This window comes from Acinetobacter sp. NEB 394 (genome assembly GCF_013374795.1).
Classification (GTDB): domain Bacteria; phylum Pseudomonadota; class Gammaproteobacteria; order Pseudomonadales; family Moraxellaceae; genus Acinetobacter; species Acinetobacter johnsonii.
Genome location: NZ_CP055277.1, coordinates 1,844,734 through 2,075,419, shown reverse-complemented (window position 1 = coordinate 2,075,419; position 230,686 = coordinate 1,844,734). Strand labels below are relative to the sequence as shown.

General features: G+C 39.8%; 196 protein-coding genes, 1 tRNA gene, 22 pseudogenes, 1 riboswitch and 2 other annotated features (2 of these 222 running past the window's edge). Of the genes and pseudogenes, 120 read left to right on the top strand and 99 right to left on the bottom strand.

The window, feature by feature from the left end; all coding sequences use genetic code 11:
* Together ygaH and HUK62_RS09880 are read right to left on the bottom strand one after the other, a co-directional pair.
* Positions 1 to 265: the 5' portion of an L-valine transporter subunit YgaH gene (gene ygaH / locus HUK62_RS09885; protein WP_004980107.1), read on the bottom strand. The gene continues 83 nt to the left of window position 1, outside the view; 265 of the gene's 348 nt are visible here — the first part of the coding sequence; it begins with the start codon at positions 263 to 265; its stop codon lies off the left edge, out of view.
* A complete protein-coding gene (locus tag HUK62_RS09880; RefSeq protein WP_176537754.1) occupies positions 262 to 1,014 on the bottom strand; it encodes an AzlC family ABC transporter permease in 753 nt (250 codons plus the stop codon). Before HUK62_RS09880 ends, ygaH begins: the two co-directional genes overlap by 4 nt.
* 101 nt (positions 1,015 to 1,115) lie before the next feature.
* Between HUK62_RS09880 and HUK62_RS09875 the strand changes: the two genes are divergently transcribed.
* Complete coding sequence (locus tag HUK62_RS09875) at positions 1,116 to 1,598, top strand: hypothetical protein (RefSeq protein WP_004693449.1); 483 nt, start codon at positions 1,116 to 1,118, stop codon at positions 1,596 to 1,598.
* A 297-nt stretch (positions 1,599 to 1,895) separates the two neighbouring features.
* On the opposite strand, the gene HUK62_RS09870 is transcribed toward HUK62_RS09875, so the two are convergent.
* Positions 1,896 to 2,591 carry a Crp/Fnr family transcriptional regulator gene (locus tag HUK62_RS09870; protein WP_078426510.1) on the bottom strand — a complete coding sequence of 232 codons (696 nt, stop codon included), beginning with the start codon at positions 2,589 to 2,591 and terminating at the stop codon, positions 1,896 to 1,898.
* 117 nt (positions 2,592 to 2,708) lie between these two features.
* On the opposite strand from HUK62_RS09870, the gene HUK62_RS09865 reads away from it, so the two are divergent.
* Positions 2,709 to 3,248, top strand: coding sequence for an Mpo1-like protein (locus HUK62_RS09865; RefSeq protein ID WP_176537753.1), 540 nt, complete (start codon positions 2,709 to 2,711; stop codon positions 3,246 to 3,248).
* Positions 3,249 to 3,306: 58 nt separating this feature from the next.
* Here HUK62_RS09865 and HUK62_RS09860 read toward each other — a convergent pair whose 3' ends face one another.
* The 3 genes from HUK62_RS09860 to HUK62_RS09850 form a co-directional block, all read right to left on the bottom strand.
* Positions 3,307 to 3,645 carry a hypothetical protein gene (locus tag HUK62_RS09860; RefSeq protein ID WP_176537752.1) on the bottom strand — a complete coding sequence of 113 codons (339 nt, stop codon included), beginning with the start codon at positions 3,643 to 3,645 and terminating at the stop codon, positions 3,307 to 3,309.
* A 189-nt stretch (positions 3,646 to 3,834) separates the two neighbouring features.
* Positions 3,835 to 4,926 carry a redox-regulated ATPase YchF gene (gene ychF / locus HUK62_RS09855; protein ID WP_004693442.1) on the bottom strand — a complete coding sequence of 364 codons (1,092 nt, stop codon included), beginning with the start codon at positions 4,924 to 4,926 and terminating at the stop codon, positions 3,835 to 3,837.
* Positions 4,927 to 5,071: 145 nt separating this feature from the next.
* The gene (locus tag HUK62_RS09850) at positions 5,072 to 5,728 is read right to left on the bottom strand and encodes a haloacid dehalogenase type II (protein ID WP_176537751.1); all 657 of its coding nucleotides are present in this window, start codon (positions 5,726 to 5,728) and stop codon (positions 5,072 to 5,074) included.
* Positions 5,729 to 5,785: 57 nt separating this feature from the next.
* Here HUK62_RS09850 and HUK62_RS09845 point away from each other — a divergent pair.
* Positions 5,786 to 7,005 (top strand): IS3 family transposase gene (locus HUK62_RS09845; RefSeq protein WP_176537750.1). Its coding sequence is split into 2 segments (ribosomal slippage): positions 5,786 to 6,062 and positions 6,062 to 7,005, totalling 1,221 coding nucleotides; the frame shifts between segments, so codons are not numbered across the junction.
* Positions 6,061 to 6,177, top strand: a sequence feature (AL1L pseudoknot). (Overlaps the previous gene by 117 nt.)
* A gap of 59 nt (positions 7,006 to 7,064) precedes the next feature.
* Here the strand turns inward: HUK62_RS09845 and HUK62_RS09840 are convergent.
* From HUK62_RS09840 to HUK62_RS09800, 9 genes and pseudogenes are all read right to left on the bottom strand, one after another.
* A complete protein-coding gene (locus tag HUK62_RS09840; RefSeq protein WP_176537749.1) occupies positions 7,065 to 8,135 on the bottom strand; it encodes an ATP-binding cassette domain-containing protein in 1,071 nt (356 codons plus the stop codon).
* Between the two features lie 11 nt (positions 8,136 to 8,146).
* A pseudogene (locus HUK62_RS09835) lies at positions 8,147 to 8,485 on the bottom strand (MetQ/NlpA family ABC transporter substrate-binding protein); the annotation flags it as partial.
* Between the two features lie 47 nt (positions 8,486 to 8,532).
* Positions 8,533 to 8,922, bottom strand: a pseudogene (locus tag HUK62_RS09830) (transposase); the annotation flags it as partial.
* A 47-nt stretch (positions 8,923 to 8,969) separates the two neighbouring features.
* Positions 8,970 to 9,275: an IS630 transposase-related protein gene (locus HUK62_RS09825; protein WP_176537748.1), complete on the bottom strand. Its 306-nt coding sequence runs from the start codon at positions 9,273 to 9,275 to the stop codon at positions 8,970 to 8,972.
* Between the two features lie 35 nt (positions 9,276 to 9,310).
* A pseudogene (locus HUK62_RS09820) lies at positions 9,311 to 9,871 on the bottom strand (MetQ/NlpA family ABC transporter substrate-binding protein); the annotation flags it as partial.
* 9 nt (positions 9,872 to 9,880) lie between these two features.
* Entirely contained in the window at positions 9,881 to 10,723 is an 843-nt protein-coding gene (locus HUK62_RS09815) for a MetQ/NlpA family ABC transporter substrate-binding protein (RefSeq protein ID WP_176537747.1), read from the bottom strand.
* Positions 10,724 to 10,745: 22 nt separating this feature from the next.
* Positions 10,746 to 12,164: an LLM class flavin-dependent oxidoreductase gene (locus tag HUK62_RS09810; RefSeq protein ID WP_176537746.1), complete on the bottom strand. Its 1,419-nt coding sequence runs from the start codon at positions 12,162 to 12,164 to the stop codon at positions 10,746 to 10,748.
* Positions 12,164 to 13,387 (bottom strand): annotated as a pseudogene (locus HUK62_RS09805) (SfnB family sulfur acquisition oxidoreductase). The gene HUK62_RS09810 and the pseudogene HUK62_RS09805 overlap by 1 nt, the downstream one beginning before the upstream one ends.
* Before the next feature lie 10 nt (positions 13,388 to 13,397).
* Positions 13,398 to 14,600, bottom strand: a complete 1,203-nt coding sequence (locus HUK62_RS09800) for an SfnB family sulfur acquisition oxidoreductase (protein ID WP_176537745.1) — start codon at positions 14,598 to 14,600, stop codon at positions 13,398 to 13,400.
* 379 nt (positions 14,601 to 14,979) lie between these two features.
* Between HUK62_RS09800 and HUK62_RS09795 the strand changes: the two genes are divergently transcribed.
* From HUK62_RS09795 to HUK62_RS09785, 3 genes are all read left to right on the top strand, one after another.
* Positions 14,980 to 15,744: a glutathione S-transferase family protein gene (locus HUK62_RS09795; RefSeq protein WP_176537744.1), complete on the top strand. Its 765-nt coding sequence runs from the start codon at positions 14,980 to 14,982 to the stop codon at positions 15,742 to 15,744.
* Positions 15,745 to 16,023: 279 nt separating this feature from the next.
* Positions 16,024 to 16,494, top strand: coding sequence for an Lrp/AsnC family transcriptional regulator (locus HUK62_RS09790; RefSeq protein WP_004693423.1), 471 nt, complete (start codon positions 16,024 to 16,026; stop codon positions 16,492 to 16,494).
* Positions 16,495 to 16,606: 112 nt separating this feature from the next.
* Complete coding sequence (locus tag HUK62_RS09785) at positions 16,607 to 16,822, top strand: GrpB family protein (RefSeq protein ID WP_176537743.1); 216 nt, start codon at positions 16,607 to 16,609, stop codon at positions 16,820 to 16,822.
* A gap of 52 nt (positions 16,823 to 16,874) precedes the next feature.
* Here the strand turns inward: HUK62_RS09785 and HUK62_RS09780 are convergent, their stop codons facing one another.
* The 4 genes from HUK62_RS09780 to HUK62_RS09765 all read right to left on the bottom strand — a co-directional run bounded on the left by HUK62_RS09780 (position 16,875) and on the right by HUK62_RS09765 (position 21,318).
* The gene (locus HUK62_RS09780; RefSeq protein ID WP_004693421.1) at positions 16,875 to 17,624 is read right to left on the bottom strand and encodes a YebC/PmpR family DNA-binding transcriptional regulator; all 750 of its coding nucleotides are present in this window, start codon (positions 17,622 to 17,624) and stop codon (positions 16,875 to 16,877) included.
* A 261-nt stretch (positions 17,625 to 17,885) separates the two neighbouring features.
* Positions 17,886 to 18,458: a 1-acyl-sn-glycerol-3-phosphate acyltransferase gene (locus HUK62_RS09775; protein WP_176537742.1), complete on the bottom strand. Its 573-nt coding sequence runs from the start codon at positions 18,456 to 18,458 to the stop codon at positions 17,886 to 17,888.
* Positions 18,459 to 18,534: 76 nt separating this feature from the next.
* Positions 18,535 to 19,754 (bottom strand): IS3 family transposase gene (locus HUK62_RS09770; protein ID WP_176537741.1). Its coding sequence is split into 2 segments (ribosomal slippage): positions 18,535 to 19,478 and positions 19,478 to 19,754, totalling 1,221 coding nucleotides; the frame shifts between segments, so codons are not numbered across the junction.
* Positions 19,363 to 19,479 (bottom strand) — a sequence feature (AL1L pseudoknot). (Overlaps the previous gene by 117 nt.)
* Positions 19,755 to 20,227: 473 nt before the next feature.
* Positions 20,228 to 21,318, bottom strand: a protein-coding gene (locus HUK62_RS09765) for an IS4 family transposase (RefSeq protein ID WP_100607964.1) whose coding sequence is annotated in 2 segments (ribosomal slippage) — positions 20,228 to 20,778 and positions 20,778 to 21,318 — 1,092 coding nt in all. Because the reading frame shifts where the segments join, the coding sequence is not laid out codon by codon here.
* Positions 21,319 to 21,604: 286 nt separating this feature from the next.
* Here HUK62_RS09765 and HUK62_RS09760 point away from each other — a divergent pair.
* Positions 21,605 to 21,681, top strand: a tRNA-Ile gene (locus HUK62_RS09760).
* Positions 21,682 to 22,029: 348 nt separating this feature from the next.
* On the opposite strand, the pseudogene HUK62_RS09755 reads toward HUK62_RS09760, so the two are convergent.
* Positions 22,030 to 22,192: pseudogene (locus tag HUK62_RS09755) on the bottom strand (IS66 family transposase); the annotation flags it as partial.
* 595 nt (positions 22,193 to 22,787) lie between these two features.
* Positions 22,788 to 23,675: a hypothetical protein gene (locus HUK62_RS09750; protein ID WP_016167544.1), complete on the bottom strand. Its 888-nt coding sequence runs from the start codon at positions 23,673 to 23,675 to the stop codon at positions 22,788 to 22,790.
* A 109-nt stretch (positions 23,676 to 23,784) separates the two neighbouring features.
* On the opposite strand from HUK62_RS09750, the gene HUK62_RS09745 reads away from it, so the two are divergent.
* From HUK62_RS09745 to HUK62_RS09715, 7 genes are all read left to right on the top strand, one after another.
* On the top strand, positions 23,785 to 23,994 hold the full coding sequence (locus HUK62_RS09745; RefSeq protein WP_016167545.1) for a helix-turn-helix domain-containing protein: 210 nt from the start codon (positions 23,785 to 23,787) through the stop codon (positions 23,992 to 23,994).
* Between the two features lie 334 nt (positions 23,995 to 24,328).
* Positions 24,329 to 24,721 (top strand): hypothetical protein, encoded by a 393-nt coding sequence (locus tag HUK62_RS09740; protein WP_176537740.1) that lies wholly within the window; start codon positions 24,329 to 24,331, stop codon positions 24,719 to 24,721.
* 2 nt (positions 24,722 to 24,723) lie between these two features.
* A complete protein-coding gene (locus tag HUK62_RS09735; RefSeq protein WP_125275015.1) occupies positions 24,724 to 26,577 on the top strand; it encodes a hypothetical protein in 1,854 nt (617 codons plus the stop codon).
* Positions 26,574 to 29,996, top strand: coding sequence for a tyrosine-type recombinase/integrase (locus HUK62_RS09730; protein WP_016167547.1), 3,423 nt, complete (start codon positions 26,574 to 26,576; stop codon positions 29,994 to 29,996). The genes HUK62_RS09735 and HUK62_RS09730 overlap by 4 nt, the downstream gene beginning before the upstream one ends.
* Positions 29,997 to 30,111: 115 nt before the next feature.
* Entirely contained in the window at positions 30,112 to 30,402 is a 291-nt protein-coding gene (locus tag HUK62_RS09725) for a hypothetical protein (protein WP_016167548.1), read from the top strand.
* Between the two features lie 93 nt (positions 30,403 to 30,495).
* Positions 30,496 to 30,795, top strand: coding sequence for a hypothetical protein (locus HUK62_RS09720; RefSeq protein ID WP_005236314.1), 300 nt, complete (start codon positions 30,496 to 30,498; stop codon positions 30,793 to 30,795).
* Positions 30,796 to 31,134: 339 nt separating this feature from the next.
* Positions 31,135 to 31,392 carry a hypothetical protein gene (locus HUK62_RS09715; protein ID WP_227559269.1) on the top strand — a complete coding sequence of 86 codons (258 nt, stop codon included), beginning with the start codon at positions 31,135 to 31,137 and terminating at the stop codon, positions 31,390 to 31,392.
* A gap of 42 nt (positions 31,393 to 31,434) precedes the next feature.
* Here the strand turns inward: HUK62_RS09715 and HUK62_RS09710 are convergent, their stop codons facing one another.
* Complete coding sequence (locus HUK62_RS09710; protein WP_005236300.1) at positions 31,435 to 31,617, bottom strand: hypothetical protein; 183 nt, start codon at positions 31,615 to 31,617, stop codon at positions 31,435 to 31,437.
* 99 nt (positions 31,618 to 31,716) lie between these two features.
* Complete coding sequence (locus HUK62_RS09705) at positions 31,717 to 31,977, bottom strand: hypothetical protein (RefSeq protein ID WP_026440969.1); 261 nt, start codon at positions 31,975 to 31,977, stop codon at positions 31,717 to 31,719.
* A 57-nt stretch (positions 31,978 to 32,034) separates the two neighbouring features.
* Between HUK62_RS09705 and HUK62_RS18895 the strand changes: the two genes are divergently transcribed.
* From HUK62_RS18895 to istB (HUK62_RS09695), 3 genes are read left to right on the top strand one after another with little or no spacing between them, the layout of a single operon-like run.
* A complete protein-coding gene (locus HUK62_RS18895; protein WP_016167550.1) occupies positions 32,035 to 32,214 on the top strand; it encodes a hypothetical protein in 180 nt (59 codons plus the stop codon).
* Between the two features lie 6 nt (positions 32,215 to 32,220).
* Positions 32,221 to 33,555 (top strand): IS21 family transposase, encoded by a 1,335-nt coding sequence (gene istA, locus HUK62_RS09700; RefSeq protein ID WP_218015315.1) that lies wholly within the window; start codon positions 32,221 to 32,223, stop codon positions 33,553 to 33,555.
* Complete coding sequence (gene istB / locus HUK62_RS09695; RefSeq protein ID WP_016167552.1) at positions 33,552 to 34,316, top strand: IS21-like element helper ATPase IstB; 765 nt, start codon at positions 33,552 to 33,554, stop codon at positions 34,314 to 34,316. Before istA (HUK62_RS09700) ends, istB (HUK62_RS09695) begins: the two co-directional genes overlap by 4 nt.
* A gap of 523 nt (positions 34,317 to 34,839) precedes the next feature.
* Here the strand turns inward: istB (HUK62_RS09695) and HUK62_RS09690 are convergent.
* Together HUK62_RS09690 and HUK62_RS09685 are read right to left on the bottom strand one after the other, a co-directional pair.
* A complete protein-coding gene (locus HUK62_RS09690) occupies positions 34,840 to 35,580 on the bottom strand; it encodes a hypothetical protein (protein WP_176537739.1) in 741 nt (246 codons plus the stop codon).
* 2 nt (positions 35,581 to 35,582) lie between these two features.
* Entirely contained in the window at positions 35,583 to 36,518 is a 936-nt protein-coding gene (locus tag HUK62_RS09685) for an AraC family transcriptional regulator (RefSeq protein ID WP_176537738.1), read from the bottom strand.
* A 122-nt stretch (positions 36,519 to 36,640) separates the two neighbouring features.
* Here HUK62_RS09685 and msrA point away from each other — a divergent pair, with 122 nt between their 5' ends.
* Genes msrA through HUK62_RS09650 form a run of 7 tightly spaced genes read left to right on the top strand, consistent with a single transcriptional unit; the run spans position 36,641 to position 40,434 of the window.
* Positions 36,641 to 37,129, top strand: coding sequence for a peptide-methionine (S)-S-oxide reductase MsrA (msrA, locus tag HUK62_RS09680; RefSeq protein WP_000762837.1), 489 nt, complete (start codon positions 36,641 to 36,643; stop codon positions 37,127 to 37,129).
* A gap of 3 nt (positions 37,130 to 37,132) precedes the next feature.
* Entirely contained in the window at positions 37,133 to 37,393 is a 261-nt protein-coding gene (locus tag HUK62_RS09675) for a glutaredoxin (RefSeq protein WP_001076938.1), read from the top strand.
* Between the two features lie 31 nt (positions 37,394 to 37,424).
* Positions 37,425 to 37,865: a peptide-methionine (R)-S-oxide reductase MsrB gene (gene msrB, locus HUK62_RS09670; protein WP_000483554.1), complete on the top strand. Its 441-nt coding sequence runs from the start codon at positions 37,425 to 37,427 to the stop codon at positions 37,863 to 37,865.
* Positions 37,866 to 37,886: 21 nt separating this feature from the next.
* A complete protein-coding gene (locus HUK62_RS09665) occupies positions 37,887 to 38,132 on the top strand; it encodes a glutaredoxin family protein (protein WP_079381165.1) in 246 nt (81 codons plus the stop codon).
* 50 nt (positions 38,133 to 38,182) lie between these two features.
* Entirely contained in the window at positions 38,183 to 38,491 is a 309-nt protein-coding gene (locus tag HUK62_RS09660; RefSeq protein ID WP_002122973.1) for an antibiotic biosynthesis monooxygenase, read from the top strand.
* The gene (locus HUK62_RS09655; RefSeq protein ID WP_000857678.1) at positions 38,488 to 39,762 is read left to right on the top strand and encodes an acetyl-CoA C-acetyltransferase; all 1,275 of its coding nucleotides are present in this window, start codon (positions 38,488 to 38,490) and stop codon (positions 39,760 to 39,762) included. The genes HUK62_RS09660 and HUK62_RS09655 overlap by 4 nt, the downstream gene beginning before the upstream one ends.
* Before the next feature lie 9 nt (positions 39,763 to 39,771).
* Positions 39,772 to 40,434, top strand: coding sequence for a peptide-methionine (S)-S-oxide reductase (locus tag HUK62_RS09650; protein ID WP_176537737.1), 663 nt, complete (start codon positions 39,772 to 39,774; stop codon positions 40,432 to 40,434).
* 219 nt (positions 40,435 to 40,653) lie between these two features.
* Here HUK62_RS09650 and HUK62_RS09645 read toward each other — a convergent pair whose 3' ends face one another.
* The 3 genes and pseudogenes from HUK62_RS09645 to HUK62_RS09640 form a co-directional block, all read right to left on the bottom strand.
* The gene (locus HUK62_RS09645; protein WP_002119794.1) at positions 40,654 to 41,631 is read right to left on the bottom strand and encodes a sensor domain-containing diguanylate cyclase; all 978 of its coding nucleotides are present in this window, start codon (positions 41,629 to 41,631) and stop codon (positions 40,654 to 40,656) included.
* 281 nt (positions 41,632 to 41,912) lie between these two features.
* Positions 41,913 to 42,161, bottom strand: a pseudogene (locus HUK62_RS19050) (transposase domain-containing protein); the annotation flags it as partial.
* Between the two features lie 87 nt (positions 42,162 to 42,248).
* On the bottom strand, positions 42,249 to 43,535 hold the full coding sequence (locus HUK62_RS09640) for a GAF domain-containing protein (protein ID WP_000257537.1): 1,287 nt from the start codon (positions 43,533 to 43,535) through the stop codon (positions 42,249 to 42,251).
* Between the two features lie 873 nt (positions 43,536 to 44,408).
* On the opposite strand from HUK62_RS09640, the gene HUK62_RS18890 reads away from it, so the two are divergent.
* From HUK62_RS18890 to istB (HUK62_RS09630), 3 genes are read left to right on the top strand one after another with little or no spacing between them, the layout of a single operon-like run.
* Entirely contained in the window at positions 44,409 to 44,588 is a 180-nt protein-coding gene (locus HUK62_RS18890; RefSeq protein ID WP_016167550.1) for a hypothetical protein, read from the top strand.
* A 6-nt stretch (positions 44,589 to 44,594) separates the two neighbouring features.
* Entirely contained in the window at positions 44,595 to 45,929 is a 1,335-nt protein-coding gene (gene istA, locus HUK62_RS09635; protein WP_218015315.1) for an IS21 family transposase, read from the top strand.
* Positions 45,926 to 46,690 carry an IS21-like element helper ATPase IstB gene (gene istB / locus HUK62_RS09630; RefSeq protein ID WP_016167552.1) on the top strand — a complete coding sequence of 255 codons (765 nt, stop codon included), beginning with the start codon at positions 45,926 to 45,928 and terminating at the stop codon, positions 46,688 to 46,690. The genes istA (HUK62_RS09635) and istB (HUK62_RS09630) overlap by 4 nt, the downstream gene beginning before the upstream one ends.
* Before the next feature lie 7 nt (positions 46,691 to 46,697).
* Here the strand turns inward: istB (HUK62_RS09630) and HUK62_RS09625 are convergent, their stop codons facing one another.
* On the bottom strand, positions 46,698 to 47,270 hold the full coding sequence (locus HUK62_RS09625) for a metallophosphoesterase (RefSeq protein WP_228723678.1): 573 nt from the start codon (positions 47,268 to 47,270) through the stop codon (positions 46,698 to 46,700).
* A 579-nt stretch (positions 47,271 to 47,849) separates the two neighbouring features.
* Between HUK62_RS09625 and HUK62_RS09620 the strand changes: the two genes are divergently transcribed.
* The 7 genes from HUK62_RS09620 (at position 47,850) to HUK62_RS09590 (ending at position 61,324) form a co-directional block, all read left to right on the top strand.
* Positions 47,850 to 49,484, top strand: coding sequence for an HNH endonuclease (locus tag HUK62_RS09620; protein ID WP_176538469.1), 1,635 nt, complete (start codon positions 47,850 to 47,852; stop codon positions 49,482 to 49,484).
* A gap of 78 nt (positions 49,485 to 49,562) precedes the next feature.
* Positions 49,563 to 50,147, top strand: a complete 585-nt coding sequence (locus tag HUK62_RS09615) for a class I SAM-dependent methyltransferase (protein ID WP_176537736.1) — start codon at positions 49,563 to 49,565, stop codon at positions 50,145 to 50,147.
* Between the two features lie 531 nt (positions 50,148 to 50,678).
* A complete protein-coding gene (locus tag HUK62_RS09610) occupies positions 50,679 to 54,254 on the top strand; it encodes a hypothetical protein (protein ID WP_176537735.1) in 3,576 nt (1,191 codons plus the stop codon).
* 5 nt (positions 54,255 to 54,259) lie between these two features.
* Positions 54,260 to 58,243 carry a hypothetical protein gene (locus HUK62_RS09605; RefSeq protein ID WP_104794878.1) on the top strand — a complete coding sequence of 1,328 codons (3,984 nt, stop codon included), beginning with the start codon at positions 54,260 to 54,262 and terminating at the stop codon, positions 58,241 to 58,243.
* A 29-nt stretch (positions 58,244 to 58,272) separates the two neighbouring features.
* On the top strand, positions 58,273 to 59,280 hold the full coding sequence (locus HUK62_RS09600) for an HNH endonuclease signature motif containing protein (RefSeq protein ID WP_176538468.1): 1,008 nt from the start codon (positions 58,273 to 58,275) through the stop codon (positions 59,278 to 59,280).
* Between the two features lie 185 nt (positions 59,281 to 59,465).
* Positions 59,466 to 60,047, top strand: coding sequence for a restriction endonuclease subunit S (locus HUK62_RS09595; protein ID WP_171327150.1), 582 nt, complete (start codon positions 59,466 to 59,468; stop codon positions 60,045 to 60,047).
* A 14-nt stretch (positions 60,048 to 60,061) separates the two neighbouring features.
* The gene (locus tag HUK62_RS09590; protein ID WP_104794876.1) at positions 60,062 to 61,324 is read left to right on the top strand and encodes an N-6 DNA methylase; all 1,263 of its coding nucleotides are present in this window, start codon (positions 60,062 to 60,064) and stop codon (positions 61,322 to 61,324) included.
* 72 nt (positions 61,325 to 61,396) lie between these two features.
* On the opposite strand, the pseudogene HUK62_RS09585 reads toward HUK62_RS09590, so the two are convergent.
* The 3 genes and pseudogenes from HUK62_RS09585 to HUK62_RS09575 all read right to left on the bottom strand — a co-directional run bounded on the left by HUK62_RS09585 (position 61,397) and on the right by HUK62_RS09575 (position 62,853).
* Positions 61,397 to 62,020: pseudogene (locus HUK62_RS09585) on the bottom strand (HAD-IA family hydrolase).
* Positions 62,021 to 62,039: 19 nt separating this feature from the next.
* Positions 62,040 to 62,510: a transposase family protein gene (locus HUK62_RS09580; protein WP_104794874.1), complete on the bottom strand. Its 471-nt coding sequence runs from the start codon at positions 62,508 to 62,510 to the stop codon at positions 62,040 to 62,042.
* Positions 62,458 to 62,853, bottom strand: a complete 396-nt coding sequence (locus HUK62_RS09575; RefSeq protein WP_171327174.1) for a transposase family protein — start codon at positions 62,851 to 62,853, stop codon at positions 62,458 to 62,460. The genes HUK62_RS09580 and HUK62_RS09575 overlap by 53 nt, the downstream gene beginning before the upstream one ends.
* A 468-nt stretch (positions 62,854 to 63,321) precedes the next feature.
* Between HUK62_RS09575 and HUK62_RS09570 the strand changes: the two genes are divergently transcribed.
* Both HUK62_RS09570 and HUK62_RS09560 read left to right on the top strand, forming a co-directional pair.
* A complete protein-coding gene (locus HUK62_RS09570; RefSeq protein ID WP_228723677.1) occupies positions 63,322 to 64,512 on the top strand; it encodes a hypothetical protein in 1,191 nt (396 codons plus the stop codon).
* A 230-nt stretch (positions 64,513 to 64,742) separates the two neighbouring features.
* Positions 64,743 to 65,489: an IS5-like element ISAba31 family transposase gene (locus HUK62_RS09560; protein WP_005262957.1), complete on the top strand. Its 747-nt coding sequence runs from the start codon at positions 64,743 to 64,745 to the stop codon at positions 65,487 to 65,489.
* Positions 65,490 to 65,522: 33 nt separating this feature from the next.
* Here HUK62_RS09560 and HUK62_RS09555 read toward each other — a convergent pair.
* Positions 65,523 to 66,556, bottom strand: a pseudogene (locus tag HUK62_RS09555) (IS3 family transposase); the annotation flags it as partial.
* Between the two features lie 310 nt (positions 66,557 to 66,866).
* Here HUK62_RS09555 and HUK62_RS09550 point away from each other — a divergent pair.
* From HUK62_RS09550 to HUK62_RS09525, 6 genes are all read left to right on the top strand, one after another.
* Positions 66,867 to 70,283, top strand: a complete 3,417-nt coding sequence (locus HUK62_RS09550; protein WP_176537734.1) for a DUF4011 domain-containing protein — start codon at positions 66,867 to 66,869, stop codon at positions 70,281 to 70,283.
* Positions 70,284 to 70,355: 72 nt separating this feature from the next.
* Positions 70,356 to 70,760 (top strand): transposase family protein, encoded by a 405-nt coding sequence (locus tag HUK62_RS09545; RefSeq protein WP_099475598.1) that lies wholly within the window; start codon positions 70,356 to 70,358, stop codon positions 70,758 to 70,760.
* Positions 70,761 to 70,799: 39 nt separating this feature from the next.
* Positions 70,800 to 71,189, top strand: a complete 390-nt coding sequence (locus HUK62_RS09540) for a transposase family protein (RefSeq protein WP_079270576.1) — start codon at positions 70,800 to 70,802, stop codon at positions 71,187 to 71,189.
* 39 nt (positions 71,190 to 71,228) lie between these two features.
* Positions 71,229 to 73,202, top strand: a complete 1,974-nt coding sequence (locus tag HUK62_RS09535) for an AAA domain-containing protein (protein WP_176537733.1) — start codon at positions 71,229 to 71,231, stop codon at positions 73,200 to 73,202.
* A gap of 25 nt (positions 73,203 to 73,227) precedes the next feature.
* Positions 73,228 to 73,548: a hypothetical protein gene (locus HUK62_RS09530; protein ID WP_127801373.1), complete on the top strand. Its 321-nt coding sequence runs from the start codon at positions 73,228 to 73,230 to the stop codon at positions 73,546 to 73,548.
* Positions 73,549 to 74,101: 553 nt separating this feature from the next.
* Entirely contained in the window at positions 74,102 to 74,458 is a 357-nt protein-coding gene (locus tag HUK62_RS09525; RefSeq protein ID WP_146857163.1) for a hypothetical protein, read from the top strand.
* Between the two features lie 148 nt (positions 74,459 to 74,606).
* Here HUK62_RS09525 and HUK62_RS09520 read toward each other — a convergent pair.
* Positions 74,607 to 75,017 (bottom strand): annotated as a pseudogene (locus tag HUK62_RS09520) (MFS transporter); the annotation flags it as partial.
* Between HUK62_RS09520 and HUK62_RS09515 the strand changes: the two are divergent.
* Positions 75,016 to 75,561, top strand: a pseudogene (locus tag HUK62_RS09515) (citrate/2-methylcitrate synthase); the annotation flags it as partial. The pseudogenes HUK62_RS09520 and HUK62_RS09515 sit on opposite strands and share 2 nt — an antisense overlap.
* A gap of 56 nt (positions 75,562 to 75,617) precedes the next feature.
* Here HUK62_RS09515 and HUK62_RS09510 read toward each other — a convergent pair.
* From HUK62_RS09510 to HUK62_RS09500, 3 genes are all read right to left on the bottom strand, one after another.
* Positions 75,618 to 76,238: an aminotransferase gene (locus HUK62_RS09510; RefSeq protein WP_176537732.1), complete on the bottom strand. Its 621-nt coding sequence runs from the start codon at positions 76,236 to 76,238 to the stop codon at positions 75,618 to 75,620.
* A 78-nt stretch (positions 76,239 to 76,316) separates the two neighbouring features.
* Positions 76,317 to 76,799, bottom strand: a complete 483-nt coding sequence (locus HUK62_RS09505; protein ID WP_114837011.1) for a CinA family protein — start codon at positions 76,797 to 76,799, stop codon at positions 76,317 to 76,319.
* A 44-nt stretch (positions 76,800 to 76,843) separates the two neighbouring features.
* Positions 76,844 to 77,494 (bottom strand): hypothetical protein, encoded by a 651-nt coding sequence (locus HUK62_RS09500; RefSeq protein WP_171355065.1) that lies wholly within the window; start codon positions 77,492 to 77,494, stop codon positions 76,844 to 76,846.
* A gap of 101 nt (positions 77,495 to 77,595) precedes the next feature.
* Here HUK62_RS09500 and ispF point away from each other — a divergent pair, with 101 nt between their 5' ends.
* Positions 77,596 to 78,084, top strand: a complete 489-nt coding sequence (gene ispF / locus HUK62_RS09495) for a 2-C-methyl-D-erythritol 2,4-cyclodiphosphate synthase (RefSeq protein ID WP_004979990.1) — start codon at positions 77,596 to 77,598, stop codon at positions 78,082 to 78,084.
* Here the strand turns inward: ispF and HUK62_RS09490 are convergent.
* The 7 genes and pseudogenes from HUK62_RS09490 to HUK62_RS09460 form a co-directional block, all read right to left on the bottom strand.
* Positions 78,072 to 78,596: a protein tyrosine phosphatase family protein gene (locus HUK62_RS09490; protein ID WP_004693352.1), complete on the bottom strand. Its 525-nt coding sequence runs from the start codon at positions 78,594 to 78,596 to the stop codon at positions 78,072 to 78,074. The genes ispF and HUK62_RS09490 overlap by 13 nt on opposite strands.
* Positions 78,597 to 78,652: 56 nt before the next feature.
* Positions 78,653 to 79,744 carry a 3-deoxy-7-phosphoheptulonate synthase gene (locus tag HUK62_RS09485; protein WP_176537731.1) on the bottom strand — a complete coding sequence of 364 codons (1,092 nt, stop codon included), beginning with the start codon at positions 79,742 to 79,744 and terminating at the stop codon, positions 78,653 to 78,655.
* A gap of 139 nt (positions 79,745 to 79,883) precedes the next feature.
* Positions 79,884 to 80,780 carry a sulfite exporter TauE/SafE family protein gene (locus tag HUK62_RS09480; protein WP_176537730.1) on the bottom strand — a complete coding sequence of 299 codons (897 nt, stop codon included), beginning with the start codon at positions 80,778 to 80,780 and terminating at the stop codon, positions 79,884 to 79,886.
* Positions 80,781 to 81,000: 220 nt separating this feature from the next.
* Complete coding sequence (locus HUK62_RS09475) at positions 81,001 to 81,261, bottom strand: hypothetical protein (RefSeq protein WP_228723676.1); 261 nt, start codon at positions 81,259 to 81,261, stop codon at positions 81,001 to 81,003.
* Between the two features lie 157 nt (positions 81,262 to 81,418).
* Positions 81,419 to 82,183 carry an IS5 family transposase gene (locus tag HUK62_RS09470; RefSeq protein ID WP_078426309.1) on the bottom strand — a complete coding sequence of 255 codons (765 nt, stop codon included), beginning with the start codon at positions 82,181 to 82,183 and terminating at the stop codon, positions 81,419 to 81,421.
* Positions 82,184 to 82,324: 141 nt separating this feature from the next.
* Positions 82,325 to 82,663 (bottom strand): hypothetical protein, encoded by a 339-nt coding sequence (locus tag HUK62_RS09465; protein ID WP_176537729.1) that lies wholly within the window; start codon positions 82,661 to 82,663, stop codon positions 82,325 to 82,327.
* A pseudogene (locus HUK62_RS09460) lies at positions 82,660 to 84,218 on the bottom strand (PepSY-associated TM helix domain-containing protein). The gene HUK62_RS09465 and the pseudogene HUK62_RS09460 overlap by 4 nt, the downstream one beginning before the upstream one ends.
* A gap of 680 nt (positions 84,219 to 84,898) precedes the next feature.
* Between HUK62_RS09460 and lpxB the strand changes: the two are divergent.
* Complete coding sequence (gene lpxB / locus HUK62_RS09455; protein WP_176537728.1) at positions 84,899 to 86,071, top strand: lipid-A-disaccharide synthase; 1,173 nt, start codon at positions 84,899 to 84,901, stop codon at positions 86,069 to 86,071.
* Positions 86,072 to 86,140: 69 nt separating this feature from the next.
* Here lpxB and HUK62_RS09450 read toward each other — a convergent pair whose 3' ends face one another.
* On the bottom strand, positions 86,141 to 88,345 hold the full coding sequence (locus tag HUK62_RS09450) for an OsmC domain/YcaO domain-containing protein (RefSeq protein ID WP_176537727.1): 2,205 nt from the start codon (positions 88,343 to 88,345) through the stop codon (positions 86,141 to 86,143).
* A gap of 282 nt (positions 88,346 to 88,627) precedes the next feature.
* Entirely contained in the window at positions 88,628 to 89,560 is a 933-nt protein-coding gene (locus HUK62_RS09445; RefSeq protein ID WP_176537726.1) for an AraC family transcriptional regulator, read from the bottom strand.
* Positions 89,561 to 89,729: 169 nt separating this feature from the next.
* Here HUK62_RS09445 and HUK62_RS09440 point away from each other — a divergent pair, with 169 nt between their 5' ends.
* The 10 genes and pseudogenes from HUK62_RS09440 (at position 89,730) to HUK62_RS09395 (ending at position 102,926) form a co-directional block, all read left to right on the top strand.
* Positions 89,730 to 90,926: an alkane 1-monooxygenase gene (locus HUK62_RS09440; protein WP_176537725.1), complete on the top strand. Its 1,197-nt coding sequence runs from the start codon at positions 89,730 to 89,732 to the stop codon at positions 90,924 to 90,926.
* Positions 90,927 to 91,093: 167 nt separating this feature from the next.
* Positions 91,094 to 91,561, top strand: coding sequence for a Cys-tRNA(Pro) deacylase (gene ybaK, locus HUK62_RS09435; RefSeq protein ID WP_005399552.1), 468 nt, complete (start codon positions 91,094 to 91,096; stop codon positions 91,559 to 91,561).
* A gap of 418 nt (positions 91,562 to 91,979) precedes the next feature.
* Positions 91,980 to 93,764, top strand: coding sequence for an IucA/IucC family protein (locus HUK62_RS09430; protein WP_176537724.1), 1,785 nt, complete (start codon positions 91,980 to 91,982; stop codon positions 93,762 to 93,764).
* A complete protein-coding gene (locus tag HUK62_RS09425; RefSeq protein WP_176537723.1) occupies positions 93,757 to 95,208 on the top strand; it encodes a SidA/IucD/PvdA family monooxygenase in 1,452 nt (483 codons plus the stop codon). Before HUK62_RS09430 ends, HUK62_RS09425 begins: the two co-directional genes overlap by 8 nt.
* A pseudogene (locus HUK62_RS09420) lies at positions 95,205 to 96,935 on the top strand (IucA/IucC family protein); the annotation flags it as partial. The gene HUK62_RS09425 and the pseudogene HUK62_RS09420, both read left to right, overlap by 4 nt.
* A gap of 131 nt (positions 96,936 to 97,066) precedes the next feature.
* Positions 97,067 to 97,711, top strand: coding sequence for a GNAT family N-acetyltransferase (locus tag HUK62_RS09415; RefSeq protein ID WP_176537722.1), 645 nt, complete (start codon positions 97,067 to 97,069; stop codon positions 97,709 to 97,711).
* The gene (locus HUK62_RS09410) at positions 97,708 to 98,088 is read left to right on the top strand and encodes a hypothetical protein (RefSeq protein WP_004979960.1); all 381 of its coding nucleotides are present in this window, start codon (positions 97,708 to 97,710) and stop codon (positions 98,086 to 98,088) included. The genes HUK62_RS09415 and HUK62_RS09410 overlap by 4 nt, the downstream gene beginning before the upstream one ends.
* Positions 98,076 to 99,335: an MFS transporter gene (locus tag HUK62_RS09405; protein ID WP_275056140.1), complete on the top strand. Its 1,260-nt coding sequence runs from the start codon at positions 98,076 to 98,078 to the stop codon at positions 99,333 to 99,335. Before HUK62_RS09410 ends, HUK62_RS09405 begins: the two co-directional genes overlap by 13 nt.
* A 15-nt stretch (positions 99,336 to 99,350) precedes the next feature.
* Positions 99,351 to 101,624, top strand: coding sequence for a TonB-dependent receptor (locus tag HUK62_RS09400; RefSeq protein ID WP_176537721.1), 2,274 nt, complete (start codon positions 99,351 to 99,353; stop codon positions 101,622 to 101,624).
* Positions 101,625 to 101,699: 75 nt separating this feature from the next.
* The gene (locus HUK62_RS09395; protein ID WP_176537720.1) at positions 101,700 to 102,926 is read left to right on the top strand and encodes an MFS transporter; all 1,227 of its coding nucleotides are present in this window, start codon (positions 101,700 to 101,702) and stop codon (positions 102,924 to 102,926) included.
* A 19-nt stretch (positions 102,927 to 102,945) separates the two neighbouring features.
* On the opposite strand, the gene HUK62_RS09390 is transcribed toward HUK62_RS09395, so the two are convergent.
* Both HUK62_RS09390 and HUK62_RS09385 read right to left on the bottom strand, forming a co-directional pair.
* On the bottom strand, positions 102,946 to 103,647 hold the full coding sequence (locus HUK62_RS09390; RefSeq protein ID WP_176537719.1) for an LrgB family protein: 702 nt from the start codon (positions 103,645 to 103,647) through the stop codon (positions 102,946 to 102,948).
* A gap of 9 nt (positions 103,648 to 103,656) precedes the next feature.
* Complete coding sequence (locus HUK62_RS09385) at positions 103,657 to 104,073, bottom strand: CidA/LrgA family protein (protein WP_176537718.1); 417 nt, start codon at positions 104,071 to 104,073, stop codon at positions 103,657 to 103,659.
* 100 nt (positions 104,074 to 104,173) lie between these two features.
* Between HUK62_RS09385 and HUK62_RS09380 the strand changes: the two genes are divergently transcribed.
* From HUK62_RS09380 to HUK62_RS09370, 3 genes are all read left to right on the top strand, one after another.
* Positions 104,174 to 105,073, top strand: coding sequence for a LysR family transcriptional regulator (locus HUK62_RS09380; protein WP_176537717.1), 900 nt, complete (start codon positions 104,174 to 104,176; stop codon positions 105,071 to 105,073).
* Positions 105,074 to 105,279: 206 nt separating this feature from the next.
* A complete protein-coding gene (locus HUK62_RS09375) occupies positions 105,280 to 107,421 on the top strand; it encodes an HAD family hydrolase (protein WP_176537716.1) in 2,142 nt (713 codons plus the stop codon).
* A 133-nt stretch (positions 107,422 to 107,554) separates the two neighbouring features.
* Complete coding sequence (locus HUK62_RS09370; protein WP_168159687.1) at positions 107,555 to 108,043, top strand: helix-turn-helix domain-containing protein; 489 nt, start codon at positions 107,555 to 107,557, stop codon at positions 108,041 to 108,043.
* A gap of 2 nt (positions 108,044 to 108,045) precedes the next feature.
* Here HUK62_RS09370 and HUK62_RS09365 read toward each other — a convergent pair whose 3' ends face one another.
* Genes HUK62_RS09365 through tusD form a run of 4 tightly spaced genes read right to left on the bottom strand, consistent with a single transcriptional unit; the run spans position 108,046 to position 109,427 of the window.
* Positions 108,046 to 108,357, bottom strand: a complete 312-nt coding sequence (locus HUK62_RS09365; RefSeq protein WP_004979945.1) for a TusE/DsrC/DsvC family sulfur relay protein — start codon at positions 108,355 to 108,357, stop codon at positions 108,046 to 108,048.
* Between the two features lie 14 nt (positions 108,358 to 108,371).
* The gene (locus HUK62_RS09360) at positions 108,372 to 108,653 is read right to left on the bottom strand and encodes a DsrH/TusB family sulfur metabolism protein (protein WP_176537715.1); all 282 of its coding nucleotides are present in this window, start codon (positions 108,651 to 108,653) and stop codon (positions 108,372 to 108,374) included.
* A 10-nt stretch (positions 108,654 to 108,663) separates the two neighbouring features.
* On the bottom strand, positions 108,664 to 109,014 hold the full coding sequence (locus tag HUK62_RS09355; RefSeq protein WP_010326623.1) for a hypothetical protein: 351 nt from the start codon (positions 109,012 to 109,014) through the stop codon (positions 108,664 to 108,666).
* A 44-nt stretch (positions 109,015 to 109,058) separates the two neighbouring features.
* Entirely contained in the window at positions 109,059 to 109,427 is a 369-nt protein-coding gene (gene tusD / locus HUK62_RS09350; RefSeq protein WP_176537714.1) for a sulfurtransferase complex subunit TusD, read from the bottom strand.
* Between the two features lie 71 nt (positions 109,428 to 109,498).
* Between tusD and HUK62_RS09345 the strand changes: the two genes are divergently transcribed.
* The 4 genes from HUK62_RS09345 (at position 109,499) to HUK62_RS09330 (ending at position 113,401) form a co-directional block, all read left to right on the top strand.
* Complete coding sequence (locus HUK62_RS09345; RefSeq protein ID WP_005399534.1) at positions 109,499 to 110,506, top strand: NAD-dependent epimerase/dehydratase family protein; 1,008 nt, start codon at positions 109,499 to 109,501, stop codon at positions 110,504 to 110,506.
* 111 nt (positions 110,507 to 110,617) lie between these two features.
* Entirely contained in the window at positions 110,618 to 112,012 is a 1,395-nt protein-coding gene (fumC, locus tag HUK62_RS09340) for a class II fumarate hydratase (RefSeq protein ID WP_004979849.1), read from the top strand.
* Positions 112,013 to 112,119: 107 nt separating this feature from the next.
* Positions 112,120 to 112,611, top strand: coding sequence for a hypothetical protein (locus HUK62_RS09335; protein ID WP_004693302.1), 492 nt, complete (start codon positions 112,120 to 112,122; stop codon positions 112,609 to 112,611).
* 187 nt (positions 112,612 to 112,798) lie between these two features.
* Positions 112,799 to 113,401 carry a nitroreductase family protein gene (locus HUK62_RS09330; RefSeq protein WP_176537713.1) on the top strand — a complete coding sequence of 201 codons (603 nt, stop codon included), beginning with the start codon at positions 112,799 to 112,801 and terminating at the stop codon, positions 113,399 to 113,401.
* Positions 113,402 to 113,459: 58 nt separating this feature from the next.
* Here the strand turns inward: HUK62_RS09330 and HUK62_RS09325 are convergent.
* Positions 113,460 to 113,954: pseudogene (locus HUK62_RS09325) on the bottom strand (thermonuclease family protein).
* On the opposite strand from HUK62_RS09325, the gene HUK62_RS19045 reads away from it, so the two are divergent.
* The 6 genes and pseudogenes from HUK62_RS19045 to HUK62_RS09300 all read left to right on the top strand — a co-directional run bounded on the left by HUK62_RS19045 (position 113,913) and on the right by HUK62_RS09300 (position 120,678).
* Positions 113,913 to 114,086 carry a hypothetical protein gene (locus HUK62_RS19045; protein WP_228723772.1) on the top strand — a complete coding sequence of 58 codons (174 nt, stop codon included), beginning with the start codon at positions 113,913 to 113,915 and terminating at the stop codon, positions 114,084 to 114,086. The pseudogene HUK62_RS09325 and the gene HUK62_RS19045 sit on opposite strands and share 42 nt — an antisense overlap.
* Before the next feature lie 266 nt (positions 114,087 to 114,352).
* Positions 114,353 to 116,980 carry a type VI secretion system Vgr family protein gene (locus tag HUK62_RS09320; RefSeq protein ID WP_176537712.1) on the top strand — a complete coding sequence of 876 codons (2,628 nt, stop codon included), beginning with the start codon at positions 114,353 to 114,355 and terminating at the stop codon, positions 116,978 to 116,980.
* Positions 116,981 to 117,886: a DUF4123 domain-containing protein gene (locus HUK62_RS09315; protein WP_176537711.1), complete on the top strand. Its 906-nt coding sequence runs from the start codon at positions 116,981 to 116,983 to the stop codon at positions 117,884 to 117,886.
* Positions 117,887 to 118,054: 168 nt separating this feature from the next.
* Positions 118,055 to 118,468: pseudogene (locus HUK62_RS09310) on the top strand (hypothetical protein).
* A gap of 99 nt (positions 118,469 to 118,567) precedes the next feature.
* On the top strand, positions 118,568 to 118,993 hold the full coding sequence (locus HUK62_RS09305) for a hypothetical protein (protein WP_078425614.1): 426 nt from the start codon (positions 118,568 to 118,570) through the stop codon (positions 118,991 to 118,993).
* Positions 118,993 to 120,678, top strand: coding sequence for a DUF2235 domain-containing protein (locus tag HUK62_RS09300; RefSeq protein WP_176537710.1), 1,686 nt, complete (start codon positions 118,993 to 118,995; stop codon positions 120,676 to 120,678). The genes HUK62_RS09305 and HUK62_RS09300 overlap by 1 nt, the downstream gene beginning before the upstream one ends.
* Before the next feature lie 298 nt (positions 120,679 to 120,976).
* Here the strand turns inward: HUK62_RS09300 and HUK62_RS09295 are convergent, their stop codons facing one another.
* Entirely contained in the window at positions 120,977 to 121,894 is a 918-nt protein-coding gene (locus HUK62_RS09295; RefSeq protein ID WP_176537709.1) for a LysR family transcriptional regulator, read from the bottom strand.
* 94 nt (positions 121,895 to 121,988) lie between these two features.
* Here HUK62_RS09295 and HUK62_RS09290 point away from each other — a divergent pair, with 94 nt between their 5' ends.
* The 7 genes from HUK62_RS09290 to HUK62_RS09260 all read left to right on the top strand — a co-directional run bounded on the left by HUK62_RS09290 (position 121,989) and on the right by HUK62_RS09260 (position 127,877).
* Positions 121,989 to 123,230, top strand: a complete 1,242-nt coding sequence (locus HUK62_RS09290; protein ID WP_176537708.1) for an acyl-CoA dehydrogenase family protein — start codon at positions 121,989 to 121,991, stop codon at positions 123,228 to 123,230.
* A gap of 131 nt (positions 123,231 to 123,361) precedes the next feature.
* The gene (locus HUK62_RS09285; RefSeq protein ID WP_176537707.1) at positions 123,362 to 124,483 is read left to right on the top strand and encodes a phosphotransferase family protein; all 1,122 of its coding nucleotides are present in this window, start codon (positions 123,362 to 123,364) and stop codon (positions 124,481 to 124,483) included.
* Positions 124,480 to 125,178, top strand: a complete 699-nt coding sequence (locus tag HUK62_RS09280; protein ID WP_168418295.1) for a histidine phosphatase family protein — start codon at positions 124,480 to 124,482, stop codon at positions 125,176 to 125,178. Before HUK62_RS09285 ends, HUK62_RS09280 begins: the two co-directional genes overlap by 4 nt.
* Before the next feature lie 13 nt (positions 125,179 to 125,191).
* Entirely contained in the window at positions 125,192 to 125,935 is a 744-nt protein-coding gene (locus tag HUK62_RS09275) for an SDR family oxidoreductase (protein WP_176537706.1), read from the top strand.
* A gap of 151 nt (positions 125,936 to 126,086) precedes the next feature.
* Positions 126,087 to 126,410 carry a pyrimidine/purine nucleoside phosphorylase gene (locus tag HUK62_RS09270; protein WP_005399525.1) on the top strand — a complete coding sequence of 108 codons (324 nt, stop codon included), beginning with the start codon at positions 126,087 to 126,089 and terminating at the stop codon, positions 126,408 to 126,410.
* A 133-nt stretch (positions 126,411 to 126,543) separates the two neighbouring features.
* A complete protein-coding gene (locus tag HUK62_RS09265; RefSeq protein ID WP_125280106.1) occupies positions 126,544 to 127,254 on the top strand; it encodes an SGNH/GDSL hydrolase family protein in 711 nt (236 codons plus the stop codon).
* A 29-nt stretch (positions 127,255 to 127,283) separates the two neighbouring features.
* Complete coding sequence (locus HUK62_RS09260; protein WP_004693262.1) at positions 127,284 to 127,877, top strand: uracil-DNA glycosylase family protein; 594 nt, start codon at positions 127,284 to 127,286, stop codon at positions 127,875 to 127,877.
* A 61-nt stretch (positions 127,878 to 127,938) separates the two neighbouring features.
* On the opposite strand, the gene HUK62_RS09255 is transcribed toward HUK62_RS09260, so the two are convergent.
* Together HUK62_RS09255 and HUK62_RS09250 are read right to left on the bottom strand one after the other, a co-directional pair.
* The gene (locus HUK62_RS09255; RefSeq protein WP_035326816.1) at positions 127,939 to 128,376 is read right to left on the bottom strand and encodes a hypothetical protein; all 438 of its coding nucleotides are present in this window, start codon (positions 128,374 to 128,376) and stop codon (positions 127,939 to 127,941) included.
* Positions 128,377 to 128,633: 257 nt separating this feature from the next.
* On the bottom strand, positions 128,634 to 130,187 hold the full coding sequence (locus HUK62_RS09250; protein WP_176537705.1) for a phospholipase D family protein: 1,554 nt from the start codon (positions 130,185 to 130,187) through the stop codon (positions 128,634 to 128,636).
* 122 nt (positions 130,188 to 130,309) lie between these two features.
* Between HUK62_RS09250 and HUK62_RS09245 the strand changes: the two genes are divergently transcribed.
* The 8 genes and pseudogenes from HUK62_RS09245 to HUK62_RS09215 all read left to right on the top strand — a co-directional run.
* Positions 130,310 to 131,425 carry an S-(hydroxymethyl)glutathione dehydrogenase/class III alcohol dehydrogenase gene (locus HUK62_RS09245; RefSeq protein ID WP_087013053.1) on the top strand — a complete coding sequence of 372 codons (1,116 nt, stop codon included), beginning with the start codon at positions 130,310 to 130,312 and terminating at the stop codon, positions 131,423 to 131,425.
* 227 nt (positions 131,426 to 131,652) lie between these two features.
* Positions 131,653 to 132,681, top strand: coding sequence for an iron-sulfur cluster-binding domain-containing protein (locus tag HUK62_RS09240; RefSeq protein ID WP_176537704.1), 1,029 nt, complete (start codon positions 131,653 to 131,655; stop codon positions 132,679 to 132,681).
* 12 nt (positions 132,682 to 132,693) lie between these two features.
* Positions 132,694 to 133,863 carry an acyl-CoA desaturase gene (locus tag HUK62_RS09235; RefSeq protein WP_176537703.1) on the top strand — a complete coding sequence of 390 codons (1,170 nt, stop codon included), beginning with the start codon at positions 132,694 to 132,696 and terminating at the stop codon, positions 133,861 to 133,863.
* A gap of 649 nt (positions 133,864 to 134,512) precedes the next feature.
* A complete protein-coding gene (locus tag HUK62_RS19040) occupies positions 134,513 to 134,974 on the top strand; it encodes a PAS domain-containing protein (RefSeq protein ID WP_004693250.1) in 462 nt (153 codons plus the stop codon).
* A gap of 24 nt (positions 134,975 to 134,998) precedes the next feature.
* A complete protein-coding gene (locus HUK62_RS09230) occupies positions 134,999 to 136,429 on the top strand; it encodes an EAL domain-containing protein (RefSeq protein WP_228723675.1) in 1,431 nt (476 codons plus the stop codon).
* 490 nt (positions 136,430 to 136,919) lie between these two features.
* Positions 136,920 to 137,981, top strand: coding sequence for a 3-deoxy-7-phosphoheptulonate synthase (locus HUK62_RS09225; protein ID WP_176537702.1), 1,062 nt, complete (start codon positions 136,920 to 136,922; stop codon positions 137,979 to 137,981).
* Between the two features lie 275 nt (positions 137,982 to 138,256).
* The gene (locus HUK62_RS09220; RefSeq protein WP_176537701.1) at positions 138,257 to 139,189 is read left to right on the top strand and encodes an IS5 family transposase; all 933 of its coding nucleotides are present in this window, start codon (positions 138,257 to 138,259) and stop codon (positions 139,187 to 139,189) included.
* Positions 139,190 to 139,242: 53 nt separating this feature from the next.
* A pseudogene (locus HUK62_RS09215) lies at positions 139,243 to 139,428 on the top strand (type IV pili twitching motility protein PilT); the annotation flags it as partial.
* A gap of 47 nt (positions 139,429 to 139,475) precedes the next feature.
* On the opposite strand, the pseudogene HUK62_RS09210 reads toward HUK62_RS09215, so the two are convergent.
* From HUK62_RS09210 to HUK62_RS09185, 6 genes and pseudogenes are all read right to left on the bottom strand, one after another.
* Positions 139,476 to 140,654 (bottom strand): annotated as a pseudogene (locus HUK62_RS09210) (MFS transporter).
* 260 nt (positions 140,655 to 140,914) lie between these two features.
* Complete coding sequence (gcvH, locus tag HUK62_RS09205; RefSeq protein WP_176537700.1) at positions 140,915 to 141,289, bottom strand: glycine cleavage system protein GcvH; 375 nt, start codon at positions 141,287 to 141,289, stop codon at positions 140,915 to 140,917.
* Positions 141,290 to 141,360: 71 nt separating this feature from the next.
* On the bottom strand, positions 141,361 to 142,389 hold the full coding sequence (locus tag HUK62_RS09200; protein WP_004979806.1) for an AraC family transcriptional regulator: 1,029 nt from the start codon (positions 142,387 to 142,389) through the stop codon (positions 141,361 to 141,363).
* Between the two features lie 303 nt (positions 142,390 to 142,692).
* A pseudogene (locus HUK62_RS09195) lies at positions 142,693 to 144,249 on the bottom strand (ABC transporter ATP-binding protein); the annotation flags it as partial.
* A gap of 61 nt (positions 144,250 to 144,310) precedes the next feature.
* Complete coding sequence (locus HUK62_RS09190; protein ID WP_176537699.1) at positions 144,311 to 144,973, bottom strand: IS1595-like element ISAcra1 family transposase; 663 nt, start codon at positions 144,971 to 144,973, stop codon at positions 144,311 to 144,313.
* Positions 144,974 to 145,012: 39 nt separating this feature from the next.
* Positions 145,013 to 145,282: pseudogene (locus HUK62_RS09185) on the bottom strand (multidrug ABC transporter ATP-binding protein); the annotation flags it as partial.
* Positions 145,283 to 145,353: 71 nt separating this feature from the next.
* On the opposite strand from HUK62_RS09185, the gene HUK62_RS09180 reads away from it, so the two are divergent.
* On the top strand, positions 145,354 to 146,055 hold the full coding sequence (locus tag HUK62_RS09180) for an IS1 family transposase (protein WP_176537698.1): 702 nt from the start codon (positions 145,354 to 145,356) through the stop codon (positions 146,053 to 146,055).
* Between the two features lie 260 nt (positions 146,056 to 146,315).
* On the opposite strand, the gene HUK62_RS09175 is transcribed toward HUK62_RS09180, so the two are convergent.
* The 7 genes from HUK62_RS09175 to HUK62_RS09145 form a co-directional block, all read right to left on the bottom strand.
* On the bottom strand, positions 146,316 to 146,582 hold the full coding sequence (locus tag HUK62_RS09175; RefSeq protein ID WP_176537697.1) for a hypothetical protein: 267 nt from the start codon (positions 146,580 to 146,582) through the stop codon (positions 146,316 to 146,318).
* Between the two features lie 194 nt (positions 146,583 to 146,776).
* Positions 146,777 to 148,015, bottom strand: a complete 1,239-nt coding sequence (locus tag HUK62_RS09170; RefSeq protein WP_176537696.1) for a mechanosensitive ion channel domain-containing protein — start codon at positions 148,013 to 148,015, stop codon at positions 146,777 to 146,779.
* A gap of 263 nt (positions 148,016 to 148,278) precedes the next feature.
* Complete coding sequence (locus HUK62_RS09165; protein ID WP_004693234.1) at positions 148,279 to 148,815, bottom strand: DUF2058 domain-containing protein; 537 nt, start codon at positions 148,813 to 148,815, stop codon at positions 148,279 to 148,281.
* Between the two features lie 20 nt (positions 148,816 to 148,835).
* Positions 148,836 to 149,504, bottom strand: a complete 669-nt coding sequence (locus HUK62_RS09160; RefSeq protein ID WP_176537695.1) for a YoaK family protein — start codon at positions 149,502 to 149,504, stop codon at positions 148,836 to 148,838.
* 39 nt (positions 149,505 to 149,543) lie between these two features.
* Entirely contained in the window at positions 149,544 to 150,737 is a 1,194-nt protein-coding gene (sstT, locus tag HUK62_RS09155) for a serine/threonine transporter SstT (protein WP_176537694.1), read from the bottom strand.
* A 233-nt stretch (positions 150,738 to 150,970) separates the two neighbouring features.
* Complete coding sequence (gene sulP / locus HUK62_RS09150; protein WP_176537693.1) at positions 150,971 to 152,704, bottom strand: sulfate permease; 1,734 nt, start codon at positions 152,702 to 152,704, stop codon at positions 150,971 to 150,973.
* Positions 152,705 to 152,805: 101 nt separating this feature from the next.
* Positions 152,806 to 153,123, bottom strand: a complete 318-nt coding sequence (locus HUK62_RS09145; protein ID WP_004693230.1) for a metalloregulator ArsR/SmtB family transcription factor — start codon at positions 153,121 to 153,123, stop codon at positions 152,806 to 152,808.
* A gap of 310 nt (positions 153,124 to 153,433) precedes the next feature.
* On the opposite strand from HUK62_RS09145, the gene HUK62_RS09140 reads away from it, so the two are divergent.
* From HUK62_RS09140 to cysK, 10 genes and pseudogenes are all read left to right on the top strand, one after another.
* Entirely contained in the window at positions 153,434 to 153,838 is a 405-nt protein-coding gene (locus HUK62_RS09140) for a transposase family protein (RefSeq protein WP_176537337.1), read from the top strand.
* Between the two features lie 37 nt (positions 153,839 to 153,875).
* Positions 153,876 to 154,268 (top strand): annotated as a pseudogene (locus HUK62_RS09135) (transposase family protein); the annotation flags it as partial.
* Between the two features lie 200 nt (positions 154,269 to 154,468).
* Complete coding sequence (gene rutD, locus HUK62_RS09130) at positions 154,469 to 155,257, top strand: pyrimidine utilization protein D (RefSeq protein WP_176537692.1); 789 nt, start codon at positions 154,469 to 154,471, stop codon at positions 155,255 to 155,257.
* Between the two features lie 360 nt (positions 155,258 to 155,617).
* Entirely contained in the window at positions 155,618 to 156,730 is a 1,113-nt protein-coding gene (gene rutA / locus HUK62_RS09125) for a pyrimidine utilization protein A (RefSeq protein WP_176537691.1), read from the top strand.
* Positions 156,727 to 157,476: a pyrimidine utilization protein B gene (rutB, locus tag HUK62_RS09120; RefSeq protein WP_176537690.1), complete on the top strand. Its 750-nt coding sequence runs from the start codon at positions 156,727 to 156,729 to the stop codon at positions 157,474 to 157,476. The genes rutA and rutB overlap by 4 nt, the downstream gene beginning before the upstream one ends.
* A gap of 30 nt (positions 157,477 to 157,506) precedes the next feature.
* Entirely contained in the window at positions 157,507 to 157,890 is a 384-nt protein-coding gene (rutC, locus tag HUK62_RS09115) for a pyrimidine utilization protein C (protein ID WP_125280093.1), read from the top strand.
* A gap of 76 nt (positions 157,891 to 157,966) precedes the next feature.
* A pseudogene (gene rutF, locus HUK62_RS09110) lies at positions 157,967 to 158,504 on the top strand (NADH-dependent FMN reductase RutF).
* A gap of 36 nt (positions 158,505 to 158,540) precedes the next feature.
* Positions 158,541 to 159,896 (top strand): annotated as a pseudogene (locus tag HUK62_RS09105) (solute carrier family 23 protein).
* Positions 159,897 to 159,941: 45 nt separating this feature from the next.
* A complete protein-coding gene (locus HUK62_RS09100; protein ID WP_267314102.1) occupies positions 159,942 to 160,778 on the top strand; it encodes an NAD(P)-dependent oxidoreductase in 837 nt (278 codons plus the stop codon).
* Positions 160,779 to 160,939: 161 nt separating this feature from the next.
* On the top strand, positions 160,940 to 161,938 hold the full coding sequence (gene cysK, locus HUK62_RS09095) for a cysteine synthase A (RefSeq protein WP_176537688.1): 999 nt from the start codon (positions 160,940 to 160,942) through the stop codon (positions 161,936 to 161,938).
* A gap of 61 nt (positions 161,939 to 161,999) precedes the next feature.
* Here cysK and HUK62_RS09090 read toward each other — a convergent pair whose 3' ends face one another.
* Positions 162,000 to 162,611, bottom strand: a complete 612-nt coding sequence (locus HUK62_RS09090) for a TetR/AcrR family transcriptional regulator (protein ID WP_004693224.1) — start codon at positions 162,609 to 162,611, stop codon at positions 162,000 to 162,002.
* A gap of 524 nt (positions 162,612 to 163,135) precedes the next feature.
* Here HUK62_RS09090 and HUK62_RS09085 point away from each other — a divergent pair.
* From HUK62_RS09085 to HUK62_RS09060, 6 genes are all read left to right on the top strand, one after another.
* Positions 163,136 to 164,308, top strand: coding sequence for a thiolase family protein (locus HUK62_RS09085; RefSeq protein ID WP_176537687.1), 1,173 nt, complete (start codon positions 163,136 to 163,138; stop codon positions 164,306 to 164,308).
* 318 nt (positions 164,309 to 164,626) lie between these two features.
* Positions 164,627 to 165,520 carry a LysR substrate-binding domain-containing protein gene (locus HUK62_RS09080; RefSeq protein WP_004979763.1) on the top strand — a complete coding sequence of 298 codons (894 nt, stop codon included), beginning with the start codon at positions 164,627 to 164,629 and terminating at the stop codon, positions 165,518 to 165,520.
* Between the two features lie 144 nt (positions 165,521 to 165,664).
* Positions 165,665 to 165,768, top strand: a riboswitch (guanidine-I (ykkC/yxkD leader).
* Between the two features lie 27 nt (positions 165,769 to 165,795).
* Complete coding sequence (locus HUK62_RS09075; protein ID WP_176537686.1) at positions 165,796 to 166,536, top strand: urea amidolyase associated protein UAAP1; 741 nt, start codon at positions 165,796 to 165,798, stop codon at positions 166,534 to 166,536.
* A 17-nt stretch (positions 166,537 to 166,553) separates the two neighbouring features.
* A complete protein-coding gene (locus HUK62_RS09070) occupies positions 166,554 to 167,204 on the top strand; it encodes an urea amidolyase associated protein UAAP2 (protein WP_151837002.1) in 651 nt (216 codons plus the stop codon).
* 5 nt (positions 167,205 to 167,209) lie between these two features.
* Positions 167,210 to 170,815: an urea carboxylase gene (gene uca / locus HUK62_RS09065; RefSeq protein ID WP_176537685.1), complete on the top strand. Its 3,606-nt coding sequence runs from the start codon at positions 167,210 to 167,212 to the stop codon at positions 170,813 to 170,815.
* A gap of 262 nt (positions 170,816 to 171,077) precedes the next feature.
* On the top strand, positions 171,078 to 171,494 hold the full coding sequence (locus tag HUK62_RS09060) for a hypothetical protein (protein WP_227555158.1): 417 nt from the start codon (positions 171,078 to 171,080) through the stop codon (positions 171,492 to 171,494).
* A gap of 63 nt (positions 171,495 to 171,557) precedes the next feature.
* On the opposite strand, the gene accC is transcribed toward HUK62_RS09060, so the two are convergent.
* The 15 genes from accC to HUK62_RS08985 all read right to left on the bottom strand — a co-directional run bounded on the left by accC (position 171,558) and on the right by HUK62_RS08985 (position 186,278).
* Entirely contained in the window at positions 171,558 to 172,919 is a 1,362-nt protein-coding gene (gene accC / locus HUK62_RS09055) for an acetyl-CoA carboxylase biotin carboxylase subunit (protein ID WP_005399493.1), read from the bottom strand.
* A 16-nt stretch (positions 172,920 to 172,935) separates the two neighbouring features.
* The gene (accB, locus tag HUK62_RS09050) at positions 172,936 to 173,355 is read right to left on the bottom strand and encodes an acetyl-CoA carboxylase biotin carboxyl carrier protein (RefSeq protein ID WP_176537684.1); all 420 of its coding nucleotides are present in this window, start codon (positions 173,353 to 173,355) and stop codon (positions 172,936 to 172,938) included.
* 16 nt (positions 173,356 to 173,371) lie between these two features.
* Positions 173,372 to 173,827 carry a type II 3-dehydroquinate dehydratase gene (aroQ, locus tag HUK62_RS09045; RefSeq protein ID WP_176537683.1) on the bottom strand — a complete coding sequence of 152 codons (456 nt, stop codon included), beginning with the start codon at positions 173,825 to 173,827 and terminating at the stop codon, positions 173,372 to 173,374.
* 1,090 nt (positions 173,828 to 174,917) lie between these two features.
* Positions 174,918 to 175,694, bottom strand: a complete 777-nt coding sequence (pcaD, locus tag HUK62_RS09040) for a 3-oxoadipate enol-lactonase (RefSeq protein ID WP_176537682.1) — start codon at positions 175,692 to 175,694, stop codon at positions 174,918 to 174,920.
* A gap of 83 nt (positions 175,695 to 175,777) precedes the next feature.
* Entirely contained in the window at positions 175,778 to 176,983 is a 1,206-nt protein-coding gene (gene pcaF / locus HUK62_RS09035) for a 3-oxoadipyl-CoA thiolase (protein ID WP_176537681.1), read from the bottom strand.
* Positions 176,984 to 177,234: 251 nt separating this feature from the next.
* Positions 177,235 to 177,885: a 3-oxoacid CoA-transferase subunit B gene (locus HUK62_RS09030; protein WP_176537680.1), complete on the bottom strand. Its 651-nt coding sequence runs from the start codon at positions 177,883 to 177,885 to the stop codon at positions 177,235 to 177,237.
* Between the two features lie 13 nt (positions 177,886 to 177,898).
* On the bottom strand, positions 177,899 to 178,579 hold the full coding sequence (locus HUK62_RS09025) for a 3-oxoacid CoA-transferase subunit A (RefSeq protein ID WP_176537679.1): 681 nt from the start codon (positions 178,577 to 178,579) through the stop codon (positions 177,899 to 177,901).
* Between the two features lie 27 nt (positions 178,580 to 178,606).
* Positions 178,607 to 179,839: a benzoate/H(+) symporter BenE gene (gene benE, locus HUK62_RS09020; RefSeq protein WP_176537678.1), complete on the bottom strand. Its 1,233-nt coding sequence runs from the start codon at positions 179,837 to 179,839 to the stop codon at positions 178,607 to 178,609.
* A gap of 54 nt (positions 179,840 to 179,893) precedes the next feature.
* Positions 179,894 to 180,679: a benzoate diol dehydrogenase BenD gene (gene benD / locus HUK62_RS09015; RefSeq protein WP_176537677.1), complete on the bottom strand. Its 786-nt coding sequence runs from the start codon at positions 180,677 to 180,679 to the stop codon at positions 179,894 to 179,896.
* Between the two features lie 15 nt (positions 180,680 to 180,694).
* A complete protein-coding gene (gene benC, locus HUK62_RS09010) occupies positions 180,695 to 181,711 on the bottom strand; it encodes a benzoate 1,2-dioxygenase electron transfer component BenC (protein WP_176537676.1) in 1,017 nt (338 codons plus the stop codon).
* A gap of 88 nt (positions 181,712 to 181,799) precedes the next feature.
* Positions 181,800 to 182,309 (bottom strand): benzoate 1,2-dioxygenase small subunit, encoded by a 510-nt coding sequence (gene benB, locus HUK62_RS09005; RefSeq protein WP_004979732.1) that lies wholly within the window; start codon positions 182,307 to 182,309, stop codon positions 181,800 to 181,802.
* Entirely contained in the window at positions 182,306 to 183,703 is a 1,398-nt protein-coding gene (gene benA, locus HUK62_RS09000) for a benzoate 1,2-dioxygenase large subunit (RefSeq protein WP_176537675.1), read from the bottom strand. The genes benB and benA overlap by 4 nt, the downstream gene beginning before the upstream one ends.
* Before the next feature lie 78 nt (positions 183,704 to 183,781).
* Positions 183,782 to 184,702 carry a catechol 1,2-dioxygenase gene (gene catA, locus HUK62_RS08995; RefSeq protein WP_176537674.1) on the bottom strand — a complete coding sequence of 307 codons (921 nt, stop codon included), beginning with the start codon at positions 184,700 to 184,702 and terminating at the stop codon, positions 183,782 to 183,784.
* Between the two features lie 146 nt (positions 184,703 to 184,848).
* Complete coding sequence (catC, locus tag HUK62_RS08990) at positions 184,849 to 185,139, bottom strand: muconolactone Delta-isomerase (protein ID WP_176537673.1); 291 nt, start codon at positions 185,137 to 185,139, stop codon at positions 184,849 to 184,851.
* Positions 185,140 to 185,168: 29 nt separating this feature from the next.
* Entirely contained in the window at positions 185,169 to 186,278 is a 1,110-nt protein-coding gene (locus tag HUK62_RS08985) for a muconate/chloromuconate family cycloisomerase (RefSeq protein WP_176537672.1), read from the bottom strand.
* 115 nt (positions 186,279 to 186,393) lie between these two features.
* Between HUK62_RS08985 and HUK62_RS08980 the strand changes: the two genes are divergently transcribed.
* From HUK62_RS08980 to HUK62_RS08930, 11 genes are all read left to right on the top strand, one after another.
* Positions 186,394 to 187,308, top strand: coding sequence for a LysR family transcriptional regulator (locus HUK62_RS08980; RefSeq protein ID WP_126036420.1), 915 nt, complete (start codon positions 186,394 to 186,396; stop codon positions 187,306 to 187,308).
* Between the two features lie 280 nt (positions 187,309 to 187,588).
* Positions 187,589 to 188,956: an MFS transporter gene (locus tag HUK62_RS08975; protein ID WP_126036422.1), complete on the top strand. Its 1,368-nt coding sequence runs from the start codon at positions 187,589 to 187,591 to the stop codon at positions 188,954 to 188,956.
* 240 nt (positions 188,957 to 189,196) lie between these two features.
* Entirely contained in the window at positions 189,197 to 190,474 is a 1,278-nt protein-coding gene (locus tag HUK62_RS08970; RefSeq protein WP_176537671.1) for a DcaP family trimeric outer membrane transporter, read from the top strand.
* 239 nt (positions 190,475 to 190,713) lie between these two features.
* Entirely contained in the window at positions 190,714 to 191,601 is an 888-nt protein-coding gene (locus HUK62_RS08965; RefSeq protein WP_176537670.1) for a DMT family transporter, read from the top strand.
* 774 nt (positions 191,602 to 192,375) lie between these two features.
* Positions 192,376 to 193,212: an SDR family NAD(P)-dependent oxidoreductase gene (locus HUK62_RS08960; protein WP_176537669.1), complete on the top strand. Its 837-nt coding sequence runs from the start codon at positions 192,376 to 192,378 to the stop codon at positions 193,210 to 193,212.
* Between the two features lie 130 nt (positions 193,213 to 193,342).
* Positions 193,343 to 194,251 (top strand): cation diffusion facilitator family transporter, encoded by a 909-nt coding sequence (locus tag HUK62_RS08955; protein WP_004693172.1) that lies wholly within the window; start codon positions 193,343 to 193,345, stop codon positions 194,249 to 194,251.
* Positions 194,252 to 194,316: 65 nt separating this feature from the next.
* Positions 194,317 to 194,745 carry a cation efflux protein, CzcI-like gene (locus tag HUK62_RS08950; protein ID WP_004693170.1) on the top strand — a complete coding sequence of 143 codons (429 nt, stop codon included), beginning with the start codon at positions 194,317 to 194,319 and terminating at the stop codon, positions 194,743 to 194,745.
* A gap of 47 nt (positions 194,746 to 194,792) precedes the next feature.
* Positions 194,793 to 196,115 (top strand): TolC family protein, encoded by a 1,323-nt coding sequence (locus HUK62_RS08945; RefSeq protein ID WP_176537668.1) that lies wholly within the window; start codon positions 194,793 to 194,795, stop codon positions 196,113 to 196,115.
* Between the two features lies 1 nt (position 196,116).
* Entirely contained in the window at positions 196,117 to 197,352 is a 1,236-nt protein-coding gene (locus tag HUK62_RS08940) for an efflux RND transporter periplasmic adaptor subunit (protein ID WP_176537667.1), read from the top strand.
* A complete protein-coding gene (locus HUK62_RS08935) occupies positions 197,342 to 200,488 on the top strand; it encodes a CusA/CzcA family heavy metal efflux RND transporter (protein WP_176537666.1) in 3,147 nt (1,048 codons plus the stop codon). The genes HUK62_RS08940 and HUK62_RS08935 overlap by 11 nt, the downstream gene beginning before the upstream one ends.
* A gap of 205 nt (positions 200,489 to 200,693) precedes the next feature.
* A complete protein-coding gene (locus HUK62_RS08930) occupies positions 200,694 to 200,807 on the top strand; it encodes a hypothetical protein (protein ID WP_010326689.1) in 114 nt (37 codons plus the stop codon).
* 116 nt (positions 200,808 to 200,923) lie between these two features.
* On the opposite strand, the gene HUK62_RS08925 is transcribed toward HUK62_RS08930, so the two are convergent.
* Positions 200,924 to 203,017 (bottom strand): TonB-dependent siderophore receptor, encoded by a 2,094-nt coding sequence (locus HUK62_RS08925; protein ID WP_176537665.1) that lies wholly within the window; start codon positions 203,015 to 203,017, stop codon positions 200,924 to 200,926.
* A gap of 409 nt (positions 203,018 to 203,426) precedes the next feature.
* On the opposite strand from HUK62_RS08925, the gene HUK62_RS08920 reads away from it, so the two are divergent.
* The 3 genes from HUK62_RS08920 to HUK62_RS08910 all read left to right on the top strand — a co-directional run bounded on the left by HUK62_RS08920 (position 203,427) and on the right by HUK62_RS08910 (position 207,967).
* Positions 203,427 to 205,589 carry a TonB-dependent siderophore receptor gene (locus HUK62_RS08920; RefSeq protein WP_176537664.1) on the top strand — a complete coding sequence of 721 codons (2,163 nt, stop codon included), beginning with the start codon at positions 203,427 to 203,429 and terminating at the stop codon, positions 205,587 to 205,589.
* 277 nt (positions 205,590 to 205,866) lie between these two features.
* On the top strand, positions 205,867 to 206,574 hold the full coding sequence (locus HUK62_RS08915; protein WP_176537663.1) for an SDR family oxidoreductase: 708 nt from the start codon (positions 205,867 to 205,869) through the stop codon (positions 206,572 to 206,574).
* Between the two features lie 334 nt (positions 206,575 to 206,908).
* Positions 206,909 to 207,967 carry an asparaginase gene (locus tag HUK62_RS08910; protein ID WP_125273841.1) on the top strand — a complete coding sequence of 353 codons (1,059 nt, stop codon included), beginning with the start codon at positions 206,909 to 206,911 and terminating at the stop codon, positions 207,965 to 207,967.
* A gap of 124 nt (positions 207,968 to 208,091) precedes the next feature.
* Here the strand turns inward: HUK62_RS08910 and HUK62_RS08905 are convergent, their stop codons facing one another.
* Positions 208,092 to 208,790: a DUF1826 domain-containing protein gene (locus HUK62_RS08905; protein ID WP_176537662.1), complete on the bottom strand. Its 699-nt coding sequence runs from the start codon at positions 208,788 to 208,790 to the stop codon at positions 208,092 to 208,094.
* 277 nt (positions 208,791 to 209,067) lie between these two features.
* On the opposite strand from HUK62_RS08905, the gene HUK62_RS08900 reads away from it, so the two are divergent.
* A complete protein-coding gene (locus tag HUK62_RS08900) occupies positions 209,068 to 209,739 on the top strand; it encodes a DUF4145 domain-containing protein (RefSeq protein ID WP_176537661.1) in 672 nt (223 codons plus the stop codon).
* A gap of 130 nt (positions 209,740 to 209,869) precedes the next feature.
* Here the strand turns inward: HUK62_RS08900 and HUK62_RS08895 are convergent, their stop codons facing one another.
* Complete coding sequence (locus tag HUK62_RS08895; protein WP_176537660.1) at positions 209,870 to 213,058, bottom strand: indolepyruvate ferredoxin oxidoreductase family protein; 3,189 nt, start codon at positions 213,056 to 213,058, stop codon at positions 209,870 to 209,872.
* A 204-nt stretch (positions 213,059 to 213,262) separates the two neighbouring features.
* Here HUK62_RS08895 and HUK62_RS08890 point away from each other — a divergent pair.
* Positions 213,263 to 214,194: pseudogene (locus tag HUK62_RS08890) on the top strand (LysR substrate-binding domain-containing protein).
* A 527-nt stretch (positions 214,195 to 214,721) separates the two neighbouring features.
* Here HUK62_RS08890 and HUK62_RS08885 read toward each other — a convergent pair.
* A complete protein-coding gene (locus HUK62_RS08885; RefSeq protein ID WP_004979651.1) occupies positions 214,722 to 214,913 on the bottom strand; it encodes a hypothetical protein in 192 nt (63 codons plus the stop codon).
* Positions 214,914 to 215,015: 102 nt separating this feature from the next.
* Here HUK62_RS08885 and HUK62_RS08880 point away from each other — a divergent pair, with 102 nt between their 5' ends.
* Positions 215,016 to 215,234 carry a hypothetical protein gene (locus HUK62_RS08880; protein ID WP_176537659.1) on the top strand — a complete coding sequence of 73 codons (219 nt, stop codon included), beginning with the start codon at positions 215,016 to 215,018 and terminating at the stop codon, positions 215,232 to 215,234.
* 624 nt (positions 215,235 to 215,858) lie between these two features.
* Here HUK62_RS08880 and HUK62_RS08875 read toward each other — a convergent pair.
* Positions 215,859 to 216,050, bottom strand: a complete 192-nt coding sequence (locus tag HUK62_RS08875; RefSeq protein ID WP_004979651.1) for a hypothetical protein — start codon at positions 216,048 to 216,050, stop codon at positions 215,859 to 215,861.
* A 102-nt stretch (positions 216,051 to 216,152) separates the two neighbouring features.
* On the opposite strand from HUK62_RS08875, the gene HUK62_RS08870 reads away from it, so the two are divergent.
* From HUK62_RS08870 to HUK62_RS08860, 3 genes are all read left to right on the top strand, one after another.
* Positions 216,153 to 216,371, top strand: coding sequence for a hypothetical protein (locus HUK62_RS08870; protein ID WP_176537659.1), 219 nt, complete (start codon positions 216,153 to 216,155; stop codon positions 216,369 to 216,371).
* A 185-nt stretch (positions 216,372 to 216,556) separates the two neighbouring features.
* Entirely contained in the window at positions 216,557 to 216,766 is a 210-nt protein-coding gene (locus tag HUK62_RS08865) for a hypothetical protein (RefSeq protein WP_176537658.1), read from the top strand.
* Positions 216,767 to 217,007: 241 nt separating this feature from the next.
* On the top strand, positions 217,008 to 218,333 hold the full coding sequence (locus tag HUK62_RS08860) for an ISNCY family transposase (RefSeq protein ID WP_096902756.1): 1,326 nt from the start codon (positions 217,008 to 217,010) through the stop codon (positions 218,331 to 218,333).
* 58 nt (positions 218,334 to 218,391) lie between these two features.
* Here the strand turns inward: HUK62_RS08860 and HUK62_RS08855 are convergent, their stop codons facing one another.
* The 9 genes from HUK62_RS08855 to tssC all read right to left on the bottom strand — a co-directional run.
* Positions 218,392 to 219,156, bottom strand: coding sequence for an OmpA family protein (locus HUK62_RS08855; protein ID WP_176537657.1), 765 nt, complete (start codon positions 219,154 to 219,156; stop codon positions 218,392 to 218,394).
* Between the two features lie 6 nt (positions 219,157 to 219,162).
* The gene (gene tagF, locus HUK62_RS08850) at positions 219,163 to 220,119 is read right to left on the bottom strand and encodes a type VI secretion system-associated protein TagF (RefSeq protein ID WP_176537656.1); all 957 of its coding nucleotides are present in this window, start codon (positions 220,117 to 220,119) and stop codon (positions 219,163 to 219,165) included.
* Positions 220,120 to 220,155: 36 nt separating this feature from the next.
* The gene (gene tssM, locus HUK62_RS08845) at positions 220,156 to 223,914 is read right to left on the bottom strand and encodes a type VI secretion system membrane subunit TssM (protein WP_176538466.1); all 3,759 of its coding nucleotides are present in this window, start codon (positions 223,912 to 223,914) and stop codon (positions 220,156 to 220,158) included.
* Between the two features lie 90 nt (positions 223,915 to 224,004).
* Complete coding sequence (locus HUK62_RS08840) at positions 224,005 to 225,432, bottom strand: hypothetical protein (protein WP_176537655.1); 1,428 nt, start codon at positions 225,430 to 225,432, stop codon at positions 224,005 to 224,007.
* Positions 225,425 to 226,423, bottom strand: coding sequence for a type VI secretion system baseplate subunit TssG (gene tssG, locus HUK62_RS08835; RefSeq protein ID WP_176537654.1), 999 nt, complete (start codon positions 226,421 to 226,423; stop codon positions 225,425 to 225,427). Before tssG ends, HUK62_RS08840 begins: the two co-directional genes overlap by 8 nt.
* A complete protein-coding gene (gene tssF / locus HUK62_RS08830; RefSeq protein WP_176537653.1) occupies positions 226,387 to 228,195 on the bottom strand; it encodes a type VI secretion system baseplate subunit TssF in 1,809 nt (602 codons plus the stop codon). Before tssF ends, tssG begins: the two co-directional genes overlap by 37 nt.
* Positions 228,196 to 228,207: 12 nt before the next feature.
* Positions 228,208 to 228,684 carry a type VI secretion system baseplate subunit TssE gene (tssE, locus tag HUK62_RS08825; protein ID WP_010326723.1) on the bottom strand — a complete coding sequence of 159 codons (477 nt, stop codon included), beginning with the start codon at positions 228,682 to 228,684 and terminating at the stop codon, positions 228,208 to 228,210.
* 66 nt (positions 228,685 to 228,750) lie between these two features.
* A complete protein-coding gene (locus tag HUK62_RS08820; protein WP_004693082.1) occupies positions 228,751 to 229,254 on the bottom strand; it encodes a type VI secretion system tube protein Hcp in 504 nt (167 codons plus the stop codon).
* Between the two features lie 46 nt (positions 229,255 to 229,300).
* Positions 229,301 to 230,686, bottom strand: partial view of a type VI secretion system contractile sheath large subunit gene (gene tssC, locus HUK62_RS08815; protein ID WP_176537652.1) — the 3' portion only. The gene runs 96 nt beyond the window's last position; 1,386 of the gene's 1,482 nt are visible here — the last part of the coding sequence; its start codon lies beyond the right edge, outside the window; its stop codon occupies positions 229,301 to 229,303.

The window sequence follows — 230,686 nt, the reverse complement described above, 5'->3', positions numbered from 1 at the left end:
TGAAATAAAGCCCAGCTAATACAATGAAGCCGACCAACATGGCAAAACTTTTATTGGGTGTATCTAACAGTGGTGGCAAAGTCGCAACCACGAGCATTGAACTGATCGCCGCAATACCAATCGAACCCAATGCAATCTTTAACCATAAAGCACCGCGCTTTTGTGAACCTTGTTGGAACTTTTGAATGACGAAGAATGGGCCAAAGCGTGAAGCAAAATTTGCAATACCCACTACAATGCCGACCAAGATAATTTCGATATTCATGCTTGATCTCCCATATGTTCAGGGTCTGGTTTTTTCAGTACATAGTGTTTAAACAAACCTGCAAATATACCCGAACTGATACCAATAAAAATCGCAGCAGATAAGTCAATAAAATAGCAGGCAATGGCAGATACAAGAATGGTCACAGCCACCACAAAAGTGTGTTTCTTTTCAAAAGCTGCCAATAAGAAACTTAAGAACAGTGCAGGTAATAGAAAGTCTAGAGCGGCTTGTAAAAACTGAGGTAAATGACTGACTTGGTCTGCAAACATTCCACCTAGAAAAGAACCTGTAGCCCATGCGAGCCAACTAAACAGACTTAAACCGAGCATCCAAGACTCAGACCACTCTTGGCGACGCTGCGACAGTTTAATCATGCCTGAGGCAAAGACTTCGTCGGTTAGTCCCCATGACCAAATTGCAGTTGTCTTTAGGTTCAATTTATCTTGAATTAAGTTTTGTAGTGCAGGGCCATAGAGTAAGTGACGAATATCTAAGGCAATCACAGTGAGAGCAGTCATCCAAATAGACGTGCCACTACCCAATAGGGCAACCACTAAAAACTGACTGGCCCCTGCATACATTGAGCAGGATAAAAATAAAGCTTCCCATGCACTAAAGCCAAACTGGGTTGCAGATACACCAAAGGCAAAAGAAACAGGTAGATAGGTAAAGATAATCGCTTGGCTATCCTTAGCCCCTTGCCAAAAGCCAGCAGCTTGTGCAGGAGTGGGATTAAGTTCGGACACAACACACCTTGAAGAAGACTTTATCAATGGGTCAAAATTGATTGTGTATTGTAACTGAATTCACTAGCATAGTGCCCAATTGTTTGTTGAGGCGTTTAACCATGTTGAAGCTCGAATTACGTACTTTAGGGCTGACTGCAATCATTGTAAGCAGTTTACTTTTGCAAGCTTGTGGGCAGTCAGAGCAAGCTCCTGAACAAAAAGTAGAAATTAAGGCTGCGCCAAAAATTACCAATGACGCGACGGAATATGCCCAGCGTGCTTGGGTGTTTATCAATGAAGTAGATGGCTTGGTCTATAACAAGCAACTGGATCAGATTGAAGCTAAAGTCCGTCATCCTGCACGTAAACTCAGTACGGACTGGCGTATTAATGTCAAAATGACAGACTCGGTGACCGAAGGAAAATACGCACTGTGTCGTAAAGCCTTGACCAGCTTAGAAGTGTGGGCACGTGAGACCTTAGACGGTTCTTCGAGTGTTGCACAGAAACAGAGCGATTATGAGCGTGATAAAGCACAATGTCGGGGCGCAATTGATAATCCAAGTTTAGGCAATACAGACCCTAAAAAAGTAGGTGTCTAAGACCGATATAGCATGATTAAAAGCGAGTTTTTAAAACTCGCTTTTTTATGGTTACAGCTTTAATAACATAATAAAAATAGTAAATATTCCTATACAATAAAATATAGGAGTTGAGGCGAATTTTAAGGGTTAATTTAAAAAAATTAGTTGTTGCGTTTTTTACATTGACTGACTGTCAAACACGGTGACAGCAGTTTCAAGCCGGGGAGATAAATAGCCAAGACGTTAGACCGTGTAGCCATATTTTTATACAGTCCTTCTATGTGAGCTGCGCTCTTAAGACGCACACTTGATTGTCTATTCTGAGCTATGTGCCATTTTATGCAGCATTGCAGGATCTAAAATCTTAATCTTTTTAAACGCAATTGCCAGTATTCCTTGTTTTTCTAAGTTTTGAAGTTCTTGGTTAATCGTTTGGCGTGAACACATCAGCATTTGAGCCAGTTGCTCCTGTGACAAATGGATTTCATCATTGGTAATCGACAAATGGTTGCCATAACCACTTAAAATAAACAGTAAGCGTTGAGCCAGTCGTTGACTGATATTTTGACTTTGGATTGCGATCAGTTCTAAAAAGGCGAGACGTAACTTCTGTGAAGCAAGCTGTGCAATATGAAACCAAAATTCTGGGGTGGCTTGGATAAACGCCTCAACATCGCGTTTAGGTAGATGGAGCAGGGTACTTTTTTGTATAGCAATCGCATCGTGCGAACGCGGTTGCTGATCTATTAACGAAATTTCTCCAAACCACATAATCGGTTCAGCAATTGCTGCAACTGCTTCTTTACCTTCGATGTCGACATGACCTAAACGAATTGCGCCGTTCAAGACTGCATAGATACCATCAAATAAATCTCCTGAGCGAAAAACAGCTTGGTCTTTTGCAACGTTAATATATTTGGCATGTTGCACAATATACTGTTGATAGGCTTGTGGTAGTTTGGCAAACCAATTGTTATTGAGTAATTGTTGTTGATGTTGAACTTCCAGCATTCCGCGTCCTTTCGTGATTGATCGAGCAACTTGTCAGGTCGACGACAACTTGATGTGCTGTTTTCCTTTAAAGTTATTCTATATCGTGATCAATATCATGCAATAAGGAAATACAGTATGAGTAAATTAGAAAAATTATTAAGTCAGTATGCAGCTTATCATCTTGATCATAAAAATATCGTGACCCACTTTGTGGGTATTCCGCTGATTGTTTTTTCAATTATGTGCTTAACCGCAAGAGCTGGCATGACTATTGGCAGTTTTGAACTTACCTTGGCAATGGTTTTGATCTTAGCGAGTATTGTTTACTACCTGAGCTTAGATCGAATTTTTGGTGTGATCATGTTAGTGATCTATGCCATGGCTTATCCATTGGCTTATAAAATTGCACAGTTTGATTTGGGACTTTGGTTAGGTCTCAGTATTGGTATTTTTGTCGTTGGCTGGGCGTTCCAGTTTGTCGGGCATTTCTATGAGAAGAAAAAACCGGCCTTTATGGATGATGTGATTGGCCTAGCCATCGGTCCATTATTTGTTTTGTCGGAAATGGTGTTTATGCTTGGCTTTAGAAAAGACATCGAACAACGCATGTTAGATGAAGCGCGCAAACAGCGTGCTGCAATGGATAACAAGCATGTCTCTGTGACATCACATTAACTGAATTATTTTATCGATAAAAAAGCCAGTGAATTTCACTGGCTTTTTTTATGCTGTTTTAATATGTCTTCGCGACTTTATGTGTATCTGGTTGAGCTTTCTGTGTATTCGGGTTTGGAGCATGAGCATCTTTATGGGATTTATTGGCCATTTCATTGGCTTTCATTGAATCATGTTTCACCATTTTATCTTGCTTCATGGTTTGATCGTGTTTGGTTGTTTTGTCTTGTTTCATTGCCTGATCATGTTTCGTCACGTTCATGGTTGCGACACACTTACCGCCTTTATGATTTGCACCTGTACCACCCGACAGTGTTGTTCCTTGTGGGCATGCAAATGCTGTAGCGCTAAGCGTTGTGAATAAACCTGCTGCAATAAATGTGCTGATCTTTTTCATTTTCGTTTGTTCAATGAAGGCATTAGTGCCTGTGATTAAATTAGCGATAATACGAAAGAATAGAAGTTATAATATTGTGTGAGATCCAAACGGATCAGGTATTCATATGTTATTTAATGCTGTTTTTAAGCTTGGTTTAAGCTTATAAAAAAACCCGATGGGTATCGGGTTTTTTATATTCGGAACGACTTATACGTTAAAGCGGAAGTGTAGAACATCACCGTCTTGAACGATGTATGTTTTACCTTCTAAACGCCATTTACCTGCTTCTTTCGCGCCTGCTTCACCGTTGTATTGAACGAAGTCGTTATAAGCAACACATTCAGCACGGATAAAGCCTTTTTCGAAGTCAGTGTGGATCACCCCCGCCGCTTGTGGTGCAGTTGCACCCACTTTAACGGTCCAAGCACGAACTTCTTGTACACCCGCTGTGAAGTAAGTCTGTAAACCTAAAAGACCGTAGCCTGCGCGAATTACCACGTTTAGGCCCGGCTCTTCCATGCCTAAAGCTTCAAGGAACTCAGCACGGTCTTCGTCTTCAAGCAGTGAAATTTCAGCTTCGATTTGGTTGCAAAGCGGAACTACGATTGCATTTTCTTCAGCTGCAAGTTTTTTCACAGCATCTAAATGCGGGTTGTTTTCAAAACCATCTTCTGCAACGTTTGCAATATACATGGTTGGTTTTAAAGTCATTAAGCCAAAACCGCGAACCAATTTACGTTCGTCGTCATCTAGGTCAGCTGCACGAGCAGGTTTGCCTTCATCAAGTAAAGGTAAAATTTTGTCTAAAACCGCTTTGGTTGCAAGTGCTTCTTTGTCGCCACCTTTTGCAGATTTTGCTAAACGAGTCACTGCTTTTGTCACAGTTTCTAGGTCAGCAAGCGCAAGTTCCGTGTTGATGGTTGCGATGTCATCAAGCGGGTCAATTTTACCGTTAACGTGAATGACGTTTTCATCTTCAAAACAACGTACAACGTGAGCAATCGCATCCGTTTCACGGATGTTTGCAAGGAATTGATTTCCCAAGCCTTCACCTTTAGATGCACCAGCAACTAAACCTGCGATGTCTACAAATTCCATCGTTGTTGGAATGACACGTTGAGGTTTTACAATCGCTGTTAATTTGTCTAAACGTGGATCTGGCACAGGAACGATGCCTGTGTTTGGTTCAATGGTACAGAATGGGAAGTTTTCAGCAGCAATAGCAGCTTTAGTCAATGCATTGAAAAGTGTAGATTTACCAACGTTCGGCAAGCCGACAATACCGCAATTAAAACCCATGAAATAACTCACAACGTGTTATATAAAAATTGTCAGTGATTTTACATGAAAGCCATGACAAAGTCAGGTCTCAGGGACGAAGAATCAAAGTTGTAAATCATGTTGTGGGCAGAACTTCCTCATTTAAGCCCTATGTACGAGTCTTTTAAGCCTTTTCTTTTAATAAAGAAACCAGATTTAAAAGGTCAGTTGCATGTAGATCATTGTCTATACACTGGCTTGAGTCTTTCAATTGAGCTGCACCATATTCAAAGGGGCGTTCAATATAAGCTGTCTGTAGTCCACAGCCACGTGCTGCATCAAGGTCATCTTGATGGGTGGCCACCATCATCACTTGACTCGGTGCAACATTGAGTAAGTCTGCGACACCTAAATAGGTTTGGGGAGAGGGTTTGTAGGCTTTGAAATTTTCAGCAGAGAAAATAGTGTCCCAAGGCAATTTTGCGTACTTTGCCAGATCGACCAATAAGCGAATGTTGCCATTTGAAAGGGTGCAAATAATATAATCTTGTTTTAATTGATTGAGTGCAGCGACTGTATCTGGCCAAGGGTTGAGACGATGCCAAATATAGTTTAAATCATTCTTTTGTGCTTCGGACAGTGTAGATATTTGATATTTCACTAAAAGCTCATCCAAAATGAGATGGTGAATATCATCAATGGAGGTCCACGGCTGCTGACCTGACAAAACCTGATCCATTGCAGGTCGATAGCCTGCTCGCCAGTCTAATGTAAATTGGTTAGCATCGATGTTCAAGGCTAGACGTTCCACTTCTTGAACGATTGAAGAATGCCAGTCCACGACAGTTTGAACCGTACCGGGTTTGTCGGAGAGTCAATATTCTGAGAGACTACCCCGATGACAAAATTAAAATATACCCCTGAAATCAGAGAAAGAGCGGTTCAATTATTGATTGAATCCGAGAAAGATTATCCATCGAATTGGGCTGCGATCACCGCTATTGCGCCTAAGATTGGTTGTACTCCTGAAACACTTCGTGCCTGGCATCAAAAGCATTTAGATCAGCAAAATCCTATTAAAGTACAACAGATATCTGATCAAGAAAAAATGAGGCAAATGGAACGTGAAATTAAAGAATTAAAGCGTGCCAATGAAATTCTACGTAAAGCAGCCGCTTTTTTCGCCCAGGCGGAGCTCGACCGCCCACACAAATAATGGTGGATTTTATCCATAACAATAAAGATCGATATGGTGTTGAAGCGATTTGTAGAATTTTACCGATTGCAGCTTCAACCTATTACCGGACTTTAGATCTCGCTGACAATCCAGAACATCGAGCGAAACGAGATCTACATGATGAGCATCATGCTGAACAAATTAAACGAATTTGGAAGGAAAGTTCAGGTCGGTATGGTGTACGTAAAGTCTGGCAAAAACTGAAACGTGAAGGCTATATTATTGCGCGCTGTACTGTTGCTCGATTAATGCAAAAGCTAGGTATACAAGGTGTTTGGCGTGGTAAGAACAAAAAAACCACCCGTAGCCGAGATGACCAAAAACGGGCAGATGATTTAGTGAAACGTAATTTTAATGCTGATCATCCAAACCAACTATGGGTGGGTGACTTTACGTATATTCAAACTCATTCAGGCTGGGTCTATACCGCCTTTATTATTGATGTGTTCTCACGAGCAATTGTTGGATGGAAAGTATCTACACGGATGAATACAGATATGGTACTCGATGCACTTGAGCAAGCATTGCACGATCGAGGCATGCCAAAGAATGTGATTCATCATTCCGATAGAGGTGTTCAATATCTTTCCATTCGCTATACCAATCGTTTAGAAGCAGCAAATTTACGAGCATCAGTCGGTACAACGGGTGACTCATACGATAATGCTTTGGCTGAAACGGTGAATGGCTTATACAAAACAGAGGTGATTGAATATTTAAAAGCAGATTGGCAAGGTTTAGCGGATGTACAACTTGCGACACTAAACTGGGTGGATTGGTTCAATAAAGAACGTGTACATAGTGCGCTAGATTATGTATCACCTTTTGATTTTGAAGCAATGTACTATGATAAAATTAACCAGTTAGGTCAGGTGGCCTAACTTAAATAAAAAGTCTCCGACAAACCCGGTACGGTTCAATGGTGCCTGTCAGTAATAAATCAATGAGTTGGTCGTGCATAGCCCAGTACCTCTACATGTGTCACATGCGCTTTTAGTTTTTGTAGTAGTGATTGAATTTCTAAGTCCTGTATAGGAACAGCAATAACCAATGTTCCAATTAAATGGTTTTGGATGGTGTCGACCTGACTTTGATATAAATGCACAGTTTGTGGAAAGTGCTCCAAAATCTGTTTTAAGTCAGGGGGATGATGCGCATCTGACGTCGAGCTAATTTTGAAAATGGCATGTGTATCGAGCTGCGTAGGTTCAGCATTTAAGCGAAAAGGCAAATCGAGTTGTTCTAGATTCAGTAGTTCTTGGGTAATGCCTTGCTGGGGTTGAGAGAACACCGACCAAACTTCGCCTGATTCCACAATTTCACCAGCATCGATGACCACGACCTGATCGCAGATTTCCCGAATCACTTGCATTTCATGGGTAATCAATACAATGGTAATACCCAGTTTGTGATTAATCTCTTTGAGTAGCGACAACACCACAGAGGTGCTTTCTGGATCAAGTGCAGATGTCGCTTCATCACAGAGTAAAATTTCAGGATGGTGGACCAATGCACGAGCAATGCCGACACGCTGCTTTTGGCCGCCAGACAGTTGTGATGGGTAATGCTGTGCCTTATCACTCAGCCCGACCAACTGTAAAACCTCGTTGACACGTTGTTCGATGTCTTGTTTGGGATAATTGGCCACTTTGAGGGGCAGTGCGACATTTTCATAGACTGTTTTGGCAGACATTAAATTGAAATGCTGGAAAATCATACCAATGCGTTGGCGGAGCTGAATCAGCTCAGTATGGCTTAATGTTGCCAAGTCTTGTTGATGAATATGGATATGACCTTCACTAATACGTTCTAAACCATTTAAGGTGCGGAGTAGGGAAGATTTACCTGCACCACTTTTGCCAATAATGCCAAACACTTTCCCTGTCGGGATGTCGAGGTCAATATTTTTGAGTGCATGCACACGATTCCCTTGTACCGCATAGTGCTTGTTTAAGTTACGAATTTTGATATGTGGGATGGAAAAATCCACATGAGAACCAAAGCTGACCATTCTTTTTCTCCTTATTTCCAGCCTTCAAACCACAGACCTTGGCCAAAATCACGATCTAAAATTTCTTGAACGTGTTTTGAGTTTTGGAATGCTTGTACAAAGGTCGCAAGTTTTTGGTTTTGATCTGGATAGTCTTTACGTGTCACAAATAAGATGGCGTATTTCTTGTCTATCGGATCTAGAAAAAGCGCATGATGCGGATCAGTGACTTTGGCCATTTTTAAATAATGCGGGAAGCCAAAAATTAAATCGGCATCATTAAACGCATGTGCAGTTTGTCGGCCTTCTATAGTCAAACTACTTTATTATTCATACAAGATTCGAAAAAAACTCGAAATAACTCATCGACTGAATCGATCAACCATTCTTTACGCTTACGTTTAACCCATGCCCACATCTGTTCTATAGCATTTAAATCAGGGCTGTATGCAGGAAGCCAAAGAATTTTATGCCCTTGTTGTTCCAATAACTCCTGAATATCTGCTCTTTTATGAAATGCTGCATTATCCATAACCACTACACTATTTTCTGGTAATTCTGGTATGAGGAATTGCTCAATCCAAAAATGAAAAACATCTGAATTGATTTTGCAGTCAAATAAACCGACTGAAAATAAATACCCTTTATGGATTGCTCCAATGGCATTGGTCTGATTCTTTAATTGCCAATTATATTGCCCTAGACAGGGTACTCCTTTTCGTGAGTAGCCATGAGGTCTGTAATCATGTGACTTAAAACCACTTTCATCCAGATAAATAATCGGGTGGTTTTTTTCTAATTCATTCACTTGCTGAATAAATTTATCCCTAAGCTTTGTATCTGCTTTAGGATGGCTTAACGTCTTTTTTTAACTGTAATATTTAAGCGCTTTAATGCAGCACCAATAGATGAAACACCACAATTAAAACGTGCCACACGTTCATATTGATAAGCATCAGGATACTTTTCAACATCTTCACGTAAAGCATCATCGTTAATTTTAGAAGGTTTACGTACACGAGTTTTTTTAATCTCTATACGTTTCTTCCATTGAACAATGGTATTTTTATTAATTTCAAATTGTGCAGCTACCGCTCGAATAGAATAACCTTCCTCAAGCTTAGCTAAAATTTTACGTCTAAAATGTTCTGAATAACTCATTGCACCATTGTATTGGTTTTATAATGATTTGACTATACTTCAATAAACTGAAGCTGTTTAGGATTGCTCACAATATCTTTTACGGTAGACAGTTCATTGTTGAGGTCTTTGAGCTGAATCAAACCCGCACGATGCAGTAAAATCAGTGCACGCGCCGAATTCACAGGGTCATTCGGGATGACCACACGTGCTTGAGCTGGTAGTGCATCTAAGGACTTATATTTTTTAGAATACAGTCCGACATGACTTCCTGTTCCTGTGGCGAATGCATGCAGATCATAATTTGTTTCGCGAATCGCATTGCGTAGAAATACACTTTGCTGAAAAAAATTGGCATCAATGTCACCATTTTGCACAGCAACATTTGGCGCATGCCAGTCCGAGAATTCAACCAGTTTGACTTGAATGCCTTGCTTTTTTACGTCGTCAGCCACGCTTTGCAGCAATTCGGCATAAGGTGGGCTAATACCAATCGTTAAGACATCATCTTGCGCATGGCTTTTGCTATAGCGGTAACCCGCTAGAGCAAAAATTGTCACGATGATGCTTAAGCCAATCATCCATTTTTTTCGATTTTGAGTGAAAGATTGCGTCATGGCTTATACTCACTTCCAACCTGGGAACCAAAGTTTTTCACCAATTTCACTATTCAAAGTCTGTTTAACTTTGTCAGATGTTTGATAAATCTTGATGAATTTTTCAAGTTGCGCGGCTTTCTCTGGATGTTGCTGTTGGTAGTCGTCACGCACCACAAATAAAATCGAATACAGGGTATTGGTGTTGTCATCTAAGATCAGTGCATCATTTGGGTCAATGGTTTTTGCAAGACGTAAATAATGTGGATAGCTAAAGACCAAGTCAGCATCATCAACGGCACGTGCAGTTTGTGGACCTTCAACTTCAATAAACTGCAGCTTTTTAGGATTGCTCACAATATCTTGCAGTTTCGATAGATGATTGTTTGGGTCTTTTAAGCTAATCAATTTAGCCTGCTGAAACAGTAAAAGCGCACGACCTTGATTTACTGGATCATTTGGAATAACTGTACGCGCATTTTCAGGAATCGCAGCAATCAAGTCATACTTTTTTGAATATAAACCGACGTGTGTGGTGACGCCTTTATCCAGTGCTTTGAGTTTAAATTGAGTTTCTTTGATGGCGTTATCTAAGAAGGGTTGGTGCTGAAAATAGTTAGCATCAATATCACCATGATTGAGAGTAATATTGGGGGTATTCCAATCCGAAAACTCCACCAGTTTGACGTTGATACCTTGCTGTTTTGCTTCTTCCACAGCCACCTTTAAGGGATTGGCAAAGGGTGGGCTGATCCCAATCACCAGTTCAGTGTTGCTCGATTTTTTATGATAAGACCAAGCCACCAGTGCAATGACGATGGCAGCTACAATTACCCCAATAACGGTAAATTTTGTTTTTGCAGTTTGAGCCATGATATTTCTCGTATTTTAAAATTTATGCGGTTTGTTTTTGCTGTGTTTTAGAATCAGGGTTCGAGCTTTGACATCGATACTGCTGTACAGGGTGGTTTGCGGTCAGTCGGTCACCTTGAGCGAATAATTTGTGGCGTAAACTACCTGTTTCATAGGCGGTTTTATAACGGCCACGCTCTTGTAATTCTGGGATGACCCAACCAATAAAGTCTTGATGTGACTCGGGGGCAACGGTTCGTGTGAGATTAAAGCCATCTACGCCAGTTTCATCTATGAGCAGAATGAGCTTTTCTGCTACAGTTTTTCCACTCCCGACAATCAGTGGATAGCGTCCACCGAGTACATGTTGGTCTTTCAAATCCGCTCGCGTAACTTTTTGCTCTTTAAATTTGTTATTGACCGAGGCAATGCTATTGGTTTGTTTATAAGGAATCGCTTCATCATCTGTGAACTGTGCCAAGTCAATTCCGACTGAACTGGAAAAATGAGCCAAACCTGCCTCTGGACTGGCATAGCGAATATATTCGGCGAGTTTTTCTTGTGCGAGTTCATCCGTTTCTGCCGTCACTACACTAATGCCGACAAAGAGTTTAATGGCTTGTTCATCACGACCATGGCTTAATGCAAGCGCACGAATCTTATCGACTTGCTGTTTAAGTTTTTCAGGCGTGTCAGCACCAATAAACATGGCTTCAGCATGTTGGGTTGCAAAGGCTAAGCCTTTACTCGAAGCGCCCGCTTGATAAAGTACAGGCGTCCGCTGTATAGATGGAGAAACTTGAAAAACGCCCTGACTTTGGAAAAATTTACCTTGATGCTGTATGGCATGAACTTTTGAAGGGTCGGTAAAGACACGGTTTAATTTATCTTTTTGTACGGCATCGTCTTCCCAAGAACCTTCCCAAAATTTATAGCAAAGTTCGAGAAACTCTTCAGCTTGTTCATAACGTAAGTCGTGATCTTTTAAACCTTTTTGACCAATTAGCCGTTCTGCGCTGTCTAAGTACCCCGTGACAATGTTCCAACCAATACGACCGTGGGTTAAATGGTCAAGGCTCGCAAAGCGCCGTGCAAACTGATAAGGCGACTCATAGCTTAAATTTACAGTGACACCAAAACCTAAGTGCTGTGTAACGGCAGCCATGGCAGAAACGAGGGTACTTGGGTCGTGGCTTGGAAGCTGAATCGACTCTTTCAGGGTTAAATCTAGACCGTTTTGATAAACGTCGTAGACACCCGTAATGTCGGCGATAAATAAACCATCAAATAAACCTTGTTCTAAAGTTTGCGCCAAATCTGTCCAATAGCTAAGCTCATTAAAACGATGTGACTCATCACGTGGGTGTGTCCACAAACCATGATTGATATGACCTACGCTATTCATATCAAAAGCATTTAGGATGATTTGCTTGGACTTTCTATTTTGAGATGATAGTGTCATTACAATGTCCCTCTGCGTGGCGGGAGTACACCATTAAGAAGATAATTGGCAATGAAGTAATATTTCCAACGTGAGGCATCATGTAGCGTGTGAACACGAGCATTACGCCAAAAACGGTCTAGGCCATCTTCACGCTGACTACCACGACTGCCTGCCAGTTCAATCAATTTTTAAGCAGCTTTTAATGCGGTTTCTGTGCTGTGTGCACGAACTTTCGCTACATCGAGTGATGCTTTAGCAATGTTCTCTATGGTTGGATGGGGACGTGCTGCATCGATTGAGCGGGCTGCTTGTTTGAGTAGGACTTCACTGGCACGCACATCGGCAACTACTCGTCCCAGTTCAAACTGTGTTAAAGGGTCATCGGTTGCCTGTTCAACAGCAGAGTCAATCCACGGACGAGCCTGACGCACACGAACCAGTGTTTCCTCAAAAGCAGCACGCGCGATACCCGTTTCAATGGCAGCATGCATAATTTGCGCAAAAGGCCCAACCAGAGTTGGTCTAGAAAAAGCTGTATCGAAAGGAACAATATCTTCAGCATCTACAGCGACATGATTGAATTTGATTGTACCGCTGCCTGTAGTACGTTGACCAAAACCCGACCAATCATCAATCAATTCTAGCCCTGTACTACTACGTGGGATAAAGACCAGAAACTCTTTGTCATCGGCATCTTTGACTAAGGTGGGGATGCGGTCTGCAAACAGACTGCCTGTGCAATAAAACTTTTCACCATTGACCACATAGCCTTGTTCAGTTTGGCTGAGTGCAGTTTGTTTTTGTGTTGCGTTTTTAGTTTTAAACTCTGCCAAGGCATTACCAAAGCGAGCGCCTTTGAGCACTTCTGCATAGAGTTTACGCTTTTGTTGTTCAGTACCGTTGTTACGTAAAACCTCTAAGGCATAAAAATGGTTCTGTGGAATTTGTCCAATCGACCCATCTACACCACTCATAAGTGCGATAATTTGTGCGATCGTATAGCTGGAAACATCTGCACCCCCGAATTCCTTCGGTACAGTAATAGCCCAGAGCCCAGATTGGCTATAGGTCTCGATTTCCTCAAAAGGCAAAATACGTTCCGCATCACGTTGGATAGCCTGTTGTTTAAACTGCTCAGCTAAATTTTTGGCAATCTCTAAGGCTTCGGCATCGCTTTGAATAATATATGCATACGCTGCGTTTCGGGATTGAAATGGAAGAATAGGTTGAAATGAAGTCATGACGTTCTCCTTAAATCCAAGCGTGGCGAGCAGGAAAAGTGTTGTTTAAATAGTAGTTACCCAGTGCATGCAACTTCCAGCGGATCGGGTCGTGTAAGGTATGCACACGTGCATTGCGCCAATGTTGATCTAAGTTATGCTGGCTTAGGCTCGAACGACTGCCGCCAAGCTCTAGAAGTTTTTCAGAAATTTGTAGTGCAGCATCGTTAGCATAGACCTTAGCTTCGGCGACTAGAATGGAAGCTTTAGCTGCTTGTTCGGCACTGACAACGCTCAGTTGGTCGAGCTCATCTAAATATTCAGCAGCTTCATCGAGCAGTAGGATCGCGGCATCCAACAGGACAGCGGACTTGCCGACTTCTTGTAAGGTGTAATGTTCAAAACTGGCTTTCTCAACCTGCGCATCGACAATTGGTCGGGCTTTTTTCACTGCTGACAAAGTGTCTTCAAATGCGGCTTCTGCAATACCGACATCAATTGCAACTTGCATTAACTGCGAGAAAGCACCACGGTAATTGACGTCTTCAACCAGTTTCCGCTCATCAAAAATAAGTAGTGGATCGACTTCAACCCGTTGTAATTTTACTGTGCCACTTGAGGTTGTACGCTGACCAAAACCGTTCCAGTTATCGATGACTTCAACACCTTGTGCTGTGGCATCAACAAGCGTCAGTACCACATATTCTTCAGGGTGAATGGCTTTAATGGCTAACCAATGGGCAAAGCTACTGCCTGTAGAGTAGAACTTTTCACCATCGACATAATAACGACCATTTTCAATGTTTAATGTTGTACTCAGAGTTTTAGTGTCTTTGGTATTTCGTTCAGGGCCGCCATTGGCAAGGCGTTTGCCGTTTAATATTTCATTAAAAATAAACTGTTTTTGTTGTTCGTTGCCCAAGATATCAATCATGTTGAGCAGCGCAATTTGGTTTTGTGGAATTTGACCGACACTTGGGTCGGCTTTATTAATAATGCGAAAAACCTGGGCTAAGGTTTTGTTGGAAACAAATGCGCCTCCAAAAGCTTGAGGAATACGAATACCGCCTAATCCTTTTTGGCTAAATAATTCGACTTCAGCAAAAGGAAGCTGACGGTTCTGATCACGTTGATCCCGACCTTCTAAGGCAAAGTCAGCGACATGATAAGCTGCATTAATTGCGTCCTGATCATTTTGTATCACGTGAATATTTTTAGAGAGTGTATGAGACATAAAAGCACCTTTACTTAATGCCTATACGCTACTTGGGATTGCTTGAATGATTAAATGAAGGATTTTGAATAACTTAGCAGCTAAAAAGTTAAAAATAAAATATGCTAAGTTTAATCATTTAGATGATATGTTAAGTACTTGAGAAATAAATAATAAAAAAATTAACGGTGGGGTAAATAGTATGATTAAAGTCTTACTTATCAAGATTTGAGATATTGTAGAGAAAAAACGTATAAATTTGATAAAGGCTGTTGAACATTTGCTAGGCAGTTTTGAGTAAAAAGTACATTGTAAATCCTAAATACAGTGACTAAAGTATCCAACTGAAATAGATGGCTTTTCTGAAAAGCCAAAATAGAAAAATAAATGTGGAGCATTTATGAGAACTTTATACCAGTTTCCTTTATCTCATTTTTGTGAGAAAGCTCGCTGGTTGCTCGATCATAAAGAGCTAGATTTTGTCGCACAAAATGTGGTGCCTGGGGTTCACCGGGCTTTTGCACAGTTAAAGACAGGGCAAAATAAACTGCCTATTTTGCGTGATCAGGACAAATGGGTCGCTGATACCACCGAGATTGCGTTATATCTTGATGAGCGTTATCCAGAACATCGACTGTTACGTAATGAAGCACAGCTTCGTAAAGAGGCTTTAGATGTTAATGCGTTAGCCAATGATTTGGGATTGCATGTGCGTCGTTGGGGGTTGGCACATGCATTGTCCGATAACGATCAATCGTTACAGATTATGTTGGGCGAAAAGGGGTATTTACGTAAATTTGAAAAATACACCAAACCTTTAATGAAAACTTTGATGTCGAAAGGCTATGAGTTGAATGCAGAAAAAATAGAGCATTCCAAGGCCGAAATGCAGCGTTTAATTGAAGTATTGAATGAGAAGTTAATTGCTAATCATGGACGTTACTTTGTCGGGAATCGTTTAGGTTTGGCGGATATTGCTGTGTGTTCGATGTTGGCGCCTGTACTGGAGATTAAAGGGACACCATGGGAAAAAGACCATGAGGAAAGTCTATCTGAAGAGTTTAGTGCTTATAAAACCTATTTAACCAATTTACCCTTGGGGCAGTATGTTTTAAGAGTCTATCAAACTGAGCGCAATGCTCGAGTCGACTGGCGCGGCGTTTAAGATAAGCTCAAGCCAAACAAGGCAAAGGTGGTGTGTGATACAGATAACCTTTGCCTTTCTTGTATTTTCAATATCATGATTTATAGAAGCTGAATAGAAAGTTTCTCAGTCTATTTATAACTTTGTAAAAGATCATGGCACTCTTTGTCTAAAAAAGCTGATATCTTTTTATTAATCTCAAAATATATGAAAAAAATTGCAAATAAGCTTTATCTTTCATTTGAAATGCTTAATATGAAATAGATACCTATAAACATAAGTTGTCATGAGAGTTAAATAATGGAATTAGATCGTTTTGATAAGCAAATTTTAGAAATTTTAAGTAATGAAGATATCAATCTAAACGAATTATCAGAGCGTATTAATCTATCGGTTAGTTCAGTACATCGTCGTATTAAGCACCTCATTGATAACGATATTATGACCAAAGTTAAGCGTGATATTAACTATCAAAAGCTCGGTTTTAGTCTACATGTTTTGCTACAAGTATCTTTGAGTAAACATGATACCGACACTTTTTCCAAGTTTTTAGAAGAGCTAGAAAATATTCCTGAAGTAACCAATGCCTTTTTAGTGACAGGGCAGTCGGCAGACTTTATTGTTGAAGTTGTTGCAAGAGATATGGAAAACTATAGTGATATTTTACTCAAACGCATTGGTAAAATCGAACATGTGGTGGCACTGCACTCAAGCTTTGTGATTAAAGAATATAACGTTTTTAACTGTAGTGGTTTGTTGAGCAAAGTCTAAGTCACGCTGAACTTGTATGAGTCTAATGAGTAGTAGGCTTCCTACTTTCAAAAGTTTGCATATTATCAGCCATAATTTTAGCCCTAGTACCAGAAGAGCACATGAGCTGTGTATGTTAGAGGTGCTACAGCAGGATGATGTTACTATTCAATTGGTCGTGAAAAACGCTCCATGGCAAAGTTTTCTGATATTTTGGGATCGCTTGTTGGAAAATCAAAAATTAGTGACGGCGTATAACCAATTAAAACAAGACAGCCAATATTTAACGATGGATGAATATCGATTTAAAAAAGCAAAATTTATTGAAAGGGTATTCAATCAGCCATAAAAAATGCGCTCTCAAAGTTATATTTGAGAACGCATTTTTTTAAAGCAGTAGATTAGGCGTCTAATTCTGCCAATACCGCGTCAGAGAATTCAACGTTGGTATATACGTTTTGTACATCATCTAAATCTTCCAGCATATCAATCATTTTCATAATCTTTTTCGCTTGATCGATATCGGTGATTTCGGCTTTAGTTGAAGGGCTCATGACCACTTCAGCATTGTCCGATTTTAAACCTGCAGCAGTCAAAGCATCTTGCACATCACCAAAAGATTCAGGTGTAGTAATGACTAAGATTTCATCTTCATCGACTTCGATATCTTCAGCACCTGCTTCAAGTGCCACGTCCATGATTTGATCTTCTAAAGACACATCTTCAAAAGTGATCTCACCACGTTTTGTGAACAAGAAAGCAACTGAACCGTTTGTGCCTAAGTTACCATCTGTTTTTGAGAAACAGTGACGGACATCCGGTACAGTACGGTTTAAGTTGTCAGTCATGGTTTCTACAATAACTGCAACACCACCAACACCATAACCTTCGTAGGTAATTTCTTTTAAATCATCGTTATCTTCACCACCAGCACCACGTTGGATTGCACGGTTGATGACGTCACGTGTCATATTTACAGAAAGTGCTTTTTCTACAACTGCACGAAGACGTGGGTTGCTTGCAGCATCACCACCGCCAAGCTTTGCAGCAGTTGTTAATTCACGAATAAATTTGGTAAAAAGTTTACCACGGCTAGCATCTTGTTTTGCTTTACGATGCTTAATATTGGCCCACTTGGAATGACCCGCCATGCGAAATATGCTCCTTGTAGATTGGCTTTGTGCCTATCAAATTGTGCAAATTCTACCATAAGCACTTTTTTATGCGAAAGTAGGTGTTTTTCTGAAAATCGCCTGAACAAACAAAAAAAGAATTAAAATTGTTTGAAATAAAGCCAGTTATTTAAAATTTACCCTGTGAGGCAGTTCACTTTAAAAATTAACTGTTGGGAAACTCTCACAGAGACCTAAAAGAATAGCGTCTTCACATTCTTTTAGGTTAATTAAACGATCTTATTGTGCAGCAGTTTTAGGTTCTGGAATCTCAATATCTAAACCAACATGCTCTTTATAAAGTGCTTTAATAAGCGCTAAGTCATGATCTAGGTCTGTTGGGTAGATTTTTCCAAAAATACCACCTTGCTTGGTTTTTGAGTTCGCGTACATCAGCACAATAGGGACATTGGCTGCTTTAGCAATATGCCAAAATCCAGTACGAATAGGTTTACGTACTTCACCTGTTTTGGCACGTGTCGCTTCAGGTGCAATGACTAAATTGAATTTTTTATTTTGGGTAAAGTGCTCAACCATTTGAGACACAATGTCTTTATTTGACTTGCGATCGACTGCGATACCACCAATGGCTTCGAGTATGGGCTTCATTGGCCCTTTGAATAATTCTTTTTTAATCAGGGTATGGATTTTCATATCGTAGATTTGAAAAATCGCCAGTGACAAGACAGCATCCAACATAGAAGTATGTTCAAATCCAATAATGACTTGCTTGTCTTCCAAAACGTTTGGTTCTACATGATATTTCCAGCCTGCGAGTTTAAACGCAGACTCACCAATGAGTTTTTTTAACATGAGCATAAAAATACAAGTGTTTTTTAAAGAGGCTAATTGAACCGTACCGGGTTTGTCGGAGACTTTTTTATTTAAGTTAGGCCACCTGACCTAACGGGTTAATCTTATCATAGTACATTGCTTCAAACTCAAAAGGCGATACATAACCCAGTGCATTGTGTACACGCTTTTTATTGAACCAATCTACCCAGTTTAGTGTCGCAAGTTGTACATCTGCTAAACCTTGCCAATCTGCTTTTAAATATTCAATCACCTCTGTTTTGTATAAGCCATTCACCGTTTCAGCCAAAGCATTATCGTATGAATCACCTGTCGTACCGACTGATGCTCGTAAATTTGCTGCTTCTAAACGATTGGTATAGCGAATAGAAAGATATTGAACACCTCTATCTGAATGATGAATCACATTCTTAGGCATACCTCGATCGTGCAATGCTTGCTCCAATGCATCGAGCACCATATCTGTATTCATCCGTGTAGATACTTTCCATCCAACAATGGCTCGTGAGAACACATCAATAACAAATGCGGTATAGACCCAGCCTGAATGAGTTTGAATATACGTAAAGTCACCCACCCATAGTTGGTTTGGATGATCAGCATTAAAATTACGTTTCACTAAATCATCTGCCCGTTTTTGGTCATCTCGGCTACGGGTGGTTTTTTTGTTCTTACCACGCCAAACACCTTGTATACCTAGCTTTTGCATTAATCGAGCAACAGTACAGCGCGCAATAATATAGCCTTCACGTTTCAGTTTTTGCCAGACTTTACGTACACCATACCGACCTGAACTTTCCTTCCAAATTCGTTTAATTTGTTCAGCATGATGCTCATCATGTAGATCTCGTTTCGCTCGATGTTCTGGATTGTCAGCGAGATCTAAAGTCCGGTAATAGGTTGAAGCTGCAATCGGTAAAATTCTACAAATCGCTTCAACACCATATCGATCTTTATTGTTATGGATAAAATCCACCATTATTTGTGTGGGCGGTCGAGCTCCGCCTGGGCGAAAAAAGCGGCTGCTTTACGTAGAATTTCATTGGCACGCTTTAATTCTTTAATTTCACGTTCCATTTGCCTCATTTTTTCTTGATCAGATATCTGTTGTACTTTAATAGGATTTTGCTGATCTAAATGCTTTTGATGCCAGGCACGAAGTGTTTCAGGAGTACAACCAATCTTAGGCGCAATTGCTGTGATTGCAGCCCAAGTAGAAGGATAATCTTTTTCAGATTCAATCAATAATTGAACCGCTCTTTCTCTGATTTCAGGGGTATATTTTAATTTTGTCATCGGGGTAGTCTCTCAGAATATTGACTCTCCGACAAACCCGGTACGGTTCAAATGTCTGCTTGTTTACGGTTTGAGTCAAGTCCTACTTGATTGCACTTGCCACTTTTATGAATGGGCTTGAATCCTCATCAGTTGAACAAGGAGGGGGCAAGAATTGAACACTAAGATGTTTTAAATCTAATCAAACAGAAAAGAAATATGCTGAAAATGAAAATACCACTATTCATAAACGAAATGACAGATTAGACTTTGGTCTAAGACTAAAGTGTGCACTTTCACACTTTAACTTTGGTTTAACAAAGCTCAGGATTGTTAAAATGACTTATCTTTCGACTTTTGTATGTGCAATAGTTCTCTTTGCTTTGGTTGTTTTATGGTCAATTGTTGAGTTTTTCATTGAGTCACGAAAAAAAGAAAAAGCCGGTATTTAGTTTTATCCAATTTAATTAAATTTTCTCTGTACACGACAAATTTCACAGAACTCTTATCCTATCAGGCATCTGCCTTCTTAAAATTGCCAGAATTTCCTTAAACTCTTCTTTTTTCCCAAAACCAATTAAACGCTGAATCGCCATTTGAACATAGTCTAAACCATAGCGAAATAAACTCATTGAGAGTCGTCCATGCTTCTTTATTTTTATCGCTTTTTTTTGATCATGTTGCCATTCACCCGTTAAGTAGCACCAACAGAAGCTTATAGCTAAGACCGCAATCAATTTTTTCACTCGTCTAGGGTCTGTCAAGCGCGTATTTTCAAGATTGAATCCTCGTCCTTTGAGACAACTGAATAAGGTTTCAATTTCCCAGCGTAATGCATAATCCTGAATAGCATTGGCATTAAACTGAGGAGAAACGACGAGTAAAAGCTCTCCATTTTCTAACTGTAGTGCACTCATATATAGTTTCACCCGACCAACCAAAATCCGTCGTTTACGACATTCAATTTGACCAAGTTGAAGATGGCGAAATAAATCACTAATTTTATGATTCTTCCCTAAATGATTGGTGACAATGAAGTTTTTTTAACACGAATGCAGAAGTTGATGTCTTGTTCAATTAACCATGTAAACCACTGCTCACCGATAAACTCTCTGTCTGCGAACACATTCACAATACGGTCTTTACCAAAAATGGATATAAAGCGTTGAATCAAAGCAATCCGCTCTTTCGTATCTGAATTTCCACGTTTATTAAGCAATGTCCAAACGATAGGTATCGCTATTCCACGATAAACGATCGCAAGCATCAGGATATTAATATTTCGTTTTCCCCATTTCCAATTGGTTCTATCTAAAGTCAGTTGCACTTTGTCGAATGAAAACATATTGAAAATCAACTGAGAAATTTGACGATAATCAAAATACTGACCTGCAAAGAAGCGCTGCATACGTCGATAAAATGATTGTGGTAAGCACTTGATGGGCAAGGCTTTAGATGCAGAAGAAAGATTACATGTTTGCTTTAAAATGATCACAAGCATGATGAGCGCAAAGCACTTTAAATGTGACTTGTTCCATTTTAGAGATTTGTTTAAGATAAGATATAACTCATTGAGATGTGTCATAGTATTCGTCGTTAGAAAACAATTATTGTGACATTATTTCAATGAGTTATCTATTTTTGTCGTGTACAGAGTTAAATTTTATTATTCTAGTATTTATAAGTGCTTTTGAGTCTTAGTATGTAACTCAAAGATCGTGAAAGACCTGATGTGTCAGTTTGATGATCTAAATTTTCTTGATTGTTTGGATAGTGTACAACTATGTATGAAAAAGCTTGTCTTTTGAAAAAATCTTCGCTAGTATTCATTTCGCCTGAACTTGTTGATATATAACAAATTCAGCATATTAGGGCCTATAGCTCAGTTGGTTAGAGCAGCGGACTCATAATCCGTTGGTCGACAGTTCAAGTCTGTCTGGGCCCACCATATAAAACAACCACTTACGTGTACTAATCGTAAGTGGTTTTTTTGTTTTTAGATTCTGGTAAGCAAATGGTAAGCAGCTTAAATCAACATTATTCTTAATTGGTTTTGTTGGATAAAGACTTTAAAGATAGAATTTCCTATAGTTACTCAAATTCAAGTGACGACTTGGGTATGGGGCGATCTAATTCTGGCATGGCTTAATCATAATTTAAGTCAATACTTTGAGATATGAAGTATATGATCGAATTTTAGATCAGTTTATTACAAGTTTCGTAAGCGTGGGCTGAACCCCACACCTATTTTTTAATTTTGGTCGGGTTGCCACCGGTGTGGCAGTAATTCTTCTATTTAGGTCACTTTATGTGTCGGTAACATAGGCATACAGATCCAAGCCATTCAGCTTTGCTGACTGGATTTAAGTCTTGATATTCGCCGCTCGTTGACCACTGCGCAGCGAGCCAACAAACAGCCAGTTCTTACTTCCCAAGGCCTAAGGGCGCATTTGGTTGTCGGGTAGTCAGACGCAGTTGCCTACGTCAACCCCCTAAGAACCGTGCATGCGAGTTTCCCAGCACACGGCTCAAGCCTCTTCTAAGGCGCCATTCGGCACCCGGTTATACCTCGTTGACATTGGCAAACTGAACACTCCTCGGACAATACAGATAGATGGTAAATCTCAAGATGAGCGACCGCATCCATCCTACCATGACTTAGCTTCACAATATGACGGCTGTGCCATGGTGTATCTTTGGTGACTGGTTTAAGACAGGCGCAGCAGGGATGACTTTGTTTTAGCCACACTCTATACAGCTTGGCTCGCCACTTTGGGGATCTGGTGATAGAATTTACCAAGGCAGTAAATGGGTTTTTTACACGGTAAAAATTGGCTGGCAGTGCCGCATTAAGAAATACATTTAAGAGAGCAATGTTGAATTAGCCGGGACAATTTCAGCTGGGATCTCACCTGCTTCAGGTGACGATGTTCAAGGTATTATTGCCAATACAGCATTTGGTGCAGGGGCAGGCAGCATGAGCACATGGAAAAAGGTTTACAAACGATAAAAGGGCAGGCTGCCATACCTGGGTGTTAATTGTGGGTGTCCGCTTTAGTTGGAATACAATATGATGTGGGAAGGAAAAAATTTATTAAGGTTAAGGGTGATTAGATCATTTGGATCAGTAGCAATTTTCGCATGCAATATTAAAGAATCAGAATTGGAAATGTAAATTTCTTTATTTTTAAATTTTTCTGATATAACAGATTTTTTGAACAACTCATATTCGGATACATATGAGTTCATTCGAATATCACTGATCCAATTTTTAGCTCTTAGCAGGCGCCAATTTATATTTGTGACGTCAGCTATAGTCAGGCCTCGATAAGATATTTTTCTAATTTTATCGAAAATTATGTCGAATAAAAATATGTGAGATCTATGCAAATAGCTAATATTTAATAAGAGAGTTTCTAAGTTTTTTTCAAGAGCTATAGCACAATAGTTACATAATTCATAGTTATTAATAATTAATCCCCATTGATATAGAAGATATATAGAATAGATAGCATCAAGATTTTCAAAAGAAATAATTTTTTCAAGTGTTGGATAACATATGGGTTGTGGACAACCTAATCCATCGGATATTACATAGCTGCGAATATCTGAAGATAAGTTATGCATGTCATTTATAATTTTATTTGATGTAAATTTTGTGTTTTCAATATCCCAAATAGGGTGTTGAATAATACAGGTTGCACCGGGTATATTTTTCTCAGTGCTTTCTTTCCATGATTTTTGAGGTGTAGATAAACCAAATTTATATTTTTTAAATAATTTATCTTCAGGTGAATGTTTAGAATTTGAATACATGAATTTATAAAACTTGTAATCATTTGTTATGTTTAAGTGCTTTAATTTTTTAGCTTCATTGAATAAATAGTCAAACCAAGTAATTGTTTTTGCATATTCCAAAATGCCACGAGCATTGCGTCCCATTTTTCCATTCCATACTAAAGTTGGGGTAAAGTTATTTAGTAATTATACCTCTTTTCTTTACCCCTTTAAACGTGCTTTTATAGTTTTAAAGCATTTTAAAGAGAGAAATATGGCACTAAAGCATAAACATAAGCCGATTACAGATGATCGGCTTTTATTGACCACTAGAGAGACAGCTAGGCTTTTAGGGTATGCAGAACAGACTTTACGTAAGTGGGCTTTATATGAAAATGGCCCAATTAATCCTATTAGACATGGACGTACTCTTCGTTGGAGTAAGGCGGAAGTCTACAAATTTGCTTGCTCACAAGAAGACTAAATTTGAAGATGATATGAGCTAGTTGCTCATATCTATTCATTAGACTGCTAGGCGAGTTAGGTAATGTAATAACGAATTATCTACAAGCCAGCAGAAAGTTTATTTGGGTTGTATAAATTTTATTTAAAGAGAACAATTACTTGAAGCTTTTAATTTGTGATTGATTGGGTGGGGTTAGAAGGCTTTAAAGCTTAACTCTGAATAATTTTCACTTTTGAAAAAATTCAATGCTTTCAGACTGTATGAGCACAAACTTCAAAGCTATCATCCTGCAGGTAAAAAAGTTAATCACAAATATACTTATAAATAATTGTCCTACGTTAAAGGATCAATAGTGTTAAAAATGCCAGTAGATGAAAATAAAATAGAATCTAGATTAAGAAGTCTTTCTGAAAGTATTGCTCTTATGCATATCGATTTTGCAGGATTTTTTGAGGAGTATAGCCTTAAAGAATCAATAGACAGTATAATGTTAAATTATGAAAGTGGTTCTTATACTAGTGCGATAAAATCATGTTCAGAACAATCATTTTTAATAAAAAATAATAAATTAATTGATCTATATAAAGCTGAATATGGTAAATCCTATTTTTCAAATTTAATCATTGAAAGCAAAATTGTATTTGAGTTGAATGTTGTTATTTCATATATTGCTCATAATTTACAAAAAAAGGTTATAGTGAAAGCCATATTTCAACACTTTACTATTACTTTTATTTGTTACTAAAATTGATTTCACCGAAAAATTGTGAATATCGTGATGAAGATGGTTTTAGTGAGATTTTGGAATCGATTAATATATTTTTAATAAAATCATGTGAATCAATAGTTGATGATTTAGATGAAAAATTTGTTTCAGATTATAATAAAAAATTTAATAAATTATTTTTCTCGGTTACTAATATTGATAAAATAACTATAGTAAAAAAGATTTTTGAATATTTAAAAATATTCATTGTAAAAATAAAAAATATCGAAAATTTAAAAAACAATAAGAAAAGCACAAAGGCTAAATCAAAATTCAAAAGAATTAAAGTTAGTGACCCTAGTCCACAAGAGGCTATAAGTATTTGTGTTCCAGAAGGATCTTATGATTCTATTGAGGATGAAATATCTGAAGACGATACTCAAACAATCCTTAATGTTAAAGCTGATAGTGTTGCTGGTAGAGTAAGTGGGTATGTACAATCAGATAAAAAAATAGCTGAAATTATAATCAGGAGAAATTATCCTACAGTATCAAATCCTTCGTTTTTAGAACAAATTCTATTACGAAAAGTATTTCAGGTACTGATAGATAAATTTCAAGCTCAGCCAGACTCACAAGAAAGTGCTATTGCTGCAATGTTCTTAATGTCGTTATTTACTGGGGTGTCAGCGACACATTTTCTTAATATAGACCTTCTCTTAGAAGATCAGCGAATTTCTAAAGCTAAGGATGCAGATGGTTATCTTTTTAGATATTACGTTGGTTTAGATAATACTGAAAAAAGTAAGAATAGAACGCTAATCAACCAACTTTGTCTTACTACAGCACAGAATTGGGATATTCATGTTCCAGCTTCGTGGGTAGACACTATTTTAAATCATCAAAATTTGTTAATAGTGGATTTGAATTTGAAAATTAAAGACTGGTTCTCCAGATATTGTTTAGGTGTAATAAATATTGGTTCTATAGCGCAGCAACTACATTTCCATATGGCACGCATTGATCCTAAAGGCCTTTTGAAAGAATTTATTAAAAATAAAAAAATTCATCATGAACCTGAATTAGCCTATGCTGTTTTCAATGCCATTGAAATGAATAAATATTATCAAAAATATCTTGAGAACGTCACTGACGTACAATTCCAGTCTAGTGATGATTCTAGCTCCGATAAAGCAATAGATTATCCTGTCATTTGGGAGCGAAACGAAAGAAAAATTGGGAGTAGGAAACTATGGAATACAAAAGATGCTCGGAATTTTATTCATAGATTAAAAAGTGATTTGGAGTCAACTCTCAATAATGAAAAAAAATCGCTTTATGAAAAGGTGAATAGTTATGCCATATGGATGTGGACAATTTGTTTATTAACTCTTGGTATCCGCCCTAATTCAGGTGCTCCAGGACCATTGAAGTATTACGATGCAACAAATGGCTTTTATTACGTTCATGATAAAAAAAGCGAAAGTCGTCCTTTTGGTCGTTATATACCGATAACCAGTTTTTTGAAAGAAGAAATATCGAAATACCAAAATTTCTTAATGGAACAGGGTTTAGCTAATAAGGTTGAAAAAGATACAGATTTATCCCTCATTTATATCATGGATAAAAGGAAAAAATTGCAGGAAATCACGGCAGATTTCGTCCAATGTAATTTAGAGTCAATGAATTTTTATTTGTATAAAAATTGGGCTAGACATTTTTTAATCAATTCTGTGAAGTTACCGATAGATATTCAAAAGACATTGTATGCACACGATAGTCTAGATCTTGGATTTAGTTATGGGTCTTCACTTAGTTTTTATGCATATAAAACGAAAATTCTCAATGCTGTTGACGGAATGTTGATTGAGCTTGGCTTGGTGATAAAAGTATGAGTAAATTATCATTAGAACTTCAGACTGACTTAAAAAATAAAGCAATAAATTTATGTTGTGATATCACTAAGTTATTTGATGAATTTAATTCTAAAAAGCGAAAAACTGATAAGTCATGGCGTAATCTTAATGTTAATACTCAAAAATTAATTGGAGTTATGCAACATGAACTTAACGCTCAACTTAAGTTAATGAGTGAAATACAGTTAAAAAATGAATATTTAACGTATTGGCGCGAATTGTGGTTTGTAGAAAAAACAAAAATTATTGATAAATATTATGATATTACGAAAGTGGTAGATTTATCGATACCTGATTATTTTATATCTAATAGTGCAAAAAAGGAAATTAATGCTACTCCACACAAATTAATAGAGGGTTCGCAATTAAATAATTTTAAGAATCAATTAGAGAAATTTTGGATAGAAAAAGAAGTTTTTAACTGTGATTCAGAATATTTTAAAGATATAGAAAGTAAAGAAAATTTATCTACTAATCATTGTCTGTTGAGGATTCTATTTGCTCAGTTGACATTAAGTTTAATTTTTCACTCAAATTGTCCATTTGAAAATCATCTAGTTAGTATAGTTAAAACAGTCTTTAAAAACTTTACTGAATATGGTGTATGTGATCTCAGCCCTATTGATGGATTAGAATATATTTATGATGTTAAGGACGCATCAAAATTACAAGCAAATGGTTTTTTATTGAGTTATCTAATTCCAAATAAAAGATATGCAAATTTGTTTTTGGATGGGAATACGTACCAGAGTTGTCAGGTCAGTCTTGAACCTATTACATTGATTATTTTGAATAGATTAGTTGCCGAGATACCTAAAACACATTATTTGAGTTTAGATCAAATTTTAGGATTTGATATAAATGATACTAATAAATTTAAAAATTGGATGTTAAATGAGTTAAGAAAAATTTCTCAGAATAATGAAGTTGTTAAAAAATTTAAAGCTAAAGGGTTTATGGCATTTAACCATATTGATTATATTGCATGGAATAAGAGAAAGGTATCAATAGATGGGTTTTTATCCGCATTAAATGTAGGGAAGTATGCTACGTCAGCAATTTCAATAAATTACTTAAATCAGCTAGAGCAAAGATTAAAAATTCCTTTAGAGGAGTTAAGGATTCAATATGTCCAAAACAAACTAATTAAGAGTGAAAAAGTAAATCAGTTATCTTTTCAAGCCATTAAGTGTACGGATAATTTTTCTAATACTATGCCCAAAGAAGTAAAGAGAATTTTAAGGATAGGATCTAAAAGCAATGATCAAAAACGGTTCAAAAGATCTTTAAAATTTAATTTGGCAAAGGTAAGAAATGAATATGATTTAGAGTTTATTAAGGGCGAAAGTGATCCAGATATAGCATCATTAAGTGTTCAAATTTGTTTGCTAAGTTGGTTTGAAATGAATTTGACAAATGGTATTAAATTATCTTCTCTTCAAACCTACAAGTCGGTGTTTTCAGTAGAGCTTTATTGCTATGCTGTTGAACATTCAATTAATTTATTAGATGCAGATCAAAGTGATTTTGAAGATATGTATGAGTACATATTAAGCGTGAAGATAAAAAATGATAAAAATACCACACTTGAGGAAACTAACTTAGAGAGTTATGAAAAAAAGCATGATACATATTCAGCTGCTTTAAAGCAGCTTAAGGCATTTCATAAACATATTTCTAGTGTGTTCAATGCTCCAAATTTGGATGATTGGTTTTCATATTATAAAACAGAGAATACTCAAGTTTGTCGTAGCGGATATATATCAAAAGATATGTTTAAATACATTATTGATAAATTATTGCCTAACTCAAAAAGACTTTTTAACCTAAAGATGGATTGTCATGACTTACGAATGGTAAGAATGATATGTATTTTGGGATATCGTTGTGGTCTGAGAATAAGTGAAATTTTAGGGCTTAAACTAAGTGACTTAACGACGTTAAGCTTAGAAAAACATGAAAATAATTCTAATAAAATTGAATATTGGTTATTTGATGAAAAAATAGAGTTTTTGAAAATACAAATTAGAAATAATTATGATCGACAGCTTAAAACTAGAAATGCACAACGTGCTTTGTGTTTAAGTGAATTACTGACTGAAGAAGAATTGCTAGAATTTTGTCATCTGCTCAAAATGATAGTTATAAATAAAAAAGAAAATCGTATTTGTTTAGGTGCTAACCGGTTCATCTTTGAAAAAAATGGTGCTGGACTTATTAAAGCAAGTTCAGTTAGACAAGTATTCAAATGTTGTTTGGATTTAATTTTTGGTGATGAACAATATAATTTCTCTTTTCATACATTGAGACACAGTGCAGCGAATAATCTTGCTATTGTGTTGAAGGGTAGTGATCAACTCAGAATAGCTTGGACAGATTATTCAGATAATCATGTTAAAAATATTCGAAACTATATTTTAGCTGAATCGACTTCTTTGGAAGATAGAGCCGATGTTTGGAAACATTTGGCTTATATGTTAGGTCATTCATCGATAGAAATGACAGCAAACCACTATTTGCATGTTGGAATGATTTTGTATGCCGATGCATGTAATCGACAAGAAAATTACATACCTAGAAAGTTGTTACAGCATTTGCTACCTAAGCATACTAAAGCGGGAGTAGGTCGTAGTAAAAAGTTTATTATTGATATTAATATTTTGAATTACAGAAAAATATTATGTGATTATTTGAGAAATAGGGTAGGTTATAAAAATGAATTGACCCCTGATTATAAAATGAATGGTCACCAGTCACACTTTTTGGGAGGGGATCATACATTGAGCTTAGACCAAGATGTTTTTTTAGAAGAGCTAAATACAATACAAAATCCTATAGTTTTTAGTTCAGACTCCGAACTAAGAAAATTTTTTTTAGAATATATAGAATTGATATATAGCAATCGGTATTACACCCAAAAACGTGGGAATCATAAAAGATCCTCTGAAGAATTATTGGAGTTTCTTGCAGAATATGCTCAGCATGATAATTATCAAGCAATGCGTTTGATAAAACAGGCTTATGGTAAAGCTCAAGATCAAATAAGATTTCAGGATCAACTGACTCGGTTATCAAATCTTTTTCTCGATCATGTTTTGATTGTAGATGCTAAAATTAAATTTTATATTAGAGATGAAATAAGTTATGCAAATTATTTGGAGTTTTTAGTAAATCTAAAGGCAATTGTAGGTAATGATTTTTTTCGCAATATCTATTATAGAGAGCATGAATGGGAAGAATTTAGTAAAGTGATGAAGATTCGGAAAAATAAAAAATATGAAGTACTAGTTTTAAAGAATATTAATCCTAAAGCTAAGTATATGCAGATATTGATTTCTATTCTTTTTTATAGTTTGTCTTTGAAGATTGTAAATAAACATTTAGATACAGTTACTTAAGCTGCATATTGAGCAAGTATTTTTATATGTTGTACTTTAAATAAAAATATTTATACGTGCGTTAAATAATTTAACAGGTTTAAGAGTGCGATTTCAAAAAATGGAGGCGGACTAAATGAAGCATACGTATATAGATGTAGATCATTGTATTCAAGAAGCTTTACAAGGGAATATTGTCCACTTAAACGATAATTTATATTTTTTAAGTGCTGAAACAGCCTTACAGCAAGTCCTTATACCTGAGCATGTTTGCTGTACAGCACCATACTGGATCATTGGATATGAGTTGCCTAAACCGATTCAAAATAAACAGGAATTAGAGTCATTATTTGCATGGCATAACTTTTTTGTTAAATTTGCTAGCAATGCTGATGAATTTAAAGAGTTTAACCCTAGGGGCGAGTAATGAAACTTTATAGTGTCAGCCCTTATAGTTTTTAAATTCATCTTCATGAGTACATGATAACTTCAGTATTGACTGAATATTAAAGGATTATTTGTGAGTCGAAGTGTAAAGAGGCAACTCAGTTTCTTTTTAATCGTACTTTGCGGAGTAATTGCCTATAATTATGTGGCTACTCGTCAAATAGAACATACGGTGGTGAATTCTAGCGTTCAAGAGCGAGAGCGAGCATTTATGCAAAAACGAGCTGAATACATAAAAAATCACGGTGAGACCAGTATGGCTGATCAAGAAATTAAGCAAGAATTGGCATTCAGAAGAGCACATTTTTTAATTAATAGTTCGTCTTCGTATCAGAGTGCTAAAGAGCAAGATCTTGAAAAATTTGTAAAGTGAGGTACATATTATGGTAGATCAAATTATTTCTAAAGATAATGCGAAAATATTCGCTGAATCCGCAGCAAAAAATTAGTAAGATGAAATAATAAAGTGTGACGATCTCAGGTCTATACTAAACGCAACTAATCAACCTCCTATGAAAATCGTCAGAACTGGTAAAAATGTCATGGAGTTTTTAGAGGATTGATTTTTAAGACATTGTTTTATTTTTATTTGATCGCTGTGATTTTAATGAAGTATTGCGGGATCATTACTCAATTTTAATTTATGTCATAATTTATTAATCTTAATTTCAGATAAAAATCAAGGAAAAAATTAATGTCGAGAAAGGTAATAATGACTACAAATGAAAGACATCTTCAAGCATTAAATCAAATGCGTGCTAGCTACCGTGGTGTACAGCTTTTAAGGCAAGATAGAACTAGATTTATGCAAGATGGGTCTATTGTTCAATCCAGCTTTTCTTCCACAAGCGATAGTAGGTATCCTGCATGTGATGAACTATCAATGGAAACGGATGAGAGTGATGTGTTGAAAGAAACTGCTGAAGCTATGTACGCATCTACAGGTGATACAATTTGGTTAAGCTTTTAAATATAAAATTCAAGCGCTTTATATCGTTTCAATGAGCAGAGTTCAAAATTGCTTGAGTACGTCGTCAATTGATATTTCCTCTTCCACATAGAAAATACCATTTTGATCTGCTTTCATTTTTTTAATAGTCATACCTTCAAGCTTGGCAATCTCGATTAAATCGTCAAGTATTTGATCTGCAATTTTATTTTTCCAATCATTTTCTGGGTCTAAAGGATTCGACATGAGTTTCTCCTAGTTCATGGTGTAGAAGCTAAATCAACAGTTCTATAGGATGTATGATATTAGAGTTGGTTTAAATTGCTTCAATACGAGTATGACTACTTAAACTTCGATGATCAAATTTTCTCTAAACCCATTTTTACCTTGCTCTGGCGGATAACCCAATGGATTGATCACTAATCTACATCCATCGACTACAGTATCCACTGATGTATGCGTATGTCCTGCAATCCATAATTTAAAGCCTTTTATATCTAAGTCATTAATAAAATAGGGATTGAGTGCTGCTGCAACAGGATGCGTACCCCAATATGGATCAAGACAAGCTGTTCGGCGACAATTAGGATGACCGGTTGACGACAATTATCTTGGCCGGTTGGGTGTCACAATAGGTACCTTGTTTTCTGTTCGGAGTTCAAGGTGCCTGGACAACATATCACCCACCGACAAGAGGAGCTGTATATGCAGCATCGCCAACAAGGCATGACTCAAGAAATCGCTGCTGCGAAGTCTGCCATTTCCCCCCGCACTGCCCGACGTATTGAGCAGTCCAACACCTTACCCCGCGCTAAAGCTGATAGAGATTGGCGCACCCGCTAAGATCCACTGGAAGCCGTATGGGAAACCGATCTAGTTGTTCTTTTAAACGCTAAACCAGAGCTTACGCCTATTACTTTGCTGGAGCATTTGCAGGCGCTCTATCCAAACCAATATGACCAGCGAATTCTGAGAACATTGCAGCGTCGGGTTAAGAAATGGAAAGCACTACATGGCCCGGAGAAAGATGTCATCTTCCGCCAGCAAGCTCAACCCGGTTTACAGGGCTTCTCTGATTTTACTCATCCTGATAGCCCGATCACCATTAAGCAGCAACCCTTTGCTCATTTGCTGTATCAGTTCCGCCTCGCTTATAGCGGCTGGCGTTCCATCACTGTGGTTCAGGGTGGTGAGAGCTATTCTGCCTTATCTACCGGTTTACAGCGTGCGCTGACGCAGGCTGGTGGCTGTCCGGTGGAGCATCGCACCGATAGCCTCAGTGCCGCCAGGAACAATACGCAAAATGTCTGGACAGATGCCTATCAGGACTTGTGCGAGCATTACAACATGACGCCAACGCGCAATAACCTGGGGCAATCGCATGAGAACGGCGTAGTGGAGTGCGCTAATGGCTCATTTAAACGCCGTCTGGCGCAGCACCTGCTACTTCGCGGCCACAGTGACTTTGACAGTATCGAAGCCTACCAGGCCTTTATTGATCAAATCGTCGGCAAGCTAAACCAGCGCTCACGCAGCCGCTTTTTAGAAGAACAGCAAACCCTGCAAGCCTTACCGGAATATGATGCTGTTGATTACACCTTGCTGAGCATTAAAGTCACCCGTAGTGCCACCATTGAAGTGCGCCGGGTGGTGTACAGCGTGCCATCACGACTGATTGGCGAACGCCTGCAAGTACGGCTGTATCATAACAAACTGGTGCTCTATGTGGGCCAGCAAGTGGCGCTGACCTTGCCACGAATTTACCCGGCCCTCGGCCAAAGCCGTGCACGTTGTATCAACTACCGGCATATTATCCGCTCACTGGCCGCTAAACCGCAGGCGTTTCGTTACTCGCAACTGCGGGATGATATCTTACCTGACGACAATTACCGGCAGTTGTGGCAGTTAGTGGATGATGCGTTACCAGCACAGGATGCCTGTAAATGGATAGTCACGGTGTTATGGCTGGCGAGCGAATACGATAGCGAACAAGAGCTGGGAGAGACCTTGTTGCAAGAGGCCAGAGCCGGTCTGTTTGAAAGTGCCAAAACCATTCAGGAGCGCTTTTACACCCCGCAAAGCGCACCAGACATTAAGACAAAGCAACATAACCTGCTAAGTTATGATGCACTGCTAACGTCATTAAAGGCACAGGCGAAACACGATGTGGAGGTGCCATTTTGACTTCCTCCGTTGCATTACTGCTCAAAGAATTAAGGCTGCCGGCGTTCGTCAGGCACTATGAAAAACTCTGGCAAACCGCGGTAGAAAAAGGCTGGTCGCACAGTGACTACCTTGCGGCATTATGCGAATACGAGCTCGCAGAGCGCTTTACACGGCGCACACAAAGCTGGGTACGCGAAGGGAGGCTGGCACCGGGAAAAACCTTAAGCACTCTGGATAACAGCGTGCTCAGCCGGACAAATCAAGCGCTCATCGCCAAGTTGCACCAAGACCTGTCCTGGGCACATCACGCCGATAATATCCTGCTGATTGGCCCCAGTGGCACCGGCAAAACACACATAGCCAATGCATTGGGTTACCGGCTGATTGAGCAAGGCATACGCTGCAAACTGTTTCCAGCCATTGGCTTGGTACAACAGTTACAACAAGCCAAGCGCGAACTGGATCTGATGAGCGAGATGAGCAAGCTGGATAAGTATCAGGTGATCATCATTGATGACATTGGTTATGTGAAAAAAACCGATGCAGAAACCCAGGTACTGTTTGAATTTATCGCGCATCGATATGAAAGCGGTAGCCTGATCATCACAGCCAATCACCCGTTTAGTGCATGGGATCAGATCTTCCCAGACAGCATGATGACGGTAGCGGCCATAGATCGGCTGATCCACCACGCGACAATTATAGAATTAGAAGGAGAAAGCTATCGAAAACAACATCAGTTAAAACAAGCTGGAAGTAGGAAAAATGAGAAAACCTAACCGGCCATCATAATTGACGCGAACCGGCCAAGATAGTTGACGCCGAACAATGATTGACGATCTAACGCTCCAGAACCAAATCAGGGATCTGGCTTTAGCGAGTCGGAGCGAACCGACCGATGGTTGGCGTACCGAAGAGCTTGACCCTAAGTTGTGGAACGGTTGGCGTAAAATGATTCAGGGGGACCGGCTAGAAATCGCTGAATACGATCTGACGGCTAAGGTTAGCCAAGGGGACTCTCCTAGTGACAAGCCCGGAGTGGTTGAAGGTCTAAAACAAAGAATAAGGGCTTACAACTTTAGTAAACAAAGGACGTCATCAATAGCAGTGATATAAAAAGTTATCTTTGCCGCCCCGATAAGGCTTTACGGGGCGACTAAGTCTCACCCAACCGACAATTCCGATAGTTTCAGAATAAGCTTTGAGTTTTCTAAGATTGGAATTACTACACCACAGCACGTACTCGAGATACTACAAATAGCTTTTTGGTAGGACCGATACCGAATAAATATCCATAATACATCAGGAGAAACTTTTTTTAATTTTCTGTAACCGGTCATAAATCAGTGGCGGATAATTTGCATGATATTCACCACACTCTGGGCAATGCTCTTGTTTTAGGTACGCTTGATTGTCGAGATCTTGATAAGGAAAAACGCTGAAGAGAAGTTCGTGCTGCATAAGCGTTTTATAAAAACTCTTATGATAAGGTGCAATCTCGCTGTCTTTGATTTTGTCGAAATATAGGTCAACGCTGTTCAAAATGCTCATAATTTCTTTAACCCCGTCGAACCTTAAAATGTCGTCATCTTTGTGAATATCAACATCTAAGCTCTCTAGATCCTCAATGAAACATTTAATCGCACGTCGAGAATACAGAAGGATCATTTGCGTCTTGCCATCAACGGTCTTTTCTTGATCGTAACTAAAATTTTTGATGTTTCTTTCGACAAACAAATAAAGTTCGTGAAGTTGATCTAACTCGTGCCTTAGTTGCTCCTTCGTGTTTTCTTTTTCGATTTGCTGATGAAGGATTCTATTCGCATCAATCTGGGCTTTCAGCGCTAAAAACAGAACTACTGAACCTAGTATCTGTACGAATGGGTTCGAAATACCTCCAAAAGCATCTCCTATTTCGCCATAATCCTTCAAGTAGTGAAGAGGAAGAAGAGGTAAGAATAAAGGGAGAAGAAGACAGAATACACTGCCGACGACGATGACCCAGAAAGCTATTTTGGTAACAGGAGAGTTATAGATATTCATTTTTACACCTTTTCAGAATTTTCTTTTCTGTACGCGCTAGGAGTTTTGCCAATTTTTTTCTTAAACAACTTTTGAAAGTGTTCATGTGCCGGATACCCAATGGCTTCACTCACTTCGGGAACAGACTTACCGGATTCTTTAAGCAGCTGCTTTGCTTTTTCAAGCCGACAATAGGTTAAATAATCAAGAGGTGTCATGCCTGACAGCTCCTTAAATTTGACGCTGTAGTTCGTACGCGACATCCCCGCAATCCCGGCGAGATCGTCAAGACCCCATTTTTTATCGAGACTATGATGAATAGCTTCCAAGGTTTTGCTGAGTTGCGGATTTTCGATCAGTTTGAAGAATCCAGCATTTTTATTGGATTTGTACATGTGGATTCTTAACGCTTGCACGAAGATAATTTCGGTCAGCTTTCTGACTAACGTGTTGCTTCCAGGAAGCCCTGATTTTGCTTCCTGCTCTATAATACTTAAAAGCATGGCAAGCCAAGGCGAGTGGGAGTTATCAGCACTCTTGATATGCACGACATTTGGCAGCGAATTTAAGAATGGATGATCGGGTCCGCCATTAAAACAAAAATGTCCGTAAACGACGTTGGCTTTGAGCTTGCTCTGATCACCGTATTCCAAAACTTGAGCTTCGGTGAGGTTGGCTTTAGCTCTAAATTCGACCGCAGGCTCGGCCTTGATTTTTGGTGCACTGGCCATGGTGTGCTCCATCCCTTTGAAAAAGATCAAAATATCGCCCTGCTCCGCCAATGCTTTAAGTTTAAGTTTTGGCACCTCATACCAAAACTCGCCATGAGTCACGATGTGAAATCTCGCTAGATTCTCTTCCTGCGGGAGGCTGATGCCCCAGTCTCCCGCAAATGAGGTTCTATACCAGTAGCTGCTAGTAAGCTCTACCTTATCTAAAATTTCACTGAGAACATCCATATATAGCTCCTACGTAAACTGTCCAATAGGTCATGTTATACGAACTATTGAACATATTATATCTATTTTACATGCTGTAAAGTCAGTCTAATCAGTAAGTGGATGAAAACTAAGGAGGCTTTATGAAACTAGATTATGTGATCGTTGCCGGAGGGTGTTTTTGGGGTCTCGAAGACCTCCTTAGGAGTCTGGACGGTGTGACGTCAACGAAGGTGGGCTACTCTGGCGGAGATTTTGATGATCCTACCTACGCCGATATTATAACAGGGAAAACGGGGCACGCCGAAGCGGTTCGCGTGGAATACGACCAAGACGAAATATCTCTCGAAGAGATTCTACATTACTTTTTCAAAATCCATGATCCGACTACGAAGAATCGCCAAGGAAATGATGTTGGCACTTCGTATCGCTCGGCAGCGTTCTATCGTGACGATGCACAGAAAGCGATTATCGAAAACGTGATTGATGAGGTCAATGAGATCGGTCGCTTCGAGAATCCCGTGGTCACGACGGTAGCCTTGGAAAAAGAGTTTTATGACGCTGAGGAGTATCACCAAAACTATTTGAAGAAGAATCCCCACGGGTACACGTGCCATTTTGAGAGAGATTAAACCATGAATCAAACGAAAGAGGAAAAAATGAAAGAACTTAAGAACGTTGTCATCTACACAAAAGACCATTGTCCGTTTAGTAAACGCGTGAAGGAGTACTTAACTTCTGAAAAAGTTGATTTTAAACAAATTCGCGTGGATGACGATCCCAAGACTTATGATGAGTTGAAGAAAAAAACCAACCTTCAAACTGTTCCGCAAGTTTTTGTGGATGGAAAATTCATTGGTAGCGCGACTGACTTCTTCGCGTGGATTGATAGCTAAAGAACAAACCCAAAAATAAAGGAGCAAATTTATGTTCAACTGGGAAAGCATTAACAACTATCTCGATAACGGCACTCCCGCTCCTCCTAGAAAAGTAGAAAAGAGCGAGGAAGAGTGGAAAAAAATTCTGACGCCCGCTCAATTTAATGTCATGCGGAAGAAAGGCACCGAGCGCCCTCACACTGGGGAACTCTGTTCATTTTATGAGGCAGGACGGTATGCCTGCGCGGGCTGCGACACTGAACTGTTTGATTCGAACGTTAAGTTTGATTCGGGAACAGGTTGGCCGAGTTTTTCTGAGCCCGTCGCCGACAACGTAATTCAATATGAACTGGACACGACTTACGGACGAAGAATCGAAGTGCTATGCAATGTGTGCGAAGCCCACTTAGGGCACGTTTTTCCAGATGGTCCTGAGCCCTCTGGGGCTCGATTCTGCATCAACTCGGAGTCGTTGAAGTTTGTAGAGTAATTTTAGAAAATGGAGGGGGTCGTGGGGATTAAGCTGTTCGGTCATAAGGACTGCCACAAAACCAAGATTTACCAGTCGTACTTGAAAGAAAAAGGAATCGAGTTTGATTTTTTAGATGTTCACGAAGACGACGCGGCAGCTGATGAACTGCGATCCCTTTATACTACTGGAAAGTTAAATTTCCCGACAATACTGGTTGGGACAAAGAAGCTGAGAAACCCCAAGTTCAAGGACCTTGACAAGTGGTTGGAAGCTTCGATAAAATAACGAGATCTTTTTTTTGAGGATTGTAATTAGCTTAGTAAGGAGTCAGATCAATGATTATAGCAGTTTTCCGCAGTCGTGTTGCCAAGGAGCACGGTGGGGAGTTTGAAAGAAGATACGCCGAGATGTCCGCGCTTGTCGAAGCCATTCCTGGTTACGGAAGCCATGAGCGGTTTTCTTCTCCTAACGGTGAAGATGTTCTAATTGTCGAGTTCCTTACCAGAGAAGCTTTCGATGCTTGGGATAAGCATCCCGAACACAAAAAAGCCAAGATGCTTGGCAAAGACTACATTTTTGAATCGTACGACGTGAAGGTCGGAGAAGTTTTTGAACGGCACACAAAGCCGGAGGTGAAATTATGAAAACGAGAAACGTTTATATCGTAGGTGGAGCTCGGATTCCATTTATGAAATCTATGACCGCATATCGAGACGTCTCAAGTGAAGAACTAATGACGGCGAGCCTAAAGAGTTTAGTTGATAGATATAACTTGGAAGGAAAAACTGTGGGCGATGTAGCCTTAGGAGCTGTCATGCACAGCTCGGCTAACTGGAATTTGGCTCGTGAAGTCGTTCAATCCTCCGGTTTGCATCCAAACACTCCGGCATATAACGTGCAACGTGCTTGCGGAACGAGCTTGGAAAATACGATTCAGATTGCTCACAAAATTTCTAGCCACCAAATTGAAAGTGGCATTGCGGGCGGTGTTGATAGCAACAGCGATTTGCCCATTATGGTTAGTCGAACTTTCGCAAGAAAATTGATTGCGTTGAATTCTGCCAGAACGCTTGGTGAGAAAGTAAAAATCATTTTAGGAATTAAACCTAGCGATCTAAAGCCAGTGTTGCCCGCAGTGGTTGAGCCACGCACCGGAAAATCAATGGGTGAGCATTGCGAACTCATGGTTAAAGAGTGGAATATTTCTCGCCAAGAGCAAGATGAGTTAGCGCTGGCAAGTCACAGAAATGCAGCTCAAGCATATAAAGATGGGTTTTATGATGATCTCGTCTTTCCATTCCAAGGAAATAAGACCGATGGAATTTTGCGTGCTGATACAACTTTGGAAAAATTGTCGAAGTTAAAACCTGTTTTTGATAAATCAGAAAAAGGGACTTTGACGGCGGGAAATTCAAGCTCGCTCACAGATGGCTCATCCACCGTTCTTTTAGCATCAGAAGAAGAGGCAAAAAAGAATAATTGGCCCCTGTTGGCTAAGATTGTGGATTCTCATACTTCCGCCGTGGATTATGTCGCTGGCGAAGGTTTGCTTATGGCCCCAACTGTGGCGGTCAGTGAATTATTGAAGCGAAACGGCTTAAAGCTTCAGGATTTTGATTTTTACGAAATTCACGAGGCGTTCGCTGGACAAGTGCTCTGCACGATGAAGGCGTGGGAGTCTGCTGAATACTGCAAAACACGTTTGGGACGATCAGAGCCTCTCGGAAAAATTGACCGCTCGAAGCTAAATGTCCGTGGAAGTAGCATTGCCCTTGGGCATCCGTTTGCGGCTACTGGCGCTAAGATCGTCGGAGTTTTAGCAAAGATACTGCACTCAGCTGGTCCTGGAAAACGTGGCCTTATCGTCGTTTGCACGGCGGGAGGAATGGGAGTGGCTACAATTCTTGAAAGTTAGGAGAAAAATATGTCGGATCTAAAAATGAATAAAGAAGACGGTGTTGAAAGCTATGAATTTGCAATCCCTGAAGCAATCGAAGAAGCATTGAAAATCGGGAAGCTTAGTCAAACGGTTTTCGGCATGGGTTGCTTTTGGGGACCGGATTCTAATTTTGGAGGGACGCAGGGAGTAGTGCAAACACGTGTTGGCTACGCTGGAGCATCAACTCTGGATCCGAGTTACCGCAACATCAACGGACACGCCGAAGTCGTCAGAGTGATCTACGATAAAGACCAAATCAGCTACAGGGAACTTCTTGGAAGTTTTGAATCATGGTCTGTTCATGGTAGAAAGCAGGGCCAGTATCGCCAGATACTTTTTGTTTTTGATCTGGAGCAAAAACAAGTAGCTGAAGAACTGATTCAAGCGATTGGAAAGGAGAAATCTCCCGAGGTGATTGAGGCCGGAGAACAAAATGGTTATTTTTGGCCCGCCGAAGATTACCATCAAAAGCATCGTCTTCGCAGAAACAAACAGCTTGTAAGTCTTGCAGAAGTAGATTTCGGTCCTCGCTGGGATGAACATCTGTATTTTACTAAATTAAATAGTACCGATAGAAAAGGCTTCAGTCTCTCAAGCTGGCTAAAAAAGTTGTCTCCGGAAATGCAGAAAGCTTACCGAATCGGTTAATCTGAAATTGCAGCTGGCTAAAGAACTCTATTTTCTATATGTAAAGAATGTGACGATCTCCTTCACATGGAGTCCAAGAGAGCATAAAAAATCTGTGTAAGTCGCATTACCCATGTATTTGAAAGGAATAAATAATGCCAATATCAGACCAGCTTATCGACCGAAGCAAGACCTCAGTTTTTATGAGGTCTTGAGATCAGCGCAGCATGAACAGATCTCTTACAGTGTGGCGAACACACTGGTTTGATTGCGGCCTTGGGTTTTAGCTTTGTATAACATCTGATCGGCGACTTCGAGCAACTGCTTTTTGTCGTCAAATAAATCAGCGCTGGCCAAACCTATGCTGACCGTTAATTGTCGTAATAACCACTCATGGTTAGCCACTACCAGCCTTAACTTTTCCAGTGTTTTATTTGCGGACGCTGTGTCTGTGCCTGGCAGGATCAGCACAAACTCTTCACCACCATAACGGGCGAAAAAGTCATAGTTCCTGCTATGGCGCTGAAACAGAGCCGCGACTTGACTCAGTGCCTCATCTCCTGCGGCATGACCATAGCTGTCGTTAAAACTCTTAAAGTGATCAATATCAATCAATGCCAGTACAAAAGATTGTCCTGTTCTTTGCCAGCGAGCAAATTCAGCTTCAAACTTGAGGTCAAAAGCTCTTCTGTTGTTCACCCCTGTCAGCGCATCCGTCATGCTGGTATTATGTAATTGTTCGCCGACTTTTTTCAGCTCCAGTATGGCGATCACTTGTCTGGACAGAGCCTGCAAAGAGCTTATCTGCCGCTGGTTCAGCTGCTTAGGAACATGATCATAGACACAAATAGTACCAATCACTGCACCTTCGGGATCAATCAGCGGCGAGCCAGCATAAAATCGGTAGCCAGGTCCTGAAATCACCATAGCATTGGTACTGAATCTGTGATCTAAAGTAGCGTCAGGGACCACCATTACCGCATCAGGTGTTTCCATTGCATACACGCAAAAGGACTCTTTAATTAATACAGAGGTACGCGAAATACCAACTTTTGCAATTAGATTCAGCTTTGTGTCATCGGTTCGCGTCACCATAGCCACTGGTGCATCACAGATATAACACGCCAGTTCAGTGATATCCCGCAGGTTCTGATCTGCTTCAGCAGGTGCTTTTAGTGTGGTTTCTGCACTAGCTGTTTGAGCTAAACTAAAGGTCATGTACTTCTCCGTTTTTCTACTGCATTTTTCAAAGATCCTGCATAGAAAAATGAATTAAATCGTTGATTTAACTCTAGCATAGATCTGTCAGACTTGAAGTTATCTCTGTAGCAATGGTATTGTTTTGTACAATATTCGCCTGCTTGATTTGAGTTTTAGCTGTATTTATAAACTTTTGGCTTTTCCGGTCGCAGGCTCTATAATTTGCTCGTTTAAATCCAACTCTTCGTCTAACGTCATCTATTTAGTGTGCATGCGGCCTCCGGAGCATTTTCCGTGGCTTATTTTACCGAAGCATCGGGATTGCTAAATAGAGCTGAACGCTGTAATGCGCTTTCGAACTGAGCTTTCCGTAACTTCGGCATTAGTTCATGTACCTTGCTTACTGGATGTTGGTTGACGCGCAGCAGCACGTCCGTCAGATAATCGTAAACGTTAATAGCAGTGTTGACCTTGCTTTGAATGACGCCAACATGCTTAGCACCAAGCTCCGTTCAGCAGAATCACAGCCAGTTTTTCAGTTATCCCAAGTGTCACTCTCAGATTAAAGGCCGCCATACCGGATGTAGTGCCAACAAGAAAACTAAAACACAACTTCGCTGATCATCGCTGAGTGTTTATAAATCGTCTCCCATCACCGGTATCGATAAGCAGATAAGCCTGGTTATGCCATTAGCAGTTCTTGAAGCATTCCTGCTTTCAATGTCGTCAACGTGATCACGATTTGAGTTGAGATAACGACTCTGTTGCTGAAGACTCTCAGTTAATTGCCACTCACCAGATTCAAGAACAGCACCCGCTAACTCGGCACATACTGTTGCAAAACCATAAAGCGCTTGATTATCGCGGGTAAAACGCAGCGGCATCGTCTGGCCTTTTACAAGAAGGGACCATTCCAAAACTCTGTACTTACCTTTTAATCGGTTACTGACAAAAATAGTTATACTTGTACCGCTGGCGCCAACAACTAAAAAGCTCGTGATAGCTAGTCCTATCAGAGACCATAACTCTGGTTTCCCACTTAGTAACAGTGGATTAGGCAAATGACTCCTCAAAACGAGATCAGCACCAAGGGTCAGCGCTGTTTTATACACTGCTTGTTCTAATAATGGAGTTGCATTGACCAGTGACGCAACAGCATCACAACTATAAGGTTCTAGAACTGCCGTAGCTCTCAACCATTCTGTTTCATGGGCAATCGCCAACAAATTTGACCAAATTCGAACCAGTGCCGCTATATGAATGGAGTTTTCATCAGTCAGGACGGTTTGATTAAGCTGCTTATCCAGTTCCTGATGCCAGTATTGGTATTGGCTTGTCAAAAGTACAAACAACTCAGATTGAAGCAACTTATTATTAGTTACCGGTCTTATCCTATTTGACATCTCATTGAATAGTTGTATAAATTTTTTGTCTGCTTGTTGCTCACGCTTTAGCAGATCTTGCTGTTGTTGAAGCATCTGTAAATCGTATTCAATGGCCTGCTTAAAAAGTGTGAGTAAGGAACAGTGTTGTGATGCCCGATCTGGGCTTGAAAAGTCCAACATACACAAAGTACCGAAAGTTTTTCCGCTAGGCCAAAGCAATGGCAGGCCATAGTAATAACTAAAGCCTGCTGCAAATGTTGGGTTATTGTTTTCATATCGGGTACCGATTGCATTTTCAACTAGTAATGGCTGGTTACTGGAAATGACTTGGGAACAATAAGTGTTAAGTGCCAATGGAACAGGTTCACCGCAATAAAAAGTTGGTACTGACACACTGCCAACAGCCTGACAAATTTCGTTTTTATCTAATCGATTAATCAGCACACAAGGCACTTCCGCGACTTGAGCCATCGAGTTTACAATGCCTTGCCAGCGCTCTAGGAGCAGAGCGGTTTCTATGCTCAAATCTACTGCCATTTGTTCCCTCAGTATTTAAATAGTCCCCTTTTGCATCATTCGATCTTGTTTATCTCAGAGTATCAAACAGGAAACAAAGTGATTGATGTCAATCAGGGAATTAGCAGCATTGATGCATTAAGCGGCGCACATACACTCTAAGTAAAGTGCTTAAGTCTGATTATGGCAAGAAATTGTTACTTTGTCAGGGATAGTCAACACTTTATTAGCGAGAGACTTGCTTGGCTGACATTTAAGACAAATCGCGAGATTCCAAATCTGCCACCAACAGTCGGAACTGAGTAACTCACTTGAGCTTTAAAAAGTAAAGCATTGAAATATTTATGGTATTTATACATCCTACCTAGCTCACAGCAGAGTTTAGCATCGTGCATTAATATGACCTTACACTAAAAATACGTACTAGTTGACGTCTATCAAACTCGTTTACGAGATAGTGTAGTGGTCGACAAATTTTGGCCACATCGTTATTGCCTAATAACCGATGCTCTCTTTAAATGCGAAATGAGTAGTGCACGCATTTTTAGCCTTTTGGCAAAACGTTGATGTCTCGAAATTTTCAAGCGCTGTGCCTTGTTTATTTTCAGAAACGTCTGCTTTCAGTGAGTTCCTGATGCTCGGGCGCTCTAAATTATGGGTATAGACAATCTGATTTGCCCTATATTTGCAGTTTTTCGTGAACCCTTAATTTCACAACTCTTTTAATCTGATATCCAAAGTCTGCATCCATACATAGCCCCTACGTAAACTGTCTAATAAGTCACATTATACGAACTATTGTGTTCGGCGACAATTAGGATGACCGGTTGACGACAATTATCTTGGCCGGTTGGGTGTCACAATAGGTACCTTGTTTTCTGTTCGGAGTTCAAGGTGCCTGGACAACATATCACCCACCGACAAGAGGAGCTGTATATGCAGCATCGCCAACAAGGCATGACTCAAGAAATCGCTGCTGCGAAGTCTGCCATTTCCCCCCGCACTGCCCGACGTATTGAGCAGTCCAACACCTTACCCCGCGCTAAAGCTGATAGAGATTGGCGCACCCGCTAAGATCCACTGGAAGCCGTATGGGAAACCGATCTAGTTGTTCTTTTAAACGCTAAACCAGAGCTTACGCCTATTACTTTGCTGGAGCATTTGCAGGCGCTCTATCCAAACCAATATGACCAGCGAATTCTGAGAACATTGCAGCGTCGGGTTAAGAAATGGAAAGCACTACATGGCCCGGAGAAAGATGTCATCTTCCGCCAGCAAGCTCAACCCGGTTTACAGGGCTTCTCTGATTTTACTCATCCTGATAGCCCGATCACCATTAAGCAGCAACCCTTTGCTCATTTGCTGTATCAGTTCCGCCTCGCTTATAGCGGCTGGCGTTCCATCACTGTGGTTCAGGGTGGTGAGAGCTATTCTGCCTTATCTACCGGTTTACAGCGTGCGCTGACGCAGGCTGGTGGCTGTCCGGTGGAGCATCGCACCGATAGCCTCAGTGCCGCCAGGAACAATACGCAAAATGTCTGGACAGATGCCTATCAGGACTTGTGCGAGCATTACAACATGACGCCAACGCGCAATAACCTGGGGCAATCGCATGAGAACGGCGTAGTGGAGTGCGCTAATGGCTCATTTAAACGCCGTCTGGCGCAGCACCTGCTACTTCGCGGCCACAGTGACTTTGACAGTATCGAAGCCTACCAGGCCTTTATTGATCAAATCGTCGGCAAGCTAAACCAGCGCTCACGCAGCCGCTTTTTAGAAGAACAGCAAACCCTGCAAGCCTTACCGGAATATGATGCTGTTGATTACACCTTGCTGAGCATTAAAGTCACCCGTAGTGCCACCATTGAAGTGCGCCGGGTGGTGTACAGCGTGCCATCACGACTGATTGGCGAACGCCTGCAAGTACGGCTGTATCATAACAAACTGGTGCTCTATGTGGGCCAGCAAGTGGCGCTGACCTTGCCACGAATTTACCCGGCCCTCGGCCAAAGCCGTGCACGTTGTATCAACTACCGGCATATTATCCGCTCACTGGCCGCTAAACCGCAGGCGTTTCGTTACTCGCAACTGCGGGATGATATCTTACCTGACGACAATTACCGGCAGTTGTGGCAGTTAGTGGATGATGCGTTACCAGCACAGGATGCCTGTAAATGGATAGTCACGGTGTTATGGCTGGCGAGCGAATACGATAGCGAACAAGAGCTGGGAGAGACCTTGTTGCAAGAGGCCAGAGCCGGTCTGTTTGAAAGTGCCAAAACCATTCAGGAGCGCTTTTACACCCCGCAAAGCGCACCAGACATTAAGACAAAGCAACATAACCTGCTAAGTTATGATGCACTGCTAACGTCATTAAAGGCACAGGCGAAACACGATGTGGAGGTGCCATTTTGACTTCCTCCGTTGCATTACTGCTCAAAGAATTAAGGCTGCCGGCGTTCGTCAGGCACTATGAAAAACTCTGGCAAACCGCGGTAGAAAAAGGCTGGTCGCACAGTGACTACCTTGCGGCATTATGCGAATACGAGCTCGCAGAGCGCTTTACACGGCGCACACAAAGCTGGGTACGCGAAGGGAGGCTGGCACCGGGAAAAACCTTAAGCACTCTGGATAACAGCGTGCTCAGCCGGACAAATCAAGCGCTCATCGCCAAGTTGCACCAAGACCTGTCCTGGGCACATCACGCCGATAATATCCTGCTGATTGGCCCCAGTGGCACCGGCAAAACACACATAGCCAATGCATTGGGTTACCGGCTGATTGAGCAAGGCATACGCTGCAAACTGTTTCCAGCCATTGGCTTGGTACAACAGTTACAACAAGCCAAGCGCGAACTGGATCTGATGAGCGAGATGAGCAAGCTGGATAAGTATCAGGTGATCATCATTGATGACATTGGTTATGTGAAAAAAACCGATGCAGAAACCCAGGTACTGTTTGAATTTATCGCGCATCGATATGAAAGCGGTAGCCTGATCATCACAGCCAATCACCCGTTTAGTGCATGGGATCAGATCTTCCCAGACAGCATGATGACGGTAGCGGCCATAGATCGGCTGATCCACCACGCGACAATTATAGAATTAGAAGGAGAAAGCTATCGAAAACAACATCAGTTAAAACAAGCTGGAAGTAGGAAAAATGAGAAAACCTAACCGGCCATCATAATTGACGCGAACCGGCCAAGATAGTTGACGCCGAACAACAAGCTAAATGAGGCGGGAAGTGAGTAATGACAATCACATTATCTTGATCCTTAAATTTCATAATATTTTCATGATATTTTTTAAATAATTCTATGTAGTCATTAGCAGTTATCGTTCGATGATCACTGTCAATCATGATTTGATCGAAATCATAAATCGATTGTTCAGCATCTTTTTGGGACTGTAAAAGTACCTCAGGAGATGTAAGTGGTGAATTGGAGCGAAAGTTCGTAAACAGCGTGCCACCTACAAATATTTTATCTTGAATTTTGATATGGTTGTCATCAAGTAGTGCATTTTTTGGGTAGTTTTCTTTCAAGAAATTCACGACTGAACTGTAGTTAGAGCTGTAGTAATCATGATTACCTAAAACAAAGATAAATTTTTTATTCAGAGATTTACATTTTTCGGCAAACTCAATTGCACCACTTAAGCGATTAGAAAAATCGCCAGCGTGAATAATGACATCAGCTTGCTCTGATATTGAATATTTAGAATTGTGAGTATCCGATAAAATTTGCAGTTTCAATCTACTTCCTTTATTAAATCACGCTGCTTAAATATATAGAGTTTCATTGCGATCAGTTTACATCAACTAAATATTAGAAATTATAAGATACTCATCTGTATCTTTAAGCCTATAAAAATATAGGTAATTATTTTTGAATCAATTGATTAAATATTAATCATAAAATTTGACCAATTGAATTTATGCACATAAGATAAAGATGTTACAGCAAATTCTGTGACCAGGCGTGGAAACCTGTTACTCAACGAACTAGAGAGTCGCTTTTAGTGGCTCTTTTGTGTCTACATGGCGCTTTTATGGTAAGCCAGGTAGGGCAGTCTTTGACTGGCCGTTTCGTTGAGCGGTATTTCCACACCCTATTTGGTTTGCCTCCATCTCGTGGAAAGGATGTTGGCAAACGACAATCTATCAACGAGGTTTAAAATGCGTCTTTATACTATTTCTATCTGTTTTTTCTCTAGCAAAAAGATACTTCTGAATTAATGAATATTTAATTCATTAATCGCTAACTTTAATTTTAATTACTTCTAATTTCGTAATCTTACGAGATATAGAGAAGTATTGCCTAGAGAAAATAAAATGGCCCGTACTAAGCTTTTAACCAATATTATTCAAAGAAAAATGATGGTGCCTGACGAAATGTCGCACTCAAATCTGCACCATAACTTTGAAATATCACTTTATGACTTCGCCAACCATGAGATTCTAGAAAAACTATATAAAGCAGACAATCAACGCTCCACAGAGTGCTGGAGCCCTGCTGAAATTCAGGAGTTTATTCTAAACTGTTTGAATGATCGTAATGTCAATTTATGCGTTCGCTATTGGAAAGATGCTGCTGGTAATATTTATATCATCGATGGTGGGCACAGGATTTCAATTATCTATGCTTGGATCAAAAGATACTTTATTGATGAGCAAGTAATAGGAGCCCCAAAATTCACGGCACCACAAAAACGAGATATTCGTCAGATTCGTAATCGATTAGGTGGATTAGCTGATTTTCAAGAGTTATGTAGCGATTCTGATTTTCAGCAAAAATTAAAATCAACCAAAATTAATTTTATTGAAGTGATTGGGACACCTGAGGAAGCTCGAAAAGCCTTTTGTTCAATCAATTCGGATACGAAACGATTAGATCCAGATGAAGAATATCATTTACAAAATAGGGGAAGTGATGCTTTTTATGTGATTTATGCGTGTTGTTATATAAACGATAATAAATCCAACTTGGCTGAACTGAATTACGAGCGGATAAATGAAGTGATCACTTTGGGTGAGCAAATTCATGATCATCTTTTTAAGATAATACTTTTAGAGCCAGATTTAACACACGGTAAAAAAATCGGCTTGGTCAATGAACTCCTGAATATCATGTTTGGTGATACTAGCCAGAATACTGTGAATATAGACCAAGGTCAGCGTGTAGAAAATTTAATGCTAAAACTTAGAGTTGTGCTGTGTCGTATCGCAACACCACCAATTAGTATTCGGATTCCAAGTTTGGGCTTACACCCAAAACTATATTTTTATAAAGATAATCGTTTTCAAGTGACATCCTTTTTGGCCTGGTTCTCTATCGTCTGTGAAATTGAACAAGACTGTTTTGAAATACAGAATAAAAAGTTAGATTTTATTGGATTTACTCGAGCACGCCGTGGTGTTGAAAGTTTAATTGAAAAAATTCCTGTGGCCATCAAAGAAACTGTCGGTAAGTTTGGTAGCGGGATCAGATCACATGAGCGATTGAAGAACGTGTATCAAGCCTTTATCTGTATTGGACTCAATATGGATTTAGATTTTGAAGATGAAGTTTGTTTGAACACCGTCATTCTTTCGATGAGTCAATCATTTGATTATATTAATTTTAATGATTTTTACCTTGAACGTTTTGATGGTGATTATGATGAGAGCGTTGTGGATGATGTTGTGAGCTTTGTGAAATCAGTAAGACTAACAAAGAAGAAAAAACCTCTAAATTTTTCACTCGCGACCAAAAGAAATCTTTATCAACGTGAGGAAAGGAAAACATGGAGCTATTGCGAAGTATGTGATAGCGCTTTATACCTTGAATCGACTGAAGTAGATCATCGAGAATCGAAAGCAGAAGGTGGTTACGGTGTTTTAGAAAATGGAGCAATTATTCATCCGATATGTAATCGTTTTAAGTCAGATCGTGCTTTGGAAGAAGTAAGAGCAGATTTATTTGACTAAAAAGATAAGGGAGCAAATGCTCCCTTATTTTTTTGTTTTTTAGTAGACTGGGGTTAGTATTTAGCCTAAGCAACCAATATGAAAACAATAGACTATTACAACCAATACGCAGATCAATTTTTACAAGCCACGTTGTATGTGGATATGGAAAGCCTATACCAACCATTTTTAGCTGAGTTGCCAGATTCAGCACGCATCCTGGATTTAGGCTGTGGCTCAGGGCGTGACACTTTGGCTTTTAAAAATAAAGGCTATCAAGTTGATGCTATCGACTATTCTGAAGTATTGGTCGAACGAGCGAGCCAACTGACTGGTATCGCTGTTCAGCAGCTAAGTTTTTATGAGCTTGATATGCACGATGTTTATGATGGGGTATGGGCATGTGCCTCTTTACTACATTGTGCTCGTAACAGTCTCCCTGATGTTTTAAAACGTATTCATGCTGCATTACGCCGTGGCGGTGTGTGCTATATGTCTTTTAAATATGGAACAGCAGATAGAGTAAAAGGCGGTAGGGCGTTTACTGACTTAAATGAAGAGCAGGCTCAGGAATTGTTAGACCAGTTGAATGGGGTTAGGGTATTAAAACAGTGGATTACAGTAGATCAGCGACCTGATCGACAAGAAAAATGGCTGAATGTACTTTGGAAAAAACATGCCTGATTTTATTCTTACAGCTCAAAAAAATTGAAATTCCTAAAAAATATCAAACTGGTTCTATAGTCGGAGAGTTTTAGTGGTCATTATAAATTTGCACTATTGATTATTCTCAAACGATTAGCTATTGAAAAATGGCAGGACACAAGGATTACATAACTGATTGGGTGTGGCATTCGAATCATGAAAGACCACACCAAGCTAACAAAGGAAGATCACCTTTAATGGCTGCTTAACCTCTACTTATAACCTCGGTTATTTATAGGCTACCGAGGATTCCATGGTTTTTAATCCGCGTCTGTTTATGAAGTCATTTTACTGTACAAGTTTCCAAGTTATATAGAAAATTATGGTTATCAATATGATTTAATTACCCCCATAATATCAAGATATGTGTGGCGATTTAAGAAATCTCTAAATAACTTATATTTACATTCTTAATTAAAAAAAATATGATCAAAGTTCAGACAGAGGATTTTGATATTTAATAAATATAAAAATATCTCTTAGTGCCAACTTTGTCATGGATAAAACTTAATGCAATTAAATAACAACGGTTCTAGTACTGAACTCAGTACACTCGCACCTAAAATAATTCTTTCCCCTTTATTAAAAGCTATGGTGGGGACTCTGAAAAACCATCAATCAGATCATTTCTTCAATTATTATGGGCCTTCTCATAATTTGCATTTTGATGCCACCGCTTTTGTGTCTGCAGTATTTAAGCAGATCGGGACTAAAAACGATTCAAAGCCAATTTATAACATCATCAAAGATATTCAATTATTACCTGAAGATTCAAAACTCAGAATAAGCACTTTATTTGATAAGGAATCTGAAGCTAAAACTGCCCAGACCTATCGTGATTTAGACCAAGTGATGTCTGAAATTGTTCAGCAAGTACTTCAAAATGCTCCGACAGGTATGGCACTGAATTCTCTCAACCAATTCTTAGGCGATCTCAAATATTCTGATCCAGTGATTGCCAAAAATTCTCAGTATCCTATGCAAGTCAAAGGACAATCCAAAGTAGCTTCTTTGCAATATACAAACGACTTAAAAGCAAAAGATGGCGAATTACGACTTTTCACTGTCACTGAAGAAATCAGCAAACCTCAATGGGTGAAAGAGGTTTGTGAGGCAATCAAAGCCATTGTGAAGCAGTCCTACTCAGCTAGTGAAAAGATGCCATTAGAGGTTGCTGAACGTATGCAGGAAATTCTTGATGATGAATGTTCTGCTGAAAATAATGATATCCAAAATCTACTTCATTTCGTAGAAATCAAAGCACTATCACGAGCTCGTATCCGAAATTGCTTCAAAATTATGGAGATCATTGCGGATCACATTGAGAAGACTGAGCGTAACGATTTCAAGCGTGAGTCCGCTGTTTCTTATATCCGTAAAGCGATTGCTTTCTTTGAGATTTTTGGTAATCGAATTGCTCCATGGAATGAGGAAACAACGGAAAGCATTAAGGACTATAGTATTGACTTTAGTGCTATCTATGGCGCTGTAGGTAAAGTTGATTTTAATGGTTTGCTGGCCTATGTTGGAGCAACAGATGCTTTGCCAATCTGGGTAAAACCAAAAATTGAAATGAATGATATTCGTCATGAGGATAAGGACGGGCTATCTCTAAAACGTGAAGTCACTTATGCCTTTCGGGTGAATGGGGAGTTTGTTAAAGAGGAAAAAGTAAGTTCATTTAATTCTAAGTTGCAGATCAATTATAAGACAAGCAAAGGCAACCGTTCGGGTACAGATACCATGCTGACTGCTTATGAAGCTCGTCTGCATACTATCAATAAAGCATTGCTGCTGAAGGATATTGTGGATGATAAAGGTCAGCCGATTTCTGAAGAGCGATTAAGCAAAGAGTGCTCAGATCGCGTTGCTCAAGTAGAGATGTTCCAGCTCATTATGATGTACTTCGTCCTATCCGGGGCAGATATGAAGATTTCAGATTTTGAAGGGGCATTCAATAAACTGGTTGATGCATTCAAGAATCCTCAAAAAATCCGACTTAACCTTACTCGTATCTTAGACGAAAAGCTCAATACCGAAAAAATGCATGAGCGAATGGAGGCGATCACGTCTACGATCACTACAGCGCTCAAAGCGAATCTGGATTCCATCATTAGTGAGATGGAAAAGGATAGTAGTCTTAAAACTGTACTCTACATCCTTCCAAGTATTGTGAATCTAGATGTATTCAAGAGTTCAATTGGTGAAGATGCTGAACAGTTCTTTAGTATATTTAAGGGTAAAGAATCGAACTTTTACAGCTACATCTCGATGGTGGATGCTAGCCGTAAAAAGTTGGCGAAAATGAGCCAAGACGAAATCATTCGAAAGAATGATTATGCTCGTAAAGCCCTAAGCGAGATTGAGTTTAATTCCACACTGAAAATTCGAACGTTGGTACCGATTGAGAATCCTAATACCGACCTAGATCAATTTGATGTCGCTCGTAATCTGAATATTCCTTGTTTACCAGTATTGATGGTGCCGACCAACAAGAAGGTCAGCGACAATGGGCTGCCACATTTTTATCATCCTGAGAGCTTAAGTTATGACAACTTGTTATCTAAATACAAGGTCATGATTCATTATTCATCTAAGCTATTTCGATTGAGTGACCTAAAAGGCGGCCATGCTCAATTATGTTTGGATGAAAAAGAAAATGCTTTGATCATCAGTACGTCATGTTTTTCGATTGCGATTCATCTATTCCTTAAACATCTGGTTAAAGAAGTAAAAAATCAACTGGGTATTGAAGAGCGCTTATATGTACCTCTAATGCGAATTGACTCAGTTGATGAACATGAGAATGAAGAAAAAGCCCAATTTCAAAGGAAATCAAAAAAGATCCAAAAAGGTGGGTTTAATCCTGAGTGTAAACGAGCGTATGCCACCGCTTATACCCTTGAGAAGTTGCTGAACAATGATGATGCTATTGTGAAGGTACAGGGCCTTAAGTATCAACCAGATCCTATGCCTTATGATAATCAAAATGGTGAGCGAGTTTGTGCCCCGGTGAACCTCGCAATGGATAAAACCGTGACTTACCGTATTCAGGCTGCAATTGAAGCACTGTCAGGATATTCAGAAATCATCATCCCATTTGAGGGCACTAAGGATAAAATTGCCTGTATTAGCTATAACTCTCGACCTGAGAATGATGTGGAATTTAAGTATCAGCATCAGAAGGATTTGCTACTGCTTAAACCAGATTATGGCTACATCTGCTACGTCTATACACTTGAGCGTATCAACGATAAACAGGGGCGCTTATCACTACAGAAGGTCAGTCATGCCCCAGTTGCTGAAGACCATCTGAGAACAAGTAAGGCGATGCACCGTATCATCGAAAAACTGCGGTCAGATGGTTTTGAAGATGTTGTATTGCTTTCACACCATTTTGCACAGCGTAAGATCGGTAAGACTGAAACCAGCAACTTGATTCATGAAAGTGAAAGCGCTTTGGATCAACTTGATCAATTGTTCCCGGATATGAATTTCTATCCATTCCAGTCTGATACGATCCCAGCACTGAGCTTAAAAACCAGTGATAACAGTCGTGTCTATGAGGTACCGCACCATCAGTACCATACGGCGATTATCAATCAAAAAGAATATAAACAATCCTTGTCCGTATATAGCTTTGCGACTAAACGTACTGTGGGTGTTCGTACTCAGAATGGTATTTGTTCGTATTTCTATATGCTAACCAGTCAGGAGCATTCGATTCATAACGATAAGCGAATCAGATTGCACAGTAAAATTATTGATGTGAATGATTCCAATGAAATGAAATCAATTCGCTCTGTATTGCGTGGTCTGCATTACTTTGAGTCTGAACGTCCTACAGCTGGCAAAAACTTCACTCCGGTACTTGAGCCTTCCCATATTCGTGGCACCACTGGCATTCAAGAGCTTGGTGAAGTCATCGTGTCGAGTCGTCTAAATAAAGGCGAAGTCGTCATGAGTCTGCCAGCCTTAATCGGCAAGCTCGAAGAATACGTTATTCTGAAGAATGAAGACTTGATTGATCCAATCGAGCCGATTCCAGAGGGAGCTGAAGAAATTTTAGCGACTGATGTGGAGTAAGCGTCGTGGTGAACAATGAAGCCAAAGTTTGGGGCGAGGTTTATGAGATCGCTGTTAAACGTGGTTCGATTATGGCTTTGCTTGATGCAAAGCTATTATCAGCCAGCCATCCTGTAGTAGCAGAATGGAATAGTAAACAGATTGCTGATGTCTTTCAGGAAATGAAGGAAGCGCTATATAGCGATGTCATTAATGCCGCTATCCATGAAAATATCGAAAGCTATTTTCAGCAATTGATAAAAACTGGATTCGGGCATGGTTATACCAATACTCGTGAGTTTCTAAGAAAGATCAAGCCAAAAGGTATTGCAAGGGCTAAAACGGCGAATGCAAGACCAAATTGGAGCTTATCTGGCATTTGGTGTCCACTGACAATGCCAAATGATATAACCCAGACCATTGTAGATGACTACACAACTGAGGAAGAACATATTGCTATTAAAGCCTTCAAGGAGAAGGCGTTGGAAACATGGAATCAACAATTCAGTCTTACCCACGCTAAAATGTTTGGTAAGGGTATGTTTGGTCGTGCTGATTTCCTGGCGGTAATCAAAGTCAAATCCAACTATCATGTGCTGGTTCAGGAATATTCATTATTTTACGTTTTAGGTGAACCAGAACAATTCAACGCCAAGGATTCTTGTACCTATTTGCAAGAGTACAAGCGTTACATCAAACATTTTGAATCCCAAAGTGTTTTCTCATACGTGAATGCAGAAGCTCAAGAGATCCCATTTAAGTTCTCAAAAAAACTACGTGAATACTTGAGAGCCTATGTTCGTAAGGAAAAAGTCCTATTTAAGATGGCGCAAGGCTGCTCGTATGCAACCACTTTTGTTGATTCTTTTAAATGGAAGTTTGAACAAGATGACATGCCAAATATTCGTCTGAGTGTGATGGCGATTACCAGCCGGGGAAGTGAATACATTTCTGCTGAATTTGCGGATAAAGATAAATCCCCAGAGCTGGAAATTATGTATCAGCTGGGCAAGGAGTATCAGGATAACGTTCTGAGTCTGGACGATATGGATGAACGTACGAAACTGCAAGTTGAGATTCTGAATTATCTGGTGAATGAACCTGTCAAAAACATCTCGGAAATCGTGTCCAAAAATATTAGCGATATTTCCTACGGTCAGGATCTTACTTTCACTATTACCGAAAGGCTTAAGGATTTTGTGAATCCTAACCAGCCACTGGCTTTAGAGTGGGTTTTTGACTTGATAGATCGGCAAGTCGATGACGAAGACCATAACCAAAAACTTAAAGAGATGGTGCTGGCTGAGTTTAAAACAATTCGTAAGGGAAGAATTGAGAATAAAACTTCATTCACCTTACGTGATTTGCATAAATGCGCCGTAGTACTGGCACTGAAGGAAAGTAAACAAGGTCGGGTGAATTTCATCTGTTTGACTGGTACGCCGGGGATTGGGAAAACATCGAGCGTTAAGACTTTGCTGGCAGATTTGGAAGGCTTTTTTTTCTTTTATACCAGTCCGCGAGTGTTGATTAACGATGATGTGGTGGGTGATTTATCTAAAATCTCAGCCACGATTACCAGTAACAGTGATGTGGTGACACAGGCACAGCAAATCTATTCGAAGATTCACAACAAGGATTGTAAGGTGAATGCTCGTGGTGCCGCTATTGTGGGTGGTGTTGAAAATCTGAAGATAGATCATGGCTCAAGTGTTCTATTGTTCAAACAAGATGAATACCGGAAGCTCAAAGACCTGGAACAGAATGCAAATGCCAATAGACGCTATGCCAATACCTCAGAATCTAAAATTACGGCAACCAATAAGAAGTTTGCTAGAGTGTTTGATTCATTAGGGGAAGCGACCCAGCAATTGCTTGGGTTCCATCCAGAGCTCAATAAGCTGACGATGACTGTAGCAAGTCAGGCATTCATGCCATATAACACCACCCCAGCTGGACCACGAAACCCAAGGGAAACCCAAAATAAAATTGTGGCAGCTTCCAGTTTGGATGGGTTGGAAAAAATGTTCCAATACAAAATCGATAAGAAGCCGACAGAGGCCAAAATCGAACGTAGAGAGTTTGCCAAAAAGTTCCCTAACATTGTGGTGATGTTTGATGAAATTACAGGGGATTCAGGCACACGTACTTTTATCAATGAGATGCTGAAATTCCTTTCCAAAAACTTCATTGAACCGTTTCAAGGTAATTCACCATTTACGGTGACTGTGATTCTTGCTGATGCATCCCTCAGTAATGTGAATGCAATCCAGAACTACATGAAGAAACAGGATCAGTTACCAGCAAAAATGTTCATCTCTCCATCTTTGGGTAATTTCCCATTCAAGATGCAGACTGCAGATCTGGATGATGGTAACTGTGTTCGCTCTAGTATCCATATCATGGCGAACTGTTACCCGGCAAGTGATCTTAAAATCCAATATATGCTCAAGCAATACGCCGTAGTCCCTGAAACAGATGATTTTGGCTTGGATAAGAACCTGACTCATTTATTTCGCCAGAAAGCTGGGGAAAGGACTCAACAGACTGCTATCGAGCTTATCCAAAAGAATCTTGAAGATGGTAAAAAGCAAGTTATCTACTTTGCTCAGGATAAAAATGCATTGGCCGCACTCAGAGATGCATTAGTCGATGAAGGAGTGGTTGAACGCTCCAAGATTGGCATTTTTGATAGCCAGTTAATGGGATACCACCGTTCAGAGTTGCTGGATCGCAAAGAGAAATTGCAAGTCGTACTGATTACTTCGACTGCGGCTAGGGGGATTTCATTCCCAAACTGTGATTCAATCATTGCTGCCATGCCTCGTTTCGCAATTGAAGCCTCTTTAATGGAAATCGCCCAGCTTGTTTACCGGGGACGTGGTGGATATTTGGATAAAGAGAAAAATGAGTGGGTCAACGGCGATGAACGTGATCGTCTGCTGACGATTCTGGTAGAAGATTTCTACTTGGTATCTAATGATGAAACTCAGACAGAGCTTGAATATAAAGTTAAGAGCTCACTGGATATGCTCTCAATTTTCATGCTTATTCGTGGGACTTTATACACTCGTATCACTGGGGATGCTGGCTTCAAAAAAACTCAAATTGCCATGATCCCAATTGGTGAGGTGAAGAATAAGGCCAGTGATAAACCGGGGCTGGCTTCTTTGATCAGGGATTTTATGAAGGACGTGAATAGTGTTCTTTATAAGATTGCTGCAACCGAGGGTGAATTGGTTGGAAGGCTTAAGGCTGTAGTAGAGAAGGCCCAAACGGTTTACTCAGCAAATAAGCTCAGTTCTACCTATAGCACTAAGACCAACAAATACCGAAGTTTTTACACGCCGACATTAACGCCTGAGTTAAAAGAACTTCAGTTCTACGAGAAATGGTGCCGGGACCATCATTCGCTTAAGTCTAGACTACTCACCATTAGCGATCAGGAAGATGCTTTGACCATTCCTGAAAATATCTATATCTGTGGTCCTGTGATTATGGAAGATCGCTCGAACTTCGGTAACAAGGAGTCGTTTGATATTGCCAATGACAATTTCTCACAGGATTCATTAAGGACATTCCTGAATGAGTTGATCGCCGTGCAGATGAGATTCCCTCAGTTGAATGCCTATAAGAACATTCAAAAGCATATCAGAGAGATCACAAATATGATTTCTGCTGTTCTTGAATCAGAAACAGATAGCTACACGAAAGAAGTTGAACAACAGGGCATGATGCGTAAGCTCTGGGTGACGTACCCGATAGCAGCAAATGAGCTGGTTAAACTTCAAGACAAGAGCTTTGATAAAGACTGGTTTGATGCATTGAGCTTTGAGCTGAGAGTGAGGAATGCAGAGTTTCCGGTAATGCCAGAATATCGGGATCATCCATTTCGGGGTACTCAGCAATTATCGGGACATCCTGTGTTTGAAAGGTTATTCGAGCAGACGAATTTCATGCTTTGTCGGGAATTAAACTTGGTGAATACTTTGACTATGTTTAATGAATGATCCAAATTATATTATCTATTTAGTAGAGGATTAATGTGCATATACCTACTGCACAAGAACAACTTAAATTTCTAAAAAATATTCAGCTGATTTTACAGTCGGGTAGTTTTAGTAGCACCTATAAATTTGCATTGCTGATTAGCCTAAGCCGATTAGCTATTGAAAAAGGTGAAGATTCAGGTGAGAGTCTATTACTCGAATATACGGATATCGCTGAGAAGTTTATCGAGCTGTATTGGAAGCAAGCAGTACCCTATACCTTTAATGATGAAGGGCAGCTGATTTTAAATCAGAATAATGGTAAGCAAGCAGCGATTGTAAATCGAATCATTGGGCTTCGTCAGAGTTACTCATCCCTTGGACTGTTAAGACGAGATTCATTTGTGTGGTTAAAGCTCGTTAAAGATGTGGCTCGTACTGTAAAAGACATGCCAGTCCGTTATCTACAAAACATAAATGGTCAAAATTTTGAGTTTTTATATCAGCTTGATCGGTGTGGAAAGCAACTTATTCTTCTACCGCAAGTCATGTTTTGCTTACGACAGTTCAGTGAAATCATCGAAGAGCTTTGCCAGAAACGTTGGATTGACTATATCCGTAAGAACAGCAGCAATGCATCTATTTTGAATCAGTTGCCGAATCTTGAACAATTCATGTTTGAGCCGAGTAGAAACCAGTTGAATGCGGTAGCAAATGTATTGGTCGACCTACAAGACTATAAATGCTTCTACTGCAATAAACCGATGCGCAATGGCAATTACGCCGTTGATCATTTCATTCCATGGTCTATGTATCCATCTGACACAGGGCACAACTTTGTACTTGCTGATTCAAGTTGTAATTCTAAGAAAAGTAATTTACTGGCATCAGATGAGTTTTTGCATAAGTGGCAAGAGCGTAATGAAGAACAGGATTTGATTATTGTGGATCGAATTTCTGTGTTGGGATTTCTGACCGATAAAGAACGCTCACATAAGGTGGCTGAGTGGGCGTACGTTCAAGCAAAAAATAATGGATATATTTACTTCAGCTCATAATTGAAGTTGTTAAGTTAAGGTTACTGCTTACTCGACATTTCAATATTTAAGCTATCGATTAAGAAGTTTTCTTGCTTTAATTAAAAAAAGTTTTAATAAAACTATTTACAAAGTGGTTTGCGAGAGCTACTATTTGCTTAAGGAAATTTAAAAATAGTTTTGTTAAAACTATATTTGGAGTAATTGTGAAACTAAATGAAATATGTTCAAGTATTACAGTTGGAATCAATAAATTCAATGATACTCATGAAGAGAATTTAATCCAAGTCAGTTTATTGACAGGTCAAAGCCTAAACGATAAAGGTTCTCTGGATGTAAATACTCGTACAACGAAAACAGTATTTGTCGATGAGGAGCTTATTGAAAAAAAGAAATTAAAAGAAGGTGACATTGTTTTTTTATCAAAGGGCACAAATCTACGAGCTTCAATTGTGACTGCGGAACAGGAAAAATTAAATTTATTTGCTCCTGCAACATGTCTAGTCATCAAGGTAGATTCGGAAGTTGCTTTACCAGAATTTTTAACTGTTTTCTTAAACAGTGAATATGGTCAAGCAGTACTCAATAGTCTGAATAAAGGTACGACGATTATGAATATTCCTGTGAGTAGTCTAAAGGATATTGAAATTTCAGTACCAGACTTAGGCATACAGCATAAATTGGCAGAAGTATTTCACAAAAATAATCAAGTCTTGCATGCAATAGAGCAACTGAAAGTTCAACAAATTAAAGCAACCAATGCCGCTTTTCAAAAGTTGATGGCCTAAATAGGAAATTAAAAATGAAAAATACAGTCGAATATTTAGATGCCTTATCGACTATGACAGGCACGATGACACGTAGTGATGCATTAGAGCTATTTACTTTGATTGCTTATCTTGTAAAACAGCATAAAGATGAAAGTGAAAATATTCTGTTATCCACACAAGATAACATCTCAACTTTTATTTCTGATTTTGTAGCGGAAAAAGAATTACACTGGTTTTCAAAGGATGTAATTCGTTGGAACGCCAATCAGCTTGTGAATATTGTTCAGGTGTTTTTAAGCCTGCGGGAAGAGTGTCCGAATAATCAAAATTATGGTGAAAAAGCTTTTGAAGTATTAAAAGCTTTTGCACTTAATTCAAATAAAAATTGGGACATGTTTAATATTGATTCACAAAATATCCTCAATGTTTTTAAAGTGGTCGTTGGCTCAGTAGAGGATAAAAAACTTTACGATGGGGCATGTGGTCTAGGATTATTAGCACACGAGCTTAATACTCAAAAGCCCATATTACGTGATATCAATGAAGCAACGGTAGGGATGGCAAAACTGCTTTATGCGTTAAGTGAGAAAGAGGCAGATATTCAGCAGTCAGATTCATTAAGTGATGGTACTTCAAGCCTTGGGGTCGATGTGGTAGTTAGTACGCCACCGATTAACATGAGGGTGTCTGAATCCTTTGTAGCTGGACAAAATTATTTAAAAGAATTGTTTATTGCTGCTCGTATTCCTAGTAGTGCATCTGAAAGTTTATGGATTCAGCAAGCTCTGTACAACCTAAATGCACATGGTAAAGCATATCTTCAGATTATCCCTGGCTGGCTATTCAGAGGTGGGTATGATGCAGAACTTCGAGAAAAATTGGTTCAATTGAACTGGGTGGAGGCTGTTGTTTTACTACCGGCTGGTATGTTGGCTGATTCAAATATTGAAATGAGTTTACTTATTTTGAATAAAGCCAAAGTTAAAGAGACCATTCGTTTAGTCGATGCTCGAAGTTTTGGTGAGCGTCAGCGTAGAAAGCTTCATTTAAGCCTGAATGATGCAGAGAAAATAAAGGAACTGCTCTCGGTTGATCAAGAGACTGAGTGGTCAAAAGATGTCAGTATCCAACAGGTCAAAGCCAATAAATATAGCTTACACTGTGCCGAATATTTTGATGTCCATATTGAAGTTGAGCAGTTAGATCTTGAGCGTGAGCTCGCATTACTGCAAGAAAAGCAAATGCAATATTTGAAAGTTAAAGATGAATTTAATCAGCTCTTAAACAACATTTGAATGAGTAATCTTACTTAAATAAATGTTACTCATATGTGTGATTCATAGACATCATTTCAATATAATAGGTGTCTATGAATCACACAACTTCCGGGAGGTTAAATCACCTATTACATCCGACAGCTGTTCCCCTTTAACACGTTGAATCAAGCGTGCATTCATTCCTAATGAAATCGGTTTTTCCACATCTAAAACTGGGTGATCTCCAATAAATAACATTTCTGACATTACACAGTCGAAATGTGCCTTAATCACCTCGTAAATTTGCTGCTCAGGCTTTATCGCTGCGACTTCATAACTAAAAACAACGACATCAAATAGGCTAGGCAAAAGTGTTTTAAGTCGTTCACCGTAAGGCAGTGCTAAATTGGAACAAAGCGCAATTTTAAAACCATGTTTTTTTTAAATTTGTAGCGTAGGTATCGTATCTTCAAAGAGTTCAATCGTATTTAACTTAAATTGAAGATCATCATTGATCTCATTTAAAAGATGTTTAGGAATTACTTGTCCAAAATGCAGAGCTAATTGTGCAATATCGACAGCTTTTGACATGATGATACTTGCATCGTTAGGGCTTGGTTTTCTCCCATTAGTTTTTAGCCATTTCATTAATTTACGATATGGTGATCGGCTTGTACCAATTTTTACAAGCGTACCAAAAGCATCAAATATTATTATCTTAGGTTCAATCTTCATACTAGACCTCTTTCATAAATCATTTTTTGCTCAGTTCCAAGTTGTAAATTCCAGCGATTAAATTGAATCTCAAACCAAGCCTTTTACCTCTATTTCGATAACGCTCAGCAAGGATTTTGAAGGTTTTCAGGCTGCCAAATACATTCTCAATTCCGATTCTTCTTTTATTGATTTCTTGATTATAGATTTTCAATTCAGGATCCAATTTACAGTGTCTTTTGGCTTTTAATGGCAACAGGCTATTCGGATACAACACATAAATCCCCTGATAGCCTTTATCTGCAAGGATAAAAGCCCCAAAAGGAATCTGGTTTAAATTGCGTTTGAACAACTCGAAATCATGCACTGCACCGCGACTGGTACATAAACTCAGAATTTGCTGAGTTTTGTAGTGAATCATGGCCTGTACTTTAAAGGTATGGGTCTTTTTCTTGCCGCTATAGCTTTTCTTCTGTTTTTTTAGGCCTTTGGATTGGAATTTCCGTGGCATCCACGATCACAACATTCCAGTCGATGCCTTCGCCCTCGGGTAAATCTTTGGGTAAATTAAACAGATTGGACCGAATCAGGCAGTCTTCAACATGACGGACAATTCTTGAGGCTGTGGGCTCTGAAACCCCGTAACTCGTCGCAACGTGAAATAAGGTTCGGTATTCCCGCCAATAGCTCAGACAGAGCAGAACCTGATCCTCCAGGCTTAACTTGGGCGGTCTGCCTTTGGCAGGGACATGCTTTTGCAATTGCTCAACCATCAAATAGAAAGTTGACCATGAGATGCCTGTGTATCGCTTGAACTGAGGATCAGAAAGCTTGTTTGAATCGATGTATTTCATCCGCAGATTATGCACGAATGCTAAGAAATCTGGAGTGCAAATATTAACCAAAAAGAAGATCGTTTTTTGATTTATGAAAGAGATCTACTATTTCAAAATCAACTTTTTAGATTATTCAGTTTAATATTTTTTACCTAAGAATAAACATCTGCGAAGGTCAAATGATGTCGTATCCCATTATTTCCCCATAGCATTTCTCATTCAAATCCAACACAATAGATATCAAAGAGATTCGGGAGTCTTCTAAGTGATTACAGGCGAAATTAAAAGCAAAATTGACCAAGTTTGGAATGCATTTATGAATGGTGGTATTTCCAATCTCGTAGCTACTCAACACTTTAATTGATATAAATTTTTTTACTAATTTATGGTACTTAAAATTTTAATCCATGAACAAAATTTTTAGTGAATTGACAAAATTATAAGTATTTTTTTTGCAAAATATTATTGGGTAAAATAGGTAAAATAATGGGAAATGCAGATTTAGTTAGAGCAAGTAGAGATGGTGATTATTTTCATTATTTATGGGCTGCTAGAAAAGCTCTTCTTCTTTTAAATCCACTATCAGGATTAGACGTTCTAACTATTGAAGGTCCCAGTAAGTCTGAGTTTCAAAAAGAAATTGAGGAGGGTGAAGAAATTGTAGATGTAGGTGAATACTATGGATCAAACAAGTTTTCAGAAGCCTCTAAGATTATTTACTCTCAACTCAAACACACTACTGTACATGAGGAAGATAGATTTCAACCAAGTGACTTAGAGAAAACTCTAAAAGGTTTTGCAAAAAGATATCAAAAATTTTTAACTATTGAAAATAAACAGGAGGTTTTAAAAAAATTAGAATTCCATTTCATTTCTAATAGAGCAATAAGTAAAGACTTTTACAAGTCAATTTGCGAACTACAAGAAATTGGAAAAGTTACTAAACCAACTAATTTGGAAAAATTAGAGCTGTACACTAATTTAAAGGGCAAAGATTTAGAAGATTTTATTAAGCTAGTAAAATTTCCATCACAAGAGCCCAACTATATAGCTCAGAGGGAGATTCTTGCTCAAGATATTGCCTACTATCTACCTGGAGATGATGTTAATGCTCCTAATGAATTAAAAGAACTAATCCATCGCAAAGCACTTAGTGAAAACAAAGACACACCTGAAATTACACGATACGATGTACTCCGGGCACTTAAAACAAATCCAGATGATTTATTCCCTGTAAAAAACTTAATCAAACAGTTAGAAAATATCGTAGATAGACCTATCGTAAGAACACTAATAGATACTATTAATGAATCACATAGTCAAAAATTTATTATTCAGGCTGAAGGTGGTGTAGGTAAATCAATATTAAGTACACAAATACACAACTATATCCCTTCTGGATCATTGTCGATTGTCTATGACTGCTTTGGTAATGGTGACTACAGACAATCTTCATCAGCGAGACATACACATAAAATCGCGTTAGTTCAAATTGCAAATGAATTAGCTGGATTAGGCTTATGTCATCCACTAATACCAACAACCAGTGCTGGTCCTAGCGAGTATATAAAGGCATTTTTGTTTAGATTAAAGCAGGTTTCTGAAAGGTTCTCTAATGAAAATAAGCAGCTATTCATTGTTATTGATGCTGCAGAAGAGGTGGTCCCACATGTTTGAACAACTAAAAGCTTATTTATAAGTGATACTCTGCTCTAGTTAAGCTACCTTATTTTGTTGTGGTAGCTGGTCATAGTAAAACTCATCTGGAGTCATTTTGTCCAGACTCGAATGAGGTCGTTTCAAATTATAAAATTCAAAATATGCGTTTAGGGTGTGTTGACACTTTTAGCTTAAAAAAATAGCGAAGTAGTAAAATCAAATCACCAAACCCAATTTTACTATTCGCTATGCCTCGTACCATGCTGACAGATCAACACTGGCAAAAGTTGAAAGTTATTCTGCGTAATTTATCCATTCACCACAACTCAAATTTACGCAATTTTATTGAAGCTATTCTCTATAGAATTAGAACAGGTTGTCCGTGGCGAGATATTCCTTCTTGTTTTGGTCATTCAAACTCTATTTTCAAACGTTTTAATCGTTGGTCAAGCAGCGGTAAGTTACTTAGATTATTCAAATTACTAGCCTCATGCCCCGATATGGAATGGATTTTTATTGATGGCTCTCATGTACGTGCTCATCAACATTCTGCCGGCATAGCGAATCAATCTATTTCTAAAAGTGTAGGAGGAAACTCCTCAAAAATACATTTGATTGTTGATGCACATGGTAATCCTATTGATTTCATGATTACCGATGGAACCACACATGATGTTAAAGTTGCGCCTGATTTAATATCAACATTAGATTTAAAAGAGACAAAAGTGGTATGCGCAGATAAAGGCTATGATTCAGAACCACTGCGTGAACAGATCAGGAAAACAGGGACTAAAGCGAATATACCAAAGAAAACGAATAGCCAATCGAACAATGACCATATGGACTGGTATTTATATAAAATCAGGCATTTAGTTGAAAATATGTTTTGTAGATTAAAGCAATTTAGAGGAATAGCTACTCGATATGACAAGCTCAAAAGAAATTATCAAAGTTCTGTTGCCTTAGCCTGTATATTTTTATGGCTACCGTTATAGGGTTAATTATGAACAGTAAGTGTCAACAGACCCTAATTGCTTCTTCGCATCCAAAACATTGCTGTAGGCTTTGAGATACACCTCTTCATATTTAACGCTCCGCCATAATCGTTCAACCATCACATTATCAACCCATCGACCTTTACCATCCATACTGATTTGAATGCCATTTGATTTCAATACATCAATAAATGCATCACTGGTAAACTGACTGCCTTGGTCTGTATTAAATATTTCAGGTCGACCATATTTTTCAATAGCTTCATTTAATGTTTCTATGCAAAATGTAACCTCCATACTAATCGATACTCTATGCGCAAGTACCTTGCGGCTATGCCAATCAATCACAGCACATAAATAAACAAAGCCTTTTGCCATAGGGATATACGTTATATCCGTAGACCACACTTGATTACTGCGCTGAATAGCCAATCCTTTGAGCAGATATGGATATTTGCGGTGAGCTTGATTAGCCTGGCTTAAATTTGGTTTGCAATATAACGCATTAATGCCCATTTTCTTCATTAAAGTACGTGTATGACGTCGTCCTATATGATGTCCTTGACGATTCAACAAATCACGCATCATCCGGCTACCTGCAAAAGGGTATTGCATATGTAACTCATCCATACACCGCATCAGCTTCAGATCTGATGCACTCACAGGTTTTGGGCGATAGTAATAACAACCACGGGAGACTTTCAGCAGCTGAGCTTGCTTAGATACTGAAATCTGAAGTGAGTCATCGATTAACTTTTGTGGTTGAAGCGGCCCAGTTTCTTCAACACACCTTCTAAAAAATCAATTTCTAATGCCTGCTCACCGATTTTTGCATGTAGTTTTTTTAGATCGATGGGTGGTTCTGTTGGAGCTTTTGATTGATCGAAAGCTTGCGAGGAAGCTGAAATCAGTTGATTTTTCCAGTCGATAATTTGGTTTTGATGAACATCAAATTCAGCACTCAATTCAGCAAGTGTTTTTTCTGCTTTAATCGCAGCAAGTGCTACCTTAGCTTTAAAATCATTTGAATGATTTCTTCTTGGTCTACGTGCCATAAAATACTCCATATATTGATGTTTATAACATCATTTGGGGAGCAAAATATCACTTATAAGTGTTGTTCAAATTTCCTGATCCACCTCTTCTGATCAGGTTCACAAGCCCCCCGATATCCCCAAACTACTATGAGCCAAATCGAGGTGACCATGACAGAAAATGAGATGAGAGGCCAAAGATCCAGTTTGAGAAAAACGCCAGCGTAGAGTGAAATGATCATTTAGCGATACAGGTTTATCAACTATTAAAAAAATGCTAAATTATTATCATAAAAGAGCAATGTAAAAATATTTTTTTGAATTTTAGAGGTTTTTAGACTAAATGACCGAGGGTACAGCAACATTTGCATATGATTCATTGGAGTCGATTCGTAAGAGACTATTGGATTTAAGTTCAAGAAATTCGCTGTTAAATTATAAGTTTCCACGTGGTAAGTGCCTTCAGTTCATTGAAACTACACCAAACTCTATATTCAAAGCATTAAATGACAGAAAAATAATAGATCTACTACCAATTCCTAAACCATTAGATGCAGAGCTCAAGAGCTACTATGGGGTGGAGGAAAAGAATGGTAGTGGTATTAAAGATCACGGACCAAGTGTTGAATCTTGGGCAAAGCATTTAGGTTATGAGATTAGTTTTGAATTGAGTCACAATTATACGAGTAATTCATCAAAACCTGAAAATACACATGTTTTACAGAGTTTACTTTATCCAAAGGACTTAGAAACTCGAGTTAAATATATTAGACAACAAGCCGAATCATTCATAAATGAAACAGGTTCGAATGTTTTATATATTGCGATTGGTTTTTTAGAATGGACTGAAAGTAAAGATTCAAATCTGAAACGGTTAGCTCCACTTTTCACTCTACCTGTAAAAATTGAAAAAAAGCCAAAAACAAAACATGGGGGCTATGATAATTTTGAATTATCTATGTCAGATGAAGGATTATTAAGTAACGTTACATTACATGAAAAGTTAAAAAATGAATTTGGCTTAGAATTGCCTTTATTGGATGAAGAAAGTACGCCAGAAGATTATTTTGACTTAATTGAAAAAAATATTTTGTCTCATGAAGTAGGTTGGAGTATTAAACGCAAGGTCTGTATGTGCTTGCTAAATTTTTCTAAGCAAGCAATGTATCAGGATCTTGATCCTACGAATTGGCCTAAAGGGTATTCAATAGAAGATCATCCAGTTATTCAACAATTATTTAGTAAGGTGGCCAAAGAAAGTCAGTCTCATAGTTTCGACTCTGAATATGAAATTGATGATATAGAAGATATCCATGAAAAATTCCCAATCATTTACGATGCTGATAGTTCTCAACATAGTGCTTTAATCGATGCCGTAAAGGGGGAAAACTTAGTTATTGAAGGTCCTCCAGGATCTGGTAAATCTCAAACAATTACAAATTTAATTGCTGCAGCAATCAATGATGGCAAGAAAGTACTTTTTGTTGCTGAAAAAATGGCTGCATTAAATGTAGTAAAAGATAGACTAGATAAAGCTGGATTAGGTGGATTCTGTTTAGAATTACATAGTCATAAGTCTAATAAGTTAAAAATATTACATGACTTAAATGAACAATATAAGCAATTGGAGCACAATGCTAAAATACATGAAATACAAATCACAAAAAACAAACTTGAGTTAAGTAAAAATTATTTAAATCAATATGTAAAAAGAATTAATAAAGAGTGGGGAGAGACGAAATATACAGCACATGAAATTTTAACAAAAGCAACTTACTTCAAGAATTTATTGGATATAAATCCTGAAGATGTATTAATCGATAATTTAAATTTGATTACATTAAATCAGGATGATATCCAAAGCTATATTGATTGGGGGAAGTTGTTAGAAAATTCATTTATACAAACTCGAGATCAATGCCCTGACAAGGAGATATATAAACACTATTGGTTTGGGGTTAATAAGGTAAACTTAATTGATTCTGAAAAAGCAGAAATTGTGAAATTTCTTAAAGAGTGGAACTATGAATTAACAGTAATACAACGTTTATTTTCTGAGCTTTTTTTTTGTGATGATGTGAATTTAGAATTAGTTGAAAGAGTAACTAATAATGCAAAAGAATTACCAAATTTTGATGAGGAAATATCTTATCATTTAATTAATGATCAAATCGATAATATTAGTTTGCTATCTGAATACATTAATTTGTATGATGAAATTAATAAAAACTACAGAGTAATTGTTGCGGTAATTAACAAAGAATATCTTGGAGAGTCAAATTCTCGTGAAGTTGAAATCATTAGGAATTTGATAAATGAAAGCAAAGCATTTGATAAAAGTATCACTTTAGAAGATATAGATGAAGCGATACACCAACTAGAAAAAATTAAGACTGCTTTGTTGGATTTAAAGCCTGATATTGAACTAATTGAAAAGAATATACCTTCTGAACTTAAGAAGGTGTTTGGATATTCAGAAGAAAATTTTAAAGCTATGGAGATACTGGTAGGACATTTAAAAGGGTTGCCATTTGATCTTCTAAAACATAGAAATGAAATATTTGATGAATCTAGTATTGATCAGTTTATAGTTGATTTTGAACCAATATTTAAACAGTTGCATCAAAACTATCAAGATTGTCAAAGACTGTACAAATTAGAGATCTTGCCTAGTGTGGAAGACTTAGAGATAAATTACAAAAATATATGTATAGGTGGATTTTTTAAATATTTTACGATGCGTTGGTGGAGCGCTCGAAAATTTATATTAGGTATCAGTAAAAATGAAGGTACTCCACTTATTGAAATACAAAATAATTTTTCTAAATTAATAGATTTTAAGAAAGGTATTGATTCTGCAAATAAATTGAATGATAAATATAAAATATTAAATCATATGTATGATGGAGTTAATACGCCATTAAATGATATTAAAACATTGCGTGATTGGTACAAAGGCGTTCGTCATGAATATGGTATTGGTTTTGATGAGAAGGTGAAGATAGGTTCTGCTATCTTAAGATTAGAGAGCCACTTAGTAAAATCTATCATTGAAGAATATGATCGTAAAGTTGCACCTAAGATTAAAGATTTATTGAATTTACTGCAGGGCTTTTCTACTTTATATGCAAGTAAAATTAGTTATTTGAGAAACGTCCACGAAATTATTGATGATGAAAGTGAGATTTCTCGTACATTAATTTCTCTTAAAGAATTAAAGTTAAAACTTGGGCCCTTTATTATTGATAAAAAATCTTCATTAGCTCGTATTGAAAATGAATTAATTTTATTTGATGCTAATGTAGTAAAAGTAACTCGATTTAATGAAATTAGAAAAAATTATCCTCAATTGTCTAAAGAATGGAACTTTGATGATTTAAAAGGGGAAATTAATGTTGCTGAACTAAATCGCGCTCAAAAGACTCTTAAGCTTTTAAATATAATTTCTGATTCATTCGGAATTTTAAGAGAGAAACTATCTAAGATATCAGATAAGGAAAGTTATCAAAGATTAAAAAAATCTTTAGATGAAATCTCTCATCATTTCAAAAATGAAGGAATAAGAAGAAAACAATTTGAAGAGCATTCTAATGTTGAAGCAAATTGGACCAATCAGCTTAAAAATTCTTTTATTGAAACGATAAAAAGAAATAATTTAGCTTTAGAGAATGAAGACTGGTTATTTACATGGAGTAATTACCATACTATTAAGAATAAAGCTGAAAATTCTGGTTTAAGATGCATTAGACTTCCGTCATAAATCAAAAAACGTACAATTTATTTGATCTTAAATTAATCAGCAAAATTATTTAATTCAAGAGATAATCCTTGGATGAAATTCAAAGATATTCAAAAATTATCAGACGTTAAGTTTCGTAGGCTTACCGGTGTTAGTTGGGCTACATTTAACCTCATGTTGGCCGAGCTAAATAAGCATTTACCTCGTCATATTGGTAAAGGACGACCGCATAAATTACCGTTGGAAGATCGTTTGCTCTTATGTATAGAATATTGGAGAGAATATCGAACATTTTTCCATCTTGGTATGAGTTACGGTGTATCTGAAACGAGTGCAATTCGTATCACACGTGTTATTGAAGATACCTTAATCCGTTCTGGAAAATTTAACTTGTCAAAACAACTTCCTAATCGAGATGAAGTGGATTGGGAAGTTGTTGTGATTGATGCAACTGAAATATTAGTTCAACGTCCAAAAAAAACAGAAGAAATGGTATAGCGGTAAAAAAAGCGACATACCTTTAAATTTCAGCTATCTATGCACTATACAACAGGTGAAATACTGAGTGTATGTGGAAGTCATGGAAGCATGCATGATTTTAAAATATTTAAAAAAAGCATGAGGAAATTAAAATTTAAGCCCTTTTTTATTGTTGATAAGGGGTATTTAGGGATAAAGAAATTGGGTTTTGGATGCCTCATGCCATCTAAAGCAAAGAAAACTGAAAAACTAGATTCTGAATTAAAAAAGTTAAATAGAGAGATTGGTCGTAGACGAATTCAAGTAGAGCATGTATTTGGAAGGATGAAATGTTTTAAGATTTTATCTTGTGTATATAGAAATCGTCGTAAAAGATTAAACCTGCGGTTTAATTTACTTGCTGGCATATACAATTTAGATTGGGTGAAAGATAAACAATTAAATTGATTGAAAAATGATTTATGAAGGAAGTCTATTATTAAAAAGTTGGAAAATGCCGAATTAGAGAGGTATTCAGTTGCTGACGTGGTGCAACTATCTTTATATAGTTCTTTAGCAAAGCATATTATTAATACAGATACACTGATTCAAAAATATAACGGTATAGAATTATCGACTATGGTTAGTAATTTTCAGAATTATGATAATGAATTACTAGTATTACAAAGAAAGCAGATTGCTTGTAATGCCTCATCAGTCGATGTTCCTGTAGGGATTGCTTATGGTAGAGTATCTGATTTAACAGAATATTCATTAATTGCAAAAGAGGTTTCAAAAAAAACAAGACATATTCCAATTCGGTCTTTGCTAGAAAGAGCACCTAAATCAATTCAAGCATTAAAACCATGTTTCATGATGAGTCCTATGTCTGTTGCTCAGTACTTAAAGCCAGGACTTTTTGATTTTGATTTGGTTGTGATGGATGAAGCATCTCAAATTTTGCCAGAAGATGCGATTGGAGCATTAGCTAGAGGCAAAAGTGCAATTATTGTCGGTGATCCAAAACAATTACCACCTACAAGCTTTTTCAGCACATCAGTTAACTTTGACGATGCAAATGAAGATGAACTTGTTGGAGTAGAGGATGCTGAAAGTATCTTAGATTCAGTCTCAATGTTTAAGAAGAGGCGTTTACGTTGGCATTATCGCTCGCGTCATCAATCATTAATTGCCTTCTCTAATAAATACTTTTATGACTCTGACCTTGTTTTGTTCCCATCACCTATTCAAAGTTCTCCAGAACTTGGTATCCGATATAAGAAGGCATCTGGCATATTTGATTCAGGGCGAAACTATAAAGAAGCACAAAGTGTTGTAGATGAAGTATGTGAATTAATTCTTCAAGATAAAGAAGAGTCAATTGGTATAGTTGCGATGAATAGTCAGCAACGGGATGAAATCGAAAGTCAATTAGAACTCAGACTATCAAAAGATTCTAGGTTGCAGGATCTTTATGATAAAAAAATGAAATCTCATGAACCTGTATTTGTTAAGAATCTTGAAAATGTCCAAGGTGATGAAAGAGATGTTATTGTCATATCCATGACTTATGGGCCGTCACAGGTTGGGGGTAAAGTATTTCAAAGATTTGGTCCGATTAACCAAAGTTCAGGTTGGAGACGACTCAATGTACTGTTTACCCGTTCAAAGAAGAGAATGCATGTAATTTCATCTATGAATTCATCTGATATTTTATCATCTGAATCAAGTAGTAAAGGTGTAACTGCATTAAAGGCATTCTTAAGATACTGCGAAACTGGTTTTTTACATGAAGAAAAAGTAACTGGTAAAGCACCTGATAGTGACTTTGAAATAGCAGTCATTAAAGCGCTTGAGAAGCATGGATATGAATGTGAACCTCAACTTGGTGTTGCAGGATACTTTTTAGATCTTGCTGTCAAAAATCCAGCTAATCCAGGAGAATATTTGTTAGCAGTTGAGTGCGATGGTGCAACTTATCATTCTGCAAAATCTAGTAGAGATCGTGATCGTTTACGCCAACAAATTCTAGAAAGTTTGGGTTGGAATATACATCGGATTTGGTCAACAGACTGGTTTAAAAATTCGCAAGAACAAATGCAAATTTTGTTGGAAAAATTGAGAGTATTAAAACCGGCTGTTGATATACAAGATACTATTAATACCCAAATAACACGGCCAACAAGCATTAATATTGAGAAGCAATATTTACTTGAATTTGAAACAGAAAATGAATCACACGATAATATTATTGAAATAATAGAGGCGGGTGATCTGGTGAGATATTTGGATAGTAGGCATCCTGAAAAAATAATGAATGTTAAGATTTCTAATAATCTTAACAATTTCCAGGAAGGTATTACACATGTTAATAGTCCCTTAGGTCAAGCATTAATGGGACTAACGATAGATGACAGTACAACCTTATCTTTGCCAAGTGGTGATGTGAAAATCACAGTGAAAGAGATCATTAAGTCTTAAGTAAATTTTAACAATGGTGGTAAATATGAATTTTGAAATAGAAAAGTTAATGAGAGCTGAGGAAATTGCGGCATCTGGTATTTATAGTCTTTCTGAATCTGAACAGCAGGCTATATTACAGTGGGGCTTACGTTTATTTGGGATGGGACAGCACAAAGTCGGTGATATACACGAGATTAAATACGAGGGCAGAGTGGTTGTTTTAGATGACGGTTCTAGATGGGAAGTCGAGTCATACGATGCATCAACTGTAGATTTTTGGGGGGAGTTTACAAAAGTAGCTATTATAGATGATGAAATGTATCGTTTAGACGAGAGTGTTTCTGTAAGCGAGGATTTGGTTTAAAGATCCTATACATTAGATCTCTTGTAAAAGTATGCTTATACCTAATTTTTGAATCAGCTAAACCTTCTAAAATATAGCTTGCTGCTGTTTAAATTTTGACTAACGCAAGAAGTCTAATGTAAATGTTATTTAATTAACTAGCCTGAAAAAATGTAATTCGGTTTGCGGGGAAATTAAATGAAAATAATTACAAAAAAATAACATAAATAATGTATGTATCCGAGTTTGTATCATATTTCATTCAATAATAATAAATATATATGAAACATATACTTAAAATTGAGTATGGTAACGTCTGGGCCCACCATATATATCAAACACTTAGGTGTATTAATCCTAAGTGGTTTTTTTATAGTTAATTTCTTGTAAGCACTATGTAAGCAATTAAAAAATCAGAAAGCTTACATACTTATAATGTTGTCTTGTCATTGAATTTCATTTTGAAGGTTTTAATTCTGACTTATGACCATCTGAATCAATCTCATATTTCCTAAATGTCTTTTTAATATAGAGATTGGCTAAGGTAAGTTTGGTCTCTATGAGGGCTTATTCGGTGAATCCGTTACTCATTTTTTTCTCGTTTATAATTGGCGGGCTTGTAATATTAGTGTTCTGGAAAATATTATTAAAAGATATTTACTATAAGATCTGTAGATCTATAAGAGGCAAAGAGACAGAGGCTGAAATTGTTTATTACTTAGATTCTCTTATTAAATTTCAATATCAACCGCTATTTTTTATGCAGTTGCGTCTCAACATCGATGGAAATGAAATTCTCACTGATAAATTTAAAGTGATCATGAGAAAAAGTGATACTGCAAAATATGCCGTTGGAAAAAGCGTAAAAATCAAATACGACCCTAAAAATATTGAAAATGTCATAATACTAAATGTAATTGAAAATCTATAAATAACTCATGTCTAAAACTTTAGAGACTATTCATCATTTAAAATTTTAAGTTATCAAGCCGTGCTGATAAGTTAAATGAAGCTTTATGCAATCTATTGCATAAAGCTCCGTTATTCTTAACTATAAATTATTGAATATTATATATAATTTAGGAATCAGTAGATTTCACTTTATCTGGTAAAGCTCGCCAAACAAAGATAGAGAGAATTAAAAACATCACACCTGAAATAGTGAGCACTTTACTATGTGAATGAATAAAAGCGTCTGAAGCTGCTTGTTTAAGCTCTTGCATCAACGCTGGGTCCAAATGTCGAAGCAGTGAGATCGCTTCACCAATTGAAGAGCTTGCCTCAGTAAGCATATTTGCAGGTAGCATCTCTGGTAAAACAATAGCTTGGGCATAGAATAATGAAAGTAACAATCCAAAAATAGCAACTCCCAAACCAGCCCCGAGCTCATAAGCCATACCCTCAATAGCTCCAGCTGCGGTTGCTTTTTCAGGGGAAACGGCAGACATAATAGCTGCTGTAGAAGACAGTAATGCAATTTCAACACTGATATGCGCATCCACCTTATCCGATATGCATTCATGTATTACTGGTGCAATTGGTTCACTGCGTGGTCCATTACACGGTGGAGCAAACGAAGCTGCGATGGAAATGATTGAGAACTGGACGTCCCCTGAAGAAGCTGAGCGAGAAATGCTGGGCAAATTAGAACGTAAAGAAAAGATCATGGGCTTTGGACATGCAATCTACAAAGACAACGACCCACGTAATGGCATCATCAAAATTTGGTCAGAGCGCTTAGCGAAAGATGTCGGTGACACGGTCCTGTACCCAGTATCAGTACGTTGTGAAGAAGTGATGTGGCGTGAAAAGAAATTATTCTTTAACGCAGACTTCTTCCATGCATCGGCTTACCACTTCATGGATATTGCGACCAAATTATTCACACCAATCTTCGTGATGAGCCGTGTCACAGGTTGGGCAGCGCATGTGATGGAACAACGCGCAGACAACCGTATTATTCGCCCAAGTGCGGACTATACTGGGCCTGAGCTGCGTAAAGTTGTACCGATTGAGGAGCGTGCTGCCGCATAACGCGATAACACATGATCTAAATAAGGTCTCATTTTTATAATTTGAGACCTTATTTTTTATCGGGTGAGAAGTATAGGATCTTCAATGTTATAACCTGTTTCAAAAGGAATTCCGAGATATTGAACAGTTACCAACGCTTTTTGTTGATTAGGAACTTTATAACTTTGCGAAATGCGCAGCCCATTTTTATAGTCTACCGCTTTGTGAGCTGGACTTTTCAAATTGCTGTATTTCACTTGATATTGATAGCTAAACTTCAGGATGGAGACTTTAGGGTCATACCAAGAGGGTTCTTTTGAAGTCTTTTTACTAATGACTTGAATTTTAACCTGTTTGGGTGGAACCGGCGTTAAAGCTTTGAGTCGTTTTTTTATTTTTGCAATGTCACGGTCAAACTTTTGACTGTCTTGATCATAGTCAATTTTTTGAGTTTTTGGATTGATATATAAAGACTTTACTTCAATCAGTTTGGAGGGTGTTTTGCTGTTGAGTTGATAATAATACAATTGTGGCAAACGACCACGACCATCTAAATAATGTCGCATCACATAAATTTTTTGATCAGCTTGGTCAAGACCTAAAACTTCAATATTTTGTGGTCCCCCTACAGTTGCAAAACTGTGGCTTGAAAAAAATAAGGTGCTGAAAAGTAGAGGATGGATTATTTTCATCATCATGAAGCGCTTCACATTTTTATTGATTATGGTTCAGTTTAAGGGTTTTAAATGTAGAAAAATTAAATTTAGTGTAAAGATTTAAGCATTTTGAATACGTTGAATGACCATTTGAGCTACGTTTTTCGTAAGCTGATCAAGTCGCTCGAGCGCACTGCCTAGTAGTAAATAATGGTAAGTGCTTAAACTGTTTTGATAATGAATGGCAATGTAAAAGGTGCCTTCAGGTTTCTCAGGTGTGGCACTTCCACCAGGTTTGAGCAAACCTGTACAGGAGACAATAATATCGGCATGACCAAACAGTCGATGACCTTGAAGTGCCATAGCTTCAGTGACTTCAATTGACTCCGCTGTATATTGCTGAATAAGTGCAGGATCAATCTTTAAAATTTCACATTTGATACTGGGGTCATAACTCACCAGTCCACCGAGTAAAATGTCTGCTCCGCTATGTTTATAAATCGAAAACTGACTGGATAGATAACCTGAACTGGCACTTTCGATAAAAGCAATGGTCAATTTTTTCTGTTCTAGGAGGTTGCAGCATTGCTTGAGTACTTGCACGACTTTAGCCTCCCGATGTCCATTATTTTGATTTGTTTGCCGGCTTAGTCATAAACACGGTACACGCCAACAAAACGATTACATGCTTTACTTTCACTTTTTACAGAAAGAATGGCTTTTTGAAAGTTGAACTGGTAGTGGCAGTTGTTTTCATTATCGGTAATATTTTGCTTTTGATCGGGTGTAGTGTAGGCCAAAAACGAAATGGTTTGGGTTTCTATGCGGTTATTGGGGCTACGATATGCAATACCTTCAATCTTAATTTTATCTTTAGACAGCTGATGCACTTGTAGGTGCACAGGTTGTTTAGCAATGGCCCCATGTTCAAACTTTAAATAGTGTTGCGTCAAACTTTGATTTAATGATGTGTAGAAGTTCAGATCATCAATTCGGAAGTCCATCTGCTGCTGATAGCATGCTAAGGATTTACACTGCTGTAGGCGGTTTAGCCATAGCTGATGGGTATCGACCAATAAACGCTGCGGCGCATCACTGATTAAAAAAGCAGTCATGGATTGCGTGTCTAATTTTTGTCGAATGTCTTTAAATTGATCGCTACAGATCTTTTTAAGGCTAGATGAAGTCGGATCATCACAGTCAATGACTTGAGCATAACTAAAGCTGGTACAAAGACAACTTAGACACACTAAAATACTAAATTTTTTCATAAGTTTTATGTCGGTTTTCAACAGCATGATCGCTTATACTTTCACTATGTTGCGCTGCTTGTAACTATAGCGAAAGAGAAAGCGTGAATACAAGATTTCAATCATTTATTTCTTAAAGGAAACTGAGCATGGTTGCACATATTCGAATTGGACAGGGACTTGATGTACATGCTTTTGAAGAGGGTGAATTTGTCACACTGGCAGGTATTCAAATTCCACATACACACGGCTTAAAAGCACATTCAGATGGTGATGTGGTTTTGCATGCTTTAACAGATGCATTATTGGGTGCGTTGGCTTTAGGGGATATTGGTCAGCATTTTCCCGATACCGATCCTCGCTTTAAAGGAGCAGACAGTCGTGTATTACTCAAACATGTCTATCAACTCATATTAGATCGTGGTTATCAGTTAAATAATGCAGACATTACTGTGGCATGTGAACGTCCGAAGTTGGCACCGCATAATTTAGCGATGCGCCAAAGCATTGCGGACGTTCTTGATGTTGAAATCACGCAGATTAGCATTAAAGCAACGACCACGGAAAAACTGGGCTTTACGGGTCGTCAGGAAGGTATTTTATCTACAGCAACAGTGCTGATTTCTCATGCAAAATGATCAGGATTGATCATAGCCAGCTTTAATTCTTGTGTTGCTTTACGACCTTGAAGTTGTAAGGCAACAGCATGCGTCAAACCTGTCCATGTGTCATTGGGTTCCCAAATTTGATGCATGGCTTCATGTGCGGTTGGCATATCGATATTCATATAATATTGACGATATAAATACATTAAACTACTGACTCGATAATTTTCTGAACAATGGACCCAAATGGTTTGTTCTTGAACCAAATGATCAATCATATCTAAGACCAATAAGCATTGATCATCAGACGGTGTATCCCATGAAATCGGCACATGTATATAGTTCAAACCGAGCTCTAAACAGATTTGATCTTCATTGGCTAAATAGTTATTGCTATTACTGAGCGCAAGATTGATGACCGTGTTTACGCCATACTCTTTAATTTGCTGTAATTGCTCAGCAGTCGGTTGTCCAGAAGTAAACAAATGCTCGTGGATAAATTGAAAGTTAAGTGTTTGGCTTAAGTGTGTTTCAATAGCGTTCATAATTATTTCTTAATCTTAGAATGAAAAACGCCATCCGAAGATGGCGTTTTAAAAACTTAACGGTTCGGTAAAACGTCTTTGAGTGCTTCGTACATCTCTAGTAATACCTTTTCTGTGGTATCCCAGTCAATACAACCATCGGTTACTGACTTGCCGTATTCAAGATCGCATAGGTTTTCAGGAATTTCCTGACGACCACCTTTAAGGTGACTTTCAACCATAATGCCGATAATAGATTTATTTCCATCAATAATTTGTTCGGTAATATTTTTAAGAACAAGTGGTTGAAGGAACGGGTCTTTGTTCGAGTTTGCATGACTGGTGTCAATCATGATTTTGGTGCTGACTTTTGCCTTAGCCAATGCTGCTTCTGCTTCTGCTACAGAACCAGCATCGTAGTTTGGCTTGCCATTACCACCACGAAGTACCACGTGTGCGTATGGGTTACCTGAAGTACGAATCACAGAGACTTGACCTTGGTTGTTTAGACCCAAGAAGTGGTGACCATGTTTCACCGACTGCATGGCATTAGTTGCAACAGTTAAGCCACCGTCTGTACCGTTTTTGAAACCTACGGGTGAAGAAAGACCAGAAGACATTTCACGGTGTGTTTGGCTTTCAGTGGTACGTGCACCAATCGCTGACCAAGTGATTAAGTCTTGGTAGTACTGTGGTGAGTTTGGATCGAGTGCTTCAGTCGCACATGGCAAGCCTTTTTCATTTAACTCAACCAAAAGTTTACGACCAATGCGTAAACCTTTTTCAATGTTGAATGAGTCATTCATGTCAGGGTCATTGATCAGACCTTTCCAACCCACTGTGGTACGTGGTTTTTCAAAATAAACACGCATTACGATATAGATTGAGTCTTTAATTTTATCGCTTAAAACTTTTAAACGGTCTGCGTATTCGTGAGCAGCAACTGGGTCATGAATTGAACATGGGCCAATCACCACAAAAATGCGTTTGTCTTTACCATCTAAAATATTGCGAATCGTTTCACGACCGTGAAGTACAGTTTGATATGCAGACTCAGTGAGAGGCAATTCAGTTTTTAATTCCGCAGGGGTAACTAGCGGATGAATGCTTTGTAAATTCACGTCATCGATGTCGTTTTGGGTAATAGAGTTTGACTGTAGAGTATTCATTGCCGTCACTGGTTCGATCGTATTAAGTTGCTTTATAAGCTGAATATAACACGGTTTAGCTGATAAAAGGTTATAAAAAAGTCGAATGAATCTTTGAAAAAAAAGTGATGAATCTTAGGTTTATTTTAAATCAGAATGCCTACACTGAGGCATTCTTAACTGTTGAAATTTGAATGACTTGAGAGGTTTCGGCTGGCTTCACTGGTTTGGCTTTGATCGGATTCAACATGAAGTTGACACCCAGCGCAAACAGAGTAATACCTAACACTTTACGGATGATTTTTTCAGGAAGGCGTGAACTAATCAGTGTTCCAATAATAATTGCTGGAATTGAACCGACCAATAACCACATAAGAAGATGGAAGTCCACGTTGCCTGAAGTCATGTGACCCATACCTGCAACGAACGTAAGTAACACCGCATGTACAACGTCAGAACCAATAATACGAATCATCGGTAGGTTGGGGAACATAATGACCAAAGCCATGATTCCGAAAGCACCTGCACCAACTGATGATAGTGTCACGAAGACCCCAAGAACCACACCCATCATCACAATGTACTTACGTTTATTGCTGGTTTGAAGCTGAACTTTTTCTAAGTCTTCGGTCATATCTGGGAGATCATCTTTACGTAGTTTGTTGAAAAATTTTTCAATTTGATTACGAAAGACAATCGATAAACCTGTAATGGTCAACATGAAGCCTAAAACCATGGTGAGCACGGCTTTGTAGTGGGTAGACTGGCTCAAATAGTTGTCGAGTACCCAGTGCGTTGCAAAGGAAGCAGGAATACTGCCAATTGCAAGCCAAAGCACAATTGGCCACACAATATTTAGCTTTTTGGCATGTACAAATGAACCACAGAATTTTGAAATTGCGGCATAGAGCAAGTCTGTACCAATGGCAATGTGAGGTTCAATTCTGAAAAGGCTAATGAGGATCGGTGTCATTAATGAACCACCACCTACACCAGTAATTCCCACACAAAAACCGACTAAAACACCTGCGAGAATAAATTCGAGTGGACCAAACATTGTTATATGCCAAAATATCAAAAAACGTGCATATCTTATGACGTTTTCATATAAGTCGTTGTCTTGATTGTTGATTTACTTATTCTAAAAAGAGATATAGAAAAGATTATTTGAGCTGTAGCCGCGTTTTTATTTTTATGTCTACAATTATCAGTAACCATAATAGATTAAAACTTATGAGTGTTCGTATAACATAAAGAGGGGCTAGCTGATGCTTTTTCTATTGCTCAAAATTCGCTGCGGTCGTGCTATAGGTCATATCTAAGTGTTGCAGACGTGAATCAGCTAATGTGATCTGATGAATAAATGCCTCCTTTTTTGCATTTTTTAGGTTCCAAAAAATACGCTCCAAATAGTAAACCTCGACCTGCTTTGCCGTAAATTGGTGACGATGTGATGACTGGTCACATAGTGTTTGAACAGGTTCTCCCATCAATGCGCAGTTTGCGATCCATAAATGATGCTGTTGTTTAAATTTCAACGGTGAGTTCATCAAAGGTTTTACTGTGAACCTGAGTGGGGATCCAGCTGCTTGGGAAACAAATAAACACAAGTAAATTGAAAATGAGGGAAATAAAAAGTGTCCAGCCAAAATGATGCTTCAACTTAAATGATTTTGATTAGGGTCTGTTGACATTTCAAGTATAGAATTTACCCGATAAAGGTAGCCAAATAAATATACAAGCTAATGCAACTGCCCCCTCATAGCTACACTTTAGCTTATCATATCTTGTTGCTATTCCTCTGAACTGCTTTAACCTACAAAATGCATTCTCAACTAAGTGTCTGATTTTATATAAATACCAATCCATATGATCATTATTTGACTGAGTATTTGATTTTCTTGGAATATTCGCTTTAGTTTTTTTCACAGATATTTGTTCTCTTAATGATTCAGAGTCATATCCTTTGTCTGCACAACATACTTCCGTTTCACTCAAATCAAGTTTTTCAATCATTTTGGGAGCAATCTTGACATCATGTATCGTTCCATCGGAGATAATAATTTCGATTGGATTGCCATCCGCATCAACAGCTAAGTGTATTTTAGAACTATTTCCACCAATGCTTTTAGAAATATCCTGATCTTTTATTCCAGCAGAATGTTGGTGTGCCCGAACATGACTAGCATCAATAAAAACCCATTCCATATCAGCATTTGAAGAAATTAATTTAAATATTTTCATTAACTTATCATTTTTACACCAACGATTATATTTTTTAAAGATTGAGTTATACGAACCAAATTCTTTAGGCAAATCACGCCATGGGCAGCCTGTTCTTATTCTATAAAGTATTGCTTCGACAAAATTTCTCAAATTAGATTTGAAATAGATATCAAAATTTCGGAAAATAGAAAGTAACTTAGACCAGTGTTGATCATTCAGCATTGTACGAGGCATAGCGAGAAGTAAATTTGGTTTGGCGATTAAATTTTACTTTCTCGCTATTTTTTTGAACAGAAAATGTCAACAGGCCCTAGTCTCTAAAATTCCGTTGAGATAGTTCTGGCTCATATATTTGCACACACCTTTTTATTTGGCTCATGATCGAAATAAAAAAGTGTGTGAGTTGTAGAGTAAATACTTACTTAGATTGAGCTGTTTTTTGGGTTTTAAGTCATTGATGCTCAGAATCAGTATAAAAAGTATAGGGGTTGCAAATACAAATAAACTGACACTTCCCACACCGCGACCCGTGTATTGAATCAATAAAGTTAATGCCGTGGACAGTACACCAAAAGCCAGATATCGGCAGATTTGATAATGTTCCGCACACTTGGCCCAACGTGACTTTTGAGTTTTAGGGCGCTGCTTATCGCTCACCAGAAATAACACATAGCACGCGAAAGTGATGAGAAGTCCTACAATCAGGTAGATCATGAGTTGGACTCCTGAATCGTAGGGTTGACATATTTTTTCTGAATTTTTTGTACAGCTTTTTGTTGAATGGGCTGAACTTTTTGATGTAAGAAAATAGCCAATATCGCAAGGATGACGATCATAAGATCAACTCGCAAAAATAACCAATATTCATTCAAGTCATGCACATACTGGTGGCTGATTAAATAGTAAAGATTGAAAATAGGCAAAGATACAGTCAGGAAAATGAAGACTTCCAGTTGAGTTTTCCAAAGGTGTTGCTGTGGAGTGAGCAATGCAATGACTAAACTGAGTAACCAAGTGCCGAAAAATGCGTAGATTTCGTAGTTGAGTTGACCTGCTTCTAACTGAAGGAAACGGTTTGCACAAAGATAACTGAGCATGGCAACTGGCAAGCCAATGATGGCAGCCGTATTTAAGCGGTTAACCATATAGTGTCCAAAGTGGAAACTTTGTTTTTTATTTTGTAGCTGACGTTTTAAGCTCCAGAGTAAAAGCCCAGATGCAATCATGGCACAGCCTAAAAGCCCTGAGAAGAATAACGCAAAGCGTAATAAGGGCTGCGCAAAGTGTGCCATATGTAAACCATAGACTCCATTATTGAGCGTGGCAATTGCACTATTATTCTGAGTGTCACCGAGCAGGGCACCAGATTCGCCGTTAAAGCTGAGTTGGGCTTGGTTTCGCGTGATGCTTCGGTCAGTTGACTCAACCAAGTTCACTTGAGCGATATTGGTATTGGGGTGTTTGACTGTAATATTGCCAATTTCTGTTTTACCCCAACGCTGCTCAGATTGTTGTATGAAGTATTCAATTGGATGCATCGTAGCAGGTGTCGGTTTAGCCTCAGAGCTGATGCTCATATTTCTAATTTCATCAAAATATTGGAACGGTTGCTCTGGGTAAAGTTTCTTCATGCCATTGGGAAGAATGAGATAAAAGAAAATGGCTAAACCAGTGAATGTAATGGTCAGGAAAAAGGGTAAAGCAATGACAGAGGTAACATTGTGAAAGTCTAGATACGAACGTTGCCCTTTGAAGGCTCTTAGGGTAAAGAATTCGGTGAATATCTTTTTGTGTGTGATGATGCCTGAAATGAGGATGATCAACATTAAGAAGGCAGCAATCGTGACTAAAAGCCTACCGATAAAATAGGGCACACCGTACAGCTGATAGTGAAAGCCATAGAAAAACTCACCGCCTTGGGTTGCAGACAAGGTGACTTCTTTACCTGTGTTCGCATCCAAAGTCTTATTTTCGTAGCCACCATCGGCCTTTTGCCAGTAGATTTTATTAACAGGTGAACTCGGACTAGCTACGCCGATATACCAACTTTGCGCATCTGCAGCATTTTTTGTAAGTATTGATATGCCGACTTCATCGCAGTGTCTTGTTTGACTTGTATGGTGGCAAATTGCGGTTGCATCCACAAATTTATTTCATGACGATAATAGGTCGTAGCACCTGTTAAAAAAATGGCAAATAATAACCATCCCAGTGTTAGTCCAAGCCAAGAGTGTAGCCATGCCATTGATTGGCGAACAGATTTTTGCATGGTTTAACCTACGAACTTCAGCAATAGAAAAAAGCAAAGGGAAAGAGAAATAGTTGAAGCGCTTAACTTTTTCAGGGATTGAACACAAAAGCTCAAAATGACAAAAATGATAAAGAAAATAAGAGATAGAAAAGCTGCCAAATAAATGGATTCTGCTTTAGCTAAGTGAGGGTAAAAACTAAGGGTTAGTAGTTCTGATAACATGGATGTACATAAATAGCCTAAGCCAAATGCGATCAAAAACCGGGACATAACGGTTATAGGGTATTTAAGCTGACTTAGGGACATAAAGATCACATGAATGAAGTCATAAAGGGGGGCTTAACGTTGTACTCACTAAGCATTGAACCTAAATTTATTAAGCAAAACACAATTATCTCTATTATGCGTATAAGCAATCTACGTAGCCAAAATACTAGGATTGAGCAGCGTAAATAGAGCAACCAAGCACAGATGAAATTAACGATAATGATTCTCAGTAATTCTATGTTCTAATAGGCATCTTATGCAATATTTAAATGATCGAAAATTGAAATTAACTCAACTATTTTTGTGCTCTTCATATAAATCAAATAAGTCACTCATTTTATATCTGCAGCATAAATAGAAAGAGCCGATCAATACCCATCCCAAAAGACGCTATGTTATGATGCATGGGTTGAAAAATAAGGAATAATGCTTTGCAAATTCGGAAACTTAAAATTGGAATCGTAGTGGGTGAAGTATCAGGTGATACTTTAGGTGCTAAACTTATTCGCAGTTTTCGTGAGCAAGGAATTGATGCAGAATTTGAGGGTATTGGTGGCCCGCAAATGATTGCAGAGGGTTTCAAGAGCTTTTATCCGATGGATATTTTATCGGTCATGGGGTTGGTTGAGGTTCTGAAAGACATTAAAAAGCTTTTTGCGGTGCGTGATGGACTGGTAGAGAAGTGGGCTACCAATCCTGTCGATGTATTTATTGGTATCGATGCGCCAGATTTTAATTTGCGTCTTTCAAAAAGTTTAAAACAAAAACAATTGCCCATAAAAACTGTGCAGTATGTTAGTCCTTCCGTTTGGGCATGGCGTCAGGGACGGGTTCATGGCATCAAAGCTTCTATTGATTTGGTACTGTGTTTATTTCCGTTTGAAAAAGCATTTTATAAAAAATGGGATGTTCCTGCTGCGTTTGTAGGACACCCCTTGGCGAGCCAATTGCCTTTGGAAAACCCAATTTTACAAGCCAAAGAAGAACTGTGTTTAGATGTGATCCAAAAGCATATTGCCTTATTGCCGGGAAGTCGACGTGGTGAAATTGAAAAGCTCGGTCCACTGGTTTTAGATGCTGCAAAATTGCTCTACGCCAAATATCCAAACTATCGCTTTGTGATACCAGCAATCAATGATGCACGTAAGCAACAAATCGAAGCTTTGCTTACTCAGTATCCAAAAGCACTGGTCGATCAAATTGACTTGCTTGAAAACTCAGGCACCGAGTCGAAGATTGGGCGCCAAGTTATGAATGCAGCCAATATTGTGGCTTTAGCATCGGGTACAGCAACTTTAGAAGCTATGCTGTTACACCGACCAATGGTGACCTTCTATAAGTTGAATTGGCTCACCTATCATGTGGTGAAATTCTTGATCAAGATTCAATATTATTCATTGCCGAATATTATTGCGGGCAAGAAAGTAATACAAGAATTAATTCAAAAAGATGCAACACCTGAGAAATTGGCGGCTGAAATTGAAAAATTAATGAATATTGAAACCGCACAGATTCAGGCTATGCAGCACATTACCATGCATAAACAGTTACTTGCAGGTAATAGTGAAAATCCTGTTGAGGCGATTTTAAATATTTTAGATTAATTTTTTTTAAAACATCGTAATAGTGCAGTGAGAAACAACCCAAACGTATTTGGGTTGTTTCTTTTTATTTTAAGGTTTTAGTCCAACAGCCTTGGCACGTGCAGCGTGTAACTTTTTATAACTGTCGATTAAACGTAAGTGACGGTCTAAGCCTTCAAGTTTCATGCTGGTTTCGGTTAAACCATAGAAACGAATACGACCTTCAACTGTGCCTATTACTGCATCCATACGTTCATCACCGAACATACGGCGGAAGTTGGCTTCATATTCTTCCAGTTCCATGTCGTCATCCAACATCACTTCGAGTACGACATTCATGCATTGGTAGAACAGACCACGTTCAACGGTATTGGTGTTGTATTGTAAGAATGCTTCAACCAAGTCTTTCGCTTCCTCAAACTGCTCTAATGCAAGATAGATGAGTAGTTTAAGTTCAAGTAGAGTCAATTGACCCCATTCGGTATTGTCATCAAACTCAATCCCGATCAAAGTCTTGATTTCAGTATAGTCGTCTAGCTCACATTCTTCTAAACGTTCAACCAGAGCTTCAAGCTGTTCGTCGCCTAAACGATGTAAGTTGAGGATGTCTTCACGGTAAAGTAGTGCTTTGTTGGTGTTATCCCAAACCAAGTCTTCAACCAAGTAAATTTCTGAGTAACCGGGCACCAAGATACGGCAGGCTGTTGCACCTAAATGTTGGTAAATGGCCATATAGACTTCTTTGCCCATATTTTCCAAAATACCGAACAGTTCATCAGCTTCATCAGCATTTGAGTTTTGGCCTTGATTGGTAAAGTCCCACTCGACAAAGTCATAGTCCGATTTGGTACTAAAGAAACGCCATGACACCACACCACTTGAGTCAATGAAGTGCTCAACAAAGTTATTGGGTTCAGTGACCGCATTTGACCTAAATGTTGGGCGAGGTAAGTCGTTCAGACCTTCAAAGCTACGACCTTGTAATAGCTCGGTTAAGCTACGCTCAAGCGCAACTTCAAAGCTTGGGTGTGCACCGAAAGAGGCGAATACACCACCTGTACGTGGGTTCATTAACGTCACACACATTACAGGGTATTGACCGCCTAGAGAGGCATCTTTCACCAGTACAGGGAAACCTTGCTCTTCTAAACCTTGAATACCTGCTAAAATGCTAGGATATTTCGCTAAAACCTCTTGCGGTACATCTGGCAGGGTCAGTTCACCTTCCAAAATTTCACGTTTTACCGCACGCTCAAAAATTTCAGACAAACACTGTACTTGTGCTTCAGCTAAGGTGTTTCCTGCACTCATCCCGTTACTAAGGTATAAGTTTTCAATCAAGTTTGATGGGAAGTAAACTACCTCAGCATCAGACTGGCGAACAAAAGGTAAAGAGCAAATACCGCGCTCAGTTTTCCCCGAATTGGTGTCGTATAAATGCGTACCTAACAGTTCTTCTTCAGGGTCATAAATTTCAAGGGTGTACTCATCCAGTACACCTTCTGGCATTTCACCATTTGGACCTGGCATGAACCATTTTTCATCTGGATAATGCACAAACTCTGCATTGGCAATGTCTTCACCCCAGAACTGGTCATTATAGAAGAAGTTACAGTTCAGACGTTCAATGAACTCACCCAGCGCAGAAGCTAAAGCGCTTTCTTTGCTTGACCCTTTACCGTTGGTAAAACACATGGGCGATTGAGCATCACGAATATGTAAAGACCACACATTTGGCACAATATTACGCCAAGAAGCGATTTCAATTTTCATGCCTAGACCAGCCAAAATACCTGACATATTGGCAATGGTTTCTTCTAAAGGCAGGTCTTTACCCGCAATGATGGTACTGGTTTCGGATGCAAGGCTTGGAATAAGCAGGGCTTGAGCGTCAGCATCAATGCTTTCTACTTCTTCAATAATAAACTCAGGGCCTGTTTGAATTACTTTCTTAACCGTACAACGGTCGATAGAGCGCAAAATACCTTGGCGATCTTTTTCTGAAATGTCTGCAGGGAGTTCAACTTGAATTTTGAAAATTTGTTTATAGCGGTTTTCAGGGTCAACAATGTTGTTTTGAGACAAGCGAATGTTGTCGGTTGGAATGTCGCGTGCTAAACAATACACTTTGACAAAATAAGCTGCACAAAGCGCAGAAGATGCTAAAAAGTAGTCAAATGGACCGGGTGCAGAGCCATCACCTTTGTAGCGAATCGGTTGATCGGCAATGACTGTAAAATCATCGAACTTCGCTTCTTGGCGAAGATTATCGAGATAATTAACCTTGATTTCCATGCTGGCACCTAAATTTTCTTATATGTCAGCATGGACACACAAGAGATAAAATATTGAAAAATAAGCCGAATCACGGATGAAAATTGGACTTAAAAAAGTGTGGCTAGAGCGAAAAAGAACAAACAAGCAGTGGTTTGAAGCCATCTCTAGCAAGGATGCGGGATATTATAGTGTGATTTTCACAAGATGCTAATCTTTGTCTGCAAGTTCAGGGTATTTATCTTGATGGACAAAGACATAAGCTGAGAGAAGATTGCTATTAAACCATTAAGGACGGGCACTTTAAGTTGGGTTTGGATTATTTCTATATTGGCTTGGGCTCATTTGATACTGTCGTTTAAAGCTTTGGCTAAAAGCCGTTTCTGAGTTGTATCCGACCCGATGTGCAATTTGCTGAATGGTTCCTTGTCCATTACGCAGGTATTGGGCGGCTAAACGCAGACGGTGTTGTTGCAAATAAGCCAAAGGGCTGGTGCCTAAAATTTGGCTAAACAATGTGGCAAATTTAGACCGTGACATACAACACTGTTCTGCAAGGGACTCAACTGTCCAAGGCTGTGCAGGTTCCGCATGAATTTTTGCAAGAGCATTGGAGAGTTCAGGATGAGATAAAGCACTCAGCCAATTGTTCGAGTCTTGCAGCGCGTCAATATAATCACGTACACATTCAATTAATAAAATACTCACCAAATGATCCAAAATTTTGTCGCGACCTGGGCGTATACGTTGGACTTCTAGAGCGAGAAACTGCAGCCCAATTTGCAACCATTCAGGAACCGTGCTGAGATCTTTGTGTTGAAGGTGAATAAACGCGGGTAAGGCCTGTACTAAAGGACGCGCCATAATGGGGTCCATATGTGCATGTAAGGCCAAGATCACAGTTTTTTGTTGTGTCGCATCACTGCCAAAAGAGACTTCTTTGTGTTGGTTTTGGGCAAATGAGTCAGAAATATCGAATACTTCTAACAGTTGGTCGGTAGTTGAGGCGCGACACTCATGACTTGGCCCCGAAGGGAGTAAGATCAAGTCTCCGACTTCAGCAACAATAATTTGTTTAGCATCTAAACAAATAGTGAGTTGTCCTTGAAGTACCGCATAGGCCATCATGGTTGATTGTTCGGTATAGCGAAAAACCCACTCACCATGCGGTTTAAGGTAGAGGTACTCAGATTGGTTGAGGTGTATATCTTCAAAAATTTTACTTAAAGCATCCATACTTTACGATTTCTAGTCTTTATATCTTAGGCTTAATATTTGATTTAGGGTCAATTTAAGTCATTTCAGGCCAAGGACGATTACGCTGTTTTCTTGGACGTTAGCAACTGTTCTTTATGTCCCATTTCTAGAAATATAAAGGCATAACAAGAAAATTGGAAGAATGGTAATGAATGCATCAGTGAAAATGACGAATGCTAGCGTGGTCGTCAAAAATGCAGCAGGGATCGATAAAAAGCGTTTTGGCTGGTTATTGAGTCCTGGGCTTCCTGTGATTGGCATGGGCATTTTAGCGGGCTATCATTTTGGCCCGAAACCCACCAAGAAAATCTTCGCTTTGGGTGGGCCGTTGCTACTGCATGTCATTATTCCTGCGGTAGATGGCCTGGTCGGTGCAGATGAAAATAATCCTTCGGATGATGAAATTAAGGTCTTGGTAAATGACCCGTACTATGACCGTATTGTGAAATTGTTCATTCCGCTACAAATGGCAGCCAATTTGTTTGCAGGTTATGTGGTGACTCGCCAAAATGTATCAATGCTCGACCAAATATTATTGGGCGTTTCCATGGGGGCAATTAATGGAGTAGCGGTAAATACAGCACATGAGTTGTGCCACCGTCCTAAAAAATCAGATCATTATTGGTCACATATGACTTTAGCACCGTTGGTCTACAACCATTTCCGCATTGAGCATCCTTATGGGCACCATAAACGTGCTGCGACGCCAGAAGATCCTGCTTCATCGAAAATGGGCGAGACTTTTTATGAGTTTTGGCCACGCACCGTTTTCGGTGGGCTGAAGTCGGCTGTTGAAATTGAACATAAACGCCTAAAACGAAAATGTCTGTCTTTCTTCTCCAAAGAAAATGAACTGTTTCATGGATGGGCGATGAGTGCTGGTTTTCATGCAGCCATGTTGAAATTGTTTGGTAAAAAAGTGACGCCATATCTGGTGACACAAGCATTTTATGGTGTGAGTCTGTTTGAAATTATTAATTATATTGAACACTATGGTTTAAAGCGTAGCCAAAAAGAAGATGGCAGCTATGCGCGAACCATGCCAGAACACAGTTGGAATAATAACAACATTGTGACCAATTTATTCTTGTACCAGTTACAACGCCATTCAGATCATCATGCCTATCCAAACCGCCCATTTCAGGCCTTAAGACATTTTGATGAAGCCCCAGAACTACCGAGTGGTTATGCCACCATGTTAATTCCAGCGTTAATTCCAAAGCTGTGGTTCAAAATGATGGATCAACGAGTGTTTGATCACTACGAAGGTGATTTGACCAAAGCCAATATTTTGCCAAAGCGCCGTGCTCAAATCTTTAAGAAATTTGGATTAAGTGCTGACTAAACTGGGATATTTCAGAGATAACAAGCTGCATACATAGTTGACATCGGACTTACAGTCATTGATTCGTTGAGTGCCTGTAAGTTCGATGCTCATGATAGGCGTACCGCTAAACTTTCTTTTTGAATAGGCATATAATACCGAGTATGTAGTGAAAATATTGAACAGAAATGACACCTGCAACCAAACTTTTAAAAGCCAATAAAATCGATTTTTCTATTCATGAATATGAACATGATGCCAATGCAAAAAGCTTCGGGCTTGAAGCCGCAGAAAAATTAAATCTACGTGTCGAAGAGGTGTTTAAAACACTGTTGGTGACCGACGAAAAAAACTATTTTGTTGCGATTCTTCCTGTACACCATCAGTTAAATTTGAAAAAAGTTGCACAGGCAGTGGGGGCAAAAAAACTAAAAATGTCCGACCCTAAAGATGCAGAACGACTGACCGGTTATTTGGTCGGTGGGATTAGTCCTGTTGGACAGAAAAAAAGGTTAAAAACCGTGATTGACCAAAGCGCAGTACAGTTGGAAAAATTATATGTCAGTGGGGGGAAGCGCGGCTTAGATATCGGTTTAAAACCTCAGGATTTAGCAAAAGTGCTTTCAGCCACTTTTGCTGATGTACTCGATGAATAAAGAGCAGTGGCGTCTTCGCTGCTTCACCCCTATTTGATTTAAGCCTTGAACTCTTTTGAGTATTAATTTGAGCACAAATGAAAGCCCATTCAGTCACCTGAATGGGCTTTTCCTTATGAAATATAGGGAAATTTTATAGTTCGAATCAATTATAAATTCATAAACTATCATTTAAAGCTATGGTGTAATTTCGTATAGGCTTTATTAGAAAAACTGATTAAACTTTTAAAAGTATTAAAAAACAATAATATATGTTGGTGTAGTGCGTATATTTCCAAAAATAAACAAAATTGCAAAGATAAATGATAATAATTACCATTAACATGCTTTTTGCAGCGTTGGCCAACGTGAACACCTTTAAGAAACATAATTACATGAAATGAGCTTGGAATAAGCTTTAAAAAGAGGAAATGGTCAGATGAAAGAGCTAGCCAATCGCTTGGCGATGCAGCATCTTGTCAATGCATACTCACAAGAAACAGGCAAGGCGAGCTTGTTTGAGAAGTATCAACAAAATTCAACTCAACTCGCGTTTAGCCAAGGTTTGACGCTGTTATCTTTGCCGCTTAGTTTAATCCAAGCACAGCTTTTTGTTCCATTAAGCTATGTCAGTCGTGTTGGGCGACATCGTATTGCGGCTTTACCGCAAATTTTTCAAAAAGGCCAAAAGCTTAACTTTAGCGCAGTAGCCATGGTTAGTTTGCTACTAGAAGAGTTAGTGCAACAATCCGAAGGCCATGTCGATGCAGCATCCTTGGTTGAACGTTGGATTCAAAGTCGTGACGCATTACAACAGTTTTTAAATATTCGGGCAGAAGATTTTGATGCGCTCGTACAGGTTGAGCAAGGTTTCATAGAGTCTGAACAGGCTTTGATTTTAGGTCATAGCATGCATCCTGCACCGAAAAGCCGAACAGGTTTTGTCCATGAGGACTGGCAAAAATATTCACCAAAAGCTTGTGGTCAGACCCAGCTGTATTATTGGCTGGTGGCACCGGAATATATTGCAGAAGGAACAGCGCTTGAGCAGGATTTTTCAATACAACTTAAACAAGAAATCAAATGGCATTTGTCTGAATCGGAACTTGAGACTTTAGCTACATATGCACATTACAAGCTGCTACCACTGCATCCCTGGCAAGCCCGCTATTTACAAAGCAAAGCGTGGTTTAAAAGTTTAAGAGCTAAACTGAAAATCATTGATTTGGGTGAAAAAGCATGGATATTTTCTCCAACCACTTCTGTACGTACTTTGGCGAGCTTTAACGCGCCGTGGATGTTAAAACCATCGCTTTCAGTGATGATTACCAACTCTATCCGCGTCAATTTAGCAAAAGAATGTCACCGCGGTGAAATGACGCATCGGCTTTGGCACAGTGAGTTAGGGCAAAGTATTTTAAAACAATGTCCAAGCCTAAAAGCGGTGAATGATCCGGCGTGGATTGCTCTTCAGTTGGATGGTGAAATCATCGATGAAACGATTTGTATTGTGCGTGATCAGCCTTTTATTCCCGAACAGCAAGTCACGTGTATTGCTTCATTGTGTCAGGATCATCCCGTAGAAGAACGTAATCGTTTTAATGCATTATTTGATCAAATTGCTTCTCAACAAAAGTTAAATGATAAAGCACAAATCGCTCATGATTGGTTTAAGACCTTTTTAAACATCAGTCTGAGGCCACTCATGTACGTCTACCATCGTTATGGTATGGCCTTTGAGTCACATCAGCAAAATGTCTTGGTTGAATTGAAAGATGGCTGGCCACAGTGGCTATGGCTACGGGACAACCAAGGTTTTTATTATATCGAAGAACTCGCAGATGAAATTTTACAACAATTTCCAGAACTGCATGATAAGGCCCATGCGGTAGGTTCAAAGACTTTTGTCGATGAGCGCTTTAGTTATTATTTCTTTGGCAATACCTTGTTTGGCATCATCAATGCCATCGGTGCAACAGGTTTTGTTAGTGAGCAAGATTTACTGTCTGTTTTACAGCAACACCTCTTTGACCTGTTGAAGCAATATCCAGAGAGTAGTTTGATTCAAAGTCTGTTGTATCAACCGACGCTGCCTTATAAGGGTAACTTACTGACTCGCTTATATGAACTGGATGAATTGATTGCACCCGTTGAAAATCAGTCTGTCTATATTCAGTTAGCCAATCCGCTATATATCAAACAAGAGGATGCTCTCTATGCTTGATTTTATTGCGATTGGCCTTGGGCCATTTAACTTAAGCCTAGCCAGTTTGTTGCATGAAAAGACAGAATTGCACTATCTGTTTTTTGAAAAAAAAGCGCAGTTCGACTGGCATGCAGGTATGCAACTTCCCAATACGGTCTTGCAAGTTCCATTCATGGCTGATTTGGTGTCGATGGTCGATCCGACCAGTCCGTTGAGTTTTTTGAATTACCTAAAATCACAGCAGCGCTTATATAAGTTCTACTTCCTTGAGCAGCCTCATATTCCGCGCCGTGAATATAACCATTATTGCCAATGGGTGGCAGATCAACTGGGTCATATACAGTACCAATCGACGGTGAAGGCCATTTATGCCAAAAGCGAAGGTTTTGAGGTGGTGGTTGAGCAAGGTGGCCGTTTTGTTCGTTACTTGTGTCGAAACTTGGTGATTGGTTCGGGCAACCAGCCTTATTTGCCTGAATGTCTGCGTAAGTTACAACAACAAGTGCCTGAAAAGTGCATTCATTCAGCAGAGTACTTAACCCATAAAAAAAGAAAGCTCAAAGGCAATGTCATAGTTTTAGGCTCAGGACAGTCTTCTGCTGAAGTCTTTTTAGATTTGTTTGATCAGCAGTATCAACATGACTGTGTACCAACGGCTAACTTTAAGCTGCATTGGCTGACGCGTTCCAATGGCTTTTTCCCAATGGAATATGCACCTTTGGGCTTGGAACATTTTAGTCCGAACTATACCCAACATTTTTATAGACTTTCAGAAACACAAAAAGCAGCGCAGTTGAAAGATCAAAGCTTGCTGTACAAAGGCATTAGTGCCAAAACCATACGTGAGATTTACCAAAAACTTTACCACCGTAGTATTGCCTCGGCTACACAAGCAACACATTTGCATGCACAAATTCAGTTGCTTGATGCTGAGTTACGGGAAAGTCAGCAGATTCGCTTGAGCCTTGAACATACCGTAACCGAGCAACGTTTTTATATAGATGCTGATTTTGTAGTGGCATCTACAGGTTATTACAGCCCTGAGTTTTCATTTTTAAAATACTTAAAGCCCTTGATTGCAACAGATCAAGCGGGGCGTTGGAAGGTGAGCCAAGACTATCGTTTGCAGCATACAGCAATGGGTGAAATTTATGTGCAAAACCAAGAAATGCATAGTCATGGCGTAGGTACACCAGATTTAGGCCTAGGCGCATTTCGTGCTGCGACCATCGCCAATCAACTACTGGGTTATCAGCTTTATGAGCTGGACAGTAATGAACAGACCTTTCAGCATTTCAACGCTGAGCAGAACCCTGAAATGTATGTGCAGAATGACACATCTATTACACGAACAGCTGCTTTAGCACCATCGATTCCTAAATCAAAAAATATTGAGCAGCGCAAAATACAAACAGGGGCACATCCCTCTATGCAGCCTTATACATTCGAGAAAATCATATGAGCTTTGCACAACTTCAAGTGAATCAGAAACAGTGGCGTTTGGCAGGACAGCGCTTAATTGAAATGGCGATTGCTGAATTTTTATATGAAGAAATTATTCAAGTGACCGATTTAAAGAACAATCGTTACCAGCTGATGTTGGATGATCAAACCTATACTTTTAAAGCACAAAACTATTTATTGGGACATTGGCAGATTGAGGAGGGTTCAGTACGTGAGTTGAGCGTGGCTGAAGACCTGCCTGCATGGAACTTACATACTTTTATTCGCGCGTTTTCAAATCAAACCGAAGTGAAGCCTTTTACCAAGGCATATCTCATCAAAGAAATGAACAATACGTGGTTAGCCGAGGCGCATTTATTTGATGAAAGTCGTTTAAGCAGTGAAGCAGTATTGACCGCATCGCATCATGAAATTGAAGGCATGCTCCGTGGTCATCCGTGGTTGATTATGAGCAAGGGTCGTATGGGTTTTGGTTATGACGACTACTTAAGTGCCGCTCCTGAACTTTCGCCAACAGTCAAAGTACTGTGGCTTGCGGTGCATCGTGATTTGGCAGAGTTCCGTTCTACCGAGGAGTGGCAAGCGGGGACACTTTATCAATATGAGTTGGATGCAGAAGAGTTAGATAGCTTTGAACAACAGTTACATGAAAGAGGCTGCTCTTGTCGTGATTATTTCCTCATTCCAGTACATGCATGGCAGTGGCATCAATGGTTAGTGCCAACTTATGCCAATGAAATCGTGGATCAGCGCATTATTGAACTAGGCGTTGGGCAAGATGACTATGTACCTATGCAGTCGATTCGCACACTTTGCAATATCAGTCAGCCTGAGCGTCATTATGTCAAATTGCCTGTCAGTATCTTCAATACTGCGGTGTATCGTGGGTTGCCGTCTAAACGAAACTTAGCAGCTCCAGCCGTCACAGCTTGGTTAAAGCAGATTCAATCTCAAGATCCAGACTTAAAACAGTCAGGTGTTGCATTCTTAGGTGAAGTGGCAACTTTGACTATTCATCAGCCATGTTTTGATCAGATTGAAGGTGCGCCGTATCAGTTTAAAGAACTGTTTGGCTGTTTGTGGCGTGAAAGTGTAGACCCAATGATTGGAACAGGCGAACAGGCACTTTCTCAAGCGGCTTTATTACATCGAGATATCAATGGCCAGTCAATATTAGCCGTGTTGATTCAGGCGTCGGGTTTGAGTCCATTACATTGGTTAAAACGCTTTGCCGAATTCTCTGTTACTCCACTCTTAATCTGCTTGTACAAATATGGCTTGGCTTTTTCTCCACATGGGGAAAATACCATGCTTATTCATGCCAATGGCGTACCGCAGAAAATGGTGCTGAAAGACTTTATTGATGATGTCAATTTGGTTGATGAAGACTTTCCAGAATTGGCAAGTTTACCTATTGAAGGGCAAATTTTACTGCGTCATCCTGCGCATGAACTCAGCCATTTTATTTTCACTGGGCTGTTTATGGTGCATTACCGCTATATCTGTAATGTATTTCTACAAGACTACCCTGAGCATAGCGAAGTTGAATTTTGGCAGACCATTTCATTGGTCATTGATACTTTCCATCAGGCGCATCCAGAGTTGGCAGAACGCATTGAAAAATTTGCCATGTTTAGAGCCGAATTTGAAAAAATTTGTTTAAACCGAGTGCGTCTATTTACCACCAGTTATAACGATGAAGCAGAACGTCCTGTCCCTGTGTTTTAAGATCCAATTGCCAATCCTGTCAGCCCTGAAACCTTAAAACGATGGTCAGAGCAGGTGTCCAAGTCAACTGACGATACAACGACAAAGCGTATCGCATCATAAAACACTCAAAAATAGCAGGCTTCCACATGAAAACACTTTCACAGCAACTTCCCGATTTTTACGAATATTATGAGAATGAGACGCAATTTTACTTGCGCCAAGTACAATATCCGCAGGACTTAGCACTGTTACATAAATGGATGCATGAGCCTCATGTTATTCCACAGTGGCAGCTGAATAAGTCTGAAGTTGATCTCGCGGTGTATTTTGAAAAAATGCTGGCCGATGACCATCACCGTTTGTTGATCGTTGGGGTGGATGGGCAGGATGTGGGCTATACCGAAATCTATGAAGGCAAGCGTGACCGTCTAGGACGCTATTACGATGGTGATGATTTAGACCTCGGGTGGCACTTACTGTTCGGTGAAAAGTCGGCTTTTGGCAAAGGCTACTTGCGTCCAGTAATGCGGCTATTAGGTTTTTATATTTTTGAAAATGCACCTTCCGACAAAATTGTCGGGGAGCCTGACCACACCGTTAAACCCTATGCAGCAGTGGTCGAAGAAATGTGCTATGAGGCACAGCGCTTGATCCCGATGCCTGAAAAAACGGCCATGTTGTATTACTGCTTTAAACAAAAATTCTATGGAAAATTTGGGAGGTATTTAACTGATTCAAATGCATTTATGCAAAACCATAACCCACTCAATAGGACTGAGGAACTTACATGAGCTATAGCTCAGAGCATATACAAATCATGGACATGCGCTTTTCGGCGCATGTCACTGTCGCCGAATTTGAACAATGGCTTAGCCAAGTCGAACGTTTTTTCTTAAAGAAACAGCACTTTGTTTTGGTCATGCAAACCGATATCGGTACGGAATTTCCTGAGGAATACCGTCAACTGCAAGCGGTTTGGTACAAAAAATACAAACAACTTTTCTTTCAATACTGCTTGGGTTTGGTTCGAATTGCACAAGACCCAACCGATCAACAACGACTGAATACACCTTCACTGCATGCTGCATGGCGGGTGCCTTACTACGTCACACTTGATCATTCTGATGCACTGCAATGGGCAGTGCAGAGGTGGATATGCAAAACCTAAATACACAAAGAGCAACAAGCCAAATCTCAGCTTTGAGCTTAGCCGTTGTCATTGTTTTATATCTGGCACATGCCTTGCCTTTGTATTTTTACAATGTGGCATTGCCCGCTATTTTGCGACATCAGGGGGTAGATTTACGTTGGATTGGAATGCTGTCGCTGCTTTATATTCCATGGGCGTTTAAGTTTTTATGGGCACCACTCATCGACCGGCTTTATATCAAAAAGTTAGGGAAACGAAAAACATGGTTGCTCTTTACACAAGTAGCACTGGTACTTGGAGTATTGGCCTTGGCCTTTACCCAGTTCTCTTACGGGCTGGTGGTGTTTGTTGTGATTGGTTTGTGGATTTCAAGCTTTGCGGCGACCCAAGACATTGCCATAGATGGTTATACCGTAGAAACCTTTTCAGCGTCTGAATATCGTCTAGGCAGTATGGCTCAGAGTATAGGAGTCGCTTTGGGGAGTATGTTGGGTGGTGCAGCGACATTATGGCTATACCAGTACTATGGCTGGGAAAGTGCATTGGTATGTTTAGCACTTATGACCGCTTTAACGATGTTTGCTGTTTTTTATATTCAAGAACATACAAACGAACAGACAAATATTGCCAAACAAGCTCCAAGCTTAGTCCGTGCTTTTAAACGCCCTGAAATTTTATCTGCCTTGGCCCTGATCCTATGTTATCGCGTTGTAGAAGCACCGGCAATGGCGATGCTCAATCCAATGCTGATTGACCAAAAATGGACGCTTGCCCAAATTGGGGTGTTGATGTCTGTGATTGGCGCAAGTGTGGGGTTGCTTGCTGCTGTGAGTGCTGCATTTTTATTGAAAAAAATTCAGGCTACACAGTTGCTCATTTGGGCGGGGTGGTGTCGAACAGCATTGTATGGGGTGATTGGTGTAGCCATTATTTTGGGTTGGTTAAACCAGTGGCATTTGCTCTTGGGGGGATTTGTCATTGTCATGCTTGCGATTCGTTATGTCGCGATGACTTCGTTATATGCCTATTTCATGCAAAGCAGTTCCAAAGAACAGGCAGGCACTGATTTCACCATTTTAGTGTGCTTTGAGCTACTGGTTTATTTCATCGGGGGAGCCGCATCGGGCTTTTTAGCCAAAGCACTTGGCTATGGCAATTTTTATGTGGTGTTGGCGGTTGCGTCTGTAGTCAGTGTACTACTGAGCCAATACATCATTACACGTCATCAAAAAACTCAACAAAAACTGTTGAATCAAGAAATTTAATAAAAGGAAAAAGATATGAGCCGTTTTATGTTACCAATGCAGTTGACTTGTTTAACACTGGCTGTATGTACACAGTTATATGCTCAAGATAACGTTGTAACAAATTCAGCAAGTCAGACAAGTAGTGTTGGGGTCCAACAAAAAGAAACCACACAACTTGCACCGATTGTGGTGACAGCAACCCGATCCGCAAAGAGTATTGCGGACATTGCGGGCACCGTTTATAGCATTGATCAAGCTGAAATCGAAAAACAGGCCAATGCAGGTCGTTCAACTGCTGACATTATTGGCTTTTTAATTCCTTCATTAACACCAAGTTCAGGCACAACCAGTAACTACGGGATGACCATGCGTGGTCGTGCGGTGCAATACATGATTGATGGCGTGCCTCAGACAGGTTCTCGTGATAGTTCACGTCAGTTGAATAGTATCAGCCCAAATTCGATTGAACGTATCGAAGTGGTATCTGGTGCAAGTAGTATCTATGGTGCAGGTGCGACAGGCGGTATTATCAATATCATTACCAAAAAAGGTAGTGATGATGCACTGAGCTTTGAATCTAAACTCGGTGTGACGTCGGGTGATAATATCCGTAGCGATGCTATGGCATATGAAGCATTCCAATCGGTTGCCTTTAATCAAGGTGATGTGAGTGGTTATTTGGGTGCGAGTTATAACAAACGTGGCGAATTTCAAGATAGTCACGGTGAGCGTATAGGACCTGAAGTTGCACAGACTGATCGTCAAGACACAGAAACTGTCGATGTGAATGGTCGCCTAAGTTGGCAATTTACTGACAATCAAAAGCTAAGCTTTGGTGCGCAATATTATAATGATGAGCAAGATAGTGAGTATGGTCCTGATTATGGTACAGGCTTAGCCGTACTATTTGGTGCGGAGCCGACTTTAGATGCTGTAAAAGGTTTAGATCTCGATACTCAGCCAAGAACCAAACGTTCGAACTTCAATCTGCAATATGAGCATCAAGATTTATTAGGGCAGATATTAAATGCGGAAGCTTATTATCGTTCAGAAACAGGGCGTTTTTACCCAAGTGCAAATTATTTAGCACATTCTGCAATTCCAAGTGGTGGCACATATATCGTAACGCAATCTGAAACTGATATTGATGTATGGGGCGCTCGACTAGCTTTACAAAAAGCCTTTGATCTTGGTAGCCGTAGTCTGAACCTAACTTATGGTATGGATTATGATTTTGAGCAAGGTTCTCAGACTGCACAGCAATATAATCTTGCAACCTTTATGGCGAGTAATGGTTTGACACTCGATCCACAAAATGAATATGTCTTCGGTCCAGATGTTGATACGTCGAAATTTGGTCTTTTCTTACAAACTCAATTCGATGTTACGGATGGCTTAAATCTACAAGCTGGCATTCGTCATGAGCGTATTGATAGTGAAGTTCAGGACTCGATTCCTTATAGTGAAGCGATGGTTGCAGATGCTATTCCAACATATACACCAGTTGTTTTAAATGGTGGTACGATCAAACATGATGCAACATTATTTAATCTTGGTGCTGTATATCATTTAACGGATGCTCAACAAGTTTTCGCAAACTTTTCTCAGGGCTCAAGTCTCCCAGACATTCAACGTATGCTTCGTGATGTACCAGCAAGTTTTACTGTGAATAGTCAAACTATTGATCCAATTAAAGTCAATAACTATGAGCTAGGCTGGCGTGTACAAGCTGCAAATGGTTTAAATACGAGTGTCACCACTTTCTATAATGACTCAGATAAAAGTCTAAAATTTGGACGTCCCAACTACACGATTGAAGTTCTAGATACCGATGAACGCGTTTATGGTATTGAAGGAAATCTGTCATATCGACTACAGCCCAATTGGACAGTGGGTGGAACCATGGCTTATACCCGCGGACAATTTAAAAATACCGCAGGGAAGTGGCAAGAGCTAGATGCAATCCGTGTTGCACCACTGAAAGGTACAGCATTCTCTGAGTGGCAGTTTAACAACGATATGAGCCTGCGTGTTCAAGCTCTTGCTATTGGTGGTACTGATAAAGCCAAAAAAGATGCGGTAAAGTATGGTTCAACGGTTCCTGCTGAAATCAATGGTTTCGCAACAATGGACGTCATAGCCAATGCCAAAGCAGGTCCGGGTACGGTCGGATTTGGTGTATATAACGTTTGGAATACGGACTACAAATCAGTCTATAGTCAATCGGTGGAGTCAGTTTATGGTGCTATTTCAAGCTTAGCTGCTCAAGGTCGAACCTATGGTTTGAGCTACACATTAAAATACTAATTGCACAATCAGAGGTAGCTTTCAGCTACCTCTTTGCTTTGTAATCTCGCTTTAAGAAATGGTTTAAATAATAAAATGAATAGCAATAACAAAATCTTTATTGCAGGCAGCCTTGCCAATGGTGCCTGTTTTTCAATGATTTTACCTTTACTGGCACCGTTTATTCGGCAACTGGGGCTGACGGAACTGCAAGGTGGAGCGTTGGTTTCGGCTGGTGCTTTGGTGATGGCCATCTCAGCTATTTATATTTCTAAACAAACTCAAAAATTCAGCATTTATCAATTGTTAAGTATCGGTTTTATCGGTATGGCAATCACTTGGGGCTTATTTGCGGCGGTACTCAGTTATGGGCTGAGTTATGCCATTTCATTTGCGGCTCTGTTTAGTTTATTGATATTGACCCGTGCCAGTACTGGCTTTTTTATGGCGATGCCACAAATTGCGCTGCAAAGTTATGTCATGACGGCTTTTCACAGTGAACAGGAACGTAGCCAAAGCATGGCCAAGTTTGGTGCACTGAACAGCTTAGGCGTGGTGATAGGTCCTTTAGCGACGACATTATTGCTGACATGGAGTATGTTGACACCGTTGTGGGGTGCAGTGGCTATTTTAACGGCTATGGCGGCTTGGATTGTACTGGGCTTTCAAGGGAAGCAAGCATCACAGACTCAAGAACGGGAGGATACCACGGCTAAATTACAAGACTATCCTACAGAAAAGCTGCAATGGTCAAAGTTAGGGATTTGGTTATTGTTGGGTTTTAGCTTATATGGCGCTATTGTTACCCTGAATTTAACTGCTGGTTTTTATATCCAAGATCGATTCCATTTCGACACGCATCAGAGTGCAGTGTATTTTTCTCAGTGTTCATTGATTGTGGGGATAGCACTGGTTTTGATGCAATTGATGATTTCAAAATGTTTTAAATGGTCAATTAAACAATTGCTTTGGGTCGGTCTTGTGACGATGGTTTTGGGTTTAATACTTTCACTGAGTGCCAGTCAGATTTGGACTTTCCAAGCGGCTTATATTTTTTATGGTATCGCCGTGGCCTGTTTAATTCCAGCTTTTACCACAGGGGCAGCCCAAACCGCACCAACCACGCTACAAACTAAAATTGCCAGTTTATGCACAGCTACGCAAGCACTGAGTTTCGTTTTTGCACCGTTGTTAAGTACAGGCTTATATCAGTGGAATCAGCATTTACCCTATTATTTTTTATTGGCGTTGATGACGGGGCTGATGCTGTACTTTAGCTTTAAACACATACAAGCCAACAAGGATCTCAGTAGTGTGGCATGAGATCCTTTATTGATGGTGTTTAACCAAGAAGATAAACGACAGCGTGAATTAAACTTGGGCCAAACAGCACCATGAAAATACCGGCTAAAACCATACTAAGACAGGCTGCGACACCTTCTTCTTTATGGCGTCTGAAAGCAGTACTGGTCCCAAAACCATGTGCGGCACTACCCAATGATGCACCTTGAGCAAATTTAGAATCCAATTTTAGAACAAGTAATACGGTGTTGGCCAAGAGTCCACCAACGATACCCGTAATCACGGTGAATAAAATAACCAGCTCGACTGAGCCTCCGACGGCTTGCGTGACTTCCATGGCAAAAGGGGTAGAGATAGAGCGGCTCATCAGACTGTAACTGGTCACAGCATCAAAATGGAATAAACGTGCCAAGTAAAAAGAGCTGACTACACCAACCAACATACCCACGATAATGCCCAAAGCAATCGAAAAAGCATGCTGTTGAATGACTTTGCGATATTCATAGATCGGGATGGCAAACGTGACCGTTGCAGGGCCTAACATCCAGACTAACCATTTGCTGTAGTACATATAGTTGTCATACTGAATGTTGAAAAACACCAGACACAAAATAATCAGACAGGGAATAAAAACCGCTGGTGAGAGCAATACATATGGGTGTTTCTGATAAAACTTTTTACCCCAAAGATAGGCCAGTACCGTTCCGATAAAACAGATCAAGGCAACGAAATGAATATGCATGATCGTACCTTAAATGTGACTTTTCAACTGATGTGACTGCTTGGGCTTTTTTTGAAACTTGGCTTCAAGCTTAAAGCCCAAGAAAACACAGTAGGCAGTGCAGGTCATCACGCAAATGGTTACAAGGACAATAGATAAAACCAGTTGCCAACCTTGGGTAAGAAAAAGATGTTTATAATTAATTAACCCAATAATACAAGGAATAAAAAACAACAACAGTTCAGCTAAAAGTAAATCCGAACCTGACTTAATCCAGTCCAGCTTAAATAGACCCGCTAACAGAGAAATAAGTAAAAGCGTTAGACCCACAACCCCACCTGATATCGGTAAAGACAGGGCGACTTGTATCAGCGTTCCGATATACCAAATCCCAATCAGCAAACCTACCTGAAGAGTAGAACGATAAGGCAATTTGAACGGACGCATTTGAAGACCATAGGCTATAAGTTGTTGGTGTTATTTTAAGTTTGACCTGATCTTATAATTATGAATAATAAAATAATAATTATGCTTAATTGGAATAATTTTGGATTTTAAAGCGCTAAAAATATTTGTGCAGCTGGTGAAAAGTCACAGTTTTAGTCTTGCTGCGGAGGAGCTATCTGTAACTCAACCCACTATTAGTAAATCTTTAAAACAGTTAGAAGACGAGATAGGGCTGCCTCTATTTCATAAAGGTGAAGCAGGGCGAAAGCGAGAAGTCAAACTGACCTATATGGGAGAACAAGTCTATCTGCATGCCCTGCAGATTTTGCAGCAGGAGCAACAGATCTTTGAAGCAGCAGATCAAATTCGTGGGCTGAAACAAGGTGTGCTGAGGTTGGGTTTGCCACCTTTAGGTTCAGTACTGCTGAGTTCCTTAATCGTTAAATTCCATAAATTGTATCCCAACATTGAATTGAACTTTTTAGAAGTCGGCGCGACAGGCATTGAAGAAGCCATTTTAGCCAAAAAAATTGACGTTGGGATTTTATTGGGCGAGTTAAAACCCAGTATTCAAGGTATTCAAATTATCGATTCACCGTTGTGTTTGCTTTCCAACTACGATTCACAGTGGAGAATGCGCGATGTGGTGCAGTTTGCTGAACTTAAAGAAGAGTCATTTTTACTGTATGCAGACACCTTTACTTTAAACCATGTAATTCTAGATGCGGCGATGGCGGCTGGTTTTGAACCCAAAGTGTTATGCAAAAGTAGCCAGTGGGACTTTATTGCCAAAATGGTCGAGTCAGGTGTCGGTATTGCTTTATTGCCGCAAATTTATTGTGAGCAGTTAGATCACGCAAAATTCAGTGTCAGTTTAGTGGAACAACCCAGTTTGCGGTGGAACTTAAATATGGCATGGAATTCAACCGTAGTGATGAATCCTGCAACTCGTGCATGGTTATCGATCATTGATGAATATAAAGATCAAATTCATTTTTAGATATTTTCATCTTCAGACACGCCTTATTAAAAAATAAGCAATATGGTTACGTTTTGATTACCTAGTGTTACCTTATACTTACAAAAAAATGTCTAAATACCAATTTATTGGTTAATAAGTAAACAAAAATGTTTCATAAAATCAGATCAAAGTCTCTGTGCCCGATTTTTGTATAGTCTAAGTGCAAACATAAAAACGGAGGCTAAATGTTTAAATTTAAGAATGATATTGTGCACGGTGCGCTTTTTGACATGGATGGAACAATGTTTGATACCGAGCGTTTACGGTTTCAAACCTTGAAACAGGCATCCAAAGAGCTAATTGGGGTCGAGTTTTCAGATGCCTACCTTATGGCATGTTTAGGCTTAAGCGCCCGAAGTGCGGAAGCCTTGGCGCAAAAGCAATATGGACAGGAAGTTCCCTATGCAGAGATTCGTAAACGGGCAGATGAATTAGAATTAGAAACAGTGCGCCAATATGGTGTGCCGATTAAAAAAGGTTTGGTACAAGTTCTAGAACGCTTACGTAAAGCAGGATTACGTATGGCTGTGGCGACTTCTAGTCGAAGAGCGATTGCTGAAGAGTATTTAATCAATGCCAATGTTTATAAGTTTTTTGACGTCTTGGTGTGTGGTGATGAGGTTGAAAAGGGAAAACCACATCCTGAAATTTTTTTAAGTGCAGCGCAAAAACTAAACCTTGAACCTGCGCAGTGTTTTATGTTTGAAGACTCTGAAAATGGTATCCGTTCGGCACATGATGCTGGGGGTATCTGTGTACTGTTCAAAGATATTAAGGAACCCAATGCAAGCATGTTGGCACATGCCAATTATTATTTTGAAAATATGTATGATTATCTAACGGAATTAGATATCTATAGCTCGCATCTGGAAATGCCTAATTTACAAGAAAGCTTTCCTCAAACTTTAAATCAATTAACTGTGGGGATTCATGGATTTGGCGCCATTGGCGGAGGCTATATTGCACAAATCCTGTCGCATTGGGATGGTTATACGCGTCCTAAGAAAATCTATGCGTCTACACGTAACAGTTTATACCGTTCAGCCGTAAATGCTTTTGGCGCATATTGCATACGTTATGGACAAGTGTCTTATGATGAACGTATTGAAAATATGCATATTATCGATGCTGAAGATTTACAGCAAATGCATGCCATGTACGTCGAGTCGAGTTTAATTGCGATTTGTTTAGCTGAAAATGCATTAGCCAGTGAAGCTGCAACCATTGCACAGGGCCTCTATGCACGCTATCTGGCGCAAGACGAGCAAGTTAAAACTCCACTGACGCTGTTAATTATCTTAAATAAAATTGGTGCTAAGCAGTTGGTTCTAGAGCAAGTGCGTAAAGCATTGGTAGAGTTAACAGACCATGCTGTTGCTGACTTTATTTTAGAGCAGCACTATTTCTGCGATACGGTAGTCAACCGTATGGTGTCTAAGCTGAGCGATAAAAATCTATATCGTCAACTGTGCATTAAATACAATATTTTTAAGCAATATCAACTTGATGACGAGAGTAATCAAATTGAAGTTGAAGATGTCAGTAAACTGAGTGCAGAACAAGAGCGCCGTGCCAGTGAATATGTAGAAGATTTAAGACAAAATTTTCAACCGAGTCATATTTTACAGCATATGGATTTAATTCTTTTCAATGCTGAAATGGATATGCCGATCTATGTGGAAAACAAAAGTCCCTTACTCAGTAAAATGCGTCAAATGATCTTGGTAGATCAAATTTCAGATATTCAGCTCATTAAAAACCGCTTATGGAATGGCGTACATGCAATGACTGCATGGTATGCCAGCCTACTCGGGCATCAGACCATTGGAGTAGCGATGGGCGATCCGCGAGTGCAGTATTATGTTGAAAAACTGCTTGCAGAAGTGACGCAAGGTCTGGCGCATTATCTGTCAAAACGCAAAAATGATTTAACGCGCTTAGCACGAAGTTTTGATCAATCTTGTCAGTATGCCTATAAAGACCCATGTCGTCGAGTTGGGCGTGATCCACTGCGTAAGTTGAGTGCTTTTGAACGTGTATTTTCATCGGTAGCGTACAATGTTTCGAATGGGTTTTCTTTTGAAGCGCTATTAAGTGGTGCGATCTTTGGCTATCTCTATTTGATGGAAGAAGAGAACCAGCCAACAGATGTGTTGTTAGGGCATCTGAAGCAGCAACTTCAACAAATGAACCTGTCAAAAGCGCACAAAAAAGCGCTGTTTTATGTCATTCAAAAACGTCTCAATGAATATCAAAAAGGTGAGCTAGGAATGGAAGATTTTATGATCCCTGACCAACCTCAAAATACTGAAATGAGCTGTGCTTAAGACTTCATGACGTTCAAATGTCTTTGAGCCGTCTAAAATGTTAAATCAACATAAGAAAAGCTGGATAAAAAGAGCTTTTCTTATGGTCTTAAATCTTTTAACGTTAGACCTAAGAGAGACTTGGTTTTTTACAATGAAATGGGATGAGATCGGGGAACAACCGTGTTCAATTGCACGAACGCTGTCGGTGATTGGCGATCGCTGGACGATGTTGATTTTACGAAATGCGTTCTTGGGTGCACGCCGTTTTGAAAGTTTTCAACAAAACTTAGGTGTCACTCGCCATGTGCTTTCTGAGCGTTTAAAGCGCTTGGTTGAACATGATATTTTGGAGAAAAGACCCTATACAGATCGCCAAGAGCGCTTTGAATATTGTCTGACTGAAAAAGGCCTAGCTTTATACCCAGTGCTGATGTCCATGGCAACATGGGCCGATCAATGGATGGACGAGGGCTTAGGTCGTCCCGTGCAATTTATTCATAAAACCTGCGGGCATAGCATTCAGCCACATTTGGTTTGTAACGAATGTGGTGATGCCATACATGCCAAAGACATCAAAGCGATACCGACACAGGTTTATGTCGATGCTTTAGCTGTTCAATCAGACGTTAAACAAGCTTAAGTTTATAAACAGTTTGCAGGTTTTGGCACGCCTGCCAAACGACTCAGATGGCGCGCTACAAGCCCAGTATTAAACTTTTCTTGCAGTATGGCATTATTGATGTCTGCACTGACTGTTTTCATTAAAAACTTAATCAGCGGACGTGTTGCAGGTGAGTGTCCAAACTGTTGGTAAAACTGACGTACTGCCATGAGGATTTCAAAGTGCCAATCGGTCAATTCAAGCTCTAAAGATTTTGCTAACTCTTTTGCAACCTCTTGATTCCAAATGGTGTAATCAACCAAATGACCATCTTGGTCTAATTCTAAATTCATCTAAACACTCAAAATTATTTTAAACTGATACAACGACTATGGTTTAAGCATAGCTCAGCAAACCTAGCATAGCTGATGGTTTCTAGGTTACTCGAAAGGATAGCAGCAATATTTTCAGCATCTTGTTCAAGCACAAATACACAAGCTAGCTGCTGAATAAAAGTATGCTGTATATACAGGGCTGCATCACCCATTAAAACCACATCATCCCCTGATTGATAGAAGTTTTGTAATTTACTCAGCGCTTGTTCCGTCGCGGAAAAGGGGGACTGCACGAGATAAAGTGTTTTGCTCATAGCTGGCTCCTTACCAATACAATACATGGTCAAACTGTTGTATTAAATTGGCATTGAGTTCAACACATTCAATTTCTTGCTCTGTTTGTTGAACAAAGGCAGAAGCTTGATTTTTGGTTTCAATCCAAATCGGGCTTAAGTCATAAAACTCAAAGCTATCCACCATGTTTGAAGCCAGTTTAAACGCATGCTTTAAGGGTTCAAATGACTGAGCATTGTTTAATAAGCTGAGTGCAGCATCTTGTAATAAGACTTTGACTTCACAGCCAAAAGTTGCAAGAACCATCGTTGCAGAGAGGCTTTCATGCACCTGCAAAGAGTTCAAATTGGCTTGGGTTAAAATAACCAGTACAGATTTCACACAATATACCTTTTAAAAGCAACAAATTCTTGAAAACTTAGCACTTAGAATTGAATTAAGCGCTCTGCAGACTGAACGGCATCGGCCAGTTCCCCTAGGCCCACTAAGTCAAAACCCGTAGCAAGATTATGCTGTGCTAACTGATGACGCTGTGCATTTTCGGCATCGGTGATTCCTCGGGCCAAAGCTGCACTTACACAAACGGGTAGGCGAATGGCGAGTTTTTGCCACTCAGAACATAGATTCCGTTGGTCGTCAGGTACCCATTGCAGGGCATTGGCAACTTGAACAGCATCTTGGTAGAAAAACACTCGAAAGGGTTCATTTTTCGCTTGAAATGCTTGTGCTAAACCTAAAGCATGCCATGCATGAATCGAACTCGGTGCGGAGGTAATTAGTAATAAAGTACTCATCAAACTTCACTAGAGGAATGTCCAAACTTTGCTTGGTACATTCGGACTTCATAATAAAAAGGTAGTATACAATGATTTTAGTGACTGGTGGTTTAGGCTTTATAGGCTCTCATATTGCTTTGAGCTTTATGGCGCATGGGCAAGAGGTCATTATTGTAGACAATTTATCCAATGCGAACTTACAAACTCTTGAACGATTAGAATTTATTAGTGGCATGTACGTGCCTTTTGTCAAAATTGATATACGAAATACGCCTGCTTTAAACAAAGTTTTTGAGCAGTATTCCATCGATGCGGTGGTGCATGCAGCAAGTTTTAAATCGCTTGAAGAATCAGTACTGAAGCCTTTGGAATACTATAATGACAACGTCAGTTGTATCATGAGTTTACTGCGTGCCATGCAGCGCACAGGTGTCCGAACTTTGGTTCATCTTTCCAGTCTTGCGGTCTATGGTGAATCCAGCCTACATTTAGAAGAAGATTTAGAACTGAATTACGGTTATCCAAACCCGTATATCAAATCGCAGCAAATGGTCGAAGAAATTATTCGAGATACAGCAAAAACGGATAATGAATGGAAAATTGCAATTTTAAGAATGGGCAATGTCGCAGGCGCATTTGAAAATGCGATGCTCGGAGAATTGTTTCCGCCTTTACCGAAAAATATTATTCCACTGTTGATGCAAGTCGCTGCAAAACAGCGTGATCATATTGAACTTAGAAAAAGTGCACAAACCACAGATCATACCGTAGAGCGTAGTTTTTTACATATCCTCGATGCCTGTGATGCGATTGCTGCTTCGTTACAATGGTTAAGCACTCAACAGTTTGCTTGTGAAGCTTTTAATATCGCAGGTCAAAGTGTGTCGATACAGCAGTTGGTTGAAAAAGTTGAAAGCGTGACGCAAAGTGACATTGCTACAGTCGATGTAGTTGATTCGAACATTGTGGAATTAGATCAGGTCGCAGCAGAGTGTAGTAAAGCGAAAAACGTTTTACACTGGGAAGCGAAGCGCAGTTTAGAACAGACCCTTGAAGATGGATGGCGTTTCTACCGACAAAGTTTAGATGGCCGTTAATTAAATTACTGATAACAATTATCATTTATATATTTTTGCTTAATCATTAAGATAAGGAAAACAAGCGCAAAATAATCATTTTGCAATTCACTTAAAAAGGAAGAGGTTAAAATGCAAACACGTATTGAACATGACACGATGGGCGAAGTTGAAGTACCGAGTGAAGCACTTTGGGGTGCTCAAACTCAGCGTAGTTTGCAAAACTTTAAAATTGGCAGTGAACGTCTACCACGTCCAATGATTCGTGCCATGGGCTTAGTGAAAAAAGCAGCAGCATTGACCAATGCTGAGCTCAACCAAATTCCACAAGAATTGGCGCAATACATCGTCGGTGCTGCGGATGAAGTGATTGCAGGGCAGTGGGATAGTCAGTTTCCATTGGTGGTATGGCAAACTGGTTCAGGCACACAAAGCAACATGAACTGTAATGAAGTGATTGCCAATATCGCCAATCAGAAACTTGGCAATCCCTTAGGTGCACAAAAACCTGTACACCCGAACGATCACGTGAACCGTGCTCAGTCGACCAATGACTCCTTCCCAACGGCGATTCATGTCGCAGCAAGTATTCAGATCAATGAATTACTGATTCCTGCGGTGACACAGCTTCGAGATACTTTAGAGGCAAAGTCTCAAGCATTTGCTGACATCGTCAAAATTGGCCGAACTCATTTACAAGATGCGACACCCTTAACCTTAGGCCAAGAATTTAGCGGGTATGTTTCTCAGCTCGATCACGGCTTAAAGCGTTTACAACAAGCACTTTCAGGCTTGTATGAGCTGCCTTTAGGTGGAACCGCTGTAGGTACAGGATTGAATGCTCATCCTGATTATGCAGAAAAATCAGCGGAGCAACTGGCACAGTTGACAGGGCTACCTTTTGTGACTGCACCAAATAAATTTGAAGCATTGGCTGGGCGCGATGCAGCAGTGTTTGCCTCAGGTGCATTAAAAACGCTTGCGGTAAGCTTGAACAAAATTGCCAATGACATTCGCTGGTTGGCAAGTGGCCCACGTTGTGGTTTTGGCGAGTTACGTATTCCAGAAAATGAGCCAGGCTCAAGTATTATGCCGGGGAAAGTGAATCCGACTCAAAGTGAAGCGATGACCATGGTGGTGGCTCAAGTCTTGGGCAATGACACCACGATTAATGTTGCGGGCGCATCGGGTAACTTTGAGTTGAATGTATTCATGCCAGTGATTGCGTTTAATTTATTGCAGTCGATTCAGCTTTTGGGTGACGCATGTAATAGTTTTAATGATCACTGTGCAGTGGGTATTGAACCAAACCGTGAAAAAATTGATCACTTCTTACATGACTCATTGATGTTAGTTACGGCTTTAAACCCAGTGATTGGCTATGAAAATGCAGCGAAAGTTGCCAAAACAGCCTACAAAGAAGGGAAAACGTTAAAACAGGTGGCCGTAGAGTTGAACTTAGTCACGGCTGAGCAGTTTGATGAAGTAGTACGTCCAGAGCAAATGATTTCACCAAATGTAAAATAGCCCTTGGTCCAGATGCTCAACTAAAGAGCAAATAAACATCAGCGGTTTTTATCTTTGGGCGAAGTCGGTACAATGGTCGACTAAAGATAAACTGCTGATGAGTTACCATGCTTGATATTTATTTGACAGATGTTCAGAAAAACGTGCAATTTAACGATTATCCGGGTGAACATCCTGTTAAATTTGTTTTAAATTTTAAAAAGATTTTCCCAAGTGTAATGGAGTTATTGCTTCCTGTACTACCTGAAAATGAAAATCTTGAAGAAATGACATGGGAATCAACCACGACTGACTTTGAACTTTTTAAACTGTTATTGAGTGGCTGGGGTGTGATTGAATTACGCTTAAACGCGATCAAACAGTTTAAAGATAAAGATTTTGCAGATGCTCTAGTAAAACGTGCACAACAAAAGCGCAAAGACTTTGCAAAAGCACAGCAACAGTTGAAAACAGTTGAACTTGATTATTTATTTATGCATGAGATTCATGCATTGATCGATGCAGAATTGGTTGAACTGGGTGAAAAGTTCTATTTACCCGTTCTTCGTGACTTATGGAAAAATAAAATTCCAACTCAAGTCTTAGAAGCCAAATTTTAAGTCATTTAAAAAATCCTCCAAATGGAGGATTTTTTATATCGATAGCAAAACTATGTATTTGCGAGCACAAGAAAGTATTTAAACTGCATCTAAAGCACTAAATTTTATTATTTGGTCAAATGTTGGAATTAATATTGCTTGATACATTGCGTCATCATTCACACTATAGCCGTAAGGATTTTATAATATGTCAAATCAGTTCATCGACTTAATCACAAAGCGTCGTACCATTTATGCCATTGGTAAAAAGGTCGAACACAGCCCTGAATTTTTAACTGATTTGATTCAAACAGCCATTAAACAAAGCCCATCATCATTCAATTCACAGTCATCTCGGGCGGTAATTTTATTTAATGCGGAACATGAAAAGTTTTGGACTTTTGTGGCTGAAAAACTGAAGTCTTACGCTAAAGATGAAAAAAGTGCGGCTAAAACAACGGCAAAAATGGCCAGTTTTGCAGCAGGTGTGGGAACAGTTTTATTTTTTGAAGATTTAGAGGTAATTCAGAACCTACAAGAGCAATTTCCATCTTATGCTGAAAATTTCCCAGTATGGGCAGAGCATTCAACTGCAATAGCGCAGTTTGCAACTTGGACTGCATTACATACTTTAGGTTTAGGTGCATCTTTACAGCATTACAATCCAATTGTAGATGAAGAAGTCTATGCTGAGTGGAATGTGCCTGCAAGTTGGAAACTGCGTGCACAACTGGTCTTCGGCTCGGTTGAGGGGGAAGCTAAAGAAAAAGGCTTTGTGGATGATGCTGTACGCTTTAAAGTCTTCAAATAATCAATCAAAAAGCTGCTTCATATGGAGCGGCTTTTTAGACTTAGTTTTTACAGATCGGCTACTTCTTCATTTTTCGGTAGTCACTCGGGCGAATAGGGCGAGTGCCGCGCCATAAACCTTTCTTATGTTTTTTCGCATGACTTTGTAAAGCATTCATATGTTTCAAATGCTTTTTATCCTTAATATAGTCCTCATAGACCCATGCTGCACCACGTTTGACCATTTCTTCATTCATACTTCTCCGAAAACGGTAGATTTCACCTACACAGCGACCATAACGGTCAATGTCTGTAATGCGAACACGAACCACTTACCGATAAACCATTTTTTTGATTAAGCGTTTTGATTCAGGCCCATAGCTTTGAGTCGACTCAGGCGCATCAATATAGGCAAAGCGTAATTTGGTTTCAGAGCGTCGAAAGTTAAAGCGATAACATGTCAGTGTATCACCATCACTTATAGCCGTAATTCGACACCAATAGGTTTTACCTTTTTTAAAAGGATGGAGAAATTGGCTGAGAGCATTTTGTATTTTATAAAAAGTAAATACCAGTATCAGGCAAAGGACGAAGCCAATACCGATGAGCCAGCTATTGGACAGGTGATCAAACATAGAGGAGAGCAATGGACAATAAAATTATCAAAAAGACATTGTATGGCAGATACACTATTTAAAATGCTTTAAGTGGTCTCAAGTGTTTATTTTTCATAAGAAAATAGATGTTTAATTAAACAAGTAAACAGGAACAAATTTTTAACGAAGTAAAATAGCCATTAGTCGGTTTAACTGAGTGAATTTGTAGATTCCTTTAAATCATTTGAATGCTATTTAATCTGATGTTTTCATAAGACAAATAATCATTTATTTCTGATAACAAAAAATATACCGAATAGTTTTGAGAACAATACATTGTTTTGTTAGCATATTTTTGTAAAATTAAGGTCATAATAATGATAAATAATATTTCCAGTATTTTGGATAAGCTTGGTTTTGGACTACAAAAACGAGCAATTAGTATTCAACTTTCAAATGCAGCTGTTAATTCTCAAATCATGCTGCAACGCCTCGAAGGTTATCATGGTATTAATGATGGGTTATCCTTAGAACTGATCTGCTTATCTACAAATCCATATATCGAATTAAAACAATTTATTGGATGCCAAGTTGCCGTTGATCAGGTGACAGATTCAGGTCAACTATATAGAACTACAGGAATTATTACAGGTGCAAGCCAAGGGCAAAGTGATGGTGCTTTGAGTCTCTATCGGCTCACCATGCAGGATACCACTAGTTTATTGCACAAACGGTGTAATAGCCGTGTCTTTATGAATAAAAGTGTGGTGGAAATTTGTGAAATTCTTTTCAAAGAATGGCAAAGTAAGAGCCCTTTGTTTGCTGCAAGTCTAAGATTAGATACCAGTGGTTTAAGCAGGAATTACGATATACGCCCTTTCTCCATGCAGTCGAACGAAAGCGATTATGCTTATTTAACTCGACTGTTACGTGAAGAGGCGATTAATTGGTTGGTTGATGAGTCTTATCTTTATGTTTCAAGTAACGGTGACAGTATTGAGCCACAAATACTTAAGTTAATAGATAATAATGCTCAATTTGAAGCAATTGAGCGAAGAAGCATTCGCTATCATCGTTCAAATGCCACAGAACAATCAGATAGCATTACAAGCTTTATTGCACAACGTCAATTGCAACCGACAGCCATTCACGTACAACGTTGGCAAGCTGATCGTTTGAGGCAAGAAGACGCAAGTGGTTCAGTGATCAGTTCACATCAGCACAGTGCCCAGCAAGATAATGAAAGTTTAACTTTGGAGCAAGCTTGGAATATCTCACCTGCTTGGATTGGGGATCTAAAAGGGGAAGATCAGGCTACTGCTTCAGGAAATGGCCAATTAGATAAACTCAATAAACAGCTGAATCAATATCAGGCTTTGCAGGCAAAATATTTTATAGCAAATAGTAGTGTACGTGATACTCAAGTTGGCTATTGGTTTCAGTTGAATGATCATCCAGAGCTAGAGAAGAACCATAGTCCAAAGGATAAAGAATTCTTAATCTTAACGAAGCATTTTTATAACCAAAACAACCTGCCTAAAGATATCAAAGATCAAATTGAAAAGTTGTTAAGTTTAAGTCATTGGGCAACCAGTAAAGACAGTGATCAAGAACGTCAAGCAAATGAGCTAACTGTCGTACGTCGTACGATTGAGGTTGTTCCTGAATATGATCCATTGACTCATCGTCCTGCTGCACATGTACAACGCGCTAAAGTCGTGAGTGATGGTGAAGAAATCCATGTTGATGAATGGGGGCGAATCAAGGTCCGCTTCTTATTCACACGTACAGAAGACCATGCACACGATGGTGGTGCAGGATCAAATGATACTGATACCGATTCAGCATGGGTAGATGTTCTTACCCCTTGGGCAGGCGAAGGTTATGGTGCACGTTTTTTACCACGTAAGGATGAAATGGTTGTTATCGACTTCTTTGATGGCAATATTGATCGTCCATTTGTGACTGGCCGTATTCACGAAGCGCAGCGTTTGCCAACCAAATTTGATATTAAAGGACAACTCCCTGATACCAAAAAACTTAGTGGAATCCGTTCAAAAGAAGTCGGAGGTGAAGGTTACAACCAACTGCGTTTTGATGATACAACAGGGCAAATCAGTGCCCAGTTACATAGTAGTCACGGTGCAACCCAACTGAACTTAGGGAATTTAAGTCATCCAAAAGACAAAGCTGAAAGTGATGGTCGTGGAGAAGGCTTTGAACTCAGAACTGATCATGCAGGTGCTATCCGAAGTAAAGGGCTATATCTTTCAACGTTTGTTCAAGACAAAGCAACCGATACACACTTAGAGACAAAAGAAGCCATCCAAAATTTCACAGAAAGTTTGGAAAGTATGAAGGCACTATCTGAATATGCAGTTAAGCAAAAAGCTGAAGCTGCAGATATGCTCGAAAATATTGATCAATATATTAAAACGATTGAATCACAATGGTCTGACTTAAAAGCAACGAAAGATGCTCTGATGCTCTTGGCATCACCAGAAAGTATTTCTCTGGTTTCAGGGAAAGACATTCATATGAATGCTTTGGATAGTATTACCGTTGGCGGTGGTCAATCTATCAATGTTAGTACAGATGAACAGCTCATATTGAATGCCAAGAAAAAAGTCAGTGTTTTTGCAGGCGAAGACGATCTAAAAATTTATGCAGCAAAAGGCAAATTTGATCTGCAATCACAAGACAATGTCTTAGATGTTTCAGCACGACTAGACGTCAAAATAACCTCATCTGAAGGCAAAGTAGAAATTCACAGCCCGACCGAAATTGTATTTAAAGCAAAAAACAGTGCCTTAAAAATTAATGGTGATGGGGTTACCGTCATTACACCAAATAAATTTACTGCCAAAGCCAGTCAACATCTCTTTACAGCAGGTGCGAGTGAAAGTCCTACACTTCCTCTTTTCCCTAACAATATTTGTTGGGAATGTCTCGCTCGACGAGCAGCACAACGTGGTGCTTTTATTAACAAAGGAGATGGAATGTAAATGATAGGCAACCAAAGTCTCCAAATTTTCTTTAAAACATTTGAAAAGTATCCGCTTGATCAAGTTGGATTAAACGTTTATGCATTAGCCGATGCAGCCCAAGATAAAACATTCTTAAAAGTTTTAGAGCACTTAAGGCAAAAATGCCTCTTGACAGAAGCAGGTGGCGAAAAGGCTAGAGAAATCTCTCCACATTTACTGCAATTACCAAAAGACTTTACTGCACTCGAATGGGAGTGGATAGAAAAAAATATCGCTGGCACGACCAAAATGACGATTATTATTTCACCCTTGTCATTTGATTACTTATATAAACACTTACGCCAATTCTTAGATGTCGAATTCGATGGTGGTCTAGAAATGATGTTAGCATTTTGGGATCCTGCTATCTTAGCAACATTGGTTGGTCACAAAGCCGATAAAACATTATATGTACAAGGACCTGTATTCAATCCACAACAAATTGAAACCTTGCTTAAACCGATTCAAAGTTGGTGGTACTGGGATCGTTCAGGTAATTTGCAGGGCATATTTGGCTTGAATGAGCGTGTTGAATTACTTCCATCCATAGAAACACCATTACACTTTTCTAGTGAACAAGAAGAAATAATGGTCGAGGCAACCTTTCCCGATAATTTGATGTATTATCTTAAACTCAATAACTCATTTTTAGTCGATAAAATTGATGATGATACTCTGTATCAGTTGGTGGTTAAGAGTATCCCTAAAGCAAGAGCTTATGACTTGTCAGGTACACGTGATATTTTAAATTTCATCTGTTTAAAGCTGATTTACAAAGATCAATTTGAGTCAGATCATAATTTACAGTACCTGTTGATTCATTTGAAAGATAAAAAATTCACAATGGATCAAGTGATGAATAATGTAATGGCTAAAGCTGAATAATATAATTTTAGTTTTTTATATACCTTATTAAAATGAATCAGCATACATTCTCAAGAAAGAGTAAATATGAATTACAAAGTATTATTTTTTTTACTTATCATTATACCAGTGACATTATCTGGCTGTATCGGAAACTGGGCATATGGACAGATTTAAGCAATGATATTGATTCATCCTAAAAAATTAATTTTAATATCAGTAATTATTTTTGAATTAATTGGATGTACCAGTATTGGACAAAATACAACATATTACATGGGAGAAGTATCCTTTAATTATAATCCAGCGTATGCAAGCTATATGGTGAAATTAAATGGTACAGAAATAGGTGGAGGATATGGAAGATCTATGAATACTTCTCCAGTAAAAGCTGGAACTTAAATTGTCACATGGATGGATGAAAAAACAGGGCAAGTTCATAATGCTACAAATGAAGTCAGCCTAACAAAAGAAGACATTAACGGAATGAAGTACTTGGCGGTACACTTATATCCAGATGATAGTATTGAAATTTCAACATCCAATAATTGGCCAAATCCGACTGTAAAAGGTAATGCTTGGTATGATAGGTTAACTAAATAGATCTAAATAATGTTTACGAAAACGATTAAAGCTATTTAATCTATATAAATTAGATATGTTTACATAGATTAAATATTTTAAAGAAAACAAGGAACTACTATGAATATAAAGAAGTTAATCCTACTACCTATCAGCTTAGTTTTTAGTGCTGCAGGTTGTGCAGGTATTGGACCAAATGCTACATATTATATGGGTACAACATCAGCTAATTATAATCCAACTTATAATACTTATGACGTCAAATTAAATAATCATATTATTGGCGGAGCCATTGGATCCATGAATACATCTGCCGTAAAAATTGGTTTACAAGACGTTACGTGGAAAGATGCAAAAACTGGTGAATTACATAAATCAAAGAATCAAGTTATTTTAAATAAAAATGATGTTAAGGATAAAAAATACCTTGTTGTTCATTTATATCCTGATGATACAATTGAAATTATAACTTCTCTTAATTGGCCAGTCCCAACGGAGAAAGGATTAAAGTGGCGAGAAAAAATTAAAAATAATGGAGCTAAATAATGTTTACAAAAACAATAATAAAACGAACAACAGAAACCAATAGTGATGTTTCCAATACACCGCCTACTGCAAAACAGGATTGTTCAGATGTAGTCCATATTTCAGTTTTTTTTGATGGTACAGGTAATAACAAAGATGCTGATGAAGAAAAAAAGAAATGGTCAAATCCATCTAGGTTGTGGAAATCTGCTGATCAGCATGCACAAGAAAGTGAGAGTAATGGGTGTAAGTCAAATTATGCAATCTATGTATCAGGCGTAGGCACACGTTTTAATGGTGAGTTAAATATATTTCAACGTGCACTCGCTATGATGCAAGACCATAGTGGTTTTGGCCTTGGTGTGGGGACAGGTGGAACCCGACGCTTAGATTATGGCGAAGATCAACTTAATGATGCCTTAAAGCAAGTCATGATTTTAAATGCAAAAAAATCAGAAATAGACACAGGTAAGTATGCCAATGAAAAAAAAGTGTATAGTTTTGCAGAGGTCGATAATAGTTTAAAGCAACATCGCCTCATTAAAAAAATTAATATTTCTACATTCGGCTTCTCTCGTGGAGCAGCTCTAGCCCGTGCATTTACGAATCAATTTATGTGGCAATGCGAATCTGATTGCAACGGTTTAAGTTACGGCACTGGAAAATACCCTATTGAATTTAAATTTATGGGGATCTTTGATACCGTTGCTTCATTTGGCCTACCCGCGACTAACTTAAATAATAATTTAACCTTTGATGGTCGGGATATGGTCATTGATGAACGCATCAAAATGTGTGTGCACCATGTGGCAGGAAATGAGCTGCGCTTTGCTTTCCCCGTGGATTTAATTCATAAAGAAAATGGTCAAATTTCCAATCCAAATTGGAAAGAACTTGTTTATCCAGGCATGCATTCCGATGTAGGTGGTGGTTATACACCTGGCAGCCAGAATGTAAATGATAACTTTGCCCGTATCCCATTGAAAGATATGTTGGAAGATGCTGTCAGTGCAGGTGTTCGAATGTTTGACTATAACCAATTAAAAGAAAAATATGGGGCATTATTTACTGAACAGTTTGAAATTCAAAACGAAACACAGCGTTTGTATGATGCGGTAAAAGCACTAATACCATCTACAGGAAAAGTTCAAGATCAAATTACTGCTGCTATGAAAGTTTATTATAGTGCGTATGGAACATTGGCGAGAAGCAAGACAGCCTCTGTCAGTCAAAATGTACGTAAAGATAATAAATTTCGTGAAATATTACCGATCGGCCCATCAGATATGGCAACTGAAATCAGCCGCTTAGAAAAATTACAAAACCTAACAGCACCTAATAAATCTGGTGGAATAAATATTTTTAGAATATTGTCACCTGTTTCAAAAGCATATGAGTTTTTCTTAGACGTAGATGATTGGGAGTTCGCGAGTTGGCATAAAGAATCAACACCAGAAATTATGAGCTTTTATCAAAACTATATTCATGACTCTAAGTACGGTTTTATGAGTAATGCTGAACCTTTTAGTTATTTCCGTCAAAGAACGGTATATGAGTCCCGTCGTAGTGGAAAGGGCGAAGAGGTAGATCAAAAAACTGCAGAAGATAAAGCAGTATGCGCTGTGGTAAATAGGGAAGTACAACACGAAGAATTTTTTGATGCATTTGAACGAGCTAAACAAGAAGATTTACCGTTAGCTATGTAAAAAGAATAAACTCTTGGTACGGTCGCTAAGTTCTAAACGGCTTTAATTCCTTATAAATGCTATTAAGAAATTAACATTTATTCCATATTTTAAGCATCTTAAGATGAGATGCTTATTGTTTACTTTCAAATTGAGTGTTCCTACAAATGGTTATGGTGTATATAACAAAGATACAGAATTAGAAAAAAACAAGGTGTAATTTGTAAGACTGGTGCGTTGGTTGTTTAGAGGTTCCAAATGACAGTCAATACAGGAACTAACTTAGAACTTCGATTTTTTTTAAATTTCATAAAATAGCCTAAGCAAAAATTTTATAAATTTCGTTCCTAAAAAAAAGGTGTCTTTTATTTTCCATTAAATTTTTATGCCAATAAATTCCAATATTCATTTGCGGCAGTTTCACAGGAACATCAAAAATATTGAGTAGAGGGGAAACATGCAAATGGCTCAAAATATTTTGAGGAATCGTTAAAATTGCATTTGGATATTGCTCTAAAATTTGTAGCGCAGTGGAATAGTGCTGACAACGCAAAAAAACCTGCCTAGACAGTTGCTTACGATTTAAATGAACATCTTCAACCAAAACACCAGTACGCCGTGAAGATACACCAATATGCGGTGCAGCCAAATATAACTCAGCATTGATTTGCTGGAGTTGAGTACAAGCCACAAACTGGTCCTTGACTAGGCTCTCAAATTGAATTTTATCGCCAAAATTTTGTTCCAAATCAATCACAAAATCAATTTGTTGAGAAACTAAATCGGCATCTACCGTTTTACGGTCCAGCTTACTACTCATGAACTGAATACTTAGTCCAAGTTTCTGAAAGTGAGCGACTAACTTTGGGAAAACAATTGGTTCGATTTCATCATGAATCGCAATTTTTAGACTTTGAACCATATTAGGGTCGAAGCTTTGCTGCTGCATGGAAATACTTTGAATTGCAATTAAAGCATTTTTAATAATCAGGTAATTTTGTTCTGCAAAAGGTGTTGGAAGCATTTGGCTGCCAGAGCGAACAAATAAATCATCCTTTAAATGGCTACGTAGACGCTGCAAAGCATGACTGGCAGCAGACTGCGTAATCGACAAGATTTGAGCTGCTTTTGAAATACTTTTTTGCTCATAAATCGCAATAAAAAGCGGGTATAAATTGATATCGATGCGATGAAAAAGCCCCATATCAATGGGTGACTTACTATGAATATCGTTCATGCTGATCTATAAAATAAAATCATTTTGTTCATATTAGTTTTCAGGTTATGTTGATGTAAAGCGAAAATATCAAAATAGATCGAAGGAAGTAGCCATGTTTGAACTCTCAGCACGTGCTCAAGATTATGTAGAACGTACCAAACAATTTATTCAAAACGAAATTGAGCCTATCGAAACTGACTTTTGGCATGAGGTACATGAACTAAACCAAGGTGGTGACTGGACCAAATGGCAGTGGCCCGCACAACTAGAAACGCTCAAAGCCAAAGCAAAAGCTGCGGGTTTATGGAATATGTTTTTGCCTTGTCCTGAATTGGGCCAAGGTCTATCGGTTCAAGAGTATGCTCATATTGCAGAACTTACAGGTCGTAGTCTTCTTGGGCCGACCGTATTTAACTGTAATGCGCCTGACAGTGGCAACATGGAAGTATTGTGGCGTTATGGCTCTGAAGCTCAAAAGCAAGAGTGGCTTACGCAGCTTTTAGATGGGAAAATTCGCTCTGTTTTCTGCATGACAGAACCAGCTGTTGCTTCATCCGATGCGACCAATATGCAAGCAACAGCCGTGATCGAAGGCGATGAAATTGTGCTAAATGGCCGTAAATGGTGGTCTTCAGGCTTAGGCGACCCCAATGCCAAAATTATTATTTTTATGGCACATACACCAGATGAAACCAAAGATCGCCACCATCAACACTCGATGGTTTTAGTGCCTGTTGAAACGGCTGGAGTCAAAATAGAACGAATGTTACCAGTCTTTGGTGACTACGATGCACCCCATGGTCACGGTGAAATTAGCTTTAGTAATGTTCGTGTTCCTGTTTCCAACTTTATTGGTGGTGCAGGTCAAGGTTTTGAAATTGCCCAAGGTCGTTTAGGCCCGGGTCGTATTCATCACTGTATGCGCTGTATTGGTGCTGCGGAAAAATCTTTAGAGTTGATGATCGATCGTGGTATGAGTCGTACTGCATTTGGCAAAGAAATTTTAAAATTAGGTGGGAACCTAGAGCGCGTGGCTGATGCACGTGTTGCAATTGATCAAGCACGTTTATTAACCTTGTATGCTGCGTATAAAATGGATACTTTAGGGAATATGGCAGCGTTAACTGAAATCTCTGCCATTAAAGTCGTTGCGCCAAGTGTGCTTGAAAAAGTGGTCGATATGGCGATTCAAATTCACGGCGGAGCAGGCGTGTCTAGAGATACACCGCTCACAGGTTTCTTTGCCCAAGCCCGTAGTTTACGTCTTGCCGATGGGCCTGATGAAGTACATAAAGGCATGATTGCTAAACTCGAGTTGGCAAAACGTGGCTACCGTAGCAGTCGTAAAAAATAAGGCATTAGCGCACACTTTTTCCTGTCTCTCTTGCATGGTATTTGGCAATATTGTTGATATTGCCAATACATCTTAAGAGAACGCAGAAAATTTATGCTAGATTTAAAAAGATAGAAAATTAGGGAAAAATAATGTCAGTTATTGATGTAGGCGGCACAGTACGCGATGGCGAAGAGCTCGATATTCAGGCGGTCACGGTATGGTTAAAACAACAAAATGTAGAAGTCGTTGAACCCGTAGAAGTCACACAATATTCAGGTGGTGCATCAAACTGGACCTATCGCCTCAAGTATAGTAATACCGATTTAATTTTACGTCGTCCACCTAAAGGTACTAAGGCCAAATCTGCCCACGACATGGCACGTGAATATCATGTGCAAAAGAATTTAGCACCATTTTATCCTGTATTACCCGAAATGGTGGCTTTGTGTCAGGATGAATCTGTAATTGGCTGTGATTTTTACGTGATGCAACGCATTGAAGGTATTATTCCACGAGCTAAATTGCCGCCTGAACTTGAGTTTAACGAAACGCAAGTGCATGAACTTTGTGTGAATGTCATTGATAAACTCATTGAATTGCATCAAGTGCCTTATCAGGGGACAGAGCTTGAAAAATTAGGCAAGGGCGATGGCTATTGTCGTCGTCAGGTAGAAGGTTGGGATGCTCGCTATGCAAAAGCACACACCATTAACGTGCCATCTTTTAAGTATGTGCGTAAATGGTTGTTAGACCATATTCCTGCCGATTCAAAAACTTGTATTATTCATAATGACTGGCGTTTTGATAATGTCATTTTAGACCCCAAAAATCCGACGCAAGTTATTGGCGTGCTGGACTGGGAAATGGCGACATTGGGTGATCCACTTATGGATTTAGGCTCGGCTTTGGCGTATTGGGTAGAAGATACGGACAACCAAATTTTTAAAGCCACTCGTCGTCAACCAACGCATTTAAAAGGCATGTTCACGCGTCAGCAAGTGGTAGACTACTATTTGCAAAAAACTGGATTAAGCACTGACAACTGGACTTTCTATGAAGTATTTGGAATTTTCCGTTTAGCCGTGATTGCTCAGCAAATTTATTATCGCTATTACCACAAACAAACCAATAATCCTGCGTTTAAAGACTTCTGGATTGTGATTCATGCCTTGCATATTCGTGCGTTGAAGCTTATTGGTTTACAAAAGATTGAAGCCAATGAACTGGCGCAAAAATACATCGCTAAATTTAAGGAACTCATGCCGAAATGACCACTATTTATTTAATTCGTCATGGGCAAGCTTCGTTTGGTGCAGAAAGTTATGACCAACTTTCGCCTAATGGTGAGTTACAGGCCAAATTACTCGGCCGCTACTTTGAACGTATTTTAAAAGAAGCGCCTTATGTGGTTGCAGGTTCAATGCAGCGTCATCAGCAAACGGCGCAATTGGCTTTAGCAGAGTGTTTTCCTGAAGTTGAAATTCAAACTGACAGTGCTTGGAATGAGTTTAATCATCAACAAGTCTTTGCGCAGTATGAGCCGCGTTTTAATCACCCTGAACTAATGAAGCAGGATGTGGCTAAAGAGGTGAATCCTCGTGCGTATTTGGCAAAGATTTTTGAAGGTGCAATTGAGCGCTGGACAGGTGGTGAATATCACCATGAATATGAAGAATCTTGGCCGCATTTCAAACAACGTGTGGAAGATGCCTTACAAAATTTATGTACCGACTTGGCACAAAAGCAGCCACGTTATGCAGTTGTGTTTACTTCGGGTGGTGTCATTTCTGTCGCGGCAGGTAAAATTTTGGGCTTAACGCCTAATAAAACCTTTGCATTGAACTGGGCGATTACCAACTCAAGCATCACCACTTTACGCTTGGTGGGCAGCGAACCACAACTCTTAAGCTTAAATGAACATCATTTTATTAAAGCTGAAAACTCAAATTTATTGACTTGGATTTAACAAGGATCGAACCATGACAAAAACAATTCTAATTACAGGTGCAAGTTCAGGAATTGGCGCAGGTATGGCACGTGAATTCGCTCAAATGGGCTATAACCTTGCCATTTGTGCACGACGTTTAGAGCGTTTAGAAACACTGAAACAGGAACTTGAGCAGCAATATGGTATTCGTGTGATTGCTAAAAGTTTAGACGTCACCAATTACGATCAAGTATTTCAGGTATTCCGTGAGTTTAAACAAGACTTTGGACAGTTGGATCGCATTATTGTCAATGCAGGTGTGGGCGAAGGACGTCGTATTGGTAAAGGCAACTTTGCCATCAACAAAGCCACGGTAGAAACCAACTTTATTTCGGCTTTGGCACAGTGTGAAGCAGCAGTTGAAATTTTCCGTGAGCAAAATTCAGGGCATTTGGTGATGATTTCATCTATGAGTGCCATTCGTGGTATGCCAAAACATCTGACTGCTTACGGCGCAAGTAAAGCTGCAGTGGCACATTTAGCAGAAGGTATTCGTGCAGAACTAATTGATACGCCTATTCAAGTCACCACAATTTTCCCAGGTTATATACGTACCGAGATTAACGAAGGTGCAAAAAAATTACCGTTTGAGGTGGATGAAAAAACAGGTTCACGTTTACTTGCCGCAGAAATTGAAAAAGCACCTATTAAGGCTTATGTACCTAAATGGCCATGGTTGCCACTTGGTTTAGCCATGAAAGTCTTACCATTAAAACTGGTGAATAAACTGGGTTAATGATTGAAATAAAAAGGCTGTAAATCAGCCTTTTTATTTTTAACTATGCGAGTACCTTCTAAACATATGTTGCTATTTCCAAATGATCATTTGAGTGCATTCATGAGTTGGTCATAAAATCGAGGTAGCATTGAAGAAAAAGGTGATCAAGATGTCCACACAATTCGACTTTGTTTCAGTCAGAAAAAAGCCCAATGTTCATTTTGGTGGGCGCTCAATCAGTCATGTCATTCAATGTGAAGATGGTTCACAAAAGACCCTTGGGGTTATTTTGCCTACAGATCAACCGCTGACGTTTGAAACGCATGTTGCGGAGCATATTGAAATTGTTTCAGGTCAATGCCAAGTTAAAATTGGGCTACAGACTGAAATGACTCTGTATTGTGCAGGTGAAAGTTTTGATGTTCCTGCCAACAGCCGCTTTAGTATGATGGCAAGTGAAGTTGTAGATTATATTTGTCACTTAGAAAAATAGCCGAAGACAAAGACTTAAAATGGATAGAACAACGTTAATTCTTTATTTCTGAAGAATATTTAAGTCTGTGTATCGGTGCAATTCAACGTATACTATTTTCATCTTTCAGCTAGCTTAGACCCAGTCACTGAATATGCGATTAAAAATTTATACGCTGGCTTTGATTCCAGTCATTCTATTTCAAGGTTATGCCGTCAAAAAAAATACACCAAGATTGGCTGAACCCGAAGGAGAGCGCATTGGACAAAAAGGCGTGGGTAAGTCGCTTTCCTTGCTCATTTTGGGGGATTCAGCGGCGGCTGGTGTTGGTGTAAATGTTCAAGATGATGCCTTATTGGGTTCAATTTTAAAAGAACTGTCATCTGAGTTTAGTATTCAATTTTATTTACACGCAACGACGGGATTCACCACAGATCAGGTCATTCAGTCCATCCAAACGCTTGAGACACAGCATTTTGATGTAATCATTACTTCTGTGGGCGTAAATGACATTACAAAATTCACATCGCCGCAGGCTTGGATCGCAAAACAGAAGCAGCTTTATCAAATACTCAAACATAAGTTTAGTCCACAACTAACAATTGCATCTGGTGTTCCCCCGATGGATCAGTTTCCTGCACTTCCAAACCCACTTGCATGGTTGTTCGGTCAATATGCCAAAGCGATGAACTTAGAATTAGGCCAATTTGTCGCACAGCAAAAACAGATGGAGTGGATAGAGTACGATCTAAAGAAGTTTTTGACTTTAAACTTAGCTATGGCCAAAGACGGTTTCCACCCCAGCAAAGAAATTTATCAGTATTGGGGCAAACAAGTGGCTGAAAAAATACGCCAATCTTTTTAAAATGCAATAAAGACAAATTTTTATAGCTTATGACACATTCAGTTGAAATTGAAAAACATCCACTTAAACCTTTCCTTCCAGCTAATGCCAAATTATTAATGCTGGGCAGCTTTCCGCCGCCCAAGACTCGCTGGAAAATGGACTTTTACTATCCAAATTTTCAAAATGATATGTGGAAAATATTTGGTCTGTGTTTTTTCCAAGATAAAAATTATTTTCTCAATATCGAGCAGAAGACATTTAAAGAACAAAAGATCCGTACATTTTTAAATGAACGGGGCATTGCGATTTTTGATACGGCCTATGAAGTGATTCGCCAAAAAGGCAATGCTTCAGATAAGTTTTTGCATATTGTTACCCCAACCAATATACAACATTTACTTGAAAAAATGCCCGAATGTCATAGTGTGATGACGACTGGCGATAAAGCTACTGATACGCTCATGCTGTCTATGCCTACGGGTACGTTAAAACCACAAATTGGTATGAAGTCCGAGACACATTTTGCTGGGCGAGAGCTGAGGCTTTATCGGATGCCATCTTCTTCTCGTGCCTATCCTTTGGCTTTAGAGAAAAAAGCCGAGGCTTATTACAACTTATTTTCTGAAATAGGCTTACTTTAGGTCACTATTTGGATTATCCACATAACTGAATGTTCCAGCATTCGTAAATGGTTGGTCTACTTTAGTCTTCGTACTCAACATAGTCCCAGAGATTAAGCCGCGCTTTAATCTGTTTACGTAGTTGTGGCAGCATAGGAAATAATGTTCCATCAATCCATAGGCTGAGTGCACCTGCCGAAAGTGGTTGTTGCGATTCATCGATCAATTGTGCACCTTTCACCAAAACAAAAGTCTCTTCGCTTGCAGCTGTTTCGATCCCTTTAAACTGAACCAAAAGTTCATGGCCTGTATCTTGGATAAGCCACTCCAGTTCGATTTGGATATTTTGATTGGATTTTAAAACAACTTGTCCTTCAACCATGTCATTGTCACTCAAGCAGTCATGTTCAACACGCACTTTACTTAGAAACCATTCTTGTCGAGCAAGATCTTCTAGTGTTTTGTAGGGGGTTAAAATATTGCTGAGATTAAACTGACGACTTAAATCAAAAAATTGCATTACTAAACTTTGTAAAGGAGAGATAAAAAGAAGGGCTGCATGTTAAATCAAAGTGTGTACTGAGTAAAACCTTTCAAGCCCTTGAATGAATTTAGGTATGAAATCCAATTATTTTGTTCGAGTCTTATATTCAATGGCGTTTATTAAGAGTAGTAATAGCTAAAGCATTTTTAAGCTGAGCCTAAAAACAAACCAACTCAGCCTAAACAGAAAGCTATCTTGCATTAGAGAACATGGATAATGTCATTCACCTGTAATTACATCATCCATTCAATGGGGAGGTATGACACGGCTTTCATCATAAAACGCTGAAATTTTGTAGTTTCGGGTTCTTTTTGATGTTCAATGACAGTTCCATCTTTTTGATGTTCAAGCCAAATGATATCGCCTTGAGAGTTGAGTTTTAACTCATATGCAATATGCGGGAGAAATTCATCTAACTTGTGTGAGATTGCATTTTGCAATTGATCTGACTCCACCACTAAGCCCACTTCTGTATTTAAATGGGCTGAGCGCGGGTCAAAGTTAAACGAACCGACAAAGACCTTTCCATCTATATCAAAAAATTTGGCATGGAGCCGTGAGGAACTTCGACCTTTAGCTGGAATCACATGACCAGTTGCCACTTCATACCATGTGTATTTCTCTCGTTCGATATAGGGTTTAAACTCATATAATTTGACACCATTTTCGAGCAAGCCACGGCGATATTTTTTATAAAATGCATGCACAATGGCAACATCATTAGCCAATAACGAATTGGTTAAGACCCGAACTCGAGTTCCATTTTTTGCCAAATTGGAAAGGTAGTCAGCACCTGCTGTGGTTGGAACAAAATATGCGGAGACCAACTCCATATGCTTTTCAGGCTTGCCCATCAAATCGAACATTTGTTTGACAATGATTTCATCAGGCTTTGCTTCGCCGCGAATTTTATTGGGAGAATCGGCAATAAAATGAGCCTTTGCCCAGTTAACAGGATGTTTAGTTAGTTCTGAATCGACTTGTATCCGAGCCAAATCAATTTTCCGTTCAATCACATTTTTATCTAAGGCATCCGCTTCATAGTGCTGTTTTAATTGAGCCAGTTCTTCTTTTGTTCCACGACCGACTAATTGGGGAATTGTATAACTGAGATCATCATTCCAGAAACTTAGAAATACACTATTCGCATTTTCTACAGCTTGTCCATAAAACAAAATGTCCAAATCGGTAAATTGGAACTTTTCACTGGCATCAAAGTATTCACTGCTGATGTTACGACCACCAGTTACCGCAATTGCACCATCAGCAATGATCAGTTTGTTATGCATACGATGGTTAATGTGATTGAAGCGGAAAGCGTAATCAATCACACGTAAATGACGGTATTTGTAAGGATTAAATAATTTTATTTCAAAGTTGGGATGAGCGGTCAGCTTCTTGAAAGTTTCATCAAGTGCAGTACCGTTTTGGTCATCAATCAATAAACGTACTTTCACCCCACGATCCGCAGCATTCAGCAGTTCATGCAACATCATATGGCCTATAAAGTCATCTCCCCAAATATAGTATTGGACATCTAGACTGTGCTTGGCCTCCCGTATCAAGTGTAGGCGTGAGGCAATGCTCATAAATGCTTCGTCCAACGCCAAATAAGCCGTAAGCCCCTGTTTTTGCTGTGCAGATGCATCTTGACCCTTGAGCCAATGCTCTGCATATACCTCTACAGGGGCTGAAGGCTTAGCCTGATTAGGGGCGAGCTGGCATCCCGCGAGTGTTAAAACGGTGCTCAGCAAAATCAGCGGTCGACAATGAGTTGGTATCGCCATATTTCTTTTAAAGACCTAATTTTTATAAGTTATATATTTCACATGTTATAGGTTGAAACAGAGAATAAAAAGCGGTTACTGTAGCGCATCTGTTAAAGACCTGTTAAGTAAGGATAGCGAAAATGAAATCACGTGCAGCTGTTGCCTTTGGACCTGGACAACCTCTGGAAATTGTAGAAATTGATGTTGCTCCACCGCAAAAAGGTGAAGTTTTAGTCAAGATTACCCATACAGGTGTATGCCATACCGACGCATTTACTTTATCTGGTGATGATCCTGAAGGTGTTTTTCCAGCAGTTTTAGGTCATGAAGGTGCGGGTATCGTAGTTCAGGTCGGTGAAGGTGTAACCAGCGTTCAGCCGGGTGATCATGTTATTCCACTGTATACGGCTGAGTGTGGCGAGTGTTTATTCTGCCAGTCAGGCAAGACCAATCTATGTGTTGCAGTTCGAGCTACACAAGGTAAAGGTCTGATGCCAGATGGTACAACGCGTTTTTCTTATAATGGACAACCGATTTATCACTACATGGGCTGTTCAACCTTTTCTGAATATACCGTTGTCGCAGAAGTGTCTTTGGCTAAAATCAATCCAGATGCTAACCCTGAACACGTCTGTCTATTGGGTTGCGGCGTGACCACTGGTTTAGGTGCAGTCAAAAATACAGCTAAAGTACAAGAGGGTGATACCGTTGCAGTCTTTGGTTTAGGTGGTATTGGTCTAGCAGTTGTACAAGGTGCAAAAAAAGCCAAAGCCAGCCGTATTATTGCGGTTGATACGAACCCTGACAAATATAAATTAGCAGCAGAATTCGGAGCAACTGATTTTGTAAACCCAAAAGATCATGACCGTCCTGTACAAGAAGTCATTGTTGAAATGACTGGTTGGGGCGTTGATCACTCATTTGAATGTATTGGTAATACTAATGTCATGCGCTCAGCACTTGAATGTGCACACCGTGGTTGGGGACAGTCTGTGATTATTGGCGTGGCGGGTGCAGGCCAAGAGATTTCAACACGTCCATTCCAACTGGTCACTGGCCGTACTTGGAAAGGGACGGCTTTTGGTGGTGTAAAAGGTCGTTCACAACTGCCAGGTATGGTTGAAGAAGCAATGACTGGCGACATTCGTTTAGCTCCATTTGTTACGCATACCATGGGTCTCGACAAAATCAATGAAGCCTTTGACTTAATGCATGATGGAAAATCAATCCGTACTGTGATTCATTTTGAAGACTAATTCGCTGTAAGATGTTTAAAAAACCAAGCTGCGGCTTGGTTTTTTTGTTTTTGATTAGAAGAAAAGTGAATTGGCAGAACTGTTCATGTTGTTAGACAAAAATGATAAAAAATGTCAATTCGTTAGATTTTGTCCTTTTATGACATAGTCGAAAATAGGTTCTCACCTTATCTTGATGTCTCAATAATGCACACTTGTATAAAAATAAACTAAAGCAGAGGGTGACTATGGGAAAGCATGTTGAATACCGTCCTGAATGGGTACGTGAAGATTTCATTGATTTTCTGGCTGAAAAAGTAAATCCGCTATGGGCATGGAAAAAATCCAAAGCGCGGATTGTTGCAAAGCATCATTTGTCAGATGACTTTGTGCACATGCAGTTACAGCCAAATCATCATTTTAAAGCAACTGACTATCAAGCTGGGCAAAGCATTTTAGTGACGGTGCTCATTGGTGGTGTACGTTGGCAGCGCAGCTATTCGATTGTCGAGATTATAGAAAATGGCAATCTTGTGATTGCTGTCAAACAACAGGGCAAAGTCTCAAATGCGCTCACTCAACAGCCTGTAAAAAGTGTAGTTGAAATTTCCCAAACGCAGGGCGAATTTGTTTTGAAAACTCAGCCTCACTCTGCACTGATGATTGCCTCGGGAAGTGGTATTACCGCAATTTACGCATTGATTAAGGCTGCATTAAAACGCCCACAAACAGTTTCCAATATCGATTTAATTTACTTTACGCGGGATGATAGCTTTCATGCAGAACTGCAACAACTTACTGAACATTATCCGCAGTTTAAATACCATCATGTCAATACACGGACTCATAAACAACATCTGAGCCAAGAGTTGCTTAGCCAAAAGATTGAAGGTTTTGAACAACGTGAATGCTATGCTTGTGGTGCTACCAATATGATGCAAAGCCTGACAGAAATTTATCAGGCTTTAGACCTAGTTGACCATCTCCATACCGAATACTTTCAAATTGTTGTCGATCATACTCAGAGCGCTCAACTGGTCACGTTTCAACGTTCGCAGCAACAGTTTCAAGCTCAAAGTAATTTATTAGACAGTGCAGAACAGGCGGGTTTACGTCCCGCGCATGGCTGCCGTATGGGCATTTGTAATACTTGTTCATGTACCAAAGTTCAGGGTGTGGTGCGGAATCTGCTCACAGACGAGCTTGATCAAAACAATAACACACAAATTAAATTATGCATTTCACAGGCGGTTAGTCCTGTTGTGATCAACCTTTAAGAAGGTATAGATATGAATCTTCCCGTTTATTTTAGTGAAAGCAGTAAATCCAAATATTTAAGTGCTGCACAAATTGAAGAGTTTGGTGCGAAAGTTGAAGCGATCCGTCGTGAAGTGATGGAAAACCTCAATGAAAAAGATGCTCAGTATATTTACAAAATCCGAAATTTTGTGCGTTATAGCGAAATAAGCGCACGTGCAATGCTGATGTTTGCAGGATGGCTGCCTCCAGTATGGCTTTTGGGCACAGGTTTATTAGGGGTATCTAAAATCGTAGAAAATATGGAGCTTGGGCATAATGTCATGCATGGTCAGTTTGACTGGTTAAATGACCCGAGTCTCAATGGGACAAATTATGACTGGGATACTATGGCCACAGGCCCCGACTGGAAACATACGCATAATTATATCCACCATACCTACACCAATATTGTTGGTATGGATCATGATGTCGGCTATGGCTTAGTCCGTGTGAGCAATGCACAGGTCTGGGAACCTCGCTTTTTGTTGAATCTACCTTTAGCTGCACAATTGATGGTGTTTTTTGAGTGGTATGTTGGTATACAAAATCTGCATATAGAGGATGTGGTCGCCTATAAAACAAAAACTTGGCGCGAAGTTTGGGCAGAGTCATATGATTTTAGGCAGAAAATGAAACGCCAAGTGATTAAGGACTATGTCTTTTTCCCAATCATTGCTGGGCCAAATGCACTGCCAGTTTTTGCAGGAAATACGGTAGCCAATGTTATTCGTAGTTTATGGGCATCCGCGGTGATTTTTAATGGTCACTTTACCGAAGACGCTGAAAACTTTGAAATGGACAATATCGACAATGAAACACGGGCTGAGTGGTATCTGCGCCAAATTCGAGGCTCAAGTAATTTTAGTGGGACACAGGGCTTGCATATTTTAAGCGGGAACTTGAGTCATCAAATCGAACATCATCTTTTCCCTGACATGCCAGCCAATCGCTACGCACAAGTCGCGCCCAAAATTAAAGCACTGTGCGCAGAGTATGGAATTCATTACAATGAAGCGAGTTTTATCAAACAGTTTTCATCTGTTTGGGTGAAATTGGCTAAATACTCACTGCCAAATGAGTGTTATGAAAAAAGTGACCCTACACAGTCTTTTCTGAAACACAATCTGAGTTTATTGAAGAAAAAAATCTTTAAATCATAGCTCACAAGTATGTACCAAAGCAGAAGCCTTATTGGATAATATTGACCAATCAGGCTTCTGCTTTTTTTGCACAAAAGTAGGGCGTAAAATCCCTCTATATGATGTCTTTGTGTAAGTCGGATTAAATTTAATCATTATGTGAATAGTCGGCATTTACTTAAAATAAATTATTGTTAATATTGGTTTTTCAGTGAAAGTTGTTTAGCTTTGCTATGTCGCTCAAATACATGCTCATTTGCTATTGAAAACGGCTCTCAGTTATTTGTGTAATAGTTGCAATTTTTCATTGGTATACGCTTATATAAGTTGTATATGATGCATATTGTGATGGTAATCACGCAGCGTCATTATACTTATATTTACTTTTTTGTTTTTTCATTGTTTTTCATGACTTTGCTTGATTTCTTTTTTAAACAATATGTCTGGTTATGGACTAAACCAGCAAGTTTAAGTTGCAGATAATTATTATGTCTCGAACCCATTCACAGCCTAAGAATAAATCTAAAAATATTGCTTATGATCAACAGGCAGGAATGCGTTCTACTTCAAAAAAAACCACCATCTGATTGATACTATTCCTCAGCTTTTTTGGATTCATAATGAAGTCTGTAAATATATAAATTTACCCTTACGCAAGTATGTGGGAGGAATGGATTTATCTGCAGATAGCTTCAATTTGGTCGAATATATTCATCCAGAAGATGTGCCAGCATTAGATGAATTTTTGCATCAACCGATAATTGCCGAGCTCACATTTGAAAAAACCTGCCGTATTCGTAATCATCAGGGCCAGTATCATTGGTTCTTAGTCCAAGGTGAAATGGATCACTCGACGGCTGGATTTCAACTGAGTTGCACTGATATTCATCAGGGCATGAAAATTTATATCGAGTCTTTGGCGCTGTTACGTGCGCATTCGGATATGTTAAATGCCAGCGTAGACTGCATTATTGTGGTTGAGCCAGATGGCACGGTCACACATATGAATAAGTCGGCATGTGTCATGTTATTGGGAAGTGCAGATGTTAAGGACTTTGGTATGTCTTGGGTCGAACTTTTGCCTCCTGCGGTGCGTAAAAAAGCCAAAAAAGCATTGCATGATGCAGGCTAAGGCCAAATTTCCCGTTTTAACGGCATGAGTTTATCGGATGGTAAAGTTTATTATTGGGATAATGTTCTGACACCTATACTTGATGTTGACGGAAAGACCCAGAGTATTTTATGTGTTTCACGTGATATCACGCTGCAATATCTCACCGAACAAAAATTAAAACAAGGCAGTGAACGTGATGAGTTAACCGGTTTAAATAACCGACGTGCGTTTAAAGAAAAAATCAGAAAACTGTATAGCAGTGCACGTGATAAAAAACAAAAGTTAGCCGTCATGTTGATGGACTTAGATCACTTTAAAACCATCAATGACACACTGGGTTATGCGGCAGGTGACCACCTTTTAAGAATTTTATCGAAACGTTTAAAACAAATTTTAGAAGAGCGTGCTTTCTTGGCACGTCTTGGTGGGGATGAGTTTGGTGTGATTATTCCGAATGTGCAGGATATCGGTGAGCTCAATCAAATTGCCCAGCAGATTTTGCAACAACTAGAGATTCCCATCACATTTTCGGGTAACTACATCAATGGTGGTATGAGCATTGGATGTGGCCTCTATCCAGATGATGCCAATGACCTCAGTGAGTTACTCAAATGTGCCGACACAGCACTTAATGATGTTAAAGCACAAGGCCGTGGCGGTATGCGCATGTTTGATCAGGATATGTTTAATGCAGTACGGGAACAATCTGAACAACTGAATTGTGCGCACCAAATTATTCGTAATGTTGCCATCGAGGCTTTCTTTCAACCGAAAGTCTGTTTAGATTCAGAAAGAATTATCGGCTATGAAGCTCTCTTACGCTGGCGTGATGATCAGAATAACATTCAAAGTCCTGCACGAATTGCAGCAGCCTTTAATGATTATGAGTTATCCAGCCGTATTGGTGAGATTATGCAGCATCAGGTTTTTAAAAAAATTACTGAATGGCGTGCAAAAGGCTTACAAGTTGTGCCTATTTCAATTAATGCAGCACCTGTTGAGTTTATGCGTGATAATTTTGCAGAGATTTTTTTAAAACGTCTCAAAGCCTACCGCATCCCCTCGAAATTTGTTGAAATCGAAGTTACTGAATATCATTTGGCTGGACGCGGCTATGAATATGTGGTTCGTGCCTTAAAAAAACTCAAAGCAAATGGTGTGCGAATAGCGCTGGATGATTTTGGTACTGGGCATTCCTCTCTTACTCATTTACGTGAATATCCTGTTGATATTATTAAAGTTGATTGCTCTTTTGTGCAGCGTTTAAGTGATGATAAATCGATTTACGCCATTGTCGAAGGGTTAGCCAAACTTGGCCCGCTTTTATCAATGGATATCGTTGCTGAAGGGATTGAAACTGAAATGCAATTGCAGCTTTTAAGAGATATGGGCTGTCATATTGGGCAAGGTTATCTGTTTAGTCCACCTGTTTGTGCTCAGCAGGCAGAAATGCAGTTGCTAAAACTACACTAGGCATGGCTCTATATAGCGCCTGTTCTTATGAACTCAAACATGATTAGACCATTGAGTTAAAGGCGAAGGCAGTGGCTTAAACGGGATAGAACTGAATTTTTTGTATAAAAAAGTGTTGTAAAAGCAAAAAAATCAGCGTATTTTAAATTTCAGATAACATATTTTTGAAGATATAAAAATGTTAAAGCAACCTGTAATCTCTAACGCAAATTATTACTTTTGGCAATTTAGATAATTGCCTGAACGCGTTCGGGCATCAAAAGGTTGCCCACCTAGTTAATACCTGATCGGCAACCCTGATCAGGTTTTTTTATATCTCTGTTTTAATAAATTTTGGAGTACTTCATGAAAACAACTAGCTATTCATACTTTAGCAACTTTTATTGGTTTTACTTTAGTCAATTTATGACTTTAGCCCAGCAATCCATTAGACCCATAACGCTCAAATAAAAGATCGGACTGAGGACCACAGTCCAAAGGATACAAACCAATGAATGCTCTAAATACTGCATTACAAAGTACACAAACAACAGTTCAAGAAACACTTTTAAGTTTGCCGCAGCAACTCAAAGCGCAGTTGCCACTTTCAACGCCATTAAAACTACAAATTGCTGAACAGCGTCAAACCATTCAAAATATATTAGAAGGCAAAGACCATCGTTTAATGGTCATTACTGGCCCATGTTCCATCCATGACCCTATTGCGGTTTTAGAATACGCTGAAAAGTTAAAACAATTACAAACCAAAGTTTCAGATCAGATTTTCTTCGTAATGCGTGCTTATATTGAAAAACCACGGACTACAGTGGGTTGGAAAGGGTTTTTATACGATCCTCTACTCGATGGATCTTCCAATATGCAGTTGGGACTAGAACAGTCTCGAGCATTGTATTTAGCGATTATTGAAATGGGTTTGCCGATTGCTACAGAAATTTTAAGCCCGATGGCGACTGCTTATTTCGACGATCTGTTGGCGTGGGGAGCCATTGGTGCGCGTACCAGCGAGTCGCAGATTCACCGTGAAATTTCGAGTCATATGCCGTTCAGCATTGGTTTCAAAAATGGCACAGATGGCTCAATTCAAATTGCTCTGGATGCGATTCAGTCTGCATCAAACCCTCACCAGTTCATGGGAATTGGGCAGCAAGGCATGGCTTGTATGCTTCAGTCCCAAGGAAATCCGAAGCCACACTTGATTTTACGTGGTGCAAACTCGGGGCCTAACTATGCTTTAAACGATATTCGTCATATGCAAGATAAAGTCAAAGGTGAATTACCTGCTTTGGTTATAGACTGTAGTCATGGGAACAGTAGTAAAAATCCACTCAATCAACCTAATGTATTGCGTAGCATTGTTGCGGAACGTACGCAAAGCAATGTGTGTGGTGTCATGCTTGAAAGTCATTTGGTTGATGGTAATCAGAAAATTTCAGATGACATGGTCTATGGTCAGTCTGTTACCGATGGCTGTTTAGGCTGGGAAAAAACTGAGCAAGTACTCTTAGAGGTTGCCGACACATTACGCAGCCATGCCGTTCAACGGAGTGCTTAATCAACGCAACCAAAAAGACCTTTCAATGAAAGGTCTTTTTTTTGTGATGTAGTTCAATAAATAAAGATAATAAATTGAAAAATAAGCTAAAAGTCATTTATCAAACGATAAATTAGGTTGAGCTAGAGCAAAAACTTATGCAAAATCAGAAGCTTGAAAGAACACGATAAAAAATTGTATTTTGAATAAAAGAAATGCTTTTTAAAGTCAGCTATTTGCACGGCTTTGTTGCACAAACCTATCTGTAAAGGGTTTTTCAGCGATATAATTTTCAAATGAAGAAGCCTACACACAAAATCTACCGCACAACCAATTGGCCCGCATATAACCGAGCACTCATGAGTCGCGGAAATATTGCCATTTGGTTTGATCCTGCTACGCAATGGTATGCGCCATCAAAAGGCAAACAAGGGCGAAATCAAACCTACTCCGACGCAGCCATCCAATGCTGCTTAATGATTAAATCCTTATTCCGTCTGTCTTTACGTATGGTCACTGGCTTTGTGCAAAGTCTGATTAAACTTTGCGGATTAAATTGGATAGCTCCAGATTACACCACGCTTTGTAGAAGACAAAAGCATATTGATATTGTAATCAGCTACCAAAAAAGTAGCGATGGGCTGCATCTACTCGTAGACTCTACAGGCATGAAGTTTCTAGGTGAGGGCGAATGGAAACGCAAGAAACATGGATCTGAATATCGTCGCCAATGGCGTAAACTTCATATTGGTATAGATGCTAAAACCCTGCAAATACGAGCAGTTCAGCTTACAACCAATAATGTCAGTGATTCACAGGTGCTTGGTGATTTACTTAATCAGATTCCACAAGATGAGCGGATTGACTCTGTTTATACCGATGGAGCTTATGACACCAAGCAATGCCGTCAGGTCATTGCAGATCGGCAAGCGCATGCGGTGATTCCACCTAGAAAAAATGCGAAACCATGGAAAGATACAAAGAGTAGCTCGCTAGAGCGAAATGAATTACTTCGAATAATTAAACGTTTAGGCAGGACACTATGGAAAAAATGGTCAGGCTATCATCGGCGAAGTTTGGTTGAAACTAAGATGCATTGCATCAAATTATTAGGAGATAAACTCAGTGCAAGGAGTTTTGATAGCCAAGTGAATGAGATCCATGCACGTGTAGCAGTCCTTAACAGATTTACGGAATTAGGTCGACCACTTACCCAAGTTACGCCTTAAATTTGGCTCAATTAGGGGCGCTTTGCATTTCAAATCTTTGTGCAACAAAGCCCAATCAAGGTGCAATTGCTTATGAAGAGGCGCTACGAAATGCAGACTCGGTCAATGAATTACGTCTACAGATTAAATTAAAGAGTAGTCGTGCCAACCCGCAGTTAAGCTCAAATAGTGCTTTGTCTTTTGATCAAGCGATTGCTGAAAAAGCCAAAGACGCTGAAGAAGAGAAGGCCGACGCCTAATTTTCTGAGTCCGTATGTTCATTGCTATGCGCATACGGACTGATATTTTAAGCGGTTTTCTTTCTATTCGTGATAAAGGCATAGAACAATAAACTTAAAATGGTTGTCAGTGCACAGAATAAATAGGTGAAACTATAACCTTGCTTAGAAATGAGTAGACCCAACAATACAGAGCCAAGAGCAATACCTAAGTCATACATGGTAAAGAACGTGGAGGTCGCATGGCCAATCCGATGCTTTTCCGCACCTTGAATGGCTAAAGTTTGTAGACAAGGCTGTGCAGAACCAAAGCCCATGCCAACGCATACTGCCGCAACCAATAAACCCGTCAAAGATTGAATCTGACTGAGAATTACAAGTCCTAAGCTAAATAATATAATCGCTGGGTAAATCACATAACTTGCCCCACGACGGTCATAAACTTTGCCTGTAATCGGACGTAGGCTCATCATGGAAATCGCAAAGACGATAAAAAAACAAGCTCGCGTAGTTCAGCAGATGTTTAGACTCTGCATAAGTTGAAATGAACGACATGATACTGGCATAGGAAAAAGAAATGATCATGCCCATAATTGAAATATTCAAGGCTTTAGTTTCAACAAAGTCATGGATACTGAGCTTGCGCTTCACGGGTGGTGTCAATTTTTTGGTGGTCTGCTGAATGGGATAAAGAAACAAAACAAGAAACCGAGACAGACACTAAACGCTAAAATCCCTGCGACCATTGGATAGGATGCAGACTGGATCAGGGTTAAACCGAGGAATGGCCCAAGTACAATCCCCAGATTAATGGACATGACAAAATAGCCCATGCCTTCGCCTTTACGTTTTTCTGGAATAAACTCATTGACGATAGGTACGGCAACTGTGGTGACGATGCTGAACCAAATGCCATGTAGAAAACGAATCAGTAGTAACAGTTGTAAATTATCAGCAAACAAATAGGCCAAGGAAAACAAACAAAATAGGGCCTCTGCGATAAAAAGCGTTTTCTTATTGCCCAATTTTTCAATAATGAGTCCGCTAAAAGGGCGAACTGCGATAGACGATGCCATGAACAAAGTCATGGCTAAGCCTGCTTGTGCAAGGTTTCCTCCCAAATCATTCAAAATATAGATTGGGAGGATTGAAGTCTGTGCAAAGTAAAAGATGAACAAAAACAAATTGTTCGCTAAGCAAAGAATAAAAGACTTATTCCATAGTGATGATGTATTGAGAGCAGACATGCAGAACCCTTGGCTCGAAGATGAGGCCACAGAACGTGAACTGTTGTTATTATTTTATGCAAAAGCTAGGTCACGGCTGTGAAATTAGAACAACTAAATTATAGGATAATGCACGTGAAAAGTGTAATTATAGCGATAAATTCTTGTGTTTAATCGAGATTAATATATAAATATAGAGTGAATTTATCAAAATAAGAGTATATATGTAAAAAATCAGTCCGTAGACTGATTTTTTTGAGCCGTAAATATGAATACTAGGCTTATAGACCCGCTTCATAGGCTGTGCTTGAAAGGAGTTGTTCTACATCTGCGATATTGTCTGGTTTGATTTTATAAATCCAACCTTTACCATAAGGGTCATCATTGACGAAATCAGGATCATCTTCCAGATTGGCATTGATTTCTATTACGGTGCCAGAAACTGGTGCATGAATATCAGAAGCTGTTTTTACAGATTCAACCACACCCGCTTGTTCGCCCGCAGTGATTTGTTGACCAACTTCTGGTGTTTCAACATAGACTAAATCGCCTAAAGCATCCTGTGCATGGTCTGAAATACCAGTTACAACAAGATCACCTTCAATACGCACCCATTCATGTGTACTTGCATACTTCAATTCTGAAGGATGATTCATGAATAACTCCTTAAAATACAAAAATCATTTTTCGCATGATTTATACATGCTTTTCTATCAAAACAAAAGATCTATAAATACGGATCTTTACGCCAATTACTCGGGCTGCGTCCACTCCAACGCTTAAAGGCTCGGCTGAAATTTGCCACATCACTATATCCCAGTTCATCCGCAATTTGCTCTAAGCTATAGTCTGTACGTGACAAAAGTGACGTGGCATGACGGTAACGCACTTCATCCACAATGGTGGAAAAAGATGTGCTTTCAGCAGCCAGTTGGCGTTTCAGTGTTCGATCAGACATGTGTAAGAGGTCAGCCACATGCTCGATGCTTAAATAGTGTTGTTCTGAGCGCGTTAAAATGTCACGAACACGCATCGATAATCTTCGGCGTTCGCCCATGGCTGAGAGCTCAGCTTCACATTGATTAATGGCTATTTGGCTTGCAAGTGGGTCAGCATTGACCATTTTAAAGCCTAGATAATGCTTATCAAAACTCAAAAGTAAATGTGGTTGATCAAAGCGAACACTATGGTTAGGCAGCTTTGCACGATAGCGATCAAAGCCTTCAGGTTCTGGAAAATCAAAATCAATTTCCCCAGCCAGATTTTCAATGCCAGTGAGCGCTTTACTCATAGAAACAATGCCAAAAATAATACTGATCGCAATATCGGTACGCAACGGTTCTATATCGACATCACAGCGTAATTGTAAAGTCGCTTTTTCGCCAAAGGTGGAAAAGAAAAGCTGCAAAAAAGGCATGCGCAGTTGAATAAAGCGGTTAGCAAGTACCAAGGCTTCGCCAATATCATGAGTTGTCATAATGGCATAGCCAATGAAGCCATGAATTGAAATACGCATTTGTGTGCCCAGATGATAGCCAAGCGTGGGCTCACCAGTGAGACGGCTGGCCAACTTCACAAGTTCATTGGCGGTATGAACGGGTATGCGAAAGTCAGGCTCTGCGAGTTGTTCGCTTGTCAGTTGAAAAGGGGAAAATAGGGTCTCTGCGTTATAGCCCCAACGAGACACAACATCTAACAACAATAAGCCATAAACACCAGGAATTCCTTGATCTTGGCGAAGTGAAACTGTTTTCATGCGCGATCCATTGCATTTTTCTTTCTTTTCTGACTGAAGTTATATTGGCATGAATATTTCAAATTCATGGAGCATATTGTTGGACAATATGTTCCGAGCCTATAGCAATTCAGTATCCTTTTCATTTTTGATTTAGTGGAACGATATTATAAATATCATAAATTTCTGAGCAAAAATATAAGGCTCTCGATAAAAATCAGCACTTAGTAAATGATGCTAAAAATTAAGTAAAATCTTTTCAAAATCAGCACGCTAAAATCATTGATGATAATGATCTATGCGTGCTGAAAATGGAAAGTAAAATTAGGCTTCTTTCTTTTTAATCGGATGTTGTTCCGTTAAAAATCCGCCTGTTTGACGCTGCCAAAGGTGCGCATAGATACCATTTTTTTGAATCAGTTCTTCATGTGTCCCTTGTTCTGCAATACGACCTTCATCAAGCACGATCAAACGATCCATTTGAGCAATGGTTGAAAGACGGTGAGCAATCGCAATCACCGTTTTATCTTGCATTAAGTCATCAAGGCTAGATTGAATTGCAGCTTCAACTTCTGAGTCTAGGGCACTGGTGGCTTCATCTAAAATTAAGATTGGTGCATCTTTCAAGAACACACGAGCAATGGCGATTCGCTGGCGTTGGCCACCTGAAAGTTTCACCCCACGTTCACCAACATAGGCTTCATAACCTGATTTACCACGTAAGTCAGTCAGCTGAGGAATAAACTCTTCGGCTTTGGCTTTACGTACAGCAGCATACATTTCTTCATCACTGGCATTGGGACGGCCATATTTGATATTTTCTGCGACACTACGGTGTAGCAGGGAGGTGTCTTGAGTCACTAATGCAATATTACGACGTAAACTGTCTTGGGTGACATCTTCGATATTCTGTCCATCAATTAAAATTTCACCTTGTTTCAATTGATAAAAATGTAGCAATAGTTGAATCAGTGTTGATTTTCCTGCACCAGAGCGACCCACGATCCCAATTTTTTCACCAGCTCGGATGCGTAGGTTTAAATTGTCGATGACATTTTTACTGTTATACGCAAAAGTTACGTCTTTAAATTCGATCATGCCTTGTTTAACTTCAAGGTCTTTGGCATCAGGTTTGTCTTGAATCGTGATCGAACGACCGAGGGTTTTCATGCCATCTTGAATGGTGCCGACACTTTCAAAAAGTGCTGAGGTTTGCCACATTATAAATTCAGCAATACTGCTCAGTTTTAAAATCATAGCCGTTGCAGCAGCAATAACACCAAGTTCAACTCGCCCATTCATCCATAGCCAAACTGCAGTGCCCAATACGCCCGCGTACAGCACTATATTTAAAAACAGGATGCTGATTTCATACTTAGCACCTAAACGCATTTGTTTATAAACGGTGACCATGAACTCTTGCATCGAGGCTTTGGCATATAAGCTTTCTCGTCCTGCATGGGCAAAAAGCTTTACTGTTTGAATATTGGTATAGGCATCGGTAACACGGCCAGTCATCACAGCTCGGGCATCAGCCTGTTCATTTGAAACTTTGCTCAAACGTGGGATGAAGTAATACGCTGCACAGATAAACAAAGCTAACCAGACCAATAAAGGTAATATTAGGAGCGGGGAGATAGCGGCAAGCACCAGATTGACCGTGACAAAATAAATCAGCACATAAGCCAACATGTCACCCAAAATAACCCAAAACTCACGTATTGCCAGTGCAGTTTGCATGACTTTTGCGGAGAGTCTTCCTGCAAAATCATTATGAAAAAAGTCGAGACTTTGCTTCAACAGTAAATTATGAAAGCGCCAGCGCAGACGCATGGGAAAAGTGCTAAATAATATTTGGTGTTTAATAATCGACTGTAAACTGGCAAATAAAATATTGGCCAATAAAATACAGGGCTCTAGACTAGCAGATTTACACTTAATTTTACCTAATGAGGTTCCACAGCTCAGTTGCTAACTCATTAGGTTCCCTCATCCAACGCCATTCAGTTTCTTTAAGATGATAATCAAAGTACTCTTTTGATATGCCGTTAAACTTTGCTAGCCTTCTTTTACAAAAGCTCCAGAATGATTCTATTCCATTTATATGGCATTGTCCTCTAGCAAACTCATTTGCTCCGTGATTTACCCTAAAATGCTTTGAATAACCCACATCAACAAGACCATTATAGCCACGCCATCCATCACTATAAATCACACTCTCAAGTGAAACTTTACCAATGATAACCTCTTGTAAAGTCTTCATTTTACAGTCAGGTACGATTTCAGTATAGACGCGCCCATTACGTTCGAATATTCCAAACACTGGCTGTTTTAGAGTCCCACGACCACGCTTTAACTTTCCATGAAACCCACGTTGCCTTTTCGCTCCAAAATAGCTTTCATCTACTTCTATTGAACCAACAAACTTAGCTCTTAAATCTGTTTGATGATCATAGATAGTTTCTCTAAAAACCATGTACCAATAATTAATCGTATTACGATTTAAATTGAGTAATAAAGCTGTTTTGGAAGCAGGAATATCAACACAAAAGCATTGAATAATTTTTTTAATCTTGTAGTGACTTAATTTACTGTTTTCTATCATTATTCTAGACTAACATAATTATTCTGCTAGTCTAGAGCCAATACAGAATAACAGGACTAAATTTGAACCATGTTCTGCTAAAAATGTTTCTGGCTGGCTTTTACTGAGCCAGTTTACTAAGTCACCAATTTTGGCATAAAACAAGGCTTCAAAGCTGGCAGCACCAGCCGTGAATAAAATCAAAATCAGCAAATAGCCACGCACACCTTTAGCGGCCTGCCATACAAACGGAAAGAACGTGGTCGGTAAAGGTTGGTTTAAACCTTCTTCTGGATAGGGATCAACACGTTTTTCAAACCATTTGAACATGAATAAAACCTTCGGTGGTGTTTCAAAAAGTATGCTGAAAAAAACAATATGGCTTTTGATAAAATAGAGGTATGAAAATAACGCTACAAATCAAATGTCCTAACTGTCTAAGTAACAATATAAAGAGAAATGGCATCAAAGTAGATGGGAAACAAAACCATCAATGCAAAGATTGCAAACGTCAGTTTATTGGTGATCATGCATTAAGCTATCAAGGATGTAACTCAGGTATTACCGGCAAGATATTACATTTAATGGTCAGAGGAAGCGGTGTAAGAGATATTGCTGAAGTCGAGCGTATCAGCATTGGCAAGGTATTACGAACCTTAAGTGAATCGATCTATCAGATTCAGCCTAAACAAAGCCACTACGAATGTCTTGAAGTCGATGAACTTTGGACTTTTGTAGGGAATAAGAAAAATAAACAATGGCTTATTTATGCCTACCATCGAGAATCTGGAGAAATTGTTGCTTATGTTTGGGGTAAGCGGGATTTAGCAACGGTTCAACGTCTTAAAGCTAGACTTAAAAAGCTTGGGGTTCAATATGCTCGAATTGCGAGTGATCATTGGGATAGTTTTATTACAGCATTTCAATGTTGCAAGCAAGTGATCGGTAAGTTTTTTACCGTCGGTATTGAAGGTAACAATTGTAGAATTCGTCATCGAATCAGGCGTGGATTTAGGAGAAGTTGCAACTTTTCTAAAAAGCTCGAAAATCATTTTAAAGCCTTTGATTTGACTTTCTTTTACCTTAATAACGGATTTGTTTAACGCCAGCATACTTTTTGAAACACCACCAAACCTTCTAAAAATAAGCCATTTATGAGGTAATGACTTGTTTTATAAATAAGTAGAATTTGAAAATTTTAGCATGAAAAGACCTCAGTGGTCTGTGTAAATTGCGAGAGACTAAACGATGTTGTAGCAGTATTGATAGCAAGAAATGTAGATGAATAGATATAAAAGTCTGATATAGAGAAGAGTGATAAAAGGGAACCCAACCAAATGAATCCCCAAAGATGCTTTAAGCATTAGTTTGCTTGAGCTTCTGATGTCGCAACCGCATCAGATGCAGCGGCTTCTGAAGCAGGTGCTGCATTTTCAGTTGCAACAGCAGCTTGAGTGGTTTCTACAACTTGAGTTTCTGCTGCAAAAGAAGATGTCGCTACTACAGCTAAAAGGGCAGCACATAAAGATTTATTTAAAGTATTCATTTTAGAAAGTCTTACAAAGTGAAAAGGAGTGGCTAATTTAATGAAGAGAAAAGGTTGATATTGTGATATTGCGGTATTTTTCATGTAAATAATCACATAATTAACTTACATAATACACAACGTAAATAACACAGTTGTTGAGAAACTAATGTTATGTATTTTTATAATTTTTATTCTAGAGTTGGTAATTTAGAACGTATATTAAAATGCCTATTCTGCGTTTTTAAGACCTTAGTATGCTAAAACTGGAGTAGTTTTAGCATACCAAAGTGAAAAAATTACGGGTTTGATAGTGCGATTTGCATGTCATACCCCGATGGTGCTTGGTAAACTTTGAGACCAAATTCGGGAAGAATGGCGATTAAATGATCGAAAATATCTGATTGGATCGCTTCATAGTCTTTCCATGCAATTTGATTGCTAAATGCATAAATTTCCAGCGGCAAACCTTTTTCAGTCGGTTGTAGCTGACGCACGATTAAAGACTGATGTTTTGAAATGTTTGGATGCTGATTAAGGTACAGCTCAACATACGCACGGAAGGTCCCAATATTGGTTAAACGTCGCTGATTGCAAGGAGATGTATTGCTCAGTTTTTGATTAAACTCAACCAGCTCTGTACTTTTGTGATCCAGATATTGGTCTAATAATAAAAACTCTTTAAGTTTGCTTTGTTCTGCTTCAGACATAAAGTGAACGCTACTTTGGTCAATATAAAGTGAGCGTTTGATACGACGTACGCCTGCCTGTGACATACCACGCCAGTTTTTAAAAGTATCAGTGACCAATTTGTTGGTTGGAATCGTGGTAAAGGTTTTATCAAAGTTTTGTACGGTGATGGTATGTAATGACATATCAATGACATCACCGTCTGCATTCAGAGATGGCATTTCAATCCAATCCCCAATGCGAACCATGTCGTAGGATGAAATCTGAACAGAAGCCACCAAAGACAAAATGGTGTTTTGGAAGACCAACATCAGCACTGCCGCCATTGCACCAAAGCCCGCTAGCAAGGTGAAGACATCTTTTTTCAGGAAAGTTCCTAAGATCATCAAGCCACAAACGATGAAAATAATCAGTTTGATTAGCTGTAAATAGCCTTTGATGGGTTTATTTCTAGACTTTGGATTACGTTGATAAACCAAATTGAATATATTCAGTAATTCACCAATCGCAAGCGCAATGGTTAAGAAAATAAAGGCCTGTGCCGCCATTTGGACAAAGCTGACCATTTTCGCCGACAGGTGAGGAACGGTGACGATACCATTCATAATGACGATTGCTGGGACAATGTTCGCAATTCGGCGAATCACACTATGCTGCGACATGATGTCGTGATTGGCAAATTTTAGCTTAGTGATGAGATGCCGGATACCGCGAACAACAACATGCTTGGCAATAATATACGCCAGTATAGCCACTAGAATGAGTATGCAGAATCCTGTCAGCATTTCGATCCAAGGATACTGATCCGACCAGTCTTTTAAACTCTGTGTAAAATGAAAATTATCCAAAATGCGATCTTCTTTTGATTAAAACACTGCAAATAGTGTAATCAGCTCTACGAATTAAGCAAATTGTGTCACTAAGTTTATACATGTTTTCAACGACTTGTTTATTTACTCTCGTAGATTTATTTTTTAAATCGATATTTGAATGTCATGAAGCATAAATTGTTGATGGTCGGGATATGTCAGAGCAGTGGAATGGTAAATTAGTTTTATAATGAACTAGGAAACAACGAAGCTTCCAATATGGAAGCTTCTGATGGTTCAAATTACCACATGAGATCATCAGGGATCACGTACGCAGCGTATGGATCTTCCTCATCGGTGACAGCCTCATTTTTCTCTGAGGTATTTACAATAATAAAGCCTTCAAGTTTGGCATTAATACGATCAGCTAAAGCTTTAGGTAAGAAGGCATAACTTTCATGATCACGTGCAATCACGAGGCTACCAGCAACCAAGGCATTATAAATTTGTTGATTGATATATTGTTTTTTGATTTTGCCATCGTCAATAAACTGATAGGCCACGTCACCATCGGTATCCCGGATTTTATGCTGCGTGATCATTTGAATGATCGTCGCTTTGAGCTCTTTTTCTTGCAATATCGCTTTCTTCTCAAGTTCGATGGCTTGATCTTTGGCCTGTTTTTGCTGTTTGTCTTGTGCAATTTTTGCCTTGATCTCAGCTTCACTGCTTTGACCTGTTTTTTGCTCATGCACTGCTTGTTTAGAAAGTTTTTTGGCCTTTTTGTTGTCAACTAAACCGGCTTTGAGTAACTGAGCCTGTAATGCATTTTTTACCATAGCGAATTCCACAACTGCGTTTAAAAACGACGATAACGAAAGTAAATGATCCAATATACAACACTAAGGATCAAGCTTAATGCTGTTGGAACTAAAAAAGAATTGAGTTTTAAATAGGGATACATCCAACTTGCACAGAGTCCGCCGATCAAAAAGCCACTTAAAATCAAAAGATGTAAAACTACGCGCCGACGTTCAACCACGAGTCCGCGCACACGATAACCAAGCGCTAAGCCGAGGTCGGTAAGAACACCCGATAAATGTGTGGTGCGGATGATAGTGCCTTTATAATGGCTCACCATGGCATTTTGCACACCCATTGCGACGCAGGCCCACAGTAAAGCATAGCGTGGAAAATAAGGCAGAAAAAACCAGCACAGAAAAATAAAAAAAGCCACTAACGTGAGTGGTACACCATAGCGGCGTCCCAATCGAAAGTGACTATTTCCTAAAATTACACCGCTATAAAATGAACCGATGACATAGCAGACAGTTACTAATAGCAAATATAAAATGCTTTCGGGTTGCCAATGTACAAGCGACATCGCCAAAACACTTACATTACCAGTCATATGGGAAACAGACTGGTGTACAACAGTCACCAGTCCTAAGACATTAATCATTCCTGCATTGACTGCAAGAAAGAATGCCCCCAGTTGAATCCAAAGTGGTAAGTGTTGAAATGGCATAACTTCAAAAAAGAAATAATATACTGATTCTACAATATATTATTTTGAAGCGCGGTCAACTGCTGCAGTAAATAATACGTCAGTTGATGAGTTCAATGCGGTTTCAGTAGAGTCTTGTAGTACGCTAATCACCATACCAATTGCAACCACTTGCATTGAAATATCAGATGAAATACCAAACAGTCCACACGCAACAGGGATCAACAACAAAGAACCACCTGCAACACCAGAAGCACCACAAGCTGAAACTGTTGCAAGCACAGATAAAATCATCATGGTGGTAAAGTCAACATTAAGACCTAGCGTATTGACTGCTGCCAGTGTAAGCACAGTAATAGTCACTGAGGCGCCGGCCATGTTAATGGTCGCACCCAGTGGAATGGCAACGCTCGCTGTAGATTCAGGAACACCCAAACGTTTTGCAAGATCTAAGTTCACAGGAATGTTCGCAGCAGAACTACGTGTGAAGAAAGCGGTGATACCACTTTCACGTAAACATTGAAATACCAATGGATACGGATTGCTACGTGTTACCACAGCAACCATAAGCGGGTTGATGACTAAGGCAACGAAAGCCATTGTGCCGAGTAAGACAGCCAATAAGTGTGCATAGCTTGCTAATGTGCTTAAACCTGTTTCTGCAAACGTTACAGCCACCAGACCGAAAATACCGATAGGCGCAAAGTTAATCACCAAACGAATCACGCTATTTACTGCGTGTGCAGTATCATTGAGTAAGTCTTTGGTGGAGTCTTTGGCATGACGGAACGCAGCACCCAAGGCTACAGCCCACGCCAAAATACCAATGAAGTTTGCTTCACTAATAGCAGTCACAGGGTTAGCAATAAAGCTCAGCAGTAGGTTCTTAAAGATTTCAATCAAGCTACTAGGTGCTTGTAAGTCAGTATTTGCAGGCAAGTTTAAGAACAAAGTACTTGGGAAAATAATGCTGACCGCAACTGCTGCAAAAGCTGCCAGTAACATACCCACTGCATACATGATGATGATGGGACGCAGATTCGCACTATGACCCACTTTAAAATTTGCAATAGAAGCAAGAACCAAGACAAATACAAGTACAGGCGCGACAGATTTTAACGCTTTAATAAATAAGTCGCCTAGCAGGCTCAAATAAGGTGCAACGCCCGGGAAAACGAGGGCCACACTAATACCCAAAATAATGGCAATGATAATTCGAGTAACTAGACTCATTCGCGCTAAAACAGAAAACATAGAGGCGCCTTGTTGAAATTACGAGGACAAAATACGGATTTTAAGTGCGCCATTTTATACCTAATTTGCTAACTGACTGAAAAATATTTAAATATAAAAATTAAGTTATTGTAATTTCAGTTTTTATTATTTATTTTAATTCATAAAAATGACATATTTAATGGATTTTTATCATAAATGCCTGCTTGATATTTCTCACTATATTAAAAAAGTACAAGCAAGCACTCTGTCTCTTATGAGGTTTTAAGCAGCTGAGGGGAAAGGGTTTGAATGGCTTGATAGTGAGTTAAAAAGACATTCCCACTCAAATGTTTCAATAGTTTTGAGCTTTGCAGTCGATCCATCACAGGGCCTTTAACTTCGGACAAATGCAGTTGAATATTTTGCTTGGCCAATTCTAGATTAATATCTTCCAGCATTTCTAAAGCACTCAAGTCGATACTACTCACACTGGAGCAATTAATCACCACATGGGCTAACTCAGGTTGTTGGCTCACGGCATTGATCAGCTCGCCTTTGAATATATTGGCATTTAAGAAGGTTAGGCTTTCATCTATACGCATTGACAGTACTTGTGCCGTCGTCTGAACTTGATGGCGTTCAACATTGCGAAAATGTTGCGTCCCCTCGACCAAGCCAATCACAGCAATATGTGGTCGGCTAATCCGCCAAAGCAACAAAATAAAGGTTGAGATCATGCCAATGATCAGGCCAGTTGAAATATCGATACAGACAACACCAAAAAAGGTAATCCACATCGCGATACCATCTGCTTTGGAATACTTCCATGCTTCGATGAAGGGTTTAAAGTCCACAAGTTTCCATATGGAGACGATGATCGTTGCAGCCAAAATAGCTAAAGGAAGGTCCTGAAAGAAACCTGTAAAGTATAAGCTCACTACAATAATCAACAGCGAAGAGAGCACACCCGCCATAGGGGTCTGAGCGCCTGCATCTGCATTTACAACAGTACGAGAAAGGCTGCCTGTTACAGGAAAGGCCGAACTGAAACCTGCACTGATATTGGCTAACCCCAAAGCAATAAGTTCTTGGTTGCTGTTGAGTTGGCTTCGGTTTTGTAAAGCCGTGGCTTGAGCAATGGAAAGTGATTCAACAAAACTGATCATCGCGATCATGGTTGCGCCTGGCAAAAGTTGCAGAACTAAAGTCCAGTTCCAATATGGCATATCGAGTGGAGGCATACCAGATGGAATGATTCCGACGGTTTTGATTCCAAGCGTTTGCAGTTGGAAAAAATAGACCAAGGCAATCGAGGCAACCACTAAAAATAAAGGAATAGTACGCGAAAGCAATATGGTCGATCCGAACCAACCCTTTAAGGTCTTAGTATTCAGCAGCTTTGGTACATAAATTAAAAATGCGATTGCACACAGTCCAAACAACAGCGTACCTATGTGAGTTAAACTGATGTATTGCCAAACACTTACCACAAACTCGGGGATATTATTGGCTTTTAAAGGCAGATCGACAATAAACTTCAACTGACCCAACGCAATCAGCAAAGCAGATGCAATAATGAAACTTTGGATGACGGGGTGGCTAATCAGTTGGATGAGGAAACCAAAGCGAAATAAACCCAACAGCAGGGAAATGACACCGACCATCAGGGCTAATAAACATGCCGCTTGTATATAAACTGGTGAACCAACTTCAAACATCGAGTTCAAAGTCGCAAAGGTCATCATCGAAATGATGGCAACAGGGCCAATAGAAAGTGTGGGACTACCACCAACGATGGCATAAATAATCATTGGGATAATGCTGGCATAGAGCCCAGTGATTGGCGGTAAGCCTGCCAACATGGCATAGGCCATGCCTTGAGGAACCAACATGGCAATGACGATAAAAGATGCAAGTAAATCTGACTTAAACGTAGGCGTGTCATAGTTCTTGAGCCATTGCCATGCGGGTAGATAATGGCTTAGACGACGATTCCAATCAGACATAAAAAAATCTAAATCACAAATTTAGATATATTATGCATAAAAAATGCTAAGAAGTCTTAGCATTCGTTTTCAGAGCACAGAAAATATAGCAGTGATTTGGTTTAGAGACGTGGTTTTGGGCAGTACAAGCTATACAAAGTATTTAAAACTTCAATCATGCGTTCATCTTTAATGGAGTAATAAATTTGCTTACCATCACGACGCGTATTTACCACATCACTTTTACGTAACATCATTAATTGTTGAGAAAGAGTCGGTTGTTTGATGTCGGTAATTTCTTCAATTTGAGAAACATTAAGTTCTTGTTGCGACAAATGACACAAAATTAATAAACGATCAGTATTGGCTAGAGATTTTAAAATACTCACAACAACTTCAGCAGAGTCGCGCATAGACGTTATTTCAAGTCCTGTGTTCATTTAAAACCTACTCATAAAACAAAACAACTGTGCGCTTAGTATAAAACCAAGCCGTTCATAATGCTGTCTTTTCAAGTCCAATATGCATGGCTTTTAGTGAAATAAAATATTAGCTAAAGTTATATATACTTAATATTTACATCAAAATTAGTTATTCGAAATGTCACTTAAGTTCTCGATATTTATATAATTTAAGCCGATTTTTTAAATCAAAAAACTCATTAGACTTCCGTCATAAATCAAAAAACGTACAATTTATTTGATCTTAAATTAATCAGCAAAATTATTTAATTCAAGAGATAATCCTTGGATGAAATTCAAAGATATTCAAAAATTATCAGACGTTAAGTTTCGTAGGCTTAGCGGTGTTAGTTGGGCTACATTTAACCTCATGTTGGCCGAGCTAAATAAGCATTTACCTCGTCATATTGGTAAAGGACGACCGCATAAATTACCGTTGGAAGATCGTTTGCTCTTATGTATAGAATATTGGAGAGAATATCGAACATTTTTCCATCTTGGTATGAGTTACGGTGTATCTGAAACGAGTGCAATTCGTATCACACGTGTTATTGAAGATACCTTAATCGGTTCTGGAAAATTTAACTTGCCAAAACAACTTCCTAATCGAGATGAAGTGGATTGGGAAGTTGTTGTGATTGATGCAACTGAAATATTAGTTCAACGTCCAAAAAAAACAGAAGAAATGGTATAGCGGTAAAAAAAAGCGACATACCTTTAAATTTCAGCTATCTATGCACTATACAACAGGTGAAATACTGAGTGTATGTGGAAGTCATGGAAGCATGCATGATTTTAAAATATTTAAAAAAAGCATGAGGAAATTAAAATTTAAGCCCTTTTTTATTGTTGATAAGGGGTATTTAGGGATAAAGAAATTGGGTTTTGGATGCCTCATGCCATCTAAAGCAAAGAAAACTGAAAAACTAGATTCTGAATTAAAAAAGTTAAATAGAGAGATTGGTCGTAGACGAATTCAAGTAGAGCATGTATTTGGAAGGATGAAATGTTTTAAGATTTTATCTTGTGTATATAGAAATCGTCGTAAAAGATTAAACCTGCGGTTTAATTTACTTGCTGGCATATACAATTTAGATTGGGTGAAAGATAAACAATTAAATTGATTGAAAAATGATTTATGAAGGAAGTCTATTCTTTATGATTATTTATAATAAGCTTTGAATATTTTATCATATAGATACTATTAAAATCTTAATTACAGATTTTTTTTAAAAATATCATTATAAATTTAAAAAATACAAACATTTATTAAAAGGCATAATTATTGCTAGATAATATTTTTGACCAAAAAGTAAACATTGAGATGAATGTACAAATTTTTCTATCCCATATAGAAGATGCTGATTATGTGGTTTTGTCGTCGGGTTTAGGTGGACATGCGCAGTTTTGGCAGCCACAAATTCAAGACCTACAAACCAAATTTCATGTCCTAACTTACGATCAAGAAGGTTGCCATGAAAGCAGTACATTATTAAAACCAGATTATTGCATACGCGATTTGGGACAGCAGCTTTTGCTGATTTTAAAGCAACAACATATTCAACGCTTTCATTTTATCGGTCATGCACTAGGTGGTTTTATTGGTGCGGAGTTAGCCTACTTGTGTCAATCGACCGAGTATCAGATGTTGTCAATCACGATTTTAAATGGTTGGGACACGTTAGATGCGCATACCTATAAATGCTTTGAAACCCGAATTAACCTTTTAACATGCACTGGCACTGAGGCTTATGTCAAAGCACAGGCTTTGTTTTTATATCCACCAGCTTGGATTTCAGCAAATATAGAAAGTATTCAAAAACAAGAACAGTTGCAAATTCAAAACTTTCCACCGCATGAAAATGTATTGCGACGGCTAAGTGCTTTAATGGACTTTGAACTGAGCGAGGAGATACGAGCCACTTTACAGAATATACCGATGCATTTGATTGCAAACCAAGATGATTTCCTTGTGCCTTACCAACGCTCACAAAACCTAAAACGGTTGTTTCCGCATGCACAGTTGACTCTTTTAAAGCAGGGCGCTCATGCAGCGACTGTAACCGAAACAGTACTGATGAATAAGGAAATGATGAGCTTTTTAACAGGGTAGGAAAGTTTAGTTTAGATTATCGATTGTTTAATTTTGCTTTATAAAGTGAAGGTGTATATGTTTTAAAATCTATACACCTTTTTTATTTAGGCTAAAAATATAAAAACTCTAGTTTGGATCATTTACCGCACAATCATTGATCACCCCTCACAGAGATAGTGCATAAAATAAAAATTAATTTTACTTTTTGGTAAAAAAATAAAATCAAGTAAAAACATTTAATATATTGAAAAATAATAATAAATAATAGCTGGCATGGCTTGTGCAAAAATATTTTTATCAAACTAAAGGTTAAAAGTCTTGCTGTATTTAGCCTTTGATGTTCTGCAAATAATGAAATAAGTGTAGAGGATGAACGAGATGAAAATAGGTGTATTTTGCCCGATTGGAAATAATGGCTGGCTGCTTTCTGAAACCGCGCCACAGTACATGCCTTCATTTGAACTAAATAAAAAAATTGTTCAACGTGCTGAGTATTATGGTTTTGACTTTGCTTTGTCGATGATCAAACTGCGTGGCTTTGGCGGGAAAACAGAGTTTTGGGATCATAACCTAGAAACATTTACCTTGATGGCTGGGCTCGCTGCGGTGACCAGTAAAATCCAAATCTATGCAACAGCAGCGACGTTGGTGATGCCGCCTGCAATTGTGGCACGTATGGCATCAACCATTGATTCTATTTCAAATGGTCGTTTTGGTTTAAATGTCGTGACAGGCTGGCAAGCACCCGAATATACGCAAATGGGGATGTGGCCGGGAGATGAATATTTTGCACAGCGCTATGAATATCTTTCTGAATATGTGGAAATTTTGCGTGAACTCTGGGCGACAGGTCGTTCAGATTTTAAAGGAGAGCATTTTACTATGCAGGACTGCCGTGTGAGCCCACGTCCGCAAGCAGACATGAAAATTATTTGTGCGGGTCAGTCTGATACAGGGCTTGAGTTTTCTGCCAAATATGCCGATTACAACTTTGTTTTCGGTAAAGGGCTGAATACACCGACAGCCTATGCAGAAATCAATGCGCGTTTAAAACAGCAAACCGATAAAACAGGGCGTGATGTACAAACCTATGTGTTGTTTATGGTGATTGCTGCAGAAACAGATGAAGAGGCGCATGCGAAATGGCAAACATATAACGCTGGTGCGGATATGGAGGCGATTAATTGGTTAATGAACCAAGGTGGTAAAGATACCAAATCTGGAACAGATACCAATATTCACCAAATGGCATCTTCGGTTTCGCCTGTGAATATCAATATGGGAACGTTAGTCGGTTCTTTTGAACATGTTGCACACATGTTAGATGAAATTGGTGAAATTCAGGGGACTGAAGGTATTTTGCTTACCTTTGATGACTTTGTTCAAGGGGGCGAAGACTTTGGTCAGCGTATACAACCTTTGATGAAATGCCGTGAACATATCGTGGTTGAAGCGGATGCGCCACGCGTTGTTTTGGAGAAAAGCGCATGAATGAATCTATAGTCTGTGCAGAATTTACTAAACAAAGCCTGTACGCAAAAACATTAAAAGCAGAACCCGAACAGATTGCTTTAGCACCTGAACACACTGCATTGATTGTGATTGATATGCAAAATGCCTATACCTCAGAAGGTGGCTATTTGGACTTGGCTGGGTTTGATGTATCTAAAACCAAACCTGTGGTTGAAAACATTCAAAAAACCATTACTGCTGCACATGCAGCTGGTATTCAGTTGATTTACTTTAAAAATGGTTGGGATGACCAGTACCGTGAAGCAGGAGGGAGTGATTCACCAAACTTCCATAAGTCGAATGCTTTAAAAACCATGCGCAAAAATCCAGAGCTGCTGGGAAAGCTACTGGCAAAAGGTGGTTGGGATTTTGAGTTGATTGATGCACTCAAGCCTGAGCCACAAGATTTAGTCATAGAAAAGCCTCGCTATAGTGGATTCTTTAATACTGCGTTGGACAGTATGTTGCGGGTGCGAGGAATCCGAAATTTAGTTTTTGTCGGTATTGCGACCAATGTCTGTGTCGAGTCGACTTTAAGGGATGGTTTTTTCTTAGAGTATTTTGGGGTCGCTCTTAAGGATGCGTGCTATCAAGCTGGGCCTATCGAGGCGCAAGAAGCAAGCCTCTATAACATCAAAACCTTTTTTGGTTGGGTGTCTAATACACAAAGTTTTGTGAACACCTTTGAAACATCAAGCAGTCAAACACTGGCAAAAACTGCATAAGTCATACATACGAAAGATAGAGGAAACCTCATGCCTAAAGAAATTATTGTGCCAGAAGGCACAGCGAAACCACTTGCACCATTTGTACCTGCAACTAAGGCTGACAATATCGTTTATGTATCAGGCACCTTGGCCTTTGATGAACATAACAACGTCGTTCACGTTGGTGATGCTGCAGCACAGGCTCGACATATTTTAGAAACCATTAAACGAGTTCTTGCAACGGCAGGTGGCACAATGGATGACGTCACTTTTAATCATGTCTTTGTGAAAGATTGGGCCGATTATGGCGCGATTAATGCTGTATATGCCGAGTATTTTCCAAACGATAAACCTGCACGCTATTGCGTACAGACTGGACTGGTCAAGCCAGAGGCTTTGGTTGAAATCGCTTCGGTTGCACATGTGGCTTAAGTGGAATAATCAAATTTTAATGCCCTGATATACGATTTTTTTTTAGGGCATGGAGAATACGATGAATGCAAAACTGATGAATCAAGATCAAGTTGAAACCATGCTGAATCATAAAGCACCAGAGGCAATCTTGGATCAACACACGTTTCGTCAAGGTATGGCGAATCTAGGGGCTGCGGTCAATGTGATTACAACAAGATGGGAGGGCTGGTCAGGCAGGCTTTACGGCATCGGCAGTATGTAGTGTGACCGATACACCGCCAACGTTGTTGGTGTGTTTAAACCGTGCATCCTCTGTGTTTGAGACATTTAAAAGCAATCAAGTGTTATGTGTGAATACGTTGTCGAGTCAGCAACAACACTTATCTAATCTGTTTGGAGGTAAAACTCCAATGCTTGAACGTTTTGCTCAGGGCACATGGTCCACACTGTTAACCAATGCACCGGTCTTGGAGGATGCATTGGTGAGCTTTGATTGTGAAGTGGTACAGACCATGTCTGTGGGTAGCCATGACGTGCTGTTTTGCCAAGTCAAAGCCATGAAGCAAAGTTATGGACTAAATGCGCTGATGTATTTTAACCGTGGTTATTGTGAGCCATTACCAATGTGCTAATTCAAAAATTCCTACTTTTACAAGGAGGGGAAACCCATGCAAACAAAAGAATCGTGGTTTCCAAAATTTAAGCCTTATCAAGGCGATTTAGATACAACGCCTGTGCAAACAGATGAATACTTACCCGCAGGCAAAAGCATTATTTTGGGGTTACAACATGCTTTTGCCATGTTCGGTGCAACCGTACTTGCCCCATTGCTGATGGGCTTTGATCCGAATCTAACGATCTTCATTACAGGCATTGGTACGATACTCTTCTTCCTCATGACTGGTGGACGTATGCCAAGTTAGTTGGGGTCAAGCTTTGCCTTCATTGGTGCAGTGGTTGCAGTTACGGGTTATACAGGTGTTGGAGCAAACCCAAATCTTTCTTTAGCACTGGGTGGAACCATTGCGTGTGGAGTGTTGTACGCGTTAATTGGCTTAGTTGTGATACGCACTGGTACGGCATGGATTGAAAAGTTGATGCCACCTATTGTGACAGGCACCATCGTAATGATTATTGGCCTACACCTCGCACCAGTTGCGATCAAAAGTGTGTCAGCCAATCAGTTTGACTCTTGGATGGCGTTAATCACGATTATTTGTATTAGTGTCATTGCGGTATTTACCAAAGGTATGGTGCGCCGTTTACTGCTACTTTTAGGTTTAGTTGCATCTTATTTTATTTACTTCTTACTCACTAATGTCATGGGTTTTGGCACTGCAATTGACTTTGCAAAAGTCGGTCAAGCAGCATGGTTTGGTTTGCCAACTTTTCACAGCCCAACCTTTGATGTAAACGCTATGATGTTGATTGCACCCGTTGCGATTATTTTGGTGGCTGAAAACTTAGGACATTTCAAAGCTGTGTCGGCGATGACGGGGAAAAATTTGTCTCCTTATATGGGACGCGGTTTCTTTGCAGATGGGGTATGTACCACACTGTCTGCTTCAGTTGGTGGCACAGGGATGACCACCTATGCTGAAAACATTGGAGTGATGGCAGTCACTAAAGTTTATTCAACCACAATCTTTGTTTTTGCAGGTGTATTTGCGATTTTACTGGGGCTTTCGCCTAAGTTTGGCGCAGTGATTAGCACAATTCCCGTTGCACTCTTGGGTGGTGCATCCATTGTGGTTTTTGGTTTGATTACCGTTGCTGGCGCAAAAATTTGGGTCGATAACAAAATTGATTTCACCAAGAGTAGTACTTTAATGATTGGGGCCGTGTGTCTGATTATGGGAACTGGTAATTACAGCTTACAAATAGGGAGTTTTGACCTAGGTGGTATTGGCACTGCAACACTAGCAGCCATTCTGCTTAATCTTTTCTTGAACCGAGGCAGTGAAAAAGAGCAAGTCGTAGAAAAGTCGGAAGATCAAATCAATAGCACTATTGCTCAAAGTTAGGAGTACGTTTTGAGTCTGAATATTGCATTTATAGGACTTGGGGCAATGGGTTGGCACATGGCCTCCCATTTGCCAAAACTGGGGCATCCTGTTTGGGTGTGGAATCGCACAGCGGAAAAAGCGTCTTCACATGCGCAAACCTTTGGTACTTTGCAGGTTGAACTTCAACAAGCGATGCAAGCCGATATTATATTTTCATGCTTACCGACCAGCGCAGATGTTGAAACTTTAATTGCGTTACATCCACCCAAATCTGGAAGTTTATGGGTGGATTGTACCAGTGGCGTGCCTGAATCTGCGCAGCGCATTTCCACTGATTTGGCAGCACGTGGAGTGACTTACTTAGATGCACCTGTTTCGGGTCAAACCATTGGTGCTGAACGCGGTACTTTGACGGTTATGGTGGGTGGTAATATCGCTGGATTTGAAAGGGCAAAGCCTATTATTCAGGCATTTGCAGGACTGATTGAATACGTTGGGGAAAGTGGTGCAGGCTTTGCGGTTAAGGCGGTGAACAATACGCTCATGGCAACGCATTTATGGGCACTGTGTGAAGGGTTGTCTATTTTGAAGAATCGAGGCGTTGACTTGGCTGGAGCGTTGAGTTGTATCAATCACTCTAGCGGTAAAAGTACGATGTCTGAAACGGTGATGGCGCAAAAAGTCTTGAGCCGTACTTTTCAAAAAACATTTGCTTTAAACCTGTTGCAAAAAGACATTGGTATTGCGATGGATCTGGTCAAAGAAGGACAGATGAAAACACCTGTTTTTCAAGTGACACAAGAACTGTTCTTAAAAACAAATCGAGAACAGGCTATGCAAGTGGATTTTAGCGTGGCCGTTACACAGTTAGAAAAGTGGAATAGTGTAAGGCTCGTTTAAGCTGGTCGCGCGGGAGAAAAGCATGGGAAAACTCATGCTTTTTCTGTTTAAGTGATTTATTTATCAAATAAAAACATAAGCCCGACCAAATGTCAGTTTGCATTTAAAAATCAGGGTATGATAATGAGTGGATCATTAAAAACAACATAGGAAACATTGGTATGAGTACTGACTCAGCTTTTCCAACGCCTAATAATTTAGGGATAGCGGTTTATAGTAATAATGCAGAAGCGATTGGTAACACACCATTGGTTCGTATTAACCGAATTATACAAAGTCCAGCCACCGTTTTAGCCAAAGTTGAAAGCCGTAACCCTGCATTTTCAGTAAAATGTCGTATTGGGGCTGCGCTGATTGCGGATGCGGAAGCACGCGGTGTGCTGAAAGCGGGAATGCACATTGTCGAACCAACCAGTGGCAATACAGGCATTGCTTTGGCATTTGTTGCTGCTGCAAAAGGTTATGCGTTAACCCTGACTATGCCATCAAGCATGAGTATCGAACGTCGTAAAGTGATGAAAGCTTTGGGCGCGAACTTGGTTCTCACCGACCCTGCAAAAGGGATGCGCGGTGCGGTAGAAGAAGCACAGCGTTTGTTGGATGAAAATCCAGAAACCTATTTTTTGCCACAACAGTTTGAAAACCCAGCAAACCCAGCTATTCATGAAGCAACGACTGGCCCAGAAATTTGGGACGCAACAGGTGGTAAAGTTGATATTTTAGTTGCAGGTGTAGGGACGGGCGGTACGATCTCAGGGATTTCAAGTTATTTTGAAAAAGTAAAAAAACAAGCCCTGTATTCAGTTGCGGTAGAACCTGCTGAATCGCCGATTATTGGTCAAACCAAACGTGGCGAAGCTTTGACGCCTGGACCACATAAGATTCAGGGCATTGGCGCTAACTTTATTCCTAAAAACTTAGACCTTGATTTGGTCGATGAAGTGATGCCAATTGATGCAGCAACAGCAATTGATTGGGCGCGTAAAACAGCAAGTCAAGAAGGTATTTTGGTGGGTATTTCAAGTGGTGCCGCGATGGCAGCAGCAGCTGAACTTGCAGCACGCCCTGAAAATGCAGGTAAAACCATTGTAGTGATTTTACCTGACGGTGGTGAACGTTATTTATCTTCAGTTTTGTTTGAAGATATTTACGTAGACTAATTTTCTGGATGAAAAAAAGCTAAACATTTCATGTTTAGCTTTTTTTATGCCGTTTAGAAGTTTAAAGGGCTGCGTGTGAAATTTTATCGGGTGTCATGAGGGCTTGGTTGACATATAGTTTAATCAGACGCTCACGTGAACCGATTGATTTTTGATAATGCGTTGAATTGAGTAACAATGACGCACCGTAGGTCACTGTCCATACATAAGATAAATAATCACGAATAGACATAGCACTGTCTAAAGACTTTAAGTAGTCAGAGGTCATGTCTTTAATTTCGATAATGCGTTGTTCACGTATTTGGTAGAGCTTCTCAAAAAGTTCTTTGAGTTTACGTTCATTATTGGTTAAACGTTCTTCAATAACGTGCAGTAAAATCGTACGGTTCGAGTTCAACATATTATAAAGCATGTATTCGGATACATACGTTTTAATATCATTGTTATGCTTTTGAGAAATTTCTAACAGGCGAGTTTCATTCAAGATAATCAACTCTAGATAAAGTTGATTTTTACTTTTGAAATGCTTGTAGATTGTACCCTTCGCAATATCGAGTTCCGTTGCTAATTCGCTTAAGGTGATGTCTTGATTATTGTCTAATAATAAAGTCTCAGCCATGGCTAAAATTTTCTCTTTGCGTAATAGAAAATTTTGTTGGCGTACTGAAGTCATTGGCTTATTCCAGTGTATTTCATGAGAACTATAGAGAGGCTATTGAACTTGGTTGAAAATGAAAATGCAACTAAGGTCTTGGATATTACTACAATCGTTTTAAAAATATCCACTTGTTCAACAATAGAAATAAATACAGGTGCATTTTCTCATTTCGTTGTCAATAAATTTGATCTCTAGAGATCAAATTTGGGCCATTGCATTCCTTTTTCGTGATTTTTACACTATTGTCAGTAGAGCCACTGTGTTCTTAGAGACGAGAACCTTTAGTGCTAAAGCCTCGAATGCAGTGCGGGTTGATAAATGAATCATTTATCATATGGATAGATGTCTTATTATTCATGTGTGTTTATTTTAATGTCTTTATAGATGACTCGCTTTAAGACGGTAGCACTATGAAAAACATTAAAATAAGATCTGAAACAATTAACCCCTTTGTAATATGAAAAAATAGATAGGGAATGTCTTTAAGCCTTTTAATTGGGCTTAAAGCAAGTAAACCGCGAAAAAGGATGAAATAGAAAATGATTGTTATTGTAGACGGTGTACGTACAGCAATGGGTGGTTTTCAAGGTTCACTGTCGAGCTGTACCGCGCCTGAACTTGGTGCGGTGACAATTAAAGAAGTGTTAAACCGTTCTGGCTTACAACCGACCGATGTGGATGAAGTGATCTTTGGTTGTGTACTTCCAGCAGGTTTAAAACAAGGCCCTGCACGTCAAGCAATGCGTATGGCGGGTCTACCTGACTCAACGGGTGCAACAACCATCAATAAAATTTGTGGTTCTGGTATGAAAGCCGTCATGCAAGCAGCTGACGCGATTAAAGCGGGTTCAGCTGAAATTGTGGTGGCCGGTGGTATGGAGTCGATGTCAAATGCGCCGTACTTACTTGAAAAAGCACGCGCGGGTTACCGTATGGGGCATGGTAAAACCACCGATCACATGTTCCAAGAAGGTTTAGAGGATGCTGAAACAGGTCTGTCGATGGGTGTACTTGCTCAAGAAATGGCAGATAAAAAAGGCTATACTCGTGAGCAGCAGGATCAGTATGCCATTGGTTCTTTAAATAAAGCCGTTGCTGCGATTCAAGGTGGTTTCTTTAAAGATGAAATCGTGCCTGTGACGGTGAATAGCCGTAAAGGCGATGTTGTGGTTGATCAAGATGAACAACCGCTCAATGCCAAAGTGGATAAAATTCCAACTTTACGTCCGGCATTTAAAAAAGACGGCACGATTACCGCGGCAAATTCGAGTTCTATTTCGGATGGTGCTTCGGCATTGGTTGTAACTTCATCTGAAGTGGCTGACGCACGTGGTCTTAAGCCATTGGCAAAAGTTGTGGCTTATGCAAGTAATTCCCAGCATCCATCTGAGTTCACCATTGCCCCTGTAGGTGCCATTGAGAAAGTTTTAGCCAAAGCAGGCTGGTCTGCGAGTGATGTAGATCTGTGGGAAGTCAATGAAGCATTTGCGATGGTCACAATGCTTGCAATTGATGGTTTTCATTTAGACCCTGCAAAAGTCAATGTAAATGGTGGCGCTTGTGCACTTGGTCATCCATTGGGTTCGTCTGGTTCACGTATTATCGTGACTTTACTGCATGCTTTGAAACGTACTGGTGGGAAAAAGGGTGTAGCTGCTTTATGTATTGGTGGTGGTGAGGCGACTGCTATTGCCGTAGAGTTGCTGGACTAAAACTGTAATATTCTTAGCTATGCCTGTGAAGAAAATGATTTAAATAGCTATATTCGGCATGGTTGATTTCATCAAAGGTTCGATTGATTCGGGCCTTTTTTGTTATGTAAAATACATGCAGATTAAGCGACATAAATTTTCAGGAAAAGCATCGATTGTTCAGTACAGCTAAAGGTATAATTAATGTACTTTTATTGCTGAAACGTCTGATATTAGACCTAGATGCCTGTAAAAGTAAGTTTTGAGCATTGGATCATCGCTATAATGGGTAGATGATGGATCGTCTACCATCACATGCATATAAGGAACATTTTTTTCGTGTTTGAACTGGACTGTAAATTACTCAGTATCTTTTTTTACGTTTATAAGTTTAAAAGTGTGTCACTGGCGGCTGATCATTTAGAAATGAGTCAACCGACGGTGAGTAACATTCTGAATAAAATTCGCCAACATTATAATGATCCGCTGTTTTTACGGATTGGCAATGAAATGGTGCCGACTGAGCTGTCGAAACAGCTGTTTCCATTGGTCAGTGAGGCTTTAAACAAGGTTGAAATCATCAATAACTTTACGATTGATTTTGACCAAGCCACTTCGCAGCAACAGTTTAGTTTGGCCATGACCGATGTTTCGCATTTGGTGTTATTGCCGAAAATTTCGCAATACTTAAAAAAACATGCGCCGCATATTCGTCTGAATATCCGCCCGATCACCTCTGAAACCAGTTATCAGATGGCAAATGGTGAGATTGATTTGGCGCTGGGTTTTTTACCACAATTGGAAAATGGCTTTTATCAACAGCAACTGTTCGAGCAGTATTATGTGGTGATTGCCGCCAAAGATCATCCGCGTTTGACAGGTGACAGTATCAGCACAGCGCAGTACTTGGCTGAGTCACATATCGATATTGATGCGGGCATGGGGCATTACCATATTGAAAACGAACTGCTTAATTTAGAACTAAAACGTGATATTTTGATGCGTTTACCGAGCTATTTAGGCGTCGGCTTGGTGGTACAAGAAACCGATGCGATTGCGACAGTGCCGTATTATTTGAGTGAAGTACTGCTTTCACGTGGCAATTTAAAAATCTTCAATGCGCCAATTGCCTTCCCAAGTTATGGGGTGAAACAGTATTGGCATATGTCTTGTCATCACAAAACCAGTCATCAGTGGCTGCGTCACATGTTCCATGAAATTTTAATGAAGTAATTCTTAAAATTTGATGCTTTTTAGTGCGCATAGCGAAAATATGCGTGCTTGAAATCTAAAGTGCCCATTTATTGCTCATAAATAGTATTACGAAGTTTAAAAATCGTAATACTAAATTGGCACAGCCTTTGCATCGTCTAATCTGAAAGAGTGATCTAGGGTTCCGATACATATCTATTTTATGTATGTCTGCGACCGAGAGTTCACGGTTCGAAAGAACTACACGGAGGGATAAAAGCCCGGGAGGTAAACAGTTACGATTTAGGCAGAAGCGCATGAGCACAATAACTTATCACGACGATAACGCACTATGGACTGAACTTTTACCGGGTGGGCATCACTGGTCTGGACGTATTCAACGCGGCACAGTCTTACAGTTTAAAGCCTTGGGGGCACAAGCCAACGTTTCTCTTTTCTGTGTCAACAGCGAAGATAAGCTCGAACGTTTTAATATGCCAGATAGCCTAAAGGCACAGCATACGGCATTTCTAAGTACAGGACATGTGTTGTATTCAGACTTAGGTCGGGTTATGGCTTCAATTGTTCACGATGATCATGGTTGGAATGATGCCTTATGTGGTCCGAGTCGCACAGAACAGATCCAAAAACAATTCGGCACTCAAACTTTTCAAGATGCACGAAATGAGATGTATCGGAGTGGACGCGACAGCCTGTTACTTGAAATGACCAAGTTCTCATTAGGTCAAGCCGACCTGTCAGCTACGGTCAACCTATTCTCTAAAGTTAGCCCTAATGATGCAGGCAACTTATCTTATATCGATGTCGATAATACCCATCAAACTATTGAACTGCGTTTTGAGATGGACTGTCTGGTGTTCTTATCTGCCGCGCCACATAGTTTGAGTCAAGCAACAAAGTATCAGCCTGCCGATATTCAAATGCGTTTATTCAAAGCATCTGCTTTAGCAATACACGATGTCTGTCGTGATTCATGCCCACAAAACCAACGCGGTTTTCAAAACAACGCACGTTATTACGCATTTGATGCTGCTTAAGCCCGAGGAGAATACGCATGACCAGTTTACAAGCATTTGATCAAACCGTTTTAAATGAAGTCTGTCCAGCGGGTGAGACATGGATGTGTGAAGTCCAGAAAGGGCAATATTTCCGCATTATTGACCTCGAAGGCAACCAAGCAGTCGATACTTTATTTATTTCTGCGAGCAATCCTGAAGAACGTTACAGCGCAACCGATACTCTAGCCATTAATCAGCAGATTTATCTAGAAAAAGGCACAGCTCTATATACCAACTATGGCAACAAAATCGCCACGATCCATGATGATAACTGTGGTCGCCATGACACTTTAGGCGGTGCTTGTTCATGTGAGAGTAACACCGTACGTTATGCACATGACACCTTTCCGATGCACAGTTGCCGTAATAACTTTATGACAGCTTTAGCTTTGCACCCTATCGCAAAAAAGCATGGACTAAATGTCCGTCATATTGGGCCGAATATTAACTTCTTTATGAATGTACCCGTGAGTAGTGATGGGCATCTCAAGTTTGACGATGGAATATCGGCGCCGGGTAAATATGTTGAAATTCAAGCAGAGATGGATCTCATCGTGCTGATTTCTAACTGCCCACAACTGAACAACCCCTGTAATGCCTACAACCCGACTAAAATTCAACTGATTGTACGTGACGGCAAGGAGTAATCAGCATGTTTAAAAAAGTTCTCATTGCCAACCGTGGTGCAATTGCCTGCCGAGTAATTCGTACATTAAAGAATTTAGGCATTCAGTCTGTTGTGGTGTATTCAGAAGCAGATCGTGATTCCTTACATGTGACTTTGGCTGATGAAGCGGTATTTATTGGTGATAGCCCAGCCAGTCAAAGTTATTTAAATATTGAAAAAATTTTACAGGTCGCGAAAGAAGCAGGTGCTGAAGCCATTCATCCAGGCTATGGTTTCCTGTCTGAAAATGCAGAGTTTTGTGATTTGTGTGAGTCACAGGGCATTGTGTTTCTAGGGCCGAATTCTGCACAAATGCGTAGTTTTGGCTTAAAGCATACTGCGCGTGAACTTGCCATTCAGGCGAATGTGCCATTGTTACCGGGTAGCCAACTTTTAGCAGACGAAGCGGAAGCACTGATCGAAGCAAAGCGTATCGGTTATCCCGTGATGCTGAAAAGTACCGCAGGTGGCGGTGGTATTGGTATGCGTTTGGTGTGGAACGAAACAGAGCTTAAAGATGCTTATGCAACGGTATCTTATTTGGCCCAAGCTAACTTTAAAGATGCAGGCTTGTATTTAGAAAAGTTTGTGGAAAATGCGCGTCATATTGAAGTCCAAATTTTTGGTGATGGTCAAGGTTTGGTTCTGGCTTTGGGAGAGCGGGACTGTTCAGTACAGCGCCGTAACCAAAAGGTAATCGAGGAAACTCCTGCACCACATTTAAATGATGAACAACGTGCTTATATTCAAGCTGTTGCCGTTGAATTGATGCAGTCAGTGAATTACCGTTCGGCAGGTACGGTTGAATTTGTGATGGATACAGACACCCAGCAATTCTACTTCTTAGAAGTGAATACACGGTTGCAAGTTGAACATGGCGTGACCGAGCAAGTGTTTGCTGTAGACCTTGTTGAATGGATGGTTACTTTAGGTAGTGATGACTGGACTGCACCAACAGAGCCGCTTAGATCTAAAGGCCATTCGATCCAAGTTCGTTTATATGCCGAAGATCCAATTAAAAACTTTCAACCCAGTGCTGGCTTACTGACCTATGTCGAGTTTGACCCGCAGGCCCGTAATGAAACATGGGTGGAAACAGGTTCAAATGTGTCTTCCTTTTATGATCCAATGATTGCCAAAATCATTGTGACTCACGAAAACCGTGAAAGTGCAATTCAGGCCATGAGCGATACTTTGGCAAAAACCTCAGTGGCAGGAATTGAAACTAATCTTGAGTATTTACAGAATATTATTGACTGTGAAGTGTTTAAAGCAGGGACACAGACTACACGTTTCTTAAATACTTTTGAGTGGAAAACCCAAAAAATTGAGATATTACAGTCAGGTATCCAAACGTCAATACAAGATGTCAATGGTCGTTTGGGTTACTGGGATGTTGGAGTGCCACCATCGGGTGCGATTGATCCACTATCGTTAAATGTAGCCAATCAACTATTGGGGAATCCATTTAATACCGCAGGGCTCGAATGTACATTGCAAGGCCCAACTTTAAAGTTTCATTGTGACAGCCAAATCGTGATTACGGGTGGCGACATGCTTGCGACATTGGATGGTGTCGACGTTGCTATGTGGCAGACCCTTAATGTTAAAAAAGGGCAAATTCTTAAAACAGGTAAAATCACCACAGGTTGTCGCAGTTATATTGGCATTAAAGGCGGGTTCAATGTACCTACCTACTTAGGCTCACAAGCGACTTTTACTTTAGGTCAGTTTGGTGGTCATGCTGGGCGCAATTTACTCATAGGAGATATGTTGCCCATTACGGCTTATAGCTCGGTAGAAACTGTTGCACTCAGTGCAGCACAGGTGCCAAGCTTTAGCCAGACTTGGAACATTGCAGTGATGTATGGACCACATGGTGCGCCTGACTTTTTCACCAAACGAGATATTGAGCGCTTCTTTGAGCAAGACTTTGAAATTCACTTTAACTCAAGTCGTACAGGCATTCGTTTAGTCGGTGAAAAACCTGAATGGGCACGTACCGATGGTGGTGAGGCAGGGCTGCATCCTTCGAATATTCATGATAATGCTTATGCCATTGGTGCGATTGACTTCACTGGAGATATGCCAATTATTTTAGGACCCGATGGTCCAAGCTTGGGCGGTTTCGTTTGCCCAGCGGTGGTGGTTAGCTCAGAACTATGGAAAATTGGTCAGCTTAAAGCGGGCGATAAAGTTAAATTTATCCCAATTCCTTATGATCAAGCACAAGTATTAAATCAAAAATATAGCGCAGCGTTAACCGCAGATACGACTGAAAATGTAGATTTTGCCCCAAGTTTTCATGCTGAAATGGAGACACTATCAGATGCCGTTTTAGCGACATTAAAAGGTGTGAACGCTAGACCTGATGTGACTTATCGCCCCGCAGGGAACAGTTATTTATTGGTTGAATATGGAGAGTTGGTTTTAGACCTCAATTTACGCTTCCGTATTCATGCTTTAATGCAATGGGTTAAAGACCAAAGTATCGAAGGGATTATAAACTTAACACCGGGTATTCGTTCGCTGCAAATTCATTTTGATTCATTGGTGCTAGATCAAAAACATTTATTAAGCCTTTTACAGCAAGCAGAAAGTGAATTGCCTGATGTGACAGCAATGGAAGTGCCTTCGCGCACAGTCTATTTGCCTTTGGCTTGGGAGGACTCACAAACTCAGTTGGCGACTGAACGTTATATGCAAACAGTCCGTCCAGATGCGCCGTGGTGTCCTGACAATGTAGAGTTTATTCGTCGTATCAATGGTTTAGACTCAAAGCAAGCAGTGAAGGATATCGTATTCAGCACCAATTATTTGGTGATGGGTTTGGGAGATGTGTATTTGGGTGCACCTGTGGCAACGCCGCTGGACCCACGTCATCGTTTAGTGACCACCAAATATAATCCTGCACGCACTTGGACGCCTGAAAATGCAGTCGGCATTGGTGGAGCGTATATGTGTGTCTATGGCATGGAAGGCCCAGGTGGTTATCAGTTTGTTGGGCGTACAACACAAATGTGGAGTCGTTACCGCAAAAATCCAGACTTTGAACAAGGAAAACCATGGCTACTGCGCTTCTTTGATCAAATTAAATTTTATGAAGTGTCTGAAACAGAACTGATGCAAATACGGGAAGACTTTAAAGCGGGGCGCTTAAAGCTTCGTGTAGAAGATGGGGTTTTAAATCTAAAAGAATATAATGACTTCCTCATTGAAAATGCAGCATCCATTTCGAGTTTTAAAGCGGTACAGCAAGCGAACTTTGAGGATGAACGCCGTCGCTGGCATGAAGCTGGTTTGGCTGAATATGTTTCTGAAAGCCTAGATACAGTGTTAGATGACAGTGAAATTCAAATTCCTGAAGGTGGTTGTGCAGTAGAGTCGCATATGCCGGGTTCTATTTGGAAAATTGAATGTACCTCTGGAGACATTGTGGAAGAAGGGGCAACTTTGGCCGTGATTGAAGCCATGAAAATTGAAATTCCCATTATTGCACCTGAGCGGATGAAGGTTGAAACCATTACCATTGAAAAAGGGCAAACGGTAAAAACAGGTCAGGTGCTGTTTACACTGGCACCTGTAGCCTAAATTCAAATATCACGACATACAAAAAAGACTGCTTAAGCGGTCTTTTTTCGATTCTGAAAGTAGGATTTATCTAGTGCTGACAATAAATCGTTTTGTTAAATCGAGATTGCAACCCATAACAAAAAATAGATTGTTATGAAATGGTTATAAAATGATGTTTTGAATCAAAATATGCTAATTTAGTGAGACGCTTAAAAACATTATGGCTTGTATGAAAAAAACATTACTCGGCATGTTATTCATGTTAACTTCATCAGTGCTTATGGCAAATACGCCAAGTCAGGCTGAGGATACTCAAGCATCAAATCAAAATAATATTCGTGTAACGACTCGCCCTGAAATTGTGGGCTTATGGGGAATGGAAATTCCAAATAATCGTAAATGCGTTGAATACTATAATTTTAAAAGTAATAGTGATGTTGTGATTAAAAGTGGGGAAGAATGGTCTACGGGAATTTATGATTACCAGCCATCAACCGACAAAAATGTGCAATTACCTGCTTTAATTTTACAGGTCAAATTTGACAATAACCAAGTGGATTGTTCTGGGTCTCAAGAAGATCAGACTGGTGAAATGTCTCAGTATTTTGTGAAATGGCAAAGTCCATCGACCATTAATTTTTGTGCCAATGATAAAGCACAACAATGCTTTGCAACGCTACGTCGTGTATTGCCTTAATTAATTCTTTTATAAATAAAAAACCGCGATGAATCGCGGTTTTTTATTTAAGGATCAAGACAATTATTTATCTTGATTTCCTTCAATTTGCTTTAATAAATGCTTTTCAAGGTAGTGAATATCCATCGCTTGTTCACAGAATTTTTCATCTTGAAGAATCAAATCTTTATGCAATGGAATATTGGTTTTAATACCGGTCAGAATCATTTCATCAAGCGCTTGGCGCATTCGAGCAAGTGATGTTTTACGATCCTTACCGTGTGCGATCAGCTTTGCAATCATCGAGTCATAGTATGGCGGAATGCTATAGCCTTGATAGATATGCGAATCAAGACGAATACCTGCACCACCTGGCACATAAAAATTCTCAATTTTACCTGGTGAAGGCAAGAAGGTCGTTGGATCTTCAGCATTGATACGGCATTCAATCGCATGTCCTTTGACTTCAACTTGATCTTGTTCAATTTCAAGACCTAAGCCACCAGCAATGCGGAGCTGTTGTTCAATAATGTCGATACCTGTCACCATTTCAGTTACAGGGTGCTCAACTTGAACACGTGTATTCATCTCAATAAAGAAGAATTCACCATCTTCAAACAAGAACTCGAATGTACCTGCACCACGGTACTGCATTAATTTACAAGCATTTACGCAAGCTTCTAAAATGTCAGCACGTGCTTGTTCAGGTAAATTTGGCGCTGGCGCTTCTTCTAACACTTTCTGATGGCGACGCTGTAAAGAGCAGTCGCGGTCATAGAGGTGAATCGCGTGGCCATTACCGTCGGCAAGAACTTGGACTTCAACGTGACGAGGTGTTTGTAGGAAACGTTCCATATACACCGTGTCATCACCAAACCACATTTCAGCATCACGCTGTGCGGCTTGAACGGATTCAAGCAGGGTATCGACGCGTTCTACAATACGCATACCACGACCACCACCACCAGAAGCAGCTTTCACGATCAATGGGAAACCAATTTCTTTAGCTTCAGCCAGCGCATTTTGCGGTGTAACCGCATTTGCAGAACCCGGTACGGTTGGAACACCTGCTTTACGCATTGCTGTAATCGCAGAAACTTTGTTACCCATCAAACGGATGTGTTCAGGGCGTGGTCCAATAAAAATGAAACCTGAGTTTTCTACAATTTCAGCAAATTCAGCATTTTCTGATAAGAAGCCATAACCTGGGTGAATGGCATCTGCACCTGAAATTTCAGCTGCTGTAATAATGGCAGGAATATTCAAGTAGCTTTCGCTGCTCGCACCTGGTCCAATACATACTGCTTCGTCTACAAAACGTAGGTGCATTAAGTCTTTGTCGGCATCTGAATAGATCCCTACAGTCTTAATCCCTAAAGTTTTGCAGGCACGGGTGATGCGAAGGGCAATTTCACCACGGTTTGCAATTAAAACTTTTTGCAACATTATAAGTCCCCGTCTATTACGCGCGGTAGCGGAATAATGGTTGACCGAATTGGATCACTTCGCCGTTTTTCACTAAAATTTCTTCAACCACGCCGCTTTGCGTTGCTTCAATCGGGTTCATGATTTTCATTGCTTCGATAATACCAAGTGTTTCACCAGCAGTGATGGTTTGACCGACTTTAACAAATGGCGCTTCACCTGGGCTTGGAGCCGCGTAAAACACACCAACCATTGGAGATGTTTCTACAGCACCACGTGGTGTTTTAGCCGCTGGAGCTTGAGCAATAGGAGCCGCCATAGCAACAGGAGCACCAGCTGCAACAACTGGACTACGACGAGTCAGCGCAATCGATTGATCGCCTTCTTTAACTTCAATCGCTTGTAAGTCAGATTCAATCATCAGGTCGATGAGTTTCTTGATTTTACGAATATCCATGTGACAGTATTCCTAATTATGATTGCGTAGAGGGTTGAATTTTAGTGAGAGCGTAATTGAGCGCAGCGCTATAACCTTGAGCACCTAAGCCACAAATAACGCCAACGGCTTTATCTGATAAATATGAATGATGTCTAAACGCTTCGCGCGCATGAACATTTGATAAATGAACTTCAATAAATGGGATGGCTACACCAAGCAAGGCATCACGAAGAGCAACAGAGGTGTGCGTGAGTGCAGCAGGGTTAATAATAATAAATTGGACGCCATCCGCTTGGGCTTGATGAATACGGTCGACAATGGCGCCTTCCCAATTACTTTGGAAAGTATCGAGAGAAATTGAAGCATTTTCAGCTTGTGCAATGAGTTGCTGATTTATGTCGTTCAGCGTTAGAGAACCATATACTTCTGGTTCGCGCATTCCTAGCAAATTTAGATTCGGTCCATGAATAACCAAAATGGTCGAACTCATTTAGCTTGCTCCATTTATAAATTGCAATAAATCTTTGCAAGATGGCTGCAAAGTTTGCGTATTATGGCATAAAGTTCTACATTTTTTTTATAGTTTGTTTGAATTGACGTAGATGCTTAGTGCCAAACTTCGGCAATATAATGTAAATTTTGCAAGGAATTGGCAATGTTAAAAGATTACAAATTTTCGGATTATTACTCTTTTTTACATTGTAAGCCAAATTGACCAAAAGCAGCAGATTTGTTTCCGTTTTGTGCCACAGGTGCAACTCGAGTCCTGAAAAGAGGTCAACTCAGACTTCTTAGTCGGTAGCTCACTCTACATGAGATCTAGATCATTTCTTATGTAACTAAACTGTATATCAAAATAAAGCTGAAGTTTGATATGGTTTGTATCTGTACATGATCTGATCAATTTATTCCAGCTCTTTTGGTTGGCTTGACGACCATGATCAATTCAGTTGCTAAGCTTTATTGGATCAATACTGAACTTGAAAAATATCACTTTCATTAATTAAAACATCAACTTGTTACGTTAAAATGTAGATGGACGTTTTTGTCTGTTGTTAACGTCTATCTAGCTGATGCCATGATCTTTTAGAAAAAAACTGAAAAACTTGAAACAGTAAGAGGAAAATTCAGGTTTCTAACGGTGCTTTTCAGCATCCTTTTGGTTGAGAAACTTTGCCGTTAAATAAGCATAAGACTGTAGAAAAATTGCTGAGTAGCAGAATGTATTGAAAAAATATCCTCCTATTGCGTCAGGGCTTTTGCTGTGCGAGAAAATTTATAAAAGAAAAGAATTGGCTATTTTGCTCATTTTAACTGGGTAGATTCGGCTATACATGATGGGATCTGGTGAGTTTAGGATTGGCAATAAGTGAAATTCTGAAGATATGATTTTGAAACCATAATAATTTCAGTTTGTTTTATATACAATTTTTGAGTTTTGATGATTTTAAGAGGAAAAATAGAATGAACCAAAGCCAGCATATTTTTAATAATGAGTTTTAAGCATTCCTATCGCTTTCTTTAGATAGGTACGAAAAAAACAGCCCATGTAGGGCTGTTTTGAGTTCAGACCTAGATCATTAAGCAATAAAGTCTAAGATGGCCTGATTGAAGGCTTTGGGCTGTTCGATATTTGAAATATGAGAGGCATCGATTTCAAATAGGGCACTACTTCGGATGTGATTCACCATGTACTGTGCATCTGAGACTGTTGTTACGGGGTCTTTACGCCCTGCAATCACAAGTAAAGGCACTTGAATGCTTTCGAGTTTTTCACGTAAATCCGCTTTAGCCAAAGCTTCACAACAACTCGCATAACCTTCTGGGCTGCCAGCACCTAAGTCGTTTGAAAGCGCTGCTACAGTTGCTGCGTTGCTTTGGATAAAGGGTTCGGTAAACCAACGGCTCGCAGCCGTTGATGCAATGGGTTCTAAACCTTGGGTGCGTACAAGTGATGCGCGATCACTCCATGCCTGTTCATTGCCAATTTTGGCAGAGGTATTACATACAATGGCACGGTGAAAACGTTCAGGTTTATGAATGACTAACCACTGACCTGTAAGTCCGCCCATTGAGATACCGCAAAAAATGGCTTTCTCAATGTTTAAATGATCCAATAAATGTATCAGGTCTAGACCAAGTTGTTCAATATCATAAGGCCCTTTAGGCGAAGAAGACTGGCCATGCCCGCGAGTGTCATAGCAAATCACAAAATAATTTTTCTGGAAAAAAGTAATTTGTGGTTTCCACATGTTGAAGTTTGTGCCCAGCGAGTTTGAAAAAACGATCGCGGAATTTTTGGGGTCACCAAAGGTCTGATAGTGAATTTCGGCATTATTTGAAGTAAAACTTGGCATATGCTTTTCCTTAATTCATTAAAAATTTTGAGTGTTTCCACTGTTGTTATCAGCAGAAATACCATGTCAGATCAGAAGAAGGGTTAAACGCGCTGAATAATCATTGCAATGCCTTGACCGACCCCAATACACATTGAACACAAGGCATAGGTTCCACCCGTTTGTTCTAATTGATTGAGTGCAGTTGTCACCAAACGTGCGCCCGATGCACCCAGTGGATGACCAATTGCAATTGCGCCGCCATTCGGATTCACTTGGGTCGTATCGTCTGCCAGACCTAAATCACGGGTAACGGCCAATGCCTGTGCCGCAAAGGCTTCATTCAGTTCAATCACATCCATCTGCTCGATGCTGAGATTGGCTTGTTTGAGGAGCTTCTTAATCGCAGGTGCAGGTGCAAAGCCCATAATGCGAGGGTCTATACCCACTGCTGTTGAAGCAATAATTTTGGCACGCGGTTTAAGTTGGTACTCTTCAATCGCTTGTTCCGAAGCAATCAGTACAGCAGCCGCACCGTCATTGATGCCTGATGCATTCCCCGCTGTGACGGTGCCTTCTGCTGTCACGACTGGCTTGAGTTTCGCCAAAGCTTCTAATGTGGTCGATGCACGAGGATGTTCATCGGTATCCACCACAATCGGATCATCCTTACGCTGGGGAATATTCACAGGGATGATCTCATGTGTAAAAAAGCCTTGAGCTTGCGCGGTTGCGGTGCGCTGTTGACTCGCCAAGGCAAACTGGTCTTGATCTGCGCGATCAATATTAAATTGTTGTGCTACGTTCTCCGCGGTTTGCGGCATGGTGTCTACACCATACATTGCTTTGAGCTTAGGATTAATGAAACGCCAGCCCATGGTGGTGTCTTCAATCTTCTGGCTACGGCCATAAGCTGTTTCTGATTTGCCCATGACAAAAGGTGCACGCGACATACTTTCGACGCCACCTGCAATGATTAAATCCGCTTCGCCGGCTTTAATCGCACGCGCTGCCATCGCAATCGCATCGAGTGATGAGCCACATAAGCGATTCACAGTCGTGGCAGGAACTTCAATGGGTAAACCTGCAAGCAGTGCAGACATACGACCGACATTCCGGTTGTCTTCACCGGCTTGGTTGGCGCAGCCATAGATCACGTCATCGACTTGGGTCCAATCTACACTGGGATTACGTTGCATTAAGGCTTGAATCGGCACTGCACCCAAGTCATCGGCACGGATCGGAGCGAGTCCACCTGCATAACGTCCGAATGGGGTACGAATAGCGTCAATAATGTAAGCGTTTTTCATGTTTAATCTTGTCCTTTGAAACGGGACTCTGCTGATAGATAACCTGTATCTAGTCACGACGGAGTCTTACCGTGTTCAGTCAAATACCAGTAGCTCGTTCTCGTCACTTTTTTAAAAAAGTGACCAAAAACTTTGTCATCAACAAAACCTGTTCACTCACAGCAATTTTCTACTGCTGTTGCAAAAACAATATTTTTAAAGCGCTCGACAGGTTGTTGATGACTATAAGCTCTAGCAAATTTTTCTGAAATTTACTGTGTCGCATCCACTAAAGTTGCACCTGTCATTGCCTGCAATTCTGCAAAGCTTAGACCGTCGACTTTCTCAATCACTTTTAAGCCGTCTGCGGTGACATCAATCACGCACAGGTCGGTGTAAATACGATCGACACACTTCAAACCTGTCGCTGGGTAGCTCAATTCAGCTACGATCTTCGGTTCACCTTGTTTGGTCACATGGTCGGTGGTGATAAAGACTTTTTTAGCACCAACAGCTAAGTCCATTGCACCACCAACAGCAGGAATCGCATCAGGTGCACCGGTATGCCAATTGGCCAAGTCACCATTGGCTGCCACTTGAAAAGCACCGAGGACTGCAATATCTAAATGACCACCACGCATCATGGCAAAAGAGTCTCCGTGATGGAAAAAGCTACCGCCTTCGAGCATAGTCACATATTCTTTACCTGCGTTGATCAGCTCAGGGTCTTCTTGACCTTTTTCAGGTGGTGGACCAAAAGCCAATAAGCCATTTTCAGAATGTAAGAACACGTCTTTATCTGAAGGAAGATAGCTGGCAATCTTGGTCGGCAAGCCAATCCCAAGATTGACATAAGCGCCATCCGGAATATCTTGTGCCACACGTTCTGCAATTTGGTTACGGCTGAGTTTTTGATAGCTCATGATGTTCTCCCGATTACACAGCAACAGGTTCAGGTTGAACCTGTACCACGTGTTGAACAAAAATACCTGCGGTGATGATGTGTTCAGGGTCTAATTCACCCAAGTCCACCACTTCAGACACTTGTGCAATAGTCACGCCTGCGGCCATGGCCATAATCGGGCCGAAGTTACGTGCTGATTTGCGGTAGACCAAGTTACCCCAACGGTCGCCTTTCTGTGCTTTAATCAGAGCAAAGTCAGCTTTGATTGGATATTCCAGTACATAATCTTTCCCGTCGATGTGACGGGTTTCTTTGCCTTCGGCCAATAAGGTACCGTAACCAGTTGGGGTGAAAACTGCACCGAGTCCCATGCCTGCGGCTTGAATACGACAGGCCAAGTTGCCTTGAGGCACCAGTTCCAATTCGATTTTGCCTGCACGATAGAGTTCATCGAAGACCCAAGAGTCGGACTGACGCGGAAACGAACAGATGACTTTTTTCACGGCACCCGCTTTGAGTAATTTCGCCAGACCATAGTCGCCATTGCCTGCATTGTTACTGACGATGGTAAGGTCTTTAATGCCGAGTTGAATTAAACCATCGATCAGTTCAGCAGGCTGTCCTGCTGTACCAAAACCACCAATCATGATGGTTGAGCCATCCTTTATTTGCGAAAGTGCTTCTGTTAAAGAAGCTGAACTTTTATCAATCATAATGTTGTCCTAGGCACAGCGTACCTATTAACTTTTAGAACTTGGATTGGAGCTTGGAGTTGAAGCTAAAGCCGAAACTTCAGGACTACGTTTGGTTAAAATCAAGTGCGCAGTTAAACCAATAACGATGCCCCAAAAAACGGAACTTAGACCTAAAAAATGCATACCTGATGCTGTAGCTAAAAAGGTAATGAGTGCGGAATCTCGTTGATATTCATCTTTCATGGCTACAGCAATATTGGTTGAAATCGCGCCCAATAAGGCCAAGCCAGCCAATGCGGCAACAAGCTCTTTTGGCAGTAAGCTGAAGAGCAGAACGATACTACCTGCAAACAAACCACCTAAAATATAGAAAATGCCGTTAGCAACGCCTGCGATATAACGCTTTTCTTTTAACTCATGCGCATCTTTGCCCATACACAGTGCAGCGGTAATGGACGCCAAAACAATGGTGATACCGCCGACACATGCAACAGCTAAAGACACAATACTGGTGGTCGTAATAATTGGCTTGGCAGGCATGTCATAACCACTCAGTTTCATGATGGCCATGCCTGGTAGAAACTGTCCTGTCAGGCTGACTAAGATCAAAGGCAGGGCAAGGTTTAAGGTTGAGTGCCAAGTCCATTCAGGGCTAATGAACTGAGGAATAGCAAGTTGGAAATCTAAGCTCACCGCATTCATTTCACCAAGCCCAAAGCTCAAGGCCACACCTGAAAGCAGTACCCAAAGCATGCTATAACGTGGTGAAATTCGTTTTGCGACTAAAAAGACAAACAGCATGCTAAACACAATAATCGGCATACTGTTAGTTACGCTAAACAGACCTAAACCAAACTGAAATAGAATACCTGCCATCATCCCAGCAGCCACCGACTGCGGAATCCATTTCAACAATTTATCGAAGTAACCACTGATTCCGATCAGGAAAATCACCAAGGCTGAGGTAATATAAGCGGCTACAGCTTCATTCAGGCTAATATTCGGGAACAGCGTGACCAACAAAGCCGTACCTGGCGCAGACCATGCTGTAATCACAGGGACTTTAAACTTAATGGAAAGAAAGATCCCTGCCACGGCTGCTCCAATAGAAATACCCCAAATCCATGAAATCATCATGGTCGGGGAAACCTGAGCTTGTTGCGCAGCCTGAAAAAAGATAATGAGTGGCCCTGAATAGGAAATCAGCACGGCCAAAAATCCTGCAACAGTGGCTGAAATAGACCAATCTTCTTTCAAAGTTTTAAACAGGGTAGCCATTCATTTGCCTCCATGCAGACATGATCCTGTATATAAAAGTAATGTAACGATCAATTAGCCTTGATCGCCACCGCCGACAGGAACAACTGTACCTGTCATATATGACGAATCATCTGAAGCAAGGAATACAATCGCATTCACTTGTTCCTGAATCGTGCCATAACGGTTCATAAAACTACGATCAATGGTTTGATCGACCACTTGTTGCATCCACGACTTTTCATTTTCAGATAGTGGATTTGCATTACGCGGCACTTTACGCGGCGGTGCTTCGGTTCCACCCGTAGCAACTGCATTCACTCGGATCCCATCTTTAGCATGCTCAAAAGCAAGTGATGCAGTAAGGGCATTGACCCCACCTTTGGAAGCCGAATAGGGCACACGGTTGATACCACGAGTCGCTATAGAAGACACATTTACAATCGTACCTTTCTGATTTTTAATCATTTCAGGTAAAACAGCGCGACAACACCACAGCGTTGGGAATAATGAGCGATTGACTTCTTTGATAATTTCTTCTTCAGAAAACTCTTCAAAAGGTTTCATCCAAATTGCACCGCCGACGTTATTGATGAGCACATCGACACGGCCATAGACTTCAAGTGCTTTGTCTACAGCACTTTGAGCACCTGCGAAGGTTTCAAGGTTGGCTTTGACTGTTATTGCATCACCTTCTTTTGCTTCAATTTCTGCTAATGTTTCATCGACATAGTCAGATAAGTCAGCTAAAACAACTTGCGCACCTTCATTAGCCACTTGGAGGGCAACACCGCGACCAATGCCTTGAGCGGCACCAGTCACAATCACGACTTTGTTTAAAAATCTTTGACGATCAGACATGATAAGTGGCCCCAATCAGTTTGCAGAGAATTTTTCAAACAGGAAGTTTGCAGGTTTTACACCTTCGCTATCTAACCAACCACGAACGGCATCAACCATAGGGACAGGACCACAAAGGTAGACATCAACATCACCGCCATTGAGCCATTCATTGTCGATGTGACCCGTCACATAACCTTTACGCGCATGTGCAGAGTCTGGACTTGCAACCACAGTACGGTATTCAAACCATGGCAGTTTAGCTTGGAGGGCATTGAGCTGTTCTAAAGCAACTAAGTCGAAGTCATTGGTCACGCCAAAGACTAAACGGACAGGGTGTTCAGCGCCTTTTTCTTCTAAAATCTGTAGCATAGACATAAAAGGGGCAATACCTGTACCGCCCGCAAGCATAACAACAGGACGAACCACATTACGCAGGTAAAAGCTACCAAATGGACCAGTAAAAGTCATTTTGTCGCCCGCTTTGGCAGTACCACTTAAAAAGCTACTCATTTTGCCATTCGGCACATTACGTACCACAAAGCCCGTTAAACGGTTGCCCGGTTTCGAGCTAAATGAATAGGAACGAGTTTCTGCTGTCTCTGGAATGCCGACGTTGACATATTGACCAGCAAGGAAGTGAATATCAGGTTGACCTTCATCGAGTTGAATATCAAAAGTAATGGTCGACTCTGATAGGTTTTCAACAGCGACTAAAGTGCCTTGGTACTGGTGAATTTCGGTTTTGCAGACTTCAGATGAAGCTTGAATTTGGAACACTGCATCCGAGCTTGGACGGCATTGGCAAGCCAAAATATAGCCTTGTTCCGCTTCTTCTGGTGTTAACGCATCTTCAATATACGTCTCTTCAGGCATGTCATAACTACCAGATTCGCAAAAAGCGCGGCAAGTCCCACATGCACCATCACGGCAATCTAGCGGAATGTTAATTTTTTGGCGGTAAGCGGCATCTGATAAGGACTCACCTTGAGTCACTGTAATAAAACGCGTTACGCCATCTTCAAATTGAAGTGCAACATTGTGGTTTGACATGGCTGAATATCCTTTAAAAACGTTGAAACTTGGAACTCTCAGCCAAAACTCCATTTGGCTGAAAGCATACTAAGGATGTGTGGCTAATTTAGAGGTGATAAACATCAATCACTTGGTTGATGTAATCGTTTTTCAGAACCACGTATTTACTTAAAATTTGTGGTTTTTCACCTGAAAAATCAATTTCATAACGTGACATCCCAAAGTAGCTATAACTGGTTTTGTAGCGGAAGCTCAGCGTATTCCAGTTAAAACGGACGGTAACTTTATCGCCATCACGCTCAATCACTTCGATATTGTTCACATTGTGACAAGTACGTGTGTCTGGCATGGTCGCAGAAGAGCGTTCAGTTTTAATGCGGAACACACGGTCTTCTAAACCTTGGCGGTCTGGGTAGTAAATCAGTGAAATTTCAGACTGCGGATCTGTAGTCAAGGTATCGTCGTCATCCCATGCAGGCATCCAAAATGATGCAGAAGGGGCATAACATGCAAGCCAATCATCCCATTGCTCATCATCTAAAAAGCGCGCTTCTTGATATAGAAACTGACTGATTTGTTCGATGCTAACGGTATTTAGTGTTGTAGGAGCATTCATGCCACTTCTCCTTGTTCATTTGCGGTTTCAACAGCCAGTGCTTTTTCATTGGCTATTGCAATTTTCATCATGTCTAACCAGTGTTGGTGCTGTGCAAGGTAGAGGCCCTCATCTTCAGTTTTTACACCTGAAAGTTTTGGTTTTAGACCAATTTCATTAGCAGCATCATCTGGGCCATGAATCCAATGTTTTGAACCGCGGCACATATCATTCCATTCCAGTTCAATGCCTGCGTAGCCCGCTTGGCATGCACGGAATTCTTCTAAATCATCGGGTGTAGCCATACCTGAGGCATTGAAGAAGTCTTCATATTGGCGAATACGGCGCGTACGTGCTTCCGCGTTTTCACCTACAGGCGCGATACAATAAATGGTGACTTCAGTTTTATTGACTGAAATTGGGCGAAGTACGCGAATTTGTGAGCCGAATTGATCCATCAAATAAACGTTTGGATAAAGACATAAGTTGCGTGAGCGCTCAATCATCCACTTCGACATTGCTTCACCAAATTTTTCAGAGTATTCGTCGGCTTTCGGAAAGTTTGGACGGTCTTCTGGATTCGCCCACTGTGTCCAAAGCAGCATGTGACCATTGTCAAAACCGTATGAACCACCGCCTTGTTTGCCCCAACCGCCTGCACTCATGGCACGGATGTTGTCACCCGCTTGTTTTTCTTTACGTTGTTGAGTGGTCGCTGCATAGTTCCAGTGCACCGCAGAAACGTGATAACCATCTGCACCATTTTCTGCAGTGAGTTTCCAGTTGCCTTCATAAGTGTAGGTAGATGCGCCACGTAAAACTTCAAGACCTTGTTCAGACTGATCCACAATCATGTCAATGATTTTGCTGGTTTCGCCTAAGTATTCCTCTAAAGAGGGAACATCTGGATTTAAGCTACCAAACAAGAAACCTTTATAGTTGCCAAAACGTGCAACTTTTTTCAGATCATGTGAACCTTCATGGTTAAAACAGTCTGAATAACCTGCATCTGCTGGATCTTTAACTTTTAAAAGCTTGCCTGAGTTGTTAAATGTCCAACCATGGAAAGGGCATGTATAAGTTGCTTTATTGCCACGTTTATTACGACAAAGCTGTGCACCACGGTGTGAACAGGCATTGATCATGGCATTGAGTTCACCATTACGGTTACGTGCAATCAGAATAGGCTGACGGCCAATATACGTCGTGTAATAGTCATTGTTATTTGGAATTTGGCTTTCGTGTGCCAAGTAAACCCAGTTACCCTCGAAGATATACTTCATTTCTAGGTCAAAAAGGGCTTGATCAGTAAAAACTGAACGATGAAGTTTGAATTCGCCTGTTTCAAAGTTGTCGACAAGTAATTCGTCGATACGATCGAGATGGCTAGTATTAATAACTGGGATACGTGGCATGTCCGTTCTCCGACTTTCCAAAAGTGAGGAAGTCCCCGAAATGCGACTTTGCAGTGGCTATTTCGGTTCCAAGGGTAATTAAGCGCTAGCGCGACGACGTTCAACTTCAGTTGATGGTGCAGCCGCTTGGTCTTTCACCAGTTCAACATTGAATTGAATGTGTTTGAATGGACCAGTTAAACCACGGCGCGCAATTTCGGCTTCATCGGTAATGTCGACAGCGGTAGCCACTAAGCCTTCACGTGTTGCAAATGCAAAGTCATCCCACAGGTATTGGTCACCCTCAATGTTAAATTGGGTGGTTAACTTACGGTAGCCTGGTGCAGATACGAAGTAATGCACGTGCGAAGGGCGGTTACCGTGACGGCCTAACTTGTTCAATACAAATTGAGTTGTCCCTTCTGGTGGGCAACCATAACCGACAGGCATCGTGGTGAGAGCAACGTATTTGCCATCTTGGTCGCTAATGATTGAACGACGTAGATTGAAGTCTGATTGTGACTTATCGAAGAAAGAGTAGTTGCCTAAGCTATTGGCATGCCACACTTCAACTTTTGCACCTTCAATAATCTGACCATCAGTGTCAGTCACTGTCCCTTCAATAATTAAAGTCGGAATTTTGCCTTCTTCAGAACCATCATCCATACGCGCAAAACCAACCGATTCAGGTGCGCCAGCTACATATAAAGGACCTTCGATGGTACGTGGTGTTCCGCCTGTAATGCCTGCTTTGGCATCGGCTTCGTCTGCACGTAAGTCGAGGTAGTGCTCAAGACCAAGTCCGGCCGCAAGTAAACCGAGTTCATTGGCTTGGCCTGCATCCGTAAAGTATTCAAGACCTTTCCAAACTTCAGTTTGGCTCAAATCTAAGTCTTCAATCGCTTGGAATAAGTCACCCAATAGGCGAACCACAATTTGTTGAGTACGCGCGTCTACAGAACCTGTTGCTGTATCCACATTCATTGCTTTGACTAATGCATCAATCTGTTGACGATTCATACTATTGCTCCTTAAGTATGTTTGCTGTGTGGTGGCTAGCTTTATGAATAGGTTGAAAAGCTTAGCTGCCACGTTCCTTGTTAATTTCTTTCACTGGAATATTCACTACGTTCCAGTGATTAAATTGCATTACCTTGTTTTTTCAATTAACGATCATCTTCGTGAATAGAAGAGGGATGTCGGTTTAACGGCATCACTTCAATGTTCATATACGGATACAGGGGTAAACCTTGCAAAATGATGTGTAGCTCTTCATTGCTGTCTACATCAAAAATGCTGATGTTTGAGTACTGACCTGTAATACGCCAAATATGTCGCCATTTGCCTTGAGCTTGTAGCTCTTGCGAATATGCTTTTTCGACTGCTTTAATTTCACTGGCAGTTTCAGCAGGCATATCCAGTGGAATGTTTACATCCATACGTACGTGAAAAAGCATGTGTAACTCCTAAACGGTTAAGACGTCGCTTAAGCGCGGCGTAGCTGATCAATCTTGTTTTCGTCCAATTCAATACCGAGTCCTTTTCCTTGGGGTAGATGCAAAGCGAAGTCAGTATATTGAAGTGGGGTTTTTAAAATATCTTGGGTTAAAAGCAGTGGGCCGAATAGCTCGGTACCATAAGCTAAATTTTCAAAAGTCGAGAACAAATGTGCCGAAGCAATCGTGCCGACTGCACCTTCAAGCATGGTTCCGCCATACAAATCTATGCCTGCTAAGTTGGCAATCTTCGCCACTTCATGACCTTCAATTAGTCCACCAGACTGAGCCACTTTGACTGCAAAAACAGAGGCAGCATTGGTTTTGGCTAAACGGTAGGCTGAGCTTGGTCCCATGAGCGATTCATCCGCCATAATGGCAAGATCAAAACGTCGTGTTAAACGCTGCATCGCATCAATGTTATCGATCGCACACGGCTGTTCAATCAGGTCAACACCACCATTTTGTAGGAGTTGAATACCCTTAATCGCATCTAGCTCAGACCATGCACGGTTCACATCGACACGGATGGAAATGTTTGAACCCAGTGCTTGTTTAATCGCAAGAACATGTTCAACATCTTCTTCTACACGGCGTGAACCGATTTTAAGTTTGAAAATATTGTGGCGTTTTGCCTCAATCATTTTTCGGCCTTCAGCAATATCTTTTTCAGTGTCACCAGATGCCAACACCCAAAGTACAGGTAAGCTGTCACGTAAGCGGCCGCCTAACACTTCAGAAAGGGGTAAATCTAAACGTTGCGCTTGGATGTCGAGTAGAGCCGTTTGAATTGCACATTTGGCAAAACGGTTGCCATTAATATTCTTTTTCAAAGCACGCATAGTTTGTGCGATGTTTTGAGCTTTAAGGGACTTCAATAAAGGTGCAAAATAAGTTTCAATATTGGTCTTAATACTTTCTGGGCTTTCTTCACCGTAGCCCAGTCCGCCAATTGTTGTCGCTTCACCCCAACCGACAAAGCCATCTTCAGTGCTAATTTTCACCAAGACAAGCGTTTGCGTTTGCATAGTCGCTACCGCCATTTTATGTGGGCGAATAGTGGGGATTTCGACGAGTAAGGTTTCTATAGATTTATACATCTTAACTCTGCGCAGCCTTGCGTTGTGCACCTAATGTGATATACCTTAAAAGAATAAATATGAACTGTCTAAGATCAAATTAGCATTTTAATATATCTTAAAGGTATGAATAGTCATGGAATTGAGACACCTTCGCTACTACGTAGCTGTTGTAGAAGAGCAGAGTTTTACCAAAGCTGCTGAAAAATTATTCATTGCGCAGCCTCCTTTGAGCCGCCAGATACAAAATCTGGAGGCCGAATTAGGAGTGCAATTATTTGAACGTGGCAGTCGTCCACTCAAGACCACGGAGGCAGGCCAATTCTTCTATCAGCACGCTGTTAAACTTTTGTCTAATGCCGAAGAAATAAAAGCTATGACTCAGCGAGTGGGATTGGTGGAAAAAACGGTGACTATGGGCTTTGTGGGGTCATTGCTATATGGCTTATTGCCTAAAATTGTGTATTTATTTCGCCAGCAACAGCCACATTTAAAAATTGAATTGATTGAAATGAGTACCAAAGACCAAATTCAGGCCTTAAAAGAAGGGCGCATTGATGTTGGTTTTGGACGATTACGAATTTCAGATCCTGCTGTGCGTCGGGTTTTACTGCGTGAAGAACCGTTGATGTTAGCGGCACATTCGAGTCATCCTTTGACGGCGCAAAAACAAGGTGTGTACCTGTCGGACTTGATCGATCAGAACTTATTTCTTTATCCGAGTCATCCCAAGCCAAACTTTTCTACCCAAGTCCAAGGGCTGTTTTCCGAATATGGGCTGGAACCTAAACACTTAAAAGAAGTTCGTGAAATACAGTTGGCACTGGGGTTAGTTGCTGCTGGAGAAGGAATTTGTGTGGTTCCTGAAAGTGCACGAACCATTCAACTCCCGCATTTGAACTATATTCCAATCTTAGATGATGCAGCGACTAGCCCCATTTTTCTGGCGATTCGTTCTATGGATGAAAGTGAAGATATTCGTTCGTTATTTGATTGTATTTATCAGGTCTATGACCTTGAAGCGATCAAATATGACCGCGCATTTATCTAAACTTGGGGATTTAAATTCCACGATACTTTGAAAGTCTACATTTTAAAACGAGCCATTTCAGCCATCCTTGGAGATGGCTTTTTTTATAGTCATAATCGCTTGGTTTTGCTTATTTTCTGTCTCTCACTGCAATCATGGGTTATATAAGCTATTTATTTAAAACAATAAAAACCTTAACCGACCTTAAAGGTATAAATATAGAGTTATTCGGTTTTGGACAAGAAGGCTACTTTTGCTGCAATGTGCACAGCAACAAACATTCGCAAGCAGGAGGCTTAAAGTGAATACAAATCCAGTTAACATCAACACGGTGGTCGATGAAGCCAAATTTACGCCCTTTCATTGGAGTGTACTCATTTGGTGTCTACTGATTATTATTTTTGACGGTTATGATTTAGTCATCTATGGCGTGGCATTGCCACTTCTGATGCAAGAGTGGGGACTCAGTGCAGTACAAGCAGGTTTACTTGCGAGTACAGCCTTGTTTGGCATGATGTTCGGTGCAATGAGCTTTGGGACGTTGTCTGACAAATTGGGCCGTAAAAAGACCATTATGATTTGTGTGGCTATTTTTAGTGGTTTCACCTTTCTCGGCGCATTTGCAAGCAATCCTATCGAGTTTGGTATTTTACGTTTTCTTGCGGGACTTGGTATTGGTGGGGTGATGCCAAACGTGGTCGCACTCATGACTGAATATGCTCCGAAGCGTATTCGTAGCACACTCGTGGCGGTTATGTTCAGTGGTTACGCTATTGGTGGCATGACCTCAGCTTTACTGGGTGCATGGTTAGTAACAGACTATGGTTGGAAAATCATGTTCTATATCGCCATCATTCCATTTTTGGCTTTGCCGATTCTTTGGAAGTTTTTACCTGAGTCTTTAATGTTCCTGACTAAAAAGGGTGAAACTGAAAAAGTCCGTGAAATTGTGCAAAAAATTGCACCTGAGCAATCCATTCAGCCAGAAACGACATTTAAACTTAATGAACCTGTTGCTGGTGATGATGCTCCATTAAAAGCATTATTCCAACAAGGACGTACCTTTAGCACCATGATGTTTTGGGTGGCATTCTTTATGTGCCTGCTCATGGTCTATGCGCTTGGAAGCTGGTTACCAAAACTAATGATTCAAGCAGGCTATTCGCTTGGTGCAAGTATGATTTTCTTATTTGCTTTAAATATTGGCGGTATGGTTGGAGCGATTGGCGGTGGTGCGCTCGCAGACCGTTTCCACTTAAAACCAGTTTTGACAACCATGTTCACCTTGGGTGCTATTGCGCTGATTCTACTCGGTTTCAACAGTCCACAAATGGTGCTGTACGGTTTAATTGCGATTGCAGGCGCAGCAACCATTGGTTCACAAATTCTACTGTATACCTTTGTCGCACAGTTCTATCCAACTGCAGTACGCTCTACAGGTATGGGCTGGGCTTCAGGCATAGGACGCATTGGCGCAATTGTTGGACCTGTACTGACAGGTGCATTGTTAACTTTTGAGTTGCCACATCAAATGAATTTTCTCGTGATTGCGATACCTGGTGTGATTGCAGCTTTGGCAGTGTTTATGGTCAACTTGAAAGTGTCTGTAGATGGTGAAAAAACCAAATCAAAACAAGTGTTTGATGCAGTTAAATCGACAGCCAATTAAATAATATTGAACCCATGAGTCTAGTGCATTAGTAGTAGGCTCATTTCAAAAACTGTATGAACTGTTAAAATCAATTTGCTTTTTAGAAGTTGTTTTTTAACGCGATTTTTAATGCGATAAAAAGTTTCATTTTAAAGTATTAAAAGAAATGCATTGCGTTAGAAAACAGCGATGAAAAAGAGAGCTAAATATTAAAGAGTAAAAGTCAGGACAGACTTAAATACACAGGACCCGTGTTAAATGAAACAATTTAAGAAGAACGCTTTAGTTGTCACTTTATCTATGTTAAGTAGTGCAGCATTACATGCACAAACCAATACAACGGCAGAGATTGAGCAACTTAGAAATGAAATTAATGCGTTAAAACAAATGCTTCAACAGAATACGCAGCAACAACAGCAGCAAGCTGTTCAATTGAGCGCTGTTGAACGCCAAGTGTTGACGACGCCAAAAACGGTTGAAAAAACGGGTTTAGGTTTGACCAAAGGTGGGGCAGAGTTCAACTTATACGGTAATGTTCGAATGGACGCATCGTATCAAGCTGAAGGCGGTAGCAAAGACATGCCTTATAACCAAATCAATAGTGTACCTTTAGAAGGAAATGCTGAAAATAGCGATCGTTTAAGATCAACCCTTTCAGCAACGCGATTAGGTTTGGACTTTAAAGCGCCTGTAGCCGATCAGAACTTAAATGCTAAAATTGAGGTCGACTTTTTAGGCGGTGCAAACCTTGATAATTTACGTATTCGTCATGCGTATTTAAACTATGGTAACTGGTTAATTGGTCAAACGTGGTCAAACTTTGCGACTCCAGACTATATCCCTGAAACGATTGACGCTTTGGCTTATGTGGGTGCTTCAATTAAACGTACTCCTCAAGTGCGTTATACCTATAAATTCACGCCAAATACTAACTTAGTCGCGGCAGTGGAAGACCCGAAAGATGCCAGCATGAGCCAACGTATGCCTGCATTTACAGGACGACTGAATCATAAGTTCAATGATGCACTTTCAGTCAGTGGGCGTGCAATGGCACATGAAAAACGCATTCAAAATCAAGAAGAGTGGGCGTATGGCGTAGGCGTTGGTGCCAAATTTGATATCACCCCAGTAACTTCTGTAAAAGCCGACTACTACCATGTCAAAGGTGATAGCAGCTTTGTATCCTTTACTAACCCTGGCGTAGTTGCAACAGGCACAAGTATTGAACAAAGTGAGTTTGACTCCATTACTGTCGGTTTAACACAGAAGTTTAATGACAAATTACGTGGTACTTTGGCTTATGGTTATATGACTTTTGATAAAAATCAGGACTACCTTGATGCTGTAGCTGATGATACCAAAATCAATAAAAACTTATGGCAGGCAGGGGGTAATTTATTCTATAGCCCAGTGCAGCCTGTTAGCCTTGGCGTAGAGTATGTCTACGGTGAGCGTGAAGCGTTTGCACCTGCGGCAAATGGTAGTAAAAAAGGTCAAGACAACCGTGTGAACTTGGTTGCGATTTATAACTTCTAATACTTGAAGTGAAATTTCACATAGAAGCCGAAGGATAACTCCTTCGGCTTTTTATGTATTGCCGTTTAATTTACTCGATACTCAGTTTTGAAAAGATGTTGCACATGTAATGCAATAGTCGAAGTTTCATCAGAACTTAAGTTATTTGTCACATAAGAATAAGTCATGAAAATAAAGCACATGTGTTGCCATCAACGGGTTACATTAGGTGAGGTAAGTAACTGTATATAGAGTACTTGATGACAATAACATGGATTCTTTTTACGCTTATGGCCGCTTTTATGCAGGCTTGGCGCAACGCTTTTCAAAAGCAACTCAGTACCACTGTAGATGTTTATGGAGTGACTCTAGCGCGGTTCATCTTTGCTTTACCTCTAGCACTAATTTACATCAGTTGTCTTTACCATTTCCAACCTGTGACAGGTTCCGTCCATTTCAATCTCCGTTTTGCTATCTATGTGCTTATTGCGGCGTTGAGCCAAATTGCAGCAACAGCCTTGATGGTTCAGCTTTTTAAGCAAAAAAATTATGCAATTGGAGTGGGTCTTGCTAAAAGTGAGGCAGTACTTGCCGCGATTATCGCCGTAGTCTTTTTATCCGATCATTTAAACCTTTTAGGCTGGTTTGGGGTTGCTGTGGGAGGCTTTGCGGTATTTTTAATGTCTAAAGGGCGGGACTTTTCTGATTTTTCCGTACCAACCTTATGTATAGGTATCGGTAGTGGTTTATGTTTTGCCATTACCTCGCTCTTGGTACGTGAGGCCAGTTTAGAACTAACAAATTTACCGTTTATTCACCGTGCAGCTTGGGTGCTCTTAATGGTGATTGGGACACAGTGTTGTTTACTTTTAATGTATTTGGGGATATTTCGCCGTGCAACATTATGGGCTATGTGGCAGCGTATTGGACTTACATTTCGTGTCAGCTTATGTAGTTTTCTGGCGTCACTGGGTTGGTTTAGTGCCATGAGTATGCAGTCAGTGCCCATTGTAAAAACTTTGGGGCAGGTTGAGATTATTTTTAGTATGTTGATTTCAGCCTACTTCTTTAAAGAAAAGCTGGCACGTGCTGAACATCTTGGTATTGTATTGGTGGTGATTGCTGCATTTTTAGTGATTTGGGCTTGAAGTCTGATCTTTACACAGCCCCCTGTCATTCATTTGTAATGACATTAACCATTCAAAATGTAATGTAACTGCCGTGTTACTAGACTTCAACTCAAAAAAAATAGAGATTAAACCCATGTCTAGGTTTAATCTCCAAAGTGTGTTTTTCTCGTGAGATTTAATTCTGTGGCCAAAATTTAGATGTTGATATTAGTGCAACAAGTTTCAGATTTTTACTGAAGAAGGTAGTTTTGATCTGCACCGACAAAGAAAATAACACCTATACAAAAAAGCCCACAGTAAATCGCGAACCAGATAATCATGTTTTTAAATGCTTTATCTGAAATTGAACTATCTGCATATTTTGCCGGTTTTTTTGAGTCTAGATCTTTCATGGTTACTGCACTCAACTGAGGTGATGAGTACATTATGCAAAGCAAACGACTGATGAAACAGGTACAAAAACAAGATTAAAAAAATATAACAGATGAAGCAGAATTGCTCAGGGCTGTTATAGTCTAAAGCCTGTGTGACACACTATGTAGATATCAGTAACTTGTTTTCAGAGTTCTATCACTTGAAAATACAAGAAAATTAAAAATGATCTTATATTTAAAATACCACCCATGAATTTTATACATACTGAATCATTAGAAATGATCATTTCATTCATGGTTCTAATTTTTGTACATTAACTAAAATAGCACCTTGGCTGCGTAGAACTAGAGTACTTGAACCTTCAGCATGACGTTTAAGTGTAAAACGATATTTAGAACACTATATTTAGAGAGCATTATGAAAAGTTTTGAAAATAAAGTGGCTGCGATCACAGGCGCAGGTTCAGGCATTGGGCAGCAGTTGGCGATTCAACTGGCTAAACAAGGTACACATTTGGCACTCAGTGATCTCAATGAACAAGGTTTGGCGGAAACATTAAACCACGTCAAAGATTATCCTGTTTCAGTCACGCTCACAAAACTAGATGTTTCAGACCGTAAGGCAGTAGAGGACTGGGCAAAGCAGTGTGAGCAGGATTTCGGACAGGTCAATTTAGTTTTTAATAATGCAGGGGTCGCGTTAGCGAGTACTGTTGAAGGCTTAAGTTATGAAGATGCCGAGTGGATTTTCAACATCAACTTTTGGGGTGTGGTGTATGGAACCAAAGCTTTTTTACCCTACTTGAAACAAAGTGGCTCTGGGCATATTGTGAATATTTCAAGTTTATTTGGGCTCACTGCTCAGCCTACTCAGAGTGCCTATAATGCGACAAAGTTTGCTGTCCGTGGTTTTACCGAGGCACTACGTCAAGAGTTAGATTTGCAAGACTGTGGTGTCAGTGCAACTTGTGTTCACCCGGGTGGGATACGTACCAATATTGCCAATAGTGCTCGAATGAGTGACAGTATTCGTGCGCTGGGTATGAACCCAGAGCGTGCTAGCCGTTCTTTCAATAAAATGCTTAAAACCCCGCCAGATGTGGCAGCACAGGCCATTTTAAAGGCTGTAAAAAAAGATGAGCGCCGTGTCTTAATTGGAACAGATGCCAAAATTATCGATCTGGTACAGCGTATTACACCAACAGGCTATACGCAGGCCATGAGCTTTTTGACAGGGAAAAAACGCCGTAAATAAAGACGTATTCACATGAAAGATGATTTTATTGTTTTAACCGAGTATACTAAATCGAGTAATTTTTAAATTAAAAAAAGCTTCGATTTCAATGCTAAAGCATTCCGTTAAATAAAATGATAAGGAGTCCTACATGAGTGGTTCTCATAACCATGATCACAGTCATGTTGAAGTGACTGCAAAAAATGCCAAGAAATTAACCATCGCACTTGCCCTGACGTTTACCTTCTTAATTGTAGAAGTGGTCGCAGGATTTATCACGCAAAGCTTGGCCTTACTGTCCGATGCAGCGCATATGTTTACCGATGCCGCTGCTTTAGCGATTGCTTTAGCAGCCATCAAAATTGGGCAAAAACCTGCCGATGATAAACGTACTTTTGGCTATCAACGGTTTGAAATCTTGGCAGCTTTGTTTAATGCCATGATGTTGTTTGTGGTAGCCATTTACATTTTATATGAAGCCTATCAGCGTTTTAGTCAGCCACCTGAAATTCAAAGCTTGGGTATGTTGGTTGTTGCGGTTCTGGGTTTAATCATTAACCTGATTTCAATGAAGATTTTGGTGTCGAGCAGTCAAGACAGCTTAAATGTGAAAGGGGCTTATCTTGAAGTGCTCAGTGATGCCTTGGGCTCTGTGGGTGTGATCATTGGCGCACTGGTGATTTATTTCACAGGTTGGATGTGGGTAGATACCGTTATTGCGGTGTTGATTGGCTTTTGGGTCTTACCTAGAACTTGGGTGCTACTGAAACAAAGTATCAATATTTTGCTCGAAGGTGTACCAAGTGAAATTGATATCGAATCTTTACGCAATGATTTGCTGGCTTTAGAGGGTGTACAAGGTATTCACCAGCTTAAAGTTTGGGCCATTACCTCTAAGAATGTGCATTTAACAGCGCATTTGATTGCACCTGATGTAGATCAGAGAGCTTTATACCACCAAGCTGTGGAGTTATTGGGGCATGAGCATGGGATTACGCAAGTGACTTTGCAGATTGAAGAAGATGAATGCCATCCACACCAACATGAACATAGTCATTAAAAAAGACTTGACCTTAGACTTAGTCTAGGCTTTACAATAGCGTCACTTTATTTCAGTACGACATTATGCGTTCTACCACGTGGATTAGCGTCTTAGTTGCTTTATTCATGTTCCAAAGTCTTTGGAACGTGGCGGCAGCTTTTTGCGTCCATGAAGAACAAAAAACTCAAGTCGTGACGCAACAAAATTTTCATTTTGGGCATCATCAAACCACCTTGTGTGTGTCTGATGATAAGGCACACCAGCAAAGCAGTGCCGATAGCCATACTCAAACGGCAAATGATCAGTTTGAATTGGGTGAAGACCATCAAGACCATCAAGATCATTTGCCTTCAATGGCACATTTGATTATTCCGAAAGAAATAAACTATCAAATGCCGCTCGCGTTTGAAGTTCGTGAGCGTCCGCAGTTTTTTTGGCACAATGCCTATCAAGCCCCTGATTTATTGGGGCAACATCCTCCTCCTGAACTTTCCCCGCTAATGGTGGGGTAGCCTAAAACATTTCCCACCACTTCTTCTAAAAATTAGTGGGAAAAAACATGTCGAATCAATTTAAGGCGTTTATACGCCAAGCCCTTGCTGTGGGCATAACAACAGCCGCGATGCAATGGAGTTTTGCCGAACCGATCAAGACTTTGGATGAAGCTTTAGCAAAAGTAGAGCGCTATCAAAACCAAAGCGACATTGGGCAACAGCGTCAAAGCATTTCAGAGCTGAACATCAAAAACAGTGGCCTATGGCAAAATCCTAGCTTAAATATCAATCAAGATGGTTTGGGTTCAAATACCAATCAAGAGCTCAGTATTGCCATCAGTCAGCCCTTAGATGTTTTTGGACAGCGTAAGCTTAATCAAAAACTCGCAGAAACAGCGCAGCAACAAGGACAGTTACAACAACAACTGTGGACAGCACAAAGCCAATTGGTGGTGAAATTTGCATGGTCTCAGTTGGCTTTGGCACAAGTTGAAAAATCGCTGTACGCAGCACAACTCAAAGTGAGTCAAAACAATTTAGACAGTGCCAAAAAACGTTATCAGGCGGGCAGTATTGCTTTGGTTGACTATGAACGTGCGCAAATCGAAAGTTTGGATATGCAGCGCTTATACCAACAAGCGGTACTGGCAGAACAAGTCGCACAGCGTCAACTCTCAAACCTTTGGGGCGAAACCAAAGCCGATATTCAACTCAATGCGACCTCAATGCCATGGCCAGATCAAAGCGATGCCACAGTACAGCGCTATATTGCTGAAGGTTGGTTGGAAAAGCTATATGCACTGAACATTCAACAGTCCAATTTAAACATTGAAAGTTTAAAAGTGCAGGCACGTCCCAATCCGACCTTAAATGTCGGCATGAAACGGAGCCAAGCACCGAATGAAAGTAGCGATACCACATTAGGTGTCGGCGTGGATATTCCGCTGAATATTTTTAACCGTCAGCAATACAGCATTCCGATGGCCCAGCGTCAGCAAAGCCTGTTGAATCAGCAGCAACAGCGTGAGTTAAAACAGCAGATTTTAGATATCGCCAATGCCATGCATGAACTCAAAGGACTAAATAAACAGTTTAGTTCGATGAGTCAACAAACGTCTTTGGCAGAACAAGTGCAAGTCCGCACGCTGCAAGGTTTTAAAGCGGGAAAGCTGTCCATTACCGACATTCAACAAGCCAACTTACAGCTGCAAAGCATACGCCTTGGGCAGTTGCAGTTATTACGTCAAGCTTGGCAGACTGCATTGAGCGCAGAAGCACTCAGCCTCGGTACCAGCTATGAACAGATCAGTAGTTCAGATGCTTATAGCCAAATCAATAAAAATTCAATCGCACAAATACAAGACCTCATCCTTGGCGGAGCACAATAATATGCAACTAAAAAACCAATTTGGAAAAATATCACAGCCATTGATGATTGGGCTTTTGCTTCTAGTAACACTCCTTATTGCTATAGTAATTTGGTTTAGCTCGAAAGATAAAACCACTGATGAACATGCGCATGCCGAACATGAAGAATCTGAACATGCGGATGAGCCCGAGGCTGAAAAAGGACATGCCGAGGAAGGTGAAATTCAACTGACAGCGCAGCAACTGACAGAGCAAGGCATTCAAATCGCTTCAGCTCAACAAGGTGTGGTGTCTCAAGTCACCGTTCTACCCGGAAAGCTTGTGGTTAATACCGATCAGCAAGCTCATATTTCGCCAAACTTTGGTGGGCATGTGGAACAGGTGAATGTTGAGCTTGGTCAAAACGTACAAAAAGGACAAACCTTAGCGGTATTGTCTGTCCCTGAACTGATCGATCAACAGGCCAATTTGCGGATGGCACAAGCCAGTTTGGATTTGGCACGTCAAGATTATCAACGTGAACAGCAGTTATGGTCACAGGGCATTTCTGCCAAGCAAGATTACCAACGAGCAGAAAATGCTTACCGACAAGCACAGATTACTGTGCAGTCCGTGCAAAGCCGCTTAAACGCCCTAGGGGCAACAGGTGGAGTAAATGGTCGTTTTGCCATTAAAGCGCCCATTGCAGGTGTGATTAGCCAAAAAGATATTGTAGTGGGTGAAAACGTACAATTGGCCGATCAACTTTTTGTGATTGAACAATTTAAAGAGTTATGGCTTGAGTTTAATCTGCCTGCTCAGTACTCAGGTCAGTTACAAGCCAATCAGAGTCTGACATTTAAGCCGAATGCTTCTGAGCAAAAATATGAAGCCGTCATTCAAAGCTTAACTTCTCAAGCCGATGCACAAACAGGACGCTTGGTGGTACGTGCTAAATTAAAAAGCCAAGCGGCTGAACTACGTCCAAATGTTTTAGTGAATATCTTTTTAGACAATACCAGTTCAAAAACAGCACTTCGCGTCCATAAAAGTGCCATTCAAAACATTGAAGGTCAAACTTCGGTATTTGTGGTCGACGCTGAGGAAAAAGGGCAAGTGCATTTGAAAGCGCAACCCATTCAACTTGGACAAGCTTCAAATGACGCTCAATGGGTGGAAGTGATTTCAGGCCTAACAGCAGGACAACGCTATGTCAGTCAAGGCAGCTTTGTGCTTAAGTCTGAACTAGAAAAAGGTGAGGCTGATCATGCACACTAATCATGATTTACCCAAGCCTGAGGGTTTGTTTGAACGAATTATTCAGTTCTCTATTCAAAATGCAATTTGGGTCATGCTCTTTGTCTGTACATGGATTGCGGTCGGAGTTTATAGCTATCAAAAACTGCCTATCGATGCAGTGCCCGATATTACCAATACGCAAGTACAAATTAATACCCAAGCCAATGGCTTTACCGCACTGGAGGTTGAGCAGCGGATTACCTATCCAATTGAAACGGCTATGGCGGGTATTCCCGATTTACAGTTGACTCGCTCGATTTCACGTTATGGTTTGTCCCAAGTCACCATTGTATTTGAGGATGGTACAGACATCTATTGGGCACGTCAGCAGATTAATCAACGGGTACAAGAGGTCAAAGCGGACTTACCTAGCGATGTTTCCCCAACCATGTCACCAGTTTCGACGGGTTTAGGTGAAATTTATCAGTGGGTCATTAAAGCCGAACCGAGTGCAAAAAAGGCCGATGGTACGCCTTATAGCGCGATGGACTTGCGGGAGATCCAAGATTGGATCGTTCGTCCACAACTTCAACGTGTTGCGGGGGTTGCCGAGGTCAACAGTATTGGCGGGTTTAATAAAACCTATGTGGTTGCTCCCAACTTAAACCGTATGCAGCAGTTGAATATTTCCTTAAGCCAACTACAAACTGCTTTACAGGAAAATAATGAAAACCGTGGCGCTGGTTATATTGAGGAAAATGGTCAGCAGCTCACAGTCCGTGTTCCGGGGACACTCAACAGTCTTGCAGATATTCAAAATACAACGGTTGCCAGCCCAAATGGGAACCCCATTCGTGTCGCGGATATTGCGCAAGTTTCAATTGACCATGACCTCCGAACAGGAGGCGCCACCTATAACGGCGAAGAAACTGTACTCGGCATCGCTATGATGATGATGGGGGAAAACAGTCGAACGGTGTCTAAAGCTGTAGATGCCAAAATTCAAGAGGTGCAAAGTAGTTTACCGCAAGGCGTTAGAATAGAAACGGTTTATGACCGAACCACTTTGGTGGAAAAAGCCATTAAAACGGTGCAGAAGAACTTGGTTGAAGGCGCAATCTTGGTGATTGTGATCCTCTTTTTATTCTTAGGTAATATTCGTGCGGCGTTAATTACAGCCTGTGTTATTCCACTGTCTATGCTATTTACTTTAACGGGTATGGCACAGCAGAACATCAGTGCCAACCTAATGAGTTTAGGGGCATTGGATTTCGGTATTATTGTCGATGGCGCAGTGGTGATTGTTGAAAACTGTATTCGCCGTTTAGCCCATGCGCAGCAATTACTCAAACGACCATTGACCCAGTCGGAACGCTTTAAAGAAGTGTTTTTGGCAGCACGCCAAGCCCGTCGCCCGCTCATTTTTGGTCAACTGATTATTTTAGTGGTGTACTTACCGATTTTTGCACTGACTGGTGTAGAAGCAAAAATGTTCCACCCAATGGCTTTGACTGTTGTACTTGCACTCGTTGCAGCCATTATTTTGTCGATCAGCTTTGTGCCTGCGGCTGTCGCACTTTTTGTTAAAGGTGACATCAAAGAAACCGAAAGCCGTTGGATGTTGTGGTTAAAAGAGCATTATCAACGGGTATTGGACTGTGCCTATCAGTATAAAGCGGTGGTTTTAACCTTTGCACTGTGCTTGTTGATGTTGACAGGATTACTTGCAACGCGTATCGGCAGTGAGTTTGCACCGCAACTGAGTGAAGGGGACTTTGCTGTACAGCAACTGCGCTCTCCAAGCACAGGCTTAGAAGAATCACTTCGTATTCAGGAAAATACAGAAAAGCTACTTTTGAAAAAATTCCCTGAAATACACGCTATTTTTGCGCGGACAGGCACGGCTGAAGTGGCGACCGATGTGATGCCACCGAATATTTCAGATGGTTACGTCATGCTGAAACCCCGTGATGCATGGCCAAATCCAAAAGAAACACTCGATGAACTGCGTAGCCGTATGCAGGCCTATTTAGCAACATTGCCCGGTAACAACAGTGAGTTTTCTCAGCCAATTGAACTGCGTTTCAATGAGTTAATATCGGGTGTGCGTAGTGATATCGGTGTCAAAATCTTTGGCGATGACATGCAAGTATTAAATGCGGAAGCTGAAAAAATCAGTAAATTGATTCAGCAAGTTTCAGGCAGTACCGCCGTTAAAGTTGAACAAACGTCGGGTTTACCTTTGCTCAATGTGGAAATTGATAAAAGCTTGGCAGCGCAATATGGCCTAAGTGTCAAAACCGTACAAGACTATGTGGCAGCAAGCATTGGCGGACAAAATGTTGGTGAAATTTTACAGGGTGATCGCCGTTTTGACTTTGTCATTCGACTTAGTGAACAAGACCGTAGTGTCAGTGGGATCGCGCAACTGCCAATACATCTTCCAAATGGTGGCAGTATTTTACTCACAGATATTGCCACTGTAAAAATGATGGATGGCATCAACCAAGTCAGTCGTGAAAATGGCAAACGTCGTATGATTGTCACGGCGAATGTGGAAGGGCGCGATTTGGGTTCTTTTGTCACAGAAGTACAAAATCAGCTTAAGCAGTATCCGTTACCAAGTGGTTACTGGATTGAATATGGTGGTCAGTTTGAAAATCTGGCCTCGGCACAGGCTCGAATGCAGATTGTGATTCCACTGGCATTATTGACGATCTTTATTTTGCTGATGGCTGTTTTCCATAACATCAAAGAAAGCTTGCTGGTGTTCACGGGTGTTCCATTTGCCCTAACTGGTGGTGTGCTTTTCTTGTGGTTAAGAGACATTCCTTTGTCAATGTCGGCGGGCATTGGTTTCATTGCCTTGTCTGGCGTTGCCGTTTTAAATGGTTTGGTCATGCTGACCTTCATTAAAGAGTTAAGAGGGCAATACCGCTTACATGAAGCCGTTTGGCAGGGAGCGATTTTGCGATTAAGGCCTGTTTTAATGACCGCTTGTGTGGCGTCCTTAGGTTTTGTGCCGATGGCGCTTGCCACAGGCACAGGAGCAGAGGTTCAACGTCCACTGGCGACCGTGGTGATTGGTGGAATTATTTCTTCGACGTTATTGACCTTGGTGCTATTGCCAGTGTTGTATCGTTGGATGAATGCAAAAAAAGAAACGAAAGTTTAATCCCTTAATCAGTTGAAGCATGGGGAGGCAAAATAGTCTCCTCATACTTTTTTATAATACTTGATATCAGTCTGATCGCTTTGGAGAGTTAAAAATGGCAAATCTGTTATAGTCTGTTATATTTTATTCGCAAAGAACTGTATCTGTCCTTTCGTATAGGAAACCTTAGAATAATGAATATAGATAGAGCGTTGAGGTATTGAAAATGAACTTTTTACTGAAAAAAAATAGAGCTTGGTTTGTATTCTTTATCATTACTTTATATTCGTTTCTTGGATTTTTTCTTGGATTTATCATTTGGGAATATTTTTTGAAGTAAGTACGTAGTAACGCTAAAGAAAACTAAGGCAGCTAATACTTCAAAAAGTGATCTGAATCTTACTTTTCTGACTACCAGACTCAACTCATAGCGAGACAAGTCTGGTGTTTAGAACCTTAAAACTTCCATTGCACCGAGATAGATGCATTTAAAGGGTCGCCAGGTTGAATCCACATATCGCTATAGCTTGCAACATAGTACGTTTCGTCTAAGAGATTGTGCACATTGAACTGATAACGTAGCTGATCTGTTGGCGCATAATAAGCATTTAGATTCAACAACGTGTACTCAGGTAAGTTGAAGCCATTATCTGTACTGTGTCCACTACGTTTGCCCACATAGATTGCCGTTGCACCGAGTCCAACTTTGTCTGCATTGGCAAGGGTCCATTCATAGTTGCTACTGATAGAGCCGCTGTGCTTCGGCACATTGCTGAGTCGTGAACCTTTAGCAAGAATTTGGTCTTTTTCAACTTGGGCGTCTGTGTAGCTATAATTGGCACGTATAGAGAATTGATCATTGAGCTGTGTCTCTAGATCGAGCTCTAGCCCCTTACTTGAGACTTCTCCAGCGGTAATTTGATAGTTACTATCTGCTGGATCTGTGGTTAAGACATTCTCTTTATCCATTTTAAAGAGGGCTAAGCTCAACAAACTCTGTGGGGTAATCCGATATTTCCCACCAATCTCATAGCTTTTTCCTTTTTCAGGGTTAAACATATCGCCATTTCGGTCCATGCCACTGTTGAGCGCAAAGGATTCTCCATAGTTGGCATACCATGACCAACGATCATTCAGTCGATAGTTTAAACCCAAGCGTGGACTGGTTTGTTGTAAATCCTTTTTACTGGATGTACCTGCAAGTTTATTTTGAAAGTCTTGGGTGACGTGATCAAAGCGCGCACCAAACAGCACACTCCATTGATCATTGAGGAAAATTTGATCTTGTAGATTCAGTGCAAAATAGCGTTGCTGTTCTTCGGTGTTAATGAAAAGTGGAAGCTCGGGTAAGTATTGTCCATAAATAGGATCATAGATATCAATGCTATTTGGCACGCTACTACTGTGGTTTCGACGCAGTTGTAATTGATGATACTTCATCTGCCCAAGTTCTGTGCTCAAAAGTACTTCATGACGGGCCCAGTCTTGTTGGATCGTCCCAAGAACTTCTGTTTGAAAGAGAAAGTCATCACTTTTATTGTCACGGTAGCGACGCTGGCGCTCTAATGTCTGCCCATCACTTTGAATACGACGAGGTTCACTGGAAAAGCCTTTGAGCTGAGTATCTTTCACACTAAGAGCATTATTCATTTTCCAGTCATCATTAAACTGATGTGCAAGTCGAAGCTGATAGAAATGATCTTTTTGAATATGATCACCATCATCAGGTTCGCCTGTAAATGTTTTAGGATCCATCACAAATTGTTTTTGATAACTACTTACACCACGGTCGAAGGTTCCATCTTGTCGAGTAAATTCACTGTCAAAATCTAACTGGGTTGAATCTGAAATTTTCCATGTGAGTTGAGGGGAGAAAAACCAACGCTCACTCTGCACATGATCACGAAAACTTTGGTTATCTTCATGTGCGACCGCAATACGATAAGCCACAGCATCACTGATTGGGGCAGTATGTTCAAAACTAGCACGGTATTTTTCTAAACTATTGGCACGTAAATTCACTTCTGAAGAACTTTTCCATTCAGGCTTTTTAGTGTTGATATTCAGTAGACCGCCAACTTCCCCGCGGCCATAGAGCGCAGCCATTGGGCCTTTTAAAAAGTCGAGAGATTCAATATTCACCATATCTCGCGGAGCACTGAGTCCACGATTAACACTCAGGCCATTTCTTATGATTTGTGTCCCAATATTGGGGTCTGTACTAAAGCCTCTAAATGAATAGTTATCCCAAAAGCCGCCACCATAATTGGTTTGATTATAGACCCCGCTCACTTGCGTGAGTGCATCGTCAATACGTTGCACATCTTGTTGCTGAATTAACGCTTTAGACAACACACTTCGACTAAATGGCACGTCTAAAATGTCATGTGAAAACTTAGTCATTGCGGTGCTTTGTTGAAGGCTTTCATCCTCAGTTTCGGCTTGCAATTGGATGGTCTGGAGTACTTCTGTTGAAGTTTCGGCCCAAGTGAAAGAACTCAGCAGACTTAAATATATGCTTGAGGAAAAAAGAGAGAATTTATTCATCATGAAGGAGAGTAGTTTAGATTTTGTATTGTTATGTTATAACATTTTAATGAGTTTGTAGTTAAAAAATCACTCTAAAGTTGAAAAAATGGCTTAAAAAAATGAAATAAATCAACCTAAGCTTTTAGGTTCCAATCTACAATACACTGCTTCAAGTCAGCTAAAGTCCCAATACCATATGCTGTATCAAATACGAATGAAGATATGGAACGCAGATCAAAGTTATAATTTAAAAGCAAGCGGTTAAACTATAAACTCAATTTCTAAACCTACACACTCAAAGCTATCTCCCAATAATTTAAAAAAAGCTGAGATATGTTGAATAATGTGCTTGTTCATTCTAAGAAAATTGTGAATACTCAAGCCGAAAAACTTGGGCTGTAATATTATTTTTTGGGGGTTAGCAACTACTGTGAAAACGTATCCATTTTCTCGTTTACAAAAAGCATTACTGGCGGTTGGTTCATTTTCATGTCTAGGGCTGAACTCGGTATGGGTACATGCGGCAGAAGACAGTGATGTGGCACAACTCGCAACCATCACAGCGACTGCTCAAGCTGAATCAGCTGCGTATTATCAACCCAAAGTTAATTTGTCTGGCTTTGCCCAGCAAAACCTTGCAGTAATTCCTGCATCTATTAACACCGTTACTGCTGAACTGATCGCAGATCAACATGCGAAAACACTGGGCGATGTGGTAAAGAACGATGCGTCCGTTGGGGATGGCTATGCACCCATTGGTTACTATGCCAACTTTGTGATGCGTGGATTTAGCTTAAATGCGGGATCAAGTTATTTACTGAACGGTAATTTGCTTCGTGGTGAGCAAAATGTAGCGCTTGAAAATAAAGAGCAAGTCGAAATACTCAAAGGCATGAGCGCGATTCAAAGTGGGATGTCGACCCCAGGTGGAGTCGTGAATTATGTAAGTAAACGCCCCAAAGATGTCCAATCTTTAACTCTTGAAGCAGATAGTCATGGCGGTAGTCGTGTGGCAACAGACTTTGGTGGATTGCTTGGAGACAATCAACAGTTTGGTTATCGTGTGAATGCAGCGTATGAAGACATTCATCCCTATGTTGAACATGCTGACGGTATACGTTTGTTTGGTTCCTTGGCTTTAGACTGGAAAATTTCAGATCGTTCAAAACTTGAATTTGATCTTGAATCACAGCGTCAAAAACAGCGTTCGGTACCGGGCTATCAGCTATTGGGCGGTGAAACTATACCGACAGGAGTGGAATGGGATCGTTTGCTAGGCTATCAAAGCTGGAGTAAACCTGTCACTAATGAAAATCTAAATACGAGTCTTAAATATAGTTATCAAATCAATGATAACTGGAGTAGCAATCTGTCGGCTTCACAAAGCCGTGTGGTCGTAGATGATTACTCAGCTTTTGCCTATACCTTTGATACTGATGGTAACTATGACATTTATGATTTCCGCAGCCCAGATGATAGCTATCTGACCAATCAATTTAAAACGGGCTTAAACGGAGCATTCAACACTGGAGCATGGCAACATAGCCTGAGTTTAGAGTTATCACATGCTTACAAACGTCATACTCAGTATGAATCTACTTATAGTATGGTGAATGTTGGCGCTGGAAATATTTATAATGATCCTATTACTCACACACCGAATGACAGAGATTTAGGTAATCATTACAAATCATTGGATAGTCAACAAACAGCTCTCAATGTGTTGGATCAAATCGAATTTAATGATACTTGGTCAGTTTTGCTAGGCGGTAAGCTTTTACATTTAAATGAAAGTGCCTATGCTGCAGATGGCAACAGTATTCGTGATACCGACTTCAATCGCTTCTTGCCACAGCTTGCGTTGATGTATCAGCCTTGGCAGAACACTCATCTGTATGCTTCTTATGCCAAAGGAATCAGCGACGGCAGTCAAGCGCCATGGTCTGCCTATGGTAATCCGGATAAAGGCATCGTAGGAAATGCCTTTGAAACTTTAGCACCAAGACGCTCAACTCAATATGAGTTAGGTCTTAAACAGCAATGGCAAGAGCTACTGTTTACTGCCGCATTGTTTGACTTAACACAAGACCACCAATATACCAACTTAGACAATTACTATGTCACCGATGGTGAACAGCATAATCTAGGTTTGGAATTGGGCTTGCAAGGTCGCGTTGCTGAAAATCTAGATATGACATCGACTTTGGCACTGACCCGTTCACGTTTGGAAGATATACAGGTCGATGCTTATAAAGGGCATCAAACTCAAAACGTACCGACAGTTCGTTTTGCCAGTCATGTGTCTTATCAAATGCCTCAAGTAGAAGGGTTACGTTTACTCGCAGGTATGCAATACAGCAGCAGTAAATACGCCAACAAAACGGGTACGGTTAAAGTTTCAGGCTATACCGTATTCGATGCGGGTGCAGCTTATAACTTCCGTGCTTATGGTTATGACAATATGCTTCGCCTGAATGTGGACAACCTGTTCAATAAAAAATACTGGCGAGATGCAGGAAGCTTTTTCGGGGATGACTATTTATTTCTGGGTACACCACGTACAGCACAATTTTCATGGACTGTGAACTTCTAGACAGAAATCGCTAGGTTTTAGGTTTTCTAAATTCTCCAATTTTGGGTCGTAGGAAAACCTATTGCTGGTAAGACTCATGTGTTAGTTGTGGGCTTATTCATTGAATGAATGATGAAGGTTGAACAAGTCTACAGAAATAGGTTTGTATAAAAAATTCTTACTGCACTATGATCAAAGCGAATTCTTAAGCTTGTGAATCAATATCCCAAAGCAAACTGTGAAGGTTTGAGCTCAAGCGTTTTTAACACCTTGAATTATCGTGATAGAGGAACATTTTATGTTTGATAAGAAGAAACGGGCAATCGTGGTTGGAGCTTCTAGAGGGATTGGCCTAGGTCTGGTTCGTGAGCTGCTTAATCAGCACTGGCATGTTATTGCGACCATCCGAGACATAGACCAAGTCTCTACAGGATTGAATCAACTGCTTTCTGAGTATCCCGACCGACTTGAATTAACCGAATTAGATTTAAATGATGTGCAAACGGCAGACCGTTTACTCAGTAAATATCATGAAAAATCAATCGATCTACTGTTGGTTTCTGCGGGTATTCTTGGGCCAGAACACCAACGCGTTGAGCAGTGCACGCCCAATGAGATTGCCAATCTGTTTTGGGTAAATAGCATTGCACCCGTGACGATTGCGAGAAAACTTCTTCCTTTGATGAAAGAAAAGAGTGTCATTGCATTTATGAGTTCTCGCATGGGAAGCGTTGCTTTAAACGATGATGGAAGTATGGAGCTGTATCGCGCAAGCAAGGCTGCTCTCAATAGTATTACACGTGGCTTTGCGATAAATGAGGCAATTCCTGCCCAAATAGGCGTGCTGAACTTACATCCAGGCTGGGTGCAAACTGAAATGGGCGGAAGCCATGCACCCATCAACGTAAAAGAAAGCACAACGGGCATTGTACGTGTGGTTGAAGATTTTATTGGTAAAAATGAACAACAGTTTGTCGACTTTCAAGGTCATGAAATAACGTGGTAATAAATAGCCACCGCCTAAATAATACGGTGCAGTTTTTCATTCTTGGAGGGACTGCATATTGCTTTCATCCTAAATAAAATAACAACTTGCTAAAAAGTGCGATAACCATTTAAAAATAGTCGTACCGTATTTTGAATATTTTCTTGCAACTGTTCTGTATTGGGTAAATAGGACTCATCTCAAAACTACAAGAGATGAACCATGATTAATCGTATTTAAGAAATGTGATCGACATAAAACACAATTTCTACATCTATACAATCCTATCTTTTTCCAGTAATTTTACTATGGTATGAAAAATGCTAAGAATAAAATGACTCAAAAAGGATGACCTATGAAAAAAACGATTTCAGCTTTGACATTAAGTTTAAGCCTATTACTCCCATGTGCAGCATTTGCCAAAAATAATGTTGTTGTTGTCGCTACTGGTGGAACGATTGCAGGTGCTGGAGCAAGTTCTACCAATAGTGCAACCTATACTGCGGCAAAAGTTCCTGTAGATGCATTATTAAATGCGGTTCCCCAGATTCAAAACCTTGCCAATGTGACTGGTGTGCAGGCAATGCAAGTTGCATCAGAAAGTATTACGGATAAAGAATTATTATCCCTTGCACGTCAAGTCAATGACTTACTTAAAAAGCCTGATGTTAATGGTGTCGTGATTACACATGGAACAGACACACTAGAAGAAACAGCTTTCTTTTTAAATTTAGTGATTCATTCAGACAAGCCGATTGTATTGGTCGGGTCAATGCGTCCAAGTACTGCACTTTCTGCTGATGGCACGTTGAACCTTTATAGTGCGGTTGCACTTGCTGCCGATGATAGTGCAAAAGGTAAAGGAACTTTTGTGCTCATGAATGACGACATTTTTGCAGCACGAGATGTTTCAAAAACAATTAATATCCATACCAATGCATTTATGAGCCAATGGGGAGCGCTCGGAACCTTAGTCGAAGGAAAACCATATTGGTTTAGAAATACAGCGAAACGTCATAATAAGAGCTCAGAATTTAATATTGAAAATATTAAAGGCGATAGCTTACCGCTGGTACAAATTGTTTATGGTTCAGGCAATATGTTGCCGGATGCATACACGGCTTATGCTAAAGCAGGGGCAAAAGCTATTATTCATGCAGGTACAGGCAATGGTTCTGTAGCCAATTATATTGTCCCAACTTTAACTGACTTACAAAAACAAGGTGTGCAAATTATTCGTTCATCTCGCGTACCCCAAGGTTTTGTTCTTAGAAATGCAGAACAACCAGATGACAAATATGGTTGGGTCGTCGCACATGACCTTAACCCGCAAAAAGCTAAATTACTTGCTGCACTTGCTTTAACAAAAACAAAAGATGCCAAGGAAATTCAGCGCATTTTTTGGGATTACTAAACTCAATAACTGTGAACTCGCATAGTAATGCTTTTCAGCTAAGCACCTTAAAAATTTAAGGTGCTTTTTTACCGTCTATAAATAGATTAAATCCATCGACTCTATATCGAAATCGAATAAATATTTAACAAATCAATAGCAATCTATACTCACCATCCTTTTCAGTAGGCGCTCTATGCACACAAGGTAAGACCTTTTGAGTAGGATGATCTACCGCCAAGCGCCAAAGATGTCCTAAGCCTAAATTCACAGGTTTAGCATTCGGTTTAGGCTGATAATGCAGATCAAAGAAATACTCTTCTAGGAAAGTTTCAAATTCAGTTTCTGGGCCATCATGTAGTTCTTTGAGTTTTTCTCTGATTTCAGGAATCAAAATCTTTTGCTCTACCTGATCATTGGCCACGATATCACTTGCAGCGCCGTGGTAGGTGCATAAGAAAGTATCTGTTTCAATCGGTGAGCGGTCAATATGAAACGAATATACATCTGTTGAAATAAAATCTAGCTCGTCATCACGCTCATAATATTTTAGTAAATTAAGCGAAGGGGATGCGCCAAAATCAGTTAAAAGCAGTATATCGCTTAAAATAATTTCCCGTGCAAAATCACCATGTTCTGAAAGTTGCAATGCTAAAAGATCTTCAACGGAAACTTCTGTAATATTTTCTTTTAACTCTAGTTTAGCCACAATTTCTTTAAAATCTCCAACCAAATTTCTATGCCAGCAAAGGGCATTCATATCGCCGTGAAAATTTGAATTGATAAGTTCAGAGAAAGAGGAAACTACACTAATTTGGGCGTTGTCAGAAAACGGATTTTTCATAGCAGATGTAAGTATTAAAGCATGTTCAATATTATACGTTTAGTTTGATCATAGGAATGCTGAATAATTCATGACATAGATTGGTTTTTTAAAATTTAAAGTTAGCGAGAGTTAGCAATTATTAAGCATTTCATCAGGAATTGATGATTAGGATAATCGGCACCGTGAATTATAATTTTTAAATTTACGGTGCTGATTTGTGGCAACAACGGCGTTGTGTTAGCTACCGTCTTTAGATATTCTATTTAAGAAGAATGACTTAATACTTGAGAAAAATATGGCCCAAAAAATACTAGATCGCTTTTCTTCATTAGTAAATGAAGGTAATTCAATTTATCAAAAATTTGAGAGTAGTGGATCTGGTTATAATGCAGAACTAAATTCAGATTTTATTGAATGGCAAATGAAATCTAAAAATATTTTAAGTATTACTTGTGGTGAAGAATCACATTATTTATCTCAGTTTAAAACAAATCTTAAAGCAGGAATGGCTGATACCAATAAATCAATATTAAATCGTGTAATTCCAATTTTAAGAGCTGCTGAAGACGATTTAAAAAATGGTTTTTTAATTACTATCAAACAGCTAGTTCAATCTGAAGTATTTGATAGTGAGTTAGATCAAGCTAAACACTTTTTTGATTCTGGCTATTTGGTAGCTGCTGCGGTTACGGCAGGTGTGGTATTAGAAACGTCAATTAAAGAACTTTGTAAAAACAATGGTATAGATATTTATCTACCTGATTCGACTAAGTCTAAAAAATTGGATGTGCTTAATGCTGCATTAAAAAATGCAGATGTTTATAATATTCTTCAACAAAAAAAGATTACAGCATTAGCAGATGTGAGAAATAATGCTGCTCATGGAAATGTTGATCAATTTTCAAAAGAAGATGTAATAGATATGATTAGAGATATTGAAAGATTCTTACTAACGTATTCATCATAAAAAGAACCTCCGCTATCTAATTGTGAATTCTAATTTCAAATCAGAAAATAAATATTAAGTAGCTGAACATGATTAATACAACCCCAGTTTGATCCTGCATCAGCTACTTAATTAGATAAAGCTCTTTCCTTTATTCATGATCTTTACCAAGACTCAATGCAAGCTCATCCCAACGTTGAATCGCTGTGTCCATTGCTTGCATTTTGACATGACCAAAACCACGTACATCTGCTGGTAATTGAGCGATTTGTTCAGCAACAGATAAGTCATAATTTTCAGGTTCAGAACTGATGGCTTTGACAAATGCGATATAACGATCACGCCAAGCCTGTTCTTTTTGACGTTCTTGCTGTAAAGCAAATGGATCAAGGAACGTTTCTCGAAGCCATTGTAGGCGAGCAAGAATCATCATCGGAATACGCATCCAATATCCGAAAGCACGTTTGCGTATGCTGCCATGAGCACCCAAAGCTGGTGGTGCTAAGTGATAGGTTAAACGTAAACCTTGACCAAACTGGGTTTCAATCGATTGTTTAAAGCTTTTTCCTGTGAGTAAGCGTGCAACTTCATATTCATCTTTATACGCCATGACTCTATATAATTGTGTCGCAATGGTTCCAGTTAATTCTTCGGGTAAAACTTTGGTAGCTTGTTCCATCAGAGTTCGATACTGAGCTGCATAATCTTGATTCCAATACTCAACCAAACGAGCAGAGCGATCTTGAATGAGTTCAGCCAGCGTGGTTGGTTTATTCGTCGTTGGTATCGTTGCAATAATGCGTTTGGCTAAGTCAGGATCACTCATCAGATGACAACCGATACGGAAAGCTTCAAGGTTTTTTTCAGTAGCCGTATCATTTAAATGGATTGCCTTTTCAAGACTTTCACGTTTCAACGGAATTTGACCTGCTTGCCAAGCCATGCCAAGTAAGATTTGATTTGCAAAGATTGCATCACCTAAAACCTGTGTGGCAATACGTGTTACAGGTAAAGAAGTGAGTTTTCCTTGAGTCGTTCGACCACGAAGTCGGTGAATCAAATCTGTAATTGGCGCATACCAAACACGAGATTGAAGGAAATCAGAAGTAGGGGAACTATCTTCATTGACGATGATAACAGCATCAGATTTTAGACGAGAAAGTGCCGCATTACTGCCTGCAACAATCGCATCTGCACCGATTAAAACATCACATTGTCCCGCAGGGATTTTAGTTGCGGAGATTTGCTCATCACAAGAAAAGTCTTTGTTACAACTGCTTTGATTAATTTGACGTTTGGTTCCTAATACCGTTTCAACGGGTTCAATCGATAAACAGTTCGATTGTTTAGAACAGTCGCCGCAACCTTCACAAATCTTGCTATTGATAAAAACTCGCTCTGCAATATCTGGATAAGCATTGCGTTTACGGCGACGGCGTTTTTCACTGGCACAGGTTTGAACATAAATTAACGCCGTAACCCCAGAAATCTCACGTAATTTGCGTTGCACATCATCTAGTTCATTTCTATGGTAAATCTCGACGTGAGCAGCAATACCTTCCTCAGCATGAATCAACTCTGGTTCATCAGTAACGATGACTTGTTTTGTGATGCCTTCAGCATCAAGTTGGCGTGTTAACTGTGCCACGCTGAGATGACCATCGACATGTTGTCCACCCGTCATTGCCACTGCATCGTTATAGAGAATTTTGTAGGTCATATTGAGTTTTGCAGCAATCGCTTGGCGGATAGCCAGATAACCTGAATGGAAATAGGTTCCATCGCCAAGATTGGCAAAAATATGCTTTTCATTGGTGAAATGTGAAGCGCCAGCCCAACTTACGCCTTCGCCACCCATTTGCGTGAACGTTTCTGTTTCATGATTCTGTAACACGGCAATATAATGACAACCGATCCCGCCCAGTGCACGACTGCCTTCGGGTAACTTAGTTGATGAGTTGTGAGGGCAGCCGCTACAAAAGAAAGGTTTACGTTCTGCAATATCCAGAACTCGCCGTGATTCATGTTCTGCTTTTTGTAGCAACTCAACTCTATTTTCAATCTGTGTTTTTAAACTTTCTGGAAGATTTAATTTTAAGAATCGAGCTGCCAACATTTTTGCAATCGGTTCAGGTTGGAACTCATAGTGACCAATCAAAGGCGCTTCATTAATCGATGTACTCCATTCACCTTTTCCATCACTCGCCTTACCAATGATACGAGGTCGTTTGCCATCTGGAAGCGCATAGAGTTCATCTTTAATTTGAGCTTCAAGGATCGGACGTTTTTCTTCTACAACAATCAGTTCTTCTAAACCTTCGGCAAATTCACGCAGACCTTGCGGTTCTAAGGGCCAAATTAAAGCAACTTGATACACTCTCAACCCGAGCTGTTGGGCCGTTTCACCTTCAATTCCGAGAATACGTAAGGCTTCAATCGTATCTAAATAACCTTTACCACTTGCTGCAATACCAATACGGGCATCAGCACAATGCCATGTCACCTGATTCAGTTCATTTTCACGTGCATAAGCCAACACAGCGGGTAAGCGATATTGATAAAGGCGTTCTTCTTGTTGAATGCCGTGATCAGGCCAACGAATATTGACACCATCTTCAGGCATTTGAATATTTTGGGGTAAAACAGGAGTAACTCGATCTAAATCAACATGAACAGAAGCCGAAGTTTCGACGATTTCACTGACTAACTTCATCGAAGTCCATACACCCGCAAAGCGTGACATGGCAACCGCATGTGCACCTAAATCAAGAATTTGCTGTATTGAAGTTGGATAAAAAATTGGAATGCCACAACCAATCATCACGTGTTCTGACTGGTGTGGAATACTTGACGATTTACAAGAGTGGTCATCACCAAAGAAGGCAACCACACCACCTCGTTCTGATGTTCCTGCAAGATTGGCATGACGCAGAACATCTCCAGAACGATCTACCCCCGGGCCTTTGCCATACCACCAAGACGTTACACCATCATATTTACCTTGACCTGCGAGATTGGCTTGTTGGGTACCCCAAATTGCTGTAGCAGCGAGATCTTCATTTACGCCAGATTGAAAAACAACATGATGGTCTTTGAGTATGCCTTCAACTTGCCAGAGAAAATTATCATAATTTCCTACAGGAGAACCACGATAACCAGAAATAAAGCCAGCAGTATGATAACCGTTTAAAGTATCCCGCCGTGTTTGTGCGAGTGGTAAACGCACCATAGCCTGAATACCTGTCATGTAAGCAGTACCGTCATCACTGAGATATTTATCTTCAAGTGATACATCCTTGGTTGGAATCTTATTTGGAGTAAATTTTGTCGCTATATTCATTTATATCTCCTTTTGAATTTTGTAGATCGAGCTACTTTCTTTTCTCAACATCCCGTTGAATATTTGGAGTAAATGACATACTCGGAAAAAGATTGATCAGTTCAACTTAGGACAATGAAACTGTTCAATGTATGTACATTAATGTCATTGTGGGTGATCCAGACTGGTGCAACAATGCGTAATTTAGAAAAACATATTTACGTTATGCGCAAAAATCTTGAGGGTGGATTACTGCATGCAATGCATGCTTTTCTAAAAGTCATTGATAGTGGAAGCTTTACGGCTGCCGCAGAGCAGATGGAACTGACAACAGCGCAAGTGTCTCGACTCATTAGCGAGTTAGAAGGACGTTTAGGTACAAAATTACTACAACGATCGACCAGACAGCATGCGTTGACCGATATTGGTGCAGCTTATGCAGAGCAATGTCGTCAAGTACTCGCAATGGTGGAAGAAGCAGAAGCTCAAGCCATGGGAATGGCAAGCAAACCGCAGGGCAAGTTACGTGTTTTGAGTATGGCCAGTTTTGGTCATCATTATGTGTCTCCGATGCTGGCCGAGTTCTGTCAAACCTATCCAGAGCTTACGGTTGAATACCGTACTTCGCAGAATGTACCAGACCTTTTAGCCAAAGGAATTGATGTCAGTTTATATCTCACTGAATCTTTGGCCGACTCAAGATTTGTTGCTCGCCGAATTGGAACAATATTTTCATTACTCTGCGCATCGCCAGCCTATTTAGAAAAATATGGCGAACCAGAATCATTAGATGATCTACAAAAACACGCATGTTTAAGATTGGTGAATCCATCTATTACACCGCAATGGCATCTAGTCCGTGAAAACAGTTGTTCATATCAAATCGATATTACAGGGCAGTTGATTGCTGACACACCAGAACTATTATTAGACATGGTGCAACAAGATATGGGTATCGCATTACTTCCAACTTTTGCTGTGATATACGTACTGGGCGATTGCGCCGTGTTTTAGCAGATTGGAGATCACCTGATATTGGTGTTTATACTTTACTGCCATCGCGTCATTTTATTGATGCTAAGACAAGAGCATGGTTAACCTGGGTTGAACAGCATATTTCGCCTAAAATTCAGAGTGATACAGACTATTTTTTATAATTCCAATTCACGATTCAGATCATTAAGGAAAACATTAAATATAAAGTAGATTTACCGCGAACCACAGTCCATAGATAAGATGCCAATAAAGATTGATAAACAGAGACATTACAAAACTGTCAGCTATGACAGATCAAAGAGCACTTTAACCAAGGCTGGTTATGTGTACATGCGTGATCTACTGGAGACTGTGCTAGAACAACTGAAAAATTCAGAATTAGACAACGATAGAGAAATAGATCAGCTCAAACAGTTTTTTATAAAGTTAGATCATCACATTGATAGGCTGCGCGCGTAGATTTCGGCATAACGTATATTATGTTCATTAGCGTACTCGGCATTGTGAATATAATTTTACTGAGATTCACAATGTCGAGCTGTAGCACCAACTGAGGTTGCGTAGGCTACAGTCTTGGATATGCTATTTAACATAAAATTACGTTATGCGACATCGAGTGCAAAAGAGAAGGGCGATAAATTCGCCCTTTTTTATTTATAAATCTAATAGTCTGGATCGACATAGATTATCAGTCTTTTTTTAGTACTTCTTCCCGATATTTCATTACATCGGAAGTTTTAATATCTTTTAGATGTTTTCTTATAAGTGTATGAAGAACATCAGATTCTTTTATGCGTGACTTCGTTTCAATCATCATATTTAAAGTAAGTTCCTGAAGCATTTCTTCCTCTTCATCTCGAATTCTAACTGTAGTGGACATTTAGTTGCTCCATGTGATTTGTAATTTATATCGTATTACATGTTGTTTTGTAACATCTGACATGTTATTTTTCAGTCAAATGTAACTTGTGACAAATTACAAATGACTAAAGAACAAGCTTTTGAAGACGTATCTAAGATTATTTTCGACCGTGCATGTCAATTAATTGTCGGGGGAAATCCTGCTTATGAATCTGAGCAGGTTCTTTTTCACATTGAAATGGTCATGACAGAGTGGGGCTATCGTTCTGCAAAAGTTGCTGAGTACTGCGATTCACTAAAACAAGAAAACGACATCATGCGTGATATGGGGATTGAATAATGTCTGGTTTCTTAGCTCCTTATTATTTTGGTGTTGTTCTCGGTTTTATTGTTGGTTATGCAGCTTGTTATTACGGGTGGTTTATATGAATAATAATTCGATCAAAAAACAATCAATACCACAAGTTTGTACGTGGGGAATGGGATTTTTAGATACCCCCATTAATAAGATGCCGGTAAAGATTTATGCGTGTAAACCAAAATTTGTATAAAACAGTCAGCTATGACAGAAACAAGGGCACACTCACCAGAGCCGACTATGAGTACATGCGCGATCTACTGGAGAACGTGCTGGAACAACTGCAAAATTCAGAATTAGACAACGATAAAGAAATAGATCAGCTCAAACAGTTTTTTATAAAGTTAGATCATCACATTGATAGGCTGCGCGCGTAGATTTCGGCATAACGTATATTATGTTCATTAGCGTACTCGGCATTGTGAATATAATTTTACTGAGATTCACAATGTCGAGCTGTAGCACCAACTGAGGTTGCGTAGGCTACAGTCTTGGATATGCTATTTAACATAAAATTACGTTATGCGACATCGAGTGCAAAAGAGAAGGGCGATAAATTCGCCCTTTTTTATTTATAAATCTAATAGTCTGGATCGACATAGATTATCAGTCTTTTTTTAGTACTTCTTCCCGATATTTCATTACATCGGAAGTTTTAATATCTTTTAGATGTTTTCTTATAAGTGTATGAAGAACATCAGATTCTTTTATGCGTGACTTCGTTTCAATCATCATATTTAAAGTAAGTTCCTGAAGCATTTCTTCCTCTTCATCTCGAATTCTAACTGTAGTGGACATTTAGTTGCTCCATGTGATTTGTAATTTATATCGTATTACATGTTGTTTTGTAACATCTGACATGTTATTTTTCAGTCAAATGTAACTTGTGACAAATTACAAATGACTAAAGAACAAGCTTTTGAAGACGTATCTAAGATTATTTTCGACCGTGCATGTCAATTAATTGTCGGGGGAAATCCTGCTTATGAATCTGAGCAGGTTCTTTTTCACATTGAAATGGTCATGACAGAGTGGGGCTATCGTTCTGCAAAAGTTGCTGAGTACTGCGATTCACTAAAACAAGAAAACGACATCATGCGTGATATGGGGATTGAATAATGTCTGGTTTCTTAGCTCCTTATTATTTTGGTGTTGTTCTCGGTTTTATTGTTGGTTATGCAGCTTGTTATTACGGGTGGTTTATATGAATAATAATTCGATCAAAAAACAATCAATACCACAAGTTTGTACGTGGGGAATGGGATTTTTAGATACCCCCATTAATAAGATGCCGGTAAAGATTTATGCGTGTAAACCCACATTTGTACAAAACTGGAAGCTATGACAGATCAAAGGGCGTTTTAACCAAGGCTGACTATGTGTATATGCGCGATCTACTGGAGAACGTGCTGGAACAACTGCAAAATTCAGAATTAGACAACGATAAAGAAATAGATCAGCTCAAACAGTTTTTTATCAAGTTAGATCATCACATCGATAGGCTGCGCGCGTAGATTTCGGCATAACGTATATTATGTTCATTAGCGTACTCGGCATCGTGAATATAATTTTACTGAGATTCACGATGTCGAGCTGTAGCACCAACTGAGGTTGCGTAGGCTACAGTCTTGGATATGCTATTTAACATAATATACATTATACGCAATCTAAGTGTAACTCCAAAATAGAAATGTCCGCTTTTAGAATATGCGCTGTTGCAATTTTCTTAGCGGACGGTTTGATATGTTGGTGTCTATGTCGGATAAAGAACTTAAACGATTGTCGGTCTTGCAAGAAATCTGTGATCAACGCATAACCCAGCCCCAGGCTGCTCAGCTACTTCATATTTCAGAACGTCAGATCAGACGTTTATTGCAAAAATACAAAACTCAAGGTCCAACTGCATTAGCCCATGCTGCACGTGGCCAAATCAGCAATTCCAGGCTTCCTGAAGAGCTCAGACTCAAGTGCCTCAATCTGGTCGCTGAACAATTCCATGGTTTCGGACCCACTTTAGCGCATGAAAAGCTCACCACCGTTCATGGCTTTGATATTTCAGTTGAAACACTGCGTTCCTGGATGATTGCAGCAGATCTGTGGATTCCTCGCGCCAAGCGCCTGAAACGCCCGTATCAGCCTCGTTACAACCGGGATTGCTTTGGTGAACTGATCCAAATTGATGGCTCACACCATGACTGGTTTGAAGGACGCGCTGCTAAGTGCTGTTTGCTGGTGTTTATCGATGATGCGACAGGAAAATTGCAGCATTTACGCTTCTGTGAATCAGAATCAACCTTTGACTATATGATTTCAACACGTTTATATGTCGAACAGCACGGTAAGCCTTTAGCGTTTTACAGCGACAAACATTCAGTCTTTAGAGTGAATCAAAGCAGCAAGAAAGACACCAAGATTACCCAGTTTGGACGTGTACTCAGCACCCTCAATATCGATATCATCTTCGCCAATTCACCACAGGCCAAAGGCCGTGTAGAACGGGCGAATAGAACGCTTCAGGACCGTCTGATCAAAGAAATGCGCTTGGAAGGCATCTGTTCGATTGAGCAAGCTAATGCCTGGCTACCCTGCTTCATTGAGCAGTTCAATCAGAAGTTCGCCAAGATGGCTTTTAATCCTAAGAATCTACATCGGCCTATCACTGAAACAGCCGAAGAATTAGATGATATTTTTACTTGGCGTGAACCCCGCAGAGTCACCAATAGCCTGACGATTACTTATGATAAATGCGTATATCTCCTGGAAAACACCGAAGAAAATCAAAGGTTGATCGGTAAGTATCTTGAGTTCCTGGAATACCCGGATGGTACTGTAGCCCTCATGCATGATGGCCGAAAGATCAATTACAGCCTCTTCGATAAATTAAGTCAGCTGAATCAGCGAGAGATTGTTGAGAATAAACGGTTGAGTGCTGTTCTGAATCATATCCAACAACAGCATGAAGAACTGGAACAGCAAAACAAACGTAATCGTTCTCAAAAGATGCCAAGCAGACGTGCACAGAAAACAGCGATTGAACAACGAAATCTAAATCCTGTGCTTGACTTGGAAATGTCCATATAGGACATTTCTATTTGGTTATTAGGTAGGACATTTCTACTTGGGAATAACAATAAATTATTTATATCACATCAAATTCAATTCGACGGTTTTTCTTACGGCCATCTGCAGTCGCATTATCAGCAACAGGTTTGTTTGAGCCCAATCCTTCAACACTTAAGCGTTCTGCTGCAATACTTTTATTGATCAAATAATTTTTCACAGCTACAGCACGTTCTTTACTTAAAGCAAGATTCTTTGCGACGTCACCTGAACTATCTGTATGTCCGATAATTTTGACCTTTTTCCCTCCAACCTTATTTAGCGCCACCGCCATTTCATCTAAGATCTGAGTCCCACTCACAGCCAAAACTGCACTGCCAGATTCAAATTCTATAATTCTGTTTTTAAGCGCTTCATCTATGATTTGCTGTTCAGCCTGATTGACAGAAAGCTGCGCATTCAAGCGATATGGTGGCGTTACTAAACTTTGGAATAAGTTTGTTGTTGGCTGAACTTCATTTGAACTCGATATTTTTCCATTAAGTTCCATTTGCGTACCACGTACAGAAAGTTTACCTTGGTAAACTTTTTTTAACTCTGGAACCACCATATTCGCAACAGATTCACTCCAACCATTCGGAGCGCTAACTGCTTTAACCTTTATTTTATCAATCACTTGGTCAGCGCCATAGACACTGTACATCTTGTTTAAAATGATTTGCTTACTGGCATCATTTGGAACAACACCTTCAACAATAATCGGTTCAGCCCAGACATTCACGCTCAAAACCAACGTTAAAGTCAGCAGCCATTTATTTGACTTAAATCTATGATTTATTTTCATATTTTACTAATCTATAAAAGTTTTTTTAAAAATTTTCACAGCTTGTATTAAGCTCAATTGCCGCTCACACAAAGCTTGCTCCAGCGTTGCCAAACCGGCATTTTGCTCTAAATATGCATCAATCCAATTGGCTTGGACCAATGAAACCCAGTGATCTGAATCTAACTTTTGCGTGAAAATTTCACTTAAGGTCATAATATCTGCCCCTTGAAAGCCAAAAAGAAGTACTGGTTTTTCGCTATGTAAAATCCCTATCAGAAGCTCAGCATTTTGATTTTGAATAAAAAAACTGATTAGATTGACCCAAAAAGCTGCAATTTCATAGCAGTAGCTAGAGTTATTAATAGGTAAAATCAACACTTTAGTTAAGCGACTAGTACCATGTTGAATGACGGGCTGTAACAATAATCCGAGTCCAATCATGCTTTGTGCAAGCTCGTAACTGCTCATTCTTAGTAATTGAGCAAATGAATGTATCGTATGGTGTTCATAAAATGCCGAAACTTCGCTGTTATTAAAAACCTGTATCTCATTATTTAATTTAGATAATTTATCAAGCACGATATTGGGGTCACGTATCGAACGTATCACACGATTCTTTTGGAATAAATCGATTAAAGTTTGCTTATAGCGATATGGCGCATAAATAAGATTATCAAAACTATTTTCAACCTCTAATAAGTGGCTCAAAACCATTGGAAATTGACGACCAGAACTATCGTGACTGGCTATCAAATTTGCCACAAGAAAATTATTTTCTTGTGGATTGGCAATAAAAAAGTCTAATGAAGGTAGCTTTTCATACGCTTGACTAAATCCCTCTGATTGCATGGCATGTTCTAATGCTTCAGTAATCCACTGATCAATCAGTTGAATTAAGGCATACTGACCGCGTGTTTTTAAGAAATCACCACGTGCAGGACATTTTCCGTAATATAATGCTAAGGTCCGCAGTTCATCCATCACAATACTCCTTACAACCTAGCCACTTTCGAGAAATCATAAACGAGACTCCTGTATACCCGGTGTTGGAGCTTTAGGACTTGCAACAGTTGCTGAAGGTGTGGTTTGCGCTGCCACCACACGTACGGATTTAGTGGTGACAATTTGATCGACCAGTTGCATCCCATTGTAACTGCGCTGCCCGCCTACTCCACCATTTGCATCGCCGCTGATTAAACGGAAATTGACTTTTACTGCAAGTTCTGGATTTTGCTGATTTCTCCAAATCATTTCATAGCTTCCGCCACGTTGCGTTCGCTCAGCACCATCAATTAAACGATTAATGCCATATTCACTGGGCGCCTCAAAAATCGTATGCGTTTTCCCATCTAAATCAATGGCTGTAATACGCGCGCCTGGAATTGCTCCAGCATTGGGCCATACAAAATTCACCCATTGTTGAATGCCGTTTTCATAAAGCATTCTTTGTCCATCAATATCAATGGTATAAGATAAAAACTTAGGATTTTCAATTGGGTAAAATTGAAAATTAGATTGCGCTGTAGCAGCAGGTGCAGATGAAGCTTGATTTAACGCTCCTGTTGCCATGCCATTACTTGGCGCAACATAGCTTTGAAAATTCATCACAAACTGTGGATTCAAGCTAATCCCTAAATCTTTCCACGTCTTAGAAGTCAAGGTATAACCACGACGAATAACCAGTGGATCAAGATACTCTTTGATATAACGCGCAATACTGCCATTTTCGCCAAGAATCTGACTAATTTCATTGCTGGTTGCTTGCAATGTCGCTGAAGAGTTGAATGGATACTTTTTACTCAGGTTCGTGTTAAAAGGTTGATGGACTTGCATAACCCATAGCTTATTCATCTCATCTTGTGCGGGGAGAATTAAACTTTCAAATGATTGTGTCAGTGGCGACATCAACAGCTTTTGGAGCAGTTTCTGATCAACCTCAGACAGGCCCACAGACATTTTTTCATCGACCAGCTTCTGTGTTGTATTAAAGACAGAATTTTGCTCATTAATGGTCGACTTAACCAAACTCATTGCAGATGGTCCAATATCCCCTGAGCTTTTCAAGTCATTGAATTTACTTCGGACTTGAGCTAAAGATTGCATGTATTCATCAAGCAAAGACTTATTTTGTTGGTCGTCACGCTTACGCACCAACTGATAAAACATCTGGAATTCTTTAGAAATCGGGCCTTGCGCTTGATTCATGACTTTAGCATCAAGCTGAGTTTCATCTCGTCTTAATACTTTGCGCTTAAACCAAGCCACAAAACCTGTTTGCGGCGCTGCCAGCTCCGCCATTACGACTGGATTGTCCCAACTGGTTTCTTTCGCAACGCGATCAAAAACACTTCGAATGGGTGAGTTTTCAGGCTCGCCTAAAACTTGAACGAAACTCGCCTGTTGTCCGTAATCCTTAGCTTTTGCATAATGTATCGCACCTAAAAATTTCCGCCACTCTGCAATATATTCTTTTTTATAGAGTTCTGTGAGCTGTTTACGAATTTGATCTGGACTACCACTAAATGATAAGTCATCTGATTGTGTGCTGTTAAGTACCCAGTCTTTGGTATCCGTAGGACGTTTTGCAACTTCATCGATGGCTTGTTCAACATATTCTGACCATGCAGCATGTGTAAACATACCTGGTAAGGCATAACTGCCTAAAATTGCATTTTGATTGGCATCGCCAAGCATTTGTTTTATGGTTAATGCTGGATAACGGACAGCCGCACGCATTTTTAATTCATTATAAACACGGTCTCGTGCAGGCATTCCACGAACAACAGACAGAAGAACTTGACGTGTTTGATCCACCACTAAGCTATCTGAGCTGAGTACTGGAAATTTAGGGTCACCAGCTAAAGTCATGCTATATGACAAAATTTGCTCTGCCTTTTGGATCATTTCGCCGCGCGGCATTTGCCCACGATTATTATCCAACCATGAACGCCAGAAACGTGTGACTTGGTCACTTAAATGACTTGCATCCATATATTGAGTATTGCCCATCATTAAATAGGCTTTTAAAGCATTGTATGCATCTTGTGGATTTGCATCATTAGGCTCTAAATATTGCTGTGTTTTTGCAACAGGCGTCAGCTCTACGTTTGCATGGTTTGTGCGCAATTTTTCTTCATTGCTTTTCACCCGCTGTAAATATTGGGCAATATTTTGTTGTGTTGGAATCAAGACAATTTGCTCAACACCCTTTAAATATTCAGTTTTTAGCTTCTCCCGCAGCTCATCTCCCTGATATAGACCAAAACCCAGCTTTAAAGGACGATCTTCTTCAAATTGGTCCAACTGCTGCATGCGTTCCTGTAAAATCAAGAGTGCACTCAGTTGTGTAGACAACTCTTGACCCGATTGCTTTTCAAGTAAAACGACTTTGTCTAAATCGGCTTGTACGTCTGCAATCAATTGTTGATTATTCCGATAAGACCACACCCATAGACTTAGAATAATAGCTACACCAAATAAAGCGGCAACAAAGGCAATATAACGCTGACGCTTTCGGCTAGGGTTAATATGTTGTTTAACGAGGTTCTTGTCTTTCAGAATAATGTCTGAAAATAAACCTTTTAAAAAATAGCCATGGTTTTGCGAAACAGAGCGCGTTGGAATGCCATTTTCATTGTCTAAACCTTTTTGCAATAAAAAGTCTTGAGCAATTTGCTCAGTCATTGGACTTTCAATAATGCCTTCTTGAAGTGCGCTGGTGAAATAAAAGCCACGGAAAACAGGTTTAAATTGATAAGGGTTATCTTCAAACAGCGTGCCAATAAATGTCTTTAATGCAGGCTTTAAGCTTTTAAACTCTAAAGGAAATGTCATGACACTTGGAGAAATATTCTGCGAGTGTCGGCGGCTAAGATGTGTCGTACTAACGCCTTTTAAACCGTCATATAAGATGGAATAGTGTTTTTCAAACAGTTCAACAGCATTATTGGCCCCATCGGTTGTATAAGGCAGTGTTGCCCCCCAAACCTGATCAAACTCACCGACTTCATAGCATTCAAAAAACTCAGTAAAGCCTGCTATCAAATCCATTTTAGAGAAGACCAAATAAACAGGTGAAAAAACTTCTAAGCGCTCAGTAAGATCTTGAATCCGTGCACGTAAATTCTTTGCCAATTTGATCGACTTTTCTGGGCTGTTACTGACCAACTCAGCAATACTAACAATCACGATCAAGCCATTGATTGGTGCTTTTGAGCGGTTTTTTTTCAAAATATTTAAAAAACCTAGCCACTCAAAATGATCTTCCGCATAGACGGAATAACGACCTGCAGTATCTAATAACACGCCTTCTGTTGAAAAAAACCAGTCGCAATGACGCGTTCCGCTTAATCCAGCAGAAACTGATTTTTGATGGGTTTCTTCAAAAGGAAATTTTAAACCTGAGTTATAAATGGCCGAACTTTTACCCGCAGCAGGATTACCAATTACCATATACCATGGCAACTCGTAGAGTGCAGCATTGCCCTTTTTATCTCCCAGTTTTGATTTTCGAATCAACTGAATAGATTCTTTCATTTGTTGCTGAATCAAATGAAGTTCATCTTTGTTTTTTTGTTTGCCATATTCCGCATGCGTATCATGTGCAATGGCATCGGCAAGAGCTTCACCTTGTGCAGCATGTCGACGACGTACAATGAGTAAATAAATCCCCCACAGCATCAACCCGAATACATAACAAATCATTAAAGGCCAAAAGATTTTGGCTGGAATGACGTTATACATGGCCATTAGTGCGACAAAACCTGATATAGCCATAATAGCTTTAGGGTTGCTCACATACTGCCAAACATAACCTAAGACGTTGTAAAATAAAGAATTCACAATACTCTCTTATTCTTTTTTAATTTAAATGGTTGGTTCTACAGGGATATTACTGTCTTCACACGCATGTAGAAAACAATGTGTAGACATTTGATCAATGCTATAAATCATCGCCATCAACTCATCAGGCAAATGCATACTCAACATAAATCCAAATACTTTGGCCAAATGCTGCGTATGTCCAAAGCTTTGTTTGGTATGAATGAAGTGATGCGATTCAATCCCACTTCGATCGAAAATTTGGTTAAGTTTTTTCATGGTTTGAATGTCTGTAATATCATCGAGCATCAGCACAAAAGGCTGAATATCTTTAAATTGTTCTAATTGCTTCATCGCTGGGGATGCAAAATGATTGGCAAGATTGGCCTCGTTTAGTGCAATCTTGAGTTGTTTTAAGGGTTTGATATCAAGTAATGGTAAAGAAGATGATGCTAAGCACCAACTAGAGGCATATTCAGCAGGCAAGTAATGGTCGGTTAACCATGTTTTTTCATCGAGCAGTTCTTGGTCAATTTCAGAATCTACATTCAGGATGAACGTAATTTCCTCTGACTGCTGAGAAATTTGCTCCAATAACAGCATCCAATCTTTATAGGCTGTTTCTTGACTGAAATAATGGTGCTCAAGATGAATTTGCTGCGTAATCACGCCCAGTGAACTTAAATAATCCTGTACCACACCACTGCTTTGTTCTTCATTCCAAACATGTAACATCGATTCAGGCAGCAGCATATGTATATTGATACGGTTTAATTTAGCAACCTGCTGCACATCAGGTTGTTCCTCTGGTTCATTGCTATCATATTCACTCGTAGGATCAATCCATGCCGGATGCATACGATATTCATAAGCCAATTCACTGTCATAAAATAAGGCCGATTGCTTTAAATGCTGTGAGATTTGCCACAATGTTTCTGCATGTTGCTCTAGTTGATGCTCGATCAGGGCTTGAATTCGCAGATGGCGCGGATGATCAACGGCCTCATCATCATCCTGATTTGTAATGACATGGTCGAGTGCATGTATGCGATAAGACAGCATTGGTAAGCCATAGGCGTTTTGTAATTGTGTATCTAACTCTGGGCTTTTAAATTTTTTAATCTCGTCAAGAATCTCGTCATTTTCCCCAAAGGCACTATATGCAGACGAGGAATAAATATTCAGGTTTAACCACTGAACTTCAACAGCTTCAGCCTGTTGGTTCTCATCATCCTGATGCTGCTCTACTTGCGCTTGTTTTTGTTGCTCTTTGCGCTTTTGGTGAGCTTTAATGGCATGATAAATAAATACTGGAGACCATAAAACTACGCACAGAATCAATGGAAATAGAAGTAAATAATTAAGCAGGTCTGCCCCAGTTGGGTCATACTGAATGTCACGCCAGTAAAAAATGACGATTCCTGCGACAAGCAACAATAAGCTGCTCAAAGTACCAATAAAGAGCTTAAGCATGCCCCATCCCCATCAATGTATAACAGGTTTCGTGATTGTGTTCGGTCTGCATCGGCATTAAAAAAGCGCCTTGTGATAAACCAATGGTCATCGTTGAACCCAGGCGAATCGGTTGAATATCTTCTTTCCTCAAGATGATTCTTAAATCCACCCCAAGCGTTGGACTGAGCCAGCTTGCGAGTAATCGTTTGAGTTTTATACTCTCAGCTTGATCGGGTAAAAATTTTAAGTATTCGGCGTATGGGACGGGGCCAACTTCTATTTCAATTTTTCCATCTATTTGACGGATATTTTCTCCACAAAAGGTATTAATGCCCAATTGATTATTGCCTCCCAGTGTGCTTCTTTGTTCGGGGGACAAATGAAAGACCTCTTCAACAAATTCTTTAATCTTAAAATGTTGCTTAAACACGCAACTCAGCATGGTTTTTAGCGCATGTGATGTATTATTTTGCCCCTGCATTAACCCAGCGAATTCGGCAAAATAATCATCTAAATCCTGTTGTTCATGTTGAGTACTCACATAGCCATTTAGTGCATGCAAAATATCGAGGTAATGGTTTTCTTGCTCAATCTCATAGCGAATCGGTAAATGGTAAGCTAAAGATGCATCCACATATTGCGCCGTGAGCTTATGATTAAATAAACCTAAAAAATGAAGTGTTTCATTCCGTTGTATACGTGCACTTTGTCTAATCTTATTGGTATAGCTATACGGTAAGGTGCCCTGAATCCCAGTTAAACCAATCATTAAATTGGTTAAGTGAATTTTTTCTTCGTCAAGGGTCAAACTCTCAATTTCTGCATTCGGAAAATTGAGATTCAGTGAACTATGAAACTTAAATTGCTTTGCCCAATCCCCTTCTTTTTGAGCATGGGGAGCTTCCGCATGTCGTAGTAATCGCGTGGCCTGAATAAATTCAAAAGCGTTCGGTTGTTCAACCAGCACGTCAACTATAGAAGTGTCTTGCCACCAACGTTCTGCACGCATTGGTATAACTCCTGTTGAGATTGAGCATCTGAAATAACAACATCGACAAAACTGTTCATCTGGACTTTTAGATTAAAGACATGCGACAACAACTGACTAAAAATATACAGGCTATGTCCTCGAAACACTTTCGAATCAATCCCTAAATTTACTTTCAACCCTCGTATAAAGAGCGGGAATGGTTTTGCATCTACCATCTTTTGCTTTAATTCAAAATTAACCGACTGAATCGCATTAATAATAAGGTGGTTTTCTTTGAGCTGAGGCAGGTTATACAGTTCAAGCAATTCCTGAATATGGCTTAAAGCATCGCCCTTGGTGAGAGATAAAGTATTTAATGATAAATGCGAAATGATCCGCCATTGCTCTTTTTTATTTTGTTCAAAGTAATAGGGTTTATTCGGTCTTTTTAAAACCACAGCTCGCCGTGCCAGACTACTGTCATTCAAATTTAATATATTGTTGGCTTGGCTCAATGCCTCATGGGGTAAATCACGATTGGAGCATAATAATTGCGTACTGATAAAATCAGATTTGGTTGTTTCAGGTGATAAATGTTTTGAAATAATACTATAACCTGTTTCAACATATTTATTTTGTAGCTGTGCCGAATTCAAACTATAAAAAAACTGAGTCTCATCCTTTTGATAATGACTCATCGCAAAGAATGGATAAATGTCAAAAGTAGTTTGATCTTTATTCGACTTTTCACGAATCATTTGCATTTTAGTAATCGAATAAGTTTGATAAAACTCAGGATGATGAGCATCGGTAATTAAAGGATATTCGAGTTGTTGATGATTAATTTTTTGAGGTTCAGCCTGTTTTTTAAATAAATTGATAACTGGTACTACATATAATTTAAAGTTTGCGATATTCAACTCAGAATAATTTCGAATATTGACCTGATCATTTAAATTCAGTTTAAGATGAATCAAAATTTCAAACTGATTTTGCTCTTTTTCTAAATATTTTAACAAACCTAAGTTCATATTGAGGAAATTAAATTTTTCAGAAAAACAGAAATATTCCATCAACAGCCGGTATGCATGATGTGTATGTTGATCCAAGGGCAACAGACTTTCAGTTTCAGCAAAACCCATGATACTAAACGGATTTGGGATGTCGATGACGCGATGACCAACCTTTAATGAAAATCCTGTACTCGACTGGAACACAGCATCCAAAACTTGTAGTGGAAAATTGGATATCGCATCCAAATAAATAGGCAAATTTTCTTTTTCTAAAATTCGATGTGCCTGATTAAAAATATTAAATCCTAAGCTAAGAGTTGCATTTTGATTTAAATGCATATGCGCACTAGGATTCGTTTTAAAATTGAGATGACTCAGCTCAATGGGTAATAACTTTAGTTCTTGTGTGGTGCTAAATTCACACTGCACACCTTTAAAACCTCTTGATTTTATTGCAGTATTTTTAGGAATAAGATGAGCTTCAGTTAATTGTTTACACTTATTTAGGTCTTCAAAACTGACCACAGTACATGCAGGAAATGGTTTGAGGTATTGAGGGAACATCACCTCAAACAAAGACCGAGTAAAGATGTCGTAACTGTCCGCCAGTTTCTTATCGATTCTTGCTGCAATTAAAGAAAAAGACTGAATTAAGCGTTCAATATGTGGATCATCTACTTGTTCTTGGTTTAAGGATAAACGCTGAGCGATTTTTGGGTATTTTTGCGAAAACTCACGGGACTGCTGCCCAAATTCTTGTAATTGTTTTTCGTAGTACGGTAATAATTCTTCAATCACAAATCAGCCCCATTAAGCTCTTGCAGAAATAACATATTGTTGTGTTGTCGGTTTGAGCAAAGCATCAAAAATCACGGGTTCATATAAAGGATGAATATTTAAATAGGCTTGAATACTTAAACACAAAGCCCCCATATTCTGTCCATCGAGCAACATTTCAACTTTGATTTGTTTCAGTCTCGGCTCATGCGCTGTAATAGACGCTGCAATCGACTGGCAAATTTTATCGCGATCGGTCGGATTTGCAGTCGATAATCCAACAAAATCAATGATTCCAAACTGAACAATGGACTTTTTTACCAACGGAAAAGCATCAATTGAATCATTAAAATTGGCCATACGACTGTTCAACAAATCTTCTAAGTCGGTCGCGACGGATTCACGTAGCTCCTGAAGAGACATCCCCAATCGATCCTGTTCAGTGGTCGGTAGTAATCGGTCAAATAACGTTTTTCTAAACCCATAGGGATAAAGCTGATCTAGATTCATGTTGATTAAAATCATCTCGCATGAATAAAGGCCAACGTTGGTTAGCCTTTATTTTTTCAGTTATTTTTATGCAGCGTATGATGCAGTATTGTTTGATAGAGACCATTTCTTGGTCACAGCACCTTTTTGTGTGCCATTAATATCTTGCTGGTTATACGTCCATTCCACAGCAGCATATTTCAAACCAAATCCTTCAAGTGGAACACCTTCTTCACTTACTGTTGGTGTAACACTTGAAACCAAAACATGCTTCAATTTAATTTGTAGATACTTGATACGCTTATCGCCATTTGCGCGATAAAAATCAATTTGTACTTCATCAAAGGTATAACCCGCTGAACATGCTTCCCAGAGTTTTGGACTGGTTGCATCCAAATCTTTAACAAACAGCATATCAGAATGTTCAACACGTTCCGCCGTATGACCGCCAACACTTGATGATGTTGCAGACTTTGGCTGACGAATATTGTGTGACCAAGAGTTCACCTCTAACCAGCCTTGATGCTCTGTATCACGCGACTCGCCATCGACCTTATATTTACCTCTGAACTGTACGTATATGTCTTTCATTTGTAATCTTTTCCTATTCTAAAGTTATTATGTGTTGGCACTCAAATTAGTTTGAGGACTGAGGTAACTCAGTAACAAGTCGCAGTGATACTGACAACTCATCCAACTGGAAATGTGGTCTTAAGAAAACCACAGATTTGTAGTGCCCCGGTTGTGCTGGGTTCTCTACAACTTTGACAGATGCTTCACGCAGCGGATATTGCGCTTTCGCCTCTTGTGAAGCCCCGTCATCAAGCAAAATATATTGAGCCAACCACTCATTTAAAAATGTTTCAATGTTTCCAGCCGAAGCAAAGCTTCCAACTTTGTCTCGCATCATGGCTTTTAAATAATGTGCAATACGTGAAACGGCCATAATGTACTGAATTTGGCTAGATAAAGCAGAGTTTGCATTGGCAGAATCGCTATTATACTTTTTAGGTTTCTGCGTCGATTGCGCACCAAAAAATGCAGCATAATCCGTATTTTTACAATGGACTAAAGGAATAAAGCCAAGATCACTGAGCTCTTTTTCACGACGATCAGTGATGGCAATTTCAGTTGGACATTTAAAGACAACTTCACCATCACTGGTTTTAAAGGTATGAACAGGTAACCCTTCAACCAAGCCACCACCTTCAACACCACGAATGGCAGCACACCAACCATGCATATCAAAAGCATTGGTCAAACGCGTGCCAAAAGCGTAGGCTGCGTTCATCCATAAATATTCATCGTGATTTTGCCCAGAGACTTCTTCAACAAAATTAAAGCCTTCTGTCGCTGTACCTTCCTTAGGGTGATAAGGTAGACGGCCTAATACACGCGGCATCGTTAATGCAACATAACGCGCATCATCACTTTCACGGAAAGAGCGCCACTGGACATATTCAGCAGTTTCAAAAATTTTAGATACTTCACGCGGACGGTCAATATCCGTAAAGGATTCCAAACCGAGGATATTGGCATCTGCTGCAGAAATAAAGGGTGCATGTGCAGCTGCGGCAACATGTGAAATTTGTTCAAGCAAATACATGTCTGAAGGTGTACGATCAAACTCGAAATCGCCAATTAATGTGGCATATGGTGCACCACCAAATGACCCATATTCTTCTTCATAGATCTTTTTAAACAATGTACTTTGATCAAAGTCCGTTGCGCCTTGAAAATCCTTGATTAACTCTTTTTTCGTTGTATTTAACATACGAATCTTAATCAATGGGTTAGAGGGTGTTTCTTGGCAAAAGTAATATAAACCGCGCCATGTCGATTCAATTTTTTGAAACTGCACATTATGGATAATTTTACTGAGCTGCGTCGAAATGAGCGCATCAATTTCAGCAATACGCTTATCAATCGATAATGTCATATTTTCTGAAACAGTAATCGTCCCCGCCATCACTTCTTTAGCAAGTTCGCCAATTAAACTTTTCGCTCGATCATGCTCTTCTTC

What these genes read in the sequence shown, in the direction of transcription:
- accC (WP_005399493.1), bottom strand. Translation starts at nt 172,919, where the DNA reads ATGTTGCAAAAAGTTTTAATTGCAAACCGTGGTGAAATTGCCCTTCGC.
- ispF (WP_004979990.1), top strand. Translation starts at nt 77,596, where the DNA reads ATGGTTGCACATATTCGAATTGGACAGGGACTTGATGTACATGCTTTT.
- HUK62_RS09510 (WP_176537732.1), bottom strand. Translation starts at nt 76,238, where the DNA reads ATGATGATGAAAATAATCCATCCTCTACTTTTCAGCACCTTATTTTTT.
- HUK62_RS09070 (WP_151837002.1), top strand. Translation starts at nt 166,554, where the DNA reads ATGACCAGTTTACAAGCATTTGATCAAACCGTTTTAAATGAAGTCTGT.
- HUK62_RS09800 (WP_176537745.1), bottom strand. Translation starts at nt 14,600, where the DNA reads ATGTCTCATACACTCTCTAAAAATATTCACGTGATACAAAATGATCAG.
- HUK62_RS09785 (WP_176537743.1), top strand. Translation starts at nt 16,607, where the DNA reads ATGTTAGAGGTGCTACAGCAGGATGATGTTACTATTCAATTGGTCGTG.
- pcaF (WP_176537681.1), bottom strand. Translation starts at nt 176,983, where the DNA reads ATGAAAAACGCTTACATTATTGACGCTATTCGTACCCCATTCGGACGT.
- HUK62_RS09500 (WP_171355065.1), bottom strand. Translation starts at nt 77,494, where the DNA reads ATGCTGTTGAAAACCGACATAAAACTTATGAAAAAATTTAGTATTTTA.
- fumC (WP_004979849.1), top strand. Translation starts at nt 110,618, where the DNA reads ATGCAAACACGTATTGAACATGACACGATGGGCGAAGTTGAAGTACCG.
- benE (WP_176537678.1), bottom strand. Translation starts at nt 179,839, where the DNA reads ATGGCTACCCTGTTTAAAACTTTGAAAGAAGATTGGTCTATTTCAGCC.
- HUK62_RS09220 (WP_176537701.1), top strand. Translation starts at nt 138,257, where the DNA reads ATGAAGAAGCCTACACACAAAATCTACCGCACAACCAATTGGCCCGCA.
- HUK62_RS09295 (WP_176537709.1), bottom strand. Translation starts at nt 121,894, where the DNA reads ATGAACGATATTCATAGTAAGTCACCCATTGATATGGGGCTTTTTCAT.
- HUK62_RS09160 (WP_176537695.1), bottom strand. Translation starts at nt 149,504, where the DNA reads ATGCCATTTCAACACTTACCACTTTGGATTCAACTGGGGGCATTCTTT.
- HUK62_RS08960 (WP_176537669.1), top strand. Translation starts at nt 192,376, where the DNA reads ATGAAAAGTTTTGAAAATAAAGTGGCTGCGATCACAGGCGCAGGTTCA.
- HUK62_RS09165 (WP_004693234.1), bottom strand. Translation starts at nt 148,815, where the DNA reads ATGGTAAAAAATGCATTACAGGCTCAGTTACTCAAAGCCGGTTTAGTT.
- HUK62_RS09715 (WP_227559269.1), top strand. Translation starts at nt 31,135, where the DNA reads ATGACTACAAATGAAAGACATCTTCAAGCATTAAATCAAATGCGTGCT.
- msrA (WP_000762837.1), top strand. Translation starts at nt 36,641, where the DNA reads ATGAAACTAGATTATGTGATCGTTGCCGGAGGGTGTTTTTGGGGTCTC.
- HUK62_RS08870 (WP_176537659.1), top strand. Translation starts at nt 216,153, where the DNA reads ATGACTAAAGAACAAGCTTTTGAAGACGTATCTAAGATTATTTTCGAC.
- catA (WP_176537674.1), bottom strand. Translation starts at nt 184,702, where the DNA reads ATGAATCGTCAACAGATTGATGCATTAGTCAAAGCAATGAATGTGGAT.
- HUK62_RS09145 (WP_004693230.1), bottom strand. Translation starts at nt 153,123, where the DNA reads ATGAACACAGGACTTGAAATAACGTCTATGCGCGACTCTGCTGAAGTT.
- HUK62_RS09390 (WP_176537719.1), bottom strand. Translation starts at nt 103,647, where the DNA reads ATGCATATTCATTTCGTTGCCTTGATCTGTTTTATCGGAACGGTACTG.
- HUK62_RS09485 (WP_176537731.1), bottom strand. Translation starts at nt 79,744, where the DNA reads ATGAATACTCTACAGTCAAACTCTATTACCCAAAACGACATCGATGAC.
- HUK62_RS09550 (WP_176537734.1), top strand. Translation starts at nt 66,867, where the DNA reads ATGACCGAGGGTACAGCAACATTTGCATATGATTCATTGGAGTCGATT.
- HUK62_RS09175 (WP_176537697.1), bottom strand. Translation starts at nt 146,582, where the DNA reads ATGAAAAATACCGCAATATCACAATATCAACCTTTTCTCTTCATTAAA.
- HUK62_RS08840 (WP_176537655.1), bottom strand. Translation starts at nt 225,432, where the DNA reads ATGCTTAAGCTCTTTATTGGTACTTTGAGCAGCTTATTGTTGCTTGTC.
- HUK62_RS09190 (WP_176537699.1), bottom strand. Translation starts at nt 144,973, where the DNA reads ATGATAGAAAACAGTAAATTAAGTCACTACAAGATTAAAAAAATTATT.
- HUK62_RS09400 (WP_176537721.1), top strand. Translation starts at nt 99,351, where the DNA reads ATGAGCCGTTTTATGTTACCAATGCAGTTGACTTGTTTAACACTGGCT.
- HUK62_RS09730 (WP_016167547.1), top strand. Translation starts at nt 26,574, where the DNA reads ATGAGTAAATTATCATTAGAACTTCAGACTGACTTAAAAAATAAAGCA.
- HUK62_RS09345 (WP_005399534.1), top strand. Translation starts at nt 109,499, where the DNA reads ATGATTTTAGTGACTGGTGGTTTAGGCTTTATAGGCTCTCATATTGCT.
- msrB (WP_000483554.1), top strand. Translation starts at nt 37,425, where the DNA reads ATGTTCAACTGGGAAAGCATTAACAACTATCTCGATAACGGCACTCCC.
- HUK62_RS08885 (WP_004979651.1), bottom strand. Translation starts at nt 214,913, where the DNA reads ATGTCCACTACAGTTAGAATTCGAGATGAAGAGGAAGAAATGCTTCAG.
- HUK62_RS09540 (WP_079270576.1), top strand. Translation starts at nt 70,800, where the DNA reads ATGCACTATACAACAGGTGAAATACTGAGTGTATGTGGAAGTCATGGA.
- rutA (WP_176537691.1), top strand. Translation starts at nt 155,618, where the DNA reads ATGAAAATAGGTGTATTTTGCCCGATTGGAAATAATGGCTGGCTGCTT.
- HUK62_RS08910 (WP_125273841.1), top strand. Translation starts at nt 206,909, where the DNA reads ATGAAAAAAACGATTTCAGCTTTGACATTAAGTTTAAGCCTATTACTC.
- benA (WP_176537675.1), bottom strand. Translation starts at nt 183,703, where the DNA reads ATGCCACGTATCCCAGTTATTAATACTAGCCATCTCGATCGTATCGAC.
- HUK62_RS09870 (WP_078426510.1), bottom strand. Translation starts at nt 2,591, where the DNA reads ATGCTGGAAGTTCAACATCAACAACAATTACTCAATAACAATTGGTTT.
- tssM (WP_176538466.1), bottom strand. Translation starts at nt 223,914, where the DNA reads ATGGCTATATCAGGTTTTGTCGCACTAATGGCCATGTATAACGTCATT.
- HUK62_RS09610 (WP_176537735.1), top strand. Translation starts at nt 50,679, where the DNA reads ATGCAATTAAATAACAACGGTTCTAGTACTGAACTCAGTACACTCGCA.
- rutC (WP_125280093.1), top strand. Translation starts at nt 157,507, where the DNA reads ATGCCTAAAGAAATTATTGTGCCAGAAGGCACAGCGAAACCACTTGCA.
- HUK62_RS09320 (WP_176537712.1), top strand. Translation starts at nt 114,353, where the DNA reads ATGATAAATAATATTTCCAGTATTTTGGATAAGCTTGGTTTTGGACTA.
- HUK62_RS09825 (WP_176537748.1), bottom strand. Translation starts at nt 9,275, where the DNA reads ATGAGTTATTCAGAACATTTTAGACGTAAAATTTTAGCTAAGCTTGAG.
- HUK62_RS09245 (WP_087013053.1), top strand. Translation starts at nt 130,310, where the DNA reads ATGAAATCACGTGCAGCTGTTGCCTTTGGACCTGGACAACCTCTGGAA.
- HUK62_RS09570 (WP_228723677.1), top strand. Translation starts at nt 63,322, where the DNA reads ATGGGAAATGCAGATTTAGTTAGAGCAAGTAGAGATGGTGATTATTTT.
- HUK62_RS09580 (WP_104794874.1), bottom strand. Translation starts at nt 62,510, where the DNA reads ATGCCACGGAAATTCCAATCCAAAGGCCTAAAAAAACAGAAGAAAAGC.
- HUK62_RS09815 (WP_176537747.1), bottom strand. Translation starts at nt 10,723, where the DNA reads ATGGCTCAAACTGCAAAAACAAAATTTACCGTTATTGGGGTAATTGTA.
- HUK62_RS09690 (WP_176537739.1), bottom strand. Translation starts at nt 35,580, where the DNA reads ATGAATATCTATAACTCTCCTGTTACCAAAATAGCTTTCTGGGTCATC.
- HUK62_RS08985 (WP_176537672.1), bottom strand. Translation starts at nt 186,278, where the DNA reads ATGTATAAATCTATAGAAACCTTACTCGTCGAAATCCCCACTATTCGC.
- benB (WP_004979732.1), bottom strand. Translation starts at nt 182,309, where the DNA reads ATGAATGCTCCTACAACACTAAATACCGTTAGCATCGAACAAATCAGT.
- rutD (WP_176537692.1), top strand. Translation starts at nt 154,469, where the DNA reads ATGAATGTACAAATTTTTCTATCCCATATAGAAGATGCTGATTATGTG.
- HUK62_RS09490 (WP_004693352.1), bottom strand. Translation starts at nt 78,596, where the DNA reads ATGAACGCTATTGAAACACACTTAAGCCAAACACTTAACTTTCAATTT.
- HUK62_RS08880 (WP_176537659.1), top strand. Translation starts at nt 215,016, where the DNA reads ATGACTAAAGAACAAGCTTTTGAAGACGTATCTAAGATTATTTTCGAC.
- HUK62_RS09375 (WP_176537716.1), top strand. Translation starts at nt 105,280, where the DNA reads ATGTTTAAATTTAAGAATGATATTGTGCACGGTGCGCTTTTTGACATG.
- HUK62_RS09250 (WP_176537705.1), bottom strand. Translation starts at nt 130,187, where the DNA reads ATGGCGATACCAACTCATTGTCGACCGCTGATTTTGCTGAGCACCGTT.
- HUK62_RS09280 (WP_168418295.1), top strand. Translation starts at nt 124,480, where the DNA reads ATGACCACTATTTATTTAATTCGTCATGGGCAAGCTTCGTTTGGTGCA.
- HUK62_RS09640 (WP_000257537.1), bottom strand. Translation starts at nt 43,535, where the DNA reads ATGGCAGTAGATTTGAGCATAGAAACCGCTCTGCTCCTAGAGCGCTGG.
- sulP (WP_176537693.1), bottom strand. Translation starts at nt 152,704, where the DNA reads ATGTCTGATTGGAATCGTCGTCTAAGCCATTATCTACCCGCATGGCAA.
- HUK62_RS09240 (WP_176537704.1), top strand. Translation starts at nt 131,653, where the DNA reads ATGGGAAAGCATGTTGAATACCGTCCTGAATGGGTACGTGAAGATTTC.
- HUK62_RS08895 (WP_176537660.1), bottom strand. Translation starts at nt 213,058, where the DNA reads ATGAATATAGCGACAAAATTTACTCCAAATAAGATTCCAACCAAGGAT.
- HUK62_RS09030 (WP_176537680.1), bottom strand. Translation starts at nt 177,885, where the DNA reads ATGAGCTATCAAAAACTCAGCCGTAACCAAATTGCAGAACGTGTGGCA.
- HUK62_RS09290 (WP_176537708.1), top strand. Translation starts at nt 121,989, where the DNA reads ATGTTTGAACTCTCAGCACGTGCTCAAGATTATGTAGAACGTACCAAA.
- HUK62_RS09200 (WP_004979806.1), bottom strand. Translation starts at nt 142,389, where the DNA reads ATGAAAACAGTTTCACTTCGCCAAGATCAAGGAATTCCTGGTGTTTAT.
- HUK62_RS09710 (WP_005236300.1), bottom strand. Translation starts at nt 31,617, where the DNA reads ATGTCGAATCCTTTAGACCCAGAAAATGATTGGAAAAATAAAATTGCA.
- HUK62_RS09645 (WP_002119794.1), bottom strand. Translation starts at nt 41,631, where the DNA reads ATGACCTTTAGTTTAGCTCAAACAGCTAGTGCAGAAACCACACTAAAA.
- ybaK (WP_005399552.1), top strand. Translation starts at nt 91,094, where the DNA reads ATGACACCTGCAACCAAACTTTTAAAAGCCAATAAAATCGATTTTTCT.
- HUK62_RS09180 (WP_176537698.1), top strand. Translation starts at nt 145,354, where the DNA reads ATGAAAATAACGCTACAAATCAAATGTCCTAACTGTCTAAGTAACAAT.
- HUK62_RS09530 (WP_127801373.1), top strand. Translation starts at nt 73,228, where the DNA reads ATGAATTTTGAAATAGAAAAGTTAATGAGAGCTGAGGAAATTGCGGCA.
- pcaD (WP_176537682.1), bottom strand. Translation starts at nt 175,694, where the DNA reads ATGCCAAGTTTTACTTCAAATAATGCCGAAATTCACTATCAGACCTTT.
- HUK62_RS09750 (WP_016167544.1), bottom strand. Translation starts at nt 23,675, where the DNA reads ATGGGACGCAATGCTCGTGGCATTTTGGAATATGCAAAAACAATTACT.
- accB (WP_176537684.1), bottom strand. Translation starts at nt 173,355, where the DNA reads ATGGATATTCGTAAAATCAAGAAACTCATCGACCTGATGATTGAATCT.
- HUK62_RS09615 (WP_176537736.1), top strand. Translation starts at nt 49,563, where the DNA reads ATGAAAACAATAGACTATTACAACCAATACGCAGATCAATTTTTACAA.
- HUK62_RS09470 (WP_078426309.1), bottom strand. Translation starts at nt 82,183, where the DNA reads ATGCCTCGTACAATGCTGAATGATCAACACTGGTCTAAGTTACTTTCT.
- HUK62_RS09370 (WP_168159687.1), top strand. Translation starts at nt 107,555, where the DNA reads ATGAAATGGGATGAGATCGGGGAACAACCGTGTTCAATTGCACGAACG.
- HUK62_RS09650 (WP_176537737.1), top strand. Translation starts at nt 39,772, where the DNA reads ATGTCGGATCTAAAAATGAATAAAGAAGACGGTGTTGAAAGCTATGAA.
- HUK62_RS09330 (WP_176537713.1), top strand. Translation starts at nt 112,799, where the DNA reads ATGTCAAATCAGTTCATCGACTTAATCACAAAGCGTCGTACCATTTAT.
- uca (WP_176537685.1), top strand. Translation starts at nt 167,210, where the DNA reads ATGTTTAAAAAAGTTCTCATTGCCAACCGTGGTGCAATTGCCTGCCGA.
- HUK62_RS08925 (WP_176537665.1), bottom strand. Translation starts at nt 203,017, where the DNA reads ATGATGAATAAATTCTCTCTTTTTTCCTCAAGCATATATTTAAGTCTG.
- HUK62_RS09315 (WP_176537711.1), top strand. Translation starts at nt 116,981, where the DNA reads ATGATAGGCAACCAAAGTCTCCAAATTTTCTTTAAAACATTTGAAAAG.
- benD (WP_176537677.1), bottom strand. Translation starts at nt 180,679, where the DNA reads ATGTCTGATCGTCAAAGATTTTTAAACAAAGTCGTGATTGTGACTGGT.
- HUK62_RS09285 (WP_176537707.1), top strand. Translation starts at nt 123,362, where the DNA reads ATGTCAGTTATTGATGTAGGCGGCACAGTACGCGATGGCGAAGAGCTC.
- HUK62_RS09465 (WP_176537729.1), bottom strand. Translation starts at nt 82,663, where the DNA reads ATGATCTACCTGATTGTAGGACTTCTCATCACTTTCGCGTGCTATGTG.
- HUK62_RS09795 (WP_176537744.1), top strand. Translation starts at nt 14,980, where the DNA reads ATGAGAACTTTATACCAGTTTCCTTTATCTCATTTTTGTGAGAAAGCT.
- HUK62_RS09480 (WP_176537730.1), bottom strand. Translation starts at nt 80,780, where the DNA reads ATGTTTGGTCCACTCGAATTTATTCTCGCAGGTGTTTTAGTCGGTTTT.
- HUK62_RS08875 (WP_004979651.1), bottom strand. Translation starts at nt 216,050, where the DNA reads ATGTCCACTACAGTTAGAATTCGAGATGAAGAGGAAGAAATGCTTCAG.
- gcvH (WP_176537700.1), bottom strand. Translation starts at nt 141,289, where the DNA reads ATGAATCATCCTTCAGAATTGAAGTATGCAAGTACACATGAATGGGTG.
- tusD (WP_176537714.1), bottom strand. Translation starts at nt 109,427, where the DNA reads ATGAGTACTTTATTACTAATTACCTCCGCACCGAGTTCGATTCATGCA.
- catC (WP_176537673.1), bottom strand. Translation starts at nt 185,139, where the DNA reads ATGCTTTTTCACGTACGTATGGATGTAAACATTCCACTGGATATGCCT.
- HUK62_RS09100 (WP_267314102.1), top strand. Translation starts at nt 159,942, where the DNA reads ATGGGTTGGCACATGGCCTCCCATTTGCCAAAACTGGGGCATCCTGTT.
- HUK62_RS09410 (WP_004979960.1), top strand. Translation starts at nt 97,708, where the DNA reads ATGAGCTATAGCTCAGAGCATATACAAATCATGGACATGCGCTTTTCG.
- HUK62_RS09790 (WP_004693423.1), top strand. Translation starts at nt 16,024, where the DNA reads ATGGAATTAGATCGTTTTGATAAGCAAATTTTAGAAATTTTAAGTAAT.
- HUK62_RS09725 (WP_016167548.1), top strand. Translation starts at nt 30,112, where the DNA reads ATGAAGCATACGTATATAGATGTAGATCATTGTATTCAAGAAGCTTTA.
- HUK62_RS09085 (WP_176537687.1), top strand. Translation starts at nt 163,136, where the DNA reads ATGATTGTTATTGTAGACGGTGTACGTACAGCAATGGGTGGTTTTCAA.
- HUK62_RS09445 (WP_176537726.1), bottom strand. Translation starts at nt 89,560, where the DNA reads ATGGATGCTTTAAGTAAAATTTTTGAAGATATACACCTCAACCAATCT.
- HUK62_RS09775 (WP_176537742.1), bottom strand. Translation starts at nt 18,458, where the DNA reads ATGTTAAAAAAACTCATTGGTGAGTCTGCGTTTAAACTCGCAGGCTGG.
- HUK62_RS08820 (WP_004693082.1), bottom strand. Translation starts at nt 229,254, where the DNA reads ATGAAAGACATATACGTACAGTTCAGAGGTAAATATAAGGTCGATGGC.
- HUK62_RS09230 (WP_228723675.1), top strand. Translation starts at nt 134,999, where the DNA reads ATGAGTTTATCGGATGGTAAAGTTTATTATTGGGATAATGTTCTGACA.
- HUK62_RS08965 (WP_176537670.1), top strand. Translation starts at nt 190,714, where the DNA reads ATGACAATAACATGGATTCTTTTTACGCTTATGGCCGCTTTTATGCAG.
- HUK62_RS08860 (WP_096902756.1), top strand. Translation starts at nt 217,008, where the DNA reads ATGTCGGATAAAGAACTTAAACGATTGTCGGTCTTGCAAGAAATCTGT.
- HUK62_RS09305 (WP_078425614.1), top strand. Translation starts at nt 118,568, where the DNA reads ATGAATATAAAGAAGTTAATCCTACTACCTATCAGCTTAGTTTTTAGT.
- HUK62_RS09655 (WP_000857678.1), top strand. Translation starts at nt 38,488, where the DNA reads ATGAAAACGAGAAACGTTTATATCGTAGGTGGAGCTCGGATTCCATTT.
- HUK62_RS09090 (WP_004693224.1), bottom strand. Translation starts at nt 162,611, where the DNA reads ATGACTTCAGTACGCCAACAAAATTTTCTATTACGCAAAGAGAAAATT.
- HUK62_RS09275 (WP_176537706.1), top strand. Translation starts at nt 125,192, where the DNA reads ATGACAAAAACAATTCTAATTACAGGTGCAAGTTCAGGAATTGGCGCA.
- HUK62_RS09840 (WP_176537749.1), bottom strand. Translation starts at nt 8,135, where the DNA reads ATGGTCAGCTTTGGTTCTCATGTGGATTTTTCCATCCCACATATCAAA.
- HUK62_RS09405 (WP_275056140.1), top strand. Translation starts at nt 98,076, where the DNA reads ATGCAAAACCTAAATACACAAAGAGCAACAAGCCAAATCTCAGCTTTG.
- HUK62_RS09560 (WP_005262957.1), top strand. Translation starts at nt 64,743, where the DNA reads ATGCCTCGTACCATGCTGACAGATCAACACTGGCAAAAGTTGAAAGTT.
- HUK62_RS08955 (WP_004693172.1), top strand. Translation starts at nt 193,343, where the DNA reads ATGAGTGGTTCTCATAACCATGATCACAGTCATGTTGAAGTGACTGCA.
- HUK62_RS09450 (WP_176537727.1), bottom strand. Translation starts at nt 88,345, where the DNA reads ATGGAAATCAAGGTTAATTATCTCGATAATCTTCGCCAAGAAGCGAAG.
- aroQ (WP_176537683.1), bottom strand. Translation starts at nt 173,827, where the DNA reads ATGAGTTCGACCATTTTGGTTATTCATGGACCGAATCTAAATTTGCTA.
- HUK62_RS09425 (WP_176537723.1), top strand. Translation starts at nt 93,757, where the DNA reads ATGCTTGATTTTATTGCGATTGGCCTTGGGCCATTTAACTTAAGCCTA.
- HUK62_RS08940 (WP_176537667.1), top strand. Translation starts at nt 196,117, where the DNA reads ATGCAACTAAAAAACCAATTTGGAAAAATATCACAGCCATTGATGATT.
- HUK62_RS08970 (WP_176537671.1), top strand. Translation starts at nt 189,197, where the DNA reads ATGAAACAATTTAAGAAGAACGCTTTAGTTGTCACTTTATCTATGTTA.
- HUK62_RS09875 (WP_004693449.1), top strand. Translation starts at nt 1,116, where the DNA reads ATGTTGAAGCTCGAATTACGTACTTTAGGGCTGACTGCAATCATTGTA.
- HUK62_RS09685 (WP_176537738.1), bottom strand. Translation starts at nt 36,518, where the DNA reads ATGGATGTTCTCAGTGAAATTTTAGATAAGGTAGAGCTTACTAGCAGC.
- HUK62_RS09025 (WP_176537679.1), bottom strand. Translation starts at nt 178,579, where the DNA reads ATGATTGATAAAAGTTCAGCTTCTTTAACAGAAGCACTTTCGCAAATA.
- HUK62_RS09060 (WP_227555158.1), top strand. Translation starts at nt 171,078, where the DNA reads ATGGCAAATACGCCAAGTCAGGCTGAGGATACTCAAGCATCAAATCAA.
- HUK62_RS09575 (WP_171327174.1), bottom strand. Translation starts at nt 62,853, where the DNA reads ATGAAATACATCGATTCAAACAAGCTTTCTGATCCTCAGTTCAAGCGA.
- HUK62_RS09360 (WP_176537715.1), bottom strand. Translation starts at nt 108,653, where the DNA reads ATGAGCAAAACACTTTATCTCGTGCAGTCCCCCTTTTCCGCGACGGAA.
- HUK62_RS09865 (WP_176537753.1), top strand. Translation starts at nt 2,709, where the DNA reads ATGAGTAAATTAGAAAAATTATTAAGTCAGTATGCAGCTTATCATCTT.
- HUK62_RS09860 (WP_176537752.1), bottom strand. Translation starts at nt 3,645, where the DNA reads ATGAAAAAGATCAGCACATTTATTGCAGCAGGTTTATTCACAACGCTT.
- HUK62_RS09335 (WP_004693302.1), top strand. Translation starts at nt 112,120, where the DNA reads ATGCTTGATATTTATTTGACAGATGTTCAGAAAAACGTGCAATTTAAC.
- ychF (WP_004693442.1), bottom strand. Translation starts at nt 4,926, where the DNA reads ATGGGTTTTAATTGCGGTATTGTCGGCTTGCCGAACGTTGGTAAATCT.
- benC (WP_176537676.1), bottom strand. Translation starts at nt 181,711, where the DNA reads ATGTCAAACCACAATGTTGCACTTCAATTTGAAGATGGCGTAACGCGT.
- HUK62_RS09780 (WP_004693421.1), bottom strand. Translation starts at nt 17,624, where the DNA reads ATGGCGGGTCATTCCAAGTGGGCCAATATTAAGCATCGTAAAGCAAAA.
- HUK62_RS19040 (WP_004693250.1), top strand. Translation starts at nt 134,513, where the DNA reads ATGGATTTATCTGCAGATAGCTTCAATTTGGTCGAATATATTCATCCA.
- HUK62_RS09255 (WP_035326816.1), bottom strand. Translation starts at nt 128,376, where the DNA reads ATGCAATTTTTTGATTTAAGTCGTCAGTTTAATCTCAGCAATATTTTA.
- HUK62_RS08855 (WP_176537657.1), bottom strand. Translation starts at nt 219,156, where the DNA reads ATGAAAATAAATCATAGATTTAAGTCAAATAAATGGCTGCTGACTTTA.
- HUK62_RS08900 (WP_176537661.1), top strand. Translation starts at nt 209,068, where the DNA reads ATGGCCCAAAAAATACTAGATCGCTTTTCTTCATTAGTAAATGAAGGT.
- HUK62_RS09810 (WP_176537746.1), bottom strand. Translation starts at nt 12,164, where the DNA reads ATGACACTATCATCTCAAAATAGAAAGTCCAAGCAAATCATCCTAAAT.
- HUK62_RS09430 (WP_176537724.1), top strand. Translation starts at nt 91,980, where the DNA reads ATGAAAGAGCTAGCCAATCGCTTGGCGATGCAGCATCTTGTCAATGCA.
- rutB (WP_176537690.1), top strand. Translation starts at nt 156,727, where the DNA reads ATGAATGAATCTATAGTCTGTGCAGAATTTACTAAACAAAGCCTGTAC.
- sstT (WP_176537694.1), bottom strand. Translation starts at nt 150,737, where the DNA reads ATGTTTTCTGTTTTAGCGCGAATGAGTCTAGTTACTCGAATTATCATT.
- HUK62_RS08930 (WP_010326689.1), top strand. Translation starts at nt 200,694, where the DNA reads ATGAACTTTTTACTGAAAAAAAATAGAGCTTGGTTTGTATTCTTTATC.
- HUK62_RS08980 (WP_126036420.1), top strand. Translation starts at nt 186,394, where the DNA reads ATGGAATTGAGACACCTTCGCTACTACGTAGCTGTTGTAGAAGAGCAG.
- HUK62_RS09440 (WP_176537725.1), top strand. Translation starts at nt 89,730, where the DNA reads ATGAATGCATCAGTGAAAATGACGAATGCTAGCGTGGTCGTCAAAAAT.
- HUK62_RS09300 (WP_176537710.1), top strand. Translation starts at nt 118,993, where the DNA reads ATGTTTACAAAAACAATAATAAAACGAACAACAGAAACCAATAGTGAT.
- HUK62_RS09660 (WP_002122973.1), top strand. Translation starts at nt 38,183, where the DNA reads ATGATTATAGCAGTTTTCCGCAGTCGTGTTGCCAAGGAGCACGGTGGG.
- HUK62_RS09075 (WP_176537686.1), top strand. Translation starts at nt 165,796, where the DNA reads ATGAGCACAATAACTTATCACGACGATAACGCACTATGGACTGAACTT.
- HUK62_RS09260 (WP_004693262.1), top strand. Translation starts at nt 127,284, where the DNA reads ATGACACATTCAGTTGAAATTGAAAAACATCCACTTAAACCTTTCCTT.
- HUK62_RS09225 (WP_176537702.1), top strand. Translation starts at nt 136,920, where the DNA reads ATGAATGCTCTAAATACTGCATTACAAAGTACACAAACAACAGTTCAA.
- HUK62_RS09675 (WP_001076938.1), top strand. Translation starts at nt 37,133, where the DNA reads ATGAATCAAACGAAAGAGGAAAAAATGAAAGAACTTAAGAACGTTGTC.
- HUK62_RS09140 (WP_176537337.1), top strand. Translation starts at nt 153,434, where the DNA reads ATGAAATTCAAAGATATTCAAAAATTATCAGACGTTAAGTTTCGTAGG.
- HUK62_RS09265 (WP_125280106.1), top strand. Translation starts at nt 126,544, where the DNA reads ATGCGATTAAAAATTTATACGCTGGCTTTGATTCCAGTCATTCTATTT.
- HUK62_RS09620 (WP_176538469.1), top strand. Translation starts at nt 47,850, where the DNA reads ATGGCCCGTACTAAGCTTTTAACCAATATTATTCAAAGAAAAATGATG.
- HUK62_RS09590 (WP_104794876.1), top strand. Translation starts at nt 60,062, where the DNA reads ATGAAAAATACAGTCGAATATTTAGATGCCTTATCGACTATGACAGGC.
- HUK62_RS08950 (WP_004693170.1), top strand. Translation starts at nt 194,317, where the DNA reads ATGCGTTCTACCACGTGGATTAGCGTCTTAGTTGCTTTATTCATGTTC.
- HUK62_RS09235 (WP_176537703.1), top strand. Translation starts at nt 132,694, where the DNA reads ATGAATCTTCCCGTTTATTTTAGTGAAAGCAGTAAATCCAAATATTTA.
- HUK62_RS08935 (WP_176537666.1), top strand. Translation starts at nt 197,342, where the DNA reads ATGCACACTAATCATGATTTACCCAAGCCTGAGGGTTTGTTTGAACGA.
- tssG (WP_176537654.1), bottom strand. Translation starts at nt 226,423, where the DNA reads ATGCGTGCAGAACGTTGGTGGCAAGACACTTCTATAGTTGACGTGCTG.
- cysK (WP_176537688.1), top strand. Translation starts at nt 160,940, where the DNA reads ATGAGTACTGACTCAGCTTTTCCAACGCCTAATAATTTAGGGATAGCG.
- HUK62_RS09365 (WP_004979945.1), bottom strand. Translation starts at nt 108,357, where the DNA reads ATGAATTTAGAATTAGACCAAGATGGTCATTTGGTTGATTACACCATT.
- HUK62_RS08905 (WP_176537662.1), bottom strand. Translation starts at nt 208,790, where the DNA reads ATGAAAAATCCGTTTTCTGACAACGCCCAAATTAGTGTAGTTTCCTCT.
- HUK62_RS09545 (WP_099475598.1), top strand. Translation starts at nt 70,356, where the DNA reads ATGAAATTCAAAGATATTCAAAAATTATCAGACGTTAAGTTTCGTAGG.
- HUK62_RS08945 (WP_176537668.1), top strand. Translation starts at nt 194,793, where the DNA reads ATGTCGAATCAATTTAAGGCGTTTATACGCCAAGCCCTTGCTGTGGGC.
- HUK62_RS08865 (WP_176537658.1), top strand. Translation starts at nt 216,557, where the DNA reads ATGCGTGTAAACCCACATTTGTACAAAACTGGAAGCTATGACAGATCA.
- tagF (WP_176537656.1), bottom strand. Translation starts at nt 220,119, where the DNA reads ATGGATGAACTGCGGACCTTAGCATTATATTACGGAAAATGTCCTGCA.
- HUK62_RS08915 (WP_176537663.1), top strand. Translation starts at nt 205,867, where the DNA reads ATGTTTGATAAGAAGAAACGGGCAATCGTGGTTGGAGCTTCTAGAGGG.
- HUK62_RS09745 (WP_016167545.1), top strand. Translation starts at nt 23,785, where the DNA reads ATGGCACTAAAGCATAAACATAAGCCGATTACAGATGATCGGCTTTTA.
- HUK62_RS09385 (WP_176537718.1), bottom strand. Translation starts at nt 104,073, where the DNA reads ATGCGTCCGTTCAAATTGCCTTATCGTTCTACTCTTCAGGTAGGTTTG.
- tssE (WP_010326723.1), bottom strand. Translation starts at nt 228,684, where the DNA reads ATGAATCTAGATCAGCTTTATCCCTATGGGTTTAGAAAAACGTTATTT.
- HUK62_RS09270 (WP_005399525.1), top strand. Translation starts at nt 126,087, where the DNA reads ATGTCCACACAATTCGACTTTGTTTCAGTCAGAAAAAAGCCCAATGTT.
- HUK62_RS09415 (WP_176537722.1), top strand. Translation starts at nt 97,067, where the DNA reads ATGAAAACACTTTCACAGCAACTTCCCGATTTTTACGAATATTATGAG.
- HUK62_RS09395 (WP_176537720.1), top strand. Translation starts at nt 101,700, where the DNA reads ATGAATAGCAATAACAAAATCTTTATTGCAGGCAGCCTTGCCAATGGT.